Source organism: Aeromonas sp. NJAU223 (assembly GCF_051125555.1).
Taxonomy (GTDB): Bacteria; Pseudomonadota; Gammaproteobacteria; order Enterobacterales; family Aeromonadaceae; genus Aeromonas; species Aeromonas veronii_G.
On sequence record NZ_CP144204.1, the window covers coordinates 4220001 to 4430000 of the forward strand.

The 210000-nt window shown below is 62.1% G+C and carries 186 protein-coding genes, 5 tRNA genes and 2 rRNA genes (2 of these 193 running past the window's edge); 74 read left to right on the plus strand and 119 right to left on the minus strand.

All coding sequences use genetic code 11. From position 1 onward, the window contains the following. The 22 genes from gmhB to VZC39_RS19555 form a co-directional block, all read right to left on the minus strand. Positions 1–334, minus strand: partial view of a D-glycero-beta-D-manno-heptose 1,7-bisphosphate 7-phosphatase gene (gene gmhB, locus VZC39_RS19450; RefSeq protein ID WP_434664600.1) — the 5' portion only. 209 nt of this gene lie to the left of the window's left edge; 334 of the gene's 543 nt are visible here — the first part of the coding sequence; the start codon lies at positions 332–334; its stop codon lies off the left edge, out of view. Positions 335–448: 114 nt separating this feature from the next. Beyond that, a complete protein-coding gene (tuf, locus tag VZC39_RS19455; RefSeq protein WP_349920081.1) occupies positions 449–1633 on the minus strand; it encodes an elongation factor Tu in 1185 nt (394 codons plus the stop codon). A gap of 54 nt (positions 1634–1687) precedes the next feature. Continuing rightward, on the minus strand, positions 1688–3793 hold the full coding sequence (gene fusA, locus VZC39_RS19460; protein WP_349920083.1) for an elongation factor G: 2106 nt from the start codon (positions 3791–3793) through the stop codon (positions 1688–1690). 74 nt (positions 3794–3867) lie between these two features. After that, on the minus strand, positions 3868–4338 hold the full coding sequence (gene rpsG / locus VZC39_RS19465; protein WP_033129801.1) for a 30S ribosomal protein S7: 471 nt from the start codon (positions 4336–4338) through the stop codon (positions 3868–3870). A gap of 94 nt (positions 4339–4432) precedes the next feature. Next, the gene (gene rpsL, locus VZC39_RS19470) at positions 4433–4807 is read right to left on the minus strand and encodes a 30S ribosomal protein S12 (RefSeq protein WP_005306278.1); all 375 of its coding nucleotides are present in this window, start codon (positions 4805–4807) and stop codon (positions 4433–4435) included. A 182-nt stretch (positions 4808–4989) separates the two neighbouring features. Then, the gene (tusB, locus tag VZC39_RS19475; protein WP_434664604.1) at positions 4990–5268 is read right to left on the minus strand and encodes a sulfurtransferase complex subunit TusB; all 279 of its coding nucleotides are present in this window, start codon (positions 5266–5268) and stop codon (positions 4990–4992) included. 7 nt (positions 5269–5275) lie between these two features. Next, a complete protein-coding gene (gene tusC, locus VZC39_RS19480) occupies positions 5276–5632 on the minus strand; it encodes a sulfurtransferase complex subunit TusC (RefSeq protein WP_434664606.1) in 357 nt (118 codons plus the stop codon). 9 nt (positions 5633–5641) lie between these two features. After that, on the minus strand, positions 5642–6034 hold the full coding sequence (tusD, locus tag VZC39_RS19485; RefSeq protein WP_434664607.1) for a sulfurtransferase complex subunit TusD: 393 nt from the start codon (positions 6032–6034) through the stop codon (positions 5642–5644). A gap of 86 nt (positions 6035–6120) precedes the next feature. Next, positions 6121–6501, minus strand: coding sequence for a RidA family protein (locus VZC39_RS19490; RefSeq protein WP_349920092.1), 381 nt, complete (start codon positions 6499–6501; stop codon positions 6121–6123). A 25-nt stretch (positions 6502–6526) separates the two neighbouring features. Continuing rightward, positions 6527–7243: a helix-turn-helix transcriptional regulator gene (locus VZC39_RS19495; RefSeq protein WP_349920094.1), complete on the minus strand. Its 717-nt coding sequence runs from the start codon at positions 7241–7243 to the stop codon at positions 6527–6529. Positions 7244–7439: 196 nt separating this feature from the next. Beyond that, on the minus strand, positions 7440–11744 hold the full coding sequence (rpoC, locus tag VZC39_RS19500; RefSeq protein WP_349920096.1) for a DNA-directed RNA polymerase subunit beta': 4305 nt from the start codon (positions 11742–11744) through the stop codon (positions 7440–7442). 80 nt (positions 11745–11824) lie between these two features. Beyond that, positions 11825–15853 carry a DNA-directed RNA polymerase subunit beta gene (gene rpoB / locus VZC39_RS19505; protein ID WP_349920097.1) on the minus strand — a complete coding sequence of 1343 codons (4029 nt, stop codon included), beginning with the start codon at positions 15851–15853 and terminating at the stop codon, positions 11825–11827. 222 nt (positions 15854–16075) lie between these two features. Continuing rightward, positions 16076–16438: a 50S ribosomal protein L7/L12 gene (rplL, locus tag VZC39_RS19510; protein ID WP_349920098.1), complete on the minus strand. Its 363-nt coding sequence runs from the start codon at positions 16436–16438 to the stop codon at positions 16076–16078. Positions 16439–16489: 51 nt separating this feature from the next. Continuing rightward, positions 16490–16990: a 50S ribosomal protein L10 gene (rplJ, locus tag VZC39_RS19515; RefSeq protein ID WP_016352265.1), complete on the minus strand. Its 501-nt coding sequence runs from the start codon at positions 16988–16990 to the stop codon at positions 16490–16492. A gap of 258 nt (positions 16991–17248) precedes the next feature. Next, positions 17249–17950 (minus strand): 50S ribosomal protein L1, encoded by a 702-nt coding sequence (gene rplA / locus VZC39_RS19520; RefSeq protein WP_349920100.1) that lies wholly within the window; start codon positions 17948–17950, stop codon positions 17249–17251. Between the two features lie 4 nt (positions 17951–17954). Further along, the gene (gene rplK / locus VZC39_RS19525; protein ID WP_016352267.1) at positions 17955–18383 is read right to left on the minus strand and encodes a 50S ribosomal protein L11; all 429 of its coding nucleotides are present in this window, start codon (positions 18381–18383) and stop codon (positions 17955–17957) included. Positions 18384–18516: 133 nt separating this feature from the next. Next, complete coding sequence (gene nusG, locus VZC39_RS19530) at positions 18517–19068, minus strand: transcription termination/antitermination protein NusG (protein ID WP_010675959.1); 552 nt, start codon at positions 19066–19068, stop codon at positions 18517–18519. 9 nt (positions 19069–19077) lie between these two features. Continuing rightward, positions 19078–19449 carry a preprotein translocase subunit SecE gene (secE, locus tag VZC39_RS19535; RefSeq protein WP_025328619.1) on the minus strand — a complete coding sequence of 124 codons (372 nt, stop codon included), beginning with the start codon at positions 19447–19449 and terminating at the stop codon, positions 19078–19080. A gap of 60 nt (positions 19450–19509) precedes the next feature. Further along, positions 19510–19586, minus strand: a tRNA-Trp gene (locus VZC39_RS19540). Positions 19587–19638: 52 nt separating this feature from the next. Further along, positions 19639–20823 carry an elongation factor Tu gene (gene tuf, locus VZC39_RS19545; RefSeq protein WP_349920081.1) on the minus strand — a complete coding sequence of 395 codons (1185 nt, stop codon included), beginning with the start codon at positions 20821–20823 and terminating at the stop codon, positions 19639–19641. A gap of 172 nt (positions 20824–20995) precedes the next feature. Beyond that, positions 20996–21070: transfer RNA gene (locus tag VZC39_RS19550), tRNA-Gly, on the minus strand. A 38-nt stretch (positions 21071–21108) separates the two neighbouring features. Further along, positions 21109–21193, minus strand: a tRNA-Tyr gene (locus VZC39_RS19555). Between the two features lie 262 nt (positions 21194–21455). On the opposite strand from VZC39_RS19555, the gene coaA reads away from it, so the two are divergent. Continuing rightward, the gene (coaA, locus tag VZC39_RS19560) at positions 21456–22394 is read left to right on the plus strand and encodes a type I pantothenate kinase (RefSeq protein ID WP_349920103.1); all 939 of its coding nucleotides are present in this window, start codon (positions 21456–21458) and stop codon (positions 22392–22394) included. Between the two features lie 67 nt (positions 22395–22461). Here the strand turns inward: coaA and birA are convergent, their stop codons facing one another. Next, positions 22462–23427: a bifunctional biotin--[acetyl-CoA-carboxylase] ligase/biotin operon repressor BirA gene (gene birA, locus VZC39_RS19565; RefSeq protein ID WP_349920105.1), complete on the minus strand. Its 966-nt coding sequence runs from the start codon at positions 23425–23427 to the stop codon at positions 22462–22464. Continuing rightward, a complete protein-coding gene (gene murB, locus VZC39_RS19570; RefSeq protein WP_349920107.1) occupies positions 23424–24461 on the minus strand; it encodes a UDP-N-acetylmuramate dehydrogenase in 1038 nt (345 codons plus the stop codon). Before murB ends, birA begins: the two co-directional genes overlap by 4 nt. Positions 24462–24586: 125 nt before the next feature. On the opposite strand from murB, the gene VZC39_RS19575 reads away from it, so the two are divergent. Next, positions 24587–25240, plus strand: a complete 654-nt coding sequence (locus VZC39_RS19575; RefSeq protein WP_349920109.1) for a potassium channel family protein — start codon at positions 24587–24589, stop codon at positions 25238–25240. Beyond that, the gene (locus tag VZC39_RS19580; RefSeq protein WP_434664611.1) at positions 25237–26592 is read left to right on the plus strand and encodes a TrkH family potassium uptake protein; all 1356 of its coding nucleotides are present in this window, start codon (positions 25237–25239) and stop codon (positions 26590–26592) included. Before VZC39_RS19575 ends, VZC39_RS19580 begins: the two co-directional genes overlap by 4 nt. 83 nt (positions 26593–26675) lie before the next feature. Here VZC39_RS19580 and VZC39_RS19585 read toward each other — a convergent pair whose 3' ends face one another. Next, the gene (locus tag VZC39_RS19585; RefSeq protein WP_349920113.1) at positions 26676–28676 is read right to left on the minus strand and encodes a DNA topoisomerase III; all 2001 of its coding nucleotides are present in this window, start codon (positions 28674–28676) and stop codon (positions 26676–26678) included. A 332-nt stretch (positions 28677–29008) separates the two neighbouring features. Between VZC39_RS19585 and VZC39_RS19590 the strand changes: the two genes are divergently transcribed. Together VZC39_RS19590 and torA are read left to right on the plus strand one after the other, a co-directional pair. Next, complete coding sequence (locus tag VZC39_RS19590) at positions 29009–30139, plus strand: NapC/NirT family cytochrome c (RefSeq protein ID WP_349920115.1); 1131 nt, start codon at positions 29009–29011, stop codon at positions 30137–30139. A gap of 22 nt (positions 30140–30161) precedes the next feature. After that, entirely contained in the window at positions 30162–32642 is a 2481-nt protein-coding gene (gene torA, locus VZC39_RS19595) for a trimethylamine-N-oxide reductase TorA (protein ID WP_349920117.1), read from the plus strand. 143 nt (positions 32643–32785) lie between these two features. Here torA and VZC39_RS19600 read toward each other — a convergent pair whose 3' ends face one another. From VZC39_RS19600 to VZC39_RS19615, 4 genes are all read right to left on the minus strand, one after another. Next, entirely contained in the window at positions 32786–33247 is a 462-nt protein-coding gene (locus VZC39_RS19600; protein WP_434664612.1) for a hypothetical protein, read from the minus strand. A gap of 101 nt (positions 33248–33348) precedes the next feature. Then, on the minus strand, positions 33349–34698 hold the full coding sequence (locus VZC39_RS19605) for a sensor histidine kinase (RefSeq protein ID WP_349920121.1): 1350 nt from the start codon (positions 34696–34698) through the stop codon (positions 33349–33351). Positions 34699–34750: 52 nt separating this feature from the next. Then, positions 34751–35407 carry a response regulator transcription factor gene (locus tag VZC39_RS19610; RefSeq protein ID WP_349920123.1) on the minus strand — a complete coding sequence of 219 codons (657 nt, stop codon included), beginning with the start codon at positions 35405–35407 and terminating at the stop codon, positions 34751–34753. Positions 35408–35524: 117 nt separating this feature from the next. Then, positions 35525–35857: a PepSY domain-containing protein gene (locus tag VZC39_RS19615; RefSeq protein ID WP_434664613.1), complete on the minus strand. Its 333-nt coding sequence runs from the start codon at positions 35855–35857 to the stop codon at positions 35525–35527. 63 nt (positions 35858–35920) lie between these two features. Here VZC39_RS19615 and VZC39_RS19620 point away from each other — a divergent pair, with 63 nt between their 5' ends. Then, a complete protein-coding gene (locus VZC39_RS19620) occupies positions 35921–36172 on the plus strand; it encodes a PepSY domain-containing protein (protein ID WP_434664614.1) in 252 nt (83 codons plus the stop codon). Between the two features lie 33 nt (positions 36173–36205). Here the strand turns inward: VZC39_RS19620 and msrQ are convergent, their stop codons facing one another. Both msrQ and msrP read right to left on the minus strand, forming a co-directional pair. Continuing rightward, a complete protein-coding gene (gene msrQ, locus VZC39_RS19625; protein WP_434664616.1) occupies positions 36206–36844 on the minus strand; it encodes a protein-methionine-sulfoxide reductase heme-binding subunit MsrQ in 639 nt (212 codons plus the stop codon). A 76-nt stretch (positions 36845–36920) separates the two neighbouring features. Then, positions 36921–37928 carry a protein-methionine-sulfoxide reductase catalytic subunit MsrP gene (gene msrP / locus VZC39_RS19630; RefSeq protein ID WP_434664617.1) on the minus strand — a complete coding sequence of 336 codons (1008 nt, stop codon included), beginning with the start codon at positions 37926–37928 and terminating at the stop codon, positions 36921–36923. Positions 37929–38294: 366 nt separating this feature from the next. Here msrP and VZC39_RS19635 point away from each other — a divergent pair, with 366 nt between their 5' ends. Then, positions 38295–38774, plus strand: a complete 480-nt coding sequence (locus tag VZC39_RS19635) for a DUF1097 domain-containing protein (RefSeq protein ID WP_434664618.1) — start codon at positions 38295–38297, stop codon at positions 38772–38774. A 78-nt stretch (positions 38775–38852) separates the two neighbouring features. Here the strand turns inward: VZC39_RS19635 and VZC39_RS19640 are convergent, their stop codons facing one another. The 4 genes from VZC39_RS19640 to VZC39_RS19655 all read right to left on the minus strand — a co-directional run bounded on the left by VZC39_RS19640 (position 38853) and on the right by VZC39_RS19655 (position 42403). Beyond that, positions 38853–40133: a sigma 54-interacting transcriptional regulator gene (locus VZC39_RS19640; protein ID WP_349920135.1), complete on the minus strand. Its 1281-nt coding sequence runs from the start codon at positions 40131–40133 to the stop codon at positions 38853–38855. Positions 40134–40188: 55 nt separating this feature from the next. Next, on the minus strand, positions 40189–40698 hold the full coding sequence (locus tag VZC39_RS19645) for a hypothetical protein (protein WP_349920136.1): 510 nt from the start codon (positions 40696–40698) through the stop codon (positions 40189–40191). A gap of 114 nt (positions 40699–40812) precedes the next feature. After that, positions 40813–42213 carry a sensor histidine kinase gene (locus VZC39_RS19650; protein ID WP_434664619.1) on the minus strand — a complete coding sequence of 467 codons (1401 nt, stop codon included), beginning with the start codon at positions 42211–42213 and terminating at the stop codon, positions 40813–40815. Positions 42214–42310: 97 nt separating this feature from the next. Continuing rightward, on the minus strand, positions 42311–42403 hold the full coding sequence (locus tag VZC39_RS19655; protein WP_349920139.1) for a YnhF family membrane protein: 93 nt from the start codon (positions 42401–42403) through the stop codon (positions 42311–42313). A gap of 126 nt (positions 42404–42529) precedes the next feature. Here VZC39_RS19655 and folK point away from each other — a divergent pair, with 126 nt between their 5' ends. Then, positions 42530–43072: a 2-amino-4-hydroxy-6-hydroxymethyldihydropteridine diphosphokinase gene (folK, locus tag VZC39_RS19660; protein ID WP_434664620.1), complete on the plus strand. Its 543-nt coding sequence runs from the start codon at positions 42530–42532 to the stop codon at positions 43070–43072. 37 nt (positions 43073–43109) lie between these two features. On the opposite strand, the gene VZC39_RS19665 is transcribed toward folK, so the two are convergent. Then, complete coding sequence (locus VZC39_RS19665) at positions 43110–43814, minus strand: SDR family oxidoreductase (protein ID WP_434664621.1); 705 nt, start codon at positions 43812–43814, stop codon at positions 43110–43112. 149 nt (positions 43815–43963) lie between these two features. Here VZC39_RS19665 and VZC39_RS19670 point away from each other — a divergent pair, with 149 nt between their 5' ends. Beyond that, positions 43964–44368, plus strand: a complete 405-nt coding sequence (locus VZC39_RS19670; protein WP_434664623.1) for a CBS domain-containing protein — start codon at positions 43964–43966, stop codon at positions 44366–44368. Here VZC39_RS19670 and VZC39_RS19675 read toward each other — a convergent pair. Further along, positions 44365–44901: a DUF2301 domain-containing membrane protein gene (locus tag VZC39_RS19675; protein ID WP_434664625.1), complete on the minus strand. Its 537-nt coding sequence runs from the start codon at positions 44899–44901 to the stop codon at positions 44365–44367. The genes VZC39_RS19670 and VZC39_RS19675 overlap by 4 nt on opposite strands. A gap of 82 nt (positions 44902–44983) precedes the next feature. Between VZC39_RS19675 and VZC39_RS19680 the strand changes: the two genes are divergently transcribed. Further along, positions 44984–45748 carry a substrate-binding periplasmic protein gene (locus VZC39_RS19680; RefSeq protein ID WP_349920147.1) on the plus strand — a complete coding sequence of 255 codons (765 nt, stop codon included), beginning with the start codon at positions 44984–44986 and terminating at the stop codon, positions 45746–45748. Between the two features lie 190 nt (positions 45749–45938). Here the strand turns inward: VZC39_RS19680 and asnC are convergent, their stop codons facing one another. Continuing rightward, entirely contained in the window at positions 45939–46400 is a 462-nt protein-coding gene (asnC, locus tag VZC39_RS19685) for a transcriptional regulator AsnC (protein WP_349920149.1), read from the minus strand. A gap of 154 nt (positions 46401–46554) precedes the next feature. On the opposite strand from asnC, the gene asnA reads away from it, so the two are divergent. Next, entirely contained in the window at positions 46555–47553 is a 999-nt protein-coding gene (asnA, locus tag VZC39_RS19690) for an aspartate--ammonia ligase (protein WP_434664627.1), read from the plus strand. Positions 47554–47823: 270 nt separating this feature from the next. On the opposite strand, the gene VZC39_RS19695 is transcribed toward asnA, so the two are convergent. From VZC39_RS19695 to VZC39_RS19705, 3 genes are all read right to left on the minus strand, one after another. Then, entirely contained in the window at positions 47824–48738 is a 915-nt protein-coding gene (locus VZC39_RS19695; RefSeq protein ID WP_434664629.1) for a c-type cytochrome, read from the minus strand. Further along, positions 48735–49358 carry a c-type cytochrome gene (locus VZC39_RS19700; protein ID WP_349920152.1) on the minus strand — a complete coding sequence of 208 codons (624 nt, stop codon included), beginning with the start codon at positions 49356–49358 and terminating at the stop codon, positions 48735–48737. Before VZC39_RS19700 ends, VZC39_RS19695 begins: the two co-directional genes overlap by 4 nt. Positions 49359–49559: 201 nt before the next feature. Continuing rightward, positions 49560–50186 (minus strand): LysE family translocator, encoded by a 627-nt coding sequence (locus VZC39_RS19705; protein ID WP_349920153.1) that lies wholly within the window; start codon positions 50184–50186, stop codon positions 49560–49562. Between the two features lie 229 nt (positions 50187–50415). Here VZC39_RS19705 and VZC39_RS19710 point away from each other — a divergent pair, with 229 nt between their 5' ends. Beyond that, positions 50416–51321 carry a LysR family transcriptional regulator gene (locus tag VZC39_RS19710; protein ID WP_349920154.1) on the plus strand — a complete coding sequence of 302 codons (906 nt, stop codon included), beginning with the start codon at positions 50416–50418 and terminating at the stop codon, positions 51319–51321. A 96-nt stretch (positions 51322–51417) separates the two neighbouring features. Here VZC39_RS19710 and clpB read toward each other — a convergent pair whose 3' ends face one another. From clpB to rluD, 3 genes are all read right to left on the minus strand, one after another. Further along, on the minus strand, positions 51418–53994 hold the full coding sequence (clpB, locus tag VZC39_RS19715) for an ATP-dependent chaperone ClpB (protein WP_349920155.1): 2577 nt from the start codon (positions 53992–53994) through the stop codon (positions 51418–51420). 196 nt (positions 53995–54190) lie between these two features. After that, positions 54191–54928, minus strand: coding sequence for a peptidoglycan editing factor PgeF (gene pgeF / locus VZC39_RS19720; protein ID WP_349920157.1), 738 nt, complete (start codon positions 54926–54928; stop codon positions 54191–54193). A 120-nt stretch (positions 54929–55048) separates the two neighbouring features. Further along, a complete protein-coding gene (rluD, locus tag VZC39_RS19725; RefSeq protein WP_349920158.1) occupies positions 55049–56029 on the minus strand; it encodes a 23S rRNA pseudouridine(1911/1915/1917) synthase RluD in 981 nt (326 codons plus the stop codon). A 116-nt stretch (positions 56030–56145) separates the two neighbouring features. On the opposite strand from rluD, the gene VZC39_RS19730 reads away from it, so the two are divergent. Next, positions 56146–56901, plus strand: coding sequence for an outer membrane protein assembly factor BamD (locus VZC39_RS19730; protein ID WP_349920160.1), 756 nt, complete (start codon positions 56146–56148; stop codon positions 56899–56901). A 116-nt stretch (positions 56902–57017) separates the two neighbouring features. Here the strand turns inward: VZC39_RS19730 and VZC39_RS19735 are convergent, their stop codons facing one another. The 6 genes from VZC39_RS19735 to yqhD form a co-directional block, all read right to left on the minus strand. After that, positions 57018–58346, minus strand: a complete 1329-nt coding sequence (locus VZC39_RS19735) for a CoA-disulfide reductase (RefSeq protein WP_434664632.1) — start codon at positions 58344–58346, stop codon at positions 57018–57020. Between the two features lie 75 nt (positions 58347–58421). Beyond that, a complete protein-coding gene (locus VZC39_RS19740) occupies positions 58422–59822 on the minus strand; it encodes an L-cystine transporter (protein WP_434664633.1) in 1401 nt (466 codons plus the stop codon). Positions 59823–59977: 155 nt separating this feature from the next. Further along, entirely contained in the window at positions 59978–61270 is a 1293-nt protein-coding gene (locus VZC39_RS19745; RefSeq protein ID WP_434664635.1) for a serine dehydratase subunit alpha family protein, read from the minus strand. 374 nt (positions 61271–61644) lie between these two features. Further along, positions 61645–63129 carry a Re/Si-specific NAD(P)(+) transhydrogenase subunit beta gene (gene pntB, locus VZC39_RS19750; RefSeq protein WP_434664637.1) on the minus strand — a complete coding sequence of 495 codons (1485 nt, stop codon included), beginning with the start codon at positions 63127–63129 and terminating at the stop codon, positions 61645–61647. Positions 63130–63140: 11 nt separating this feature from the next. After that, complete coding sequence (locus VZC39_RS19755) at positions 63141–64667, minus strand: Re/Si-specific NAD(P)(+) transhydrogenase subunit alpha (protein WP_434664638.1); 1527 nt, start codon at positions 64665–64667, stop codon at positions 63141–63143. Between the two features lie 507 nt (positions 64668–65174). Further along, positions 65175–66338: an alcohol dehydrogenase gene (gene yqhD, locus VZC39_RS19760; protein ID WP_434664640.1), complete on the minus strand. Its 1164-nt coding sequence runs from the start codon at positions 66336–66338 to the stop codon at positions 65175–65177. A gap of 140 nt (positions 66339–66478) precedes the next feature. Here yqhD and VZC39_RS19765 point away from each other — a divergent pair, with 140 nt between their 5' ends. Beyond that, positions 66479–67381 (plus strand): AraC family transcriptional regulator N-terminal domain-containing protein, encoded by a 903-nt coding sequence (locus tag VZC39_RS19765; RefSeq protein WP_434664641.1) that lies wholly within the window; start codon positions 66479–66481, stop codon positions 67379–67381. A 189-nt stretch (positions 67382–67570) separates the two neighbouring features. On the opposite strand, the gene VZC39_RS19770 is transcribed toward VZC39_RS19765, so the two are convergent. After that, positions 67571–69460 carry a methyl-accepting chemotaxis protein gene (locus VZC39_RS19770; RefSeq protein WP_434664643.1) on the minus strand — a complete coding sequence of 630 codons (1890 nt, stop codon included), beginning with the start codon at positions 69458–69460 and terminating at the stop codon, positions 67571–67573. Between the two features lie 129 nt (positions 69461–69589). Next, positions 69590–70513, minus strand: a complete 924-nt coding sequence (locus tag VZC39_RS19775) for a LysR family transcriptional regulator (protein ID WP_434664645.1) — start codon at positions 70511–70513, stop codon at positions 69590–69592. A gap of 107 nt (positions 70514–70620) precedes the next feature. Between VZC39_RS19775 and VZC39_RS19780 the strand changes: the two genes are divergently transcribed. Beyond that, complete coding sequence (locus tag VZC39_RS19780; protein ID WP_349920175.1) at positions 70621–71217, plus strand: LysE family translocator; 597 nt, start codon at positions 70621–70623, stop codon at positions 71215–71217. A gap of 81 nt (positions 71218–71298) precedes the next feature. Here VZC39_RS19780 and VZC39_RS19785 read toward each other — a convergent pair whose 3' ends face one another. The 3 genes from VZC39_RS19785 to VZC39_RS19795 form a co-directional block, all read right to left on the minus strand. Continuing rightward, entirely contained in the window at positions 71299–72120 is an 822-nt protein-coding gene (locus VZC39_RS19785) for an alpha/beta hydrolase (RefSeq protein ID WP_349920176.1), read from the minus strand. 220 nt (positions 72121–72340) lie between these two features. Next, the gene (locus tag VZC39_RS19790; RefSeq protein ID WP_349920178.1) at positions 72341–73711 is read right to left on the minus strand and encodes a phosphatidylserine decarboxylase family protein; all 1371 of its coding nucleotides are present in this window, start codon (positions 73709–73711) and stop codon (positions 72341–72343) included. Between the two features lie 321 nt (positions 73712–74032). Next, positions 74033–74109 (minus strand) — tRNA-Trp (locus VZC39_RS19795). Positions 74110–74317: 208 nt separating this feature from the next. Between VZC39_RS19795 and VZC39_RS19800 the strand changes: the two genes are divergently transcribed. The 4 genes from VZC39_RS19800 (at position 74318) to VZC39_RS19815 (ending at position 77227) form a co-directional block, all read left to right on the plus strand. Beyond that, on the plus strand, positions 74318–74860 hold the full coding sequence (locus VZC39_RS19800; protein WP_349920179.1) for a hypothetical protein: 543 nt from the start codon (positions 74318–74320) through the stop codon (positions 74858–74860). A 274-nt stretch (positions 74861–75134) separates the two neighbouring features. Further along, positions 75135–76055, plus strand: a complete 921-nt coding sequence (gene pyrB / locus VZC39_RS19805) for an aspartate carbamoyltransferase (protein WP_349920180.1) — start codon at positions 75135–75137, stop codon at positions 76053–76055. A 16-nt stretch (positions 76056–76071) separates the two neighbouring features. Next, positions 76072–76536, plus strand: coding sequence for an aspartate carbamoyltransferase regulatory subunit (pyrI, locus tag VZC39_RS19810; RefSeq protein ID WP_349920181.1), 465 nt, complete (start codon positions 76072–76074; stop codon positions 76534–76536). 199 nt (positions 76537–76735) lie between these two features. Beyond that, positions 76736–77227: an arginine repressor gene (locus tag VZC39_RS19815; protein ID WP_349920183.1), complete on the plus strand. Its 492-nt coding sequence runs from the start codon at positions 76736–76738 to the stop codon at positions 77225–77227. Between the two features lie 202 nt (positions 77228–77429). Here the strand turns inward: VZC39_RS19815 and VZC39_RS19820 are convergent, their stop codons facing one another. The 4 genes from VZC39_RS19820 to arcA all read right to left on the minus strand — a co-directional run bounded on the left by VZC39_RS19820 (position 77430) and on the right by arcA (position 82240). Next, positions 77430–78836: a YfcC family protein gene (locus VZC39_RS19820; RefSeq protein ID WP_434664649.1), complete on the minus strand. Its 1407-nt coding sequence runs from the start codon at positions 78834–78836 to the stop codon at positions 77430–77432. A gap of 122 nt (positions 78837–78958) precedes the next feature. After that, entirely contained in the window at positions 78959–79963 is a 1005-nt protein-coding gene (gene argF, locus VZC39_RS19825) for an ornithine carbamoyltransferase (protein WP_434664651.1), read from the minus strand. Positions 79964–80032: 69 nt separating this feature from the next. Continuing rightward, a complete protein-coding gene (locus tag VZC39_RS19830; protein WP_349920187.1) occupies positions 80033–80959 on the minus strand; it encodes a carbamate kinase in 927 nt (308 codons plus the stop codon). 60 nt (positions 80960–81019) lie between these two features. Next, on the minus strand, positions 81020–82240 hold the full coding sequence (gene arcA / locus VZC39_RS19835; RefSeq protein ID WP_434664653.1) for an arginine deiminase: 1221 nt from the start codon (positions 82238–82240) through the stop codon (positions 81020–81022). A gap of 747 nt (positions 82241–82987) precedes the next feature. Between arcA and VZC39_RS19840 the strand changes: the two genes are divergently transcribed. After that, positions 82988–83164, plus strand: coding sequence for a hypothetical protein (locus tag VZC39_RS19840; protein WP_349920189.1), 177 nt, complete (start codon positions 82988–82990; stop codon positions 83162–83164). Positions 83165–84082: 918 nt separating this feature from the next. Here the strand turns inward: VZC39_RS19840 and VZC39_RS19845 are convergent. From VZC39_RS19845 to VZC39_RS19870, 6 genes are all read right to left on the minus strand, one after another. Continuing rightward, positions 84083–85816 (minus strand): methyl-accepting chemotaxis protein, encoded by a 1734-nt coding sequence (locus VZC39_RS19845; protein WP_434664655.1) that lies wholly within the window; start codon positions 85814–85816, stop codon positions 84083–84085. Positions 85817–85873: 57 nt separating this feature from the next. Continuing rightward, a complete protein-coding gene (gene mglC, locus VZC39_RS19850; RefSeq protein WP_349920191.1) occupies positions 85874–86884 on the minus strand; it encodes a galactose/methyl galactoside ABC transporter permease MglC in 1011 nt (336 codons plus the stop codon). 15 nt (positions 86885–86899) lie between these two features. Then, positions 86900–88420 (minus strand): galactose/methyl galactoside ABC transporter ATP-binding protein MglA, encoded by a 1521-nt coding sequence (gene mglA / locus VZC39_RS19855; RefSeq protein ID WP_349920192.1) that lies wholly within the window; start codon positions 88418–88420, stop codon positions 86900–86902. A gap of 54 nt (positions 88421–88474) precedes the next feature. After that, the gene (mglB, locus tag VZC39_RS19860) at positions 88475–89461 is read right to left on the minus strand and encodes a galactose/glucose ABC transporter substrate-binding protein MglB (protein ID WP_349920193.1); all 987 of its coding nucleotides are present in this window, start codon (positions 89459–89461) and stop codon (positions 88475–88477) included. 223 nt (positions 89462–89684) lie between these two features. Then, complete coding sequence (locus VZC39_RS19865) at positions 89685–92738, minus strand: beta-galactosidase (RefSeq protein WP_434664658.1); 3054 nt, start codon at positions 92736–92738, stop codon at positions 89685–89687. Between the two features lie 712 nt (positions 92739–93450). After that, positions 93451–94455 carry a substrate-binding domain-containing protein gene (locus VZC39_RS19870; RefSeq protein ID WP_349920195.1) on the minus strand — a complete coding sequence of 335 codons (1005 nt, stop codon included), beginning with the start codon at positions 94453–94455 and terminating at the stop codon, positions 93451–93453. Between the two features lie 216 nt (positions 94456–94671). On the opposite strand from VZC39_RS19870, the gene galE reads away from it, so the two are divergent. From galE to bacA, 6 genes are all read left to right on the plus strand, one after another. After that, positions 94672–95685 (plus strand): UDP-glucose 4-epimerase GalE, encoded by a 1014-nt coding sequence (gene galE, locus VZC39_RS19875; RefSeq protein ID WP_434668524.1) that lies wholly within the window; start codon positions 94672–94674, stop codon positions 95683–95685. 51 nt (positions 95686–95736) lie between these two features. Then, positions 95737–96789 carry a UDP-glucose--hexose-1-phosphate uridylyltransferase gene (locus VZC39_RS19880; RefSeq protein ID WP_434664659.1) on the plus strand — a complete coding sequence of 351 codons (1053 nt, stop codon included), beginning with the start codon at positions 95737–95739 and terminating at the stop codon, positions 96787–96789. After that, positions 96786–97934, plus strand: a complete 1149-nt coding sequence (gene galK / locus VZC39_RS19885; RefSeq protein ID WP_349920198.1) for a galactokinase — start codon at positions 96786–96788, stop codon at positions 97932–97934. Before VZC39_RS19880 ends, galK begins: the two co-directional genes overlap by 4 nt. After that, a complete protein-coding gene (galM, locus tag VZC39_RS19890) occupies positions 97931–98959 on the plus strand; it encodes a galactose-1-epimerase (protein ID WP_434664661.1) in 1029 nt (342 codons plus the stop codon). Before galK ends, galM begins: the two co-directional genes overlap by 4 nt. Before the next feature lie 75 nt (positions 98960–99034). Further along, a complete protein-coding gene (locus VZC39_RS19895) occupies positions 99035–100030 on the plus strand; it encodes an aldo/keto reductase (RefSeq protein ID WP_434668526.1) in 996 nt (331 codons plus the stop codon). Between the two features lie 203 nt (positions 100031–100233). After that, positions 100234–101049, plus strand: coding sequence for an undecaprenyl-diphosphate phosphatase (gene bacA, locus VZC39_RS19900; RefSeq protein WP_349920201.1), 816 nt, complete (start codon positions 100234–100236; stop codon positions 101047–101049). Between the two features lie 61 nt (positions 101050–101110). Here the strand turns inward: bacA and VZC39_RS19905 are convergent, their stop codons facing one another. From VZC39_RS19905 to VZC39_RS19915, 3 genes are all read right to left on the minus strand, one after another. Next, positions 101111–101755, minus strand: a complete 645-nt coding sequence (locus tag VZC39_RS19905) for a ChrR family anti-sigma-E factor (RefSeq protein ID WP_434664664.1) — start codon at positions 101753–101755, stop codon at positions 101111–101113. Continuing rightward, positions 101748–102317 (minus strand): sigma-70 family RNA polymerase sigma factor, encoded by a 570-nt coding sequence (locus tag VZC39_RS19910; protein ID WP_349920203.1) that lies wholly within the window; start codon positions 102315–102317, stop codon positions 101748–101750. The genes VZC39_RS19905 and VZC39_RS19910 overlap by 8 nt, the downstream gene beginning before the upstream one ends. A gap of 133 nt (positions 102318–102450) precedes the next feature. Then, positions 102451–103017, minus strand: a complete 567-nt coding sequence (locus VZC39_RS19915; RefSeq protein ID WP_434664666.1) for an LON peptidase substrate-binding domain-containing protein — start codon at positions 103015–103017, stop codon at positions 102451–102453. Between the two features lie 314 nt (positions 103018–103331). Between VZC39_RS19915 and argS the strand changes: the two genes are divergently transcribed. From argS to hslU, 4 genes are all read left to right on the plus strand, one after another. Continuing rightward, entirely contained in the window at positions 103332–105077 is a 1746-nt protein-coding gene (gene argS / locus VZC39_RS19920) for an arginine--tRNA ligase (protein WP_434664667.1), read from the plus strand. Positions 105078–105080: 3 nt separating this feature from the next. Next, the gene (locus VZC39_RS19925; RefSeq protein WP_434664669.1) at positions 105081–105917 is read left to right on the plus strand and encodes an SPOR domain-containing protein; all 837 of its coding nucleotides are present in this window, start codon (positions 105081–105083) and stop codon (positions 105915–105917) included. A 187-nt stretch (positions 105918–106104) separates the two neighbouring features. After that, positions 106105–106638 (plus strand): ATP-dependent protease subunit HslV, encoded by a 534-nt coding sequence (gene hslV / locus VZC39_RS19930; protein ID WP_434664671.1) that lies wholly within the window; start codon positions 106105–106107, stop codon positions 106636–106638. 57 nt (positions 106639–106695) lie between these two features. Beyond that, the gene (gene hslU, locus VZC39_RS19935) at positions 106696–108024 is read left to right on the plus strand and encodes an HslU--HslV peptidase ATPase subunit (RefSeq protein ID WP_349920210.1); all 1329 of its coding nucleotides are present in this window, start codon (positions 106696–106698) and stop codon (positions 108022–108024) included. 75 nt (positions 108025–108099) lie between these two features. Here hslU and VZC39_RS19940 read toward each other — a convergent pair whose 3' ends face one another. Further along, on the minus strand, positions 108100–109332 hold the full coding sequence (locus tag VZC39_RS19940; RefSeq protein WP_434664673.1) for an MFS transporter: 1233 nt from the start codon (positions 109330–109332) through the stop codon (positions 108100–108102). A 187-nt stretch (positions 109333–109519) separates the two neighbouring features. Between VZC39_RS19940 and VZC39_RS19945 the strand changes: the two genes are divergently transcribed. The 6 genes from VZC39_RS19945 (at position 109520) to mgtE (ending at position 117535) form a co-directional block, all read left to right on the plus strand. Next, a complete protein-coding gene (locus VZC39_RS19945) occupies positions 109520–110425 on the plus strand; it encodes a LysR family transcriptional regulator (protein ID WP_434668528.1) in 906 nt (301 codons plus the stop codon). A 309-nt stretch (positions 110426–110734) separates the two neighbouring features. After that, positions 110735–113281 (plus strand): nitrite reductase large subunit NirB, encoded by a 2547-nt coding sequence (nirB, locus tag VZC39_RS19950; RefSeq protein ID WP_434664675.1) that lies wholly within the window; start codon positions 110735–110737, stop codon positions 113279–113281. Then, on the plus strand, positions 113281–113598 hold the full coding sequence (gene nirD, locus VZC39_RS19955) for a nitrite reductase small subunit NirD (protein ID WP_434664677.1): 318 nt from the start codon (positions 113281–113283) through the stop codon (positions 113596–113598). The genes nirB and nirD overlap by 1 nt, the downstream gene beginning before the upstream one ends. A 131-nt stretch (positions 113599–113729) precedes the next feature. Next, positions 113730–114542 (plus strand): nitrite transporter NirC, encoded by an 813-nt coding sequence (gene nirC / locus VZC39_RS19960; RefSeq protein ID WP_434664678.1) that lies wholly within the window; start codon positions 113730–113732, stop codon positions 114540–114542. Positions 114543–114554: 12 nt separating this feature from the next. Next, complete coding sequence (gene cysG, locus VZC39_RS19965; protein WP_434664680.1) at positions 114555–115961, plus strand: siroheme synthase CysG; 1407 nt, start codon at positions 114555–114557, stop codon at positions 115959–115961. Between the two features lie 149 nt (positions 115962–116110). Further along, entirely contained in the window at positions 116111–117535 is a 1425-nt protein-coding gene (mgtE, locus tag VZC39_RS19970; protein WP_349920216.1) for a magnesium transporter, read from the plus strand. 67 nt (positions 117536–117602) lie between these two features. Here mgtE and VZC39_RS19975 read toward each other — a convergent pair whose 3' ends face one another. Then, the gene (locus tag VZC39_RS19975) at positions 117603–119456 is read right to left on the minus strand and encodes a methyl-accepting chemotaxis protein (RefSeq protein ID WP_349920218.1); all 1854 of its coding nucleotides are present in this window, start codon (positions 119454–119456) and stop codon (positions 117603–117605) included. 144 nt (positions 119457–119600) lie between these two features. On the opposite strand from VZC39_RS19975, the gene rraA reads away from it, so the two are divergent. Then, the gene (rraA, locus tag VZC39_RS19980) at positions 119601–120086 is read left to right on the plus strand and encodes a ribonuclease E activity regulator RraA (protein ID WP_349920219.1); all 486 of its coding nucleotides are present in this window, start codon (positions 119601–119603) and stop codon (positions 120084–120086) included. 281 nt (positions 120087–120367) lie between these two features. Here the strand turns inward: rraA and VZC39_RS19985 are convergent, their stop codons facing one another. The 3 genes from VZC39_RS19985 to VZC39_RS19995 all read right to left on the minus strand — a co-directional run bounded on the left by VZC39_RS19985 (position 120368) and on the right by VZC39_RS19995 (position 122967). Further along, the gene (locus VZC39_RS19985; protein WP_349920220.1) at positions 120368–121042 is read right to left on the minus strand and encodes a 7-cyano-7-deazaguanine/7-aminomethyl-7-deazaguanine transporter; all 675 of its coding nucleotides are present in this window, start codon (positions 121040–121042) and stop codon (positions 120368–120370) included. A 192-nt stretch (positions 121043–121234) separates the two neighbouring features. Beyond that, on the minus strand, positions 121235–121522 hold the full coding sequence (locus VZC39_RS19990; RefSeq protein ID WP_349922599.1) for a DUF3630 family protein: 288 nt from the start codon (positions 121520–121522) through the stop codon (positions 121235–121237). A gap of 17 nt (positions 121523–121539) precedes the next feature. After that, positions 121540–122967, minus strand: coding sequence for a protein adenylyltransferase SelO (locus tag VZC39_RS19995; RefSeq protein ID WP_349920221.1), 1428 nt, complete (start codon positions 122965–122967; stop codon positions 121540–121542). 106 nt (positions 122968–123073) lie between these two features. Between VZC39_RS19995 and VZC39_RS20000 the strand changes: the two genes are divergently transcribed. Then, the gene (locus VZC39_RS20000; protein WP_349920222.1) at positions 123074–123379 is read left to right on the plus strand and encodes a c-type cytochrome; all 306 of its coding nucleotides are present in this window, start codon (positions 123074–123076) and stop codon (positions 123377–123379) included. Positions 123380–123521: 142 nt separating this feature from the next. Here the strand turns inward: VZC39_RS20000 and recQ are convergent, their stop codons facing one another. Continuing rightward, the gene (gene recQ / locus VZC39_RS20005; protein WP_434664684.1) at positions 123522–125369 is read right to left on the minus strand and encodes an ATP-dependent DNA helicase RecQ; all 1848 of its coding nucleotides are present in this window, start codon (positions 125367–125369) and stop codon (positions 123522–123524) included. A 133-nt stretch (positions 125370–125502) separates the two neighbouring features. Between recQ and VZC39_RS20010 the strand changes: the two genes are divergently transcribed. Both VZC39_RS20010 and VZC39_RS20015 read left to right on the plus strand, forming a co-directional pair. After that, the gene (locus tag VZC39_RS20010; RefSeq protein ID WP_349920225.1) at positions 125503–125967 is read left to right on the plus strand and encodes a thioesterase family protein; all 465 of its coding nucleotides are present in this window, start codon (positions 125503–125505) and stop codon (positions 125965–125967) included. Positions 125968–126089: 122 nt separating this feature from the next. After that, positions 126090–126617: a hypothetical protein gene (locus VZC39_RS20015; RefSeq protein ID WP_349920226.1), complete on the plus strand. Its 528-nt coding sequence runs from the start codon at positions 126090–126092 to the stop codon at positions 126615–126617. Between the two features lie 228 nt (positions 126618–126845). Here the strand turns inward: VZC39_RS20015 and VZC39_RS20020 are convergent. The 9 genes from VZC39_RS20020 to VZC39_RS20060 form a co-directional block, all read right to left on the minus strand. After that, positions 126846–126922, minus strand: a tRNA-Pro gene (locus VZC39_RS20020). A gap of 146 nt (positions 126923–127068) precedes the next feature. After that, positions 127069–127608, minus strand: coding sequence for an MOSC domain-containing protein (locus VZC39_RS20025; RefSeq protein WP_434664685.1), 540 nt, complete (start codon positions 127606–127608; stop codon positions 127069–127071). Between the two features lie 44 nt (positions 127609–127652). Further along, positions 127653–128495, minus strand: a complete 843-nt coding sequence (locus tag VZC39_RS20030) for an ABC transporter permease subunit (protein ID WP_349920228.1) — start codon at positions 128493–128495, stop codon at positions 127653–127655. Then, positions 128492–129397, minus strand: coding sequence for an ABC transporter permease subunit (locus tag VZC39_RS20035; protein WP_349920229.1), 906 nt, complete (start codon positions 129395–129397; stop codon positions 128492–128494). Before VZC39_RS20035 ends, VZC39_RS20030 begins: the two co-directional genes overlap by 4 nt. Continuing rightward, on the minus strand, positions 129394–130548 hold the full coding sequence (gene potA, locus VZC39_RS20040; RefSeq protein ID WP_349920231.1) for a polyamine ABC transporter ATP-binding protein: 1155 nt from the start codon (positions 130546–130548) through the stop codon (positions 129394–129396). Before potA ends, VZC39_RS20035 begins: the two co-directional genes overlap by 4 nt. A gap of 76 nt (positions 130549–130624) precedes the next feature. Next, complete coding sequence (locus tag VZC39_RS20045) at positions 130625–131704, minus strand: polyamine ABC transporter substrate-binding protein (RefSeq protein ID WP_434476164.1); 1080 nt, start codon at positions 131702–131704, stop codon at positions 130625–130627. A 123-nt stretch (positions 131705–131827) separates the two neighbouring features. Continuing rightward, positions 131828–132925: an extracellular solute-binding protein gene (locus VZC39_RS20050; RefSeq protein ID WP_349920235.1), complete on the minus strand. Its 1098-nt coding sequence runs from the start codon at positions 132923–132925 to the stop codon at positions 131828–131830. Positions 132926–132979: 54 nt separating this feature from the next. After that, positions 132980–134341 (minus strand): aspartate aminotransferase family protein, encoded by a 1362-nt coding sequence (locus VZC39_RS20055; RefSeq protein WP_349920237.1) that lies wholly within the window; start codon positions 134339–134341, stop codon positions 132980–132982. A gap of 242 nt (positions 134342–134583) precedes the next feature. Further along, on the minus strand, positions 134584–135915 hold the full coding sequence (locus VZC39_RS20060) for a glutamine synthetase family protein (protein ID WP_349920239.1): 1332 nt from the start codon (positions 135913–135915) through the stop codon (positions 134584–134586). Between the two features lie 462 nt (positions 135916–136377). Here VZC39_RS20060 and VZC39_RS20065 point away from each other — a divergent pair, with 462 nt between their 5' ends. From VZC39_RS20065 to malZ, 9 genes are all read left to right on the plus strand, one after another. Then, positions 136378–136764 carry a TraR/DksA family transcriptional regulator gene (locus tag VZC39_RS20065; protein WP_349920241.1) on the plus strand — a complete coding sequence of 129 codons (387 nt, stop codon included), beginning with the start codon at positions 136378–136380 and terminating at the stop codon, positions 136762–136764. A 177-nt stretch (positions 136765–136941) separates the two neighbouring features. Then, positions 136942–137817: a hypothetical protein gene (locus tag VZC39_RS20070; RefSeq protein ID WP_434664688.1), complete on the plus strand. Its 876-nt coding sequence runs from the start codon at positions 136942–136944 to the stop codon at positions 137815–137817. Between the two features lie 108 nt (positions 137818–137925). Beyond that, positions 137926–138372: a DUF962 domain-containing protein gene (locus VZC39_RS20075; protein ID WP_434664690.1), complete on the plus strand. Its 447-nt coding sequence runs from the start codon at positions 137926–137928 to the stop codon at positions 138370–138372. Positions 138373–138388: 16 nt separating this feature from the next. Next, on the plus strand, positions 138389–138853 hold the full coding sequence (locus tag VZC39_RS20080) for a CreA family protein (protein WP_349920247.1): 465 nt from the start codon (positions 138389–138391) through the stop codon (positions 138851–138853). A gap of 77 nt (positions 138854–138930) precedes the next feature. Continuing rightward, positions 138931–139920 carry a 2-hydroxyacid dehydrogenase gene (locus VZC39_RS20085; protein WP_434664692.1) on the plus strand — a complete coding sequence of 330 codons (990 nt, stop codon included), beginning with the start codon at positions 138931–138933 and terminating at the stop codon, positions 139918–139920. Between the two features lie 89 nt (positions 139921–140009). Then, positions 140010–141374, plus strand: coding sequence for a molecular chaperone (yegD, locus tag VZC39_RS20090; protein ID WP_434664693.1), 1365 nt, complete (start codon positions 140010–140012; stop codon positions 141372–141374). A 197-nt stretch (positions 141375–141571) separates the two neighbouring features. Further along, positions 141572–141991, plus strand: a complete 420-nt coding sequence (locus tag VZC39_RS20095) for an META domain-containing protein (RefSeq protein ID WP_434664695.1) — start codon at positions 141572–141574, stop codon at positions 141989–141991. A gap of 81 nt (positions 141992–142072) precedes the next feature. Beyond that, the gene (locus VZC39_RS20100; RefSeq protein ID WP_434664697.1) at positions 142073–142921 is read left to right on the plus strand and encodes an HDOD domain-containing protein; all 849 of its coding nucleotides are present in this window, start codon (positions 142073–142075) and stop codon (positions 142919–142921) included. 119 nt (positions 142922–143040) lie between these two features. Next, entirely contained in the window at positions 143041–144870 is a 1830-nt protein-coding gene (gene malZ, locus VZC39_RS20105) for a maltodextrin glucosidase (protein WP_434664699.1), read from the plus strand. 153 nt (positions 144871–145023) lie between these two features. Here malZ and VZC39_RS20110 read toward each other — a convergent pair whose 3' ends face one another. Together VZC39_RS20110 and VZC39_RS20115 are read right to left on the minus strand one after the other, a co-directional pair. Further along, entirely contained in the window at positions 145024–145557 is a 534-nt protein-coding gene (locus tag VZC39_RS20110) for an ATP--cob(I)alamin adenosyltransferase (protein WP_434664701.1), read from the minus strand. Positions 145558–145669: 112 nt separating this feature from the next. After that, positions 145670–146803, minus strand: a complete 1134-nt coding sequence (locus tag VZC39_RS20115; protein WP_349920262.1) for a DUF5610 domain-containing protein — start codon at positions 146801–146803, stop codon at positions 145670–145672. A 170-nt stretch (positions 146804–146973) separates the two neighbouring features. Between VZC39_RS20115 and trmA the strand changes: the two genes are divergently transcribed. The 5 genes from trmA (at position 146974) to VZC39_RS20140 (ending at position 150991) form a co-directional block, all read left to right on the plus strand. Beyond that, on the plus strand, positions 146974–148080 hold the full coding sequence (gene trmA / locus VZC39_RS20120; protein ID WP_434664702.1) for a tRNA (uridine(54)-C5)-methyltransferase TrmA: 1107 nt from the start codon (positions 146974–146976) through the stop codon (positions 148078–148080). Between the two features lie 135 nt (positions 148081–148215). Continuing rightward, positions 148216–148923 carry a two-component system response regulator RstA gene (gene rstA / locus VZC39_RS20125; RefSeq protein ID WP_349920264.1) on the plus strand — a complete coding sequence of 236 codons (708 nt, stop codon included), beginning with the start codon at positions 148216–148218 and terminating at the stop codon, positions 148921–148923. 137 nt (positions 148924–149060) lie between these two features. After that, positions 149061–150386, plus strand: coding sequence for a two-component system sensor histidine kinase RstB (rstB, locus tag VZC39_RS20130; protein ID WP_349920265.1), 1326 nt, complete (start codon positions 149061–149063; stop codon positions 150384–150386). Between the two features lie 55 nt (positions 150387–150441). Beyond that, the gene (locus VZC39_RS20135) at positions 150442–150618 is read left to right on the plus strand and encodes a hypothetical protein (RefSeq protein ID WP_349920267.1); all 177 of its coding nucleotides are present in this window, start codon (positions 150442–150444) and stop codon (positions 150616–150618) included. Positions 150619–150802: 184 nt separating this feature from the next. Continuing rightward, the gene (locus VZC39_RS20140) at positions 150803–150991 is read left to right on the plus strand and encodes a hypothetical protein (RefSeq protein ID WP_434664704.1); all 189 of its coding nucleotides are present in this window, start codon (positions 150803–150805) and stop codon (positions 150989–150991) included. A 75-nt stretch (positions 150992–151066) separates the two neighbouring features. On the opposite strand, the gene VZC39_RS20145 is transcribed toward VZC39_RS20140, so the two are convergent. The 3 genes from VZC39_RS20145 to rpmE all read right to left on the minus strand — a co-directional run bounded on the left by VZC39_RS20145 (position 151067) and on the right by rpmE (position 154404). Continuing rightward, the gene (locus VZC39_RS20145; protein ID WP_434664706.1) at positions 151067–152311 is read right to left on the minus strand and encodes a malic enzyme-like NAD(P)-binding protein; all 1245 of its coding nucleotides are present in this window, start codon (positions 152309–152311) and stop codon (positions 151067–151069) included. 178 nt (positions 152312–152489) lie between these two features. Next, a complete protein-coding gene (locus VZC39_RS20150; RefSeq protein WP_434664708.1) occupies positions 152490–153923 on the minus strand; it encodes a DUF2867 domain-containing protein in 1434 nt (477 codons plus the stop codon). Between the two features lie 265 nt (positions 153924–154188). After that, positions 154189–154404: a 50S ribosomal protein L31 gene (gene rpmE / locus VZC39_RS20155; protein ID WP_016352348.1), complete on the minus strand. Its 216-nt coding sequence runs from the start codon at positions 154402–154404 to the stop codon at positions 154189–154191. Positions 154405–154550: 146 nt separating this feature from the next. On the opposite strand from rpmE, the gene priA reads away from it, so the two are divergent. Then, complete coding sequence (priA, locus tag VZC39_RS20160; RefSeq protein WP_434664710.1) at positions 154551–156758, plus strand: primosomal protein N'; 2208 nt, start codon at positions 154551–154553, stop codon at positions 156756–156758. Between the two features lie 134 nt (positions 156759–156892). Here priA and ompA read toward each other — a convergent pair whose 3' ends face one another. The 6 genes from ompA to ilvG all read right to left on the minus strand — a co-directional run bounded on the left by ompA (position 156893) and on the right by ilvG (position 164756). Next, positions 156893–158017 carry a porin OmpA gene (gene ompA, locus VZC39_RS20165; RefSeq protein WP_434664711.1) on the minus strand — a complete coding sequence of 375 codons (1125 nt, stop codon included), beginning with the start codon at positions 158015–158017 and terminating at the stop codon, positions 156893–156895. A gap of 363 nt (positions 158018–158380) precedes the next feature. Beyond that, positions 158381–159916, minus strand: coding sequence for a threonine ammonia-lyase, biosynthetic (gene ilvA / locus VZC39_RS20170; RefSeq protein ID WP_349920280.1), 1536 nt, complete (start codon positions 159914–159916; stop codon positions 158381–158383). A gap of 3 nt (positions 159917–159919) precedes the next feature. After that, positions 159920–161761 (minus strand): dihydroxy-acid dehydratase, encoded by a 1842-nt coding sequence (ilvD, locus tag VZC39_RS20175; RefSeq protein ID WP_434664713.1) that lies wholly within the window; start codon positions 161759–161761, stop codon positions 159920–159922. A gap of 142 nt (positions 161762–161903) precedes the next feature. After that, positions 161904–162836 (minus strand): branched-chain amino acid transaminase, encoded by a 933-nt coding sequence (locus VZC39_RS20180; protein ID WP_349920283.1) that lies wholly within the window; start codon positions 162834–162836, stop codon positions 161904–161906. A 13-nt stretch (positions 162837–162849) separates the two neighbouring features. Continuing rightward, the gene (ilvM, locus tag VZC39_RS20185; protein WP_349920285.1) at positions 162850–163113 is read right to left on the minus strand and encodes an acetolactate synthase 2 small subunit; all 264 of its coding nucleotides are present in this window, start codon (positions 163111–163113) and stop codon (positions 162850–162852) included. Then, positions 163110–164756: an acetolactate synthase 2 catalytic subunit gene (gene ilvG / locus VZC39_RS20190; protein ID WP_434664715.1), complete on the minus strand. Its 1647-nt coding sequence runs from the start codon at positions 164754–164756 to the stop codon at positions 163110–163112. Before ilvG ends, ilvM begins: the two co-directional genes overlap by 4 nt. Positions 164757–165141: 385 nt before the next feature. Here ilvG and VZC39_RS20195 point away from each other — a divergent pair, with 385 nt between their 5' ends. The 3 genes from VZC39_RS20195 (at position 165142) to VZC39_RS20205 (ending at position 168666) form a co-directional block, all read left to right on the plus strand. Continuing rightward, positions 165142–166656: a YifB family Mg chelatase-like AAA ATPase gene (locus tag VZC39_RS20195; protein ID WP_434664717.1), complete on the plus strand. Its 1515-nt coding sequence runs from the start codon at positions 165142–165144 to the stop codon at positions 166654–166656. Positions 166657–166789: 133 nt separating this feature from the next. After that, positions 166790–167704 carry an acyltransferase gene (locus VZC39_RS20200; RefSeq protein ID WP_349920290.1) on the plus strand — a complete coding sequence of 305 codons (915 nt, stop codon included), beginning with the start codon at positions 166790–166792 and terminating at the stop codon, positions 167702–167704. Beyond that, complete coding sequence (locus VZC39_RS20205) at positions 167698–168666, plus strand: acyltransferase (protein ID WP_349920292.1); 969 nt, start codon at positions 167698–167700, stop codon at positions 168664–168666. Before VZC39_RS20200 ends, VZC39_RS20205 begins: the two co-directional genes overlap by 7 nt. Here the strand turns inward: VZC39_RS20205 and VZC39_RS20210 are convergent. Further along, the gene (locus tag VZC39_RS20210; RefSeq protein ID WP_349920294.1) at positions 168597–169106 is read right to left on the minus strand and encodes a DUF523 domain-containing protein; all 510 of its coding nucleotides are present in this window, start codon (positions 169104–169106) and stop codon (positions 168597–168599) included. The genes VZC39_RS20205 and VZC39_RS20210 overlap by 70 nt on opposite strands. Further along, positions 169103–169753 (minus strand): NUDIX hydrolase, encoded by a 651-nt coding sequence (locus VZC39_RS20215; RefSeq protein ID WP_434664718.1) that lies wholly within the window; start codon positions 169751–169753, stop codon positions 169103–169105. Before VZC39_RS20215 ends, VZC39_RS20210 begins: the two co-directional genes overlap by 4 nt. Before the next feature lie 74 nt (positions 169754–169827). Here VZC39_RS20215 and VZC39_RS20220 point away from each other — a divergent pair, with 74 nt between their 5' ends. The 5 genes from VZC39_RS20220 to phnE all read left to right on the plus strand — a co-directional run bounded on the left by VZC39_RS20220 (position 169828) and on the right by phnE (position 175005). Then, positions 169828–170463 carry a nicotinamidase gene (locus VZC39_RS20220; RefSeq protein ID WP_434664719.1) on the plus strand — a complete coding sequence of 212 codons (636 nt, stop codon included), beginning with the start codon at positions 169828–169830 and terminating at the stop codon, positions 170461–170463. Positions 170464–170564: 101 nt separating this feature from the next. After that, positions 170565–171743 (plus strand): nicotinate phosphoribosyltransferase, encoded by a 1179-nt coding sequence (pncB, locus tag VZC39_RS20225; protein ID WP_434664720.1) that lies wholly within the window; start codon positions 170565–170567, stop codon positions 171741–171743. 117 nt (positions 171744–171860) lie between these two features. After that, a complete protein-coding gene (locus VZC39_RS20230) occupies positions 171861–172718 on the plus strand; it encodes a putative selenate ABC transporter substrate-binding protein (RefSeq protein WP_434664722.1) in 858 nt (285 codons plus the stop codon). Then, positions 172715–173476: a phosphonate ABC transporter ATP-binding protein gene (locus VZC39_RS20235; protein ID WP_434664723.1), complete on the plus strand. Its 762-nt coding sequence runs from the start codon at positions 172715–172717 to the stop codon at positions 173474–173476. The genes VZC39_RS20230 and VZC39_RS20235 overlap by 4 nt, the downstream gene beginning before the upstream one ends. Next, positions 173464–175005 (plus strand): phosphonate ABC transporter, permease protein PhnE, encoded by a 1542-nt coding sequence (phnE, locus tag VZC39_RS20240; RefSeq protein WP_434664725.1) that lies wholly within the window; start codon positions 173464–173466, stop codon positions 175003–175005. Before VZC39_RS20235 ends, phnE begins: the two co-directional genes overlap by 13 nt. An 80-nt stretch (positions 175006–175085) precedes the next feature. Here phnE and VZC39_RS20245 read toward each other — a convergent pair whose 3' ends face one another. From VZC39_RS20245 to rph, 9 genes are all read right to left on the minus strand, one after another. After that, entirely contained in the window at positions 175086–175694 is a 609-nt protein-coding gene (locus VZC39_RS20245; protein ID WP_349920306.1) for a thiol:disulfide interchange protein DsbA/DsbL, read from the minus strand. A 142-nt stretch (positions 175695–175836) separates the two neighbouring features. Beyond that, positions 175837–176826, minus strand: coding sequence for a serine/threonine protein kinase (locus VZC39_RS20250; protein WP_434664726.1), 990 nt, complete (start codon positions 176824–176826; stop codon positions 175837–175839). Positions 176827–176932: 106 nt separating this feature from the next. After that, the gene (gene ccoG / locus VZC39_RS20255; protein WP_434664727.1) at positions 176933–178381 is read right to left on the minus strand and encodes a cytochrome c oxidase accessory protein CcoG; all 1449 of its coding nucleotides are present in this window, start codon (positions 178379–178381) and stop codon (positions 176933–176935) included. A 198-nt stretch (positions 178382–178579) separates the two neighbouring features. After that, a complete protein-coding gene (locus VZC39_RS20260) occupies positions 178580–178843 on the minus strand; it encodes a YihD family protein (RefSeq protein ID WP_434664729.1) in 264 nt (87 codons plus the stop codon). Between the two features lie 31 nt (positions 178844–178874). Next, the gene (locus VZC39_RS20265; RefSeq protein ID WP_434664730.1) at positions 178875–180029 is read right to left on the minus strand and encodes a GGDEF domain-containing protein; all 1155 of its coding nucleotides are present in this window, start codon (positions 180027–180029) and stop codon (positions 178875–178877) included. A 134-nt stretch (positions 180030–180163) separates the two neighbouring features. Then, a complete protein-coding gene (gene cueR / locus VZC39_RS20270; protein ID WP_042644653.1) occupies positions 180164–180553 on the minus strand; it encodes a Cu(I)-responsive transcriptional regulator in 390 nt (129 codons plus the stop codon). A gap of 10 nt (positions 180554–180563) precedes the next feature. Further along, positions 180564–182969 carry a heavy metal translocating P-type ATPase gene (locus VZC39_RS20275; RefSeq protein ID WP_434664731.1) on the minus strand — a complete coding sequence of 802 codons (2406 nt, stop codon included), beginning with the start codon at positions 182967–182969 and terminating at the stop codon, positions 180564–180566. Positions 182970–183147: 178 nt separating this feature from the next. Then, the gene (gene pyrE / locus VZC39_RS20280; RefSeq protein WP_349920314.1) at positions 183148–183801 is read right to left on the minus strand and encodes an orotate phosphoribosyltransferase; all 654 of its coding nucleotides are present in this window, start codon (positions 183799–183801) and stop codon (positions 183148–183150) included. A gap of 82 nt (positions 183802–183883) precedes the next feature. Continuing rightward, entirely contained in the window at positions 183884–184600 is a 717-nt protein-coding gene (gene rph / locus VZC39_RS20285) for a ribonuclease PH (protein WP_434664733.1), read from the minus strand. Between the two features lie 146 nt (positions 184601–184746). Between rph and VZC39_RS20290 the strand changes: the two genes are divergently transcribed. Then, positions 184747–185610, plus strand: a complete 864-nt coding sequence (locus VZC39_RS20290; RefSeq protein WP_434664735.1) for a YicC/YloC family endoribonuclease — start codon at positions 184747–184749, stop codon at positions 185608–185610. 144 nt (positions 185611–185754) lie between these two features. Here the strand turns inward: VZC39_RS20290 and VZC39_RS20295 are convergent, their stop codons facing one another. The 3 genes from VZC39_RS20295 to waaF form a co-directional block, all read right to left on the minus strand. Beyond that, positions 185755–186633, minus strand: coding sequence for a DMT family transporter (locus tag VZC39_RS20295; RefSeq protein ID WP_434664736.1), 879 nt, complete (start codon positions 186631–186633; stop codon positions 185755–185757). Positions 186634–186759: 126 nt separating this feature from the next. Further along, a complete protein-coding gene (gene waaA, locus VZC39_RS20300) occupies positions 186760–188046 on the minus strand; it encodes a lipid IV(A) 3-deoxy-D-manno-octulosonic acid transferase (protein WP_434664738.1) in 1287 nt (428 codons plus the stop codon). A gap of 1 nt (position 188047) precedes the next feature. Continuing rightward, on the minus strand, positions 188048–189145 hold the full coding sequence (waaF, locus tag VZC39_RS20305; RefSeq protein ID WP_434664740.1) for a lipopolysaccharide heptosyltransferase II: 1098 nt from the start codon (positions 189143–189145) through the stop codon (positions 188048–188050). A gap of 225 nt (positions 189146–189370) precedes the next feature. Between waaF and VZC39_RS20310 the strand changes: the two genes are divergently transcribed. Then, positions 189371–190159 carry a glycosyltransferase family 2 protein gene (locus VZC39_RS20310; protein ID WP_434664742.1) on the plus strand — a complete coding sequence of 263 codons (789 nt, stop codon included), beginning with the start codon at positions 189371–189373 and terminating at the stop codon, positions 190157–190159. A 97-nt stretch (positions 190160–190256) separates the two neighbouring features. Here VZC39_RS20310 and VZC39_RS20315 read toward each other — a convergent pair whose 3' ends face one another. After that, a complete protein-coding gene (locus VZC39_RS20315; RefSeq protein WP_349920323.1) occupies positions 190257–191300 on the minus strand; it encodes a glycosyltransferase family 9 protein in 1044 nt (347 codons plus the stop codon). 233 nt (positions 191301–191533) lie between these two features. On the opposite strand from VZC39_RS20315, the gene coaD reads away from it, so the two are divergent. Continuing rightward, positions 191534–192016, plus strand: a complete 483-nt coding sequence (gene coaD, locus VZC39_RS20320; protein WP_349920324.1) for a pantetheine-phosphate adenylyltransferase — start codon at positions 191534–191536, stop codon at positions 192014–192016. Between the two features lie 35 nt (positions 192017–192051). Here the strand turns inward: coaD and VZC39_RS20325 are convergent, their stop codons facing one another. The 6 genes from VZC39_RS20325 to radC all read right to left on the minus strand — a co-directional run bounded on the left by VZC39_RS20325 (position 192052) and on the right by radC (position 195724). Further along, a complete protein-coding gene (locus VZC39_RS20325) occupies positions 192052–192936 on the minus strand; it encodes a VirK/YbjX family protein (RefSeq protein WP_434668530.1) in 885 nt (294 codons plus the stop codon). 178 nt (positions 192937–193114) lie between these two features. Next, positions 193115–193927: a bifunctional DNA-formamidopyrimidine glycosylase/DNA-(apurinic or apyrimidinic site) lyase gene (gene mutM / locus VZC39_RS20330; RefSeq protein WP_434664745.1), complete on the minus strand. Its 813-nt coding sequence runs from the start codon at positions 193925–193927 to the stop codon at positions 193115–193117. Positions 193928–193951: 24 nt separating this feature from the next. Then, positions 193952–194407, minus strand: coding sequence for a hypothetical protein (locus tag VZC39_RS20335; RefSeq protein ID WP_434664747.1), 456 nt, complete (start codon positions 194405–194407; stop codon positions 193952–193954). Between the two features lie 89 nt (positions 194408–194496). Then, entirely contained in the window at positions 194497–194664 is a 168-nt protein-coding gene (gene rpmG, locus VZC39_RS20340) for a 50S ribosomal protein L33 (RefSeq protein WP_005323752.1), read from the minus strand. Positions 194665–194675: 11 nt separating this feature from the next. Next, entirely contained in the window at positions 194676–194912 is a 237-nt protein-coding gene (gene rpmB / locus VZC39_RS20345) for a 50S ribosomal protein L28 (protein WP_005307492.1), read from the minus strand. A 137-nt stretch (positions 194913–195049) separates the two neighbouring features. Beyond that, positions 195050–195724 carry a RadC family protein gene (gene radC, locus VZC39_RS20350; protein ID WP_349920329.1) on the minus strand — a complete coding sequence of 225 codons (675 nt, stop codon included), beginning with the start codon at positions 195722–195724 and terminating at the stop codon, positions 195050–195052. Between the two features lie 141 nt (positions 195725–195865). Between radC and coaBC the strand changes: the two genes are divergently transcribed. The 4 genes from coaBC (at position 195866) to VZC39_RS20370 (ending at position 199314) form a co-directional block, all read left to right on the plus strand. Next, a complete protein-coding gene (coaBC, locus tag VZC39_RS20355; protein WP_349920330.1) occupies positions 195866–197068 on the plus strand; it encodes a bifunctional phosphopantothenoylcysteine decarboxylase/phosphopantothenate--cysteine ligase CoaBC in 1203 nt (400 codons plus the stop codon). A 143-nt stretch (positions 197069–197211) separates the two neighbouring features. After that, positions 197212–197670, plus strand: a complete 459-nt coding sequence (gene dut / locus VZC39_RS20360) for a dUTP diphosphatase (protein ID WP_349920331.1) — start codon at positions 197212–197214, stop codon at positions 197668–197670. 70 nt (positions 197671–197740) lie between these two features. Further along, a complete protein-coding gene (gene slmA, locus VZC39_RS20365; RefSeq protein ID WP_005323760.1) occupies positions 197741–198337 on the plus strand; it encodes a nucleoid occlusion factor SlmA in 597 nt (198 codons plus the stop codon). A gap of 140 nt (positions 198338–198477) precedes the next feature. After that, positions 198478–199314, plus strand: a complete 837-nt coding sequence (locus tag VZC39_RS20370) for a mechanosensitive ion channel domain-containing protein (protein ID WP_349920334.1) — start codon at positions 198478–198480, stop codon at positions 199312–199314. Positions 199315–199459: 145 nt separating this feature from the next. Here the strand turns inward: VZC39_RS20370 and VZC39_RS20375 are convergent, their stop codons facing one another. After that, complete coding sequence (locus VZC39_RS20375) at positions 199460–199648, minus strand: holin (protein ID WP_349920336.1); 189 nt, start codon at positions 199646–199648, stop codon at positions 199460–199462. A 406-nt stretch (positions 199649–200054) separates the two neighbouring features. Here VZC39_RS20375 and pgi point away from each other — a divergent pair, with 406 nt between their 5' ends. After that, on the plus strand, positions 200055–201704 hold the full coding sequence (gene pgi / locus VZC39_RS20380) for a glucose-6-phosphate isomerase (RefSeq protein ID WP_349920338.1): 1650 nt from the start codon (positions 200055–200057) through the stop codon (positions 201702–201704). Between the two features lie 178 nt (positions 201705–201882). Here the strand turns inward: pgi and ilvC are convergent, their stop codons facing one another. Continuing rightward, positions 201883–203364, minus strand: coding sequence for a ketol-acid reductoisomerase (gene ilvC / locus VZC39_RS20385; protein ID WP_349920340.1), 1482 nt, complete (start codon positions 203362–203364; stop codon positions 201883–201885). 218 nt (positions 203365–203582) lie between these two features. On the opposite strand from ilvC, the gene ilvY reads away from it, so the two are divergent. The 3 genes from ilvY to VZC39_RS20400 all read left to right on the plus strand — a co-directional run bounded on the left by ilvY (position 203583) and on the right by VZC39_RS20400 (position 207446). Beyond that, positions 203583–204470 carry an HTH-type transcriptional activator IlvY gene (ilvY, locus tag VZC39_RS20390; protein WP_349920342.1) on the plus strand — a complete coding sequence of 296 codons (888 nt, stop codon included), beginning with the start codon at positions 203583–203585 and terminating at the stop codon, positions 204468–204470. 114 nt (positions 204471–204584) lie between these two features. Beyond that, positions 204585–204773, plus strand: a complete 189-nt coding sequence (locus VZC39_RS20395; RefSeq protein ID WP_349920343.1) for a hypothetical protein — start codon at positions 204585–204587, stop codon at positions 204771–204773. A gap of 90 nt (positions 204774–204863) precedes the next feature. Then, entirely contained in the window at positions 204864–207446 is a 2583-nt protein-coding gene (locus VZC39_RS20400) for a bifunctional acetate--CoA ligase family protein/GNAT family N-acetyltransferase (RefSeq protein ID WP_349920345.1), read from the plus strand. A 92-nt stretch (positions 207447–207538) separates the two neighbouring features. On the opposite strand, the gene rrf is transcribed toward VZC39_RS20400, so the two are convergent. Both rrf and VZC39_RS20410 read right to left on the minus strand, forming a co-directional pair. Further along, positions 207539–207653 (minus strand): 5S ribosomal RNA (gene rrf / locus VZC39_RS20405). A gap of 119 nt (positions 207654–207772) precedes the next feature. Continuing rightward, positions 207773–210000: ribosomal RNA gene (locus VZC39_RS20410) — 23S ribosomal RNA — on the minus strand; it runs 661 nt beyond the window's last position.

Consider the following 210000-nt stretch of genomic DNA (forward strand, 5'->3'; position numbering starts at 1 on the left):
GCAGCAGCATTCCGGGCTCTGGCTTGCGGCAGTCGCAAGGTGCACCATGATCCGGGTGATGGGGGCAGAAGTAGATGCCGTCGAGGTCCACATCCCGATCTGCCAGCGACCAGTCCATCCATTCGGTCAGGTTCATGAAGTCATCTTCGCTGAAGTAACCGCGCGCGATACCGGATTGGTTGGTCACCACGACCAGCAGATAACCCTTCTTCTTCAGCAGTTGCAGCGCCTCGATGACACCTGGCAAGAAATGAAAGTCGTCGACCTGGCTGACATAGCCGGTGTCTTCGTTGATGACACCGTCTCTGTCCAGAAAAATGGCGGGTTTACTCACGGGCACTACCTCTAATCGATAATTTCGCAAAGTATCTCACAGGGCAGATAAAGCCCCAAAAAGTAAAAGGGGTGGCCGAAGCCACCCCTTTCATGTGTGCATATAAAGTATCAATTAAGCGATAACTTTAGCTACAACACCAGCACCTACGGTACGGCCACCTTCACGGATGGCGAAACGCAGGCCGTCGTCCATCGCGATCGGCGCAATCAGGGTAACAACCATTTTGATGTTGTCGCCCGGCATTACCATTTCTACGCCTTCCGGCAGTTCGATGGTACCGGTCACGTCGGTAGTACGGAAGTAGAACTGCGGACGGTAGCCCTTGAAGAACGGAGTATGACGACCACCTTCTTCTTTGGACAGTACGTACACTTCAGATTCAAACTTGGTGTGCGGCTTGATGGAGCCCGGCTTGGCCAGTACCTGACCACGCTCTACGTCTTCACGCTTCACGCCACGCAGCAGGGCGCCAACGTTCTCACCAGCACGGCCTTCGTCCAGCAGTTTGCGGAACATTTCAACACCGGTACAAGTGGTCTTGGTGGTATCTTTGATACCCACGATTTCCACTTCTTCACCAACCTTCACGATACCGCGCTCAACACGACCGGTTACTACGGTACCACGGCCAGCGATGGAGAAGACGTCTTCGATAGGCATCAGGAACGGCTGGTCGATAGCGCGCTCCGGCTCCGGGATGTAGGTATCCAGGTGGTGAGCCAGCTCGATGATCTTCTCTTCCCACTGAGCTTCGCCTTCCAGCGCTTTCAGTGCGGAACCACGGACTACCGGCAGGTCATCACCCGGGAAGTCGTACTCGGTCAGCAGCTCACGGACTTCCATTTCGACCAGTTCGAGCAGCTCTTCGTCATCAACCATGTCACACTTGTTCATGAACACGATCATGTACGGGATACCAACCTGGCGACCCAGCAGGATGTGCTCACGAGTTTGCGGCATCGGGCCGTCAGTCGCAGCTACTACCAGGATTGCGCCGTCCATCTGGGCAGCACCGGTGATCATGTTCTTAACGTAGTCGGCGTGACCCGGGCAATCTACGTGCGCGTAGTGACGGGTAGCGGTGTCGTATTCTACGTGGGAGGTGTTGATGGTGATACCACGCTCACGCTCTTCCGGTGCCTTGTCGATCTGGTCGAAGGCGAAAGCTTTACCACCGAAGTGCTTGGCCAGCACGTTGGTGATGGCGGCGGTCAGGGTGGTTTTACCGTGGTCAACGTGGCCGATGGTGCCGACGTTTACGTGCGGTTTATTACGCTCAAATTTTTCTTTAGACACGACGTAGTCCTTCTAGGTTAAACCCGCCTACCGTCGTAGGCGGGGAATCATAAATTACTTGGATTTGCGCTCTTCGATCACGGCCTGGGCGACGTTGGTCGGGGCATCGTGATACTTGGCGAATTCCATGGCGTAGGAAGCACGACCTTGGGTAGCGGAACGCAGGGCGGTCGCATAACCGAACATCTCGGCCAGCGGCACCAGGGCACGTACGATCTTGCCGGACGGGCCGTCTTCCATACCTTCGATCAGGCCACGACGACGGTTCAGGTCACCGATCACGTCGCCCATGTAGTCTTCCGGAGTCTCAACTTCTACTTTCATGATCGGTTCGAGCAGAACCGGGTTGGCCTTCATGAAGCCAGCCTTAAAGGCCATGGAAGCAGCGATTTTGAACGCCAGTTCGGAGGAGTCGACATCGTGGTAAGAACCGAAGTGCAGACGCACGCCCAGATCCATTACCGGATAACCAGCCAGCGGGCCAGATTTCAGCTGCTCGCGGATACCCTTATCAACGCCCGGGATGAATTCACCCGGAATGACGCCACCCTTGATGTCGTTGACGAACTCGTAGGCTTTGCCTTCTTCCAGCGGGTACATGTCGATCACAACGTGACCGTACTGACCACGACCACCAGACTGCTTGGCGTGCTTGCCTTCGATATCCTTGACGGTATCGCGGATGGTTTCGCGGTAGGCAACCTGCGGCTTACCTACGTTCGCTTCTACCTTGAACTCGCGACGCATACGGTCAACGATGATGTCCAGGTGCAGCTCGCCCATACCGGCGATGATGGTTTGGCCAGATTCTTCGTCGGTCCATACGCGGAAAGAGGGATCTTCCTGCGCCAGACGGCCGAGTGCCAGACCCATCTTCTCTTGGTCAGCCTTGGTTTTCGGCTCAACCGCGATGGAGATTACCGGCTCCGGGAACTCCATGCGCTCCAGGATGATCGGGGCTTTTTCGTCACACAGGGTGTCACCAGTGGTCACGTCTTTCAGACCGATGGCAGCAGCGATATCGCCTGCGCGAACTTCTTTGATCTCTTCACGCTTGTTGGCGTGCATCTGAACGATACGGCCAAAACGCTCGCGCTTCTCTTTGACAGAGTTCAGCACGGAGTCACCGGAGTTAACCACACCGGAGTAAACGCGGAAGAAGGTCAGGTTGCCTACGAACGGGTCGGTAGCAATCTTGAATGCCAGAGCAGCGAACGGCTCGTCATCGGAAGCGTGACGCTCGTCTTTGGTCTCGCCATCCAGCTTCAGACCGTCGATGGCGGCTACGTCGGTCGGGGCCGGCAGATAGTCAACCACGGCATCCAGCATGGCCTGTACGCCCTTGTTCTTGAACGCGGAGCCACAGGTAACCAGGATGATTTCGTTGTTCAGAACGCGCTGACGAAGAGCAATCTTGATCTCTTCCTCGGTCAGTTCTTCACCACCCAGGTATTTTTCCATCAGGTCTTCAGACGCTTCAGCAGCGGCTTCAACCAGGTTCATGCGCATTTCTTGCGCCTGTTCCAGCAACTCGGCCGGGACGTCTTCGTAATCGAAGGATACGCCCTGATCAGCTTCGCTCCAGTTGATGGCTTTCATCTTGACCAGGTCGATAACGCCCTTGAAGTTCTCTTCTGCACCGATGTTCAGTTGCAGGGGAACCGGCACGCCTTTCAGACGGGTCTTGATGTGCTCAACGCAGCGCAGATAGTTGGCGCCGGTACGGTCCATCTTGTTGACGAACGCGATACGGGGAACCTTGTACTTGTTAGCCTGACGCCATACGGTCTCAGACTGTGGCTGTACGCCACCTACGGCACAGTACACCATCACGGCACCGTCCAGAACACGCATTGAACGCTCTACTTCGATAGTAAAGTCAACGTGGCCCGGGGTATCGATGATGTTGATACGGTGCGGTTGGAACTGTTTGCCCATACCGGACCAGAAAGCGGTGGTCGCGGCGGAGGTAATGGTGATACCACGCTCTTGTTCCTGTTCCATCCAGTCCATGGTGGCGGCGCCATCGTGAACTTCACCGATCTTGTGACTTACACCGGTGTAAAACAGAACGCGCTCGGTAGTAGTAGTCTTACCGGCGTCGATGTGAGCGGAGATACCGATATTACGATAACGCTCAATGGGGGTTGTACGAGCCATTGTCATCCTCTTACTAGGAGCGTACCCCTAGATAACTGAAGGTGCGCAGAGCCACGAGGCCCTGCGCAGGCGGATTACCAGCGGAAGTGAGCGAAAGCCTTGTTCGCTTCAGCCATACGGTGAACGTCTTCACGTTTCTTGACAGACGAACCCTTATTGTCAGCGGCATCCAGCAGCTCGCCAGCCAAACGCTGAGCCATTGATTTTTCACCACGTTTACGAGCGGCATCAACCAACCAGCGCATTGCCAGAGCATTGCGACGTACCGGGCGAACTTCTACCGGCACCTGATAGGTTGCACCACCGACACGACGAGATTTAACCTCGACGGACGGACGAATGTTGTCCAGAGCGACTTCGAACAGGGCCAGGTGCTCTTTGCCAGATTTGGTGGCAATGATGTCCAGGGCACCGTATACGATGGCTTCTGCAACAGATTTCTTACCGTCAACCATTACTACGTTGACGAATTTGGCCAGCAGCTCAGATCCGAACTTGGGATCCGGCAGGATTTTACGCTGACCAACAACACGACGTCTTGGCATTTCAAATTCTCCGTGAACTTCAGGGGTTACCCAAAACTAGAAAGTTATCTAACTAGAAACGAATTAACGTTTGGCCTTACTTAACGGAGAACCATTAAGCTTTCGGACGCTTCACGCCATACTTGGAGCGAGCCTGCTTACGGTCTTTAACACCGGCACAGTCCAACGCACCACGAACGGTGTGATAACGAACACCTGGCAAATCCTTGACACGACCGCCACGGATCAGAACAACGGAGTGTTCCTGCAGGTTGTGACCTTCACCACCGATGTAGGAGGTGACTTCGAAGCCGTTGGTCAGACGTACACGGCAGACTTTACGCAGTGCAGAGTTAGGCTTCTTCGGGGTGGTGGTGTATACACGGGTGCATACGCCACGCTTCTGAGGGCACGCTTCCAGCGCCGGCACGTTGCTTTTTACAACGAGCTTGATGCGTGGCTTGCGAACCAACTGGTTAATAGTTGCCATCAAAAGGCTCCTGATAATGACTTCATAAACGTGTGAAAAATCCTCCCCGCAGATACGGGGACGCGAAATTTTATGCCCTGTTGTCGGGGGAGTCAAGATTTATACAATTCGTGCGTCCAAGCGACAAACTCACATCCAACGGCAATTGCTTAACCATCTGAGTTATCAGATAAAAACCAGAACTAATCCGCCCAGGTCTGCGGCGATCCCTGCTCGGCGATCAGGCTGATCAGGCCGGCCATGTCGAGTTCCATCCCGATCCGCCCCTGCATTCCCCTCGCCAGCAGGTCTTCCCGCATCACATAGAGCGGGACCCTGGCCAGCCGTTCGCACCACACGGGAGCCGTCGCCGCCACGACCGCATCCTGCATCAGCACCACAGGATCCGACACATCGCGATAACGCAGTGCCTGCTCCAGTGCCTGACCGAGGAAGGGGGAACTCAATACCAGCTGTATCATGGGCACCTCAAAAACTGATATGGGTGCTGCAACGCCCCCATTCACGGCGGATCTCATCGGGGGACAAGGGCGCTGCGGGGATCAGCAGATCGGCGGCTTCCAGACCCCGCTCCGCGAGCGAAGCCGTACAGACATAGACCTCTTCGATGTCATACAGTTCCAACATCTTGAAGGTCGGCGCGTAGTGGCGCTGCAATATGGCCTGTGGCTGCTGATCTTTGAGCAGTTGCAGCACCCCGTCACCGATGAGAAACAGGGCCAGTGATTCGGTCAATGCCGAGGTCGCCAGCAGGGCGTCGAGCCCCTCCCGGCCACTCGATGTGCCGTGGGGACCACGGCGGCAGATAAAGGCAATCTTGCTCATCTCTCCCCCCTAGAACTGCACGAAGCGATCGGCGGTCAGGCTGGCTTGTGCCAACTGCCCCAGGCCACTCAGGCGAAACGGAGCCTGCAAATTGAACTGCGCCTTGCCAATCCCCTTGGCTTCGGTTTCATCGAGTACCCCGCGCCGCATGGCGGCGGCGACACAGACATCGATGGCGATGCCCTGCGCCAAGGCCAGTTCGCGCCATAGCGCCACCAGATCGGTCTCGTCAGAGGCAGGGGCATGCAGGCTGCTGCCGTTATACACGCCGTCCTGATAGAAGAACAGGTGGGACAGGCGATGACCCTGCTCGATGAGACCCAGGGCGAAACGATAGGCGGTACTGGCCGTCTGGGTGCCGTAGGCGGGCCCGGTGACCAGCAGGGCAAAACTCAGACTCATGTCCGGACTCCTGCAAAGGTATGCAACCATTCTACCTCAAAGACGAAAAAGCCCCTCCTGAGAGGGGCTCTTGCCAAGCGCTTGGCTTAGACGTGAGCGATAGCCTCGACCTCGACCAGCACATCCTTGGGCAGACGGGCCACTTCCACGCAGGAGCGAGCCGGCGCCGCTTCGCCGAAGTAGCGGGCATAGACTTGATTGAAAGCCACGAAGTTGTTCATGTCGCTCAGGAAGCAGGTGGTCTTCAACACCTTGCCGGTATCCGAACCGGCTGCCTTCAATACTGCAACCAGATTCTTCATCACCTGCTCGGCCTGGGCTTCGATACCACCGGCGACGATGTCCATGGTGGTGGGATCGAGCGGGATCTGCCCGGAGGTGAAGATCAGCTCTCCCAGCTTGGTGCCCTGTACATAAGGTCCAATTGCGGCAGGTGCCTTGTCGGTTGCAATCACTTCTTTAGCCATTCTTGTCTGTCCCCTTCTATGGCACTTACTCGCTCTCTTCTTCGCCCTGCTTGCGCTGTCGGATGTAGAGATACACGGTATGTTTGGAAATATTCAGCTTGTCCGCGACCAGGTTGATCGAGTCCTTGATATCAAATATGCCCTTCTCGAACAGCTGGGTCACGATAAAACGATTCTTGGCATTGTTCGCCACGGTGGGATCGCGGTTGATCTCGTCGATGGTGTTGTCCACCGTCTGGGCAACCAGCTCTTCCACACTGTTGGCGAAGGTCTCCGGCGATTGACGCTCCACCTGTTGCGGGGTCGGGAAGAACTCGGCCACGAATTCGTGGAAAGGTGCATTGATATGCAGGTTAATGCAGATGAGGCCGACAACCTGCTTGTCACCGTTGCGAATGGCAATGGTGCTCGACTTCATCAGCGCGCCGGTGCGACTGCGCGCAAAATAGCTCTGGGTGTGATCCTGGCCGGTACGCTCGATATCCTTGAGCATCCGCAGGGCGAGATCCGTGATGGGCGCCCCCAGGGTTCTCCCGGTGTTAAATCCATTTGCAATCTTGATCACTGACTCATGCAGATTTTCCAGGGAATGAAGCACTACCTCGCAGTGCTTGCCGAACAGATCGGCCAGGCCCTCGATGAGACCTTCATATGAACGCAACAACTCCCTGTCTTCGTCTGTAAAAGCGCGACCGCTCAGTTGATCTTCGGGAAGCAGTACTTCCTCGATACCGACAGCCATGTTCTACCCCTGTAATAACCATTCAACTTTCTCGAGTTTTCAATTGCGGGGGGGCAATGTCAACTTTTTTTGATTTTTTGCTCTATAACCTTGCACTGGATCATCCCCTGCCCCGCTCCGACACGCGCCAGGTGCCGGATGAGAAATAAAAAAAGGACCCCTGGAAGGGGCCCTTTCTCATCACTGCAGCGGAAGATTACTCTTCGTCAAAGCTGCCGGCTGCGTTGAGCAGATCCGCCAGATTTTGCTGAGCTTCATCGGCAGTCACCTGCGGCACACCAACAGCACGGGCTGCGGCGGCACGCTGGTTGATCCGGCTGTGGTGGTAGGCAAAGCCAGTACCCGCCGGGATCAGACGACCTACGATCACGTTCTCTTTCAGGCCACGCAGTTCATCACGCTTGCCGCCAACGGCCGCTTCGGTCAGAACCCGGGTGGTTTCCTGGAAGGAAGCCGCGGAGATGAAGGACTCGGTGCTCAGAGATGCCTTGGTAATACCCATAAGGATATGACGGTAGGTCGCCGGGGCCTTGCCCTCTGCAACCAGCTTACGGTTGGCAATCTTCACACGAGCTACTTCAACCTGCTCGCCTTCGATGAGATCGGTGTCGCCAGCGCTCAGGATCTCGCACTTACGCAGCATCTGACGAACGATGACTTCGATGTGCTTGTCGTTGATCTTAACGCCCTGCAGACGGTAAACGTCCTGCACTTCGTTGGCGATGTAGTTGGCGACCGGGCTGATACCGCGCAGACGCAGGATGTCGTGAGCAGACTCAGGACCGTCCGCCAGGACTTCACCCTTCTCAACTTTTTCACCTTCGAACACGTTGAGGTGACGCCACTTCGGAATCATCTCTTCGTAGATCTCGCCACCGTCGGTCGGGGTGATGACCAGACGGCGCTTGCCCTTGGTCTCTTTCCCGAAGGAGATGGTACCGGAGATCTCGGCCAGGATAGCCGGTTCCTTCGGTTGACGCGCTTCGAACAGATCCGCAACGCGCGGCAGACCACCGGTGATGTCCTTGGTACCGCTGGACTCTTGCGGGATACGCGCAACCGCGTCACCCACGCCCACGTTGGCACCATCTTCCAGGTTCACGATGGCCTTGCCCGGCAGGAAGTACTGGGCGGGAACATCGGTACCCGGGATCATGACATCCTTGCCGTTCAGGTCGACCAGTTTCACGGTCGGACGCATCTCTTTACCGGCACTCGGACGCTCGTTGACATCCAGCACGACGATGGAAGAGAGACCGGTCAGCTCGTCGGTCTGACGAGTGATGGTCACGCCGTCGATCATGTGTTCGAAGTGCAGACGACCTGCCACTTCGGTGATGATCGGGTGAGTGTGCGGATCCCAGTTCGCGACGGTGTCACCGGCGTTCACGGCTTCGCCATCCTTCACTTCCAGGACGGAACCGTAAGGCAGCTTGTGGCTTTCCTTGGTACGGCCCATCTCGTCCATGATGGTCAGCTCGGTGGAACGAGAGGTGATGACCAGCTTGTCGGAGTTGTTGGTAACGAACTTGGCGTTTTGCAGCTTGATGCTACCGGTGTTCTTGACCTGGATGCTGCTCTCGGCAGCAGCTCGGGATGCGGCACCACCGATGTGGAAGGTACGCATCGTCAGCTGGGTACCCGGCTCACCGATGGACTGGGCGGCGATAACACCGACAGCCTCACCCTTGTTCACCAGATGACCACGGGCCAGATCACGGCCGTAGCAGTGGGCACAGTTACCGAAGTCGGTCTCACAGGTGATGGCAGAACGTACCTTCACGCGGTCGACGGAGTTGCGCTCGAGCTGATCACACAGTTGCTCGTCGAGCAGGGTGTTACGTGCTACCAGCACTTCATCTTCGGTACCCGGCTTGATCACGTCTTCGGCAACCACACGGCCCAGCACGCGCTCACGCAGCGGCTCGACCACGTCACCACCCTCGATCAGCGGAGTCATCCACAGACCTTCGGTTGTGCCGCAATCGTCCTCTGTGATCACCATGTCCTGTGCCACGTCAACCAGACGACGAGTCAGGTAACCGGAGTTCGCAGTCTTCAGTGCGGTATCCGCCAGACCCTTACGAGCACCGTGAGTGGAGATGAAGTACTGCAGTACGTTCAGACCTTCACGGAAGTTCGCCACGATCGGCGTTTCGATGATGGAGCCATCCGGTTTCGCCATCAGGCCACGCATACCAGCCAGCTGACGGATCTGGGCGGCGGAACCCCGCGCACCGGAGTCGGCCATCATGAAGATGCTGTTGAAGGAAGCTTGTTCTTCCTCTTCGCCCAGGGAGTTGACGTTACGCTCCTTGGACAGGTTATCCATCATGGCCTTGGAGACGCGATCGTTCGCGCTGGCCCAGATATCGATAACCTTGTTGTAGCGTTCGCCCGCGGTCACCAGACCGGACAGGAACTGGTCCTGGATCTCGGCGACTTCGGCTTCGGCTGCCGCAATGATGTCTTTCTTGGCATCCGGGATGACCATGTCATCGATACCAACGGAAGCACCGGACAGGGCCGCGTAGTGGAAACCGGTGTACATCAGCTGGTCAGCGAAGATGACGGTGTCCTTCAGGCCCTGCTTGCGATAGCAGGTGTTCAGCAGACGAGAGATGAGCTTCTTGCCCAGCGCCTTGTTGGAGACGTACTTGATCCAGTTCTGCGGATTGGCAGCCAGATCGGCCTCTTCGGCGGCGGTCAGTACCTTCGGCTCGTCGATCAGGGCGTATTCCATGCCTTTTGGCAGGATCAGGCTCAGGATCGCACGACCCACGGTAGTGCTCTTCATCTCGGTGTGCGGCAGCAGGGAACCGTCTTCCTGACGCAGGTATTCGGTGATACGCACCTTCACACGAGCGTGCAGATCGGCCAGACCGGCGCGATAGACTTTCTCTGCTTCTTTCGGACCGGCCAGCACCATACCTTCGCCCTTGGCGTTGATACGGGCACGGGTCATGTAGTACAGACCCAAGACCACGTCCTGGGACGGAACGATGATCGGCTCACCGGAGGCAGGCGACAGGATGTTGTTGGTGGACATCATCAAGGCGCGCGCTTCGAGCTGGGCTTCCAGGGTCAACGGTACGTGGACCGCCATCTGGTCACCATCGAAGTCCGCGTTATAGGCGGCACAGACCAGCGGGTGCAGCTGGATGGCTTTACCTTCGATCAGGGTCGGTTCAAACGCCTGGATACCCAGACGGTGCAGGGTCGGTGCACGGTTCAGCAGGACCGGGTGTTCGCGGATCACTTCGTCCAGGATGTCCCAAACGACAGCTTCTTCGCGCTCCACCATCTTCTTGGCGGCCTTGATCGTGGTCGCCAGACCGCGAGTTTCCAGCTTGCCATAGATGAACGGCTTGAACAGTTCCAGCGCCATCTTCTTCGGCAGACCGCACTGATGCAGACGCAGAGTCGGACCTACGGTGATAACGGAACGACCGGAGTAGTCGACCCGCTTACCCAGCAGGTTCTGACGGAAACGACCTTGCTTACCCTTGATCATGTCGGCCAAGGATTTCAGCGGACGCTTGTTGGAACCGGTGATGGCACGACCACGACGGCCGTTGTCCAGCAGGGCATCCACGGACTCTTGCAGCATGCGCTTTTCGTTGCGCACGATGATGTCCGGGGCGGCCAGGTCCAGCAGGCGCTTCAAACGGTTGTTACGGTTGATCACGCGACGGTACAGATCGTTCAGATCGGAGGTCGCGAAACGGCCGCCGTCCAGCGGTACCAGCGGACGCAGGTCCGGCGGCAGCACGGGCAGCACTGTCATGATCATCCACTCCGGCTTGTTGCCGGACTGCAGGAAGGCTTCCATCAGCTTCAGACGCTTGGTGGTCTTCTTACGCTTGGTCTCGGAGTTGGTCTGTTCCAGCTCCTCGCGCATGGTCTTGACTTCACCTTCCAGATCGATGGCGCGCAGCAATGCCAAGATTGCTTCGGCACCCATCTTGGCGTCGAATTCGTCGCCCCACTCTTCCAGTGCGTCCAGATAGTTCTCTTCGGACAGCATCTGGCTGCGCTCGAGGTTGGTCATGCCGGGTTCGATAACCACATAGGATTCGAAATACAGCACGCGCTCGATGTCACGCAGGGTCATGTCCAGCAGCAGACCGATACGGGACGGCAGGGACTTCAGGAACCAGATGTGGGCAGTCGGGCTGGCCAGCTCGATGTGGCCCATACGCTCACGACGGACCTTGGTCTGGGTCACTTCTACGCCACACTTCTCGCAGATCACACCACGGTGTTTCAGGCGCTTGTACTTGCCGCACAGACACTCGTAGTCCTTCACCGGTCCGAAGATACGGGCGCAGAACAGACCATCACGTTCCGGCTTGAAAGTCCGGTAGTTGATGGTCTCAGGCTTTTTGACCTCACCGAATGACCAGGAGCGGATCATGTCAGGAGAGGCCAGACCGATCTTGATACTGTCAAACTCTTCGGTCTTGGTCTGAGCCTTCAAAAACTTGAGTAAGTCTTTCACGTGTTTCCCCTGTCAGGAGTCTAACCTCGGCGCCCCTCTCGGGGCGCCCACGTCAATTCTCGAACAATAAGAGCGAGCTCTTACTCTTCGTCCAGCTCGATGTTGATACCCAGAGAGCGGATTTCCTTCAGCAATACGTTGAAGGATTCGGGCATGCCCGGCTCCATACGGTGGTCGCCATCCACGATGTTCTTGTACATCTTGGTACGGCCGTTCACATCGTCAGACTTGACGGTCAGCATTTCCTGCAGGGTATATGCCGCACCGTAAGCCTCCAGGGCCCACACTTCCATCTCACCGAACCGCTGACCACCGAACTGTGCCTTACCACCCAGCGGCTGCTGGGTAACCAGGCTGTATGAACCGGTAGAACGTGCATGCATCTTGTCGTCTACCAGGTGGTTCAGCTTGAGCATGTACATGTAACCCACGGTGACCTTACGCTCGAAGGCGTTACCGGTACGACCGTCGAACAGGGAGATCTGACCGGATTCCGGCAGATCGGCCAGCTTCAGCAAGGCCTTGATTTCGCGCTCTTTGGCACCATCAAAGACAGGTGTAGCGACCGGCAGACCCTTGCGCAGGTTACCCACCAGGGTACGTACGTCGTCGTCAGACAGCTCGGCGATGTTCACTTGCTGGGAGTCCTTCTCGCCCAGGTCATAGACCTGTTGCAGGAACTCGCGCATCTCGTGCAGCTCACGCTGCTCTTTGATCATGCGGTCGATCTTCTCGCCGATGCCCTTGGCCGCGAGGCCCAGATGCACTTCGAGGATCTGACCGATGTTCATACGGGATGGTACGCCCAGCGGGTTCAGTACGATGTCGACCGGACGGCCGAACTCGTCATGGGGCATATCCTCGACCGGACAGATCTTGGAGATAACACCCTTGTTACCGTGACGGCCCGCCATCTTGTCACCCGGTTGGATGCGACGCTTCACTGCCAGGTAAACCTTGACGATTTTCAGTACGCCCGGCGCCAGATCATCACCCTGGATAATCTTGCGACGCTTGTTCTCGAACTTCTTGTCGAACTCGGCTTTGAGCTCAACGTGCTGTTCGGCGATCTGTTCCAGTTCGATCTGCTTGGCTTCATCTTCGATGGCCAGTTCAAACCACTTGGAACGATCCAGCTTGTTCAGACGATCTTCGCTGTAACCGGCGGCCAGCAGCAGGTTGCGGGAGCGGCCAAAGATGCCGTCTTCCAGGATCTTGAACTCTTCGGTCAAGTCCTTCTTCGCTTCCTTCAGCTGCATCTCTTCGATTTCTTTGGCGCGCTTGTCTTTTTCCACGCCATCGCGGGTAAAGACTTGCACGTCAACCACGGTACCGTACACACCGTTCGGCACACGCAGGGAGGAGTCCTTCACATCGGAAGCTTTCTCACCGAAGATGGCGCGCAGCAGCTTCTCTTCCGGAGTTAGCTGGGTTTCACCCTTGGGTGTTACCTTGCCGACCAGGATGTCGCCGCCCTTCACTTCCGCACCCACGTAGACGATACCGGACTCGTCCAGCTTGGACAGAGCGGCTTCACCCACGTTCGGGATGTCGGCGGTGATCTCTTCCGGACCCAGCTTGGTGTCACGGGAGATACAGGCCAGTTCCTGGATGTGGATGGTGGTCAGGCGATCTTCCTGAACCACGCGCTCGTTCACCAGGATCGAGTCTTCGAAGTTGTAACCGTTCCACGGCATGAACGCGACGCGCAGGTTTTGGCCCAGCGCCAGTTCGCCCAGGTCGGTGGACGGGCCGTCAGCCAGCACGTCGCCCGCCATCACCGGCTCACCCAACATCACGCAAGGACGCTGGTTGATACAGGTGTTCTGGTTGGAACGGGTGTATTTGGTCAGGCTGTAGATGTCGATGCCGGCTTCGCCTGGCAACAGCTCATCTTCATTGACCTTGATAACGATACGGGAGGCGTCGACATAGTCGATCATGCCGCCACGCTTGGCCACCACGGTTACCCCGGAGTCAACTGCCACGGCGCGTTCCATACCGGTACCTACCAGCGGCTTGTCAGCGCGCAGAGTCGGTACGGCCTGACGTTGCATGTTCGAACCCATCAGGGCTCGGTTAGCATCATCGTGCTCCAGGAACGGGATCAGAGCGGCTGCGACAGAGACGATCTGTTGCGGGCTCACGTCCATGTACTGGATCTGGTCGGCGTTCATGAAGGTGGATTCACCCTTATGACGGCACGGGATCAGCTCATCTTTCAGACGGCCATCTTCGGAGGTCGCGGCGTTAGCCTGCGCGATCACGTACTTGCCTTCTTCAATCGCGGACAGGTAATCCACTTCGTCGGTGATCACACCGTCGATGACCTTGCGGTACGGGGTCTCGAGGAAACCGTACTCGTTGGTGCGGGAATACACGGACAGCGAGTTGATCAGACCGATGTTCGGACCTTCAGGAGTTTCGATGGGGCACAGACGACCGTAGTGGGTCGGGTGTACGTCTCGAACCTCAAAGCCGGCACGCTCACGGGTCAGACCGCCCGGGCCCAGCGCGGAGATACGACGCTTGTGGGTCACTTCGGACAGCGGGTTGTTCTGGTCCATGAACTGGGACAGCTGGCTGGAACCAAAGAACTCTTTGACCGCGGCGGAGATCGGCTTGGCGTTGATCAGATCCTGCGGCATCAGGGTATCGAGGTCGCCCAGGGAGAGACGCTCCTTGACCGCACGCTCGACACGGACCAGACCGACACGGAACTGGTTCTCGGCCATTTCACCGACAGAACGGATACGGCGGTTACCCAGGTGGTCGATATCGTCCACCTCGTCATTGCCGTTACGGATGTCGATCAGGCGCTTCATGACTTCGACGATGTCGTCTTTGGTCAGCACGCCGACGCCGGTCTCGTCTTCACGACCCAGACGGCGGTTGAACTTCATCCGACCCACGGTAGACAGGTCGTAACGCTCGGAAGAGAAGAACAGGTTCTCGAACAGCTGCTCTGCCGCTTCGCGGGTGGGCGGCTCGCCTGGACGCATCATGCGGTAGATCTCGACCAGGGCTTCCAAACGGCTGGAGCTGGAGTCGATGCGCAGGGTCTCGGACATGTAGGCACCGTGATCCAGTTCGTTGGTGAACAGAACCTCGAAGTGCTTGAAGCCGGCTTGGGACAAGTTGGCGACCGCTTCCAGGCTCAGTGCCTGGTTGGCAGTCACGACCATTTCGCCAGTTTGCGGGTGCGCGTAGTTCTTGGCAGCAACTTTGCCAACAACATATTCGACCGGCACCTCAATCTGGGTGATGGCGTCTTTTTCCAACTGACGGATATGACGAGCGGTGACACGACGACCGGTTTCAACCACCACGGCGCCATTGGCGATGATGTCGAAGGTCGCAGTTTCACCACGCAGGCGCTCGGGCACCAGATCCATCATCAACTTGCCATCTTTGACCTCGAAACCGATGGTCTCGAAGAAGGTGGCCAGGATTTCTTCGGAACTGAAGTCCAGGGCGCGCAGAATAATGGAGGCCGGCAGTTTACGACGACGGTCGATACGGACAAACAGGTTGTCTTTCGCATCGAATTCGAAGTCCAGCCAGGAGCCACGGTAGGGAATAACGCGGGCGTTATACAGTACCTTACCGGATGAATGTGTTTTGCCTTTATCGTGGTCGAAGAAGACGCCCGGGCTGCGGTGCAACTGGGAGACGATGACCCGCTCGGTACCATTGATGACAAAGGTGCCGTTTTCGGTCATGAGCGGAATTTCGCCCATGTAAACTTCTTGTTCCTTGATATCTTTGACGGTGCCGGCAGCTGCTTCACGGTCGTACAGAACCATACGAAGCTTGACACGCAGCGGCGCGGAGTAGGTCACTCCACGGATCTGGCATTCTTTTACGTCAAATACCGGCTCACCCAGGCGATAGCTGACATACTGAAGCTCAGCACTACCGGAGTAACTGGTGATCGGGAAAACGCTACGGAAGGCGGCTTCTAAGCCGTACTCACCTTCCGGGTCAGCCTCGATGAACTGCTTGAAGGAGTCCAGCTGAATGGACAACAGATAAGGCGTGTCCAGTACCTGGTCTCGCTTACCGAAGTCCTTACGTATGCGTTTTTTTTCGGTATAAGAGTAAACCATAGGGTTCCTCAGCTCGCTGATAAGTGACCCACTCTGTCCCCACGGGACAGCTCTGTCTCAACACCGTTTGTGTTGGCCCGGACGATGAGGCGGTCCGGATTGCTGGTGCACCGAGAGTCGTGAACGGTGTGAAATACTCTCAGTCTACAGCGCAAAAAGGCTGGTGAATAAAGATTCACCAGCCTTAGCCTGTTTTATCAGGCTAATCTACATAAATGCAGATTATTTGATCTCAACAGAAGCACCGGCAGCTTCCAGCTCTTTCTTCAGAGCTTCGGCTTCGTCTTTGGAGACGGCTTCTTTCAGATTGGTCGGAGCAGCTTCTACCAGGTCCTTGGCTTCTTTCAGGCCCAGACCGGTGGCGCCGCGTACGGCCTTGATGACGGCAACTTTGTTGGCGCCAGCAGCAGTCAGAACTACGTCGAACTCGGTCTTCTCTTCTACTGCTTCAGCGGCCGGACCGGCAGCAACAGCAACAGCGGCAGAAACACCGAACTTCTCTTCCATAGCTTCGATCAGCTCAACAACTTCCATTACGGACATGGAAGCAACGGCTTCGATGATTTGGTCTTTAGTGATAGACATGACAAAAATTCCTGATGTTGAATAAACTCAAACAGCCTAAATAGGCGAGAATCAAGCAGCAGCTTGCTTCTGATCACGCACAGCAGCGATGGTACGAACCAGCTTGCCAGCAGAGGCTTCCTTCATGGTAGCCATCAACTTCGCAATTGCTTCGTCGTAGGTCGGCAGCGTGGCCAGACGATCAATTTGTGCTGCGGCGATGAATTCACCGTTAAAAGCGCCAGCCTTGATTTCGAACTTTTGGTTCGCTTTGGCAAACTCTTTGAACAGACGAGCGGCAGCGCCCGGGTGTTCGTTAGAGAAAGCGATCAAGGTAGGACCAGACAATACGTCGTTCAGGCAACCGAATTCGGTACCTTCAACTGCGCGACGCAGCAGGGTGTTACGCACAACGCGCATGTACACACCGGCTTCGCGAGCAGATTTACGCAGGCTGGTCATCTTCTCTACAGTCACACCGCGAGAATCGGCTACAACTGCAGAAAGAGCGCCTTTGGCAGCTTCGTTGACTTCAGCAACAATTGCCTTTTTGTCTTCGAGTCCCAATGCCATTGGCTTAACTCCTGGATTGAATCCGGGTCTAGTTGACCCAGTACTGACACATCCCCCCTACCTTTACAACAGAGGGGAACGATGCGGTAGCAGGATTCCAGAAGAGAAAGAAATCTTTCTCGCTGGGTTTCCGGCACCGTCTACGCAGGAAGGATTAAGGCGATTAGGCCACCTGCGGTCTTGGACGGAGGTCGAAACCCCCAACCAATCAAGGCGCAAAATTATAGATTAAATTTTGCGCCTTGTAAAACGCATCAATTAGGCCTGAGCTTCCAGAGAAGCTTGGTCTACGGCAACACCGGCACCCATGGTGGTGGAGATGCTGACTTTCTTGATGAAGACGCCTTTGGCGGAGGAAGGCTTGGCCTTTTTCAAGGCAACCAGCAGCGCTTCCAAGTTTTCTTTCAGCTGAACTTCGTTGAAAGAAACCTTACCCAGAGTGGTATGGATGATACCATTCTTGTCATTGCGGTAACGAACCTGACCGGCTTTGGCGTTCTTGACGGCTTCAGCAACGTTCGGGGTTACGGTACCCACTTTCGGGTTAGGCATCAGGCCGCGCGGGCCCAGGATCTGCCCCAGTTGACCAACAACACGCATGGCATCCGGGGATGCGATCACGACGTCGAAGTTCATCTCGCCTTTTTTGACTTGCTCAGCCAGGTCGTCCATACCAACCAGTTCAGCACCGGCAGCCTTGGCGGCTTCGGCGTTGGCACCCTGGGTGAACACGGCGACACGGATGTCACGACCGGTACCGTGCGGCAGTACAGTAGCACCACGTACGTTCTGGTCAGATTTACGAGCATCGATACCCAGGTTAACGGCGACGTCAACGCTTTCAACGAACTTGGCGGTAGCCAGTTCTTTCAGCAGGGCAATGGCTTCGTTGATGGAGTACTCTTTGGTACCGTCAACTTTTTCGCGAATAACGCGCATACGCTTGGAAAGTTTTGCCATTGTCTTAGTCCTCCACCACCAGGCCCATGGAACGAGCGGAACCGGCGATGCAACGTACTTTTGCATCCAGATCGGCACCAGTCATATCCGGCTCTTTGGTCTTGGCGATTTCTTGCAGCTGGGCAACGGTCACCTTACCAACCTTGTCTTTGTTCGGCTTGGCAGAACCAGACTGGATGCCGGCGGCTTTCTTCAGCAGGAAGGAAGCGGGCGGAGTCTTGGTTTCGAAGGTGAAGGAACGGTCGCTGTAAACGGTGATCACGACCGGAGTCGGTGAACCTTTTTCCAGCTTCTCTGTACGAGCGTTGAACGCCTTACAGAATTCCATGATGTTAACACCGTGCTGACCCAGAGCAGGACCAACGGGAGGGCTGGGGTTAGCACTGCCAGCCTTAACTTGCAGCTTGATATAAGCTGTGACTTTCTTAGCCATTACAAAAATACCTCAAAAATGGGTTCTAACGCCTCGGAGACATGCTCCTGCAAACGGCTCCCCAACAAATAAAGGGGCAGCGAATTATAGAGATAATCGCTGCCCCTGACAACCGTTAACGAACAGAGTTTAATCAGCCTTTCTCGACTTGACCAAAATCCAGTTCGACCGGTGTTGAGCGACCGAAGATCAGAACGGAGACCTTCACGCGGCTCTTCTCGTAGTCCACCTCTTCAACGGTACCGTTGAAGTCGGCAAACGGACCATCGGCAACCCGCACCATTTCACCCGGTTCAAACAGGGTTTTCGGACGCGGCTTGTCATGGGCATCTTGCAGACGGTTGAGGATGGCATCCGCTTCTTTATCAGAGATAGGAGCAGGACGATCGGAGGTGCCACCGATAAAGCCCATCACACGTGGTACGTTGCGTACCAGGTGCCATGTGGTTTCATCCATCACCATCTGGACCAGGACATAGCCCGGGAAAAATTTGCGCTCACTCTTGCGCTTCTGGCCAGCACGCATCTCGACCACTTCTTCGGTCGGGACCAGCACTTCGCCAAACAGCTCTTCCATGCCATGCATCTTGATATGTTCACGCAGGGACTTGGCAACCCGGCCTTCGTAGCCGGAAAATGCCTGCACGACATACCATCTCATACGCTGTTCACGTTGTTCAGTCATGGCTTATCCTTACACACCGGTAATCAGGTTGACCAACCAGACCAAGGCACCGTCCAGAACGAACAGCAAGAGCCCCATCACGGCGGTCACCGCCAGCACAATCAGGGTTGTCTGAATGGCTTCCTGGCGGGTCGGCCATACGACCTTGCGGACTTCCAGGCGAGACTCACGAGCAAAAGCCAGTGTTGCCTTACCTTTGGTGGTTTGCAGGGCTACTGCACCTGCAGCAGCGATGACAACGACCACACCCAGGGCGCGGACGGCGGCGACAACGTCGGTCAGCAGGTAATTACCTACTACTGCGGCCGCCAGAATGATGAAAACCAGGCCCCAAAGCAGGGTATCCTTGCTTCCGCCCTGACCCTCAGAACTAACACTCATACAACCCACCTGTATCTGACGTAACCAAAGACACAAAAGCCCCGTACGAGACGAGGTATATGGCAGGGGCGGCAGGACTCGAACCCGCAACCATCGGTTTTGGAGACCGCTGTTCTACCAATTCGAACTACGCCCCTACATAAGAAAGCCCCTATTATAGGGGCTTTGCTTTATTTATGTAAGCCAAGATTACGCGATAACTTTGGCTACAACACCAGCACCTACGGTACGGCCACCTTCACGGATGGCGAAACGCAGGCCGTCGTCCATCGCGATCGGCGCAATCAGGGTAACAACCATTTTGATGTTGTCGCCCGGCATTACCATTTCTACGCCTTCCGGCAGTTCGATGGTACCGGTCACGTCGGTTGTACGGAAGTAGAACTGCGGACGGTAGCCCTTGAAGAACGGGGTATGACGACCACCTTCTTCTTTGGACAGCACGTACACTTCAGATTCAAACTTGGTGTGCGGCTTGATGGAGCCCGGCTTGGCCAGTACCTGACCACGCTCTACGTCTTCACGCTTCACGCCACGCAGCAGGGCGCCAACGTTCTCACCAGCACGGCCTTCGTCCAGCAGTTTGCGGAACATTTCAACACCGGTACAAGTGGTCTTGGTGGTATCTTTGATACCCACGATTTCCACTTCTTCACCAACCTTCACGATACCGCGCTCTACACGACCGGTTACTACGGTACCACGGCCAGCGATGGAGAAGACGTCTTCGATAGGCATCAGGAACGGCTGATCAATCGCGCGCTCCGGCTCCGGGATGTAGGTATCCAGGTGGTGAGCCAGTTCGATGATCTTCTCTTCCCACTGAGCTTCGCCTTCCAGCGCTTTCAGTGCGGAACCACGGACTACCGGCAGGTCATCACCCGGGAAGTCGTACTCGGTCAGCAGTTCACGGACTTCCATTTCGACCAGCTCGAGCAGCTCTTCGTCGTCAACCATGTCGCACTTGTTCATGAACACGATCATGTACGGGATACCAACCTGGCGACCCAGCAGGATGTGCTCACGAGTTTGCGGCATCGGGCCGTCAGTCGCAGCGACTACCAGGATTGCGCCGTCCATCTGGGCAGCACCGGTGATCATGTTCTTAACGTAGTCGGCGTGACCCGGGCAATCTACGTGAGCGTAGTGACGGGTAGCGGTGTCGTATTCTACGTGGGAGGTGTTGATGGTGATACCACGCTCACGCTCTTCCGGTGCCTTGTCGATCTGGTCGAAGGCGAAAGCTTTACCACCGAAGTGCTTGGCCAGCACGTTGGTGATGGCGGCGGTCAGGGTGGTTTTACCGTGGTCAACGTGGCCGATGGTACCCACGTTAACGTGCGGTTTATTACGCTCAAATTTTTCTTTAGACATGATCGTCCCTCTAAACTAACGCTGAGTACGCGGTGGCAAGCTAACCACAGAACAGTTTATATGATGGATTTGAATCTGGGGGAGTAGAGAGGCTGGTGCTGACAGGCTGGTTCGATTGCCGAACTCACCCTAGGGTGTGGCTATCAGAGTTACCTGAGCCATATCAGCATCTTGGAGCGGGCAGCGGGAATCGAACCCGCATCATCAGCTTGGAAGGCTGAGGTAATAGCCATTATACGATGCCCGCATTTCTCTAACCCAAAGAACTCAAACCGCAGAGAAATATGGTGGAGGGAGAAGGATTCGAACCTTCGAAGGCAGAGCCGTCAGATTTACAGTCTGATCCCTTTGGCCGCTCGGGAACCCCTCCGTCACGTCGACGTCACAACGGTAATTCTGCTTGCACCCGTTGTTTTTATCGCATTTGCCGAGCAAATAGACGACAGACATCTAAGCGTCGCGCATTTTATGGTAAGGATTTTGGGGATGCAACCATTGCGCCTTGCAAAATGTGCATTATTGCTGGGAAGAGTACAAAAAACCGTACCCTCTGTGCTCGAACCCGCCACATCCCTTGTCGCTCCCGATCCCTTGGTGTATGGTCGCCCTGCCCAAGAAACAGTGATGACACCATGACCACAGAGCATAACCCCTATTTGCAATTCACCCGCGAACAATGGGCGTTATTGCGTGATGCAGTCCCCCTCACCCTGACGGAGACGGATCTGCACACCCTGCGCGGGATCAACGAGAAGGTGTCATTGCGGGAGGTGGAAGAGATCTACCTGCCCCTCTCCCGTCTGCTCAATCTCTACGTCAAGGCCAAGCAGCGCCGCAGCCGGGTGCTGGAGCAGTTCCTCGGCCAGTCTCGCGGCAAGGGCACCTATATCATCAGCATCGCCGGCAGCGTGGCGGGGGGCAAGAGCACCACGGCCCGCATCATGCAGGCGTTGCTGGAGCGGTGGCCGGAACACCCGCGGGTGGAGCTGGTGACTACCGATGGCTTCCTCTACCCCAACAAGGAGCTGGAAGCCCGCGGCCTGATGCGCCGCAAGGGATTCCCGGAATCCTACGACATCCGCCATCTGGTGGAGTTCGTCGCCAATATCCGGGCCGGTCATGAGCGGGTCGAGGCCCCCGTCTACTCCCACCTCATCTATGACATCCTGCCCGATGAGAAGAAGGTGGTGGAACAGCCGGACATCCTGATCCTGGAGGGGCTCAATGTGCTGCAGAGCGGCATGGATTACCCGCAGGAGCCCCATCGCGTCTTCGTGTCAGATTTTGTCGACTTCTCCATCTATGTGGATGCGGACACAGAACTGCTGCGAACCTGGTATGTGGAGCGTTTTCTCAAGTTCCGCAGCGGCGCTTTCTCGGATCCCGACTCCTACTTCCACCACTACGCCAAGCTGGCGGAGAGCGAGGCCACCGAGATCGCCAACAACATCTGGCAGGATATCAACTATCTGAATCTGCAAGAGAATATCCTGCCGACCCGGGAGCGGGCCAATCTGATCCTGACCAAGGGTAACGAGCACGCCATCGAGCAGATCAAGCTGCGCAAATGATGGTGCTGGCGAAGACAAAAGCAACAAAGGGGGCCGATGGCCCCCTTTGTGATGGTGTCAGTCGACCTCAGTCGCCTCGACGCAGGGAGATCTCCCCCCCCAGGTAGAATTTGATTCCCTCCTCCGTCTCCAGCCGCAGGGCACCGCGATCGTCGATACCGCGGGCGATGCCACGGATCACCTGCTCCCCCATCAGCAGCTTCACCGGCTGGCCGGCGAAGTAGTCGAGCCGATTCCAGTTATCCACGAAACTTGCCAGACCGCTCTGCTCGAAGGTCACCATGGCCTGCTGCAGATGCTGGATCACGCAGGCGGCCAGCTCATTGCGATCCACCAGTTCGGGCTTGACGTGGCGCAGCTCGGACCAGGCCTGATCGATCTTCTCCCCCTGGCGCTCCGGCATCGCGAGATTGAGGCCGATCCCGATCACCAGATGACAGCTGGCCCCGGCACTGCCACTCATCTCCACCAGGATGCCGGCGAGCTTGCGCCCCTGATAATAGAGATCATTGGGCCACTTCAGCTCCACTCCGGGATAACCGAGGGACTCCAACGCCTGGACCACGGCCACGCCCACCGCCAGGCTCAGCCCCATGGCGGCCGCCATGCCCTGCTCGAGGCGCCAGTACATGCTCAGGATCAACTGGCAACCGAAGGGGGTGATCCAGGGCTTGCCACGGCGCCCACGCCCCGCGGTCTGGCACTCCGCCAGACAGCTCTCGCCGGATTGCAGCCCGTTCACCCGCTCCAGCAGATGCTGGTTGGTGGAGCCAATCACCGAGAAGCAGTGCACCGGTGCCATGGGGACCTGGGCCCGCAACTTGGCCTCGTCATAGAGTGCCATGGGCACCGCCAACCGGTAGCCCTTGCCGGTCAGACTGAACAGATCCAGCCCCAGCTCCTTGAGGGCCGCCATGTGCTTGCTGACGGCCGCCCGGCTGATGCCAAGCTGTTCGCCAAGCTGCTCACCGGAGTGGAACTGGCCATCGCTCAGCAGGGTGATCAGGGTCTGTCTGATGGGGGTCAGGGTCATGCCAGCACCTCGTCAAGCCAGGTCTCGCCGGTCAATCCCATGAAACGCACCTCGTGCTCCAGCACGACCCCGAATTGCTGTTCCACGCTGTCTCGCACATGGGCGGCCAGGGCGATGAGTTCCATGGCACTGGCCCCTCCCAGATTCACCAGCACCAACGCCTGCTCCTGGTGGACGGCGGCGCGGCCGATGGCAAACCCCTTGAGGCCGCACTGATCGATGAGCCAGCCCGCAGCCAGCTTGGCCTGCCCCTCCCCTGCCGGATAGAGCGGCATCTGCGGGTAGCGTGACTTCAACCCTTCTGCCAGTGCTTGCGGCACCACGGGGTTCTTGAAGAAGCTGCCGGCATTGCCGAGCCGGGCAGGATCCGGCAGCTTGGCCATGCGGGTGGCGCAGACGGTGTCGAAGATGGCCTGAGGGCTCGGTTGCTCGCCGAGGGCCGCCAGCGGGCCATAGCCCTGTACCGGCTGCCAGGCCTTGGGCAGGCTCAGGCCGACGGCGGTAATGAAATGCGTATCCTGGCAGGCGTGCTTGAAGATGCTGTCGCGATAGCCGAACTGACAGTCGGCGGCCGGGATGCGCTCCAGCTCGCCGCTCTGCCAGTTGAAGGCTTCCACATAGGTGCAGAATCGGGCCAGCTCGACCCCGTAGGCACCGATGTTTTGCACCGGGGCCGCCCCCACCGTACCGGGGATCAGCGCCAGGTTCTCCAGCCCGTGCCAACCCTGCTGCAGGGCATGGCACACCAGCTCATGCCAGCTCTCGCCAGCGGCGACGTGCAGCAGCCAGTGATCCCCCTCATCCTGCATCTCGATCCCCAGCAGACGGTTGTGCACCACCAGGCCTGCGAAATCGTTGCAGAACAGGATGTTGCTGCCGCCACCCAGCACCAGGCGCGGCAGAGCCGCCAGCTCAGCGTTGTCCCGCAGTTGCCGGAGATCGTCCAGCTCGGCCACATCGGCCAGCCAGAGGCAGTGGGCCTCGAGGCCCAGGGTATTGAGGGTCAACAAGGGGGCGTGGGGGGTGAGTTTCATCTGCGTGTCCCGACAAGAGCGAGGGGGCAGTTTACCCCAGAACCCCCGGGACGAAAAACCCGGGTACTTTTCGGACTCAAGCCGCTGGAGTAGAGTAACTCCTTCAGTCCCTTGAGGAAGTGTGAATGAACAACCAATTTGCCGTCATCGGGCTCGGCCTGTTTGGCAGTGCCTTGTGCGAAGAGCTGCAGCGGCAGGATGCCGAGGTGCTGGCCATCGATATCGACGAGGTCAAGACCCGCCAGATAGCGACCCTGTGCAACCATGTCATCGTGGCCGATGCCACCGACGAGGCCACGGTCGCCGAACTCGGCCTCGCCAACTTCGACATCGTCTTCGTCGCCATCGGTGACAGCCTGGAGACCAGCATTCTCACCACGCTGGTGTTGAAGGAAGCGGGCGTGAAGAAGGTGTGGGTCAAGGCCCGTGACAAGTTCCACGCCAAGATCCTGCAAAAGGTCGGGGCCGACAAGGTGATCAATCCGGAATGGGACATGGGGCGCCGGGTCGCCCAGAGCATGCTGGACAACCGGTTGTTCGACTATCTGGAGCTGGGCCACGACATGGTGCTCACCGAATTCGTGATCGGTCTGCAACAAAACGGTCGCAGCCTGGGTGATCTGCATCTGCTGCAGCAGAGCGACTTCCAGCTGCTTGCCATCAAGCGTGGCGAGGTGCTGCACAACGTGCTGACCGGCAAGATGGAGCTGCAACTCGGCGACATCCTGATCCTGGCCGGCAACAAGCACGCCATCGACCACTGGCTCGACACTCTATGATCAACTGGCGCAGCAACTACGCCTTCACCATGCAGCGGGATACCGAATCCCGCTGGAGTGAAGCCAAGCTGATCCTGGGCAGTTTCCTCATGATTCTGTTGGTCGGCACCCTGTTTCTGGTACAGCCTTCCAGCCACAAGGGCGAGGTCACTTTCATCAATGCCCTGTTCACCGCGACCTCGGCCATCAGCGTGACCGGCCTCGGGGTGGTGGATACCGGCACCGCCTTCACCCTGCAAGGGCAGATCATTCTGCTCATCCTGATGGAGATTGGCGGGCTCGGTCAGATGACCATGACCCTGCTGCTGATCGCCATGTTCAGCAAGCGGATCGGCCTGCGCCAACAGGTACTGGCCAAGGAGGCGCTCGGCCAGGAGGGCTCGGTCAACATCGTCCAGCTGGTCAAGCGCATCGTCTTGTTTGCGCTCGTCTCCCAACTCATCGGCACCTGCATCATGGCCATCCGCTGGGTACCCGAGATGGGCTGGTCCCACGGCCTCTACGTCAGCTTCTTCCATGCGGTGTCGGCCTTCAACAACGCTGGTTTCTCGCTGTTTGCCAACAATCTGATGGATTACAGGGACGATCCCATCATCAGTCTGACCATCCCCGCCCTGCTGATCCTCGGCGGCATCGGCTTCACCGTCATCGTCGATCTGGTGCGCAACCGCCGCTGGCGCAAGCTGAAACTGCACAGCAAGCTGATGATACTGATGACCCCGGCCTTGCTGCTGCTGGGCACCCTGATGTTCTGGCTGCTGGAGCACGACAACCCCCACACCCTGGGGCAAACCAGCTTCGGCGGCCAATGGCTGGCGGCCTTCTTCCAGTCCGCCACGGCACGTACCGCAGGCTTCAACACCGTCGACATCGGTCAGATGGTGCCTGCCTCCCTGCTGTTCATGATGATGCTGATGTTCATCGGGGCCGGTGCGACCTCCACCGGGGGGGGGATCAAGGTGACCACCTTCGCCGTGGTGCTGCTGGCCACCCGGGCCTTTCTCACCAAGCGACCCCATGTGACCGCCTTCGGTCGCACCCTCTCTCCCCAGATAGTGACCCGGTCGCTCGCCATCATTATCGTCAGCGTCATGGTGCTGATGCTCTCCATGTTCCTGCTGACCCTGACGGAGTCCGTCTCCCTGGACAAGATCATGTTCGAGACCATCTCGGCCTTCGCCACCGTGGGGCTCACCACCGGCATCACCCCTGGGCTGAGCGAGCCGGGCAAGCTCATCCTGGTGTTGGTGATGATCTGCGGTCGTCTGGGGCCACTGACCCTGGCACTCATGCTGGCCAGACCGAGCGAGACCCGCATTCGATACCCGGAAGAGGGGGTCTACACAGGTTAATTAACTGCTTTAGCGCATTATTTCGATACAAAAGAGGGGCGAAAGCCCCTCTTTTTATCTTCAAGCAACGGCCTCGGAAAGCCTCAGGCCGCCTTGGTGCGAGTGGCACGCTTGCCCGTGCTCTTGCGAGGAGTGGTTGCACCTGTGCTCGTGGCGCTTTTGCCTCCACTCTTACCACTGCTGCCACTGCGGCGGGTGAAGCGACGCTTCCCTGCGCCCTCGGCCGCCTTGGGCAGAGCACTGAAACTGGCGCCGGAGTCCTGCCGTGCTCCCTCTATGAGGGCGTGCAGCTGCTCGGTGAGGGGCCCCATGAACTGCTGGTAGCTGGCGTGGCGCTCGGCGATCCGGCCGAGGTGTTGTTCCCAGAGCGCCGTCATGTCCGGCGTGGTGGCGGTGGCGGGCAACGCCAGGATCAGCGCCCGCCCGGTGGGGGTGGCCTTGATGCTCTTGCCCTGACGGACCAGAAAACGGCGTTTGAACAGCAGATCTATGATACCGGCCCGGGTCGCCTCCGTCCCCAACCCGTCGGTCTCCCGCAGGGTCTTGCGGATCTCGGGATCCTGCACATAGCGGGCGATGCCCGTCATGGCCGCCAGCAGGGTGGCATCGGTGAACGCCTTGGGGGCCTGGGTCATCTTCTCCAGCAGCTCACCCCGCTCACACAGCAATCTCTCCCCCTGACGCAGGGCAGGCAGGGTGCCGGCCTTCTCCTCATCGTCATCCTCTTCCACCCCGAGCAGCGCCTTCCAGCCCGCTTTCAGGATGCGTCTGGCCTTGGCCTGGAACAGGCCGCCGGCGATGCGCAGCAGCACCTTGCTGTCGTTGTACTCGAACGGTGGATAGAACTGCAGCAGGTATTGGCGGGCGATCAGACCATAGAGTTTGGCTTCATCCCCGCTCAGACTCCCCTCGTTGCCCCGCTTCTCGGTGGGGATGATGGCGTGGTGGGCATCCACCTTGCTGTCGTTCCAGGCCTTGCTGCGGATCTTGCCGTCCGCCTCGCTCACCGCCTTGGCCAGGGCCGGCACCGTGGCGGCGATGGCGTCACGCACCTGAGGCGCCCGGTTGAAGTGATCGCTCGGCAGGTGGCGGCTGTCGGATCTGGGATAGGTGATGAGCTTGTGGCGCTCATAGAGCCCCTGGCAGATGTCCAGCACCCGCTTGGCATCCATGCCGAAGCGCTTGGCGGCATCGATCTGCAGGCTGGAGAGGTTGTAGGGCAGCGGTGCCGACTGCTTGCGAGCCTGCTCTTCCACCTCCTCCACCAGGGCGTCCTGGCCCTGAATGCGCTCCACCACCTTGACGGCGAGCGCCCGGTTCAACACCCGCCCCTCCTCGTCCTGCCAGGGGGCGCAGGCCTCGGACGGCAGCCACTTGGCGCTGAACCGCTCGTTGCCCTGAGTCACCACATGGGCCAGCACCTCGAAGAAGGGTTTTGGCACGAAGGCATCTATTTCCAGATCCCGCCGCACCACCAGCCCCAGCAGCGGCGTCTGTACCCGGCCCACCGACAGCAGCTCGCTGCAACCGCCCTTGCGACCGAGCAAGGTGTAGGCCCGGGTCATGTTGATGCCATAGAGCCAGTCGGCACGGCTGCGGGCTAGGGCCGACACCGCGAGCGGCACGAACTCCTTGTTGTCCCTGAGTTTGTCGAGGGCGCGGCGCACCGCAGGCGGGTTGAGATCGCTGATGAGACAGCGTTGCACCGGTTTGCTCTTGGGATAGCCGAGAAAATCGATCACCTCGTCCACCAGCAGTTGCCCCTCCCGATCTGGGTCACCGGCATTGACAACGCAGTCGGCCTGCTTGATGAGCCGCTTGATGGCACTGAGCTGGGGCTTGGTCTTCGGCTTGGCCACCAGTTGCCACTGGCTCGGCACTATGGGCAAGGATTCCATCCGCCACTGCTTGTAGGCGGCATCGTAGGCGTCAGGCTCCGCCTGCTCCAGCAGGTGACCGATGCACCAGGTCACCACATCCCCCTCTGCGGTCTCGATGAAGCCCTCCCCCTTCTTGTGGGGCTTGGGCAGGGCATCGGCAATGGCGCGGCCCAGACTGGGTTTTTCGGCGATGAAGAGTCGCATGGCAAGCTGACCTGAACACTGTATATGCGAACAGTATACATGCCACCTCCGGCAAATCCCAAGCCTGCCGCCATCGTCCGTCATGGGATGACGACTGACCCTTGCCTCGTTCAAATTCGGCCTCGTTCGGGTCTTTTTTCAATCCCAAGACCGGTCCGGAGACAACCTCTGACGCCAGCCCGCCGTCAACGTCGCTGGGAACGGTAGCTAACTGATGGATTATTCGACAAAAAAATCATTGTTTTCAAAAATGTAAATATGACCGGGGTCAACGCCCCTGCCATCGATGACTACTACTATATTGGTATTATTTGATTGTTGGGAATGACGCCATGTTGGGAAAAATGTTGAGAAAGAGCTGGTTCTGGCTCCTGTTGCTGGGAGCCCTGCTGGGAGTCGCGGCCCTGGGGGTCACCGTCACCGTACTGCACAAGACCAGCTCCACCGAGTTTTGCGTCTCCTGCCACTCCATGCAGACGCCGCTCGCCGAATACCAGGGCAGCGTCCACTTCCAGAACGTGAAGGGGATCCGCGCCGAGTGCGCCGACTGCCACATCCCCAACGAGCCCGCCTCCTACCTGTGGACCAAGATCCGCGCGGTGAAAGACATCTACCACGAGGCCCTCGGCACCCTGGACACCCCGGAGAAATATGAGGCCCGCAAGCTGCACATGGCCCAGACCGTCTGGGATCAGCTCAAGGCCAACGACTCCGCCACCTGCCGCAGCTGCCACAGCTATGAGGCCATGGACATCCTGGCCCAGCGCCCCAACGCTCGGGCCGAACACCCGGTTGCCATCAAGGAAGGCCAGACCTGCATCGACTGCCACCGCGGTGTCGCTCACATCATGCCGGACATGAGTGAACTGGCTGCCGCCGGTGCCAGCGAGCTGGCTGCCGCCGCCGCCCAGACTCCGGCCAGCGTCACCACTCGCTACGCCATCGCCACCACCCCGCTGTTCCTCGACGCCAAGGCCAGCACCGACGAAGGCACCCTGATGCCATCTACCCAGGTCGAGATCCTGGCCAACGACAACGGCCGTGCCCAGGTGCAGATCGAAGGCTGGCAACAGGACGGGGTCAGCGAGGTGTTCTACGCCGCACCCGGCAAGCGGATCCTGAGCGTGCTGGTCGGCGACGCCGCCAAGCAGGCGCTGGTCACCGGCAAGAGCGAGACCGACGGCGCCACCAACCTCACCTGGCATCAGGTCAAGCTGACCGCCTGGGTGGATCAGAGCCAGCTCATCGGCGATCAGGGCAAGCTGTGGCAATACGCCTCCACCCTGATGTCCAACAACTGCACCGGCTGTCACGGCCTGACCGCCCTGGATCACTTCAATGCGAACCAGTGGATCGGGGTCATCAAGGGCATGGAATCGCGGACCTCCCTCACCCCGGAGCAGTCCCGCATGCTGACCCAATACGTGCAAAAACACGCCAGTGACATGAGTGCGGCCCACTGAGGCTGGAACAGAGGAATTTCCCATGACTTTTTTCAATGACCAAGACACCAATCTGTCCCGCCGCAACCTGCTGAAGGGGTTGGGCGCCTGCGCAGCCCTGCCGCTGCTGGCTGGCCTCTTCCCGAAGAACGCCCTGGCCCAGGCCATCAGCACGGCGCTGGCACAGTTCCCCACCCTGGTGCCCGCCCAGAAGGGCATACTGACCGGCGCCCACTGGGGAGCCTTCGAAGCCATCGTCTCTGATGGCCGCATGATCCGCGTGCAGCCGATCGCCGATGACCCGGCTCCGAACGAGCTCATCGACATGGCCCCCTTCCAGGTTCATGCCAAGAACCGCATCAAGTTCCCCATGGTACGCAAGAGCTGGCTGGAACACGGCCCGGGCGCGAGACCCGAGCTGCGCGGTGCGGATGAGTGGGTCAAGGTGAGCTGGGACAAGGCCATCGAACTGGTGGCCGGCGAGATCAAGCGGGTCCAGAGCGACTTCGGCCCCCAGGCCATTCACGCCGGCTCCTACGGCTGGAAGAGTGTCGGCATGTTCCACAACTGCCGCACCCTGCTGCATCGGCTGATGAACCTGGCGGGTGGCTTCACCGGTTATGCCGGTGACTACTCCACCGGCGCGGCCCAGGTGATCATGTCCCACGTGATGGGCTCCATCGAGGTGTACGAGCAGCAGACGGCCTGGCCGAACGTGGTGGAAAATGCCGAACTGGTGGTGCTCTGGGGGGTCAACGCCCAGGTGACCCTGAAGAACAGCTGGAACATGCCGGATCACGAGGGGCAGGCCGGTTTCAAGGCGCTCAAGGAGAAGGGCACCCGGGTCATCAGCATCGATCCCGTCTACAACGAGACCGCCAAGCTGGCGGGGGCCGAGTGGATTGCTCCCAAGGCTTACACCGACGTGGCCATGATGCTGGGGGTGGCTCACACCCTCTATAGCGAACAGAAGCACGATCAAGCCTTCCTCGATCGCTACACCGCCGGTTTCGACAAGTTCCTCGCCTACCTGCTCGGCAAGGATGATGGCCAGCCCAAGAGCGCCGAGTGGGCCGCCGCCATCTGCGGTGTCGAGGCCAAGGTCATTCGCCAGCTGGCCCTCGACATGGCGGCCAAGCGCACCATGATCATGGCGGGCTGGGGCATGCAGCGACAGCATCACGGCGAACAGCCGAACTGGATGCTGATCACCCTGGCCGCCATGCTGGGGCAGATAGGCCTGCCGGGGGGCGGCTACGGCTTCAGTTATCACTACTCCTCCGGCGGCAGCCCGACTGCCAAGGGCGGCATTCTCGCCGGCATCTCGGCGGGGGCTGCGCCGCAAAACAGCCCGGCCCCGATCCCGGTGGCCCGCATCGCCGACTGCCTCGCCAACCCCGGCAAGACCATCGACTTCAACGGCCGCAAGGTGACCTACCCGGACGTGAAGCTGGTCTACGTGGCGGGGGGCAACCCCTTCCATCACCATCAGGACACCAACAACCTGCTGGAGGCCTGGCGCAAGCCGCAGACCGTCATCGTCCACGAGCCCTACTGGACCGCCACCGCCAAACACGCGGACATCGTCCTGCCGGTGACCACCAGCTATGAACGCAACGACCTGGAGATGGGGGGTGACTACTCCCAGCGCTACGTCTTCCCCATGCACCAGTGCGTGCCGCCCCAGCACGAGGCACGCAACGACTTCGACATCTTCAGCGCCGTCGCCGCCAAGCTCGGCCTGCAGGAAGCCTATACCGAAGGCAAGGACGAGACCCTCTGGCTCAAGCAGATGTACGACGGCATGGCCGCCCAGGCCCGCGGTGCCAAGGTGGCGCTGCCGCCGTTCAACCTGTTCTGGGAGTCCAACAACTACATCCGCTTCCCCATCCCGGAGGCGAATCGCCAGTGGATCCGCCACGCCGATTTTCGCGAGAACCCGCTGCTCAATCCCCTCGGCACCCCGTCCGGCAAGATCGAGATCTTCTCCAGCACGGTCGCGGGCATGAACTACGTCGACTGCGCCGGCCATCCCAGATGGTATGAGCCCAAGGAGTGGTACCAGAGCGAACAGGCCAACCGCTATCCCCTGTCGCTGAACACCTCCCACCCCACCCAGCGGCTGCACTCCCAGCTGGACAACACCCCGCTGCGGGACAAGTTCGCCATCGCCGACCGGGAGGCCATTCTGATCCACCCGGATGATGCCAAGTCACGGGGCATCGCGGACGGGGATCTGGTGCGCGCCTTCAACGAGCGTGGCCAGATCCTGGTGGGCGCCCTGGTGTCGAAAGACATCCGCCCCGGGGTGGTGCGTGTCTGCGAGGGTGCCTGGTTCGATCCGGCCAAGCCGGGCGAGGTGGGCAGCATCTGCAAGAACGGCAACGTCAACTGCCTGACCTTCGACGAGGGCTCCTCCAGCCTGGCGCAGGGCAACTGCGGCCACATGGCCCAGCTGGAGATCGAGAAATACAGCGGGCCCGCGCTGAACAACACGGCCCACGAGGTGCCGGCCAACGCCTGATCCCGGATCCTGGCCATGAAAAACGGCGCCTTCGAGGCGCCGTTTTTTTGTTTGGTGGGAAAACCCGGAATGGAGGCGGGCAGAAAACCCGCATTCAGCAGCATATCCAGCTGCCTGATGCGGCATCTACGGTGTGACGTCTCCTAGAATTCACCCTCGACCATATACTCCTCTGCACACTCCACCAGCTGTGGCCAGAGATCCTCCGGCACCCAGGCCTCGGGGTCATCCTCGTCACCGTCGTACTGGCTCCAGAAGAAGGCCCGCAGCCCGCTGGCGAAATCGTCGCTGATCTCCGCCAGTTCTGACAAGGGCCCCAGCCAGGCGATGCGGCGCAGACCGGAGGCGAGGTCGTTGATGGCATCCATCAGGCTGCGATCGTCCAGGCTCTGCTCCACCAGCAGGGTGAAACGCTCCCGGGCGCTCTCGGTCTGATCCTCATCCAGCTCTCCCACGTCCGCCAGCAGGTCGACGAAATCTTCCAGCAGGAAGGCGATCAGGGCATCCCTGTCTTCGAACCACTGGATCTGGGCGCCCTTGGTACCCAGCACGGAGGCATCGAACGAATCGTCGAGATGACACAGTGCCCACGGATTATCAGTCATTGCTACTCTTCCTACCCCTTGAAATAAGGACTTTATCTTAAGCCGGACGCCCGTCCCTTGCCAGCCCGGACGGGTCGGCGCCTCATGGCAACGTCGGTGGCCTAGCTCTCGATCCGGGCCACCTTGGGCAGGGAGAGGGAGGCGGCCAGGCCACCAAGCTCGGCCCGCCCCATGATGAGGCTGCCACGATAGGCTTCCGCCAGATCGGAGACGATGTTGAGGCCAAGCCCGGAGCCCGGCACCTTCTCGTCGAGGCGCACCCCGCGCAGCACCGCCTTGGCAATCTGATCCTCGCTCATGCCGGGGCCATCATCCTCGATGCGCAGGGTGATCCAGCCCCCCAGCTCGGCGCTGGAGACCCGCAGCCGACCGGCGGACCACTTGAAGGCATTCTCCAGGAGGTTGCCCACCATCTCGTCAAAGTCCTGCTCCTCCACCCCGACCGCCAGGTTGGCGGGCACCTGCAAATCCACCTCCTTGCCCGGGTAGAGACGGGAGAAGGCGCGGCAGATGTACTCCACCCGGGCCCGCACCGGGGTCGACACCCCCAGGATCTTGGCGGCGCCGGTCACCCGGGCTTTGCCGAGGTGATAATCGATGTGGCGCTGGATCTTGTCGAGCTGCTCGCCGATGGCGGCCTGATCCTCTGGCGGCAGCTGGGCCACCTGATTGCGCATGATGCTGAGCGGGGTCTTGAGGGCGTGTGCCAGGTTGCCGGTGTGGGCACGGGCCCGTTGCAACAGCTCGCCGTAGTGGTGCAGCAGCCGGTTGATGTCCTCAACCAGGGGCTGGATCTCCAGCGGATAGCGCAGCCGGAATCCCTCCTGATGGCCCTGATGAACCCGGCTCAACTCCCGGCGCAGCAGGTGCAGCGGGCGCAGGCCGTAGACGATCTGGAACATGAAGCCCAGCACCAGACCGGTGGCGGCGAACCCCAGGCCGAGGAAGAGGCTGATGCGGGTCTTCTTGAGGGTCTGGGTCAGCACAGTGCTGTCTTTCGCCATCACCAGGGTAAACACCCGATCCGAACCCGGCAGCAACACGGTGCGGGTCATGATCAGCAACGGCTCCCGGTTCGGTCCCTTGCCGACGAAGAGATCCGGGTCGCCGAAGGCGGACTTCAGGCCATGGGCGCTGAGGTGGGTATCCCAGAGGGAGCGGGAGCGGCCTATCACCTCACCCCCCAGCTCCAGTTGCCAGTAGTAACCGGAATAGGGCTGACGGTAGCGGGGATCCGCCATGGGCTCGGTGACGACCGGCAAGCCATTGTGCTGGATCTCGAGACGGGAGAGCAGATCGTAGAGCTGCAACCTGAGGCCATCGGCTTCCGCCTCCTGCCAGTAGTTGCGCATCATGGTCTGCAGGCTGAAACCGGTGGCGAACAGGAAGAGCCCGCACCAGACCAGGGCGATGGCCAGCAACCGGCCGCGCAGGGTGCGCACCAGCCTCATGACGCCACCCCGCGGTAATCGGCGCCAATGCCGGCGCCGCCGGTCAGGGGGATCATTCGTTGATCCTGTACCCGAGTCCGCGCACCGTCTCGATCAGATCGGCGTGGGTCTTCTTGCGGATCCGGCCGATGAACACCTCGACAGTGTTGGAGTCCCGATCGAAATCCTGGGCATAGATGTGGTCGATGAGCTCGCTGCGGGAGACCACCTTGCCTCTGTGCTGCATCAGATAACCCAGCACCCGGAATTCGTGGGCGGTCAGCTTGATGGGGGTGCCTTCATACCAGACCTGGGAGGCGGCCATGTCCAGGCGCACTCCGCCTATCTCCAGAATGGAGCTGGCATTGCCTGCGGCGCGGCGCACCAGGGCATGGACCCGGGCCACCAGCTCGGCCACCTGGAACGGCTTGGTGAGGTAGTCGTCGGCTCCGGCGTTGAGCCCTTCAATCTTCTCGTGCAACTGACCGCGGGCGGTCAGCACCAGCACAGGGGTATCGATCCCCTTGCTGCGCCACTCTTTCAGTACGCTCAGGCCATCGCGGCCCGGCAAACCGAGATCCAGGATGATGGCGTCATAGGGCTCGGTCTCGCCGAGGAAGCCCGCCTCGTTGCCATCGTGGCAGAGGTCGGTCACGAAACCGGTCAGGCGCAGCTGTTCAGCCAGCTGGCCCGCCAGGATCTTTTCATCTTCAACTATCAGAATGCGCATGAATCTTCGTCCAAGGTGTGATTGCCAACGGCAAGGGAGTTGATGTCCCCGCCTGCGCGGTTCGGGACAAGGTGCGGAACTGTGTCCGGTACGGGCAAGCCGGAGGAGTCAGCAGACTCACTCTTCTTCCGGTGAGGGGCGGGGCTCGAACAGGCGCTCAAGATGGTGCCCATTGAGCCATACCATCTCCAGATTATCGGCCCGATAGCCCACCTTGATCACGCTGTTTTCGTCGTCGATGAGCTTGAGTTCATAGAGCCAGACACCGTCTTCCTCCCCCAGATCGACGCGCAGCACCCGTACCGGCAGGCGGGAAGCCACCTCCATCAACTCATGAAAAGGCCGGATCTTCCCCTCGCTGACCGCTTGCTGCAGCAACGCCTCGTTCGGCATGGCCGCCTGGACCAGGGCCGGCAGCAACAGGGCCAACAGGGGCAGGGCTCTATTCATGGGTGATTCATCTCTTAAAACCTAACATAATGGCGTTTATAGTGTGCCAGCCATGAATCCGGAATGAATATGATCCCACGCAGTATCCTGCTGATCCTTTGTCTTTTTTCTGCATCTGGCTGGGCAACATTGACCCGCCTGGACATGCCGACCCTGGTCAAGCTGCTGCTGGCTCAAGGGTATCACGACATTCGTGAAATTGAGCTGGAAGGGGACAGATTTGAGGTGCGCACCCTGGATGCCAGGGAGCAGAAGGTGCGACTGAGCGTCGATGCCTACACCGGCGAGATCACCCAGCAAAAAGAGGCCGAATAAGCCTCTTTTTTCTGGGTGAAACGTCGTCCGGGCTCAGGCCTCTTTCAGGTCGGTCCGTCGCTGCTGGCGCTGGCGCCAGGGCCGCAGCAGTTTTTCCCGCCTCGGCACCAGCAGGGCGCAGGCCATCATCAGATAGACTAGCGGCTCCTGCCAGCCGCTCTTGACCGACCACCAATAATGAATGGGCACCAGCAGGGCCAGGGCATAGATCCAGTTGTGCAGCCGCTGCCAGCTCGGCCCCATGGTCCGCAGCAAGGCCGGGATTGAAGTGATGCTCAGGACGAGCAGGATCAGCAGGGCCAATGCCCCCACCACGATGTAGCTGCGCTTAACCAGCTCGCCGCCGATCAACCCCCAGTCGAATTGCAGATCCAGCCCGAGCCACACCATGAAGTGCAATCCCGCCCAGGCGGCGCACCAGAGCCCGAGCGGGCGGCGCAGCTTGATGAGCTGCCCCTGGCGCCAGCGTTTGGCCAGCGGCGATACCAGCAGGGTCAGCAGCAGCAGGTGCAGGGCTCCCTTGCCGAGGTAATGAGTCAACCCCTGCACCGGGTCTCCCCCCAGCAGGCCTGCCGGCACGGCATAACCGAGCCACAGCAGAAAACCCAGCGATCCCAGATGCACCAGGGCCCGCAATCCGGTGATATGACGCGCCGTCAATCTCAATGCCATGGCTTCAACCCCACTTCGCAAGAGTCACTCCTGCCGCCGCCCTGCCGAACCTCGGCCCGGGTTAGCGCCCCCATTCTCAATACCATTTGCGCAGATCCATCCCCTGATAAAGAGAAGCCACTTCACCGCCATAGCCATTGAACATCAGGGTCGGCTGACGCTTGGCACCGAAGATGCCCCCTTCGCCGATGAAGCGCTCGCTGGCCTGACTCCAGCGCGGGTGATCCACCTGTGGATTGACGTTGGCGTAGAAGCCATATTCGTTCGGCGCCAGCAGATTCCAGGTGGTGGGAGGCATCTCCTCTACCAGCCGGATGGAGACGATGCTCTTGATGCTCTTGAAGCCATACTTCCAGGGCACCACCAGCCGGATGGGCGCCCCGTTCTGGGCGGGCAGCGTCTTGCCGTAGAGCCCCATCGCCAGAAAGGAGAGCGGGTGCATCGCCTCGTCCATGCGCAGCCCCTCCACGTAGGGGTAATCGATGCCGCCCCCCAGACCGCGGGACGCCTGCCCCGGCAGTTGCTCAGGATCGTAGAGGGTCTCGAACGCCACGAACTTGGCCCGGCTGGTGGGTTCTGCGCGGCGGATGATCTCCGCCAGCGAGATGCCGCTCCAGGGCAGCACCATGGACCAGGCCTCCACGCAGCGCAGCCGATAGATCCGCTCCTCCAGGGTCTGCTTGTTGATGAGATCCCACACATCCAGGGTGAAGGGTTTGGCCACCTCCCCCTCCACCTTCAGGGTCCAGGGTTCCGGCTTGAGGTAATGGGCGTTGCGGGCCGGATCCCCCTTGTCGGTGCCGAGTTCATAGAAGTTGTTGTGGGTAATCGCCTTGTCCAGCGGAGTGAGGATCACCCCTTCCGGTCGAGTGGCCGCCTGGTAGTTGAGCGCCTTGGTCGCGGGGGCCGGCACCGCCTTCTCGGAGGAGAAGAGATCCAGCAGGCTGGCCTGGGCCGGGAAGGCCAGGGTCGCGGCGGCACCCAGTCCCAACCCCTTGAGGATGAGACGACGATCCTGATAGACGGATTCCGGGGTGACATCCCGTTCGGTCGGCTGATGGGGGGTAGAACGCTTGATCAACATGAGGAAACTCCCGGGGCTGTGAGGCGACATGTACTAAGACCGGCCCCGGCGAGATTTTATTTCACGGCTTACATCATCTGGTAGAGCGGCAAGGCCTTGGCCATGGTTCCAACCAGAAACAGCAGGACGAAGACCAGCAGAGGAACGATCACGTTTGGCGCCATCAGACTCACTCCAGGAGCAGGACAGGGCCTCTAACTATGGTGCAGCGTTCAAAAAGCCACCATGAATTTTTTTCGCGAGCGCAAGCGTATTCCCGAGTTGAAAAGAGTGACCAAGATCACACACAATCCCGCCCCTGCTTGCCGCCCTGCATTCGAGGGGTAGGCTGCCTGCTTTTCCGGATCCATCACTGAGAATCATGACATGAGCCCACTGATCGCCATCGCCATCACGACCGGTATTCTCTCCGCCGTCTGGGGTGGACTGGCCGCCGCCCTCGGTCTCATCTCCTGGGTCGGCTTCCTCGGCTGCACCAGCTATTTCGCCTCCAGCGGCGGCTACAAGGCACTGCTGCAGACCCTGCTGTGCAATGCCACCGGCATGCTGTGGGCCCTGTTGCTGATCCACGGCGAGAGCTGGTGGGGCGCCGGCATGGCGGGCTATCTGATGACGGGAGTGGTCGCCACTCTGATGTGCGTGCAGGCCAAACAACAGTGGCTCGCTTACATCCCCGGCACCTTCGCCGGTTGCTGCGCCACCTTCGGGGCAGCCGGGGAGTGGCAGCTGATCCTGCCATCCCTGGTGATTGGCGCCCTCTTCGGCTACCTGATGAAGGCGAGCGGGCTCTGGCTGTCCCGCAAGACCCAGGCACAGGCAAACTCGGTCGATCCCGCCCGCTCCTGACAAACGGCGCGCCATAGCAAACGGCCTGACCACAATGTGGTCAGGCCGTTTCGTTTTCCCCTAGGGCTAGGCTGCCGTTCAGCCCTTCAACTTGAAGTTCGCCGCCTCGATGCTGTGGCGATTCAATAACTTGTAAAAATCGGTACGGTTACGGCCCGCCATGTTGGCCGCCAGGGTCACGTTGCCTTCCGTTGTACGCAGCAGGCGGATCAGATACTCCTTCTCGAACTCGGCGCGGGCCTCGTTGAAGGAGGGGATGCCACCGACCCCGCCACTGAGCGCCGACTCCACCATGGCCGCCCCGATCACCGGGCTGCAACAGAGGCTGGCGAGCTGATCCACCACCCCGCAGAGCTGGCGCACGTTGCCGGGCCAGGCCGCTGCCGCCAGCAGGGCCAGCGCCTCCGGCGAGAAGCCGAGGGCGGCACAATTGTCGTGGCGACTGCGATAATCATCCAGCGCCTGGCGCGCCAGCAGTGGAATATCCTCGCTGCGGGCACTCAAGGGGGGCAAGGTAATGTTGGCGACGTTGAGACGGTAGAAGAGATCCTCCCGAAAACGCCCCTCCTCCATGGCCGTGACCAGATCCTGGTGGCTGGAGCTGATGACCCTCACCTCCGGGGTGCCCTGACCATATTCTGCCAGCACCTGCAGCAGTTTGGCCTGCAGGGACTCCGACAGGTTGCCTATCTCGTCGAGGAAGAGGGTCGCACCCTTTGCCTGGGCAAACAGGCCGGACTGGCCGTCCTCTCCGAACAGTTGCAGATCCAGCGCGGCCCAGGGCAGGGCGGCACAGTTGATGGTGTGCAGCGGCTTGTCGTGCCGGGTGCTGGCCTGATGCAGCGCCTGGGTCATGACCCCCTTGCCGGATCCCGACGGCCCCAGGATCAGCACCGGCACCTCCATGGTGGCGATGCTGCTCGCCTGGATCAGCAACTGTTCCATCTGTGGATTGCGGGTCTGGATGAGGGACTGCCACTCCTGCTGCTGCTTGGGGCGAGTGAGGCTGAGGGCATGTTCGATGGTCACCAGCAGCTCATCCTTGTCGATGGGCTTGGTGAGGAAGCTGAACACCCCGGAGCGGGTCGCCTGGATGGCATCGGGAATGGTGCCGTGGGCCGTCATGATGATGACCGGCATGCCGAGCCACTGGGACTGGATCCGCTCAAACAGCGCCAACCCGTCCATGCCCCCCATGCGCAGGTCGCTGAGCACCAAATCGGCCCGCTGCTGGCGTAACCTGTCCAGCGCTCCTTCGGCGCTGTCGGCGGTATCCACCTCATAGCCCTGGCTGCGCAGGCGCATGCTCATCAGTTTGAGCAGGCTGGCATCGTCATCCACCAGCAGAATGCGGCTCATGCCTTCTCCCCTTTCACCAGAATTGCCCCCTTCATGGCCTTGCCAGACGCACTTGTCATGGTTGGGTTCCACCATTGAGCTTACGCTGATTCAGCTGCTCATCGATGGTGGTGAGCTGTTCAATCTGGCGGCGCAGACGCTGCACCTCCTGATTCTGGTCATCCCGGCGGCTGTCACGGGCAAGCAGCTCCTCGCCGAGGGCGATCCAGCTGCGCAGGAAGGCCTGGGCATCCAGCCCGAGTTCGGGCAACAGGGTCTTGAGCTGATCCAGCCCGGCCCGGCGGCTCGCCACCGATTCGGAGGGATGGGTGTTGACCATGGCCAGGCTGACCCGGCTCTCGAGGTCACTGGCCCCCTTGAGGCGCTGGCGCTCCTGCACCCGCTGCTGGGGATGGCTGGCCAGCAGCCAGTCCGAGTACTGCAGGCGAACCTGCATCTCTTTATTGGCAAATTCCATGCGCTTGGCGATGGCTTCATCAGACGGGGTCGTGAGACTGCCCGACGGCAACAGGGAGCAGCCCGAGAGCAGGCTCATCATCAATATGGGCACAACGAATCGTTTCATTTTGGACTTCACTTCAGATCCAAGCAGGAGACAGGCAACGGCCTGTCTGACGTCAATCAATCTCATCTTCAATCACCCGGGCACCGGATATTCTGAATGGCGCCGGCTCGGGGTTCACTTCAGCGTCAGGCGAAAACAGACATCCGCCTGCTCATCCTCGATCAGTTTCAACTCGCCCCCCAGACTCATCGCCGACTCGCGGGCGATGGAGAGGCCCATGCCTGAGCCCTTCAACAAGCCCTGGCGTACCGTGCTGCCCTGTTCGAACGGTTCGAAGATCCGTTCACGCTCGGCAGGGGGAATGGCGGGGCCTTCATTGGCCACTTCCAGCCAGCTACCGCCCGCCTCCACGCCGGCCCGGATCCAGATCTGCCCCCCCTTGGCGCCGTAGCTGACGGCGTTGGAGAACAGGTTGTCCAGGATGAGCCGCAGGCGATAGGGCTCAGCTTGCAGGCTGAGGGGTTCGGACGGCAAGTGTACACTGATTTGCTTGGATTCCAGCGCCAGCCGGTACTCTGCAGACAATTCTGACAACAAGGGACCCAAAGGTACCGCAGTCAAGCTGAACGCCTCCTGCTGGCTGAGTCGATTGAAGTCCAGCAGCCGCTCGATCAGGGTCTGCAGACGGCGGCTGTTCTCCTCCAGCATCTGGCAGATCTCCTGCTGATCCGGGTTGAGGGGGCCCACCAGCTGTTCAGACAGCAGATCCGCCCCTTCCCGCAACACGGCCAGCGGGGTCTTGAGTTCATGGGAGACGTGGCGCAGGAACTGATACTTCTGCTGCTCCAGCTCCTTGAGCTTCTCGTGCAGCCAGCCGATCCGCTCCCCCAGCAGCACCAACTCGGCGGGGCCGTCCACCGGACGCTTGTCCGGTTCCACCCCGGCGCCCAGGCTCAGGATCCGCGACTCAATCTGACGTACCGGGTGGATGATAAGGTAGGTGAACAGCAACACCAGCAACAGGCTGAGCACGGCCACGAAGCCGCTGGCCCACAGGATCTCGGTCTTCAGGTCGGCGATGGCGGAGCGCATGCGTATGACCTGCTCATCGACCTGGCCGCCGGTGATCGCCTCCAGCTGATCGTTGAGCCGGTTGAACTCTTCAAATCTGCTGTTGTTCTCGTCGCTCTTGGCCTTGCGCAGATCCTGCAAGCCGTCCAGCCAGCTCAGGGCCGCGTCGAGATCGGTATAGATGGCTACGTCAGGAATGGACTGTTGATGGGTGGCAAGCAGGGCGCGATAGCTCGCCAGCTGCTGTTGGTAGCTGCCAAGGATGCGTTCGTCCCCCAGGATCGCGTAACGGCGCAGGGTGCGCTCCAGATCGACCGCCTGGGCACCGAGCAGGGTCGCACGGCGGGTATCGCGCACCGCCCGCTCCAGCTCATCGCTGGTCAGCTGGCTCAGGTGGGAGAGCGCCTGGCTGTCGTGCCAGATCATGCCTCCCAGGGGCATCAAGACCAGCACGAAGCCCATCAACACTACCTGAAGAAGAGAACGGGGCCGTACCTTGGTCATCTCGAACTGTCTCGCTTTTTCATGGGTGGGTCAGCATATCCGCACTCCCCCAAAAAGCAAAACCGGCCAGGGGGCCGGTTCGTTTCGATCGGGGGACTCACGCCAACCCGACGGATAACACACAGATGACGATAATAAAGGCCAATGCCCCGGAGGCGGTCAACAACGCCCATTTCATTTCAACACTCATATGAACCTCCTTTCTGCCAATCAGATTTGGATCACAACAGCTAAAACCATGTTAATTCATAGTGAACACGATAACCGTGAGCTGCGTATATATTTCAGACGAGCCCATCCCAAGGAAGCGGACAGTATGTTTTATCTCTGTAGCATTGGATCGAATCTGGAGCCTGCCCAACATGTCGGTCAGGCCGTCGCCGAACTGCTTGCCCGTTTCGGCCATCTGCGGCTGAGTTCGGTGATCCAGACCAAACCGGTAGGCATGCACTCGCGCCACGACTTTTTCAACTGCCTGTTCATCATCGAGAGCGAGCTCTCCCTGCCCCAGCTGAAAGCCGAGTTCGTCCTCATGGAGCTGGCCCATGGCCGGGATCGCAACGACCCCCAGTGCAAGGTGGCGGACAGGCCCCTGGATATCGACATCCTTGCACAAGGAGAACGAGACGACTTCGCGAAGGCCGGGGTGGATGCCTATCTGGAAGAGCTGCTGGCCGAATTCTATGGCCGGGGTCAGGTGCACGATCGCAAGGTGGCGCTGCGGCTGCCGACCAGCAAGGTCTTCATCGCCCCCCTGCTCGGGCAGGAGCCCGTCGAGCTGTGGCAACCGCTGGAGGAGGGCAAGATCCCGGCCCCACCGCAGACGGTGCATCCCCACCCCGGCGTCCCCCGCCACTGACCCATCCTGCTCCCCGGCCTGAGGCCGGGGCTTGTCCCTAGATGACCGCCAGGGAGCGGCCGCCATCCACCCGGATGCTGGCCCCCGTCATGTAGTCATTGCTCATCAGCAGCTGTACCGCCTGCCAGATGGGCTCCAGTCCTCCCTCCCTGGCCAGCGGGGTGCGCGCCAGCACCTGCTGGCGCCAGGCGTCCCCGTGTTCATCGAGAAACAGGATGGGGCCGGGCTCTATGGTGTTGACCCTCACCCCGGGCGCCAGCTCGCGGGCGAAGCTCATGGCGAGGGAATGGGCCCCGGCCTTGGTGGCCACGTAGGCGGCAAACTGGGGAGCGGGGGCGTGAATATAGATGTCGGTGATGTGGATGATGCCGGCATTGGGCTGGCTTGAGAGCTGGGATGCCAGGGCCCGATTGAGCGCAAAGGGCACCGCCATGTGCACCCGATAGAAGCGATCGAACTGCTCGTGCTGCGCCGCCGCCTCCGTCGCCTCGGGCTCGAAGGCGGAGGCATTGTGGATGATGAGCGCCAGATCCCCGTGGGCACGCAGGGCATCGATCAGTCGCTCCACCTCCCCAGCCTGGGCAAAGTCCGCCTGCACCAGTTCCACCCCGAGGGAGCGCAGCCGCGCCAGCTCCGGCCGCTCGCTGCGATAGCTGCCCGTCACTTGCCAACCGGCAGCCACCAGCCGCTCACACAGGTAGAAACCCAGTCGGCGGCCGCAGCCCGTCACCAATGCACGCATACCCTCTCCTTGTCTGACAGCGCCCGCCGATATCCCCGGCGGGCCACAACCTTGCGCCCCGCGCCTATCAATGGGCGAGGCAAAACCCATTGGCCCACCCGTCCTTTCGACGGGCATAGTGACTCCATTGAAACGTACGGAGACTCAAGATGCTACAAGTTCGCGATCATATGCAGCGCCTGACCCAGGCACTCACCCCCGGCATGGGCCTCGCCGAGGCGCTGGATCGGCTGCACGGCACCGGCCTGAGCGGTCTGCCGGTACTGGATGCCCAACGGCAGCTCGTCGGCTTCCTGTCAGAGCAGGACTGCATCCCCAGCCTGCTGAGCGGCAGCTACTACTGCGATACCCGCACCCGGGTCGAGGATCTGATGAACCGCAACCCGCTCAGCGTCGGCCCTGACGACAGTATTCTGGATCTGGCTCGCCAGATGACGGGCGCCAGGCCCAAGATCTACCCGGTGTTGCAGCAAGGCAAGGTGACCGGCCTCATCAGCCGTCGGCAGGTGATGGCCGCCCTCAACCAGCAGATGAAACAGTGCCAGGCGACCTAGAGCTGGTAGCGGCTGCGATCCCCGATATCGAAATGGAGCGGCATGCGCCACTTGGCCAGACTGAGCAGGCCGAGCAGCAGGCCGCTCGCCAGCGCCACCAGGGCACTCGCCCACGCCAGGTGCAGCGCCTCCAGCAGCCAGCAGAGGGGGAGCAGCACCGGCAGCAGCCGGATACCCGGGATGGCGAAACAGAACTGCTCCTTGAAGGCCAACCCGCTCAGGGTGGCCAGCGCCGCCCCCAGCACCAGTGCATCCGGCGCCCCGCAGGCGGCCAGCAGCAGTGCCCCCCATCCCAATCCCTGCAAGAGGAAGCGTATCCGCTTGTCATAGAGGTGCAGGCAGAACGCGCACAGGCCGCTCGCCACCGCCAGGGCCGTCAGCCAGTGGGATGGCGACAATAAATCCAGCCCCGTCAATGCACGACTCCCTCGACACAGGAGCAGCAAAGCTGCCAGACTGAGGCCGAGCCGATAGAGCATGACCGCCACCTTGTCGATGCCATCCAGTTCGCTTTCTATTTCAGGATTCGCCATCTGCTGTCGTCTCTGTGACATAGGTGTCGGCTACTATACCCAAATGATCGCGAGCCTGCCCCGCCCACTCAGGAGATGTGATTTGCGAGCCTTGCTGCTGTTCTGTCTGCTGTTGCCCTGCTGGCTGTCTGCCAAGACGCTGGTCATCGGCGGTACCATAGAGCCGCCCCTGAAGTGGCTGGATGCCGCTGGCCGGCCACAGGGGCTGGATGTGGATCTGGTCAGCACCATCTTCGGCGCGCTCAGGGTGCCGATCAGAATCGATCTGATAGAAGCAGGAGCCCGCCTTACCCGCAACGCCCAGAACGGCGAGTACGATCTGGTGCTGACCCACTCCTACAAGCCGGAGCGGGACGCCTACCTCCTCTATCCCAAGCAGGCTCACCTGCTGCACAGCTGGCACTTCTTCGTGCGCAAGGAGGACAAGGAGAAGATCCACTATCAGCAGCTCGCCGACCTCAAGCCCTGGCGCATCGGCATCACCAGGGATTTCGCCTATACCCCCGAGCTGATGGCCGCCAGCCGGGATCCGGCCTATCACTTCCAGGAGATCCCCATCAATGCCTTGCAACTGCGCAAGCTGATCGCCGGGCGCATCGACCTGGTGCCCATGCCCCTGGTGACCGCCTTTGCCCAGATCCATGAGGAGCATCTGGAAGGCCAGCTCGACTACCTGCCCAAGCCCCTGCGCACCAGTCCCTATTTCAACGCCTGGACCCGTGCCCGCGCCGATGCCGACACCCCGGCACTGATGGCCGCCTATGACGCCGAGCTGCTGCACATGAAGCAGGATGGACGCCTGCAGGCCCTCTACGAGAAGCACGGCATCCCCTATCTCGTCCCCTGAAGCGGCTCCGCCGTGCCGGGGCTGCCGATTCCAGCCTGGCTGAGGCAGTCAAACTCACTGCAAAATTAAATTTTACCTCTCTCTATATCCACCATATATCAATAAATCAGCGTATTTATCTATCTCATCCGCCATCGCCTCGACAAGTCGTCACTCCATTCACCTCCGCCACCACGGCCAGCCGCCATGCTCAGGGCTTCACGTCGCGCAGGATGGGGTTTTGCAACGAGATCAGGGTCTCGGTGGACTGGATCTCGTCGATGGTCTGGATCTTGTGGATCAGCACCGTCTGCAACTCGTCGATGGAGCGGGTCATCACCTTCATGAAGATGCTGTAGTGGCCCGTGGTGTAGTAGGCCTCCACCACCTCGTCCAGGGCCTGCAGCTTGGCCAGGGCCGAGGGGTAATCCTTGGCGCTCTTGAGGTTGATGCCGATGAAGCAGCAGACGTCGTAACCCAGCTTCTTGGGGTTCACCTGCACCCGGGTGCCCTCGATGATCCCCCCCTGCTTCATCTTCTCCACCCGCACATGAATCGTGCCCGGGCTGACCGCCAGCTGCTTGGCCAGCTCTGCATAGGGGATGCGCGCATTCTCCATCAGGGCGGTGAGGATGGCCTGATCGAGATTATCGATCCGATAATTTTCCGGCACTTTTTTGCACTCCCGTTAACGATACGATATTAATTCACAGCTTATTTTGAAGAAAAAAACACGACAAGCCTATTTCTATTATAGAATATTGAATTTAATGATTCATCTGTTGAAGAATCACCACATCCAACGGGTTCGAGACAGGTACTTCAGCATGAAACAGCACTACATTCGCAGCCAACAGCAGATCAGCTTCGTCAAAGAGATGTTCTCCCGCCAACTCGCACTGCAACTCGGTCTGATGGAGGTGCAAGCCCCCATCCTGAGCCGGGTCGGTGACGGCACCCAGGACAATCTCTCCGGCTGCGAGCATGCGGTGCAGGTCAAGGTGAAGACCCTGCCCGAGCACAGCTATGAGGTGGTGCATTCCCTGGCCAAATGGAAGCGCCAGACCCTGGGTCGCTTCGGGTTCGGCCCCGGCGAGGGCATCTACACCCACATGAAGGCGCTGCGCCCGGACGAAGACCGCCTCACCCCCATCCACTCGGTCTACGTGGATCAGTGGGACTGGGAGAAGGTGATGCCGAGCGAGCGCCGGGATCTGGCCTACTTGCAGGAGACGGTACGCGGCATCTGGAGCGCCATCAAGGCCACCGAGCGCGCGGTCTGTGCCGAGCACGAACTGACCCCCTTCCTGCCGAGCGAGATCCAGTTCCTGCACAGTGAAGAGCTGCTGAGCCGTTACCCGAACCTCGACGCCAAGGGCCGCGAGCGCGCCATCGCCAAGGAGCTGGGGGCCGTGTTCCTCATCGGCATCGGCGGGGCTCTGTCTCACGGCGAGCGCCACGACGTGCGCGCCCCGGACTACGACGACTGGAGCAGCGAGAACGATCTCGGTCAGGGGCTTGCCGGCCTGAACGGCGACATCCTGGTGTGGAACCCGGTGCTCAAGGACAGCTTCGAGATCTCCTCCATGGGGATCCGGGTCGACGCCGAGGCCCTGCGCCGCCAGCTCGCCACCACAGGGGACGAGGATCGCCTGCAATATGACTGGCACCAGGCGCTGCTGGCGGGCGAGATGCCCCAGACCATCGGCGGCGGTATCGGCCAGTCCCGCCTCGCCATGTTGCTGCTGCAAAAAGAGCACATCGGTCAGGTCCAGGTCGGCGTCTGGCCGGCGGAGATGAAGGCTGCCGTACCGGGCATGCTGTAAGAGATTGATTTGATTGCATCTGGTCCCGTGTTGCGGGAACCGATGCGATAGCGAAGCTGGTCAGCTGGGGTGGAGAGCGTATCCCGGCTGATTGTAAGGCGGGCGTGCCTGCCGACCTTGGGGCTTGCCCCTGCGATCCGCTCAACCCACCTCAGATCGCATCGAATACATTCCTCTCGGCAATCTTCGGATTGCCGCTTTTTTTGTCTTTTCCACCCGATTCAAGCCAGAAAAAAGGGGCCTGAGCCCCTGCTTTCATCATCACTGCCGTCAGTACGCCTTGCTGCCCAGCAGATGGCCATCCACCGGCGAGGCGAGCCCGTACTGGGAATACTTGCCGTGGAACGCCTTGGTGGTCTGGCCGAGATCCCCCTTGTAACGGGGATCCTGGGGGCGCTCCTGGCTGTTGATGTAGAAGGAGACGTCCCAGGCCTGCTGATCGCTCAGGCTCCCGCCCTGGGAAAGGGGCATGTTGCTCTTGATGAAGGCGGCGGCCTTGTCGATGCCATGCATGCCCGCCCCCCAGTTGTAGCTCTCCTTGCCCCACAGCGGCGGGAACACGAAGCGCTCGGCTACCTTCTTGCCCTCGCCGCTGGCGCCGTGGCAATCGGCGCAGCGCTCCCCATAGACGGCCTGACCCCGCTTGAAGTCAGGGGCCTGGGGCGGCTCGGCCACCGCGAAGAAGTTGCGGCCCGGCAGCTTGTCGCTGATGGCCGCCCCGCTCGCCAGCCAGTAGGAGTAGGCCACCAGATCCCGAATGGCCGGGCTATCATAGGCCGGTGGCTCGCCGCCCTTGGCATTCATGGAGAACAGGAAGCAGCCCTGCAACCTGTCTTCATAGGTGTTCACCTTGTTGTTCTTCTTGCGATAGGCAGGATAGGCGGGATAGGCCCCCCACAGCGGGCTGGCGCCGGGGATGATGCCGCTGCCCAGATGGCAGTTGCTGCACTGCAGGCCGTTGCCTGACTGCCCCTGTCCCTTGAGCTGCTGGGTGTTGACGAACAGGCTGTAGCCACGCTTGATGGCGGCCCCCATTTCGCCGTCCGGTACCTTCGACCAGTCGGGCACCTGATGATACTGGCCATCCGGCGCCTTCTCGCCGAGGGGGACGCTGAACTGATCGTCGAAGGATGCGGCCTGGGCAAATCCGGCCAGCAGGCAAAGCAGCAAATAGGACTGTCTCATTTCGCCACCCCCAACGTCGCAAAGTAGTTGGCCACCGCATCCACCTCGGCGTCGCTCAGGGCCTTGGCGATGGCGGGCATGGAACCCATGGCGCCATCCGGGCGCTTGTTCGCCTTCCAGTAATGAAGCTGACGCTTGAGGTAGGCAGGATCCTGCCCGGCAAGGCGCGGGAACAGCGGGCTTACGCCGATACCGCTCGGGCCATGGCAGGCCACGCAGGCGGGCAGGTTGCGATCCGGCTTGCCCGCCAGGGCCAGCCGCTCACCCGCTTCCATGTCCCCCGGCCACTTGTCACCGCTCCAGTGCAGGGGGATCTCCTTCGCCTCTGCCTGACTCGAGAAGTGCTTGGCGGCGCGGGCAATCTGCTCATCGCTGAGTTGATAGATGATGGGATTCATGAAGTCGCTGACCCGCTTGCCGCTGCGAAAGGCCCGCAACTGCTCGCTGATATAGGCTTCGGACTGCCCCCACAGGTTGGGGATGTTCGGCTCCTTGGGGACGCCGTTCATGCTGTGGCAGGTGGCACAGATCTCGGGCACATCCTGAACGGCCTGCTCCGCCATCGCCAAGGGCGACCCCAGACTGGCGCAAAGCAGGATGAGTGAGCATGGTATTTTCATCGGCAAAGGTCCCTCTTCTGAAAATAACAACATAATCATCAATGATATGCAGCGTAGCATCCCGGCCAGACGAGACCCAGCCCTATCTCCATAAATTGGTTATGGGTATAGGAGAGACGCGACAACACCAGTCCCAAGGCTGGCGTTGTCGTGCAGAGAGAAGATGAATGAAAGCGATGAAAATCCTTCTTTAACGGCCGTTCACGCCAGCATCAGGGTGACTTTCACCCCATTGTAGAGAATACCGAACAGCGACACGGCGAGCAGGAACAGGGATGAGATCAGGGCGATGCGGGGGCTGTGCCGGGCGGGCATCCAGCGCTTTACCAGCAGGACATAGAGGCTCAATACCAGCAGATCGAAGAAGAACCACACCAGGGAGAGGGTCAGGATGCTGGTGCCAAAGCGGGGCGTCACCGCGATGAACTGCGGGAAGAAGGCGACGAAGAACAGGATGTCCTTGGGGTTCGCCACCCCGATCATGAAGCCTCGCACAAAGCCGCCTCCTTCAGGATCGGATCCCTCGGGGGAGGGCTCTCGCCCCGCACAGGCCATCAGCCCGCGCACGGCCGTGTAGCCGATGTACAGGGACCCCACCCCGCCCAGCAGGTAGAGCCACAGGGGCGGCAGGGAGACCACACCGGCCAGGACCAGGGTGGCCAGCCCGATCAAAATCAGGGAGGCACCGTTGGTCCCGAGCAGGGTCATCCCGGCCTTGCGATAACCGTGGCGCGCCGCCGTGCCGGTGACGAGGGCCACCACGGGGCCGGGGGTCAGCAACAGCAGCAATACGGACAGGGTATAGGCCCCCAGTAGCGTCATGTTCATCTCGGTCATTCTCCTTTGTATCGATACCGGCATCGCCGCTTTTGTGCCCGGGCAATGCAGGCATGTCCTGGCTCCCAGACCGGATTCCGGCTGGCCACGCCATGGCAGCCATGATGAGTCGTTCTCACCCATATCCAAGCATGGCCGGCATTATTTCCCAGTAATGGCCGCTTGAGAAACGGGTAAAACTCCCATTCAATGTGAGCAAAACTCACACTGGCCTCGACCCATGTCACTCCCTCCCCTCTATGCGCTGCGTGCGTTTGAAGCCGCGGCCCGACTCGGCTCCTTCAGCAAGGCGGCGGCCTCATTGAATCTGACGCCGGGGGCCGTCAGCCGCCACGTCCAGACCCTGGAAGCCTGGTTCGAATGCGAGCTCTTCCACCGCCATGGCCCCAGGGTCGAGGTGACGGACGCTGGGCGCGCTCTGGCGGGACAATTGACGGAGGGGTTCCAGCGTCTGGAGCAGGCCTGCCACGCCTTTCGTAGCCATCGCCGGACGCTGCGCCTGAAGGCGCCGTCGACCCTGACCATGCGCTGGCTGCTGGAGGTGCTCGGCAACTTCCGTGCCCATCACACCAGCCCCAAGATAGAGGCCTCCAGCGTCTGGATGGACATAGACGGGGTGGATTTCGACCGCGAACCCTATGACTGCGCCATCCTGCTGGGGAATGGTCATTTCGGGGGCGATGTTGAAAGCAGGTTGCTGTTCGAGGAGTGGCTGATCCCCCTCTGTGCGCCAGCCCTGGTGGAGGATGCGAGCCGGGATCTGGCGATGTGCGAGCTGATCCATCCCTCGCCGGATCGCCGGGACTGGCGCCGGTGGCTCAAGGGGACCGGCATCCAGCCCGGTCTCAACCTGGCCGGCGGCAAGGTGTTCGACACCCTGGAGCAGGGCAATATGGCGGCCATCAGCGGCCACGGCATCTCGGTCGGGGATCTGCTGCTGAGCCAGGAGGCGATCACAAGCGGCCTGCTGGCCCTGCCCTTCGAGCAGGCTGTCGCCACCGGTGACGGCTACTACCTGGTGTGGCCGAGACAGACACCGTGCCGACAGCATATCGACAGTCTGTGCCGCTGGCTGCTCGACTCCAGACCACACAACACGCTACAAAACGCAATAATGACGAAATAAATATCTACAAAAACACAAGGGAAGCGCCCTGGTCACCGGGTGTCGCCCATAAAAAAACGCAGGCACCAGGCCTGCGTTTTTCATTAGTGACACCTTTTATGGCTGACTCATGGTGAGACCATTGCTGTCGGCTCCCAGCAGCAGCTTCTTGCCGGGGATGACCCGGCCGCTGAGCAGGGCCTGGGCCAGCGGGTTCTCCACCTTCTGCTGGATCGCCCGCTTGAGGGGGCGCGCCCCGTAGACGGGATCGAAACCGGCATGCACCAGCTTGGTCAGCAGCTCCTCGCTCACCTCCACCTCGTAGCCCTGGGACTCCAGGCGGCCCATCAGGCTCTTGAGCTGGATGCGGGCGATGGACTTGATGTGATCCTCGCCGAGGGGGTGGAACACCACGGTCTCGTCGATCCGGTTGATGAACTCAGGCCGGAAGCTGCGGGTCAGCAGCTCCATCAGCAGGCCCTTCATCTCCTCGTAATCCTTCTCGGCATAGTGCTCCTGGATCAGATCCGAGCCGAGGTTGGAGGTCATGATGACGACCGTATTGCGGAAGTCCACGGTGCGGCCCTGACCGTCGGTCAGACGACCGTCGTCCAGCACCTGCAACAGGATGTTGAACACATCCGGGTGGGCCTTCTCCACCTCGTCCAGCAGGATCACCGAGTAGGGGCGACGGCGCACCGCCTCGGTCAGATAACCGCCCTCCTCATACCCCACGTATCCCGGAGGCGCACCCACCAGGCGGGCCACGCTGTGCTTCTCCATGAATTCGGACATGTCGATGCGCACCATGGCGTCCTGGGTATCGAACAGGAACTCCGCCAACGCCTTGCACAGCTCGGTCTTGCCCACCCCGGTGGGGCCGAGGAACAGGAAGGAGCCAATGGGACGGTTCGGGTCCGACAAGCCCGCCCGGGAGCGGCGAATCGCGTTGGAGACGGCGTCCACCGCCTCCTCCTGGCCGATCACCCGGCTGTGCAGCTGATCCTCCATCCTCAGCAGCTTGTCACGCTCCCCTTCCAGCATCCGCGCCACCGGGATGCCGGTCCAGCGGGCCAGCACATCGGCAATCTCCACATCGGTGACGCGGTTGCGCAGCAGGCTGGTCTCCTGCATCTCGGCCTGGGTGGCGAGGTCGAGCTGTTTCTCGAGCTCGGGGATGCGGCCATATTGCAGCTCGGACATGCGGGCCAAGTCGCCTGCGCGGCGCGCCACATCCAGATCCTGACGGGCCTGCTCCAGCGCAGCCTTGATGTGCTGGGTGCCGGCGAGGGCGGCCTTCTCGGCCTTCCACACCTCTTCCAGCTCGTTGTATTCCCGCTCTTTTTCAGACAGCTCCTGATTGAGCAAGTCCAGACGCTTGCGGCTGGCATCGTCGTCTTCTTTCAACAGCGCCTGCTGCTCCAGTTTCAACTGAATGATGCGCCGCTCGAGCCGGTCCAGGGACTCCGGCTTGGAGTCTATCTGCAGCCGGATGCTGGCCGCCGCCTCGTCGATGAGGTCGATGGCTTTGTCCGGCAGCTGGCGATCCGCGATGTAGCGGTGGGAGAGCTGGGCCGCCGCAACAATAGCGGGATCTGTGATCTGCACGTGATGGTGCAGCTCGTAGCGTTCTTTAAGGCCGCGCAGGATGGCGATGGTGTCCTCCACCGAGGGCTCTTCCACCAGCACCTTCTGGAAGCGGCGCTCCAGGGCGGCATCTTTCTCCACGTACTGTCTGTACTCATCGAGCGTGGTGGCACCGACGCAGTGCAGCTCACCGCGCGCCAGGGCCGGTTTGAGCATGTTGCCCGCGTCCATGGCCCCCTCGCCCTTGCCGGCGCCCACCATGGTGTGCAGCTCGTCCACGAACAGGATGACGCTGCCCTCCTCCTTGGCGAGATCATTGAGCACAGCCTTGAGGCGCTCCTCGAACTCGCCGCGATACTTGGCGCCGGCCACCAGGGCCCCCATATCCAGGGAGAGCACCCGCTTGTTCTTGAGTCCTTCCGGCACCTCGCCGTTGACGATGCGTTGGGCCAACCCCTCGACGATGGCGGTCTTGCCCACGCCCGGGGCCCCGATCAGCACGGGGTTGTTCTTGGTGCGGCGCTGCAGCACCTGGATGGTGCGGCGGATCTCGTCATCACGACCGATGACGGGGTCGAGTTTGCCGAGTTCGGCCCGCTCGGTGAGATCGATGGTGTACTTCTCCAGCGCCTGGCGGTTCTCCTCGGCGTTGGCGTCATCCACCTTCTTGCCACCGCGCACCTTGTCGATGGCGGCCTCGAGTTTCTCCTTGGTCAGCCCCTGGGCACGCAGCAGCTCACCCAGGGTGCCCTTCTCGTTCAGGGCGGCCAGCACGAACAGTTCGGATGAGATGAACTGATCCTTGCGTTGCTGGGCCAGCTTGTCACAGACGTTGAGCAGGCGACCGAGGCCGTTGGAGAGCTGCACGTCCCCCTCGACCCCGCTCACGCGAGGCAGGCGATCGAGCTCCTCCCCCAGGCGCGAGCGCAGGGCATTGATGTCCAACCCGGTCAGGGTCAGCAGCGGACGAATGGAGCCGCCATCCTGATTGACCAGGGCGGTCATCAGATGGACGGGTTCGATGAATTGATGATCACGACCCAGTGCCAATGACTGGGCGTCGGAAATTGCGACTTGGAATTTGCTGGTCAGGCGATCGAGGCGCATTGCACTCCCCCTCTTCAGACAGACGCCGCCGGGGCGGCAACAACAGAACTTTCTGACAGGGAAGATGAGGTCTTGGAATGGAATTTCAAGGGGTGACTGTTTATTTTTCCCTCAATAGCGGTGCCAAAAGAGCGCCGCCCTGCATCACAGGGCGGCGCCGGGAAAGGCTATCGCGGGTCTCCGAGCACTTCTCGAATTATTCCGCCAACCAGATGATGGAGGCCATGCGACCGGTCTGGCCGTCACGGCGATAGGAGAAGAAGCGCCCCTCCTCACCGAAGGTGCAGTGTTCGCCACCATAGACGGCGGTCACCCCGGCACGGGCCAGGCGCAGCCTCGCCAGCTGATAGATATCCGCCAGCCACTTGCCCTCGTTGGCCGACGGCACGAAGGCCGCGACCGCCTCAGCCTGCTCGGCCATAAAGGCATCGCGCACCTCTCCCCCCACCTCGAACGCCGTGGGGCCGATGGCGGGGCCGAGCCAGGCGAGAATGTCGTTCGGCTCGCAGCCCATTGCGGCGATGCTGGCTTCCAGCACGCCGGCATGAAGGCCACGCCAGCCGGCGTGGGCGGCTGCCACCCGGGTGCCGGCCTTGTCGCAGAACAGCACCGGCAGGCAGTCGGCGGTCATGACGATGCAGGCAAGGCCAGCGTCTCTGGCGCAGGCTGCATCGGCATCCGGCGCGGCGTCGTAGTCGTTGCTGACGGGATGGACGGCAACGCCGTGCACCTGATTGAGCCAGTTGAGCCGACCCGGGATCCCGGCAGCCTGTTGCAGCAGGGCGCGGCTCGCCTCGACCCGCCCGGGGTCATCCCCCACGTGGGCCCCCAGGTTCAATCCCTGAAAGACGCCCTCGCTGATGCCCCCATCCCGGGTGGTCGACAGGGCTCTGACGTTGGCAGCCGCCGGCCAGTGGGGGACTATCCAGTTCATCCGCGATTCCTTCATTGATTCACCTCATATGAAAACGGGGCCCCGCCAAGGGAGCCCCGCTCGATTCATCGTTCAGGCCGAATGCCGAATAACGGCAAGATCCGACGCAGACAGGCTGCATCAGTTCCAGACCAGATCATCCGGGTTGGCCAGGGTGTCTGCCCGCAACACCTCCATCAGATCCAGCATGTCCTGCGGCGTGGAGGAGTGCCACTCCATGACTTCGCCGGTGATGGGGTGAGCCAGCTTCAACATGGTGGCGTGCAGTGCCTGACGGTTGAAGTTGCGCAGGGCCAGGGTCAGCTCCGGGGTCGCATTGCGCAGCAGACGCAGACGGCCACCGTAGGCGGGATCCCCTACCAGCGGGTGCTTGATGTGAGCCATGTGTACCCGGATCTGGTGGGTACGTCCGGTCTCGAGGCGCAGCCGCAGGCGGGTATGGCCGCGGAACTTCTCGTGCACCCGGAAGTGGGTCACGGAGGGACGGCCATTGGGCACCACGGCCATGTGGGTACGCTGGGTCGGGTGACGGCCGATGGGGGCATCGACGGTGCCACCTGCGGTCATGTGACCGATGGCAACGGCCTCGTACTCACGGGTGATCTGGCGTGCCTGCAGGGCTTCCACCAGATGGGTCTGGGCCGGAATGGTCTTGGCGACCACCATCAACCCAGTGGTGTCTTTATCCAGACGGTGCACGATACCGGCGCGGGGCACCTCGGCAATGCCGGGGTAGCGGTGCAGCAGGGCGTTGAGAATGGTGCCATCCGGCGTGCCCGCACCCGGGTGAACCACCAGGCCGGCAGGCTTGTCGATCACCAGAATGTGTTCATCTTCGTAGACGATGTTGAGTTCGATGTGCTGGGCATCCCAGCGGGTATCGTCTTCCAGTTCGACATCTACATGTACCTGTTGCCCGGCCAGGATCTTCTCGCGCGGGGTATTGGCAACCTGACCATCCAGGGTCACTCTGTCCTGTAAAATCCACTCCTTGATGCGGGTTCTGGAGTAGTCTGGAAACAATTCAGCCAGGGCCTGGTCGAGTCGCTGCCCGAATTGGTGATCCTGAAATTCGCCTGTCAGTTCAATATGCTGGCTCATGTATGGTCTCTTGAGCGGGGGTATCAATTCGAAATAATCCGGGTATTCTAGCTTTTCTTTTAGCCAAGCATAACGGATACTTTGCCAATTTCGTGGAAATGGACCGGATGTTGTTGATGGGAAAGAAGTCTCACCTGCTGATGTCACTCGCCTTGATCGCTACCCTGATCACTGGTTGTTCCAGCACCAAACCCAAGGTTCCCGACGAGCCGCCGGAAGTTCTGTACCAGCAAGCCCGCCTCAAACTGGACACTGGTAACTACCTGAACGCCATCGAACTGCTGGAAGCCCTCGACTCTCGCTACCCGTTCGGTGCCTACTCCAACCAGGTCCAGCTCGATCTCATCTACGCCTACTACAAGCAGGACGATACCGCTCAGGCCATCGCCAATATCGACCGCTTCATCCGTCTGAACCCTGCCCACAAGAACATCGACTACGTGTTCTACATGCGCGGGCTGACCAACATGGCGGCGGATTACAACTTCTTCCAGGATTTCCTCGGCATCAACCGGGATGACAAGGATCCGGCCTACGCTCGTCAGGCGTTCCAGGACTTCAAGACTCTGCTGCAGAATTACCCGACCAGCCAGTATGCCGCCGATGCCCGTGCCCGCATGATTGGTCTGAAGACCCGTCTCGCCCGCTACGATCTCAGCGTGGCAGAGTACTACGTCAAGCGTGATGCCCTGATCGCCGCCGCCAACCGTGCCAAGTTGATCGTCGAGACCTACCCCGACACGGTCGAAACCGAGAAGGCGCTGGAGATCATGGTCGAATCCTACGACACCCTGAAGATGCCGACCCTGGCACGCCACGCCCGCGAAGTGCTGGCCAAGAACTACCCGGACAATCGCCTCGGCCGCGGCTGACGCGCATCGTTCTGCCATAAAAAAACCGGAGCCTGGGCTCCGGTTTTTTTATGGGCGTTTTTATCCATATCGGCCCCAGCATGGGGAGAGATGGGGCCGACGAATCGCGTCACCTCTTACTTGGCCACGTTGCCCGCCACGTTGAGGGCATCCCAGGTACGGGAGAAGGGCGGGGCGTAGGCGAAGTCCAGCATGCCGAGCTGCTCCGTCGTCACCCCCATGGTGATGGCGACCGCCAGGGCGTCGATACGGTGCACGGCTCCCTTGCGGCCCAGGATCTGTCCCCCCAGCATGCGCTTGCTGCCTGCCTCATACACCAGCTTGATATGGATGTCGGACTGGCCTGGGCAGTAGTTGGTGTGGCACTTGTCCTTGATGACCACGGTACGATAGTCGATGCCCATCTGCTGGGCCTCTTTCTCAGAGAGCCCGGTGCGACCCGCCTCCAGCCCCAGCACCTTGAGGGCCGCCGAGCCCAAGGTCCCCGGGAACACCTGTTCGGCCCCCGCCAGGTTCTCCCCCACCATGCGACCCAGCTTGTTGGCGATGGTGGCAAGCGGTACATAGACCTGCTGCTGCTTGACGCCGTGCCAGACGCTGGCGCAATCCCCCGCCGACCAGACGTTCGGCAAGGAGCTGCGGCCCTGACGGTCGATCTCGATGGCGCCGTTGGCCAGCCGCTTGATGCCGGTCTCGGCCAGAAACTCGGTGTTGGGCCTGACCCCGGTGCAGACCACCACGATATCGGCCTCGTATTCCCCTTTATCGGTACGCACGCCGCTTACCCGACCGTCACCGAGCAAGGCCTCGACCCGCTCGCCGAGGTGCAGGCTGACTCCCTGCTCCCGCAGCTCGGTCTCGATATGGCGGGTGATCTCCTCATCGAATGCCTCCGGGATGACCCGCTCGGCCAACTCGATGAGGCGCACCTCCTTGCCCTGATGGACCAGCGCCTCCACCACCTCCAGCCCGATAAAACCGGAGCCGATGACGATCGCCTTCTTGTTGTCCTTGTTCTGTACCGCAGCCTTGAGGGCCAGGCCGTCCGCCATGCGGCGCAGGCCGAAGACGCCCTCCTGCTGCAGGCCGGGAATGGGAGGCATCACCTCACGGGCGCCGGTGGCGATCATCAGCCGATCGTAGCGATCGGTGAAGGTGTCACCGTCATGTTCCACCACCAGGGTCTGGGCGGCAGCATCCAGGCTCAGCACCCGGTGACCGGTCTTGACCTCGATCCCCTTGGCGGCGAACTGCTCGACGCTGAGCTCGGCCATGAAGCCGGGATCCTGGAAGTCGTCGCCGACGAAATAGGGCAAACCACAGGCTCCGAAGGAGATCACCTCGGACGCCTCATAGACCAGGATCTCCGCATCCTTGGCCAACCGGCGAGCCTTGGCGGCCGCACTCATGCCAGCGGCTTCGCCCCCTATGATGACAATACGCATTGCTTGACTCCTGTAACGACAGGGGAGGCCTCGCCTCCCCGTTTCATAGTTCGATGATTAAGAACATGGGCCCGCTCAGACCCTGGATTCTTCCCCGTCCAGGCTTATCTCGGCATCGTTATTGAACACCGTCATGTCGGTCTGTCCCATCAGCTTGCTGGTGATGGTACCCGCCGTGATGGAGCCGGAGACGTTGAGGGCGGTGCGGCCCATGTCGATGAGGGGTTCGATGGAGATGAGCAGACCCGCCAACGCCACCGGGAAGTCCAGGGCGGAGAGCACGATCAGCGCCGCAAAGGTGGCACCGCCCCCGACCCCGGCCACCCCGAAGGAGCTGACGGTGATGATGGCAATCAGAGTCATGATGAAGCCGGGATCCAGAGGATTGACCCCCACGGTCGGGGCTATCATCACTGCCAGCATGGCCGGGTAGATACCGGCACAACCGTTCTGGCCTATGGTGGCGCCGAAAGAGGCGGCGAAGTTGGCGATCCCCTCCGGGATGCCGAGCGCCTTGGTCTGGGTCTGCACGTTCATGGGGATGGAGCCCGCGCTGGTGCGGGAGGTAAAGGCGAAGGCCAGCACCGGCATGATCTTCTTCAGGAAGCGGGCCGGGTTGATCCCCACCAGGCTCACCAGCAGCAAGTGCACGGCGAACATGATGGCGATGGCGCCGTAGGAGGCCAGCACGAAGTTCAGCAGGTTGAGGATGTCAGCGTAGTTGGAGCCGGACACCACCTTGGCCATCAATGCCAGCACGCCGTAGGGAGTGAGACGCAGCACCAGGGTCACCATCCGCATGACGATGGCGTGGGCCACCTGCATGAAGCGCTCGAAGCTGGCGAAGATCTCCGGCTGCTTGCGGGCGATGCCGGTGGCCGACAGGCCGATGAAGATGGAGAAGATCACCACGGCGATGGTGGAAGTCTTGCGCCCCCCCGTCATGTCGAGGAAGGGGTTGGCCGGAATGAATTCCAGCACCATCTTGGCAAACGACATGTGCTCGACGCTGCCGAGGCTGGTCTGCAAGGCTGCCCCACGGGCTGTCTCGGCGGCGCCGGCGGTGAGTCCCTCGGCCGTCAGACCGAACAGGTTGGACATCAGAATGCCCGCCCCGGCCGCAATCATGGTGGTGAAGATCAGCACCCCTATGGTCAGGCCGCTGATCTTGCCGAGTGCACTGCCGCCGGAGAGCTTCAGGATGGCGCCGATGATGGAGACCATGATGAGGGGGATGATGATCATCTGCAGCAGCTTCACATAGCCGCTGCCGACGATATCCAGATAGTCGACGGTCTTCACCAGTACATCGGCGCCGACGCCGTACAGCAGTTGCAGTGCGCCGCCGAACAGGATGCCGAGGCCCAGACCCGCAAAGACCCGGCGGGTGAAGCTGACGTGGGTTTGCTGCAGGCGATAGAGAAACAGCAGCAACATGACCAGAATGGCCAGATTACCGATAACGCTAAGTGTCATGATATTCCCCAAATGACCGGGCCTGGCCCGGGATGAATGGACGAGCACCTCATGTGCATCCGCCCTGAAACTGGCCGCATCGTGGCGGCACGCCCCCCGGTATGGCCGGGGTGGCGCCAGTCAAAGACAGAGGGTGGCCTGCGCCACCCTCTTCATCAGCTCGCCTTGCCTTGTTGCTTGGCCCGCATGATGTTGATGATCTCGATATCGGTATCCAGCATCCCCTGCTTGGAGAGCCGGCCCAGGTTGGCGATGGTCTGGTCCACGTCATCGGAGACGATCCCCTCGCTCTGGGGCACCCGCAGGTTGTTGATGGCCATCAGGGAGGATTTGACCGCCGCCGAGGTGGAAGTGGAGACCTTCATGGAGCAGGCGCTGCCCGCCCCGTCGCAGATGATACCGGAAACGTCGCCAATCATGTTGTTGATGCAGTGGCTGATCTGTTCGAACTGGCCGCCCAGCAGCCAGGTGATGGCGGCCCCCGAGCCCATGGCGGCGGTACTGGCGGCGCACAGGGCCGACAGCTTGTTCTGGTAGGCCTTGATGTAGATGGCCACCAGGTGGCTCATCACCAGGGCCCGGGCCAGTTGCTCGTCGCTCGCGTTGAGGAAGCGGGCGGCGGCGACCACCGGCATGGTGGCGGCGATGCCCTGATTGCCGGAGCCGGAGTTGGACATGGCGGGCAGCATGGCACCATCCATGCGCGCATCGGAGGCGGCAGAGGAGAGGCGCATGGCCAGCGTCATCAGGTCGTCGGAGAGCAGCTTGCGCTCCACCTGATCGGTCAGGATCTTGCCGATGCGCAGGCCATAGCCCTGCAACCCCTCATCCGCCAGCGCCTGGTTCATGCTGGCCGCCTCGCGAATGAAGTCGATCTCCGCCAGTGGTGCTTCCAGCGCAAACTCCACGATCTCCTTCAGGGTCATGGTGGGTTTGTCGGATTTGGCGGGCTGGATCTGCACCCCGGGGGCGCTGTCCTGCTCCATCAGCACCTCGCCATCCTTCTCCATCAGCACGATGCGGGTGTGATCGGTGCAGATCACCACCCGGGCGCTGTGGCCGTCTGCTTCGGCCAGCACCTCGGCGTAGAGCACATCCGGCACATCCTTCACATCCACCTGAATGAGGGGGAGCAGCATCTTGGCCGCCTCCACCTGGGCCGGCGTCAGGGTTTTGAGCACCTCGAGGCCCGCATCCGGGTTGCCCCCTGTAATGCCGACGGCGGCAGCCACCGGCAGACCGATCATGCCGGTGCCGGGCACGCCCACCCCCATGCCGTTCTTGAACAGGTTGCCGCTCACCCAGACGCTGATGCGGGCGGGATCCTGCCCCAGCAGCCTGCGGCAGTTGGCCGCCGCCAGCGCCACCGACATGGGTTCGGTGCAGCCAAGGGCCGGCACCACTTCACGCTTGAGCAGGGTTATGAAATCGGTCCATTGTGCTTTCATCTGTGGTTCTCGTATTCACTGTGCCGCGTGACATTGCTGGCCCGGCGGATGGATCTGGTGGAAGGAGGGCCGCTGCGGGCCCGCCCGTTCCTGTAACTTTATTTGATTTTAATGACGTCAGAATCAAATAAAATTGAAGCCGTTCGCCTTTTGCCGCCATTATGCCTTCCAGCAGGAGGAACGTCACCGGATTGCGATCCGGATCGCCATTTGGAGTCCAAACGAACCTGCTTGTCGTCGGCGCCAAACCTCTCCCGACCCCCGATCCAGCCGTCTGTGCTCAGGCCGCACGCCCAATACCAGGCAATAAGAACGCCCAATGCCGGGTAATAAAAAAAGGAGGCCGAAGCCTCCTTTTTCCATTCCGCTGACGCTTACAGCGCCTTGAGGATCGCCTCGACGCTGGCCTTGGCATCGCCAAACAGCATCTGGGTGTTTTCCTTGAAGAACAGCGGGTTCTGGACACCGGCGTAGCCAGTGTTCATGGAGCGCTTGAAGCCGATGACGTTCTGCGCCTTCCACACTTCCAGCACCGGCATGCCGGCGATGGGGCTGCCCGGATCTTCCATGGCGGCCGGGTTGACGGTGTCGTTCGCACCGATCACCAGCACCACGTCGGTATCGCTGAAGTCCTCGTTGATCTCGTCCATTTCCAGCACGATATCGTACGGGACCTTGGCTTCCGCCAGCAGCACGTTCATGTGACCCGGCAGACGACCGGCCACCGGGTGGATGCCGAAGCGCACCTTGACGCCACGATCACGCAGCTTCTGGGTGATCTCGGCCACCGGATACTGAGCCTGTGCCACCGCCATGCCGTAGCCCGGGGTGATGATGACGGAGCTGGCGCTTTTCAGCATCTCGGCCACGTCTTCGGCATTGGTCTCGCGGTACTCGCCCAGTTCCTGATCGGCGGTGGAGGCCACGCCGTCGGAGCCGAAGCCACCGGCGATGACGGAGATGAAGGAGCGGTTCATCGCCTTGCACATGATGTACGAGAGGATGGCACCGGAGGAACCCACCAGGGCACCGGTCACGATCAGCAGGTCGTTGGAGAGCATGAAGCCCGCCGCCGCCGCCGCCCAGCCGGAGTAGGAGTTCAGCATGGAGACCACGACCGGCATGTCGGCGCCACCGATGGAGGCGACCAGGTGCCAGCCGAACGCGAAGGCGATCAGGGTCATCAGCAACAGGGCGAAGGTGGAGCCACCAACGTTGACGAAGTGGATCATCAGCGCCAGCGACACGACCACGGCCAGCAGGTTCAGCTTGTGGCGATGTGGCAGTTGCAGCGGCTTGGAGGAGATGAGGCCACGCAGCTTGCCGAACGCAACGATGGAACCGGTGAAGGTCACGGCACCGATGAAGACGCCGAGGAAGACTTCCACCAGGTGGATGTTCAGCATGGCGCCAGACAGGTGCTCGACCTGGGCGACACTGGCCGCCTGCTCGAACGCCGCCCGGGCTGCCGCCAGGGTGGCATCCAGGTTGGAACCGACGGAGACCACCACCTCGGCAGGGGCGGACGGGTGCAGGTCGATGAAGCTGTTGAAGCCCACCAGCACCGCCGCCATGCCCACGAAGCTGTGCAGCACGGCCACCAGCTCGGGCATCTCGGTCATCTCGACCTTGAGTGCCAGCCGCACGCCGATGGCGCCGCCGATGACCATGGCCAGGATGATCCAGTGCACGCCACTGGTTTCCGGGTTGAAGACGGTGGCGAGCAGGGCGATGGCCATACCCGCGATACCGAACAGGTTGCCATGCTTGGCCGTCTCTTGCTTCGACAGTCCCGCGAGACTGAGGATGAAGAGCACGGCGGCAACGATATAGGATGCTGTTACCAGTCCTTGAGACACGTTAAACCCCCTTAATCCTTACGGAACATCTTCAGCATGCGCTGAGTAACGGTGAAGCCACCGAAGATGTTGATACTGGCAATCAGCACGGCGATAAAGGCCAACACGGTGACCAGGGTCGACCCTTGCCCTATCTGCAGCAGGGCGCCGACCACGATGATGCCGGAGATGGCATTGGTGACCGACATCAGCGGCGTGTGCAGGGAGTGGGAGACGTTCCACACCACGTAGTAACCGACCACGCAAGCCAGGATGAAGACGGTGAAGTGGGAGAGGAAGGCGGCAGGGGCCACCGCAGCCACCCAACCGAAGGCGGCGATGCCGAGGGCACCGAACACGAACTTCTTGTTGGAGGGTTTCTTCTCTTCAACCTTCTTCGGCGCAGCCTTGGCGGCCGGCTTCTGGGGAGCGGCGGAGACGGAGATCGCGGGGGGCGGGAAGGTCACTTCACCGGCCTGGATCACCGTCATGTTGCGCTGGACCACGTCCTCGAAGTCGATGGCGACGTTGCCGTCCTTCTCCTTGCACATCAGCTTCATCAGGTTGACCAGGTTGGTCCCGTAGAGCTGGGAGGATTGGGCAGGCAGACGACCCGGCAGGTCGGTGTAACCGATCACCTTGACGCCGTTCGGGGTGACGAACAGCTCGGTCGGCACCGTGTATTCGCAGTTGCCGCCGGTGGCGGCCGCGAGATCCACGATCACCGAACCCGGCTTCATGCTGTCCACCATCTCTTTGGTGATGAGCTTGGGAGCAGGACGGCCCGGGATCAGGGCGGTGGTGATGATGATGTCCACTTCCTTGGCCTGCTGGGCGAACAGCGCCATCTCGGCCTTGATGAACTCATCGGACATGACCTTGGCGTAACCGTCGCTGGAGGCGCCATCTTCGCCGCCGAAGTCCAGCTTGAGGAACTCGCCACCCATGGACTCGATCTGCTCGGCCACTTCCAGACGGGTGTCGAAGGCACGCACGATGGCGCCGAGGGAACCGGCGGTCCCGATGGCGGCCAGACCGGCCACGCCGGCACCGATCACCAGTACCTTGGCAGGGGGAACCTTGCCGGCGGCGGTGATCTGACCGGTGAAGAAGCGGCCAAACTGGTGGGCGGCTTCGACCACGGCGCGATAGCCACCGATGTTGGCCATGGAGGAGAGGGCATCCAGGGACTGGGCACGGGAGATCCGCGGCACCATGTCCATCGCCATCACATTGATGTTGCGCGCGGACAGCTTCTCGACCAGCTCGGGGTTCTGAGCGGGCCAGATGAAGCTCACCAGGGTGGCGCCATCCTTAATTTCTGCGATCTCGGCGTCGGTCGGCGCATTGACCTTGAAGATGAGGTCGGCTTGCCAGACGCTCGGCACCACGCTGGCACCGGCAGCCTCGAAGGCGGCATCATCGAAGCTGGCCAGCTGGCCGGCACCGGCCTCGATGGCAACCTCGAAGCCGAGCTTTTTCAGCTGCTCGACGGTGGCCGGGGTCGCTGCGACCCGGGTCTCACCGGCGAGACTCTCTCTCGGTATTCCAATCTGCATGACTATTCCCTGATGGTTAATAAACAATCATTGCCCAGTCTCTCATGTCTGAGCAGACAAGGCATGACCAAAGTACAGGTCACGGGCCCTTTGTTATGAAAATCAGCAGGCTTTACCTCAACCTCCTGTCATGGTCAGGCCCCCGCTTTTCAGGCGCGAAGGTGATTAGTATCAAATTTTGGAGTTTTATTACAACCGCAGCCCGGACGGCGTCGGTACAGAATTCAGCCCAACCCGACCCATGATTAAAAAAAACAAACTAAATTAGCGACTTATACCAGCAAAAAGCACCAAAAAAAGTGATCCAACCAGTCAAAAAAAATGTTTAACCGGCCCTCTATCTTAGCGTTTTTTGTTCTTACGAAATCTGCCGTTGGCGCATGGGATGAGACGAAGCGGAAAAAAGTAACCGTTTTGTAACGAGAACGGGGCCGCTTCCCCGCCCGCAGGCTGAGGAAGGGCCCCGCTATACATAGCCGAGTGGCACTGGCGGCAGCTGGGCGCCGCTTACCAGGCAGCCTCATAAATATGCTTGCTCTGGGCAAGGTCGATGTCGCCGTGCTCACCCAGGCTGGTCATGCCGTGCTCTTCCAGTTTGGCCAGCAGGGTATCGATGCCCGCATCCGCCAGACCATAGTCCCGCAGGCGGGTCTTGATCCCCATCCGCTCGAAGAAGTCGCGGGTGGCCTTGATGGCGCCGTCGATGCGCTCTTCCTCGGTGCCACTGCGCAGATCCCAGACTCGCTCGGCGTATTGCAGCAGCTTGGCATGTTTCTGCTCACGCTTGGCCTGCAGCAGGGCCGGCAGCACTACCGCCAGGGTCTGGGCGTGATCCAGGCCGTGCAGGGCGGTGATCTCGTGGCCCAGCATGTGGGTCGCCCAGTCTTGCGGCACGCCGGCACCGATCAGGCCGTTCAGGGCCAGGGTGGCGCTCCACATGATGTTGGCACGCACGTCGTAGTTTTCCGGCTCCACCAGCGCCTTGGGACCTTCCTCGGCCAGGGTCAGCAGCAGGCCTTCGGCGAAGCGATCCTGCACCTTGGCATTGACCGGGAAGGTGAGGTACTGCTCCAGGGTGTGGATGAAGGCATCCACCACGCCGTTGGCGACCTGACGGGCCGGCAGGGTGTAGGTCAGCACGGGATCCAGCACGGCGAAGCGCGGCATCACGAAGGGGGAGAAGAAGTGCTGCTTGTCACCACTACTCTTGCGGGTGATGACGGCGCCCATGTTCATCTCGGAGCCGGTGGCCGGCAGGGTCAGCACGGCGCCGAGGGGGATGGCGGAAGCCACCTCGCCGCCAACGGTCTCGAGGATGTGCCAGGGGTCTTTGGCCAGATCGTAGTGGGCGGCGGCGGCGATGAACTTGGTACCGTCCAGCACGGAGCCACCACCGACCGCCAGCAGGAAGTCTACCTTCTCGGCGCGGGCCAGTTCGACGGCGCCCATCAGGGTCTCATAGGTGGGGTTCGGCTCGATGCCGCCGAATTCGAACAGGGTCATGCCCGCCAGATCCTGCTTGATCTGGGCCAGCAGGCCGCTGCGCACCACGCTGCCACCACCGTAAGTGATGAGGATGCGGGCGTCCTGGGGGAGCTGCTCGCGCAGGTGGGCGACCTGGCCCTTGCCGAACAACACCTTGGTCGGGGTGTGCAGAGTGAAGTTGTACATTGGGATTACCTCTGGATGGCTGCGCGGCCTGGCCGCAAAATGATGATTGCATTTTTCTACAGTCAGACCTTACCATCAAGGCAACATTCTGCAGATTGCTTGCCTATTTCTGCAAACATTGAAATTTACCTGGAGTACCTATGTCCGACCGCTACGCCGACCTCGCCGCCCGGCTGACCCGCCACGTGGCGGCCCCGGGCATCACTCCCTCCCCGGTCTCCCAGGTCAATCTCATCTACACCACCGAGCCCCACGGCCGCCTGCCGGTGCTCTACCAGCCGCGGATGATAGTGATCTTGCAGGGCCACAAGGTGGGCTACCTGGCGGATCAGGTGTTTCGCTACGATCCCAGCCATTACCTGCTGATGACCCTGCCCCTGCCCTGCGAGTGCGAGTGTTTCGCCTCCCCCGAGCAGCCCCTCATCGGCTTCTCCCTGGAGATCAACGTGGCCACCCTGCAGGAGCTGCTGCTGGAACTGGGGGACAATCTGCCGCCCCCGCCGCCCCAGAAGAGCGGCGTGCTGGCGGTGCCCCTCTCGGAGCAGATGTTCTGCGCCGCCGAGCGGCTCATCGATCTGATGGACAAGCCCCATCACGCCCGGGTGCTGGGGCCCCAGACGGTGCGGGAGATGCTGTTCTACGCCCTGCACGAGGGGGGCGGCCCGGCCCTGCAGGCCCTGGCCAACCGCCACAACCACATGGGGCAGATAGCCCGCGTGCTACGGCTCATCGAGCAGCGCTACGCCGACACCCTGACCATGGAGGAGCTGGCGCGGGAGGTGAACATGAGCGTGTCCGCCTTCCACCACCACTTCAAGGCGGTCACCGCCACCTCGCCCCTGCAGTACATCAAATCGTTCCGGCTGCACAAGGCGCGGATGATGATGCTGCACGACGGCATCAAGGCGGGCACGGCGGCGGCCAAGGTCGGCTACGAGAGCGGCTCCCAGTTCAGCCGGGAGTACAAGCGCTTCTTCGGCAGCACCCCCACGGATCAGGCCTCCCGCTTTCGGGACGGGCAACTGCGCATCATGGAGGGGTGATCCCCTTGTCCACGGGCATCGCCGGGATCCCGAGGGGCCGCGGCTAACTTGCATGCGCGGAGTCCCTCTGGCAGCGCCGCAGGGCCGGATGAGCACCCATTATTCATCCGGTGCATGCGGTTGCAGTTTCCATTCTCACCATGAATAAAGGCGGCCTGTGCCGCCTTTGTGATCGTCGTGACGCCCCGTTCAGAGCCGGAAGCGGCCAATCTCCTGCTCCAGTCGCTCGGTCAGGGCCTTGAGGGATGCCGCCTGATGGGCCTCCTCCCGCGCCTGCTCCGCCAGCTCCTGGGAGACGTGGCGTATGTTCTCGGTGTTGCGGCTGATCTCGCCGGTGACCGAGGTCTGCTCCTCCGCCGCCGCCGCTATCTGGGTCGCCATGTCGCTGATGGCGCCGATGGCCTCGTTGATCTGGCCGAGGCTCAGGTTCGCGGCTTCGGCATCCTCCACGCTGGTGCCCGCCAGCTGACGGCTGCTCTCCATGCCGCTGACGGCACGACGGGTGGTCTGCTGCAGCGCCTCTATCATCTGCTGGATCTCGGCGGTGGAGTCGTGGGTGCGCCGCGACAGCACCCGCACCTCGTCCGCCACAACCGCAAAACCGCGCCCCTGCTCCCCGGCCCGGGCCGCCTCGATGGCGGCGTTCAGGGCCAGCAGATTGGTCTGCTCGGCGATGCCGCTGATGGTGGCCAGGATGCCGCTGATCTTCTGGGCATGGGTATCCAGCTCGTGGATGGTCTGGCTGGCATCGGCGACCTCATCGGCAAGGCTCGTGATGCTGCGCTGGCTCTGGCCGACCTGGGACTGGCCCGCCACCGCGAGGTGCACCGCCTCCCCGGAGGTGGTGGCGGCAAACTCGGCGTTGCCGGCGATCTCCTGGGTGGCGGAGGCCATCTCGGTCACCGCGGTGGCCACCATCACGATCTCGTCCTGCTGCTGGCGCACCCGCTCGCTGCGGGACTCGGCACCCCGGGCCTGGGCGCGGGACTGATCCGCCAGTTCGATGGTCACCTCCCGCAGGCGGCTGACGATGCCGTGCAACCTGGCCACGAACTGGTTGAAGCTCTGGGCGAGCTGGCCCACCTCGTCCTGGCTGCGGGTGGCGATCTGCACCGTCAGATCCCCCTCCCCGTGGGCGATGTCGGCCAGCGCCTTCGACACCCGGCCGAGATCGGCGAACAGGTAGTTGAAGGTGGCGATGAGCAGGGCGCTGAACAGCAGCAGGAGTACCAGAGTCAGCCCCACCAGCTGCCACAGCAGGGTGGCGAAGGGCGCCTCCAGCACATCCTGGTACATCACCATGGCCAGCAGCCAGTCGGTACCGGGCACCGCCTGTACCGACAGCAGCACGGCGCGGCCGTCGATGGTAGCCGGGTGCAGCTCGCCGCTCTGGCTCCAGCTCGTCAGGGCCGCCCCCGAGAGATCCGGTGCCAGCTCGGCCACCTGCTTGAGGGCCAGATCCTTCTGGGGGTGGCCGACGATGAGGCCGGTGCGGTCCAGCAGCATGGCATAGCCCTCCCCCTGCACCTTCATGGCCAGCACCTCGTCGATGAGGGCATCCAGGGAGAGATCCGCCCCGACGGTACCGATCACCTGACCCTGATGCAACACGGGTTCGGCCAGGGTCACCACCATCTGCTGCATGGTCACGCTCACATAGGGCGGGGTGACGATGAACTTGCCCGCCTTGACCGCGTTCTGGTACCAGGGGCGGGCGCGCGGGTCATAGTTGGCGGTGTTGAGGGAGGGGTCGTGACGGGTCATCTGCCCGTCGCTGCCACCGAAGTAGGTGAGCCCGAAGCCGCCGGAGGTACGGGTCTGCAACAGATGGGGCACCAGGGTCGCCTGCGGGTTCTCGGCGATGACGGCGGCCAGGGCATCCACCGCGTGCTTGCGGTCCTCCATCCAGCTGCCGATGGCCACCCCGTGGGCATGACCGTAGTTGACGGCCTCGCTCCGGATGGCCTCCAGGGTACGGGACTTGAGAGTCTGGAAGGCGACCACGCCGAGCAACGCCGCCATCAACAGCACTACCCCCAGGCTGGTCGCGAGCAGCTTGCCGCGCAACGAGAGTGTCATGACTACAGATCCTTGTGGTGACGGGAGGCAGAGATACCTCCATCTTGGTAGGACTATCGGCGCTAACGGGGCAGGACTTTAGTGAATCTGATCTATTTATTGATAATTTTCCGCATACTGTACTGCCGATCACGCTTCTGGCTCTGCCTCCTGCTGCCGCAGACCGGCACCTCCCAGTTCACTCAGCAGCAGATCCAGCAGGGCAGGCGGGCGCTCCCCGTGCCAGGCCAGCGCCGTGGTGACCACCTGCACCTCCCCCGCCAGGGGGCGGATCACCACGTTGGCCGGGGCGCTCTTGTGCAGGGTCTCCGGCACCAGGGCCACCCCCTGGCCGCAGCCGACGAAGGCGACCTGTGAGGCCACGGTACGCGCCTCGTGCAGCACCCGGGGGGCGAACCCCGCCTCGTGGCAGCAGGCCATCAGGGTATCGAAATAGGCCGGATTGAGGGCCCGGGGGAACAACACGAACGGCTCCTCCGCCAGGGCGGCGAGGGGCACCGCCGCGTCCCCCGCCAACGGATGGGTGGCGGGCAACGCCACCGCCAGCCGATCCTGCTTCAGGGGGCGCACCCTGATGCTCCCCTTGTCCCGCCCGGCCAGCCGCACCAGCGCCAGATCCAGTTCGCCGCTCTCCAGCGCCGGGATGGCATCGGCGCTGTCTATCTCCCGCACCGAGACGGTGACGCCGGGGTGGCTCAGCTTGAGCCGCTCGATCACCGCCGGCAGTTCATCCAGCATGGCGGAGGTGATGGCCCCGATGGTCAGCAATCCCACCTGGCCCGATGCCGCCTCCCGCACCGCCAGCTCCAGATGTTCCAGCTGATCCGCCAGCCGCCGCACCGCGGGCAGGATGGCCTGCCCCGCCGGGGTGAGTTGCACGCCCTTGGGGGTGCGATCGAACAGTTTCACCCGCAGGGCGTGCTCCAGCACCTTGATCTGCTCGGTCAGGGGCGGCTGGGTCATGCCGAGACGGCGGGCGGCGCGGCCGAAATGGCGCTCCTCGGCCACCGCCAGAAACAGCCAGAGATGGCGGACGAGTCGGAAGTTGATCATGGTCGATAGCCTGTTCGAATCGGGTCGTTACTTTCTTTGGATTTTACGTATAGGTGGCGCCTCACAACAATGGCGACCACCTCTCGCAACGCGGCACAGGAAGCGCAGTGCAACTCTATCTCATGTTTCTCACCCTGGCGGGGCTCACCATATTGAGCCCGGGCCCCAGTACCCTCAAGTCCCTCACCAATGCCCTCAACCACGGCCTGGGGGCGGCCCTGGTCGGCATGCTTGGCCTCACCTGCGGGGTGCTCGGGGTGGCCATCCTCTCCGCCACCAGCCTGGGCGTGCTCATCGCCACCTCCCCCACCGCCTTCCAGTGGGTGCGCTACGGCGGCGTGCTCTACCTGGCCTGGCTCGGGGTGAAGTTGTGGCGCAGCGTCCCCCGCCCCCTCGGTGAGGTGCCACCGACCGCCCGTCGCCATCTGTTTCTGGAGGGGGTCATGCTGCAATTCACGAATCCCAATGCGCTGATCTTCTTCCTATCCATACTGCCCCAGTTTATCGACCACCAGCGGGCCTATCTGCCACAGTTTGTGCTGCTGGTTTCCAGTTTCTGTCTGCTGATGATGGGGGTCCACGGCGGCTACATCCTCTCGGCCCGCAAGGCGCGGCGCTGGCTGCAGGGGGGCGGCGGACGCTGGATCAACCGCATCAGCGCCCTCGCCTTCCTGCTGCTCGCCCTGGTGCTGCTGCGGGGCTGACCGCACCCGCCATCCCGGGTTGCGCGCACCGGGTCGACGCAGCGTGACCGCGGCGTCAAACGGTCCGGTGCGCGATGCCTGCTATTGGCCGAGGTAGCGCTCGCTCTCCTCGAAGAACTCCGCAAGGGCCCACCACATCAGCACCGGGTTCGAATACATGGGGAAGTGGCCACAGCGAGGGATCTCGGTCAGCCTGACTCCGGCCTGCGACAGCGCCCCGAGATAAGAGAGATGGGCGTTCTGTTCCCCGTACATGAAGTGCCGGGGGCACGGCAGGGCGAGGAACTTGCCGAGCAGATCCCCCTCATCGCTGTGCTGCACCATGGAGCGGAAGATGGGCCGCACCGCCCCGCTACGCACCTTGTGCTGCAGGCTGGCGGCGTAAAGGGCGCTCGCCATGTCCCGGCCGTGGCGGGTGCGCGCGATGAAGTCGGCGAAGAAGGCCTCGTCACTCTCTGCCGGATGGGCGTGCACCTGGCGGCTCAGGAAGCAATCCTCCGGTGCCAGGTTGCCCTCGATGCTGGTGAGGCTGAGCACCCGCTCGGGATGGCGATGGGCCAGCAGCAGGGCAGTCAGCCCGCCCATGGAGTGACCCACCAGATGGAAGCGCTCGAACCCCTTGCTCTCTGTCATCCGCACAGCAATCTGCACCAGCAGATCCAGATCGATGCGGGCCGGGACGTCGATGGTGGAGGCGCCACAGCCCGGTGCATCCCAGGCGAGGAAGGGTCTCTCCTCGAAATCGGGATGGTGGACGAGATCGGCGTAATCCTCCTTGGTGGAGCCGAAACCGTGCAGGAAGACGACGGGGGCGCGCAGGCCGGGGCGGCCGATGGCGGCGATCTCGAGCCGCGCCTCCCCCAGTTGCAGGGGTTGGGTCCATTCGGTGAAGCGGGGGGACATGGGATCTCCTGTGAGTGAGCCGGATGGCGGCCCCCGATTATGGCCAGCCCGGCCCGCCCGGTGAATTTTGATCAGCGTATCGGCACCATTCGCTCAGGCTATGGGGATGGGGCCATTGATTCGATTGGCCAGGGTGTCATGCCCCGAATGATGCCACCCTCCTCTGTTTCGCCCATGAAAAAGGCCGCCAGATGGCGGCCTAATGGCGTTCGGGACGGCGCTACTTCACCCTGGCGATGGCGGTGTTGAGCCGCAGGTTGATGGCGTCGAGGCCCGGGGTCTGGCCATGGAAGTCGAAGGCCAGCTCCACCCCCTTGCGAAACACCAGACAGTGGGTCGAGCCGCCGAAGTGGAACATGCCGAGCTGATCCCCCTTCTTCACCCTGTCCCCCGCCTTCACCGTGATGTCGCAGCTCGACACCTCGGCCATGCCCACCGGCACCACGCACATCAGGCCTATTCTGGGGTTGTCCGCCTCGATGAAGATCAGCGCCCGGGTTGCCACCGAGGTGAGGAAGGGCTGGGAGTTGTTGGGGGCGCTGGGATCGGCCCCGTCCGCGTCGAGGAAGCCCTCGTACTGGTTTTCCAGGTAGTAGGTGCCGTTGACGATGCGCACCTTGCGGATGGTGCCGCTCACCGGGCTGTGCCAGCGGTGATAGCTCAAGGCACTGAGGAAGGCCTGGTAGACGGTACCGCCGTCGAACAGGGGCGCGGTGTCATCAAAGTCGAGCATGTTGTCCAGGGAATAGGGCTGCCCCTTGAGCCAGAAGCGATCGCTGCGGCTCACCCCGGTCTTGACCTGCAGCGGTGCCGACTCGCAGGCATTGACGATGACGCCGTCATCCCCGGGAGAGGAGACCGGCCGTACGCCGGGACGGAAGGTGCGGGTGAAAAAATCATCCCAGCAGCCGAAGCCATGGTACGGCTCCGCCGGATGGCACTGGAAGATGGCATCAAAACGGGCCGGGGTCGGATTGCTGCCCTCCCCCCGGGCCGAACCGGCCACCTTCACCATCTCGGCCTGCGCCACCTCTCCGAGCCAGGGGACGATCAGGGTCTCCTTGTCCAGCCGGCTGACCGGCTCGGTCAGCACGTAGCGGGAGGCCGGGCTCTGCAGAAACTGCGACCAGTAGCCGAGGATCTTCTTGAACTGCTGGTTGACCAGGGTGTTGGCAAAGAACAGGTAGCCGGAGCGGGTGGCCATGGGCCAATCCAGCAGGGCATTGATGGGGAAGCCGATGAGACCGGAGGGCTCCTGGCTCGGGATGTCCTGATAGGCTTCCGGGGCCGTGGTCATGATGCCGTTGAGCAGGACCAGAAATTCGTCGAAATCTTTCAGCGCAATCTGCCCGAGAGGGGTCAGATGCTCGTGGCGCCAGGCCTCCTTGAACATGGCATCTGCCTGGGCGTGCAGCAGGGGATCGGATTTCACCAGATCCTGCAACTGGGCGATGGGGGCCACCAGCGGCCGCGGTTGCTGCGCCACATATGCCTGCAACCGCTTGATCCAGCGATCGATGTGGTGCTGATCCTGTGGCACCCAGCCACCGGGGCGGGACTTGTTCAAGCGGGTTTCAACGGCCTTGTTCATGATGACTCTCCTCGCGATGTCCTCAATGCCAGCTAGGGCTGGCGCATCCATGCAGGCGACCGACTCAGACAGGATCATGGTGCCGAGTGGCGCAGCCCATGTGGTGTAGCACAGGGGGCAAGAGCACACGACTGCCAGAAACGACATGGCAGGAAAGCGCGACTGGGACTAGCGCAGGAGCATGCAGACAAGAAATTGAAAAATAACGGGTATTTTTTCTGGATCGAGCGAGCAGGACAGAAGAGGCAAGGCACTGGCCACAGAAAAGTGGCGGGACGGAAATGCGAAAGGCCAGCTCAATGAGCTGGCCTTTCTGAAAAATGGCAGGGGCGGCAGGACTCGAACCCGCAACCATCGGTTTTGGAGACCGCTGTTCTACCAATTGGAACTACGCCCCTGCAACAAACGAGGCGAATTATACAAAGCCGGGATCAAAGGTAAAGGCTTTTTTCGCACTTTCGATGCGATTGCGCAAATCACGAGCAGATGCCGTCGATTTTGGCAGCCTCGGGGGGTAACTCGCTGTATTTACAGCCTTGTCAGGGTAGGAAAGCCACCAAAATGGAGGTAGGGTGGGATCAAGGGCTAGGCAAGAGGAGAGTGCTCATGCTCAATTACCGCTTACTTCAACAACTTGCACCGCTCAACTTCAGGGACGAGAGCAAAACCGAGCCCTTGCCCGACTATCTGGCACGGGTCGGCCCCGCGGTCCCCTTCATTCCCCCCAATGTGCTGAGCCAGTGGATTTACCGTCATTGGCGCGGTTTCGAGTCCAACTGGAGCTTTATCGATCTCGCCAGCCACGACTTCCAGTGCGAACACTGGCTCACGGCGCGCATCCTGGCCGACATCGATTCCCGCCACATGGAAGTGATCGAGCGCTGGGGAGAGCTGCTGCGCCACAATCGCTACGTGCGCCGCTCCTGGCTCGGGGAGAAGATGCTGACCCTGGGCACCTGGACCGAGCCCATCATAGTGCTGGATCCCGCCCTCGTCGCAAGCTCCCCGGATGGCCAGCCCCTGCCCGGCCCCTACTGCCTGCTGGAGGGGCACCACAGACTCGGCTATCTGCGCAGCATGGCGCAGGATGGGCTGCCGTTGCAGGATGAGCACCAGGTCTGGGTTTGCCGACCCGTTCGCGCCAGTTAAACGTTTTTTTGTCGAAAAAATGCCTCAGAAATAAATTTTTGACAATTCAAAAACCGACTCTATAATCGTTGCGGTTTTGAAAAAGGTCAGGACAGGACGATGCCGTTTTTAATGAAAAAAGCAGCCTTGCAGACGAGTGGAACGCACCAGAGCGGCCCCGTTGTTTCCGGTTCCCGACCCACAGATCCCCAATTGTTTTTAAAAAGAGCCCCTGTTTCAGGGGCTTTTTTTTGTGCCCGAAAAACCTTCATTGATGCCAAAGGGAATGCAGACGATGACCAATCCACTCTATAACAAACACGTCATCTCCATCTCGGATCTGACCCGGTCCGACATGGAACTGGTGGTCGCCACCGCACAGCGGTTGAAGGCCGAACCCGACACCCGCCTGCTGAAAGACAAGCTGGTCGCCAGCTGCTTCTTCGAAGCCTCCACCCGCACCCGCCTCTCCTTCGAGACCGCGGTACAGCGCCTCGGCGGCAACATCATCGGCTTCGCCGACGGGGGCAACACCAGCGCCAAGAAGGGGGAGACCCTGGCGGACTCCATCAAGATCATCGGCTCCTACTCCGATGCCGTGGTGATGCGTCATCCGAAGGAAGGGGCGGCCCGCCTCGCCTCCGAGTTCTCCCGGGTGCCCGTCATCAACGGCGGCGACGGCTCCAACCAGCATCCGACCCAGACCCTGCTGGACCTCTTCTCCATCCATGAGACCCAAGGCAAGCTGGACGGCCTCAACGTCGCCTTCGTCGGCGACCTGAAATACGGCCGCACCGTACACTCCCTGGCCCAGGCCCTCAGCCTGTTCAACTGCCGCTTCTTCTTCATCTCGCCGGAAGCGCTGGCGATGCCGGACTACCTGTGCGAGGAGCTGGAAGAGAAGGGCATCCAGTTCAGCGTGCACGAGACCATGGAAGAGGTGATGCCGGAGCTCGACATCCTCTACATGACCCGGGTCCAGAAGGAACGCTTCGACGAGACCGAGTACAAGCACATGGCCGCCAAGTTCGTGCTGGAACTGGCCACCCTGGAAGGGGCCAAGCCGACCATGAAGATCCTGCATCCCCTGCCCCGCGTCGACGAGATTGAGGTCGCGGTCGACAAGACGCCCCACGCCTACTACTTCCAGCAGGCGGAGAACGGGGTCTATGCGCGCCAGGCACTGCTGGCACTGGTACTGAACGAAACCGTCTAAGGGAAAGGGGAACATCATGTCCGAGAAGAACCAACTGCAAGTCGAAGCCATCCGTCAGGGCTCCGTCATCGACCACATCCCCGCCGGCCAGGGCATCAAGATCCTCAAGCTGTTCCAGCTGATCGAGACCCAGGAGCGCATCACCGTCGGCTTCAACCTCAAATCCGGCGCCCTCGGCAAGAAGGATCTCATCAAGATCGAGCACACCCGGCTGACCGAACAGCAGGCCAACCAGCTGGCCCTGTTCGCCCCCAAGGCGACCGTCAACATCATCGAAGACTTCGTGGTGGTGAAGAAGCATCAGCTGGCACTGCCGGAGTTCATCACCGGGGTGTTCCACTGCCCGAACTCCAACTGCATCTCCCACAACGAACCGGTGGACAGCTACTTCCGGGTACGCGAAGTGAAGGGCGCGGTGCGCATGAAGTGCAAATACTGCGAAAAATCCTTCACCCAGGACATCGTCAGCGAACGTTACTAATAGCCAGCTGGGCCCCACGGGGCCCATTTTTGACCCCTGTCACATCACTTATTCCCCCTTTGGTTATAATTTGCCATCCCATAACGGCTAAACGCCGCTCATTCGCTACCCGATTCTTTTTCAACAGCATTTTTTGCTAGCAAACGGACATAGGGTAGTGGTGACGCCTAGCCTACGGTTATCATCAAAGGACATCCCCGTGGTCAAGACCCTCAGCCGTCCCGTCGAAATCGAGTCCGACCAGGCCCAGCTGGACGCCTGCCGCCAGATCATCGGCCAGCACTGCTACAGCACCCAGGAAGAGATCCGCCGCGAGCTGGCCGACCGGGGCTTCGCCGACATCAGCCAGTCCACCATCTCCCGCCTGCTGCGCCGCCTCGGCGTGGCCAAGGCCCAGAATGCCAACGGCAAGAAGGTCTACACCCTGGTGGACGAGCAGCTGGAACCCGCCGGCAGCACCCGCTCCATCCACGACATGGTGCGCGGCGTGGTCCACAACCAGCAGATGGTGCTGGTCCACACCACCCCGGGGGCCGCCACCGTGGTGGCTCGCCTGCTGGATCGCAACGCCGATCCCGAGATCCTGGGAGCCGTGGCCGGCAACGACGTGGTGCTGGTCGCCCCCCGCCACATCAGCCGCACCCGCCAGGCCCACGCCGCCGTGGTGCGCACCCTGGCCCAGGCCCGCTAAGTTTTTCTCCTCCCATGCAAATAACAAAGGCGACCCCGGGGTCGCCTTTGTTATGCCCGCTCGCGCCGTCTCTCGCTTGCCGCCCCTCTCCCTCAACCGCACGCCTGCCGGCTTTCGAACCGACTCTCCGGCCGGCATGACCTTCCCCAGCCGCAATAAAAAAACGGGAGCCAGTGGCTCCCGTTGTTTAGCGTATGTCCCATCAGGCCAACATGGCACCCAGGCTCAGGCAGACCACGATCAGCACGGTCAGGATGCCGAGCAGCGGGGCTACCCACTTCAGCCAGCGCACATAGGGCACCTTGGCAATTGCCAGGCCACCCATGACCACGGCAGAGGTCGGGGTCACCAGGTTCACCAGGCCGGAGGCAGACTGGTAGGCCGTCACTACCAGCTCGCGACCCACGTTGGCGAAGTCGGCGAGCGGCGCCATGATCGGCATGGTCAGCACCGCCAGACCGGAGGAGGACGGCACCAGGAAGGAGAGCACCACTTCCAGCACAAACATCACGTTGATGAACACCACGGTGGAGAGGCCGGTCACGATGCCTTCCGCACTGTGCAAGATGGTGTGGGTGATCATGCCGTTGTCCATCACCACCACGATACCGCGGGCGATACCGATGATGAGGGCCACGCCGAGCAGGTCACGGGCACCGTCGATGAAGTTGGAGGTCAGCTCCTCCTCGCTCATGCGGGAGATCACGCCGACGATGATGGCGGCAGCCAGGAAGACGCCGGAGATCTGCGCCATCCACCAGCCGAGCACGGCCACCCCGTAGATCATCACGGCGAAGGCGGCAACGAAGATGCCCAGCACGATCTTGCGGGTCAGGGTGAACTCCAGCATCTCGTCGCTGCGGTTGCCGAGGAAGTGGGCACGGTTCTCTTCCCACTTGTCAGCCACCAGGGACTTGCTCGGATCGTTGCGTACCATCTTGGCGTAGCGCATCACATAGGCCACGCACAGCAGCCAACCGGCCACCAGCATGGCGACACGCAGCCAGATGCCGTCGGTGAAGGAGATGCCCGCCGCGTTGGCGGCAATCACGGTGGCAAACGGGTTGATGGTGGAGCCCAGGGTGCCGATCCCGGCGCCGAGCAAGACGGTGGCGGCGGCGACCACGGGGTCGAAACGGGCGGCCATCATCACCGGTACCAGCAGGGTGTAGAACGGCAGGGACTCTTCCGCCATGCCGTAGATGGTGCCCCCTGCGGCGAACAGCGCCATCAGGATGGGGATCATCCACTCCTCGCGGCCACGCAGACGATCGGTGACGCGCTCGATACCGGCATCGATGGCACCCGTCTTGGTCACTATGCCAAGGAAGCCACCGATGATCAGGATGAAGAGGGAGACGTCGATGGCGCCAGCCTCATAGGTATCGTGGTTGTAGAGGCCGTCGATGGGTGCCAGCAGCACGTCGACGATCCCCTGGGGATTGGCATCCACCAGCTTGTAGGTACCGGCTACCGGTACTTCCTTGCCGAGGGATTCGTTCATGGTCATGTCATATTTGCCCGCCGGGACTATCCAGCTCAGGGCGGCCACCAGGGCGATCAGCACAAACAGTATCGTGTAGGCTGACGGGAACTTGAATTTGGTCATGGTCCAGCTTCCTTCTGTGGGTGTGGTATCCATGCAATCTGCGGGTGTAGGGTTAGAGGTATTGTGCCGCTGTCACATGGTCGAAAAGCCGGGGGTCACCCCCCGGCACCACTACTGCGACCTTAGTCGCCCAGCGTAGCAACCATCACTGCCTTGATGGTGTGCATCCGGTTTTCGGCCTCGTCGAATACGATGCTGTGTTCGGATTCGAACACGTCCTCGGTCACTTCCAGACCCTTCATGCCGTATTTGTCGGCCACTTCCTTGCCCATGGTGGTCTCGTCGTTGTGGAACGCCGGCAGGCAGTGCATGAACTTCACATCCGGGTTCTTGGTGGCGTTGATGACGTCCATGTTGACCTGATAGGGGGTCATCAGTTTGACGCGCTGATCCCAGGCTTCTTTCGCTTCACCCATGGAGACCCAGACGTCGGTGTAGAGGAAGTCGGCACCCAGCACGCCCTCTTTCACCTCTTCGGTCAGGTGGATGCGGGCACCGGTCTCTTCGGCGATCTGGCGGCACTGGGCGACCAGCTCTTCTTCCGGCCAGAAGGCCTTGGGCGCAACCAGACGGATGTCCATGCCCATCTTGGCGGCACCGACCATCAGGGAGTTGCCCATGTTGTTGCGAGCGTCACCCAGGTAGGCGAACTTGATCTGGTCCAGACGCTTGCCCTTGCCGTGCTCCAGCATGGTCATGAAGTCGGCCAGGATCTGGGTCGGGTGGAATTCGTTGGTCAGGCCGTTCCAGACCGGCACACCGGCATGGGCACCCAGCTCTTCCACGATCTCCTGACCGAAGCCACGGTACTCGATGCCGTCATACATGCGACCGAGGACGCGGGCGGTATCCTTCATGGACTCCTTGTGACCAATCTGGGAACCGCTTGGGCCGAGGTAGGAGACTTGTGCCCCCTGGTCGAAGGCCGCGACTTCAAACGCGCAACGGGTGCGGGTGGAGGTCTTCTCGAAGATCAGGGCGATGTTCTTGCCGGTGAGGTGCTTGCGCTCATAGCCACCGTATTTGGCCTTCTTCAGGTCGATGGCGAGATCGATCATGTATTGGATTTCGCGCGGGGTGAAGTCCAGCAGTTTCAGGAAGTTACGGTTACGCAGATTAAAAGCCATGATGAGTTCTCTCTATATTTGTTCAGACCAATGTGGGCAGTGTTATTGACTACGCAGTGATTCAACGACTCAGGCATTCACGGTATTGGTGGCGACGATATTGGTGCCGGCTTCGCCCCTCAGGATGGCCAGGCCATCTTCCAGGGAACCGATCCCGACCATGCCTCCGGTCGCCTTGACGAATTCGCAGGACGCTTCGACCTTGGGCCCCATGGAACCGGCATCGAACTTGACGCCAGCCAGCTCGTCCGGGCTGGTGATCCGCAGCGGACGCTGGGTCGGCTTGCCCCAATCCAGGTAGACGGCATCGGCGTCGGTCAGGATCAGCAGGGCGTCGGCCTTGATCTGCTTGGCCAGGTAGGCGGCAGACATGTCCTTGTCGATGACGGCTTCGATGCCGGTCAGGCTCTGGCCATCCCAGGTCACCGGAATGCCACCACCACCGGTACAGATGATGAGATGGCCCTGGGCGATCAAGGTTTCGATGGCGTCGCCTTCGACGATGCGCTGGGGCAGCGGGGATGGCACCACGCGGCGGAAGAACTTGCCGTCGGCCTTGACGCTCCACTGCTTCTCGGCAGCCAGGGCGCGGGCTTCCGCCTCTTCGTAGACGGGACCGATAAACTTGGTCGGGTTGGCGAAGGCAGGATCCTTGGGATCAACCTGCACCTGGGTCAGCAGCGCGGTGACGTTGCGGCTCGGCATCAGGTTCTTCAGCTCCTGGATCAGCATGTAGCCGATCATGCCCTGGGACTCGGCGCCCAGCACATCCAGGGGATAGGGAGAAACCTTGGTATAGGCGCTGTTTTGCAGGGCCAGCAGACCGACTTGCGGGCCGTTGCCGTGCACCAGCACCACGTTGTAATCCTCGGCGATGCGGGCGATGGTCTTGGCGGCGGTGGCGATGTTCTTGCGCTGGATGTCCGCTTCAAGGGGCTCACCGCGGCGGAGCAAGGCATTGCCACCCAGGGCGACGACGACAGTTGGTTTTTTCATGATATTGATCTCGAAAGTGAGTCTGTGTGGCGCCAGCCTCCGCCGGCGCCACGCCGTCGGTTAGATGCCGTCACGTTCCATCGGGCAGCTCATGCAGCGGGCGCCGCCGCGGCCACGTCCCAGCTCTTCACCCGGGATGGGCAGCACAGTGATGCCGGCCTTGTCGTATTTCTCGTTGGTGTAGGTATTGCGCTCGTAACCCACGACCACGCCAGGACGCACGGTCAGCACGTTGTTGGCGTCGTTCCACTGCTCGCGCTCGGCCTCGAAGGTGTCGCCGCCGGTGGTGATGAGTTTCAGCTGATCCACACCCAGCGCCTTCTCGATGGCGGTCACGAAGTAGCCTTCTTCCTTGATGCTCATGCCGGTGGCGCCGCCCGGGGTCAGGCTCCAGCAGTTCACATCCTTGCGGATGACTTCCGGATAGACGGAGAAGGTGTCTATGTCCATGTGGGTCATGACGGTGTCCAGGTGCATGCAGCTGCGGTGTTTCGGCAGTTGCATGGCGATGACCTGCTTCGCCTGGCCGTGCTTGAACAGGCCGCGGGCCAGGTGTTCGACACCCTGCGGCGTGGTGCGCTCGGACATGCCGATGAGCACGGCGCCACGACCGATGACCAGGACGTCGCCCCCTTCGATGGTGGAGTTGTCGTAGTCACGCTCTTCGTCACCGAAGTACTTGATGAAGTCCTGACCGGCGAACTGCGGGTGCCAGCGGTAGATGGCCTTCACATGGTTGGTTTCGCGGCGACGGGCGGCCTTGGCCATGGGGTTGATGGAGACGCCACCGTAGACCCAGCAGGAGGTGTCACGGGTGAAGAGGTGGTTGGGCAGTGGCTCGATGATGAAGTCGGTCGGAGCGTGCATGCCCACGACCATGTTGACGCCGCTGTAGGGCATCTCGGAGTAGGTCAGGCCGCCGGAGAGGATGCGAGCCAGCTCGCGGTGCGGCATGTCGGCCAGGAAGCAGCGCACGTCGTTGGCCAGTGCGGTGCCGAGGCGATAATCGGAGACCTGGTTTTGCAGCAGCCAGGCTTTGGCTTCCGGCACATCCAGGGTTTCGGCCAGCAGATTGGTCAGTAGGAAGACTTCGACATTCTGATCGCGCAGCACTTGAGCGAATTTGTCGTGCTCCTGGCCGGCGCGTTCCACGGACAGGACGTCATCGAACAGCAGATCCTGACAGTTGGAAGGGGTCAGACGCTTCAGACTGAGGTTGGGGCGGTGCAGCATGACACGGCGCAATTGGCCAACTTCAGAACCTACATAAAATTTGCTCATGATTATATTCCGTCTAGCAGTGGTCCCTGCGAGTGATTGAATAGATTCCTTCTATTCTGGCTCGTGGCTAAGGCGGGATATTCTTTATGTAGGGTACTCAGCTTGTGTTCTATCCTGCCCTTGCCTTTCGACGCAGAGATTAGGCCTGCAAACCACTGCAAACTTAGACATTGATCACATTCAATCCGAACTGAATAAAACCATGAGTTAATTTTTGATGGAGTTTACATAACTGGCATTTAGCCATTCACCCCATCCGAATCGATAAGCAAAAAACACCTTGTTTATTTCAATTAGAGACCGTTTTCATTCACGTGAAATATCTACAAAGGGATATGGTAGATAATAAATACAGAGCAAAATCAATCAGATAAAAACAAATTACAGATGAATTGAATTTTCTATGCTGAAGAGTGAATGGATCGCCAAAAAAATCCCGCCTGGCCTCCACATAAATAGTCACTCGCATTACCGAGCGTGCATAATCAGTTTCTTGTCCAAGATCATGGCAATGACGCCAAGCCGCCTTCCCAGCACCCCAAATGACAAGACTCGTCCTATGTCATTTATATGGATATGCATTTTGTTCGCATCCGAACGGTGCTTTTTTCAACCCGATGATGGCGACCCGATTTTAAACTTTTTTCATTAGTTGAATTTATCGTCCCTCCTTGCGGCGTCCCCCACCTCGACTTAACTCAAAAAGTGATTCAGATCACACCGAGTCCTGTCACCAAGGAGATATCCATGAAGATCAAATCGCTGTTTCTGCTCATCGCCCTGGTCCTGCCCGCCACCCCGACTCTGGTCAGCGCCCAGGGCGCTCCCGCCATTCCCCTGGTGGTCTGTCATGTCGGCCAGGCTCCCCAGATGCTGGTACCCGAATATGTGTGCCAATGGCATGGCGGCAGCCAGCACTATTAACCCCTGAGCCCAAGGGGAGGTTTCTTCCTCCTCTTGGCCAGCTCCCCGCGAGCACCATCATTCCCTGCTTATCCCTTCATTCATCCAGACCATCAGAGCCCGCCACAGGCACCGAGATCAGCGTTTCCCGCTCACCGTCGTTGATGGGCAAGTCTCTAGCCCTCTCCGTGTCACCATTCATTGCAAGATGGTTTCCTCTTCCGGGAAGGGTAACCGGGTGCCCCTTGGGAGGAATGGCATGGTGCCGTGACTCGGGTCAGATGGCTGGCGTTCTGGCTCTCCTTCGCAAACGACTCCGCCATTTGTCAGGTTCCTGAACCCCAGTTAAATGGCGTGTGAGACATTCGCCATTGCATGCGTAAGTTAGACTCCCAACAAGATCCCGCCATAGTCGGAATAATGGATCGAAAAACCTGCCATAAAAAAAATAATTCATTGATAAATAAAGATATAAGTCTTTCTTGGTTTCCTGGGAAACGAGTTGGGTAAAAACGTTTTTCAGCATGCCGTTGTCGTCCCCCGCGAAATCCTTATAGTTACTCCTGCACGGACGCAATGAAGTCGATCAGGACGATTGGCTGCCAGGGTTGGGCAAATGGACTCACCACAGGATGTGGTAAAGGACACCTCCCAGGACGGAGAAAGTGCGACGGGAATGGATGACTCGTCAGGCCATGATGGCTAAAGGACACCCCAAAGGATTGGGAAGGGGAAACCTAAAGGAAGAGGTATAGTCAGGGATTGCAGGGAGCAACTTCGTTCAAGGACATGAGCGATAAGACTATCGGGGGCGACGCAAGTCGCCCCCATCTTTTTTGCCCGTTTTCTGGTTTTTCCGATATGCCGGCCGGGGCAACCCCGACCAGCCTCTCAATGCCTCACCGATAAAACCTCACTGCCAGCGGTCATGTCTGCCGCTCATTGCAGGCGAAAGTGCCCCACTATCTCCCTCAGCCTGTCATAGGTGCGCTGCATGGACGCCGAACTGTCCACCGTCCGCTCGCCGTTACCCTTGAGCTGAGTGATCACCTCGGCAATGGCGCTCATGTTGCGATTGATCTCCTCCGCCACCGCGCTCTGTTCCTCGGCCGCCGTGGCGATATGGCTGATGAGATCGTTGATCTCCACCACCTCTCCCGCCATGGCGTCCAGGGAGGCATTCACCTTGTTGGTATTCTGCGCCGCATCCTGACAGCTCTGGCGGGTGTTGCCCATGGCCTCCACCACCGTCTGGGTGCCGCGCTGCAGCCGGCTCAGCATGGTCTGGATTTCGGCGGTGCTCTGCTGGGTGCGCCCGGCGAGAGAGCGCACCTCGTCAGCCACCACGGCGAATCCGCGTCCCTGCTCCCCGGCCCGGGCCGCTTCGATGGCCGCGTTGAGGGCCAGCAGGTTGGTCTGCTCGGCAATACCGCCGATGACCCCGAGGATGGACCCTATCTGCTGCACATCCTGCTGCATGGCGGCGATGGAGCTGGCGGTGGTCTCGACCTCCGCCACCAGCGCGGTCACGCTGCTCATGGCTCTGTCCACCACCAGTCGTGACTCACTCGCCAGCTGCTGGCTCTGACCGGTCAGCTGGGCCGTGCTGGCCGCACTCTCCGATACCGAGATGGCGGTACGGCTCATCTCGTTGATGGCGGTGACCACCAGTTCCGTCTCGCGCACATGTTCCGCCAGCAACCCCTGGGCCGAGCCCGTCTGCCTGGCGAGATCCGAGATCCCCTCGTTGAGCTGGCCGCTAGCCTTGCTCACCTCTCCCATCATCTCCTGCAGCCGCTCGATGAAGCGGTTGATGCCGGCGGAGATCTGGCCCAGATCATCCTTGCTGGTCACCGCCAGGCGGCGAGTCAGATCCCCGCTGCCCTGGGATAGCTCCTGCACCAGATCCCGCAGGGAGAGGATGGGGCGGTAGGCCAGATTGAGCGCCACCACGGAAATAATCAGCACCAGGACTGCCACCCCGAGCAGGGCCATGGTGATCTTGCCGTTGAGGGCCTGGGTCATGGCCTGGATATGGTCCAGATCCACGTAGCCGGTCAGGGTCCACTGACTGCCCCGGATATCGAGCTGATTGGGGCGCGCCTCACTCTCCCCCTTTGGCTTGCCGTCAAGGAGCACGTTGCCCTGGCTGTCGGTCAGGGAGAAGTAGCGCCCCTCCCCGCTCACCTTCTCAAGCAGGTGCTTGAATTCGCTCATGTCTAGGTAATAGAGGTAGGCCGAATCCGCCCCCCTGGGCACCAGGATGGAGATGACCGGCTTGCCGTCGAGCTGCTCCAGCGGGCTCACGGTGATCTGGTTGTTGGCGGCGGGGATGAGCTTGCGCAGGGCCTCCACCCTGGCGCTGTCGTCAATGACCCCGTTCACGTCGAACGCCATGTCTCCCACCAGCTTGACGATGTTGTGGAAGCCGGTCTCCTGCAGGGCCTTCTTGACGCTGGTGACCCCGAGGTTGAGGTTAGCCGCCAGCAGCACTCGCTGGTTGATGTCTCCCGCCAGCTTCTCCTTGACCAGGGTGATCTGCTCGTTGATGTTCTGGGTGGCCTGGGTGCGGATGTAGTTGCTGATGAAGTGATTGACGCTGAGCCAGGCGGTACCGATGGTGGCCAGGATGGCGAGCAGCAGCAGGACGTTGATTTTGACTTTGAACGGCATGGGATGGATCCCTCCAAATAAAGAGGGCTGGAATTGCTCCAGCCCTCTTCGCAATGCTTACTTCTTCTTGGCGTACTTCATGGAATCCAGCGCCACCGCCAGTATGATGATGCCGCCCTTGATGATGAACTGCCAGTAGGGGCTGACCCCGATGTAGGTCAGACCGTAGTTGATCAGGGTAAAGATGAGCACACCGGTGATGACCCCGGCCACCGTACCCACACCACCGGCAAACGATACCCCGCCCACCACACAGGCCGCGATGGCATCGAGTTCATACATGAAGCCAAGGTTGTTGGTGGCACTGCCGACCCGGCCCGCTTCCAGCATGCCGCCGAAGGCGTAGAAGATACCGGCCAGGGCATAGATCATCACCAGGTTGACGGCCACGTTGACGCCGGAGACCTTGGCGGCTTCCGGGTTGCCGCCGATGGCGAAGATGTTCTTGCCAAAGCGAGTCTTGTTCCACAGAACCCAGACGAAGATACTGGCTATGGCCGCATAGAAGGTCAGATACGATAGTTTAAAGCCCCCTATCCGTATAAAACCCTGCGCAAAGCTGGAGAAACGGGGATCAAAACCCGCTACCGGCGAGGCACCCACGGAGTCGAAATAGAGGGAGTTGATGCCGTAGACGATGATCATGGTCCCCAGGGTGGTGATGAAGGGGGTCACGTTCAGATAGGCCACGATCAGGCCGTTGATGAGACCAATCACCGCACCCACGACGCAGACCAGCAGGATCACCGCCGGGATGGGGATTTCTCCCAGGCTTGGGAACACCTTGTTGATGTTGGTTGTGGCCTGCAGCATGGTCGCCGCAATCAGCGCTGCCAGACCGACCTGACGGCCAGCCGACAGATCCGTCCCCTGGGTGATGATAATGCCTGCCACCCCGAGGGCGATGATGACCCGCACCGAGGACTGGGTCAGGATGTTGCTGAGGTTGGTGAGGCTCAGGAAGGAGGGTTCCTTGATCACGATGACCATGAGCAACACCAGCAACACCACATAGATGCCGTTCTCTTTGAGCGCCTGCATCAGATTGAAATTTTTAGCCGACTCCATAAATGCCTTCCTGTCTTATAGGTACAGAGATGCCAGGCGCAGGATCTCGCTCTGGTCAGTTTCTTTGGTGTTGACGATCCCCGCGACCCGGCCATTGCTCATGACCATGATCCTGTCCGTGATCCCCAGCAATTCGGGCATCTCGGACGAGATGATGACGATCCCCTTGTCCTTCTTGGCCAGCTCCAGGATCAGCTGATAGATCTCGAACTTGGCCCCCACGTCGATACCGCGGGTCGGTTCGTCCAGCATCAGGATCTCGGGCTGGGTCAGCAGCCAGCGGCCTATGATGACCTTCTGCTGGTTGCCGCCGGACAGGGAGCCTATCTGGGTCTGCTGGGTCGGGGTCTTGACCCGCATGGAGTCGATGACCCACTGGGTATCGCTCTTCATCTTGTTGTCGCTGAGCAGCCCCATGGAGCTCTTGTAGCTGTCCATGTTGGCGATCAGGGAATTGAAGGCGATGTCGAGACGCGAATAGATGCCGGTGGAGCGACGCTCCTCGGTCACCAGGGCGAAACCGTTCTGGATCGCCTCGTGGGCATTATGGTTCGCCACCGCTTTGCCGTGCAGCTTGATGGTGCCCTCGCTGCGATCGCGGATGCCGAACAGGGTCTCGACGATGTCGGTACGCTTGGCCCCCACCAGTCCGGCGATGCCGAGGATCTCCCCCTTGTGCAGGTTGAAGGTCACGTCCTGAATGGAGGGTTGGTTCTTCGCCGTCAGGTGTTCGACCTCGAGGATCACCTCCTTCGGCTGGTTGGTTTTCTCCGGGAAGCGCTGGGTGAGCTCACGGCCGACCATCATGCCGATGATCTGATCCATGGTCATGCCCTTGAGCGGCTGAGTCGCTACCCATTGCCCATCCCGCAATATGGTGATCTCGTCACACAGCTGGAAGATCTCTTCCATCTTGTGGGAGATGTAGACGATGCCGCAGCCCTTCTCCTTGAGTTTGTTGATGATCTTGAAGAGGTGATTGACCTCTTTCTCGGTCAGGGAGGAGGTGGGCTCATCCATGATGACGATCTTGGCGTCGTAGGAGAACGCCTTGGCGATCTCGATCATCTGCATCTGGGAGACGGACAGGGTGCCGACCTTGACCCGCGGATCGATGTCGATGTCCAGCTCGTCGAAGATCTGCTTGGTCTCTTCATACATCTTGCCGTGATCGATGAACCAGCCCTTGGTGGGGTAGCGGCCGAGCCACATGTTGTCCATCACGGTGCGCTGCAACACCAGGTTCAGCTCCTGGTGCACCATGGAAACGCCGTTCTCCAGCGCCTCCTTGGAAGAGGTGAAGTTGATCTCCTCCCCCTTGAAGAAGATCTTGCCCTCATCCTTCTCGTAGATGCCGAACAAGCACTTGAGCAGCGTGGATTTCCCCGCGCCATTCTCGCCCATCAACGCATGCACAGAATGAGGACGGACCCGTAAATTGACTTTATCGAGTGCCTTGACGCCAGGGAAACTCTTACTGACGTCAATCATCTCCAACAGCCATTCTGATTGTTGCCGTGTTGTCATATCAGCCATCACATCTGGTTGAAACGAAGGGCAAGGGGGTGACCCTTGCCCGGGAGGAGGGAATTACTCGAACTGGGACAGATTGTCTTTATCCACGCCCACGTAAGGAACACGCACAATCTTGTTGTCGATCTTCCAGTTGGTGCCTTCACCGGCCGGCTTGCCTTCCGCCAGGTTCTTGACCAGGTCGAAGGTCGCCTTGGCCTGGTTGGCCGCATCGTTCAGCACGGTCCCCGCCATGGCGCCGCTCTTGACCATGGCCAGGGCTTCCGGCAGGGCATCGACGCCGAACACCGGAATGGCACTCTTGCCCTGGGCTTTCAGGGATTCAACAGCACCCATCGCCATGCCGTCGTTGTTGGCGATGACCACTTCGATCTTGTTGGCGTTCGGGCCGGAGATCCAGGCGTCCATCTTGTCTTTCGCCATGGCGGTATCCCACATACCGGTATCCATGTGCAGCTGCTGGGTCTTGATGCCGCCGTCATTCAGGGTCTTGACGACATAGGTGGTGCGGGCTTCCGCATCCGGGTGGCCCGGCTCGCCCTTGAGCAGCACGAACTGGATGACGCCATCCTTGTTCAGATCCCACTCGGGGTGTGCCTTCCAGTGCTTGGCGATCAGCTGGCCCTGGATGATGCCTGACTCCTTGGAGTCGGTACCCACGTAGTAGGCCTTGTCATAGCTGGCCATGTCCGCCGCGCTCGGTTCCTTGTTGTAGAACACCACGGGGATCTCGTCGGCACGCGCCTTCTCGATCACGACAGAGGCCGCCGCCGGGTCGACCAGGTTGATCGCCAGCGCTTTCACGCCCTTGGCCAACAGCACGTCGATCTGGTCATTCTGCTTGGACTGGTCGTTCTGGGAGTCATTCATCAACAGCTCAACATCCGGGTTGGCTGTCGCTTCCTTCTCGATGGCCTTGCGCACAACGGCCATGAAGTTGTCGTCATATTTGTAGACGGTGACCCCGATACGGGTATCAGCCTGGGCTTGGGCTCCCGCCATCAGTCCCATCAGCAGGGTGGCGACTGTCGTGAGTTTTTTCATTGTTATGCTCCGATCTCTATATCTGTTTTTGTAGGGAATGCTGTACACCATCTGAGCTGGCGCCAGCCTAATGTAATCAATTTGTTGTCCAATGTTCTGTGATCCTGACAACAAAATGAAAACGTTTACACTCTGTTACATAGACATGAAATGCTTAAAAATCAATGAAATACAAGCCAACGGGGCTCTAGTGACGCTTATCGCCTATTCTGGCGGGCCAGACTCAGCGTAGAACACAGTTCCAATAGTAGCTCCCCGGCCGCAGCCAATATTCCGGTCGCACGCTCTGGCTCCAGGAGTCATCCCCACCGATCCCCATGTGGAAGCCATCGAGGCAGAGGTGCAATCCCCCTTCGGCCACCAGATCGGTCTGGTGACGGGCCAGGGCGAGTTGCTGCTGGCTGTAGCGACTGAGGCTGAAATGGAAGCGGCCCTGGATGTCGATATCCCCCAGCTGCAGTTGGCGGGTGTCGCAGCGCAGCCCGTTGTCGGTCGGGAATACATAGGGGGTGTGCAGCCCATCGAGCGGCTGTTGCCAGCGGCCCTGATCGGCGGCGAGCAGCCGGTCCGGGTAGTTCTCATGGGGGCCGCGTCCCAGCCAGCTCACCCCATCCGTTGCCGTCATCACCTCGTCCACCAGCCAGAGCCTGGCGCCGATCCGGGGCAGAGAAGGCATGCCAGGGGCAACCTCCACCTCGATGGCGAGCTGCATGGCCCCATCGGCTGAGAAGGCGTGGCGCCAGCGGGTCAGCAGTTTCAGGCTGTCATCGGCGAAATAACCGTGGGTGACCACAATCACCCCCTGCTCCGGGCTCGCCGTCATGCCGAGGCAGCGGTGTTGCAGCCCGTTAAGGCCAGCCTCCTGCCAGCGGGCAATCCAGGCGTTGGGGTCCGCGTGATCCGCCTCGCTGGTGCCGATGTCGTTGTCGAGCGGCGCCCGGTAGAAGTGATCGGCGATGGCCTCCTTCAACTGCTCCCGCCCCTGCTTGCGCCAGTTGCGGATACGGCCGCTCACCTTGTCCAGTTGCCATTCACTGCCTGCGGCGGCGGCAAGCCAATGATCCGGCTGCTCAAGCAAAGCCGTGCTGTGGAATGCCACTGGCAATGCCAGGGGAGATGGCAGAATAAACTGCTGACGAGCCACCTCGTGGCCCGCCTCGGCCCAGGCCGTGGCCGCGGGCTGCACTATGGCCAGGTCCAGCGAGACCAGGCTCCCCGGGGCAAAGGCCGGCAGCGATGCCAGCAGGGTCAGCGCCGCGCCAGTCTGGGGAGCCAGGCTGAGTGGGCATTCACCTTCCTGCAGTACGCGGCCATCCTCTCGCAGTTGCCAGTGCAGCCGCTCGTTGTCCGTGGCACGGAACAGATAGTCGCTCACCACCTCCACCACCAATGGCTGCTGGCTCACCAGTCTCAGCTCGAACAGCTGCTGGGCCCGCTTGGCCTCGGCCAGGGAGGGATGGGGACTTCTGTCCGGGAACAGCAGCCCGTTGCAGCAGAACTGGCGGTCGTTGGGGGTGTCGCCAAAATCGCCGCCATAGGCCCAGAAATGGCGGCCGTCATCGGTCAGCTTGTCGAGCCCCTGATCCACCCAATCCCAGACGAAACCGCCCTGCAGACGCGGATGGGTGCGAAACGCCTGCCAATACTCGGCATAGCCTCCCAGGCTGTTGCCCATGGCATGGGCGTACTCGCACAGGATCAGCGGCCGGGTCTCGCCGGGCAGGCCTATCCACTTGGCCAGCGCCCACTTGGGCACCGCCGGGAAGGGTTGATCCTGATGGGTACGGGCATACATGGGGCAGATGATGTCGGTGGCCGGGGTATCGGCGCCGCCCCCCTCGTACTGGACCGGGCGGCTCGGGTCACTCCCCTTGACCCACTGATACATGGCGTCGTGGGCGGGGCCATAGCCGGATTCATTGCCGAGCGACCAGATGATGATGCTGGGATGGTTGAAGTCGCGCGCCACCATGCGGGTCACCCGCTCGAGGAAGGCGCCGCTCCAGGCGGGGTCTCGCGCCAGCCGCCCCATGGGGGTCATGCCATGGGTCTCCAGATTCGCCTCGTCCACCACGTAGAGGCCGAGCCTGTCGCACAGCCGATAGAATTCCGGGTGGTTGGGATAGTGGGAGCAGCGCACCGCATTGAAGTTGTTCTGCTTCATCAGCCGCAGATCCAGCTCCATGGCGGCGGGGGTCACCACGTGGCCGAGGGCCGGATCGTGCTCGTGGCGGTTGGCGCCGCGAATGAGCAGGGGCTGGCCGTTGACCCGCAGCAGGCCGCCACGGATCTCCACCGCCCGAAAGCCCACGTCATAGGCCTCGCACTCGATGCACTCACCCTGCTCGTCCAGCAGGGCCAGGGTCAGCCGGTAGAGATGGGGGGTCTCGGCGCTCCACTTGTGGGGGGCGGGCACCTCCAGCCACAGCTCGCTCCTGTCCTCAAAGGCCCCCTTCTCGTCGATGGGTGCCGTGCCGAGGGGTTGGCGCTTGCTCACCACCAGGGCGTCGCCGAAGTAGAGGGTCGCCTCCACCAGAAGGCCGGCGCCGGCACTCGCCTGCACCTCCAGCTTGAGGCGGGCATCCCGGTAACAGGCATCCAGCACCGGGGTCAGCCGCACGTCCATCAGCTGGCGTTCCGGTTTATGCAGCAGTGCGACGGAGCGGAAGATGCCACTCATGCGCCACATGTCCTGATCTTCGAGGTAGGAGCCATCGGACCAGCGCAGTACCAGGGCTGCCAGCCGGTTCTGACCGGCCTGCAGGAAGGGGGTCAGATCGAATTCGGCGGGCAGGCGGCTGTCCTGGGAGTAACCGACCCAGCGGCCGTTGCAGAACAGATAGAAGGCGCTGTCCACCCCATCAAACGTGATGCGGACCTGACCGCTGGCCAGCCAGTCGGCGGGCAGGCTGAAGGTGCGGGAGTAGCAGCCGGTGGGGTTTTGCGCAGGCACCCTGGGGGGATCGCAGGGGAAGGGATACTTGATGTTGGTGTAGATGGGGCGATCGAAGCCCTGCAACTGCCAGTTGCCGGGAACCTGCACCGTGGTGGCATCCGCCAGATCCTGTTCGAGCCACTCCGACGGCACCCGCTCGGGGGCATCGAAGAAGGAGAACTGCCAGTCACCATCCAGCAGCAGGCGCGAAGGGGACGGGAGCCCGGCTCGGGCATCCGCCTCGCTGCGCCAGCTGGACAAGGGGGTGTGGGCAGGCAACCGGTTGACGGATGTGATCGCCTGGGTTTGCCAATCCTGACGGGCCAAGATCTCCCTGAGCATCCTTATCTCTCCCTGCATTGAGTCGTATCTATGAAAACGTCTGCAGTGTAGGAGAGTTTGATTTGGGAAACGGCGATCCCGCTCACACGGGTGTAAACGATTACACGGTGAATGTTAAGTAAAACGAGGTAAAAACGATTAAAGATAAGTAAAAACCAGATCTGCGTCATGAGATAACCGATGACGGATGAAAAGGAGGGAAACAGGGGGTGAAAGAGAGCCTGAAGTAGAGAGAGGGAGCAGCACCGTCACCCCGGTGCAACCCGAAGCATGGTGCGAGTCTGGGCATGGGGCGCAGGGGATAACCCCGCCCGCCTTCCTGCAAGAGACAAGCTCAGTGTCTGGCCGATATCACCGGGGTTGTGGGTCAGGGGTGAACATGCAGGGATGATTTATGCCAGCAGCCACATAACCCTGCCACACCGGGGTCAGGCCTGGTCAGGGTCACCGGATGGGGATTGATCCGCGAGTCGTGCAGACGCAGATATTGCCAGTCCTGTGTCTGCTGGCGAGAGGGGAGATCAGCGTCTGACCGCTCCATCGGGTGGTGATTGATCTGTGATGTCTCGTGCAGCCGCAGATGCTGCCGATCTCGCGCCTTCTGACGAGCGGCTAGGTCAGAGGCTGGCCGGAGTCAGCAGATGGAGATGGATCCACGATATACCGTGCAGGGACGACCCTATCGACCAGCGTGCACCCTGTCACACCGGGGTCAGAGCCTGACCGGGGCGACCGAGTGGCGGTTGATCAGGGTCGGCGTGTAGACGCGGCTCGCCACCGCCTCGCTCTCTCCGGCTGCCAGTTGCAGAGCCAGCTTGGCCGCCTGGGCCGCCATCAGCTCGATGGGGTAGCGCATGGTAGAGAGCTTGGGTCTCAGGTATCTGGCATAGATGATGTCATCGAAACCGACCACGGAGACCTCTTCCGGCACCTTGAGGCCGTTGTCCGCCAGCACCGAGATGGCTCCCGCCGCCATGGCATCGTTGTAGGCCACCACGGCCGTGATGGGCAGTCCCTTGGCCAGCAGGTTGAGCATGGCCCGCTCGCCCCCTTCCTCGTTTGGCACGCCATTTTCCACCAGTTCGGGATCCACCGAGATACCCGCCTCCAGCAGGGCATCCTGGTAGCCCTGATGGCGCAAGATGGCATCCTCGATGGCGTGATCCGAGCTGACGAAGGCGATATGACGGTGTCCCAGATCCAGCAGATGGCGGGTGGCGGTCGCCGCCCCCTGGCGGTTGTTGAGGGAGATGCAGCGCCCCTTCAGCGCCGGAATGTCGCGGTTGATCAGCACCATGCCGGGGGAGCGCTGGGCATAATCGATCAACTCCTCATCGCTCAGCGCCTTGCTGTGGACCACCAGCGCGTCGCAGCGCTTGCCGATCAACAGCTCGATGGCGGCCCGTTCCGGCTCCGCCTTGTGAAAACCATTACCCATCAGGAGGTGTAGCCCCTGTTCCACCGCCACCCCGGCGACCCCCTTGACCAGGGCACCGAAGAAGGGATCGGCCACGTCACCCACCACTACCCCCATGGTATCGCAGGTCTGGCTGACCAGGGCCCGAGCGTTGGCGTTGGGGGTATAACCCAGCTCGGCCATGGCTTTCTGGACCACCTCGCGGGAGGCGGCACTGGCCTTGGGTGAGTTGTTCATCACCCGTGAAACCGTTGCCACCGAAACATTGGCCAAACGGGCGACATCCTTGATGGTACTCATGCTGTTTTCACTTATTTCACTGTGCAAGACGGGGCCATTATACCGAGCAATCCCACTGATAACAGGGGAAAAACCGAGATGACCCAGGTTTTGCCCACCATCATCAGTGTAATCGTTTACATAAATATGTTACCCCGCTCACAGTTTGGGAATGAAGCCCTCGGCTAGACTCCTGCTCAGACTGTTCAAGTAGGGAGCACAGACGTGGAGAAGAGGATAAAAGTGTTGGTCACCGGCGGTTGCGGCTATATCGGCAGCCACACCTGTCTCGCCTTGCAGGCCGCCGGCATGGAGCCGGTGGTGGTGGACAACCTCTGCAACAGCAAGCGAGCCGTCTTGGCCAGGATCGCCGCCATCAGCGGCCAGGAGCCCTTGTTTTACGAGGGAGACATCCGCGACGAGGCCCTGCTGACCCGCATCTTCAGCGAGCAGGAGATAACCGCCGTCATCCACTTCGCCGCTCTCAAGGCCGTCGGCGAGTCCACCCGCATTCCCCTCGCCTACTACCAGAACAACCTCGCCGGCACCCTCTGCCTGCTGCAGGCCATGAAGCAGGCTGGCGTCCACAATCTGGTGTTCAGCTCGTCGGCCACCGTCTACGGCGATCCGGCCAGCACTCCCATCCGGGAAGCCTTCCCCCGCAGCGCCACCAATCCCTACGGGCGATCCAAGCTGATCATCGAGGAGATCCTTGAGGATCTGCAGGCCGCCGAGTCCCAGTGGAGCATGACGCTGCTGCGTTACTTCAACCCGGTCGGCGCCCATGAATCCGGCACCATGGGGGAAGATCCCCAGGGCGTACCGAACAATCTGATGCCCTTCCTGACCCAGGTCGCCATCGGTCGCCGCGAGTACCTCTCCATATTTGGAAACGATTACAACACCCCGGACGGCACCGGGGTACGCGACTACATCCACGTGATGGATCTCGCCGAAGGACACGTCAAGGCGTTGCATCACTGTGCGGGTCGGGGTGGCGTCCATACCTACAATCTGGGGACCGGCCAGGGGCAGAGCGTGTTGCAGATGGTGGCGGCCTTCGAGGCGGCCAGCGGTCGTCCCCTGCCTTATCGCATCGAGCCAAGACGCCCGGGGGATATCGCCGAATGCTGGGCCGATCCGGCCAAGGCCGAGCGCGAGCTGGGCTGGCGTGCCAGCCGGGATCTCGCGGCCATGTGTGCCGACAGCTGGCGCTGGCAGTCCGCCAACCCGAACGGTTACGAAGAGTAGGCCCAGGCCTGCTCCCCACGATGTTCTCTTACCTCATTATCTGGAGTGATGATGTTCAACCCGATTGATCACCCCCACCGTCGTTTCAACCCGTTGACCGGCCAGTATGTGCTGGTCTCCCCCCACAGGGCCAAGCGCCCCTGGCAGGGTCAGATCGAGAAGATAAGCCAGACGCCGAGCCAGGCCCACGATCCCGATTGCTTCCTCTGCGCGGGCAACAAGCGCGTCTCCGGCGACCAGAACCCCGACTATCGGGACACCTTCGTCTTCACCAACGACTTCGCCGCCCTGATGCAGGACACCCCGGCCGCCGCCACCGAACAGGATCCCCTGCTCAAGCTGGAAGCCGCCCGCGGCACCAGCCGGGTCATCTGCTTCTCGCCGGATCATGGCAAGACACTCCCGGAACTGTCTCTGCCCGCCATCGAGGCGGTGATCACCACCTGGATGAGCCAGGTGGCCGAGCTGTCCCGGCAGTGGGAATGGGTGCAGGTGTTCGAAAACAAGGGCGCCGTCATGGGCTGCTCCAACCCGCATCCCCACGGTCAGCTGTGGGGCAGCGACTTCCTGCCCAACGAAATAGCCCGTGAGGAGGCGAATCAGCGCGCCTGGCTGGCCGAGCACGGCAGCCCGCTGCTGGTCGACTATGTGCAGCGGGAGCTGGCGGATCGTTCGCGCATCGTGGTGGAGACGGAACATTGGCTGGCGGTAGTGCCCTTCTGGGCGGCCTGGCCATTCGAGACCCTGTTGCTGCCCAAGGCCCATGTGCCCTCCATGCTGGACCTCACCCCGGCCCAGCAACAGGATCTGGCGGTGGCGCTCAAGGAGCTCACCAGCCGTTACGACAACCTGTTCGAGTGCAGCTTCCCCTACTCCATGGGCTGGCACTTCGCCCCGCCGAACACGGATAGCCCCGAGGCCTGGCAGCTGCACGCCCACTTCTACCCGCCCCTGCTGCGCTCCGCCACCGTGCGCAAGTTCATGGTGGGCTTCGAGATGCTGGCGGAAACCCAGCGAGACCTGACGCCGGAACAGGCCGCAGAGCGGCTGCGCGCGCTCTCCCCCATTCATTACAAGCAGCAAGCCAATGAGGTGACCCCATGACCCCCAGCCAACGCGTCAGCGCCGTCTTCGCAGAACAGTTTGAACGCCAGCCCGATCTGCTGGTGCGCGCCCCCGGCCGCGTCAACCTCATCGGCGAGCACACCGACTACAACGACGGCTTCGTGCTGCCCTGCGCCATCGACTACGAGACCTGCGTCGCCATCGGCCTGCGCGATGACCACCTGGTCCATGTGATCGCCGCCGACTACGGCAACCAGCGCGACCTGTTCAACCTGGATGAAGCCATCACCCACCACCCGGATCAGCGCTGGAGCGACTATATCCGCGGCGTGGTGAAATACCTGCAGGCGCGCGGTCATGCCTTGCGCGGCCTCAACCTGGTGGTCTCCGGCAACGTGCCCCAGGGCACGGGGCTCTCTTCGTCCGCCTCCCTGGAAGTGGCCATCGGCCAGGCCTTCAAGGAGGCGCTGGGGCTCGACATCAGTCAGGCCGAGATCGCCCTCAACGGCCAGCAGGCGGAGAACCAGTTCGTCGGCTGCAACTGCGGCATCATGGATCAGATGATCTCCGCCAGCGGCGAGGTGGATCACGCCCTGCTGCTGGATTGCCGATCCCTGGAAACCCGCCTCATCCCCATGCCAACCAACCTGGCGGTGCTCATCGTCAACTCCAACGTGCGTCGCGGCCTGGTGGACAGCGAATACAACACCCGCCGCCAGCAGTGCGAGCACGCCGCCCGCCACTACGGGGTCAAGGCGCTGCGCGACCTGGATCTGGCCGCGCTGGAAGCAGGCAAGGAGGGGCTCGATGAGACCAGCTATCGCCGCGCCCGCCACGTGGTGGGCGAGAATGGTCGCACCCTGGCCGCCGCCGATGCCCTGGCGAGCGGCGATCTGGTGCGCCTCGGCGAACTGATGGCCGAGTCCCACGCCGCCATGCGGGACGACTTCGAGATAACCGTGCCCCCCATCGACGGTCTGGTGGAGATCATCAAGGCCCAGATCGGCACTGAGGGCGGCGTGCGCATGACGGGGGGTGGCTTTGGCGGCTGCATCGTCGCCCTGCTGCGCCCGGAACAGGTGGACGCCGTGATCGCCAGGGTCGAGTCCGAATACCCGGCCCGCTTCGGTCTCAAGGCCGATTGCTATGTCTGCAGCGCCAAGGCCGGGGCGGGCAGGCTATGACCCAGGCCAGACAGGCGCACGACCCCCTGATCCCCTTCGAACTGGAGAACGAGACGGGGCTGCGCCTGCGCGGCCTCGACTTCGGCGCGACCCTGACCTCCCTCAGCCTGCTGGTGGGGGGAGAGCGACGAGAGGTGCTGCTCGGCTGCGCCGACGAGGATTACCCCGCCCAGCAGGTGTGGCTGGGGGCGGTGGCGGGGCGCTTTGCCAACCGCATCGGCGGCGCCGAACTGACCCGAAACGGTCAACATTGGCAGCTGGATGCCAACCAGCCCCCCCACTGCCTGCACGGCGGCCGCGATGGCTTTCATCGCCGCCGCTGGCAGCGGGTTCGGCAGACCAGCGACAGCATCAGCCTGAGCCTGGTCTCTCCGGCGGGGGATCAGGGCTTCCCCGGTCAGCTGCGGGTCACGCTGACCTATCGGCTGGAGGGGCAGGATCTGGTGATCGATTTCGAGGCCAAGAGCGATGCCCCCACCCCGGTCAGCCTCACCAGCCACGCCTATTTCAACCTGGATGGGGACAGCCCCGCTGGGGATGTGCGTCAGCATGCCATCACCCTGCGGGCGAACAGCTTCCTGCCCACCGATGCCAGCGGGTTGCCGCTGGCCATCACCCCGGTGGAGGGCCCCTTCGATCTGCGCGCCGAGCGCCCTATCGGCCAGGCCTGGCTGAGCCATGCCCAGCAGATGCAGGCCAAGGGGTACGATCACGCCTATCTGCTGCATGGGGCGGAGCAGCAGGGCAAGTCCGGGCAGACCTGGGCGGCCCGCGTGCGTTCCGCCGATCGGCAGCTGGCGATGGAGGTCTATACCAATCAGCCCTCCTTGCAGTTCTACAGCGGCAACTGGCTCGCCAACACACCGGATCGCACCGGCCGGGGCTACGGGGATCACGCCGGCTTCTGCCTGGAGGCGCAGCAGTTGCCGGACAGCCCGAATCGCCCGGCGCTGGGGGATCCCTGGCTGCTGCCGGGCCAGCGTTATCACCACCAAACCCGTTACCGTTTTATTCCCGCCGGCTGATGCCGCCCTGGCCCGTGTCTCAGGAAGCGGGCCAGGGGCCATCAGCGTCGAATCGACACAGGAGTCTTGATGGACATGGATGCGCACTACCAGGCCGCCGCTGACCGCTATCAGCGCCAACCTTACCGACCCGCTGGCCGCCATGGCCTGCGTCTGCCCAGCATTGGCCTCGGGCTCTGGCACAACTTCGGCGAGGGGAGCGATCCCGCCAGGGTGAAGGCCATGGTGCATCAGGCGTTCGATCTGGGGATCACCCACTTCGATCTGGCCAACAACTACGGCCCCCCGCCGGGCAGCGCCGAGACCACGTTCGGCACCCTGCTCAAGGGCAGCCTGGCCCCTTATCGGGACGAGCTCATCATCGCCAGCAAGGCGGGCTATGTGATGTGGGACGGCCCCTACGGTGACGGAGGCAGCGCCAAATATCTGTTTGCCAGCCTGCACCAGAGCCTGCGCCGGCTCGGTCTCGACTATGTGGACATCTTCTATCACCACAGGCCGGATCCCCGCACGCCGCTGGAGGAAACCTGCCAGGCGCTGGCGCTCATGGTCCGTCAGGGCAAGGCGCTCTACATCGGTCTCTCCAACTACCCCGCCGAGCTTGCCGCCAGGGCCGCGACCCGGCTGGCCGAGCTCGGCACCCCTTGCCTCGTGAATCAGCTCAAGTACTCCCTGTTTCAGCGGGACATCGAGGCGCAGACCCTGCCAGTCTGCCGTGAACAAGGGGTGGGCGTGGTCGCCTTCTCCCCCCTGGCGGGCGGCCTGCTGAGCGATCGCTATCTGGCCGGGATCCCGAGCGACTCTCGCGCCGCCAGCGCCAGTCCCTTCCTGCAGCCCGACCAGATCACCCCGGACAAGCTGGAGAAAATCCGCGCCCTGCACGCCCTGGCCAGACAGCGGGGACAAGCCCTGTCACAGCTCGCCCTGCAATGGGTACTGCGGGACGCCGTGGTGAGCTGCGCCCTGATCGGTGCCAGCAGTGCGCAGCAGATTGTCAGCGCGGTGGATGCCCTGAGTCTGCCCCCCCTGGAGGCAGAGCTGCAGCAGAAGATCCTGACCATCATGGATTGAGCAGAATGTTGAGAGGGTTAATTCTTCCTTAATTATTGCCATGCCATCATGGGATGGAAAATTGCAGCAAAATATCCCGCCAGCACCAGCGAGTGACGCCAAAATATTCTCTGGTTGCCAGCGGGCTTTTCCGCCATCATTGGCTGCCCCGACTCCGCTCGGGGCTGATTTTATCCGGCACCATCAACCAAGAGACCTGATCCATGACCGATTCCTACGCCCTGTTTGTCGCCTTCGTGCTGGGCATAGTGGAAGGCCTGACCGAGTTTTTACCCGTATCCTCCACCGGCCACATGATCATCGTCGGCCACCTGCTCGGATTCGAGGGCCCCAAGGCTGCCACCTTCGAAGTCGTGATCCAGCTGGGCTCCATTCTGGCGGTGGTCGCCGTGTTCTGGCGCCGCCTGTTCGGCTTGATCGGTATTCATTTCGGTCAGAAACCGGCGCCTGGCCACGCCACCCTCTCCCTGGTACACATCATCCTCGGCATGATGCCCGCGGTGATCATCGGTCTGGCCATCCACAGCTGGATCAAGGCCAATCTGTTCGGACCCGAGACCGTCATGTACGCCCTGGTGGCCGGCGGCATCCTGCTCATCATCGCCGAGAAGTGCCGCCCCGCCGTGCGCTCCGAAACCCTGGATGACATCAGCTACAAGCAGGCGCTCGGCATCGGCCTGTTCCAGTGTCTGGCGCTCTGGCCGGGCTTCTCCCGCTCCGGCGCCACCATCAGCGGCGGCATGCTGATGGGGATCAGCCGTCAGGCGGCGGCCGAGTTCTCCTTCATCCTGGCGGTGCCCATGATGGTGGCCGCGAGCGGCCTGGATCTCTACAAGAGCCGGGACTTCCTCTCCATGGCGGACTTCCCCATGTTTGCGGTGGGCTTCATCACCGCCTTCGCGGTCGCCATGATCGCCATCAAGACCTTCCTGGCGCTGATCCGTCGTCTCGATTTCATCCCGTTCGCCATCTACCGCTTCGTGGTGGCCTTCGCCGTCTACCTGGTGTTCGTCGCCTGACAGGGCCGAGCCGCCATGAAAAAAGGGACCGCAAGGGTCCCTTTTTTATGGGTCTGATAGCTCAATAGAGACGATGGCTGATACGGTTGAGCAGCCGTGGCAACCCCTTGGTGAAGCGGATGGGGGCATCCTGCACTATGTAGCAGAGACAGCCGTCCGGCGTATGGGGGCTGTGATGGTGGCGGGCATCCCGCCAGATGAAGTCTCCCGCCTGATAGCGCACCTCCCCCTCCTGCAGGCTGCCGGCCAGCAACAGAGTCAGCTCATAGCCCTGGTGGGTGTGATCCGGGATCTGCCCGCCCGTCGCCACGTGCAAGAGGCTGGCCCGTATCCCCTGTTCCGCCAGCGGCAGGCGACAGTGGCGGATGCCGCCGATACGCCGCCAGCTCGCCTGGTGATAGCGGGCCAGCGCTCGGGGCAAGGGATAGCCCCGATCCCCGACCCTCAGCTCCGTGGCCGGTCGGGCCTGAACCTCCTGATGAGAGACCGGCTGTTGCAAGATGGCCGCCAGCACGGCATCCAGCGCAGGGGCCGGGGCCGCCTCTTCCAGATGGCTGGCCGCCAGCTCCGCCTCCCAGACGTTCACGTCAGCGCCACATTCGGCGCAAAGCTCGCAGTGAGCGGCGACCCCGACCGTCAGCGGCAGCGGCAGCTCGTCGGCCGCGTAGGCGCGCAGCAGGGCCGGGGTGGGATGGGCTTTAATCATGGTCTTGCTCCACTTGTTCCTTGAGTTTCTGCAGTGCCAGTCGCAGCCGCGACTTGATGGTCCCGAGCGGCACGCCGAGCAGCTCCGCCAGCTCCTGCTGGGAGAGTTCCTGCAGGTAGATGCCGCGCACCACCTGCTGCTGGGCCTGCGGCAGGATGGCGAGGTGATGGGCCATCTGGCTCGTCAGCACGCTCCCCTCCCCGTCACTCAGCTGATCCTCCTGCGCCCTGAATTCCAGCAGGGGCCAGAGCTCCTCGGCACAGAGATCCTCTTTACTGGCACGGCGACGGCGCAACATGTCGAAGCACTGGTTGCGCATGACGGTGTAAATCCAGGTGGTGGGGGCCCCCTTGTCGGGGCGATAGAGCCGCGCCTTCTGCCACACCAGCAGCATGGTCTCCTGCACCAGTTCGAGGGCATTGGCCTCGCTGCCGAGGTGGCGCAGGCCATAACCCCGGATGCGCGGCGCGAAGTGGTGGAACAGGGCGGCAAAGGCGGCCTTGTCGGCCTGCTCCGCCACCCGCAGCAGCTGGGCGGTCAGATCACCATCGGGATTATCCATGGGGGACGAGGTCCTGGATGGAACATGTGATGGTTGGCTAGTATATGTCATCTCGCCCTGCCTCGGTGGTCACCCATCCATAGATGCAAAGAGATACGACGTCCGCCGGAAAAGGATCACGAGGCACCCGGATTCAGTGGCTTGCCACCAGCAGGCCGCTCAGCAGGGAGAGCGCCGGCTGGTTGTTCTCCGCCGCCACCAGCCACTGCTTGTGTTCCACCGGGATCGGCAGCACCTCGAGCCAGCGCTGCACCACCCAGCTGGCATCGTCCCAGTCCGGCTGGGCATAGAGGGCGGCGTACTCCGGGTAGTCGTTGAACACATCCTGCAGCGCCTTGGCCAGGGAGTGCTGATCGGCGTTGAGCCGACTGGTCTGCCAGGGCGGCAATGGCTCCACTTCTCCCACCCGCAGGCCATCGGACTCCTGCCAGAGATCGGTGATCCGCACCCGGCTCACCCCGAGCACCGTGATGCCGAGCAGGCCATCCGGCAGCAAATCGAAGTCGGCGATCCGCACCCGGGTGGCGATCGGATACATGTTGCGCAGCGCCTCGGGCTGGCGGGGATCCAGCATGCAGAGCGCAAACTCCCTGCGCTCTGCTTCGGCGACCATGCGCTGATAGCGAGGCTCGAAGATGCGCAGCGGCATGATGCCGCCGGGCAGCAGGTGAGCGGAGAGGGGGAAGAGCGCCAGTTTCATCGAAATCATCCTCGGTCGATGTCACCTAATGATACGACCGCCCGGGGCGAGGAGATCATTCATGACAATGGCGGCCGAAAGACCCTTTAACAAACAGGGGAAAATAGCCTGGACAAGTCGCTTCGATATGCAGTAGAAATGGATAAGCACCAGTTATTCCACGTAATATTCTGGAATTACCGGCCAAAAGCAGTGAAATATCCGCCACCCCGACAGGGGCGGGCCATTCCTGTAGTTTTCTCGGCCCGATGCGGGTAAAATTCACGCCCTTATCCAGTCAGTCATTTTTCGACGCGCAACCTCGGTGGTCAGTTATGAAAGAGCATATTCATCATCTACTTGAACAAACGGTAGCCAATCTCAAGTCCGCAGGCGTCCTGCCCGCCGACCTGGAAGCCCGGGTGCAAGTGGATCGATGCAAGGAAAAAGCTCACGGTGACCTGGCCACCAACCTGGCCATGCTGCTGGCCAAACCAGCCCGCAAGAATCCCCGCGAGCTGGCTGCCGCCATCATCGAGCATCTGCCCGCCTCCGACCTCGTCGCCAAGGTGGAGATCGCCGGTCCCGGCTTCATCAACTTCTTCTTCGACACCAGCTGGCTGGCCGGTCAGGTCGAGACCATGGTGCACAGCGACAACGCCAACGTGAAGCTGCCCGCGCCGCAAACCGTGGTGGTGGACTACTCCGCCCCCAACGTGGCCAAGGAGATGGCGGTGCACCACATCCGTTCCACCGTCCTCGGTGACGTGGCGGCCCGCGCCCTGGAGTTCCTCGGCCACAAGGTGGTCCGTGCCAACCACATCGGCGACTGGGGCACCCAGTTCGGCATGCTGATCGCCTATCTGGAGAAGATGGAAAACGAGCACGCCAGCGACATGCAGCTCAAGGATCTGGAAGCCTTCTACACCCAGGCCAAGCGCCTGTATGACGAAGACGAGGCCTTCGCCGAGCGCGCTCGCAACTACGTGGTCAAGCTGCAGGGTGGTGATGAGTACTGCCGCACCATGTGGAAGAAGCTGGTCGACATGACCATGGAGCAGAACCAGCGCAACTACGACCGCCTGAATGTCTCCCTGACCGAGAAAGACATCATGGGCGAGTCCATGTACAACGACATGCTGCCCGCCATCGTGGCCGATCTGAAGGCCCGTGGCCTCGCGGTCGAGAGCGAAGGTGCCACCGTCGTCTATCTGGACGAGTACAAGAACAAGGATGGGGAGCCCATGGGGGTCATCATCCAGAAGAGCGATGGCGGTTTCCTCTACACCACCACCGACATCGCCTGTGCCAAGTACCGTTATGAAACCCTGGGCGCCGATCGGGTGATGTACTTCATCGACTCCCGTCAGCACCAGCACCTGATGCAGGCCTGGACCATCACCCGCAAGGCGGGCTATGTACCAGCCTCCGTGCCCCTCGAGCACCACGCCTTCGGCATGATGCTGGGCAAGGACGGTCGTCCCTACAAGACCCGTTCCGGCGGCACCGTCAAGCTGGTCGAGCTGCTGAACGAGGCCGAAGAGCGCGCCAAGGCCCTGCTGGAGAGCCGCAACAGCGATCTCTCCGACGAAGAGAAGGCCAAGGTGGTGCACGCCATCGCCATGGGCGCGGTCAAGTATGCGGATCTCTCCAAGAACCGCACCACCGACTACATCTTCGACTGGGATCTGATGCTGTCGTTTGAAGGCAACACCGCACCCTACCTGCAATACGCCTACACCCGGATCCAGTCCATCTTCCGCAAGGCCGGCGTCAACGAAGCCAGCCTGACCGGCAAGATAGTGCTGAACAAGGAAGCGGAAGAGACCCTGGCCCAGAAGCTGATCCAGTTCTCCGACGCGGTCAACAGCGTCGCGGACAAGGGCATGCCGCACCTGCTCTGCACCTATCTGTACGAGCTGTCCGGCAACTTCATGACCTTCTACGAAGCCTGCCCGATCAACAAGGATGGCGTCGACGAAGCCACCCGCAACAGCCGTCTGCTGCTGTGCGCCGCCACCGCCAAGGTACTGAAACTCGGCCTCGGCGTACTGGGCATCCACACCCTGGAGCGCATGTAATAGATGGCAACCCGGGATTACGTCGGCAACAGCCCGAGACGTCGGGCCGGTGGTCGTAACACCAAGAAAGCGGCACCTCGCCGCTTTCCTGTTATCCCGGCACTGCTGGCCGGGGGTCTGGTGGTCGGCTTTGGTGCCTTCCTCTACCTCATCAATGGCAAGGGGGCCGATGCCCCCACCATCGAAGAGCAGGTGAAGGCCAACAAGCCCAAAGCCCAAGGCAATGGCCTGCCCCAGGAGAAGTGGAGCTACATCGAACGACTGGAGAACAAGCAGGTGGACGTCATCGAGCCGCCGCCCCAGCCGGGCGTACTGCCACCGCCTCCTGCCGAGACCCTGACCCTGCAGCCGGACAAGCTGCCCAAACCGGTGGAGACCGCCATCCCGCAACCGGGCACCCCCATCGGGCAGGTGAAGCCTTATCAGCCGCAGCCGGTGCAGCCGACCAAGCCCGCCACCGGCGCGCCGGTGGCCAGCGCCCAGGAGCAGGTGATCGATCGCAAGGCCGAACGTGACCGGATGGAGCGGGAGCTGCGCGCCGAGATGGAGCGGGAACAGGCCGCCAAGGCCAAGGCCGCCTCCCAGACCGCGGCAGCGGCCGACGGCGGGCGTTACATGATGCAGTGCGCCGCCCTGCGCTCGCAGGATTCTGCCGAGTCGCTCAAGGCCCGCATCGCCTTCACCGCCGGGCTCTCCTCCAGCCTGCAGGTGGTCAATGGTGCCAATGGCGCCGTCTACAAGGTGATGGTCGGCCCCTTCAACGGCAAGGCCGCCGCCGATGGCGCCAACCGCAAGCTGCAAGGGGCCGGCATCAGCGGCTGCATCCCCAAGAAGGGCTGATCCTTTCACCAAAAACAGGAAGGCAGGGCCGGTGCCCTGCCTTCTTTTTATCTGCAAGATAACCTTCAACCCAAACGAGCCCCCTTTTGCCCCCCTTGCGACTCAGGGTTGAAAAGCCCGGATCCGACCCCCATCTTTCTTGCCATGCACAGTCAGGCCGTTTTTCGGCTCAAGCGAGGTAAGTAAAGTGACTACCATAGTTTCTGTCCGCCGCAACGGCCAAGTCGTGATCGGTGGCGATGGCCAGGTCTCCCTGGGCAACACCGTCATGAAGGGCAACGCCCGCAAGGTTCACCGCCTCTACAACGGCAAGGTACTGGCTGGTTTCGCCGGCGGCACCGCCGACGCCTTCACCCTGCTCGAGCGCTTCGAGGCCAAGCTGCAGGCCCACCAGGGCAACCTGGAACGTGCCGCCGTGGCCCTGGCCAAAGACTGGCGCACCGACCGCGCCCTGCGTCGCCTCGAGGCCCTGCTGGCCGTGGCCGATGAGCACAAGTCCTTCATCATCACCGGCAACGGTGACGTGGTGCAGCCGGAGCATGACCTCATCGCCATCGGCAGCGGCGGCAACTTCGCCCAGTCCGCCGCCATCGCCCTGCTGGAAAATACCGATCTGGATGCCAGGAGCATCGTCGAGAAGTCCCTCAAGATCGCGGGCGATATCTGCGTCTTCACCAATGGCAACCACACCATTGAAGTGCTGGACTACGAGCCGAAATAAGGCGACCCCATTTTGCAAGGGGTGGGCCCTGCCCGCCCCGGATACAGGAATTGCATCATGTCCGAGATGACCCCGAGAGAAATCGTCCACGAGCTGGACCGCCACATCATTGGTCAGGCCGACGCCAAGCGCGCGGTGGCCGTGGCCCTGCGCAACCGCTGGCGCCGCATGCAGCTCTCCGAGGAGATGCGCCACGAGGTGACCCCGAAAAACATCCTGATGATAGGCCCGACCGGCGTCGGCAAGACCGAGATCGCCCGTCGCCTGGCCAAGCTGGCCAACGCCCCCTTCATCAAGGTGGAGGCCACCAAGTTCACCGAGGTGGGCTATGTGGGCAAGGAAGTGGACAGCATCATCCGTGACCTGACCGATGTCGCCATCAAGCTGGTGCGCGAGACCGAGATGGAGAAGATGAAGTACCGCGCCGAAGAGGCCGCCGAGGAGCGCATCCTCGACGCCCTGCTGCCGAACCCGCGCAACAGCTGGGGTGAGGAAGAGAAGGCCGACAACTCCAACACCCGCCAGATCTTCCGCAAGAAACTGCGGGAGGGTCAGCTGGATGACAAGGAGATCGAGCTGGAGCTCTCCGCCAGCCCCATGGGCGTCGACATCATGACCCCGCCGGGCATGGAGGAGATGGCCAACCAGTTGCAGGGCCTGTTCCAGAACCTGGGCCAGCAGCAGAAGAAGAAGCGCAAGATCAAGGTCAAAGAGGCCATGAAGGCGCTGATCGAAGAAGAGGCCGCCCGTCTGGTCAACCCGGAAGAGCTGAAGCAGAAGGCCATCCACGCGGTGGAGAACAACGGCATCGTCTTCCTCGACGAGATCGACAAGATCTGCAAACGCGGCGAGAGCTCGGGCCCCGACGTCTCCCGCGAGGGGGTACAGCGGGATCTGCTGCCTCTGGTGGAAGGTTGCACCGTTAACACCAAGCACGGCATGGTGAAGACGGATCATATCCTGTTTGTCGCCTCCGGCGCCTTCCAGGTGGCCCGTCCGTCCGACCTCATCCCCGAGCTGCAGGGCCGTCTGCCGATCCGGGTCGAGCTGACCGCGCTCACCACCGAAGACTTCGAGCGCATCCTGACCGAGCCGAACGCCTCCCTGACCGATCAGTACCAGGCGCTGATGGCTACCGAAGGGGTCAAGATCGAGTTCACCCAGGATGGCATCCGCCGCCTGGCCGAGGCTGCCTGGCAGGTCAACGAACGCACCGAGAACATCGGCGCCCGTCGCCTGCACACCGTGATGGAGCGGCTGATGGAAGACATCTCCTACGACGCCTCCGAAAAGTCCGGTGAGACCTTCGTGATCAACGCCGACTACGTCAACGCCCACCTCGGCAAGTTGATCGAGGACGAGGATCTGAGCCGCTTCATCCTGTAAGTGCACTCAGACCCGGTAAAAACGCCTCCCTCGCGGAGGCGTTTTTGTATCCGCAATTCATGCCCGGGACACTTCTCACCCGGCACGACGATTCAACCAGAGCGCCAGCCCGAGCAGCAACCCGGCCGCCACGAAGCTAAGCTGCATGCCCGTTCTCAGAGTCATGGCGCTGGCTCCCCCCATTTCACTCCCGACCAGGGCGCTGAACAGGGTGCCGAGTCCGGCCGCCCCACCGAACTGCCCCAGGTTGCGGGCCAGGGTCAGCAAACCCGCCACAGCGCCACGATCCCGCTCGTGCGCCCCACCCACCACGGCGCCGTTGTTGGCGGTCTGGAACAGGGCATACCCCGCCGTCAGCAGCAAGATGGGCAACAGATAGCCGAGGGGCCCCCAGGATATCGGAAGCATCACCAGCCCCAGGGTGGCGAGCAGCATGGGCCCGAGACCGAGCCGCAGCACGGCTCCGCTACCCAGCCTGTCCACCAGCCAACCGGCTGGCAGGCCTGTACATGCCGCCAACAGTGGGCCACCCGAGATCCAGAGGCCCACCTCGGTCAGGCTGAGACCAAACATTCCGTGCAAATAGAAGGGGCCGATCAACAGGGTCAGCACCATCACGCTCGCCACCAGGGCGCTGCCGAGCAGGCCGTCCCGCAGGGGTGCCTCCCGCAGCAGTGCCAGTGGCAGCAGGCTCCCCAGCCTCACGCCATCACCCCGAGGGCCAGCCTCGTCAACAGGCAGACCGGTCAGCGCGAGCACCAGCGCCAGCAGACCCAGGGGCACCAGCAGCAGGAAGGGAGCCTGCCAGCCCAGACGGTCCACCAGCCAACCGCCCATCAGGGGGCCGAGGGCCGTACCGCAGGCCGACAGCGTGCCGAGCAGCCCCATGCCCCAGCCGCGCCGCTGCGGGGCCACTTGCCGGCCCACCATGGCGAGCGCCAGGGAGAGCATGCAGGCCGCCCCCGACCCTTGCAGAGCCCGCGCAGCGACAAGCCAACCCATGCTCGGCGCCAGGGCACAGAGCAGGGAAGCCAGCGTGAACAGTACCACGCCCCAGAGCAGCAACCGCCGACGGCCGAGACGATCGCCCAGGCGGCCCGCCACCACGGACAGACTGGTGATCCCCAGCAGGTAGGCAACCAGCACCCACTGCAGGCTGGCGAGGGGGATGGCCAACTCGACCCCCAATGCCGGCAGCACTATGTTACCCATGCTGCCCGCCAGCATGGGCAACAACGTCGAGAACCCCAAGGCCGGCAGGCCCATGGAGCGAGCGGTGAAAACAGGGGTGGCCATGGGGGATGACATAGGCGGATCTCGGCAGAGGGAAGATGCCGACAGCCTAGCCAGGGGGCTGAGCGGGCGGAAGACGCATGACTTGCAGTTAATCAGTGCATCTCACACCACATATCCCGCCGTGGCATCTTGTATGATGAGCAAGAAGGGCTGGCAGCGTCACCGCGGGCTCAAGGTATCACTCGGCGAGGGCATCATCATGAGCACACCGGATCTCAATCTGCTGATCACCCTGACAGCCCTGCTCGACGAGGGCAGCGTGGCGGGCGCCGCCAGGCGGTTGGGCTTGAGCCCCTCCGCAATGAGTCGGGCCCTTGCCCGCCTGCGTGACACCACGGGGGATCCCCTGCTGGTACGGGCGGGCCGCGGGCTGGTGCCCACCCCCCGCGCCCTGGCGCTGCGGGAGCGGGTCGGCGCACTGGTGCAGGAGGCGGGCGCCATGCTGAGCCCTTTGCAGGAGATCGAGCCCGCCAGGCTGGTGCGAACCTTCCGCCTGCGTGCCAGCGATGGCTTCGTGGAAACCGTCGGCCCCGCCCTGCTGGCCCGGCTCGCTACCGAGGCACCCGGGGTACGGCTGCACTTCGTGGCCAAGCCCGACAAGGAGAGCGGCGCCCTGCGCCACGGTGAACTGGACTTCGAAACCGGGGTGATAGGCGCCAGCACGGCACCCGAGCTGCATACCCAGGCCCTGTTCCGGGATCACTTCGTCGCCGTGGTACGCCCCAATCATCCCCTGTGCCAGGGCCCCCTGACCGCCGCCCGCTATGCCGCCGCCCAGCACGTCATGGTATCGAGGCGCGGGCGGGAGCACGGCCCCATCGACGACGCCCTCGCCGTGTTCAAGCTGGAGCGCCATGTCGCGACCCTAGTGCCGGGTTTTGCCACGGCCCTGGCGCTGGTACAGGCCAGCGATCTGGTGGCGACCGTGCCCGAGTTGCACTGCGCCAGCCTCTATCCGGATCTGGTGAGACTTCCCCTGCCCTTTTCCCTGTCCGCCATCACCCTGGTCCTGCTCTGGCACCCGCGACTGGACGCCGATCCGGCCCATCGCTGGCTGCGCCATCTGATCCGGGATCTCTGTGCCCGCCCACCCTATGGCAACTGACCGACGAAAGTTAACGACAGACCCGGTATAAAAATCAGCCACCCCCCTGCACTCACCCTGGTTTTCCAGCCCCACCACTGGGGCCAGATCCCGCCCCCCCTGAGGTCGCGACGCCGACATACCCCAATCCCATTCACCATGGGGAGTAGAGCCATTCAGACACCCATTTATGGATAGCCTTTCAACCTGCTCGAATTACCCCATAGGAGATATATAAATAGACAGTTGATTTGCATCAATTGCCCGCCCCCTGCAACTGGGTAGCCTAACGTCAGATTGATGTTTTATTACTCCAAACCAGAGGCAATCATGAGCAAAGTCAGACTGGCCGTCATCGGTAACGGCATGGTGGGGCACCGCTTCATCGAAGAGTTGATCGAGCGGGCCGACCCCGGCCAGTTCGAGATCACCGTCTTCGGTGCAGAACCCCGCCCCGCCTACGATCGTGTCCATCTCTCCTCTTATTTCTCCCACCACACCAGCGAAGATCTCTCCCTCGTCAAACCCGGCTTCTATGAGAAACACGGCATCCGCCTGCTGCTCGGCGAAGCGGTCAAACTCATCGATCGCGCCAAGGGCGAGGTGCACTCCAACAAGGGCACTGTGGTCGCCTATGACAAGCTGATCCTGGCGACCGGCTCCTACCCCTGGGTTCCCCCCATTCAGGGCAGCCAGCACCACGAATGCTTCGTCTATCGCACCATCGAGGATCTGAAAGAGATCCGCAGCGCCGCCAAAAGCGGCAAGAGCGGCGTGGTGATCGGCGGCGGCCTGCTCGGTCTGGAAGCCGCAGGTGCCCTCAAGGCGCTGGGCCTCGAGACCCACGTGGTGGAATTCGCTCCCGTGCTGATGGCGGAGCAGCTCGACGGCCAGGGCGGCCAGCTGCTGCGCCGCAAGATTGAATCCATGGGGGTGCAGGTTCACACCAGCAAGAGCACCAGCGAGATCCTGATGCACGGCGGCAAGGAGGCGAAGCATCGCCTCGCCTTCGCCGATGGCAGCATGCTGGAAGTGGACGTGGTGGTCTTCTCCACCGGTATCCGTCCGCAAGACACCCTCGGCCGTTACTGCGAGCTGGCCATCGCCGAGCGCGGCGGTATCGCCATCGATGACAGCTGCCTCACCTCGGATCCCGACATCTATGCCATCGGCGAGTGCGCCGCCTGGCAGGGACGCTTCTTCGGCCTGGTGGCGCCGGGCTACAAGATGGCCCAGGTCACCGTCGATCACCTGCTCGGCGGCAACAGCCGTTTCGAGGGGGCGGACATGAGCGCCAAGCTCAAGCTGCTCGGCGTCTCCGTCGGCTCCATCGGCGATGCCCATGGCCGCACCCCGGGCAGCCACAGCTATGTGTTCCAGGACGATCAGGCTGGCGTCTACAAGAAAATCGTGGTGAGCGAGGACAACAGCCGGTTGCTCGGCGCCGTGCTGGTGGGTGACGTGGAAGATTACGGCAACCTGCTGCAGATGATGCTCAATGCCCTGCCGCTGCCGGCCCACCCGGATGCGCTGATCCTGCCCGCCTACGCCGGTGCCAAGCCGACCCTGGGGGTCGACGCCCTGCCGGAATCCGCCCAGATCTGCTCCTGCTTCGACGTCTCCAAGGGCGACATCGCCCGGGCGGTCGCCGAGGGCCACACCACGCTCGCCGCCATCAAGCAGCACACCAAGGCCGGTACCGGCTGCGGCGGCTGCGTGCCCCTCATCAGCCAGGTGCTCAACGCCGAGCTGGTGAAGCAGGGTATCGAGGTCAACAACCACCTCTGCGCCCACTTCCCCCACTCCCGTCAGGAGCTGTTCCACCTGGTCAAGGTGGAAGGGATCAAGAGCTTCGACGAGCTGCTGGCCAAACACGGTCAGGGCTACGGCTGCGAGGTGTGCAAACCCACCGTCGGCTCCATCCTCGCCTCCTGCTGGAACGACTATGTGTTGACCCCGCAGAACACCCAGCTGCAGGACACCAACGACATCTTCCTCGGCAACATGCAAAAGGACGGCACCTACTCCGTCATCCCGCGCATGGCCGGTGGTGAAGTCACGCCGGAAGGCCTGCTGGCGGTAGCGGAAGTGGCCCGCGACTACCAGCTCTACACCAAGATCACCGGTGCCCAGCGCATCGGCCTGTTTGGCGCCCAGAAAGACGACTTGCCCGCCATCTGGCGCAAGTTGCTGGCCGCCGGTTTCGAGACCGGCCAGGCCTACGCCAAGGCGCTGCGCATGGCCAAGACCTGCGTCGGCAGCACCTGGTGCCGCTTCGGGGTGCAGGACAGCGTCGGCCTCGGGGTCTTCCTCGAGAACCGCTACAAGGGCATCCGCACCCCCCACAAGATGAAGTTCGGTGTCTCCGGCTGTACCCGCGAATGCGCGGAAGCCCAGGGCAAGGACGTCGGCATCATCGCCACCGATGCGGGCTGGAACCTCTATGTCGGCGGCAACGGCGGCATGAAACCGCGTCACGCCGACCTGCTCGCCTCGGATCTCGACCGCGAGACCCTGATCAAGCTGATCGACCGCTTTATGATGTTCTACGTCACCAGCGCCGACAAACTGCAGCGTACCGCCAGCTGGCTCACCAGCCTGGAAGGCGGTATCGACTACCTGCGCGAGGTGATCGTCGATGACAAGCTCGGGCTGAACGAGACCCTGGAGCGCGACATCCAGGCCCTCATCGACAGCTACGAATGCGAGTGGTCCCGCACCCTGAATGAAGAAGAGCAGCTCAAACGCTTCAGCCACTTCATCAACAGTGACAAGCGCGATCCGGACGTGCAGTTCGTCACCGAGCGGGAGCAGCACAGACCGGCCACCCCGGCCGAGCGCATCCCCGTCTACCAGATAGAAATGGAGGCAAAGTGATGAAACTCGCATGCCAACTCAATGACATATTCCCGGGTACCGGCGTCTGCGCCCTGCTGGAAGGACGCCAGATCGCCCTGTTCCGCCCGAGCGAAGCGCCCGAGGTGTTCGCCATCGACAACCGGGATCCCTTCTTCGCCGCCAGCGTGCTGTCGCGGGGCATCATCTGCGAACACGAGGGGGAACTCTGGGTCGCCAGTCCCCTCAAGAAGCAGCACTTCCGCCTGAGCGACGGTCACTGCCTCGAAAACACGGCCATGTCGGTGCAGAGCTACCCCGTCGAAGTCCGTGACCAACAGGTCTGGGTCGCCATCTGATGCCGAAAACACCCAGTCTATGGTCGATGCAGAGCTACCCCGCTGAAATCCGCGACCAACAGGTCTGGGTCGCCGTCTAACACCGTGCATATCAGGGCTGCCCACGGGCGGCCCTCTTGAAGGAAACAAACATGTATACCGAAACCATCAACAAGTGCGCCGCCAACGCGGCCCGCATCAACCGCTTCGAGCGCAGCGACAAGCTCGGCTTCTGGCTCAGCTCCGCCATGGCGGGAGCCTATGTGGGCCTTGGCATCATCCTCATCTTCACCCTGGGCAACCTGGTGGATGCCAGCGTGCGTCCGCTGGTGATGGGGGCCACCTTCGGCATCGCCCTGACCCTGGTGATCATCGCCGGCTCCGAGCTGTTCACCGGCCACACCATGTTCCTCACCTTCGGGGTGAAGACCGGCAAGATTTCCATGGGGGATCTGCTGCGCATCCTGCCCCAGACCTGGGCCGGCAACCTGCTCGGCGCCATCGCGGTGGCGCTGATCTACTCCTACGGCGGCAACCTGCTGCCGGACGCGGGCAGCCTGGCCCACAAGGTGGCGCTGGCCAAGACCCAGGCCCCGGCCCTGACCCTGTTCATGAAAGGGATCCTCTGTAACTGGCTGGTTTGCCTCGCCATCTGGATGGCGCTGCGCACCGAGGGCGCCGCCAAGTTCATCGCCATCTGGTGGTGCCTGCTGGCCTTCATCGCCTCCGGCTACGAGCACTCGGTCGCCAACATGACCCTGTTCGCCCTCTCCTGGTTCGGTGCTCACTCCGATGCCTATACCCTGGGCGGCATCGGCCACAACCTGTTGTGGGTGACCCTGGGCAACACCGTCTCCGGCGCCCTCTTCATGGGTCTGGGCTACTGGTATGCCACCCCCAAGGCCGAGCGCCCGGTCGCCGTGACCGACACCGCTGACACTGTCAGCCAGACCCAGACCGCCTGATCAGGAGGCCCCATGGACTACTTGCCCATCTTCTGTCGACTCGACAACAAACCCGTGCTGCTGGTCGGCGGCGGCGACGTGGCGGAGCGCAAGGCGCGCCTGCTGCTGGACGCCGGTGCCCGGCTGACGGTGCTGGCCCCCAAGCTCGATCCCGAGCTGGCTACCCTGGCTACCAACGGAACAATCCACTGGCTGGCCGGTGAATTCGAGCCGGATCAGCTGGCTGGCAAGTGGTTGGTGGTGGCTGCTACCGACAGGCGTGAGGTCAATGCCCTGGTCTACCAGAGCGCCAACCAGGCCGGCATCTTCGCAAACGTGGTGGATGACCCCAAGCGTTCCAGCTTCATCATGCCGTCCATCATCGACCGCTCGCCGCTGATGGTCGCCATCTCCTCCGGCGGCAAGGCCCCGGTACTGGCCCGCCTGCTGCGGGAGAAGCTGGAAGCCCTGCTGCCCCAGCATCTGGGTGCCGTCGCAGCCTTCGCCGGTGGCCTGCGGGCGCGGGTCAAGGCCCGCTTCGCCAGCATGGGGGAGCGGCGCCAGTTCTGGGAGCGATTGCTCGGCGCCGATCGCCTCGGCCAGGCCCTGGCCCGGGGGGATCAGGCCGCTGCCAACCAGCTCGCCGACCACCTGTTTGCCAATGATGCTGCCGCCAAGGGAGAAGTGATCCTGGTCGGTGCCGGTCCCGGCGATCCCGGTCTGCTCACCCTGCATGCCCTGCGTCAGATGCAGCAGGCGGACGTGGTGGTCCATGACCGGCTGGTATCGGACGAGGTGATGGCCCTGGTGCGCCGGGATGCCAAACGCATCTTCGTCGGCAAGCTGGCGGGCAACCACTGCGTGCCCCAGGAGGGGATCAACCAGCTCCTGCTGGATGAGGCAAGGAAAGGGCAGCGAGTGGTGAGGCTGAAAGGGGGCGACCCCTTCATCTTCGGTCGGGGCGGCGAGGAGCTGGAGACCCTGGTCGGCAGCGGGGTGGGCTTCCAGGTGGTGCCGGGGATCACCGCGGCGAGCGGTTGCGCCGCCTACGCGGGGATTCCGCTGACCCACCGGGATCACGCCCAGAGCGTGCGCTTCGTCACCGCCCACGGCAAGGGGGGCACCCAGGATCTCGACTGGCCCCTGCTCGCCAGAGACAAACAGACGCTGGTGTTCTACATGGGGCTCTCGTCCTGCACCACCATCCGCGAGCAGCTGATGGCCCACGGCAAGGACGGCTCTACTCCGGTGGCCCTCATCGAGCGCGGCACCCAGCCCTGCCAGCGGGTCATTCGCGGCACGCTAGACCAACTGCCGGAGCTGGCGGTCGGCGTCGAGAGCCCTGCCCTCATCATGGTGGGATCTGTCGTCACCCTGGCCGATCAACTCGCCTGGTTCGGCCAGGCCAACGGCCCGGAGCAGGCCCAGGTTTCTGCCTGAAGAGCCCGCCAGCACAGACCAATGTGAGAGACCACCCCAGGGTGGTCTCTTTTTTACTGCGCCGACTGTCATAACCTCTTGTTTTGAGTCTGGTATCCTATGGGCATGGTCATCCGGCCCACCGAATTCGAATTCAGGAATCTTGTTGCATGTCTCTCCCCGCCAAGAACAACGCCAAACAGCGTGAACAAGACAGATCCCGCATCCTCACCCTGTTGCTGGCCGACGATGCGCTCACCGACAGTCTGCTCGACCCCCAAGGGGGGCAGGATGCCGAGCTGCGGGACCAGACCCGCGAACTGACCCAGCTGGTCAACAGCCTGCCCGCCGCCGACGTTGCCGATGCCCTGGAGTCCCTCCCCCCGGACGAGCGCCACGTACTCTGGCAGCAGGTGAACCCCGAGCGCCACGGCCAGATCCTGGTGGAGGCGTCGGAGACGGTGTGGGACAGCCTCATCAGCGGCATGAGCGACAAAGAGTTGCTGCACGCCCTGCGCAGCCTCGACATCGACGACCAGATCTATCTCGGCCAATACCTGCCCCGCAACCTGATGGGACGGCTGCTCACCTCCATGGCCCCCGAGCAGCGGGATCGGGTACGGGAGGTGATCCGTTACGGCAAGCACACGGTCGGCGCCATGATGGACTTCGATCTCGTCACGGTGCGCGCCGAGATAAGCCTGGGGGCGGTACAACGCTACCTGCGCCTGCGCGGCCAGATCCCCCCCAACACCGACAAACTGTTCGTCACCGACAAGCGCAACCGGCTGCAGGGGGAATTGCCCCTCACCACTGTGCTGCTGCACAAACCAGAGACCTTGGTCGGGGAGGTGATGGAGAAAGATCCCGTCACCTTCGACCCGGAAGACAACGATGAGGCGGCGGCCCGCACCTTCGAGCGGGACGATCTGGTCTCCGCCGCCGTGGTGGATGCCAAGGGCAAGCTGATGGGACGCCTCACCGTCGCCGAGGTGGTGGACCTGGTCTATGAGGAGAGCGATACCGATCTGCGCCGCATGGGGGGGATCAGCGAGGATGAAGACGTGTTCGCCCCCGTCACCAAGGCGGTGAAGACCCGCTGGGCCTGGCTCGCCATCAACCTCTGTACCGCCTTCATGGCCTCCCGGGTCATCGGCCTGTTCGAGCACAGCATCTCGCAACTGGTGGCGCTGGCGGCCCTGATGCCCATCGTCGCGGGCATCGGCGGCAACACCGGCAACCAGACCATCACCATGATAGTGCGAGCGCTGGCACTGCAGCAGATCCAGACCGGCAACGTCTCCTTCCTGCTGTGGCGGGAGCTGGGAGTCGCCCTCATCAACGGCCTGGTGTGGGGGGGGACCATGGGGGTCGTCACCTATTTCCTCTATCAGGACGCGGCGCTGGGCGCCGTCATGACCCTCGCCATGGTGCTGAACCTGCTGGTGGCGGCCCTGATGGGGGTCATCATCCCCATGACCATGACCCGGCTGGGACGGGATCCCGCCCTCGGTGCCAGTGTGATGATCACCGCCATCACCGACACCGGCGGCTTCTTCATCTTCCTCGGGCTGGCGACCCTGTTCCTGCTCTGACCCTCCCCGTCGCCCATGAAAAAGGGAGCCATTAAGGCTCCCTTTTCAATTCAGGCAGGTCGATGCATCACACCCGGTATTGTTCCACCGCCCGGTTGAGCAGCCTGGCCTGCTCGCTCAATCCCTGGCTGGACTGGGCGTTGTCTTGCGCCATCTGGCTCGATGCCTCTGCGATATCGCGGATGCTGCTGACGTTGCGGTTCACCTCGTTGGCCACCAAGCTCTGCTGCTCGATGGCGGCGGCGATCTGGGTGCTCATGTCCATGATGCGGGTGACATCCTGGGTGATCTGGCCGAGCAGCTCACCGGCCTGGGTCGCCTGCTGTGCACTGTTGCCCCCCTGCTCCCGGCAGAGCGCCATCCTACCCACTATGTTGTCGGTCTGCTGTTGCAGTGAGCCGATGATGGCGGCGATCTCCTGGGTCGACTGCTGGGTGCGGATGGCGAGGTTGCGCACCTCGTCCGCCACCACCGCGAAACCACGGCCCTGCTCCCCCGCCCGCGCCGCCTCGATGGCCGCATTGAGGGCCAGCAGATTGGTCTGATCCGCTATGCCCCGGATCACCCCAAGCACAGAGCCAATGGTCTCGCTCTCCTTCTGCAGTTGGGCGACCTCGCCGGAGGCCTGCTCCAGCTGCTCCGCGAGGCTGTGGATCTGGTTGACGGTCTGCTCGACCGCTCCGCGCCCCTCATCGGCCTTGTGGTTGGTGGCGGCAGCATCGCTGGCCGCCTGCTCGGTACTGCGGGCGATCTCCTCGATGGTGGAGCCCATCTCGGTGGAGGCGGTCGCCACCTGATCCGTCTCCAGCAACTGGCGCTGGGCCCCCTCGCTGGTTCGGCGCACGTTGTCCGAGAGGTGATCCGCCGCACCGGTCAGGGTGTTGACGCTCTGCTTCACATCCCCGATCAGCTGACGGAAGCCATCCAGCATCACATCCAGATTGCCCGCCAGTTGCGCCATCTCGTCATCCCCTTTGAGGGCGATGCGCAGGCGCAGATCGTTGTCCTGACGGATGCGATTGACCGTGTCATTGACCCGGGCGATGGGTCTGCCGATGCTGCGCCCCAGCAGCACGCTCATGAAGCCGATGACCATGATGATCAGGACGCCGCAGATCAGCATCAGCCGGTTGAAACTCGCCGTCTGGCTGGCCAGTTCATCCTCGATCTGCTGGCCGACGCTTTCGAGTGCCTGTTCGGCCTCTTGCACCAGGGTGTGCATCTGGCCACGCAGTCCGGAGGCCTCGTCCAGCCCCAGCACCTGCATCCCCTGAACCAGGGCAACGAAGTCATTTCGGTACTGTTCGCTGGCCTGTTCGAGCACGCCGCGCTGCTCCTGTGGCAGGTTGCCGAGCCCCTGCTGGAAGTCGGCATGCAGGGTCTGGAAACGCGCGAGGTACTGGATATCGGAGCGCAGCATGAAGTCCTTCTCCGCCCGCCGCAATTGCAACATGGTGATGAGCAGAGCCTGTTGATCCTGTGCCTTGAGCGCCTCCTCCACCTTGTGTACCGCCGCCCTCAGCTGACCATAGAGGCCATCCTCGGGTCCCAGCCCTATCTTCTGCTGCTGGGCGACCAGCTCGTTGAAGGCCTTGCCATAGGCGCTGACCTGGGTATCCAGCCCCATCAAGCCCGCCCGGGCAGCATCCAGGCTGTCATCGGCACTCAGGGCCTGATCGAGCGCATGGGTTTGCGCCAGCATGATGTTGAATCTGTCGATGACCGCCAGATCCTTGTGCAGCAAGAAGTCTTGCTCGGCGCGCCTCAGTTGCACCATGGAGAGCTCGAGTCCATCGACCCGGCGCTGCGCCTCCATCATGTGCCGGCTCTCCTTGCTGGCGTAAAAGAAAAGCCCGCTCAGGGTCAGCATGGCCGTGGCGACCAGGGCGGTATTCAGTATCAACTTGTGGCGGATCAGCATGGTAAACCTCTGGGGCGCTGGGGTGGACTGCATCGATCGCGGGCAGAATACGACATCCATATGTCCGTTCAAGGAATATTCATTGAAATGCCACCCTCACTCCTTATACTGGTTCCACCTGTTTCCAGCGGTGGATCTGACACAATGGAATACAACACTTCAGAACTGTGCGACATCTATCAGGACATGGTGGATGTGCTCGAGCCCATGCTCTGCTCCTTCGGCGGCCGCGCCTCGTTCGGCGGCGTCATCACCACGGTCAAATGCTTCGAATCCAACGGCCTTATCCGTGAACTCGTGAAAGAGAACGGCGCCGGTCGCGTCTTGCTGATCGACGGCGGCGGCTCCATGCGCCGGGCCCTGATCGACAGCGAGATCGCTACCACGGCGGCGGAAAACGAGTGGGAAGGGATCGTCTGCTATGGCTGCGTGCGCGAGGTCGACATCCTGGAAGATCTCGACATCGGCATCCAGGCCCTGGCCGCCATCCCGGTCGGCGCCGACAGCAAGGACGTGGGTGAGACGGATCTGCCGGTGAACTTCGGCGGCGTCACCTTCCTGCCGGACGATCACCTCTATGCCGACACCACCGGGGTGATCCTCTCCCCCGATGCCCTCGACATCGAGTAAGCAGACACAGACTGAAGATGGGAGCCTTGGCTCCCATTTTTTATGCCCGTAATCTGGCGACAAGTGGCTGAAAAAATACAAAAAAAGAGGGCCAGTAAACTACTGGCCCCTTAACTGGAAGCAATGTGAGCAATGTCGTGCCTTCACAAGAAGTCCATCACGTTGGAACGAATGAAGTCTTTCCCGGAAAACAAGTTAACAATAATCATTCTCATTTAACTGTGCAAGTTTTATTTGCAAAAAAAGCGAAAAAAATGACCACCCGGAGGTGGTCATCATCGTCATGCCTGACGGGGCGCGGTTCGCAGGCCGTCCAATCCGACCTCTCCCACCAGCTTGCGGCTGAGATAGCGCAGCAAGACGCCGTAGAGTGGCACGAATAATCCCAGGCTAATCAGCAGCTTGAATACATAATCCACGGTCGCTATCTCGACCCAGTGCTCGGCCATGAAGGGATCCGTGCTGCGCCAGAAGGCGATGCTGAAGAAGGCGATGGTGTCCACCAGGTTGCCGAACAGAGTCGAGGCCGCCGGCGCCACCCACCAGGCCCTGAGCAGGCGCAGGCGATTGAACACCACCACGTCCATGAACTGGCCCACCAGATAGGCCATGAAGCTGGCCAGGGCGATACGTGCCACGAACAGGTTGAACTCGGCAAGGTGGCCCAGCCCCTGATAACTGCCCTCGAAGAACAGGACGGAGAGCACGTAGGAGACCGCCAGCGCCGGCAGCATCACCGTCTGGATGATCTTGCGGGCGAGGCCGGCACCGAAGATCCGCACCGTCAAGTCGGTGGCCAGGAAGATGAATGGGAAGCTGAAGGCGCCCCAGGTGGTGTGGAAGCCGAAGATGGTGATCGGCAGCTGCACCAGATAGTTGCTGCTGGCGATGATCAGGATGTGGAACAAAGCGAGACGCACCAGCGCCGTCTGGTGCTGAGCAGGGGTCAGATTCATGTTGTGACCTTTTTGGTTAATGGGGTTAGGGAACCCATACCGCCACCATTGGCGATAATTGAGGGGCGAGATTATACGCCCCGCGACCGATAGTTCAATCTTTATGCGGCGGATGAGCGTGGTCACGGCGCCCTGGAAAGGGCAACCCCAGCCGCCACGGGCAGAGGGCGCGACCCGCAGATCCGCGAGGGATCACCCCCGATGCTGGCGGCCCAGCCAGAGCACCACCTCCCGATCGACCGGATGCACCACCTCCAGCCAGCAGCCGCCATGGTGCTCGAACTCCAGCCGCAGCGGGCTGCCTTCAAACTCCAGCAGCCAGCTGTGACGATCGGCGCCCCAATCCCGCTCGAGGGCTGTCAGCTCCCACCCCTGCACCAGTGCCTCTGCCAGGGTGGGGAAGTTGTCCCAGCAGAGCCCGGGGCAGTCCAGAGTCAGCACACCTGCCTCCTCGTCCATCGCCGTCACTTGCCACGTCATCTCTTTCATCCGGGTCCTCAACTGCTGCAGGAGAGCTCGCCGCCGCAATACCAGGCGGGGGCCGGGGTGGCGAGCTCGTCATATTCAGGTTGTTCGTCATAGGGGCGCTGCAGGGCCGCAAACAACCGCTCGAACGGCGCCATGTCGCCCCGCTCGGCGGCCTCTATCGCCTGCTGGGCCAGGGCATTGCGCAGCACGTACTTGGGATTGATCGCATCCATCCGCCCCTTGCGGGCCGCATCGTCGCTCCCTTCACGGATGAGGCGCTGCCGATACGACTCGAGCCACCCCTGCCAGCTGGCGGGATCCGGCAACAGGGCCAGCAAGGGTGCAGGCCAGTCGCCTTGGGCGGTCAGCTCGCCCAGCCGACGCAGGAAGAGGTGGTAGTCCACTCCTTGGCTCGCCAACAGCTGGAACATCTCGCGAAACAGCGCCGGATCCTGATCTTCCCAGGTTTCCAGGCCGAGCTTGTCCCGCATCAGCTCCGAGTAGTGCAGCATCAGCTGGTGCTCATACTGGGCCAGCGCCGCCGCCAGCGCCTCACCATCCACGTGATCCGCCAGCGCCTGGGCGAGTTTCTGCAGGTTCCAGTAACCGACCGCCGGCTGCTGATCCAGCGCGTAGCGCCCTCCCGGATCGGAGTGGTTGCACACAAAATCAGGCACATAGGCGTCGATAAAGCCGTAGGGGCCGTAATCCAGGGTCAGTCCGAGCAAAGACATGTTGTCGGTGTTCATCACCCCGTGGCAGAAACCGGCAGCCTGCCACTTGGCGATGAGCCGCGCGGTGCGGCGCACCACCTCGGTAAACAGCTCGGCGCCGTTTGCCAGGTCGGGGAAGTGGTGGCGCAGCGCATGGTCGATGAGGGCGGGGATCTTCTCCCCCTGCCCGCTCCAGGCGAAATACTCGAAGTGGCCGAAGCGCAGGTGGCTCGGGGCGGTGCGCAGCACGGTCGCGCCGCTTTCGGCCTGCTCCCGATAGATGGGCTCATCACTGCCCACCAGCACCAGGGCGCGGGTGGTGGGGATGCCGAGGGCGTGCAGCGCCTCGGAGGCGAGGTATTCGCGGATGCTGGAGCGCAGCACGGCGCGACCGTCGCCGAAGCGGGAGAAGGGGGTCTTGCCCGCCCCCTTCAGGTGCAGATCCCAATGGCTGCCATCCGGGGCTTGCTGTTCCCCCAGCAGCATGGCGCGGCCATCGCCGAGACGCGGGCTGTAGCCGCCGAACTGATGGCCCGCATAGACCTGGGCCACCGGCTGCATGCCCGTCAGGGGCTGACCCTGGCCGCAGCAGGCAAGCCAGTCTGCCTCGGTGACATCCGTCAGCCCCAGCTCGCCGAGCAGGCCGTGATTCAGGTGCAAGAGCCTGGCCCCCTGCAGGGGCTGGGGGGCCACGGGTTCACAGGCCCAGGGCAGCTCGGTGGCGAAAGTGTTGATCAGCTTCATGGTGATGGGGATCGTCCCTGCGTATGCTCGTGTCACTCTTTATACCGCCATCGGCCCCTCTCGGGCCAACGGTCGATACTGCTATTTCAATTCGAGGAAGTGGAAGATGGAAAAATGGGTCTATGTCCTGCCCCTGCTGGCACTGCTCTCCGGCCACCCCGCTCATGCCGCCGATGTGGCCGCGGGCAAGGCAAAGGCCGTGCTGTGCGCCGCCTGTCATGGTCCCGAGGGCAAGGCCAGCGTGCCTCTCTATCCCCATCTGGCGGGACAGCACGCCCCCTACCTCGTCAAGCAGTTGAAGGCGTTCAAGGAGGGTCAGCGCAAGGATCCCATGATGGCCCCCTTTATGGCGGCACTGACCGAGGCGGATATGGAGAACCTGGCGGCTTATTACGCCAGCCTGCAGCAGTGAAAAATATCGTCCTTATGGTGAATTAATTCATCAAATACAACAAAGGCAGTTCGTTAAACTGCCCTTGGCAAGATGGTCGGCATCCGTGGCTCGTCTTCGATCATGGGCATCGTCGCAACCCCATCTCCACCTGCAGCCACTCTTAGCGGCGGCAGTACTCGATGATCAGGTCCATAAAGGCCTCGCCGAAGCGCTCCAGCTTGCGGTGACCCACGCCGTTGACCGCCAGCAGCTCGTCTTCGGTCATCGGCATCAGCTGCGCCATCTCCACCAGGGTGCTGTCGTTGAACACCACGTAGGGCGGCACCTCCTCCTCCTCGGCGATCTGCTTGCGCAGGGCCCGCAGCTCCTTGAACAGCCGCTTGTCATAGTTGGCGCTGTCGAGCAGGCCGCTGCGCTTCTCCTTGCGGCTGGAGATGGGTTGCAGCCGCGGCACCGCCAGCTCCAGCGCCAGCTCGCCGCGCAGCACCGGGCGGGCCGCCTCGGTCAGCTGCAGCACCAGGTTGCGGGTGATGTTCTGGGTCAGGAGCCCCTTGTGGATCAGCTGACGAATAACGCTCATCCAATACTCGTGGCTCTGCTCCTTGCCGATGCCGTAGGTGGACAGCTTGTCGTGGCCGTGATCCTTGATGCGCTGGTTCAGCGACCCGCGCAGCACCTCCACCACATAACCCACCCCGAAGTTCTGCCCCACCCGCCAGACGCAGGAGAGCGCCTTCTGGGCGTCCTCGGTGCCGTCATAGCTCTTGGGGGGATCCAGGCAGATGTCGCAGTTGCCGCAGGGCTTGTCGTTGTACTCGCCGAAGTAGTTCAGCAGCACCTGGCGGCGGCAGGTCTGCGCCTCGGCGAAGGCCGCCATCACATTCAGCTTGTACTGCTCCACCTGCAGTTGCTGGGGGTTTTCGATGTTGTCGAGCAACCGGCGCACCCGGCCGATGTCGGCGGGATCGTAGAGCAGCAGCGCCTCCGCCGGGGTGCCGTCACGACCGGCGCGGCCCGTCTCCTGATAGTAGGATTCGATATTCTTGGGGATGTCGTAGTGCACCACGAAGCGCACGTTCGGCTTGTCGATACCCATGCCGAACGCCACCGTCGCCACCACGATCTCGATGTCATCCTTGAGGAAGGCTTCCTGGGTCTGCTGGCGCTGGGCCAGCGGCAGGCCGGCGTGATAGGGGGCCGCCTTGCAGCCGTGGCGGGAGAGCCGCTCCGCCACCTCCTCCACCCGGTTGCGGCTGGAGCAGTAGACGATGCCACAGTTGCCCTTCTGGCTCTGCACGTAGCGCAGCAGCTGCTCCGCCGCCTTGAACTTCTCCACCAGGCTGTAGCGGATGTTCGGCCGATCGAAACTGGCTGTGTGGATAAAGGGGTCGTGCAACTCGAGGCGATGCAGCATGTCGCTGCGGGTCGCCTCGTCGGCGGTGGCGGTGAGCGCCACCACGGGCACCTGGGGGAACCACTGCTTGAGTCGCCCGAGCGCCGCGTATTCCGGCCGAAAATCGTGCCCCCACTGGGAGACGCAGTGCGCCTCGTCGATGGCGAACAGACCGAGCGGCAGCTCTGCCAGCCGATCCATGAACTCGTGCTGCAGCAGCCGCTCCGGTGAGACATAGACCAGTTTTATTTCGCCGCGACGCATGGCGGCGAAGTTCTGGATCATCTCCTCCCGGCTCAGCGCCGAGTTGATGTAGACCGCCGCCACCCCGTTGGCGCGCAGGCTGTCCACCTGATCCTTCATCAGCGAGATGAGGGGCGAGACCACCACCCCCAGTCCGGGACGCAGCAGGGCCGGGATCTGGTAGCAGAGGGATTTGCCGCCGCCGGTGGGCTTGAGCACCAGGGCATCGCGCCCCGCCACTATCTGCTCGATGATCTCGAGCTGACCCGGCCGAAACTGCTGGTAGCCGAACACCGCCTGCAACAGGGCAAGGGGCGTCTCTGGCACAGCATCGGGCTGAGAGTCTGGCTGGATGTCGGCAATGGCGGTCATGGGCTCTCCTTTGGGGTCGTCATTCTAAAGCAGCCGCCGTTCACAATAAACCTGCCATTGCGAGTGTTAAGGAAGTGTTGCAGACTGGCTGGAGTTTTTACTCGGTTGAACCGCCAGGGATTGGGATCGAGACATGAAAGACATGCTGAAGAAGATGGCGCTCAGTGGCATTGCCAACCTGTTTGCCGAAAGGATGCCGTTCAACAAGCTGATCGGCATGCAGGTGACCCACTACGACTTCGACAAGGTGGAGCTGCGCATCAAGATGGAGGAGAAGCTCATCGGCAACCCCTTCCATCACATCTTGCACGGCGGCGTCACCGCCAGCCTGCTGGATGTGGCGGGGGGCATGATAGTCGCCGCCTCCTGCATCGACGAGCTGGAAGACTTCTCCCCCAGCTACCTCAAGGAGCGCTTCTCCCGCCTCGGTACCATCGATTTGCGAGTGGACTACCTGCGCCCGGGCCGGGGCAACGAGTTCATCGCCACCGCCCACATCATCCGCGCCGGCAGCAAGGTGGCCGTTGCCCGCATGGAACTGCACAACGAAGAAGGGACTCACATCGCCTTCGGAACCGGTACTTATCTCGTCGGCTAAGGGCTTTATTGCATAAAAACTGCACTTCTAAGCCGATTTTAATCATTAGAATCCTTACCCCCTCCGCCCGCTGAGGTCCATACTGGTAGTCGGGATCATGTGCAGAGGGAGGATTGCAGACCATGAGCGCGATACTGGCGACCAAACCATCCAGAGCCTTGCTGACACAGATCGAGTGCATGCTCGACGAGGTGCACACTCCCGAGTGTCGTCACTGGTTGGAACAGGAGCTGGAGGGGTATTCTCTGTGTTCACCCCTGCCTTGGTATCGCATCATCGCCTGTCGGCAACGCGGTCACTTCTTGGATCTGAAGACGGGAAAATATTTGACCTGCCACATCGGCAGTCAAACGCTTAGCCAACGCGACCTGGCCCAAGTTCAGTTCATCTATGCCCGCCAACCCGCCGCCCACTATCTACTGCGACATGATTCCGGTATCGAACCCTGGCCAGAACATCTGCTGGAAGCGTATCGAGAGCAGTTGATCCCCGGCCATCTCTGCCTGCAAGCCTGGCATGAGCCCGTGTCTTCGTTGCGCTCACAACTGGTGGAGGGTCTCGGCCACTTCATCAGCGAGTACCCCAAGCATGCGACTCTGCAGACTCAACGTGGCTTCAAGGCATTGTGCCATCAACACTGGCACATCTGAGCAAGCGCCCAAGGCGCAAGGAGGGCACCATAAAGCAGAGCCACAACGAGATTGCCACAACTTAAGCCGTGCCGGAGTCAGGATCAGACTCCACCCATGGGCCACCGAGCGGTGGCCCTTTTCATGGCGATCATCCATGGGATCCAAACCACCATAGCGATTCCCCACCGCGCTGACTGACAAACGACAAATGCGAAAAGGCCGCTCATTGAGCGGCCTTTTCTAATGTGGTCGGTGTGAGAGGATTCGAACCTCCGACCCCTTCGTCCCGAACGAAGTGCGCTACCAAGCTGCGCTACACACCGATGTCTGCGGGGCGAGAATTTACCGAAAGCCCAGACATGACACAAGCCTTTTTTGATGTTCAGCAGAAAAAAATGGCTTTGCGCTCAATAATTCAGCGAATTGTGCAAGGTTTGGCAAGACGATGGCTCCCTCTTCCGGAACGAGGTCATTTTGTCGGCAGCTGGAATTCGGTTGGCCCCAGCAACCGGCGTCGCCAATCCGCCACCACGCCATGCTCCAGCACTCGCAACAGCCAGCCACAGCGACCACTGAGCTGCATCACCTGGGATAAATGGGCATAGCCAAAGCGCTGGTTGAGTTTGAAGCAGGGGGATCTCGGCTGGCTGATCTGCACCAGGGCATCGCCTAAGCGAAACACATCGCCGATGCAGGCCTCGGCTTCCGTCAGCCCGAGGCCGGAGAGATTCTCGCCAAAAGCCGCCGGCTGCCAGGGAGTTCGCGGAGCAGGCAGACCCAAGGCGGTTTGCCAGGTCAGCCACCAGGGATAGTGATCGGCGGGATAGTAATGCAGCGCCCGTTCCGGGCCACCGTGGTGGCGCTGATCGCTCTGCTCATCCCCAACCAGACCGAGGAAACCACACCAAACTGGGTGTGTGACGGCTTGCTTGTGGATGGCGCTGACGAGACCGGGGGCTTGTTCGGCATTCAACTCGGCACCCTGGCCGATGAAGAGGGAGATCCGCATTCTATCCTCCTGATGGATGAGAGAATGCGGATATTATCACGACGTCAGGCGACTGCCTGCATCTGGGTGGTCATGGCAATTTCGGCGCGGCGGCGTTTCTCCGCCTTGGCCATCAGATACCAGCTACCGAAGGTAAACAGCGATACCGACAGCAGGATCAGGCTGGCCACGGCGTTGATCTCGGGCTTCACGCCGAGGCGTACCGCCGAGAACACTTCCATCGGCAGCGTCGTCGCCCCCGGGCCGGAGACGAAGCTCGCCAGCACCAGATCATCGAGCGACAAGGCGAACGACATCATGCCCCCCGCCGCGAGCGATGGCGCAATCATGGGGATGGTGATCAGGAAGAACACCTTCCAGGGCTTGGCCCCCAGATCCATGGCCGCCTCCTCGATGGAGAGATCCAGCTCCCGCAGCCGTGCCGACACCACGATCGCCACATAGGCGGTACAGAAGGTCGTGTGGGCTATCCAGATGGTCACCATGCCCCGCTCCGCCGGCCAGCCTACCAGCTGGGCCATGGCCACGAACAGCAGCAGCAGGGAGAGACCGGTGATCACCTCCGGCATGACCAGAGGCGCCGTCACCATGCCGCCGAACAGGGTCCGGCCGCGGAAGTGCGGGATCCGGGTCAGCACGAAGGCTGCGACCGTCCCCAACGCGACCGCCGCGATGGCGGTGTAGAAGGCGATCTCGAGAGAGCGCAGCACAGAGCCTATCAACTGCTTGTTGTCGAGCAGGCCGAAGTACCATTTCAACGACCAGCCACCCCAGACCGTCACCAGCTTGGAGGCGTTGAAGGAGTAGATCACCATGATGACCATGGGCAGGTAGATGAACAGCAACCCCAGCCACAACATCAGGGTGGCAAAACTGAAACGCTTCATACCTTGCCCTCCAGCTCTTTGGCCTGGTTACGGTTGAACAGAATGATCGGTACGATCAGCACCGCCAGCATCACCACCGCCAGGGCGGACGCCACCGGCCAGTCGCGGTTGTTGAAGAACTCCTGCCACAGCACCTTGCCGATCATCAGGGTCTCGGGGCCGCCAAGCAGCTCGGGGATGACGAACTCCCCCACCACCGGGATGAACACCAGCATGCAACCAGCGATGATGCCGTTCTTGGAGAGGGGCACCGTGATCTGCCAGAACCGGGTCAGGTTGCGGGCGCCGAGATCGGAGGCTGCCTCCAGCAGGCTCTGGTCATGTTTCACCAGGTTGGCATAGAGCGGCAGCACCATGAACGGCAGGTAGGAGTATACGATGCCGATGTAGACCGCCAGGTTGGTGTTGAGGATGGTCAGCGGCTCGTTGATGAGGCCAATCCCCATCAGCAGGCTGTTGAGCAAGCCGTTGTTGCTGAGGATCCCCATCCAGGCGTAAACCCGGATAAGGATCGCCGTCCAGGTCGGCATCATGATGAGCAGCAGCAGGACGGTCTGGGTCTCCTTCTTCGCCCGGGCGATGGAGTAGGCCATGGGGTAGCCGATCAGCAGGCAGAGAACAGTGCTGACGAAGGCCATCTTGAGGGAGCCCAGATAGGCGGCAAGATAGAGCTCGTCGTCCAGCAGCAACAGATAGTTGCCCATGTGTAGCAATATGGTGAGCTGCTCATCCGCCCAGCTTACCACGTCCGTGTAGGGCGGGATGGCCACGTCCGCTTCCGCGAAGCTGATCTTCACGACGATGATGAAGGGCAGCAGGAAGAACAGGAACAGCCAGAAGAAGGGGATGCCGATCACCAGCTGGCGCCCGCCCAGTTTCTTCAGTCTTCGCAATGACTTCATGATTGCAGCACCACGCCGCTGTCATCTTCCCAATAGAGGAACACCTGGTCATCCCAGGTCGGCCGCTTGCCGTGGCGTTCGGCGTTGGCGATGAAGGCCTGCACGATTTTGCCCGAGGGCAACTGGATGTGGTAAACGGAGTGTCCGCCAAGATAGGCGATGTCGTAGACCTGCCCCTTGGTCCAGTTGAAGTCCGGATGCTCTATCTCCACCGGCTTTTGCAGGCTCATCAGCAGCTTTTCTGGCCGCAGGGCATAGGTCACCTTCTTGTTCTCGGCGCGAGAACTGATGCCGTGGCCCACGTAGATGGGCTGCTCCAGATCCGCACAGGCGATGGTGGCATGGTCCTGTTCATCTTCCACCAGCAGGCCGTCAAACAGGTTGACGTTGCCGATGAACTCGCACACCAGCCGGCTGGCCGGAGTCTCGTAGATATCCATGGGGCTGCCAATCTGCTCGATGCAACCGAGGTGCATGATGGCAATCCGCTCGGCCATGGTCATGGCCTCTTCCTGATCGTGGGTCACCATGACGCAGGTCACGCCGACCCGTTCAATGATCTCCACCAGCTCGAGTTGCATCTGGGAGCGCAGCTTCTTGTCCAGCGCCCCCATGGGCTCGTCCAGCAGCAGCAGCTTGGGACGCTTGGCCAGCGAACGGGCCAGCGCTACCCGCTGACGCTGGCCACCGGAGAGCTGGTGTGGCTTGCGACGGGCGTACTGGGTCATCTGCACCAGCTTGAGCATCTCCTCGACCCTGGCATCGATCTCGGCCTTGGGCAGACTGTCCTGCTTGAGGCCAAAGGCGATGTTCTGCGCCACCGTCATGTGGGGGAACAGGGCGTAGGACTGGAACATCATGTTGATCGGACGCTCGTAGGGTGGCATGTCGGTAATATCGACGCCATCCAGGAACAGCCGTCCCTCGGTGGGGCGTTCAAACCCGGCCAGCATCCGCAGCAAGGTGGACTTGCCGGAGCCAGAGCCCCCCAACAGGGCGAAGATCTCGCCCTTGTGGATGTTGAGGGACACGTTGTCGACCGCCAGCGTTTCGTCGAACTGCTTGCTTACCCTGTCTATTTTGACCAGCACTTCTTTACGCTGCTGGCTGCCCTCGAGGGCTTTCTTGTAGGCACTGGAGGCTATCGCCATCACCAAACTCCCAAACGTGTTACCGGCCGGGGCCGATCCATCAATACAATCTGGCGCCCCGGGATGGGCGCCAAGGTTAGGTTCCGGACTTGATCTTGGTCCAACTCCGGGTGATCAGGCGCTGCACTGAACGGGGATGGGCTTCCTGCACATACAACCGCTCCAGCACCGCCTGGGGGGGATAGACTGACTCATCATCACGCACCTGCTTGTCCATGTACTCGCCCGCCTTGGTGTTGGGGTTGGCATACCCCACGTAGTCGCTCACCTTGGCGATCACCTGCGGATCGAGAATGTAGTTGATCAGGGCATGGGCTTCTTTGACATTGGTGGCATCCGCCGGGATAGCCATCATGTCGAACCAGAGATTGCCGCCTTCTTTCGGAATGCTGTAGGCGATATTGATCCCCTTGCCCGCTTCCTTGGCACGGGCCGCCGCCTGCAAGATGTCACCGGAGAAGCCGGCGGCCACGCAGATGTCGCCGTTGGCGAGATCCGCGATGTACTTGGAGGAGTGGAAGTAAGCGATATAAGGGCGCACCTTCAGCAGTTGCGCCTCGGCCCGCTTGATGTCAGCCGAATCATGGCTGTTGGGGTTGAGCCCCAGATAGTTGAGGGCCGCCGGGATCATCTCGTCCGCCGAGTCGAGGAAGGCGACGCCGCAACTGGACAGCTTCTTCATGTTTTCCGGCTCGAAGATGGTCGCCCAGGAGTCGATCTTGTCGATCCCCAGCACGGCTTTGACCTTCTCGACGTTGTAGCCGATGCCGTTGGTACCCCACAGGTAGGGCACGGCGTACTGATGACCCGGATCCACCTTGTCGAGCTGCTTGAGCAGCAGGGGATCCAGATTGACCATATTGGGCAGCAGGGCGGGATCCAGTTTCTGGAATGCCCCCGCCTTGATCTGCTTGGCCAGGAAATTGTTGGAGGGCACGACCAGATCGTAACCGGTACGGCCGGTCAGCAGCTTGCCTTCCAGCGTCTCGTTGGAGTCAAACACGTCATAGACGGTCTTGATCCCGGTCTTCTGCTGGAAGTCACTGAGGGTGGTCTCGCCGATATAGTCGGACCAGTTGTAAAAATGAACCACAGGGGCTGCCTGGGCCAGATTTGCAAACCCCAGGGTCAGGGCCAGCGTCGCTATCTTGGTCATGTGCACTTGTTCAGTCCTCTCATTGTGTGATTTATCCGTCGCGCATCCTTACGCGCCGTCCAACCTGTCGGGTGGGTCACCACCCTCCCGGCCGAACTGCGGACCGGGAGGGGTACTCGTCACTTACTTACCTGATTTGATCTTGGTCCAGCTGCGGGTCATCAGACGCTGCACCTTGGCCGGCAGATCCGGGAAGGTGTAGATCTTCGCCAGGGTCGCCTCGCTCGGGTAGATGCCCGGATCGTTGCGGATCGCTTCGGACACCAGCGGCACGGACGCCTTGTTCCCGCTCGGGTAGCTGACCGCGTCGGAGATCTTGGCGATCACCTCGGGCTGCATCAGATAGTTCAGGAACACATGGGCCGATTCCACGTTCTTCGCATCTGCCGGAATAGCCAGCATGTCGAAGAAGCTGCCTGCCCCCTCTTTTGGGATCACATAGGTCAGATTGACGCCGTTCTTGGCCTCAATCGCCCGGGACTTGGACTGCTGCAAGTCACCGGAGTAACCGACCGCCACGCACAGGTTGCCGTTGGCTAGATCCGAAATGTACTTGGAGGAGTGGAAATAGGCGGTATAGGGACGGATGGAGAGGAACAGCTCCTCAGCCTTCTTCAACTCGTCCGGCTTCTGGCTATCCGGCTTGAAGCCCAGGTATTGCAGGGCGGCTGGCAGCATTTCGGTCGGTGAGTCGAGGAAGGAGACACCGCACTCCTTCAACTTGGCCATGTTTTCCGGCTTGAACACCAGATCCCAGGAGTCCACCGGCGCATCCGCACCCAGTACGGCTTTCACCTTCTCTGGGTTGTAGGCGTAACCGATGGTGCCCCACAGGTAAGGGATGGAGTACTGGTTACCCGGGTCGCTCGGCTCGAGCGCCTTCAGCAACGCGGTATCCAGGTTTTTCCAGTTGGAGAGTTTGGACTTGTCCAGTTTCTGGAAGACGCCTGCCTTGATCTGCTTGGCCAGGAAGGGGTTCGACGGCACCACGATGTCATAACCTGAACTGCCCGCCAGCAACTTGGCTTCCAGCACCTCGTTGCTGTCGAACACGTCATAGATCACCTTGATGCCCGTCTCTTTCTGGAAATCTTCCAGCGTCGTCGGCGCGATGTAATCGCTCCAGTTGTAGACGTGCAGCACCTTCTCGTCGGCCATCGCCCCGGTACTCATCATGACCAGCGCCACGGAAGCAGCCATCATTCCCTTTTTAAAAGACATAGTCCTTGTCTCCTAAGCAAATTGTATGCGTAAGCCAATCTGCCCGGTCACAGCCTATTCCCGCAGCTTTGCCGCTGTCAGATCCAGACTGATCCTGGCCAGTTTGACCAATTCATCCACCTGTTCCTCGGTGATCACCAAGGGGGGCGATATGATCATGGTATCGCCGACCGCCCTCATCACCAAGCCATTGTTAAAGCAGAACTCCCGACAGGTCATCCCGGCTTGAAGCTCAGCCGGGAAACGGCGTTTCGTCTGTTTGTCCTGCACTATTTCCAACGCGGCGACCAGACCCTTGCCACGGGTTTCCCCCACCAGCGGGTGATCGGCCAACTCGCTCCAGCGGCGCTGCAAATAGGGGCCGATGTTATCATGAACGCGCTTAACTATGCTCTCACTTTGCATAAGCTGGATATTGGCAATGGCCACGGCACAGGCCACCGGATGACCGGAGTAGGTGAAGCCGTGATTGAACTCTCCCCCTTCTTCCACCAGTACCTTGGCGACCCTGTCTCCCACCATCACGGCACCCATCGGCAGATAGCCCGAGGTGATGCCCTTGGCCAGACACATCAGGTCCGGTTTGATGCCAAAGCCTTCGCTCGCAAACCAGTGACCGGTGCGCCCGAAGCCGCAGATCACCTCGTCCGCGATGAGCAGGATGCCGTACTTGTCGCAAATGCGCTGGATCTCGGGCCAGTAGCTGGCGGGGGGGATGATGACACCACCGGCGCCCTGGATGGGCTCACCGATGAAGGCGGCCACCTTGTCCACGCCCAGTTCGAGGATCTTCTTCTCCAGCTGGCCGGCACGCTCCAATCCGAATGCCTCGGCACTCATCCCCTCCCCCTCACCGAAGTGATAGGGCTGATCGATGTGGACTATGCCGGGGATGGGCAGGCCGCCCTGGGCATGCATGCCCTTCATGCCGCCGAGGCTGGCACCGGCCACGGTGGAGCCGTGGTAGGCATTGTGGCGGCTGATGATCACCTGCTTGTCCGGCTGGCCCTTGCTGGCCCAGTAATGGCGCACCATGCGCAGCACGGTATCGTTGCATTCGGAACCCGAGCCGGTGAAGAAGACGTGGTTGAGATGGGCCGGGGCCACCTCGGCCAGCAGGGTCGCCAGCTCGGCTGCGGGCGGATGGCTGGTCTGGAAGAAGAGGTTGTAATAGGGCAGTTGCTGCATCTGCCGGGTGGCGGCATCCACCAGCTCCTGGCGGCCATAGCCCATGTTGACGCACCACAGGCCCGCCATCCCGTCCAGGATGCGGCGCCCGTCGGAGTCTTCCAGATAGACCCCCTCAGCCTTGGTGATGATGCGACTGCCCTTCTTGTTCAGGGCCTGAAAATCGGTAAAGGGGTGCAGATGGTGGCTGGCGTCCAGTTGTTGCCACTCACGGGTACTGTGCTGCATTGCTTGCTCCTCGGTTCCTTCGATTTAGCGATTTAGACGATGTTCGTTATGGATCAATGAGGTGGGCAGCAAAGCACAGGCGCTCGGCTGCGCTGACGGCACCCCGGTTCCATCATTCTGAAGCGATATATTATTGTGCTGCTGTGACGGGGCGATGGCGCTTTCGCACACGGGTCACGGCGTCAGCCTTGACGGCTGGTGATTGACAGGGGAAGCCGGCGCCGGCTTCCCCTGAGGCGGGGTCACACGTTCAGCAACAGGAATTCCCGTTCCCAGCGGCTGATCACCCCGAAGTAGGTCTCGTACTCCTTGCGTTTGACCGCGACGAAGGCGCGGATGAAACGCTCCCCCAGCATGTCCTTGATGGGCTCGCACTGCTCCAGATGGCTCAGGGATTCCTCCAGGGAGCGGGGCAGGCTGTAGGGCAGGTCATAGGCACTCGCCTTCATCTCCTGCATGGGCTCGAGCTTCTCCAGCATGCCGAGGTAGCCGCAAGCCAGGGTGGCCGCCAGCGCCAGATAGGGGTTGGCGTCCGCCCCGGCGAAGCGGTTCTCCACCCGTCGCGCGCTCGGCTCGGAGAAGGGTACCCGCAGGCCGCAGGTCCGGTTCTCCACTCCCCACTGCACGTTGCGCGGGGCGCTCTCACCGAAGGTGAGACGGCGGTAGGAGTTGACGTTCGGCGCCAGCAGCGCGGTCACCGCCGGGGTGTATTTCTGCAGACCGGCGATGAAGTGCATGAACAGGGCGGAGTTGCCCCCCTCGCTGGTACCGAACAGGTTGTGACCGTCCATGTCCTCCAGGCTCTGGTGGATGTGCATGGCGGAGCCCGGTTCGTCGCTCATGGGCTTGGCCATGAAGGTGGCATAGATGCCATGGCGATGGGCGGCTTCCCGCATGGTGCGCTTGAACAGGAACACCTGGTCGGCGAGGTCGATGGCATCGCCGTGCAGGAAGTTGATCTCCATCTGGGCGGCACCGGACTCGTGGATCAGGGTGTCCACCTCCAGCTCCTGGGCCTCGCAGTAGTCGTACATGTCCTCGAAGATGGGATCGAATTCGTTGACCGCATCGATGCTGAAGGACTGGCGGGCCGTTTCCGGACGACCATTGCGGCCCACCGGCGGTACCAGGGGATAGTCGGGGTCTTCGTTGCGCTTGACCAGGTAGAATTCGAGCTCGGGAGCGACCACCGGCTTCCAGCCCTGCTTCTCATAGAATGACAGGACCCGGCGCAGCACGGAGCGCGGCGCGATGTCGATGAGCTTGCCATTGATGTCGAAACAGTCGTGGATCACCTGAGCAGTCGGCTCAAGGGCCCAGGGCACGAAACGAATGGTATTGGGATCGGGGTAGAGCTGCATGTCCCGCTCCAGCGGGTCAATCATGCTGTCGTCATCCGGATACTCCCCGGTCACCGTCTGGGTGAAGATGACCTCGGGTAGCCGCATGCCCCCTTCGCGCAGAAATTTGTTGGCTGGGATGATCTTGCCTCGGGCATTGCCGGTGAAATCCGGAAACAAACACTCCACCTCGGTGATGCGATTGCTCTCCATCCAGCCCTTGATACTGTCCATGTTAAACCCCGACTCTACGGTTGCCATTGGCAAGGGTGTCTAATATAAGGAACACCCTTGTTAAGAAAATGTAATCAGCAACACCATAAAAGCCCGTGACAAAGCCCTTTGTCAAGCGATGGTGTTTAAAAAACTATAAACAATGGCCTATATAATGACCATGTCGACACCAAATACTAAACACCTTGTGTCGCGATCAGCTTACTGCAAAGGCGATGCCAACGACCGCCGCTACAGCCCGGCTTCTCAGTCATACCTTGTCAGATGAGGACCATTTCTTTGTAGGGACGCACACTCTTTATCCGATTTACTTTGCATGCCTGCATTTTTTTGGTACAAGGCCCGCCCTGATTTGCACTCTCCTGCATGGAATTGGTGCAAAACGGGATACAAGGGCTTGGTCTGCAGACAGACAGCCCCCATAAATGGGAAAAATTGGGAAACTGACTGGTAGAAAACCATATGTGTGATTTCATGACTGAAGACCAGCTGACCTTCTACAAGGGTCAGATCGAGCGCCAAATCATCGAGCTCGAGGAGCGTCTCAACTCTCAAGCCAGCCAGGCCATCGCCACCGATACCAACGAGATGGCCGATGAAATTGACCGTGCCAGCGTCGAGGAGGCCCGCCGTCTGGAGCTGAACCGCATCGAGCACGACAAGTTGCACCTGCGTAAACTGAAAGGGGCGTTGAAACGCATCAACGAAGGGGACTTTGGCTACTGCGAATCCTGCGGTGACGAGATCTCCCTGAAGCGGTTGCAGGCTCGTCCTGAATCCCGCTTCTGCGTCGAGTGTCAGAGCACCAAGGAATTCAACGATACCCACGTGTTCCGCCGGGTCGCCTGACTCGGCCTGATGCCGCCCAGAGCATCCCTGCATCGCCAAGACGCCGAGCGACCGGTGTGCATGCAGGCGTATCAGGATGCGGGCGGCGCCAGCGGTTCACTCACGGCATCACAGCCAGAGCGTGGCAAGTTCTGTTAGACTCCGGGCAAGTCTTGGAATCTCACAGGAGCGCAGAGAGTGAAATGGCTCATCAGGCTGTGTTTGTGCCTGCCACTGCTGGCACAAGCACAGACCCTCACCGTCAAGGTCCCCAGCCGGCCCGTCAATCAACTCGATAACGACTATCAGCTCAAGCTGCTGGAGCTGGCGCTCACCCGTGCCGACCAGCCGTTCAAACTTGAGCAGGTCGAGCTCAATCTCAACCAATTCAGCCTGCAGCAGGAACTCAGCAAGGGCAAAAACATCAATGTGTACTGGATGGGAACCTCCAGTGCCCTCGAATCCTCCCTCATTCCGGTCCCCATCCCGCTGTTTCGCGGGCTGGAGGGGTTGCGGCTCTCCTTCATCCACGCCGATGCCCAGGAGAAGTTCAACCAGGTCAACAGCCTCACCGACCTCAAGAAGCTGAAGGCGGCGCAGGGGGTCGGCTGGGCCGACAACAAGATCCTGGAACTGGCGGGGATCCCCACCTATGCCGGTCGCTACAACAACCTGTTCCGCCTCATCAATGACGGTGACAAGCTCGATTTCTTCCCCCGCAACGTGGTGGAGATCTTCGCCGAGCGGGCCGAACTGAGCGCCCAGTACCCCAACCTCGCCGTCGAGCAACACCTGCTGCTGCGCTACCCCTTCGCCGAATTCTTCTTCGTCAGTCCAGAGAGCCCCAAACTGGCCAAGGCGATCCAGACCGGCCTCGAGCGCGCCTATGCCGATGGCAGCTTCATGAAGTTCTTCCGCGAGAATCCCAAGATCCGCGAGGCCCTGGCCAGCGCGAACCTGGAGGGTCGCCTCACCATCCCTCTGACCAACCCGGACATGACGCCGCTGCTTCGAAGCATTCCGGCCCAGTACTGGGATTATCCACCGGTGCAGTCACCTTCGCCCGCACCCTGACAGCCATGACCGCCCTCTGCCGCACACCCGGGCTCGGGGCGGCTCAGGAAACCAGAGCCATCCAGGATGGATGGCAGACCCGCGTCACTACAGCACCAGGGAGGTGCCATGAAACGACTCGAACAATGGTTCAGCGACTACGGTCAGAGCCACCGCCATCCGGTCAACATCGCCATCCACAAGGTGGCGGTGCCCGGCATCTATCTGTGCGGGCTGGCCCTGCTCTGGTGCCTGCCCAATGGGCCTCTGCCATCAGGTATCAACTGGGCCATGGTGGCGGCCATCCCGGTGCTGCTGTTCTACCTGCGTCTCTCACTTCCGTTGTTCTTCGGCATGGCGGCCCTCACCGGCCTCGGCCTGCTGGCCTGCCAGTGGTGGCAAGGGCCTCTTTTGCTGCCGGCGCTCATCGGCTTCGTGGTACTCTGGGTCGCCCAGTTTGTCGGCCATCAGATCGAGGGCAAGCGACCCTCCTTCCTCGCCGACCTGCAATTTCTGCTGATCGGCCCCGCCTGGGTGCTGGCCAGCCTCTATCGCCGCTTGGGCCTCCCCTATTGAGGCCAGGAGAAATCACATGTCCTACCGCATCCTGTCCCTGCTGCTGACCCTGCTGATCACCGGTCCCGCCCTCGCGGACAAGGCCGACCCCATCGGCGAGGTGAGCACCGCCTTCAAGCTGGTGGGCCCCAATCACAAGATAGTGATCGAGGCATTCGACGACCCCAAGATTGCCGGCATCGCCTGCTATCTGGCGCGGCCCAAGACCGGGGGCGTCAAGGGCGGGCTCGGGCTGGCGGAAGATCCCTCTCACGCGTCTCTCTCCTGCCACCAGACAGGCCCCATCACCCTGCCCGCCAAGCTGAAAGCCGGGGAGGAGGTGTTCGACGTCAACACCTCCCTGGTGTTCAAGGAGCAGAAAGTGGTGCGCTTTTACGACGAAAAACGCAACGCCCTGGTTTATCTGACTTACAGCACCAAGCTAGTGGATGGTTCTTACAAGAGTGCGGTGAGCGCGGTTCCCATCATGCCCTGGGGCTAATTCCCCACGATTTATCCCGTGATGAAGGCCGACGGTTGTTGTAATTTAACCACATCGATATCTGCGGAGAGCGCACCATGAAAGTCGCCGTTTTCAGTACCAAGAGCTATGACAAGGAACACTTCCATCAGGCCAACAGCCAGTACGGCTTCGAGCTGGAGTTCTTCGACGTGCGGCTGGAGGCCAAGACCGCCCGTCTTGCCCACCACTTCCCCGTGGTCTGCCTGTTCGTCAACGACGATGCCGACCGGGAGGTGCTGACCGATCTGGCCGCCAACGGCACCAAAGTGATCGCCTTGCGCTGCGCCGGTTACAACAACGTGGATCTGGTCGCCGCCAAGGAGCTGGGGCTGAAAGTGGTGCGCGTGCCCGCCTACTCCCCGGAGGCGGTGGCCGAGCACGCGGTCGGCCTCATGATGACCCTCAACCGTCGCATCCATAAGGCCTATCAGCGTACCCGCGACGCCAACTTCTCCCTGGAAGGGCTGGTGGGCTTCAACATGCACGGCCGCACCGCCGGCATCCTCGGCACCGGCAAGATCGGCATCGCCACCCTGCGCATCCTCAAGGGCTTCGGCATGCGCCTGCTGGTGAGCGATCCCTATCCAAACCAGGCGGCCATCGATCTCGGCGCCGAGTACGTGGATCTCGACACCCTGTTCCGCCAGTCCGACGTCATCAGCCTGCACTGCCCCCTGTTCAAGGAGAACTACCACCTGCTGAACAAGGAGGCCTTCGCCAAGATGAAGGACGGGGTGATGATCATCAACACCAGCCGCGGCGGCCTGCTCGACTCCAACGCCGCCATCGAGGCCCTCAAGACCGCCCGCATCGGCGCCCTGGGGCTGGACGTCTACGAGGAGGAGGAAGATCTCTTCTTCTCCGACAAGTCCAATGAGGTGATCACCGACGACGTCTTCCGCCGTCTGTCCGCCTGCCACAACGTGCTGTTCACCGGCCACCAGGCCTTCCTGACCCGGGAGGCGCTGCACGCCATCGCCGACACCACCCTCAGCAACATCCAGGCCATCGAGCGCCAGGGCCACTGCGACAACGAGGTGGAATAAACCACCCGCCATTCAGCCGCGCCGGGTTGTGAGACCCGGCGCCTTCGGGTAGGCTACCAGCCCTTTTTTGAACAGGAGCCTGGCCGCCCATGTTTATCGGATTTGATTACGGTACCTCCAACTGCGCCGTTGCCGTGATGGAGCAAGGCAGCCCCCGGCTGCTGACCCTGTCAGGCTCCCGCTACCTCCCCTCCACCCTGCATGCCCCCCACAGAGATGCCATCGCAGGCCTCTTGGCGGAGCGGCTGACCCCTGCCCGGCAGAGCGAATATCTCAAGCTGCGCGGCCCCGTGGTCACCCGGGCCCAGGCGGTGCGTCGCCAGATGCGCGAAGAGGGCCTGATCGACGAGCTCAGCTTCGGCAACGCGGCCCTCGAGCGCTACCTGGAGGAGCCAGACGACGGCTACTACATCAAGTCGCCGAAATCCTTCCTCGGCGCCTACGGCCTCAAGGCCCCCCAGATCGCCCTGTTCGAGGACATCGTCTGCGCCATGATGCTGCAGGTGCGCGAAGAGGCGGAGCAGCAGCTGGGCCAGCCGGTGCGCAGCGCCGTCATCGGCCGTCCGGTCAACTTCCAGGGGCTGGCGGGGGAGGAGAGCAACCGCCAGGCCATCGCCATCCTGACCGAGGCGGCCCGCCTCGCCGGGTTCGAGCAGGTGGAGTTCCTCTATGAACCGGTGGCGGCCGGTTTCGAATTCGAGGCCCGCCTCGACGAGGATGCCGTGGTGCTGGTGGTGGACATCGGCGGCGGTACCACCGACTGCTCCATGCTGCGCATGGGCCCGAGCCATCGCGATCGGCTGGATCGCAGCGGCGATCTGCTCAGCCACAGTGGCCAGCGCATCGGCGGCAACGACTTCGACATCCGGCTGACGGTGGAGGGCATGATGCCGCTGCTCGGCATGCACGAGACCCTCAAGACTGGCAAGCCCCTGCCCCACCCGCTGTTCTGGGACGCGGCCGCCATCAACGACGTCAGCGCCCAGAGTCGATTCTACAGCCTGGATACCGCTCGCCAGCTCCAAGACCTGCAGCTCGACAGCCAGCCCGGCACCAAGCTCACCCGTCTCGCCAGCCTGCGGGCCCACAAGCTGAGCCACCAGCTGGTGTGGCGTGCCGAGCAGGGTAAGATCGCCCTCTCCGACCACGAGCTCAATCAGCAATCCCTGAGCGAGCTGGAGAAAGGGTTGGCGGCGGAACTCAGCCGTGATCAGCTGGCCTCTGCCTCTGCCCCACTGCTGGAGAAGATCGGTGAGCTGATGGATGAGGCCATCACCGCCGCCGGCGTGCAACCGGACCGGATCTTCATCACCGGCGGCAGCGCCAAGTCGCCCCTCATCAAGGCATTCATCCGCCACAAGCTTCCCGAGACCCCGCTGGAAGGGGGTGATGACTTCGGCTCGGTGGCATCTGGCCTGGCCCGTTACGCCGAGCGGCTGTTCGCCAGCGCCTAAGCGCGACATGAGAACAAAAGGGGCCACATTGTGGCCCCTTTTTCATCCGACGAGGCTCGGCCGGGGCGGGTGTTGCCATTTACCGACACCCCTCCCGTACAGGGGGCGACAGAAGCGGTCGGTGCTCCCCCTGCCCGCCCTGCCCCGGGGCCCGGGGTGCAGGTATGCTTGTCACTCCCATCACCGGAGCCCCAGCAATGCCCAGAATGTTGTTACTCCTGCTCGCCCTGCTCCTGCTCAGCGCCTGCAGCAGTACGCCTCGCTTCGCCCAGCAAGACTTGCAGCACCATCACTGGGTGCTCGACAGGCTGGATGGTCAACCCGTTGCCAGCGGCCCGGACAACCGTCCCGACATCGAGATTGGCGAGCACTTCACCGTCAACGGCATCGCCGGTTGCAACCGCTACTTTGGCCAGGGCAACCTCGAAGGCAACAGGTTCTGGGTCAGCAGCCTCGGCAGCACCGCCATGGCCTGCCAGCCCCAGCTCGATCTGATCGAGCAGGCCGTCCTCGCCACCCTGATGGAAGGGGCAACCCTGGACGGTTCTCAGGAGGCTCTGATCCTGCAGGGGAAACGGCACCGTTTGGAATACAAGCTGCGGGACTGGGTGTTCTAACCGCCTTTCGCACTCACGAAATCTGAGCCCCTCACAGGAACAACTGACCAGGCTGTGGCACAATATGAGGCACTGTTCGCAATGGAGGCTGCCTCAGCCATGTCGATGGATCGCCTGTTTGACAAGATCAAACAACTGCCCACTATTCCCAAGCTGCTGCACGAGCTGATGCAGAGCTTCAGCGACGAGAATGCGCGCATCGACGAGATCGCGGCCAAGATCGCCATGGACCAGGTGATCAGCGTCAAGGTGCTGCGCATGGCCAATTCAGCCGCCCTGCGCCGGGGCAACGAGGTCACCTCCATCGAGCAGGCGGTGATCCGGCTTGGCTTCAACCGGTTGCGTTCCGTGGTGGTGGCCTCCGGCATCATCAGCAGCTTCAAGGCTCCCCCCAGTTTCGACAAGCACCACTTCTGGACCCAGACCTTCCAGGTCGCCACCATCGCCCGCACCCTGGCCCAGCAGACCCGGGTGGTGGATGCGGAGACTGCCTTCACCTGCGCCCTCATCCACAACATCGGCGAACTGCTGATCCAGAGCACCCTGCCGGAAGAGGCCGAGCTCATCAATCTGGCCATGGAGAAGGGCAGCAGCCGGGTCGATGCCCAGCGGGAGATGCTGGGATACGACTATGCCCAGCTCGGCGCCGAGCTGGCGCGGCGCTGGAACCTGGCGGAATCCTTCGTCGATGCCATTGCCCAGCAGCTGGATCCCCTCTCCTATCGGCCGGTCAGCAAGGAGGCGGTGCTGATCCGCCTCGCCGTCTTCGTCTCCTTCGCCTGGCATGCCGGGGTACCGGCTCAGGCCATCATCAGCCGCTTCCCCAAGCCACTGGCGGACGAACTGGGACTGGATCCCGCCACCCTGGGTTCCCAGCTCGAACAGCTCCATGAGCAGGGCAATGCCCTTGCCGATCTGCTCACCCAGTAGACTCACACCGGCGTGGCCAGAACGGGCAGGATCCGCGTCCCATTCTGGTCAACCCGCACATACACAAGAAAACGAACGGGGTAATATTGCCCTGGCCGACCTTTGACGCAGTAGAGACCATGACCCATCCCTTCCTGTTTCACCCCCAGGTGGCACCCTGGTTCAAAGAGAGTGCCGACGCCCTGCAACTCACCCTGTTCAGCGAGCTGGACGCGCCTATCCGGGAGGTGTGGCTGCGCCACGAACCGGACAACGAAGAGTACCTGCTGGCCATGCGCCCCGTTTCCACCCGGGACAGGCTGCAGGTGTGGCAGGTCGAGCTGCCCCTCATCCGGGGTCAGGAGATCCACCTCTACTGCTTCAAGTGCATCACGGACGAAGAGCAGTGGTGGCTGCACGGGGCCGGCGTCAGTGCCGCCATGCCGCCGCGGGAGCAGCATTTTCGCTTCAACAGCCGCCATCAGCCGCCGACCTGGGTACAGGATCAGGTGTTCTACCAGATCTTCCCCGACCGCTTCTGCAACGGCGATCCGTCCTTGAGCGTTCGTCATCACGAATACGAGTACAAGGGCAAGGCGGTCATCAGCAAGGCCTGGGGCGAGCCGGTCAGCCGCCACGAGGAAGGGCACGGTGCCTGCGAGTTCTACGGCGGGGATCTGGCGGGGATCGACGCCAAGCTGCACTACCTGCAATCCCTCGGCATCACGGCGCTCTACCTCAACCCCATCTTCGACTCGCCGAGCAACCACAAGTACGACACCCAGGACTACTTCAAGGTGGACGCCCACCTCGGCACCAACGAACAGTTCGCCGAGCTGACCCGCAACCTGCACCAGCGTGGCATGAAGATCATCCTGGATGCCGTGGTCAACCACACCTCCACCGAACACCCCTGGTTCTGCCCGCCGCTGGGTGCCCAGAGCAATCCGGACTCCCCCTGGCGCAGCTTCTACACCTTCGACAAGGAAGGGGATTATGTCAGCTGGAAGGGCATTCGCAGCTTGCCCAAGCTGGATTTCTCCAGCGAGCAGGTGCAAGACGCTGTCTACCGTGCCGACAACGCCATTCTGCGCTACTGGATGAGGGCGCCGTATCAGATCGACGGCTGGCGCTTCGACGTCATCCACATGCTGGGGGAGCGGGGCTCGGCTATCGGCAACAGCGGCCATGTGCGCGCCATTCGCGGCGCCGTGAAGCAGGAGAACCCGGACGCCTACGTGCTCGGCGAACACTTCTTCGAGGCGAGCCAGTGGCTGCAGGGGGATCAGGAGGACGGCGCCATGAACTACTACGGCTTCGCCCACCCCATCCGCGCCTTCCTGGCGGGGCAAGACATCGCCTATCACCCCATCAAGATCAGCGCCGAAGAGCTGGATCGCTGGCTCAAGCTGGCGCGGGCCCATATCCCGTTCAAGAACCAGCTGGCCCAGTTCAACCTGCTGGACAGCCACGACACCGCCCGCTTCCTGCACCTGCTGGGGGAGGACAAGCAGCGCATGCGCCTCGCCGCCACCCTGCTCATCACCTACATCGGCGTGCCCTCCATCTACTACGGTGACGAGGTGGGGCTCTCCGGCGGCAACGATCCGGACTGCCGCCGCTGCTTCCCCTGGGAGACCACGAACTGGGATCACGTGCTGCACGATCACTACCGCCGCCTGATCCAGCTGCGCCGCCAGCGTCCGGCCCTGCGCCGGGGGGACATCCAGACCCTCTACGCCGGCCCCCACAGCTATGTGTTCGCCCGCACCCTGCAAAGCGACCAGGTCGTCGTCGCCTGCAACCGCCACCCCACGGAGCCGCGCACCATCAGCCTGCCTCTGTGGCAGACTGCGAGCCCGGCGAGCCGCTTCACCGACGCCTTCAACGGCGACAAGTTCGAGGTGGTGCATGGGGAGGTGCAGCTCACCATCCCGGCCAACTCGGCCAGGGTGCTGCTGTCGAGCTGAGTGCCGCGACCATAAAAAAACCGGAGCCTGGGCTCCGGTTTTTTTATCTGGCATCGCCATCAGTGGATAACGCTGCCATTTCATCACTTTACTGCGTCATCACACTGCCCTGCACAAACCAGCATAATGAAAATCCTTTAATGGCCAGATTAGTCAGTAGTTGATGCTAACATAGGGCACTTCCGGCACATCCCAGTGCAGCTTGAGGAAGACGGTCAGCACAAAGAAGAAGTTCGCCAGCAGGTTGGCGAAGCGGTAGAGGATGGGATCGAAACGCACCCCGCTCTCCTCGAGGCGCACCAGCAACCGCACCACCTTCTTGCTGCCGCAGCGGCACAGGTGCAGGGTGGGGATGGGCTGGGGCCCCTGGGGCAGCACGAAGCCGGTCACCCGGCCGCGGCTCGCCTCGTTGTAGTGATCGTAACGTCCCTTCAGCCACACCAGATCCTCCTCGAAGATGCCGAGCCTGCCGCGCACCGAGCCGTTGAGGTTGTAGATGAGTCGCTGCAGAGTCGCCAGATCTGCCGCCATCTCGCGGGTCTCGGCCTCGGCAGGCAGCGCGGCGAGCACGGCTCCCACCTGGCAGCAGAGCTCGTCGGTGGCGATCTCGTAGTCGCACTGGAACTGGGTCTCGAAGATGAAGGGGTAGCAGAGCTCGCGCTTGTCTCTTGGCTTCTTGGGGTTCATGGCCGCATCTGTCTTGGGGAAAAGGGCAGTGTGCCAGCCCTGCCACTGCCGAGCAAACAGGACTGGCAAACCATCCACGCGGCCCCGGCTCGCGGGGCTGCGACCACGCCGTCTAGCCGGCCGCCATCTGCTGGCCGAGCAGGTGCGATGCCTCCAGCATCCGCTGGTTGAAGCCCATGAAACCGGCACCCAGGGCGGCATCGTTCTGGCCCCGCGCCGCCAGCACGACCGGGGTGAGCGCCTGCTGCTGGGAGGCGGGCAGCAGGGCATCGGCCTGCTGCTGCCACTGACTGAGCCTCGGCAGGTAGTCCGCCAGGGGCTTGAGGCTCTCCTGCAGCGAGTGGGCTCCCTGATAGGTCTGGCTCAGCCGGCTCGACTGCCTGAGCTTGAGGGAGTAGGCAGCGAGCTGGCTGTCATCCAGCGGCAAGCCGCTCAGCTTGTCTGCCAGGGTGGAGCCATCGCCGTTGAAGAAGTGGCTGGCCAGATCATCCAGCCCCTTCACCAGCTTGATGATGGCGTCGATCTCGCTGCCACCGAACTCCCCTTCCACCGACAGATCAACCCCCTGGCTCGACGCCAGGCTGAACTGGTTGCCCTCCTCCCCGTGGCGGGACTTGAACTGCCAGCTGTCGCTGAAGCGCAGGATCACCTTGTCCCCGTCGCGGGTCTCGATCTCGAGGGCCCCCTGTCGGCGGCTCGCCATCTCGGCATCCCCGAGCTCGGTGGGAGAGAGCTGGCCGAAGAACTCCTTCTCGAAGGACTCGAGCCCTTCCTGGATCAGCTTGTAACTCTGATCCATGCCGGTCTTGATGTCTTCGTTGTCCGCCCAGCTGCCGAGCTGCTCCCTGGCGCCGCCGAAGCCCATGTCGACCCCCTTGCGGGCCTGGGCCATCATCTCGGCCAGATCCTCGTCGCTCTTGCCGTCCGCCCGCGCCGCCCCCAACCGCCCGGTGACGAACTGCAACACGTTGTCCGCCACCGACTGGTAGTCGAACAGGGTCTCCGGGGTAATCTCCTCTACCGGTTCCAGCTTGAACTCCTGGCTCCTGGGCGCCTGATAATGCTGGCCGTTGATCGCCAGGGAGAACTGCAGCGCCTGCTGGATCAGCCGCTGCGCCCATTTCGGTGGCTGATTGAGGGAGACCTGATCCCCCTCCTGCGCCGGTTTCTGCGCGCTGGTCTGGACTGCCTTGGGGGAGGCACCCGCTCCCTTGGGTTGGGCCGCGCCCACGCCGTCAATTTGCATCTCTCTTCCTCCCGCCAATGGTGGTAAATCGGTTATCGGCCCGAGTGAACACTTCTTGACCATAAAAGTTTGGAGAATCTGCGCCGCCCTTTTACAATCTTGCCCCTTTGGTTGGCTGTTCGGCCTCCCCCGGTTTTTACCCGGCTCAGCCCGGCGCATGCGAGGTATCCATGACTCAATCCCAGCGAACTCCTGCTGACTACCAGGCCCAGCTCGACGAGAAGAACACTCGGCTCACCGAGCTGTTCGCCGGCTTCAACCCGCCGGCCCTGGAAGTGCATGCCTCCCCCGCCGAGCACTACCGGATGCGCGCCGAGTTTCGCATCTGGCACGAGGGGGATGATCTCTTCCACTGCATGTATGCCCCGGCCACCAAGGAGATCATCCGGGTCGATCAGTTCCCCACCGCCAGCCTGCTCATCAATCGCCTGATGCCGGTGCTGGTCGAGGGGCTGCGTCCGCACCCGGTGCTGCGCCGCAAACTGTTCCAGATTGACTACCTCTCCACCCAGTCCGGCCAGATCTGTGTGAGCCTGCTCTATCACCGCAAGCTGGAAGCCGAGTGGCAGCAGGCCGCCGAGGCCCTGCAGGCTGATCTGCGTGCCCAGGGCTTCGATCTGCAACTGATTGGCCGCGCTCACAAGCAGAAGATCTGTCTGGGGGAGGAGTTCGTCATCGAGCGACTCAACGTGCAAGGGCGGGAGCTCATCTACAAGCAGGTGGAGAACAGCTTCACCCAGCCCAATGCCGCCATCAACGAACAGATGCTGGGCTGGGCGCTGGACGTGACCAAGGGGAGCGAAGGAGATCTGCTGGAGCTCTACTGCGGCAACGGCAACTTCTCCATCGCCCTGGCCCAGAACTTCCGCAAGGTGCTGGCCACCGAGATCGCCAAGCCGAGCGTGGACTCCGCCCAGTACAACATCGCCGCCAACGGGGTGGACAACCTCATCATACTGCGCATGTCCGCCGAGGAGTTCACCATGGCGATGCGCGGCGAGCGGGCGTTCAATCGCCTCAAGGGCGTCGACTTGCAGAGCTACCAATGCAACACCATCTTCGTGGATCCGCCCCGCGCCGGCCTCGATGATGCCACCGTCAAGCTGGTGCAGGAGTACGACAACATCCTCTACATCTCCTGCAACCCACAGACCCTGCAGGCCAACATGGCGGTGCTCGGCGAGACCCACGAGATCGCCCGCTTCGCCCTGTTCGACCAGTTCCCCTGGACCCACCACATGGAAGCCGGGGTCTATCTGAAACGCAAGGCGAGCTAAACCGAACAATATTCAAAGCAACATGACGACGGGGCCCAGGGCCCCGTCTGATTATTTATCGCTGTGCAGGTCGTGGCGGGAGCCGTTATGCTGGCGGGACGCGCATTCGCGCCATTGCCGGGGTGCCATATCACCATGCCACGCGTTCTCTTTGTTGAAGATGATCCCGAGATTGGCCAGCTCATCAGCAGCTGGCTCGGCCGCCACGATATCGAGGTCCTGCTGGAGACCCGGGGGGACAAAGCCCTGGCCCGGGTCGAGGCCGAACAGCCGGATCTGGTGCTGCTGGACATCATGCTGCCGGGTCAGGATGGCCTCTCCCTGTGCCGGGATCTGCGCCCGCGCTTTGCCGGCCCCATCGTCATGCTCACCTCCCTCGACAGCGACATGAACCAGATCCTGAGTCTGGAGCTCGGTGCCAACGACTACATCCTCAAGACCACGCCGCCCTCCGTGCTGCTGGCCCGGCTGCGGGTCCAGTTCCGCCAGCAGGGTCAGGCGTCGCAGGCCGCCCCGGCCAGCCCGCCGCCCCAGCGTCTGCAGTTCGGCCGTCTGCAGATAGACGGCCCGGCGCGGGACGTGCGCCTCGATGGCAGCAGCATTCCCCTCTCCACCGCCGACTTCGATCTCTTGTGGGAGCTCGCCTGCCACGCCGGCCACATCCAGGGGCGGGAGGCGCTGTTTCGCAGCCTGCGGGGACGGGACTACGACGGCCAGGATCGCAGCATGGACGTGGCCATCTCCCGCCTGCGCCGCAAGCTGGGCGATGATCCCAACAACCCGAGCCGGATCAAGACAGTACGCCAGAAAGGCTACCTGCTGGTGCCCCAGGCCTGGGAATGAATCCCCATTCGCCCGCCTGCACACCCGCATCCCGGGCGATGTTCCCCGGCCGAATCGGGACGATGCGCCAGGAAAGCTGCCTGCCGGTACCCCTGGCCTGGGAATAGGGGTCTCATCATCTCGCAAGGAGGGCCATCGTGCGCCGCCTGTTTATCCAGTTCTACCTGTTGCTCATCGGCTGCTTCGGCCTCGCCATTCTGCTGATCGGCCTGGTCTATCAGGTCAGCGCCGAACGGGCGGGGGATCGCTATCTCGAACACATGATGCAAGGCTCCCTCGGCCTGCTCACCGGCGAGCTGGCGCGCCTGCCACCGGAGCACTGGCCCGCCCGCATGGGGGAGCAGAGCCGTCAGCTCAACCTGCCGCTGCAGATCGGCGCCCTCAGCAGCCAGCCTCTTGCCCGGGAGGACCAGGCCTTCCTCGCGGCGGGCAACATCGTCATCGTCGAGGAGGACGACACCTTCCTGCAGCGTATCCCCGCTACCGATCAGGTGCTGATCGTCGGCCCCGTCCCCTACCTCTCCTACCTGCACGAGCTGCACTGGGTGGATGTGGGGTTGCTGCTGCTCATCGGTCTCTCCCTCGGCCTGCCCATACTGCTCTGGCTCCGGCCCCATTGGCGCGGCCTGCAACAACTCGAACAGACCGCCCGCCGCGTCGGGGACGGGGATCTCTCCAGCCGCACCGGCCTGTCCCCCGGCAGCAGCCTGGCCCGGGTCGGCCGCACCTTCGATCTGATGGCCGAGCAGTTGCAGGCCATGCTGGCCAGCCGCAAACAGCTGACCGACGCCATCGCCCACGAGCTGCGCACCCCCCTCGTCAGGTTGCGCTACCGGCTCGCCATGCTGGAGCCGCAACCCGCAGAGGCGGACAGACAGGGGATTGAGCGCGACCTCGGAGCGCTGGATTCCCTCATCGAGGAGATGCTGACCTATGCCCGGCTCGATAGACCCGAACTGCCGCTGCAGTGCAGCGACCTGGAGCTCGGGCGCTGGGCCGACGCGCACCTGAGCGATTGGCAGGCCCTGCAGCCACAGAAGTCCCTCAGCTTCACGCCCCCCGTCGAGCCCCTGCCCTGGCGCGGGGATGCCCGGCTGCTGGCGCGGGCACTGGAGAATCTCATCGGCAACGCCCTGCGCCATGCGCAGCACAGGGTGACCCTGACCATGGCACGAGCGGGGGAACACTATCTGCTGACGGTGAGCGACGACGGCCCCGGCATCGATCCGGCGTTGGCCCCCCAGATCTTCGAGCCCTTCGTGCGCCTCGACCAGAGCCGGGACCGGCGTACCGGCGGTGCCGGTCTCGGGCTCGCCATCGTGCGCAGCATCGCCCGTCACCACGGCGGCGAGGTGCAGCTGCTGCCTGGCGAAACGGGGGCCCGTTTCTGCCTGACCCTGCCCGTACATTTGGATACAAGCCGTCACCAGCCACTCACTGAAGCCGGGGCCGGATCCCCCTAGGATGAAGGTCATGGAGCTGAACTCCATAACATCAACCCGAATGAGGAACTGGAATATGAACAAGCTGATCCCCCTGAGCCTGGCCGCTGTCTTCGCCCTGACCTCCGGCTTCACCATGGCTGCCACCCCCACCAAGGGTGCCGCTCCCAAGGCTACCCAGACCAAGGTCGTGAAGAAACATCACAAGACCGCCAAGGCGCCGGCCGTCAAGGTCGCCCCCAAAACCAAGTAAGCGCGTTGAGATTTCACTGCCAAGGGGCCCGACAGGGCCCCTTTGTTTTTGCCCCTCGCCAGACAGGGCCGCTGGTCGTACATACGGATACAAGCCGTCACCCACTGCTCACTGAAACCCGTCGGCTTTCCCCCCAGAATGAAGTCATGGAGAAACGCTCCATGACTTCCACGAGGTAGTGAATATGAACAAGCTGATCCCCCTGAGCCTTGCCGCCGTCTTCACCCTGACCTCCGGCTTCACCCTGGCCGCCACTCCGACCCAGGCCGCCGCCCCTCACGCCACCCAGACCAAGGTGGTGAAGAAACACCACCAGGCGGCCCACGCCAAGGTGGCGCCCAGCGCCAAGAAGGTCACCCCCAAGAGCGCCTGATCCGCGCCAGCCATGAAAAAGGGGCCCCATCACGGGGCCCCTTCTGTTTTCATCGGTTCATCGTCAAACCCGGGCTCAGCCTTGCATGTAGTCCGCCGGCAGGGCGATGCGGGCCACCCCGGATGTCACGGCAGCCAGCGCCACGGCGCGGGCCACCCGCGGCAGCAGACGGGCGTCCATCGGCTTGGGAATGACGTAATCCTTGCCAAAGCTCAGTTCGCTCACCCCGGCGGCAGTCAACACCTCGGCGGGCACGGGTTCCTTGGCCAGGGCGCGGATGGCCTCCACCGCCGCCACCTTCATGGCATCGTTGATGCGGCTGGCGCGGGCGTCCAGGGCGCCGCGGAAGATGAAGGGGAAGCAGATGACGTTGTTGATCTGGTTCGGGTAGTCGGAGCGACCGGTGCCCATGATGAGATCGGCGCGCACGGCGTGGGCCAGGGCGGGCTTGATCTCGGGATCCGGGTTGGAGCAGGCGAAGATCACCGGGTTGGGCGCCATCAGGGCCACCGCCTCGGCGGGCAGCACGTCAGGGCCGGAGACGCCGACGAACACGTCCGCCCCTTCGATCACCTCCATCAGGGTGCGCAACGGGGTGTCGTTGGCGAAACGCTGCTTGTACTGGTTCAGATCGGTGCGCCCCGTGTGGATCACCCCCTGGCGGTCCAGCATGAAGATGTTCTGCGGCGCGGCGCCACAGGTGATCAGCAAGTCCATGCAGGCGGTGGCGGCGGCGCCGGCCCCCATGCAGACGATGCGGCTGGTGGCCAGCGTCTTGCCCTGCACTTCCAGGGCGTTGAGCAGGCCGGCGGCGGTGACGATGGCGGTGCCGTGCTGATCATCGTGGAACACGGGGATGTCACAGCGTTCGATCAGTGCCTGCTCTATCTCGAAGCACTCCGGCGCCTTGATGTCTTCCAGGTTGATGCCGCCGAAGGTGTCGGCGATGGCGGCCACCGTATCGATGAACTGGGCGCTGGTCTCATGCTTCACTTCGATATCGATGGCGTCGATGCCGGCGAAGCGCTTGAACAGCAGGGCCTTGCCCTCCATCACCGGCTTGGAGGCCAGCGGCCCCAGGTTGCCCAGCCCCAGAATGGCGGTGCCGTTGGAGATGACGGCCACCAGGTTGCCCTTGCCGGTATAGCGGTAGGCGTTGTCCGGATCCGCGGCTATCTCGCGCACCGGCTCGGCCACCCCAGGACTGTAGGCCAGCGCCAGATCGCGGGCGGTCTCGGCGGGCTTGGTGAGGGCGATGGCAATCTTGCCGGGAATGGGTTGGGCGTGATAATCGAGCGCTTGTTGACGCAGATCGGACATGGGGGACCCCGATACGGAAGTGAATTGAGTGGTGCGTGACTCGCCAGGGACGAGGGCTCGGGATCATAAAGAAAACCATCTGGCTTTCACAGCATAAACTATCGCCTTTCACTACTGACAAAGAGATTGGCAGCATGTCACACCACCCAATCATACCTATTTAGTTATAGATATGGTTTCAATCCATCACGGGTATGCCCGCCCGCACCTCCGCCTGGCGAGCGATCGCCTCCGTCATCCCCTGGAATATGAACAGATGGAACGGCAGCATGGCGAGCCAGTAGGCCAGCCCCCAGGCACCCTGCGGATGCCAGTGGGCCGTGACCCTCAGCCGGGTCAGGCCGGACTCCAGCGGCTGTATGTTGAATTCGAGCCGCCCCACCCCGGGGGCCTTCATGTTGAACAAGAGATCCAGCCTGCGCCCCTCGTCCACCCCCAGGATCTGCCAGGAGTCCAGCATGTCGCCCTTCACGAACCGGGCCGGATTGGTGCGCCCCCGGGTCAGGGCCGGGCCGCCTATCAGGTGATCCATCCATTCGCGCACCGCCCAGAGCTCGTTCATGTAGAAGTAGCGCTGCTCCCCCCCGAGCAGCTGCAACACCTGCCACACCACCTCGGGGGTGGCGAGACACACCGCCTCCCCGCTCGCGGTGCGATCGTAGAAGCCGTATTCCGGATGGCGCCAGCGCAAGCCGAGCGGCGTCTCCTCTCCCTGCTGCTCGGCACCCAGTTTCTGCTCCAGAGCCAGGCTCTCGCTCAGCGCCTCGTCGAAGCTGAGCAGATGCTGGGGCAGCAAGGCACGCAGCGGGCCGTCATCCGCCGGAATGTCGTGCTTGAGCCCCCCCACCAGCGCCTTGGCGATGGGTTGGGGCACCGAGGTCGCGAACTGCAACCACCAGGCCGACAGGCGCGGACTCAGGAAGGGGATGGGAACGATGGGGCAGCGCTTGCCGATGTGGACGGCAAACTTCTGCAACTGCTGCTGGTAGCTGAGCAGCTCGGGGCCGGCGGCGTTGAACACCTGACCATCCACCCCGTCGGCCTCCACCAGCCCCGCCAGATAGTGCAGCAGGTTGGACAGCGCAATCGGCGGCGTGCGGGAGCGCACCCACTTGGGCGTCACCATCATGGGCAGGTTGAACACCAGATCCCGCATCACCTCAAAGGCCGCCGAGCCCGGGCCTATGATGATGCCGGCCCGCAACTCCACCGTGGGCACCCCCGCCTCGCGAAACAGTTCACCACAGTGACGGCGGGAGTTGAGGTGACGGCTGTTGCAGGGCTCGGGCTGGATGGCACCGAGGTAGATGATGCGCCGCACCCCGGCGGCGCGGGCGGCGGCGGCGAAGTTCTTCACCCCCTGCTGCTCCAGCCGGTGAAAACCGGCGCCGGCCCCCATGGCATGCACCAGGTAGAAGACGGTATCGATCCCGGCCAGAGCGGGCAGCAGGGTGATGGGTTTGAGGCTGTCGGCGAGGCGAAACTCCACCCCCTGTGGCAGGCGGCAGGGGCGCCGCGCCCCGGCGATCACCCGATAACCCAACCCCTGCAGGTGAGGCACCAGGTAGGAACCTATATAACCCGCCGCCCCCATCACCAGACAGTTTCTCATCGGTATTTTCCCTGTTTTATTCGAGCCAAGCATTAGAAACCCACTACCGGCAAACCGGGCACCAGGTAAGAATCCATACGGTAACCCGCAGCTCCCATCACCAGACAGTCACGCATGTACACACTCCCTATTTCCCATTGGCCACCCCTTCACGGCACACGGAGAAGGGAACGTCCACCATAGGGCAAAGCGGGGCAATACAGAACGCCGGGCAACAAAAAAGGCACCCATTGGGCGCCTTTTTCAGAATGCTTTAGAAGTATGATTACTTCTTGGTGGTCATCGCACCGAAACGCTTGTTGAACTTGTCTACGCGGCCGCCGCTAGAAACTTCTTTCTGCTTGCCGGTATAGAACGGGTGGCACTCGGAGCACACGTCCAGGTTCAGATCTTTACCCAGGGTAGAGAAGGTGTTGATGACGTTACCGCAAGAGCACTTGGCGGTGATGGCTACGTAGTCAGGATGGATACCAGCTTTCATGGACAACCTCGATAATAGGCCGTGTCGCCATCCGATCTCTTGTCGGACACCACACGATTGTTGAACACAGTTTCAAAGGCTGCGAATAATATAGGAAATGCCTGAGTTCAGGCAAGTGGCTTCGCAGAAAAAATAGGCAATCTCTGGTGAATTCTTCCCAAACCCTGGATCTGGTTCGTGTCGCTGTGCCGGTGCCCTTGCGCCGTCATTTCGACTATCTCTCCCCCCTGCCCTTGCCTGCCCCCGGTTGCCGGGTCGAGATCCCCTTCGGCCCCCAGACCCTGGTCGGCCTGGTGGTGGCCCACCCCACCGAGAGCCAGGTGCCGCGCAACAAGTTGAAGCCCCTGAAGCGAGTGCTGGATGCCGAACCCGTGCTCGGCCCGGACATACTGGCGCTGATGGCCTGGAGTGCGAATTACTACCAGCATCCGCTGGGGGAAGTGCTGCCCCACGCCCTGCCGGTGCTGGTGCGCAAGGGGGAGCCCGCCGCCTATCGGGAGCTGGAGTTCTGGTTTGCCACCGAGGCGGGCACGGCGCTCGATCTCAACGAACTCAAGCGCGCCGCCAAACAGCAGCAGGCCCTCGCCTTCCTGCGCAAGGGCCCCCAGACCCCCTCCGCCCTCAAGCTGGAAGAGATTTCGAGCGCGACCCTCACCGCCCTTGAGAAGAAAGGCTTGCTGGAGAAGCGCAGCCTGGAGCCGAGCGTGCAAGGGGACTGGGCGACCCGCTTCGATACGGGGGAAGGCTTGCGCCTCAACGGCGAGCAGGCGCTGGCGGTGGCCGCCGTCACCAGCCAGAGCGACAAATTCGGCGCCTTCCTGCTGGACGGCATCACGGGCTCGGGCAAGACGGAGGTGTACTTGAGCATCCTCGAGCCCCTGCTCAAGGCGGGCAAGCAGGCCCTGGTGATGGTGCCGGAAATCGGCCTCACCCCCCAGACCATCAACCGCTTCCGGCGCCGCTTCCAGGTGCCGGTGGTGGCCATGAACTCTGCCATGAACGACAGGGAGCGGCTCGATGCCTGGCTCGCCTGCCGCGATGGCGGCGCCGCCATCCTCATCGGCACCCGCTCCGCCGTGTTCACCCCGTTCAAGGGTCTCGGCATCATCATCATCGACGAGGAGCACGATGGCTCCTTCAAGCAGCAGGACGGCTTCCGCTACCACGCCCGGGATCTCGCGGTGATGCGGGCCCATCGTGCCGGCATCCCCATACTGCTGGGCTCGGCCACCCCCTCTCTGGAGACCCTGCACAACGCCCGCAGCGGCAAGTATCACCACCTGCACCTGACGCGGCGGGCCGGCAATGCCCAGACCGCCCGCCAGGTGATCCTGGACATCAAGAACGTGCGGCTGCAGGCCGGTCTCTCCCCCCAGCTGGAGCAGCTGATGGCGGAACACCTGGCCGCGGGCAATCAGGTGATGCTGTTTCTCAACCGGCGCGGCTATGCACCGGCCCTCATCTGCCACCAGTGCGGCTGGAGCGCCGCCTGCGAGCGCTGCGACGCCTGGTACACCTGGCATCAGGCCGGACGACGGCTGCACTGCCACCACTGCGACAGCGTGCGGCCCCTGCCCCACCACTGCCCGGAGTGCGGCAGCAGCGAACTGATCGGCTCCGGCGTGGGCACGGAGCAGCTGGAACAACTGCTGACCACCGTTTTCCCGCAATATCCTGTGGTGAGAATCGACCGGGACAACACCCGCCGCAAGGGGGAGCTGGAGACCCATCTCGGCGACATCAAGGCGGGCAAGTACAAGATCCTCATCGGCACCCAGATGCTGGCCAAGGGACACCACTTCCCGGATGTGACCCTGGTGGGCCTGCTGGATGTGGATGGGGCCCTGTTTTCCGCCGATTTTCGCGCCGCCGAGAAGCTGGCCCAGCTCTACACCCAGGTGGCGGGTCGCGCCGGGCGCGCCAGCAAGCCGGGTCTGGTGGTGCTGCAGAGCCACCACCCGGAACACGCCCTGCTGCAGGATCTGACTCAGAACGGCTATGGCCACTTCGCCGACACGGCGCTCAAGGAGCGTAGCCTGCTGGGGCTGCCCCCCTTCAGTTACCAGGGGCTGTTCCGGGCCGAGGCCAACGGCCGCGACGAGGTGCAGCTGTTCCTCGGCCGCCTCGCCGACACCCTGCGCAGTGCCCGCTACCCCCAGGTACAGGTGCTGGGGCCCATCAGCGGCTTCATGGAGCGCAAGGCGGGCAAGTTCCGCATGCAGTTGCTGGTGCAGGGGCCAAACCGGGCCCCGCTCTCCCAACTGCTGGACTGGGCGGTCAAGGAGCTGGACGGCTGGCCCGAAACCAAAAAAGTGCGCTGGAGCCTGGATATCGACCCCACGGAGTTGAACTAGCGATAGTGGACACCCGCCATGGTGGGTTTGCTCCCTTCTCCCCTCGCGGGAGAAGGGTTGGGGATGAGGGAATAGTCAGAAAACAACGAGGGGGCCTTGGCCCCCTCGTTGTTTGATCGCCAGGAAAACATGGCTTATTCGGCGGCCTGGGAGACCCCGCTCAGCCGCACCTCGACCCGGCGATCCGGGGCCAGGCAGGCGATCATCTGCGCCTTGGCGCCGTCCGGGCAACTGCCGCCGGTCACCGGGGAAGACTCGCCTCGCCCTTCTGCCCGTACCTTGTCGGCAAACAGTCCCTTGGCGATGAGATAATCCGCCACCGTGCGGGCGCGCTGCTCGGACAGAGACTGGTTGTAGGCGTCAGACCCCAGACGGTCGGTGTGACCGATGACGGTCGCCACCCCGTCTTTGGGATTGGCGGCCAGGATCTGGGCGAACAGGTTGTCCAGCGCCTGGCTCGCGGCCGGTTTCAGGGTCGCCTTGTTGAACTCGAACAGCACGTCGGAATCCAGGCTGAACTGCTTCTCCACCAGCACGGGAGCCGGGGCGGGTTCCGGGGCCGGGGTCGGCGCCACCGGTTCGTCACCGACCTGGCCGAAGCGGTAGAGCATGCCCACCGACAGCAGGCCGTTGTCCATCTCGATGCCGGACTCGTCGAGGGAGGTTTTGCCAAGCGGCGTGGTGTACTGATACTCGAGGCGGGCAGCCCAATCCTTGTCGATGGCATACTCCACCCCGAGTGCGCCCACAAAGGCGGCGCCGTGGTATTTGTTGCCATCATGGGACTCGGAGAGATAGTTGGTGCCATCGCTGGCTCTGACGTTGAGAGAACTCTCGGTCCAGGCGTAAGCCCCTCCCAGACGGCCATAGATATCCAGGGCCGAAGTCGCGGGCAGGATGATCCTCATGGTGGCTTGCACCATCTGGGCTTTGGCCTCGCCCTCCAACCCGAAATCAACGCCATTACCCGAGTAATGCTTGTCGACCTGGTACTTGCCGAGCCAGTCATAGCCGAGTTCGACGGCCAGGTTGCGATTGATCTGATAGCCCGCGAAGGCCCCCAGCCCCAGGTCGTCGCTGTTCTCGTTGACCTTGGTCGCGTCAAACAGCTCTTCCACCTGAGCGTTGTAATCCACCCCATAGAAATTGGACCAGCCGGCCTTGCCGCCGACATACCAGGTGTTGTCCTGGGCGGTAGCCTGCACCGCCCCCGATGCCATCAGGCCGCCGATGAGGGCGGCGAGCATAGACTTGTTCATGATGAGCCCCTGCAATGAATTGTTATGGCGCTGGATGCGCCTCTCTTCCCTGACGGGGCCCTGAACGCAAGCCCCGTGCCCAGATTATCCCATCTGTGACCAGCCTCAAATGACCAGGGACTCAGGAGTGTGATGTTGGCGACATTATCGACAGACACAGCCCCTTTCCCCGCACCGCCCATAAAAAAGAAGGGCAAAGCCCTTCGTTTTCAGACGGTTGCCAGCAACCTAGTCTAGCTCGCCAGGCACAACCGTGTAGATGGGATCCTCGCTAATCTCCTGCCAGCCATCGCAGGCCTCGTGCAACGCACCATAAAAAAACCGGAGAGCGAGGCTCTCCGGTCGTGGACCAAGGTCGGGCGTTCAGTCCCTCCGACTCTGGCTTGCCAGGAACAACCTGTAGGCGGGATCCTCGCTCACCTCTTTCCAGCCGTAGCCCAGCTCGTGCAGGTAGTCGTGGAAGGCGGCCACGTCCTCGTCCGGCAGCTCGAAGGCACACAGCACCCGGCCATAGTCGGCGCCGTGGTTGCGGTAGTGGAACAGGCTGATGTTCCAGCGACAGCCGAGCGTCTCCAGGAAGCGCATCAGGGCCCCCGGCTGCTCCGGGAACTTGAAGCTGTAGAGCCGCTCGCCGAGGGGCCGGGCCGGACGGCCACCAATCATGTAGCGCACGTGATTCTTGGCCAGCTCGCTCTCGGTCATGTTGACCACGGGGTAGCCGTTGCCACCGAGTTGATCGATGATCTGGCCGAGCTCCTCGTCACCACCGCTCAGGCGCACCGAGACGAACAGGGAGGCCTGCTCGGCATCGGCGTAGCGGTAGTTGAACTCGGTCACCATGCGCGGCCCGAGCTGGCGGCAGAAGTCGAGGAAGGCGCCCTTGCGCTCGGGGATGGTCACCGCCAGCATGCCCTCGCGCTTCTCGCCGATCTCGCAGCGCTCCGACACGTAGCGCAGGCTGTGGAAATTGACGTTGGCGCCGGACAAGATGGCCGCCATCCGGCCGCCCTTGATTTGTTCGCGCTCGCTGTAGGCCTTGAGGCCCGCGAGTGACAAAGCCCCTGACGGCTCGGCGATGGCACGGCAGTCGTCGAAGATGTCCTTGAGCGCGGCGCAGATCTGGTCGTTGGAGACGGTCACCACCTCGTCCAGATACTGGTTGCACAGGCGGAAGGTCTCCTCGCCGATGCGCTTGACCGCCACCCCGTCCGCAAACAGGGAGACCCGCTCCAGGTTGACCGGCTCGCCGGCCGCCAGAGCCGCCTTGAGGCAGGCGGAGCCCTCCGCCTCCACCCCGATCACCTTCACGTCCGGCAGCAGTTGCTTGATATAGACCGCCACCCCGGCAGCCAGACCACCGCCCCCCACCGGCACGAACACGTGAGTGAGGTGGGTGTCCTGCTCCAGCAGCTCCTTGCCGATGGTGCCCTGGCCCGCGATCACCTCGACATCGTCAAAGGGCGGGATCAGGGTGTAGCCCTCGGTTTGGGCCAGACGGCGACTCTCGCCATAGGCCTCGTCGAAGCTGTTGCCAAACAGCAGCACATTGCCGCCCTGGCGGCGCACCGCATCGATCTTGATGTCTGGCGTGGTGGTGGGCATGACGATGATGGCCTTGATACCAAGCTTGGCCGCCGATAGGGCGACCCCCTGGGCATGGTTGCCGGCAGAGGCCGCCACCACACCGCGCGCCTTCTGCTCGGCGCTCAAGGTCGCGATCTTGTGATAGGCCCCCCGCAACTTGAAGGAGTGAACCGGCTGCAGATCCTCCCGCTTGAGGGAAACCTGATTGCCGAGACGCTCGGACAACTTCTTGAGGGTTTGCAGCGGTGTCACTCGCGCCGCCTCATAAACGGGGGAGAGCAACACCTTGCGTAGATAATCCGCCGCAGAGACCATGACTCACTCCTCCAGCTTGCTGAGATCGCGCACCGCACCTTTGTCGGCACTGGTGGCCAGCATGGCGTAGGCACGCAGGGCGTAGGAGACCTGACGCTGACGGTTGAGCGGCTTCCAGCCACGGGCTTCCACGGCGGTGCGGCGGGTGGCCAGCACGCTGTCGGCCACTTCCAGCACCATGCTGCGAGCCGGGATGTCGATGTTGATGATGTCCCCGTCTTCCACCAGCCCTATGGTGCCGCCGGACGCCGCCTCCGGAGAGACGTGACCGATGGAGAGCCCGGAGGTACCGCCGGAGAAACGGCCATCGGTGATGAGGGCGCAGGCCTTGCCGAGCCCCATGGACTTGAGATAGGTGGTGGGGTAGAGCATCTCCTGCATGCCGGGGCCGCCTTTCGGGCCCTCGTAGCGGATCACCACCACTTCACCGGCCTTGACCGTGCCGTCCAGAATGCCGGCGACCGCCGTGTCCTGGCTCTCGAACACCCGGGCCGGGCCGCGGAAGCAGAGGTTCTCGTCATCCACCCCTGCTGTCTTGACGATGGCACCGTTGATGGCGAGGTTGCCGGAGAGCACGGCCAGGCCCCCTTCCAGGCTGTAGGCGTTGTCCAGGGAGCGGATGCAACCCTGCGCACGGTCCAGATCCAGCTCGGGCCAGCGGCAGTCCTGACTGAATGCCTTAGTGGTACGGATGCCCGCCGGACCGGCGCGATAGAAGTCGTGCACCGCCTTGTCGTCGCAGCGGCTCACGTCGTATTGCGCCAGCAGCTCGACCAGCGACGTGCCGAGCACGTTGCGGGTGTCCCCGTGCACCAGACCGGCCTTCTCCAGCTGGCCCAGGATGGCGACCACGCCACCGGCGCGGTGCACGTCTTCCATGTGGTATTTCTGAGTGGACGGGGCGACCTTGCACAGCTGGGGCACCTTGCGGGACATACGGTCGATGTCGGCCATGGTGAAGTCGACTCCCGCCTCCTGGGCGGCCGCCAGCAGGTGCAGCACGGTATTGGTGGAGCCGCCCATGGCGATGTCCAGCGCCATGGCGTTCTCGAAGGCCGCCTTGGTGGCGATGTTACGCGGCAGGGCGCTCTCGTCGTCCTGCTGGTAGTAGCGATTGGCCAGGGCCACGATGCGCTGACCGGCCAGCTTGAACAACTGTTCGCGATCCGCGTGGGTCGCCAGCATGGAGCCGTTGCCCGGCTGGGAGAGGCCGAGCGCCTCGGTCAGGCAGTTCATGGAGTTGGCGGTGAACATGCCGGAGCAAGAGCCGCAGGTGGGGCAGGCGCTACGCTCGACCTGTTCGCTCTGGGCGTCGGAGACCTTGGGGTCGGCCCCCTGGATCATGGCATCCACCAGATCCAGCTTGATGATCTGATCGGAGAGCTTGGTCTTGCCCGCCTCCATGGGACCGCCGGAGACGAAGATCACCGGAATGTTGATGCGCAGGGCAGCCATCAGCATCCCCGGGGTGATCTTGTCGCAGTTGGAGATGCAGACCATGGCGTCGGCGCAGTGGGCGTTGACCATGTACTCCACGGAATCGGCGATGAGCTCCCGGGACGGCAGGGAATAGAGCATGCCGCCGTGGCCCATGGCGATGCCGTCATCCACGGCGATGGTGTTGAATTCCTTGGCGACCCCGCCGGCGGCCTCAATTTCGCGGGCGACCAGCTGGCCCAGATCCTTGAGGTGGACGTGACCGGGCACGAACTGGGTGAAGGAGTTGACCACGGCGATGATGGGCTTGCCGAAATCCTGATCGGTCATTCCGGTGGCACGCCACAGGGCGCGGGCCCCGGCCATGTTACGTCCGTGGGTGGTGGTGGCGGATCTCAACTTCGGCATTGTCTCTACTCCCTGAATGCCCATGGGGCTCATTATCTTTGAAACATGAATGTGACTCGCGAGTCGGCAATCGACTCTGCTCAATGCACGCTGGCGCCATTGAGCAGAAGCGACTCGGGGAGGCTTGGCCTCCCCGTCGTCATCAATCCTTGACCGGGGTGAGCCAGCCCCACTTGTCCTCAGTCTGGCCATTGAACAGGCCGAAGAAGGCGTTCTGCAACTGCTCGGTCACCGGGCCACGACGACCAGCACCTATCTGCATCCGATCCACCGAGCGCACCGGGGTCACCTCGGCCGCCGTGCCGGTCATGAAGATCTCGTCCGCCACATAGAGGGCTTCGCGCGGCAGCGCCTGTTCGCGCACCTCATAGCCGAGATCCCGGGCGAGGGTCATGATGGTGTCGCGGGTGATGCCGGGCAGGATGGCGGCGGTGGCGGGCGGGGTGAACAGCACGCCGTTCTTCACCAGGAACAGGTTCTCCCCCGCCCCCTCGCTAAGATAACCATTCACGTCCAGCGCTAGCCCTTCGGCGAAGCCGTTGCGCTTGGCCTCCCGGCTGATGAGCTGGGACGACAGATAGTTGCCGCCAGCCTTGGCGCCGGTGGGAATGGTGTTCGGCGCGAGCCGGTTCCAGGAGGTGACGCACACATCCACCCCGTTTTTCAGCCCCTCTTCCCCCAGATAGGCGCCCCAGGGCAGGGCGGCGACCATGAGGTCGGCCTTGGCATCGAGCGGCGGATGCAGCCCCAGCCCCACGTTGCCGATGAAGGCGAGCGGGCGCAGATAGCCGCTCTTCAGGCCGTTCTCACGCACCACGGCGCGGCAGGCCTCGTTCACCTCGGCTTCGCTATAGGGCACGTCCATCCAATAGATCTTGGCGGAGTCGAACAGGCGGCGAGTGTGCTCCTGCAGACGGAAGATGCAGGTCCCCTTGGGGGTGTCGTAGGCTCGGACCCCCTCAAACACGGAGGAGCCGTAGTGCAGGGCATGGCTCATGACGTGGACCTGGGCATCCTGCCAGGGCACCATCTTGCCGTTGAACCAGATGTATTGAGGATGAGAAGGCTGTGACATTGGCTTGGCTCCTTTAAGCGCTGATCCGGGGTTGCTGTTCCAGTGCATCGACCCGGGAGACATCCACCAGCTTGACCAGCTGGCTCCACAACTGCTGGATGGGACGCTCCGACTCGACAGTAACCGTGATCCGCAGCTGTTGGCAATCCTGCTCCATGTGCAGGGCATTGAGGGCGAAGCCGCGGTGGCGCACCACCCGCAGCACCCGTTCCATCACTTCGGGCCTGGGCTGGGCGTGGATATGCAGGGTGTGCTGGTGCTGATTGTGCTGGTTCATGGGCGTTGCTCCATCATCTTGTGGTTCGCGACTCCCGGGGGCACCAGGGGCCAGACGTTTTCTTCCTCTGAAATCGCCACATGCAGCAGGTAGGCGCTCTCGCTCGCCAGCAGGCGATCCAGGGCCGGTGCTATCTGTTCCTTGCATGTGATGCTCTCGCCAGGGATGCCAAAGGCGGCAGCCAGGGCGACAAAATCGGGGTTGTCGGAGAGGATGGTCTCGCTGTAGCGGCCGTCGAAGAACAGCTCCTGCCACTGGCGCACCATGCCGAGGCGCTGGTTGTCCAGCAGCACCATCTTCACCTTGAGCTGGGCACGGCGAATGGTGCCGAGTTCCTGCACGTTCATCATGAAGGAGCCATCCCCGCTCACCAGCACCACCTCATCCTCCGGGCGCGACATCTTGGCGCCGATGGCGGCGGGCAGACCGAAGCCCATGGTGCCGAGACCGGCACTGGAGAGGTGATTGCGCGGGCTGGTGAAGCGCATGTGCTGGGCCACCCACATCTGGTGCTGACCCACGTCGCAGGCCACCACGCTGCTCTCTGGCAGGCGGTTTGAGAGCTCTTTGAGCAAGGCCGGGGCATAGATGGGCTGGCCCGGGTGGTCGTAGCGAAACGCGTATTCCCGGGCCATGGCGGCGCAGTGCTCGCGCCAGGGGGTGATGTCGAGCTCCATGGCGAGCGCCGGCAGCACCAGGGTCAGATCCGTGGTGATCCCCACCTCGGCGGCGCGGCGCTTGCCAAACTCGGCGGCGTCTACATCGAGATGGATCACCTTGGCGTGGGGGGCGAACTCGTCCAGCTTGCCAGTCACCCGATCATCGAAACGGGCCCCGGCCACCACCAGCAGATCGCACTGCTGTACCGCCAGATTCGCGGGCTTGGTGCCGTGCATGCCGAGCATGCCGAGGTAAACGTCGCTGTCGGGATCCAGCGCCCCTATGCCCTTGAGGGTGGTGACCGCCGGCATGCCGGTGGCAGCCGCAAAGTCGCGCAGCTGACGTTCGGCATTCGCCATGCCCACCCCGCCGCCGACGTAGAGCACGGGGCGCTCGGCGGCGGCCAGCAGCGCGCGGGCGGCGTTGATCTCGGCCAGAACCAGGGCACCTGGCTCTTCCACCGCAAACAGCGGGCTCTGTTTCGGCACGGCCGCCAGCTGGATATCCTTGGGAAAATCGATGAGCACGGGGCCGGGGCGACCGGAGGTGGCGATGGCGAAGGCTTCTGCCAACACCTGCCCCAGCTCGGCTGCATCCGTGACCATGAAGGAGTGCTTGGTGCAGGAGAGCGACATGCCGAGTACGTCCACCTCCTGGAAGGCGTCGGTGCCCACGGCGGCGCAGGGCACCTGGCCGCTGATGGCGACCAGGGGGACGGAATCGAGCAGCGCCTCCGCCAGACCTGTCACCAGGTTGGTGGCCCCCGGGCCCGAGGTGGCGATACAGACCCCCACCTGGCCGGAGGCGCGGGCATAACCCACGGCGGCCATGGCGGCCCCCTGTTCGTGGCGGCACAGCTGATGGGCCAGGCCGCCGTCATACAAGGCATCGTAGACCGGCATGATGGCCCCGCCCGGGTAGCCAAACACCTGGGTCACACCCTGTTTCTTGAGAGCCTGTACCAAAAACTGCGCGCCGTTCATGTGGAAAATCCTGTCCTTTGGTCGAAAAAAAACCCCCGGGCCGTGAGGCTCGGGGGTCGCTTTGTTTCGTTCTGTCCGGTGTTGGGTCTATCCCTTGTTCCGTGCAGCCAAACGAGCCCCGAGCGGTGAGATAATAATCACCACTAGGACCACAATAATGCTGACGAAACGGGAGGCCATGTTCATAGTTACAACCGGAAATCCTGTGAAATCGGAGCGGTGCTTACCGCGAATGGCTATTAGAACTAGCACGGTGATTTTTATTGGGCAAGCACTTTTTACCTGACAAGACTCTGATTTCCAGCTGGTCACCGCGCCCGGGTTGGAACAAAAAACTAATAAAAAACGGTTGGCCAGCATATACATCAAACCAAGGACGGTATTTATGTCATTAGCTGTGGTTTATAGCCGTGCCAGCCTGGGTATTTCTGCCCCTCAGGTAACGGTGGAAGTCCACCTCTCCAACGGCCTGCCCGCCTTCAACATGGTGGGGCTGCCGGAAACTTCGGTGAAGGAGTCGCGGGATCGGGTGCGCAGCGCTCTGCTCAACGGCAACTTCGAGTTTCCCTCCAAGCACATCACGGTCAACCTGGCCCCCGCCGACCTGCCCAAGGAGGGAGGGCGTTTCGATCTGGCCATCGCCATCGGTATTCTTGCCGCTTCCAAGCAGATACCTGCTAAATACCTTCTTGATCATGAATTTTTGGGGGAGCTGGCCCTGACCGGCGAGATCCGCCCCGTGCTGGGAGTGTTGCCCGCGGTGCTGGCCTGCCGGGATGCGGGTCGCACCCTGCTGGTGCCGCGGGAAAACGGCCAAGAGGCCTCCCTCATCCAGGATGCCGAGGTGCGCACCGCCCACCAGCTGCTGGCGGTCACCGCCTGGCTGGCAGGCCAGTACGAGCTGCCCCTGCCCGAGCCCCAGAGTACGGAGAGCTTGCCCGATATCCCGGATCTGCAGGATGTGATCGGCCAGTCCCAGGCCAAGCGGGCGCTGGAGATCGCCGCCGCCGGCAGCCACAATCTGCTGTTTATCGGGCCACCCGGCACCGGCAAGAGCATGCTGGCGAGCCGCTTGCCCGGTATCTTGCCACCGCTGAGCGAGCAGGAGGCGCAGCAGACCGCCGCCATCCACTCCATCGGCGGCCTGACCCCGCGGGCCGGTCACTGGCACCACAGGCCCTATCGAACCCCTCATCACAGCGCCTCCGCCGTGGCCCTGGTCGGCGGTGGCAGTCACCCGAGACCGGGGGAAATTTCCCTCGCCCACAACGGAGTGCTGTTTCTGGACGAACTGCCGGAGTTCGAGCGCAAGGTGCTCGATGCCCTGCGCGAGCCGCTGGAGACCGGCCACATCACCATCAGCCGGGCGGCGCGACAGGTGGATTTTCCCGCCCGTTTCCAGCTGATTGGCGCCATGAACCCCAGCCCTTGCGGCCACTATGGGGACGGCCAGACCCGCGCCAGCCCGGATCAGATCCTGCGCTACCTCGGCAAGCTCTCCGGCCCCTTCCTCGATCGGTTTGACCTGACGGTGGAGGTGCCGCTGCTGCCCAAGGGGAGCCTCACCGGCAAGGCGGAGCGCGGCGAATCCAGCGTGCATATCCGAGAGCGGGTATTGGGGGCGAGAGGGCGCATGCTGGCTCGCGGCGGGAAGCTCAACCACCTGCTGGATAGTCGTGAAATCGAAGTCGTTTGTCGATTATCGGCGCAAGATGCCGAGTTTTTGGAGAATGCCATCCAGCGGCTCGGCCTCAGCATCCGGGCCTGGCACCGCATCCTGCGGGTGTCCCGCACCATTGCCGACCTGGCCGGCCAGCCCGATATCGGCAAGGAGCACCTGATCGAGGCGCTCGGCTACCGGGCCATGGACAGGCTGCTGTCCCGCCTGCGCAGCGGCTGAACCAGGCAGGAGACGGCGACGAGGGCTCCGTTCGGGAGGTGCCTCTCCATGGTTTAACAGGTCGACGGCTGATAATATGGGCACAGATCTGACCACTTGCTGGTCTTCCACCGACAAGAAACGGACCCGACTCATGGCCAACAAGCTGATTGAGGGGCTGCGCGGCAGCCTCTCGACCCTGCTCTATTTCCTCAACACCCTGTTCTGGTTTGTCCCCATCCTGCTGCTCGGTCTGCTCAAGCTGCTGCTGCCGCTCAAGGGGTGGCGCACCCTGTGCAATGCACTGCTGGACGGCAGCGCCAGCTGCTGGATAGGTTTCAACAATCTGATCCAGAAAGTCATCATCCGAACCCCTTTTGAGGTGGTCGGAGTGGACAAAGGGAGCCGGAATGAGTGGTATATGGTCATCGCCAACCATCAATCCTGGGTCGACATACTGGTATTGCAGCGGATTTTTAATCAAAAAATCCCCTTCCTGAAGTTTTTCCTCAAGAAAGAACTGATTTGGGTACCTTTTCTCGGTCTGGCATGGTGGGCGCTGGATTTTCCCTTCATGCGGCGTTATTCCCGTAAATTTCTGGAAAAGCACCCCCATCTGAAGGGAAAAGACATAGAGACAACCCGCAAGGCCTGTGCCAAGTTCCGCCACATTCCGGTGAGTGTGATGAACTTCGTGGAGGGCACCCGCTTCACCCCCCGCAAGCATGACAAGCAGGCCGCCCCCTACCGTCATCTGTTGCACCCGAGGGCTGGCGGCGTCGCCTTTACCCTGGCCGCCATGGGGGATCAGCTGCACAAGCTGGTGGATGTCACCATCGCCTACCCGGGCGGCGTCCCCAGTTACTGGGATTTCATGTGCGGTCGAGTCAGGGAGGTCAAGGTTCGGGTCCGCTTCTTGCCGATCGAACGCAATCTGGTGGGGGATTACTTCAATGACCCCGAGTTCCAACAAGAGTTTCAGCAGTGGTTGAACGGGATCTGGCACGAGAAGGATCAGACCCTGAACCAGCTGCTGGCGAACGAGACGCCCTCAAGGACGCCATGCTAAGCCTGCTCCCCGGCCCGCTGGTGCTGCTCATCAGCGCCGGCCTGACCATCCTCTTCACCGCCCTGTGCGCCAGCCTGATCCTGCTGGTCTCCCTGGCGAAGCTGCTGCTGCCCATCCCGGCCTTCGGCCGCGCCTGCAGCCGCCTCAACAACCGCTTCATGCGTCTGTGGCTGGCCTGCAACGCCCTGGTGATCCGCCTCACCACCCGCATCGAGTGGCAGGTGGAGGACGACACCCACCTGCGCAAGGATGGCTGGTATCTCATCGTCAGCAACCACATGAGCTGGACCGACATCGTGGTGCTGGGCCACCTGTTCCGGGACAGGCTGCCGGTGCCCAAGTTCTTCATGAAGCACGAGCTCATCTACATACCGCTGCTGGGGCTCGCCTGCTGGGGGCTGGACATGCCCTTCATGCGCCGCTATTCACGGTCATTCCTGCTGAAAAATCCTCATTTGAGAGGAAAAGATATCGAGACAACCCGCAGCGCCTGTGAAAAATTCCGCCATATTCCCACCACCGTCATCAACTTCGTGGAGGGAACCCGCTTTACCGAACCCAAGCGGGATGCGGCGCGCTCCCCCTACCACCACCTGATGCCCCCCAAGGCGGCGGGGCTTGCCTTCACGCTGGCGGCCATGGGGGATCAGTTCGACAGCCTGATCAATGTCACCATCAGCTACCCGGACAACATGGAGACGCCGTTCAAGGACTTCCTGATGGGCCGGATGAAGCGTATCCGGGTGCGCATCGAGGAGCTGCCGGTGGACGAGGAGCTGGTGGGGGATTACTTCAACGACAAGCAGTTCAAGCGTGGCTTCCAGCAATGGCTGAATCAGCGCTGGCAGGAAAAAGATCAGGTGCTGGCCCAGTGGCAGGGGGCAGAGGCGGCTCAGGCCGAACCGGTTCCCGTCATCGAGGCGGCGTCAGACAAGAGCGCAGAGGCCAACTCGGGCAGTTGATCCTCACTGAAAACCCGGATCCCGTGGCGGCGCAGCAGGGCCGTGGTCTTGCCCTCCCCCGTCACGGAAATGCCCTCGAAGCGGCCGTTGTAGATGCGGCCACTGCCGCAGGAGGGGCTCCCCTCTTTGAGCAGGGCGAAGCGAATGCCCTGGGCCTGGCAGAGCCGCAGCGCGAGCTCGGCGCCTGCATCGAACTCGGCCGTCACATCCAGCCCGCTCGCGGTCACCACCCGCTCTCCCTGCCGCTCGGCAGGAGGACGCGGGGTCGGCAGGCCGCCCGCCACCTCGGGGCAAAACGACAGCACTCGCCCCTCGGCCCCCAGGGCCGTCAACCAGTCGCTGAGGATCCCCTTGCTCTGGCCGTCGTAACGCACCGGCTGCCCCAGCAGGCAGGCACTCACCAGCACTTTCTGCACTTTCTGCACTCCGGCTTCACTCATGCTTCCGCTCCGTGCATCACCTGATCGAACATCACGCAGCAAGGATTCTCCAGCCGGTAGAGGATGGCGGGGCGTTGCTTGCCGGTGCGCTTGCGGCCGGTATCCACCAGCACGTCGGCCCGGTGGATCCGCTTGCGAAAGGCCGCCGTGTTCATGGGCGTCTGCAGGATGATTTCGAAGGTGCGCTGCACCTCGGAGAGGGTGAACTCGCTCCCCAGCAGTTGCAGCGGCAGGGTGCTGTAGCGGCTCTTGATCCGCAGTCGCTCCACCCCCTTGGCGATGAGCTGGACATGGTCGAAGGCGAGACCCAGCCCCGGCAGGGCAGAGAGCGGGTGCCAGCGACCACGCACCACTTCCACCTCGGGCTCCACCAGGCACAGATAAACCAGGGTGGTGGACCAGCCACGGGGATCCCGCTCCAGATTGCCGAGGGTGCAGACCTGCTCGCTGTAGCAGAGCCCCAGGCCCCACTCCGTCAGCAGACGGTGGAGAGCGGCATCCAGATCCCGGTCACGGGTCTCGTCGATGCGCAAGGCCGGCAGTTGCCAGCATTGGGCAAAGGGGGGGCGATCGCGGGTTTCGAGGAGCAGTTCCAACCGCTCATCGTTCAGCCGCAGCACCACCATATCAAGACTCATTCTCGGCATCTCGGTCGACCTGCTCGCCTTCTAATAATGTTTGGTAGATAATATCACAAGAATATTATGTGCAGGAGCCACCCATGGGAATCGTCGCCAGCCTGGATATTGATGCGCAGAAGGGCTTCACCCCCCTCTGCCCGAACGAACTGCCCGTCGCGGGCGGGGATGAGATCGCGGCTGCGCTCAATGCCCAGGCGGCCCTCGCCAGCCTGAGAGTCGGCAGCAAGGATGCCCATCCCCGCAATGCGGCCTGGGTCGTGACCGACCCCGCCAGCATGTTGCTGCCCCTGGACCTGCCCAACGCCGATCTCACCTGGCCGGCCCACTGCGTGCCGGGCACCCCGGGCTTCGAGCTGCTGGACGGCCTGCCCGCCCCCATCGACTACGACTTCTTCGTCTGGAAGGGAGTCGAGCCCGATCTGCATCCCTACGGCGCCTGCTTCCACGATCTGGCGGAGCGTCGCAGCACCGGGCTCATCGAATTCCTGCAGGCGCGCGGCGTCGATACCCTGCTGGTGGGCGGTCTGGCCACCGATTACTGCGTCAAGACCAGCGTGTTGCAACTGCGCCGGGCCGGTTTCAGGGTCATCGTTCACCTCGATGCCTGTCGCGGCATCGCCCCCGAGACGATAGCCCAGGCCCGCACCCAGATGACTGAGGCTGGCGCCGAACTGGCCCAGACCCTGACCGATGTACAACAGCTGCTGGATGCCTGATATGTCCCCCATCCTCACCCGTCTCGTCGACACCGACGCCCGCGAGCTATCCATGCAGCAGGGGAACGATGCCGTTCGCTCCCGCCTGCGAGGAGCCTGATATGCCTCCCATCCTCAACAGTCTGCTCGACACCGATGCCTACAAGCTGCACATGCAGCAGGCGGTGTTCCATCGCTATCCCGATGCCGAGGTGGTGGCCGAATTCCACAGCCGCAACGAGGAAGACTTGCTCCCCATGATGGGGGAGATCGAAGAGCAACTGCACCTGGCCGGCTCATTGCGACTGACCAGGCCGGAGCTCAACTTCCTCGCCGAGCGCCCCTTCTTCACCGCCGACTACCTGGATCACCTGCGCCGCAAGCCGCTGGATGCATCATTATTGCGGGTGTTCGAGCGAGATGGCCGCATCAACGTTCGCGTAGAAGGCTCCTGGCAGGACGTTATCCTGTGGGAGATCCCCGTCCTCGCCATCATCAGCGAGATGCGCAACCGCTTCCGCTATCCCCAGTTCGGGGTGAGCCAGGCCCTCACCCGGCTGGATCAGAAGATCGACAAGCTGGAGCGGGATCTGAGCCCCGAGGAGATGCAGGAGTTCAACCTCATCGACTTTGGCACCCGTCGCCGCTTCTCCCACGCCGTGCAGGATGCCGTGGTGGGCCGCCTCAAGGAACGCCTGCCGGCGTTTCGCGGCACCAGCAACTACCAGCTGGCCCAGAAGTACAACCTGCCCGCGGTGGGCACCCAGGCCCACGAGTGGTTCCAGGCTCATCAGCAGCTCGGTTTCCCGCTGGAGCACAGCCAGCGCGCCGCCCTCACCAGCTGGCTCGACGAATTCACCAATCACCTCGGCATCGCCCTGACCGACTGCATCACCATGGATGCCTTCCTGCGGGACTTCGACTTCGAGCTGGCCAGCCGCTATCAGGGGCTGCGCCACGACTCCGGTGACCCCGTGGTGTGGGGGGAGAAGGCCATCAGCCACTACCAGCGCCTCGGCATCGACCCCACCGAGAAGACGCTGGTGTTCTCCGACGGCCTCAATCTGGACAAAGCCGTGGAGCTGCTGCGCCACTTCCGCGGCCGCATCAACACCAGCTTCGGCATCGGCACCAAGCTCACCTGCGATCTGCCCGGCGTCAGCCCCATGAACATCGTGTTCAAGCTGATGGAGTGCAACGGCGGCCCGGTCGCCAAGATCTCCGACAGCCCGGGCAAGACCCTGTGCCGGGATGCGGACTTCATCCGCAACCTCAAGCAGGCCTTCCACATCGGGGTCTGAGCAATTTTGCGGCCCGCCGCTTGCGCATCGGGCCGACAGCCCCCTACCATAACCCCCATCCCAGGCCCGACAGCATGTCGGGCCTTTCTCTTGTCCCCTTTGCAAAAGGATTTGTTCATGCGCCGTCACTGGATTGTTGCCCTCACCACCCTGTTTGCCAGCCTGCTGGGCAGTCAGGCGGCCCTGGCCGCCGAGCCGCTTCGCGTCTCCGCCATTCCCGATGAAGCCCCCACCGAATTGCAGCGCAAATTCGCCCCCCTCGGGGAATACCTGGCCGAGAAGACTGGCCGCGAGGTGGTATTCGTGCCGGTCAATGACTACGCCGCCGTGGTCGAGGCGCTGGCCGCCGGCAAGCTGGACATGGCCTGGCTGGGGGGCTTCACCTATGTGCAGGCACACCGCCGTGCCGACAAGGTGGTTCCCCTGGTGCAGCGCCAGGAGGATGCCCAGTTCACCTCCAAGTTCATCGCCAATGCAGGCAGCGGCATCCAGACCCTGGCCGACACCAAGGGCCATGACTTCGCCTTTGGCTCCCCCTCCTCCACCTCGGGTCACCTGATGCCGCGCCACTTCCTGGCCGAACAGGGCATCAATCCGGACCGTGACTTCACCCATGTCGCCTACTCCGGCGCCCACGACGCCACCGTCGCCTGGGTCGCCTCCGGCAAGGTGCCGGCCGGTGTGCTCAACGCCTCGGTCTGGGAGAAACTGGTCGAAGAGGGCAAGGTCGATACCAGCAAGGTCAAGGTGATCTGGACCACGCCGACCTACTTTGACTACAACTGGACGGTGCGCGGCGATCTGGATCCGGCGCTGCAGGCTCAGCTCAAGCAGGCCTTCCTCAGCCTGGACCCGGCCATCCCGGCCCAGGCCGAGATCCTCAAGCTGCAGCGGGCCAGCAGTTTCATCGAGACCAAACCCGAGAACTATCAGGGCATCGAAGCGGCTGCCACCCAGGCCGGTCTGCTGAAGTGACCGCCGTGACGCTGGCCGGCGCCGGACTGACGCTCGGCCAGAGCCGCATCCTGCACCCGCTGGATCTGCATATCGAGGCGGGAGAGACGGTCGCCATCATAGGGCCGAGCGGGGCTGGCAAGACCAGCCTGCTGCGACTCATCGGCACCGAACTGCGGGCCCAGGGAAGGTTGACGCTGTGGGGCCAGGATCCCTGGGCCCTCTCCACCGGCACACGCCAGCGCTTGCGCAGCCGGATCGGCATGGTCTGGCAACAGCCGCCACTCCCCGCCGCCCAATCCGTCATGACGGCGGTGCTGGCGGGTCGGCTCGGCCAGTGGTCCCTCGGCCGGGCGCTCTGCTCGCTGCTGCGTCCTTGCGATCCCGCCGGTGCCCTGGCCGAACTCCAGCGCCTGGGTCTGGCCGACAAGGGGCAACAACGCTGCGGCGAACTCTCCGGCGGCCAGTTGCAACGGGTCGGCATCGCCCGGGTGCTCTATCAGCAGCCGGACTTGATCCTGGCGGACGAACCCGTGTCTGCCCTCGATCCCGTGCTCGCCAGGAGCAGTCTGGAGGCCCTGCTGCACCAAGCCGGTGCCCGGGGCAGCACCCTGATTGCCAATCTGCATGCGGTCGAGCTGGCCCTCGGCCTGTTCCCCCGCATCATCGGCCTGCGCCAGGGCCGCATCCAGTTCGACTGCCCTGCCAGCGAGGTCAGCCAGACCATGCTGACCGCCCTCTACGCCGGTGACGACGAGGCGAGTGCATGCCTGCGCTGAGCCGCTGGCGTCACCCCCTGCCCTGGCTGCTGGCACTGGTCGGGCTCAGTCTCTGGCAGCAAGCCCAGGGCTGGATCGGCCTGTTCGATGGCCAGAGCTGGCGACAGATGGGCAACTTCCTCGCCACCAGCTGGCCCCCCCGGCTGGATTCAGACTTCCTCCTGCTGACCCTGAGGGCCGCCCTGGAGAGCCTGGCCGTGGCCACCCTCGGGCTCTTTGGCGCCCTGCTGCTCGGCATTCCATTCGCCCTGCTGGGCTCCCGAGCCCTGTCGCTGGCGGAATTGGGCCCGATACCCAGCCCGCTGCGCACGGCCTTGCGTGCGTTCTCACGCCTGGTCGCCATCCTGCTGCGCAGCCTGCCTGAGCTCATCTGGGCCCTGCTGTTCGTGCGCCTGTCCGGCCTGGGACCGCTGGCGGCCATCCTGGCCATCGCCGTCAGCTATGGCGGCATGCTGGCCAAGGTCTACAACGAGATCATGGAGAACGGCGCCCTGCAACCGGCCAGAGCCTTGCTGCTCAGCGGCAGCGGCCGCCTGCAGGCGCTCTGGTACGGCGTGCTGCCCGCGGTACGTCAAGAGCTGCTCTCCTACACCGTCTATCGCTGGGAGTGCGCCCTACGCGCCTCGGTCATCATGGGCTTCGTCGGCGCAGGCGGGCTCGGCCAGCAGCTCGAGCTCTCCTTGCGCATGTTCGCAGGTCCGGAAGTGGCGACCCTGCTGCTGGCCTTCATCCTGCTGGTCACTCTGGCCGACGGCCTCAGCGCCTGGCTGCGGCAGAGCCGCTTCCCCGGTCTGTTGCTGCTGGCCTGCCTGGTGCTGGCCGGCGTCATGGCGCTGGGGCTGCTGGACTGGCGCATGCTGAGTTTCTCCCCCGCCGGGCTTGGGCAGTTCATCGCTGAGTTTTTCACCCCGGACTGGTCCTGGCCCTTCCTGCGTCTGGTCGCCGGTGGCCTGCTCGATACGGTGCAGATGGCCGTGCTGAGTACCCTTTTCAGCGCCTTGCTGGCACTGCCCCTGGCGGTGCTGGCTCGCCACTGCTGGCCGCTGCGGCTGCTGTTCAACCTGCTGCGCTCCGTGCCCGAGCTTATCTTTGCCAGCATCCTGGTCATCGCCGTCGGGCTCGGCCCGGTGGCGGGCATACTGGCGCTCACTCTGCACACCACGGGCGTGCTGGCCAGGTTGTTCGTGGAAACCCTGGAGAATGCCGAACAAGCCCCCCGGCTCGCCCTGCAACTGGCCGGAGCCGGGCGGATCGCCAGCTTCTGGTACGGGCTCTTCCCCCTGGTCGCCCGCCAGTGGCTGGCCTACAGCCTCTATCGCGGCGAAATGAACCTGAGGGCCGCCACCATCTTGGGGGTGGTGGGTGCCGGCGGCCTTGGGCAGCAGCTCTATGTCTCCCTGAGCCTGTTCCGCTACGATCAGGCCGCCACCCTGCTGCTGGCCATACTGCTGCTGGTCTGGCTGGCGGAGGCCATCAGCCGCCGCACCCGTCTGCCGCGAGCCAGCTCCCCGCGCGATTGCCAGATCTGAGCCTCCGGATGGCGATGAGCCATCAAACAAAAAGCCCGCCGGTTCGCACCGGCGGGCTTTTTTCATGGATTCAGCCTGGATCAGTCTTTCTTGGCCAGCAGGAACTTCACCAGCTGGTTGAACTGCTCCTGGGAAGTGATGGATTCAATCTTCACCATGTACTTGCCGTTGACCAGGAAGGCCGGCACACCGCGCACGTTGTAGGTCTCGGTGTTGCGATCGAACTGGGAAACCATGCCGGAAACGGCAAAGCTGTCGACGGCGCCGTCAAACTCCTCGGCCGCGACACCGTTGTCCACGAAGATCTGCTTCACATCGGCACGGCTCTGCGGGATCTGACGCTGGACGTGGATCTTGTCGAAGATCGCCGGGGTCAGCTTGCCTTCAACGTTCAGCAAGTTGGCAACCGCGTAGGCACGCTGCATCTCCGGGCCCATCTCGCGGCCGAGGAAAGCCACCGGGCTTTTCTTCATCGGCACGCCTTCCGGCAGGCTCTTGGCCAGATCTTCGGCGATCGGTTCAAACTTGGCGCAGTGCGGGCAGAAGTAGGAGAAGAACTCCAGCACTTCTGGCTGAGCGCTGCCGGTCTGGGTCACCACGTCATAGTTGACGCCTTCCTTGAATTGCGGGGCGGCGTGAACCATGGGGATCATCAGCATGGCAGCGAGGAAAAATAGTACTTTTTTCATGACGTTTCCTGTTAAGGGATCACAGTGAGGCACGCCCGGCGAACCGAAGCAGTCCAAGCCTATTGCGTCACCCCTTCGCCGTCAATGACAAAGGCGCGATGGCGGAGTGCTCCTCCCCGCCCGCAGGAAAAGCCCCCGCCCCTTACCAGTTCGGCATCAGGCTGAGGGGCGGAGCCTTCAGAGCTTCCAGCTGATCGTGCAGGGTCGCTATCTGCTGGCGCCAGTAGTGATCGCTGTTGAACCAAGGGAAGTGACGAGGAAAGGCCGGATCTTCCCAGCGCCGCGCCAGCCAGGCCATGTAGTGAACGATGCGCATGGCGCGCAGGGGCTCTATCAGCGCCAGCTCCCGCGGATCGAACTCCATGAACTCCTCATAGCCCGCCAGCAGGGTATCGAGCTGGATCTGCTGCTCGTTGCGATCCCCGGAGAGCAGCATCCACAGATCCTGAACGGCGGGGCCGGTGCGGCAGTCATCGAGATCCACGAACAGGGGGCCGTCGCGCCACAGGATGTTGCCGGGGTGGCAATCCCCGTGCAGGGAGATCTGGGCCACCTCCAGGGTCATGGCGTCACACACGTGGTGGATCAACTCGTCCAGCACCCCGTAGAACTGCTTGGCCAGTCCGCTCGGCACCCACTCTCCGGCGGCCAGCAGCTGGCGCGGTTCGTGCAGCATGGTTTCTACATCCAGCCTGACCCTGTGGTGGAAGGGACGGCTGGCCCCGATCCGGTGAATACGGCCGAGATAGCGACCCACCCACTCCAGCTGATCCAGGTTGTCCACCTCGAACTGGCGACCGCCGACGCTCTGCCAGATGGCGAAGGCGTAGCCCTGATGCTCCAGCAGGGTCTCACCGGCGAAGGCGAGCGGCGCCGCCACCGGGATCTCCTCGTCGTTGAGGCATGCGGCGAAGCCGTGCTCCTCCAGGATCTGGGCCCTGTCCCAGCGACCGGGACGATAGAACTTCACCACATAGCGGCGGCGATCCTCGTCCTGAAACTGGTAAACCCGGTTCTCGTAGCTGTTGAGCTCGATGAGGCCGGAATCGATGCGCAGGCCGCTGAGATCGATGGCATCCATGATGAGGTCGGGATTGAGGTCGGAATAGTTGAAACGCATGTCATCCACCATGAGAAAGGGGCGCTGTTGCGCCCCATACTATCACCACTCATCACAAGGGTGGGCCTAATCGGCCACCCTTGCTCCCATCAGATGCCAGCCGGACCCGGACCCGGCATCATAGCCGGCCGATGAACTTGCTGGCCTGACGCAGGTGGCCCTTGCGATCGTCCGGCGCCGCCCCCTCTCGGGTGAGCACGAACTGGATGTCCAGGGTGGGCCGCTTCAGGTTGAAGGGATCCACCGCCAGACTCACCGGCAGGGTGTAGATCTCGCCCGGTTTGAGGGTGACCTCCCGCGGGCCGAACCACTCATATTCGGGCAGCCCTTCCACATCCAGTTGATAACGCTGGGATTGCAGCGTCTTGTTGAGGATCTTGAGGGTGTAGGTGTTCTCGATGAGCCCCTCGCTGTTCTCCCGGAACAGCTGGTTGCGATCCCGCAGTATGTCGAGCCCCATGGGCATGATGGACATGGCGTTGTAGACGAAGACGCCCAGCATGATCACCATCACCAGGCCATAGCCGAGCAGCTTGGGCCGCGCCACCTTGGTCTGGTTGTGGGCCAGCTTGTGCTCTGTGGTGTAGCTGATGAGCCCCTTGGGGTAGCCCATCCGGTCCATGGTCTGATCGCAGGCATCGACGCAGGCGCCACAGTTGATGCACTCGTACTGCAGGCCGTCGCGGATGTCGATGCCGGTCGGGCAGACCTGAACGCACAGATCGCAGTCGATGCAGTCCCCCAGCCCCAGCGCCTTGGGATCCGCCTTGCGACCGCGAGGGCCCCGTGCCTCGCCACGCTTGGTGTCATAACCGACGATGTAGGTGTCCTTGTCGAACATGGCGGACTGGAAACGGGCATAGGGACACATGTGGATGCACATGATGGCTCGCATCCAGCCCGCGTTGCCATAGGTGCAGGCGGCGAAGAACAGCACCCAGAAAATGACCCAGCCACCCGCCGCCAGGGTGAAGAACTCGGGCACCAGCCGGTACACATCCTGGAAGTAGGCGACGAAGGTGAGACCGGTGCCGAGGGACAGCAGGATCCAGGCCAGGTGCTTGGCCCCCTTGCGAGCCAGCTTCTCGCCGCTCCAGGGGGCGGCATCCAGCTTGCGGCGCTTGTTGGCCGAGCCTTCCAGCTTCTCTTCGAACCAGATGAACATGAAAGTCCACACCGTCTGCGGGCAGAGATAGCCGCACCAGACCCGCCCGAGGAAGGTCGTGACGAAGAAGAGGCCGAAGGCGGCGATCATGAATACCCAGGCCAGCAGGGTCAGATCCTGCGGCCAGATGGTGGCACCGAAGATGTGGAACTGCTGGTGCTCCAGGTCGAACAGCACGGCCTGACGACCGTCATAGCGCAACCAGGGAAGGACGACGAAGAGAACGACGAAGAACCAGCCCATGGCCTTGCGCACGCGCTGCCAGTAGCCGGTCTGGGATCTCACATAGATGCGGTTGCCGGGGTTGAACCTGTCATCACCGGCCTTGAACGTGTGGGGATTGAAGGTCCCGGTGACATCGCCGGAGACATCCTTGATATCGATCTTGTCCTTGTCGGCCATTGCAACACATCGCTCCACTTATCTTGTTATGAAGCCGATTATATCTTAAACAACCTGCTAATTGTGTGGGTTAAATGTATCTATAGTTCGAGTCCCGTCGCAATTTCAGATAACAAAAAAGGCCCATCGTCAGTTGACTGATGGACCTTATTGGTGGTCTCTTTTGAAAACCATCCAACTTTCCGGCAGGGTCAGGCTTTACTTGATGCCGCGGGCCTTGAGCAAGGCTTCCTTGAAGTCGGGTACCTGATCCTTGGCGAGCCCCGGGATCATCGCCTGCTTGTCGGACTCGCGCATCTTGAGGTGGTAGATCAGCATGTCGTCGGTCAGCTCGGACAGGGCGCCGTCATAACCGGCCTCCGCCGCCAACTTGGCGATGAACTGTACCAGACTCAGATCCTGATCCTTGATCCAGGCGGGTTGCAGCAGCTCCAGCAGCTCTTCGATACGATGACATTGCATAGACGACCTCTTTAAATCTGTCTTGTGAAACTCAGGCAACCTTACCCATCAAGGCTACTTCGATACGATCCCGTCCATTATGCTTGGCCTGATAGAGGGCCGCATCCGCTTTTTGGACCAGTTCGGCCATGGAGAGGCTCTGATCCGGCACCAGAGTCGCCACCCCGAAGCTGCAGCTGACCCGACCGGAAACCAGCGACTTCTGATGGGGGATCCCCTGGGCACGCAGAGCGGCGCGTACCTGCTCGGCGATCTGGAGCGCCCCCTGCTGGCTGGTACAAGGCAACAGCAGGGCAAACTCCTCGCCGCCGTAGCGAGCCGCCAGATCGTCCTCCCGCCTCAATACTTCCGCCAGCAGCCCCCCTACCTGCTGCAGACACTCATCCCCCAGCTGATGGCCGTAGTGATCGTTGAACTGCTTGAAGTAATCCACGTCCACCAGCACCAGGGAGAGGGGCGCCCTCGCCCGGTGGCAACGGCGCCACGCCCGGGCCAGGCTGTCATCCAGGTGAGCCCGGTTGGCGATGCCGGTCAAGCCATCCAGCCTGGAGGTGAGCCTGAGATGCTCGGAGACCGCCTTGAGCTCGGCCACCAGATCCGCGTTGGAGAAACGATGATAGAGAGAGGCGGCCTGATCCCGCCGCAAGCGGCGCAGCAGCGTCGGCAGAAACACGAACAGATAACCCGCCAGCAGACAGGAGACGATGCGCTCCTGCTCGTTGCCGACACTCAGCTCGAACAACATGGCAAATCCCAGCGGCAGCACGGCCCCATAGAGAGTACGGCGACTGCCAAACAGCATGATGGCACTGCCGGTGAGGATCAGGCTGGAGAGCATCAGCATGGCGGCGCGATAGGTATCGGGCAGCTTGTCCATGTAGAGCAGCACCCCGAGCGCCCAGATGATGGAGGTGATGGTGGCCCCGATGAACAGCTCCCGCTCCAGTACCGGCAGGGGCAGGTGGATCAGGTTGGGGCGTCGCCAGCACAGGTGCCACCAGCGTCCCAGCAGCAGCAGGCAGACCAGCCCCAGCCACCCCAGCGCCTCTTCGGCCGGTAGATAATCATGGAACAGCAGGCTCCAGCCAACCGCCAGCAGCGCCAGACAAGGCAGACTGAATAAGGCATTGGCATAGAGCTGACCCATGATGGCCTGCTGCACCTGACGTGTGACGCTCTGGGTCAACGGCTTGCTCCCTGTACATTAGCCGACCAGTCTACCACCGCCCCTTCCGTGCCAACAATCAATCAGCCGCTATTAAGCTGCGACTCAGCGTGGCAGGCGGGTCAGTATGAATCTCACTGCTCCGCCTGCTCGCCTCAGCCCCGTTCCAGCTCGTCGAGAATGGGGCATTCCGGGCTCGCATCCCCGTGGCAGCAACCCACTACCTCCTCGAGAGAGGCCAGCATGGCCTGCAGGCCGGCAATGCGGGTGCGCAGATCGACGATCTTCTCCTGGGCCAGCTTTTTGACCTGGGCGCTGGTCCTGTGCTCATCCCGATAGAGCGCCAGCAACTCCTGGCACTCCTCCAGGTTGAAACCGGTCTCCCGCGCCCGCTTGACGAAGCGCAGCTCCCGCAATGCCCCGTCGCTGTAGCTGCGGTAGCCGTTGTCGCTGCGTACCGGTGCCGAAATGAGGCCGATGCTCTCGTAGTAGCGGATGGTCTTGGCGGTCAGGCCTGTCGCCTTGGCAACCTTGCTGATGTTCATGCGTGCCTCCTTAAACATGCGAATGAGTACTGACATGGGAACCCGCCTTGGGATGCCAGCGTTTCAATAACAGAGAGTTGCTGAGCACAGTGATGCTGCTGAGTGCCATGGCCGCACCGGCCAGCTCGGGACTAAGATAACCCAGCGCCGCCAGCGGAATGCCGATGATGTTGAACACGAAGGCCCAGAACAGGTTCTGTTGTATGGTGCGCCAGGTGGCTGCCGAGATGTCGATGGCATCCGCCACCAGCCGCGGATCAGAGCGCATGAGGGTGATGGACGCGGTCTCCATCGCCACATCCGAGCCCGAACCCATGGCGATCCCCACGTCGGCGGCCGCCAGGGCCGGAGCATCGTTCACCCCGTCCCCCACCATGGCCACCAGACCGCTCACCTGGCTACGCAGGGCCTCGACCTTCTCCACCTTGCCGGCAGGCAGCACGGAATCGAAGGCGCCATCCAGTCCCAGCTTGGCGGCGATATGGGCCACCGGCGCCGGCGCGTCGCCGCTCACCAGCCAGCTGGCGATGCCACGCTGGCGCAGGGTAGCGATGGCGTCCGGGCTCTCGGGCCTCAGGGTATCTGCCAGGGCGGCGATGCCGACCGCCACCCCGTCGATGGCGACCCAGACCCGGGTCGCCCCGTCGTTATCCGTATCCAGCGCCCCTTGCACAGGCTGGGTGATGCCAAGCCCGGCCAGCAGGGAGGGATTGCCGATGGCCACCTGGTGACCCGCGACCTTGCCGAGAATGCCGGCACCGACCCGCACCTCCACTGCTTCCGGCTGGGGCAGTTCAGCACCGCTTACCGCCTCCCGCATGGCCAGCGCCAGCGGGTGTTCGCTCGCCTGTTGCAGGGCGGCAGCCAGACGCAGCTGCTCATCGTTGCCACTCCAGCTCGCCAGCACAGGTTTCCCCTGGGTGAGAGTACCTGTCTTGTCGAAGATCAGCGCCTTGATGGCATGTGCTTTCTGCAGGGTATCCACGTCCTTGATCAGAATGCCGTGGCGCGCCGCCACCCCGGTACCGGTGACGATGGCGGCCGGCGTGGCCAGCCCCAGGGCGCAGGGGCAGGCGATGACCAGTACGGCCACCGCCGCCAGCAGGGCCTGGCCAAAATCGTTGGTGAGGGCGTACCACACCAGCAGGGTAAACAGGGCGATCACCATCACCACCGGCACGAACACGGCGGAGACCTTGTCCACCAGCTGTTGCAACGGAGCCTTGCCCATCTGGGCATTCTCCACCAGGGCGATGATCTTGCTGAGGCTGGAATCCTCCCCCACAGTCGTGGCTTCGATCTCCAGCACGCCGGAGCGGTTGATGGCGCCCCCCAGCACGTTGTCCCCCAGGGTGCGCAGCACCGGCAGACTCTCACCGGTGAGGATGGATTCATCCAGTTCGCTCTCACCGCTGGTGATCTTGCCATCCACCGGCACCCGTTCCCCCACCAGTACTCGCAGCCTGTCGCCACGCAATACCTCGTCGACGGCCAGGCTCTGCCACTTCCCGGCGCGCCAGACGGTGGCACTCTCCGGGCGCAGGGCCATCAGCTCGCGAATGGCGGACTGGGTGCTGCGTCTGGCCCTGGCCTCCAGCAGTTTGCCGAGGGAGATCAGGGTGATGATGATGGCGCTCGCCTCGAAGTAGAGCTTGCCGCTGGCGGCCATGCCCAGAGTCGCCAGCAGATAGAGGCTGTAGAAATAGGCGGCGCTGGTGCCGGTCGCCACCAGCACGTCCATGTTGGCGGAGCGGTTCTTGATGGCGAGCCAGGCACCGCGATAGAAGCGAGCCCCGATCCAGAACTGCACCGGGGTGGCGAGCACCAGCTCCAGCCAGGCGGGCAGATGCCAGGGCAGCAGCCCGGCCATGGCGAGCATCCCCACCAGCAGCGGCAGAGTGAGCAGAGCCGAGACGCTGACCTGGATCAGCGCCTTGTGGGCGGCGGCGGACTCTTGCTCTTCCCGGGCCAGCAGTTGCTGACGGCGGGCGCTGGCACTGCCCTGCGCCAGCTGGGCACCGAAGCCCAGCCCTTCGATCTGCTCGCGCAGGGAGGCCGGCGTCTGGACGCCAGGCACCAGGGTAATACGGGCCCGCTCGAGGGAAAAGTTGACGTCCGCGGCGATGACACCCGGCAGCGCGCTCAGCATCTTGCTGAGTCGAGCCGAACAACCGGCGCAGGTCATGCCGGTAATTTGAAACAGCAGCGTCTCTTCGCCGTAGTCGTAACCCTGTGCCTTGATGCTCTCCAGCACCGCTGGCAATTGGGTAGCCTGGCTCAGCTCGATGGCCGCCTGCTCCAATGCGAAGTTGACGGTGGCTTCGACCCCGTCGAGTTTGTTGAGGGCGGCGGTGATCCGGCTGGCGCAGTTAGCGCAGCTCATGCCGCTGATGGGAAGTTGAATGTGCATGGTCATAACGATGCTCCTCAAAGCTGACCCACAAACATTAACCTTTACTGTAAGGGTAAGCTCAAGCACCTGTCCCCACTTTTGTGCAAATAAAAAACGGCGCCTGTTGGCGCCGTCTTTTTCGCTCCTGCAATGCCATGCCGATCTTCGCTTGAACCGGGCAAAGCGCGGGGGCTACAGGTCGTCAGATCCCGTACTGGGCACGATAGGCCTTCATGGCCGCCAGCTGCTCGGCCAGTTCGGGGCGCTCTGCCTGCTGCTCTTCCAGATACTGGATCAGATCGGCCATCTGGATGATGGCGATGATGTGGGCACCGTAGTCGCGCTCCACCTCCTGGATAGCGGAGAGTTCCCCTTTGCCTTTCTCCTGGCGATCCAGCGCGATCAGCACCCCGGCCAGGGAGGCGCCGTTGGCCTGGATCAAGTCCATGGACTCACGGATGGCGGTACCGGCGGTGATGACATCGTCCACCAGCATGATGCGCCCCTTGAGCGGGCTCCCCACCAGGTTGCCACCCTCGCCGTGATCCTTGGCTTCCTTGCGGTTGAAGCACCAGGGCACATCCACGTCGTGCTGCTCCACCAACTGCACCGCGGTGGCGGAGGCGATGGGGATCCCCTTGTAGGCCGGGCCAAACAGCACGTCGAATTCGATGCCCGCATCCATCAGGGCGGCGGCATAGAAGCGGCCGAGGCGGGCCAGATCGCGACCACTGTTGAACAGGCCGGCGTTGAAGAAGTAGGGGCTCTTGCGGCCGGATTTCAGGGTGAACTCACCGAATTTGAGGACCTGCTTCTCCAGGGCGAACTCGATAAATTGACGCTGGTAGGCTTTCATTCTGGCTCCTTGCTTGGCGTGTCTTTCACTTGTGTGGGGATATAAAAAAACGCGGTCAATGCCGCGTTTTTCAAAACAGAAATCAGGAGAGCGACTGCTTCTGCAGCGCGATGATATCGGCGATACCATCTTTGGCGAGCGCCAGCATGGCCAGCAGCTCCTCATGGGTGAAGGGCTCAGCCTCCGCGGTGCCCTGCACCTCGATGATGCGACCATCTTCGGTCATCACCACGTTCATGTCGGTCTCGGCGGCGGAGTCTTCGATGTACTCCAGATCGCAGATGGCTTCCCCTTCGAACATGCCGACGGAGACGGCGGCGATCATCTGCTTGAGCGGGCTCTGCTTGAGCATGCCTTTCTCGACCATCCAGTTCAGCGCATCCACCAGGGCCACGCAGGCACCGGTGATGGCGGCGGTACGGGTGCCGCCGTCTGCCTGCAGCACGTCGCAATCCACGGTGATGGAGTGCTCACCCAGGGCGGTCAGGTCCACGGCGGCGCGCAGGGAACGGGCGATCAGGCGGGAGATCTCCAGGGTGCGACCACTCTGCTTGCCGGCAGCGGCTTCGCGGTTCATGCGCGAATGGGTGGAGCGTGGCAGCATGCCGTACTCGGCGGTGACCCAGCCCTGCCCCTTGCCCTTCAGGAAACGCGGCACGCTGGTGTCGACGCTGGCGGTGCACAGCACCCGGGTATTACCGAATTCCACCAGTACGGAGCCTTCCGCATGCTTGGTGAAGTGGCGGGTGATGGTAACCGGGCGCACTTGTGCGGCACTGCGATCGCTGGGACGGGACATGGAACTGACCTCTGGGCTGGCGGAATTGGCGCAGGAGTATAAGTGATCCCAGCCCAAATATCAGCCGCTAAAACCGAGGCCGCGGCTGACGGGGGGAGCCCGGCTGGGTATACTGGCCCCACACTTCATCAAGCCCGGAACAATCAATGATTCACAGCATGACCGCCTACGCCCGCAAGGAACTCAAGGGCGACTGGGGCACAGCCGTTTGGGAAATTCGTTCGGTCAACCAGCGCTATCTGGAGACCTACATCCGGTTGCCGGAGCAGCTGCGCAGCCTGGAGCCGGTGCTGCGCGAGCGGTTCCGTGCCAAGCTGCAGCGCGGCAAGGTGGAGTGCAACCTGCGTTTCGAGGCTGCCCAGGCTGCCGCCAGCCAGCTCCACATCAATGAAGAACTGGCCAAACTCATCATCGACAGCGCCAGCTGGGTGATGAAAGAGGCGGGCCAGGGTCAACTCAACCCGGTGGACGTACTGCGCTGGCCCGGCGTCATGGCCGCCGCCGAGCAGGACATGGACGTGGTCGCCACCGAGCTGATGAGCGGTTTCGACCTCACCCTGGACGACTTCCTCGCCTCCCGCGCCAGCGAAGGGGCCAACCTCAAGGCGCTGATCGAGCAGCGCCTCGACGGCATCCAGGTGGAAGTGAAGAAGGTGCGCGAACACCTGCCCCAGATCATCGAATGGCAGCGCCAGAAGCTCACCGACCGCCTGAGCGATGCCAAGGTGGAGCTGGATCCCGCCCGCATCGAGCAGGAGATCGTGCTGCTGGCCCAGAAGATCGACGTGGCCGAGGAGCTGGACCGCCTGGAGATGCACATTGGCGAGACCACCAAGATCATGAAGAAGGGGGGCGCCTGCGGCCGCCGTCTCGACTTCATGATGCAGGAGTTCAACCGCGAGTCGAACACGCTCGGCTCCAAGTCCATCAACGCCGAGGTGACCCAGTCCGCCGTCGAGCTGAAGGTCCTCATCGAGCAGATGCGCGAGCAGATCCAGAACATCGAGTAACCTTCCCGCTCGATGCATCAGCCCCCGCCATGCGGGGGCTTTTTGTTGCTGCCAGTGTGAAGCGCCCTGGCGACCCACCCCCTCTTCAGCCATCAGGGGCCTGCGATGGCAGGCCCCTGATGGTTTCATGCGTCTCTGTCACCGTCAGACGGGTTGCTTGAGCCTGGCGCTTCGCAGCAGCAGGGGGAGCTGATAGATCACCAGGGCGCCGAGCACCAGGCCGGCGCCGGCCAGCTTGGCGCCCCCCAGCGGCTCGTCATAGAAAAAGGTGCTCAGGAGCAGGGTCCAGACCGGTTCCAGCAGCATCAGCAAGGCGGCGTGAGCCGTGGTCATCCGGCTCAGGGCATGGGTCAGCAGCCAGTACCGCAGGGTGGTGGCGATCAGGACGCTGGCGGCGAACCAGCCCCAGATGCCGTGACCGATGTCGGCGGGCCACTGTTCGGTGAGCAGGGAGAGCAAGCTGCCGAGCAGGCCCGTCATCGCCAGTTGGACGCAGGTGAGCCAGGTGGGGGGAATGGACTGGGCGAAGTGGCGGTGAACGGCGAGCTGGATGCCGAGGGTAGCAGCCGCCGCCAGAAACCAGAACAGGGAGAGGGAAACGCCCCAGTGAGTGCTGCTGGAGAGCAGCAGCAGCCCGGCGATGGCCAGCGGCAGGGTCAGCCAGTAGTGGCGACCGGGTCTGGCCTTGAAGGCGGCCCAGGCGGCGAGCGGCGCCATCAGGGTCGCCACGCTCATGATGAAGGCACCGCTGCCCAGCGCATCGCTCTGGCTGATGGCGGTGACCCAGAACAACAGGCTGGCCCCGAGCAGGGTACCGCAGCCGGCGGCACGCAGCAGTTGGGCCCGGCTGGGGGGCGGCTCGCGCAGCCAGGCGAGGGGCAGCAGCAAGAGGGCGGCCAGCAGGAAGCGGCTGCCGATAAAGGCGGCGGGGGGCAGTTCCTGAATGGCTTCTTTGGAGAAGAGCCAGCCGGTGGCGGCCAGCAGGGTGACCAGCACCATCAGCAGCAGGGGAGCGCGGTTCATCGGATCGTCGTGACAAGGGGAAAGCGAAGAGCATAAAGGAAAGCCCCCCGGATTGTCGCTGGCGTTTTCAGCCGCATCCCCGAGTACCGCGACAAGCGGAGCCCGACCGAAGCCGGGCCCTCGTGGTCAGCCGCTTTCCAGGCTCGCGAGGCAGTGGGACAGGGTGCGGGCCAGGGCCCCCTGATTGCGCAGCACCACGGCGCGGGCCTGCTCCCCCATCTCGCGGCGGGCGCCCTCGTCCGCCAGCAGGGCACTGACCCTGTCACCGAGCTCGGCACTATCCGCCACCAGGGCGGCGCCACCCTGAGCCAGCAACTGGCGGGTGATGTCGCTGAAGTTGAAATAGGCGGGGCCCGTCAGGCAGGGCTTGCCGAGCGCCGCCGGCTCCAGCAGGTTGTGGCCGCCGATGGGCACCAGGCTGCCACCGACAAACGCCAGATCAGAGGCCGCCAGCATCAGCGGCAACTCCCCCATGGTATCGCCAAGATAGACGCCATCGCTCGGTTTGAGCGGCTCTCCCTGCTGACGGCTGCGCCGCACGCAGCCATAGGGAGCGCACAGTTCGGCTACCCGATCGAACCGCTCGGGGTGGCGCGGCACCAGAATGAGCAAGGCCTGCGGATGATCCCGCTGCACCCGCTCGAAGGCGGCGAGCACCTGCTCATCCTCCCCCTGATGGGTGCTGGCGGCGATCCAGATCGGCCGATCCTGCCCGAGCTGCTGGCGCAGGGCGCGGCCCCGGTCGATCACTTCGTCCCCCAGCCGGATGTCGAATTTGATGGAACCGGTCACCGCCAGCCGCTCGCGGCCGATGCCGAGGCGATGGAACCTGTCTCCATCATCCTGGTGCTGGCACAGCAGATGGCTCAGCGGCCGACTCAGGGCGTCGAAGGCTCCCTGGAAGCGGGCGTAACGCTGGCAGGAGCGCTCCGACAGGCGCGCATTGAGAATGGTCACCGGCAGGTGGCGCGCCTCGCAGGCCGCCAGCCAGTTCGGCCACAGCTCCGTCTCCACCACCCAGAGGGCGCGGGGCTTGAAGGTATTGAGGAAACCCGCCACCGCCCAGGGGTAGTCGAGGGGGGCGTAGCGATGCATCACCAGATCCCCCAGTTTCTCGGCCTGCTCGGCACCAGTGCGCGTGGTGGTGGTGAGCAGGATGGGGAGATCCGGCCGCTCCGCCTTGAGGGCACGGATGAAGGGGCTGATCGCCAATGTCTCCCCCACGCTTACCGCGTGGATCCAGAGTGGTGATGCTGACGGCTCGCCCAGGCGATCACTGGCCGGGAAGCGACCAAGATGCTCGGCCCAGCGCGCCCCGAAGCCCGGCTTGCCCTTCTTGGGCCGATAGAGGGCCAGCAACGCCAACGGCAAGCCCAGATGGATCAGCAGGTTGTAGAGCAACTGGTAGATCATGCTAGGTTCCTTCGGGTTTGGTAGCGGCTCCATCCACCGGCTGCAAGGCGATGGTCAGATCCGCTGCCTCGCTGCGCTCCAGCTGCTGTCCCGCCGCGATGACCTGCTCCGGCATCAGCTCGATCAGGCACTTGAGGTGACCGAACTTGCAGGTGCGCTTGAAACAGGGGCGGCACTCGATGTCGGTGTGCACGATTTCCACCCGATCCGCCAGGGGCGGCGTGTAGAGCGGCGAAGTGGAACCATAGACACCGATCAGCGGCCGGTTGAGGGCGGCGGCGACATGCATCAGGCCGGAGTCGTTGGCGATGACCCGACCGGCCAGCGCCATCAGGTCGATCGCCTCGTGCAGACTGGTCTTGCCTGCCAGCACGTGGCAGTTGGGGCGCGACAGGGGATTGATCCGGTCGCGGATGGTGTTGGCCACCTCCACATCCTTGCCGGAGCCGAAGATCCACACCTGCCAGCCTTCGTCCAGGTGCTTCTGGGCCACCACGGCGTAGTGCCCCTCCGGCCAGCGCTTGGCCGGGCCGAACTCGGCACCGGGGCAGAGCACCAGCACGGGGCGGGCGCGATCCAGTCCGAGCCGCTCCAGCGCCTTGTCCTGATTGACGAGATCCACGTGCAGGGATGGATGGGGGATGGCCGGGATGTCGGCCCGGCTCTTCATCTGCGCCTTGGGGTAGGCCAGGGCCAGGTAGCCCTCCACCATCAGCGGGAAGGCCTTCTTGTTGCTGCGCAGATCGTTGAGCAGGCCGAAGCGGTGCTCCCCCTTCCAGCCGGTGCGCACCGGGATCCCGGCGAACCAGGGGATCAGCGCCGACTTCATGGAGTTGGGCTGGATGATGGCCTGATCGTAGCCCTCGGCCGCCAGCTGCTTGCCGAGCCGGCGGCGGGCCCCCAGCTTGAAGTCACCGTGGCCAAGGGGCATGGGGATGGCCTTGTCCACCTCGGGCATCCGTTCGAGCAGCGCCACGCACCAGGCCGGTGCCATCACATGCAGCTCGCTGCCCGGGTGGTTGCTCTTGAGCGCCTTGTAGAGGCTCTGGGACATCACCATGTCGCCGACCCAGGAGGGGCCGATCACCAATATCTTCATCTCGCGCATCTCTCGGGTCAGGCCCGGCGGTTGGTCGTTACTGGTCGAGATTATGCCCCAAGAATGGCCGGAGAAATAACAGAAGATCCCTCCCCGCTTCGCAAACAGGGCGCGCCAGCAGCGGATTGCACAGCCCAATCCCGCTGCCCCGGCCGCCGTTTTAGGCTAGAATGGGCCCCAATTTGACCGTGGCCCGCCAGCCGGGCGCCAACGAGAGCCATATCCGTGAACAAACCGACCCTGGCGGCCGTTCTGATCGTCAAGAACGAAGCCGACAACCTACGTGCCTGCCTCGCCTCCCTCGGGGATCTGGTGGATGAGATCGTCATCCTCGACTCCGGCAGCCAGGACGACACCCCCGCTATCGCCGCCGAATACGGCGCCCGCTTCTTCGTCAACGCCAAGTGGCCGGGGTTCGGTCGTCAGCGCCGTCTCGCCCAGTCCCACGTGCAGTCCGACTGGGTGCTGTGGCTGGATGCGGACGAGCGCCTCAGCCCAGAGCTCAAGGCCTCCATCGCCACCGTCATGGCCAACCCGGCCCAGGAGACCATCTACTCCATCCCGCGTCTCTCCTGGGTGTTCGGCCGCTTCATCCGCCACAGCGGCTGGTATCCGGACCGGGTGCTGCGCCTCTACCCCAAGGCGCTCACCGGCTACAACGAGGCCCTGGTGCACGAGAAGGTAGAGGTGCGCGCCAACATGAAGATCGTCAACTTGCATGGCGACCTGCTGCATTTCACCTACCGGGATCTGGAGCACTACCTGGTGAAATCCGCCGGCTATGCCAGAGCCTGGGCCGATCAGCGCACCGCCCGCGGCAAGAAGGGTTCCCTCGGCCAGGGGCTGGTGCATGCGCTCGGCTGCTTCCTCAAGATGTACCTGCTCAAGGCAGGCTTCCTCGACGGCAAGCAGGGGCTGCTGCTGGCCATCCTCTCCGCCCACTCCACCTTCGTGAAGTACGCCGACCTCTGGATCCGCCAGCAGCCCCAGGCACCGGATCAGAGCGGCCAGTAAACCGCCTCGACCCCGCCCCCACGGCGCATCTTCGGCAGCAGTCCATGCTGCCTGGCACAATAAAAACAGGGCCCATGACGGGCCCTGTTTGCATTTCCTACTCTTTTATCTGCCAGAAGGGCGGTGCCCAGCGTGCAATCGCCGCCGCCATGGCCTTGGGATCGAGCTGGCTCATGTCCTCCGGATGATCGCTGTCCTCCGGCGGGCTGAACGCCAGGTGGCGACCCTCGCTGTTGAGGGGACGCCAGCGCAGCGGGGTGGCGGAGCGGTGCGCCGGGAAGAAGCCGATGGTCGGCACATCCAGGGCCGCGGCGATGTGCAACGGCCCGGTGCTGCCCGCCACGAACAGGGCCGCATTTGCCATCACCTGACAGAACTTCGGCAGCCCCTCGTCGGAGCGATAGATCCAGCCGTTGCCGCCGTGGGCCAGCAATTCTGCCGCCAGTTGCTCGGCCTTGCCCTCCTCCCCCGGCCCCGCCGTCAGCACGCACTGCAACTCGGGGCAGGCCTGGTTGAGCTTGATGATGAGACGGGCGTATTGCTCGATGGAGAGATTGTTGGCCGAGCCGCCGCTGCCCGCGTGCACCATCAGCCAGGGGCGGCTGGCATCCAGCTTCAGCCGGGTGGCGACCTGCTCGCGCACCTGCTGCAGGCAGGCGGCATCGAAACTGAGATAGGGGGCCTGGGGCTCCACTGCGCTCAGCTGCTGGTCGGCGAGGAAGCGGCGGACGAGATCCAGGTTGTATTCGTACTCCGGCTTCTGGGAGCGGGAGCGGCGCTGGACCAGGCGCTGGTTGTAGAGCACCTGGGCCAGCTTGGTGGCGGGTGCCAGCCGGTAGGGAATGTGCGCCTTCCACACCAGTTTGGCGTTGCGGGTGTTGGAGAAGAGGCAGATGGCGGCGTCGAAGGCGGCCGCCTTGATGCGAGCCAGCAGGGCGCGCTGCTGCTCCTTGTCGGCCTTGGCACCCGGATCCAGGATCACCTCGTCAATCCAGGGGCACAGACGGGCAAGGGGCGCCGTGTAGGCGGGCACCAGAGCAGTCACATGACAATCCATGGAGCCCTTGAGCATGGCGAAACTCGGCCAGGCCAGCATGAAGTCACCAATCTTGTCATTGCGTACTACCAGAATGCGTTTCATAAACAATCCCTTTGCCTCCTGTCACCAATGCAGGATGGCTTGCTGCGCGGTGCCGGTATTCTTGCCTGATGGCGGGCTATTCTCAAGCGATGCGGCTATCTGAGGCCAATTTGGGTGGTCAAGAGCGCCCTCACACGCCAGATCCCGCACAAAACTCCGGCCATCCCAGTCGCGGCGATCCCGCAACTGCCCCTATAATGCGACCCACTCTCCCGGCTGCAGGAATCCGCACCATGACCAACAAGGTAATATACCCCGGCACCTTCGACCCCATCACCAACGGCCACACCGATCTGATCGAACGGGCCGCCCGGCTGTTTGACGAGGTGGTGGTCGGGGTGGCCAACAGCCCGAGCAAACGCCCGCTGTTCGATCTGGCCGAGCGGGTCGAGCTGGCCCGTCAGGTGACCGCCCATCTGCCCAACGTCAAGGTGGTGGGCTTCTCCGGCCTGCTGGTGGATTTCGCCAAGACTCACCAGGCCAATGTGCTGATCCGGGGGCTGCGCGCCGTCTCCGACTTCGAGTACGAGTTCCAGCTCGCCAACATGAACCGCCACCTGATGCCGGAACTGGAGAGCGTCTTCCTCACCCCGTCGGCGGAGAACTCCTTCATCTCCTCCACCCTGGTGAAGGAAGTCGCCCTGCACGGCGGCGATATCCACCAGTTTGTCGCCCCCCTGGTGGCCAAGGCCATCGGCGCCAAGCTCGGCAAGTAAGACCGGGAGGTTCGCCTCCCCGTTGCATCCCGGCGTCAGCGGCTCTCCTGGCCGCACGCCAGGGCCTGCTGGCAAGCCAGCGCCAGCTCGTCCAGCCACAGGTAGCGACGCCGGTACATGGCCCGCTTCTTGGCAGCCACGGCCTCCAGCGGCGTGCGTTCCGCCGGTTGCAGCCGCACGAAGTTCTCGTCCTGATCCACGGCACCAAACTCCTGCCACAGCTCGTCATAATCCGATTGCAGGCAGGCCTTCTTGCGCTTGCTGTAGCGACTGGCCTGATAGATGTGCGCCTTCATCCGCACCGCCGTGACCCGGCTCGCTCCCATGGCCTGCGCCAGTGCCAACACCATCATCACTACCAGCGATTTGGGCCTCAGGCCGTGGCCCGCCTTGGTCAGCACCCGTACCCTCTCCTGCGGCTGTGCCACACAGGGGGCTGGCCCTTGAATGGACCCTATCACCACCGCCAGCTCGCGCTCGTTGCCGGCCAGGGAGAAGGCGCAGCTGTAGAGCCGCTCACCCCGGGCGTTGACGATGGAGAGGGCCAGCTCGGCCTCCCGACGGAAGGTGCCGTCGTGGCGCAGCACGATGCGGTAGTCCTGATCGGGAAAACGCCCCAGCTCCAAGCCCTCCCCCAGATAGAGCCGCTCGATGAGCGCCGGGTAGCGGGCCAGCAGCAGCCGATAGTGATCTTCCACCATGGCAGCCCGCTGGCTGACGGTGGAGCTGGCGAAACGATAGGGGCGCATCGGCTTGTCGAGCAGCTCGGGATAGCGGGCGGGCAGATCCCTTAGCGGCTCCGCCAGGAACAGCTCGTACACCTGGGTCAGCTGCGAACGATAGAGCAGACTGCGCAGCACGAACTTGACGCGATTGAAGGTCTTGCGGGCACTCTCCTCGGGGTAGAGGTAGCGGGCCATTTGCTGGGCACAAAAGTGCCCCTGCCGGGACAGATGATCCCAGTCTATTGATTTTGTTGTCATTTTTAATTTCTCGTCTTGCCTGAACAGACGGGATACTAGAAATGAGCGGTCACATTCTCAACAGACCGGAAATACTCTCTTACAACATCGCCACTTTGGCGAAAAATAGTGTCCGTCAGCGCTGGCAATGTGAACAAAACACGGTGGTACGTTGTCCAATGCGGATTTCGCTCAGCAGGGTCTGGCAATGGAAACAGGGCTGGCCACCGCGACCATAGACCTGCAACTGCTGCACGAAATAGCCCGGCTTGCCGTCGGCGCTGGTGAAATCCTTGAGGGTCGTGCCCCCCTGCACGATGGCAGCCGCCAGTACCCGCTTGATCTCGGCCACCAGGGTTCCCAGCCGCTCTGCGCTGATGTTGCCCGCCGCCTGCTTGGGGTGAATGCCGGCGGCATAGAGCGCCTCGTTGGCGTAGATGTTGCCGACCCCCACCACCACGTGGTTGTCCATCAGGAAGGTCTTGATCGGGGTGCTGCGCCCCTTGGCACGCTCCCGCAGATAGTCGGCACTGAACGCATCGGTGAGAGGTTCGGGACCGAGTCTGGCCAGCAGGGCATGGGCCTCTGCCGGTTCGCGAGTCCACAGCAGGGCGCCGAAGCGGCGCGGATCGTTGAGTCGCAGCAGCTTGCCGTTGGCGAGCTCGATATCCACGTGATCGTGCTTCTCGGCCGGGGTGCCGATGTCCAGCACCCGCAGGCTGCCGGACATGCCCAGATGCAGGATGGCGGTGCCAAAATCGGTCTCCAGCAGCAGGTACTTGGCACGGCGACTGACCCTGTGGATGGTGAGGTCCACCAGCTCCTGGATCTCTCCCGGCACCGGCCAGCGCAGGCGGCCGTCCCGCACCACGACCCGGGTGACCTTGATGCCGGTGAGCCAGGGAGAGATGCCCTGACGGCTGACTTCGACTTCCGGTAATTCAGGCATGACGCGCTCCTCGTTGTGGGTGGATCAGGGGGTGGGCCGCAGCAGGCTGCGGTACTGCTCTGGGCTCAGGGTCAGCCAGGTCGAGGGGGGCAGCAGGGCGGCGAACTTGCCGTTGTCCTGATAGAGCGCCACCTCGATGGGATCGCTCTGGCCGGCGACCCAGATCTTGAGGCTGACGGGATTGCCGCGCAGGGCGTCGCCAGGGGGCAGCAACCAGCCCTGCCAGGCTTCGATGTGGGCGGCCAGCTGGTCGCTGTCGAGCCCCAGATCCGGCCCGCTGCGCCAGCCCTGGCCGATGCGTTCTATCTGCCAGCTCGGACCCTGCCAGGTCAACACCACGGCGGCTTCCGGCAGCAGGGGCCGTGACCGCTTGGCACTGTTCTCCTGCTGGGCCTGATCCAGCCGGTGCAACAGGGTAATCACGATCAGCACCGCCACGATGATCACGTTATTCCAGCCTTTGCGGCTCAATTTGAACATGGCAACTCTCCCTTTGAAGCGGCAGTGTACTGAATTGCGGCCATAAAAAAACCCGGCACGAGGCCGGGCTTTTAAGCAAATTCAAGTGATTACTTGATTTTGCCTTCTTTGTAGATCACATGCTGACGAATAACGGGATCAAATTTCTTGATCTCCATTTTTTCGGGCATGGTGCGCTTGTTCTTGGTAGTGGTATAGAAGTGACCAGTACCGGCGCTGGAGTTCAGGCGAATCTTATCGCGAATACCTTTAGCCATGATCTAATTCCTTATACCTTAACGCCGCTGGCACGCAGTTCAGCCAGAACCACTTCAACGCCGCGCTTGTCGATGATACGCATGCCTTTTGCGGATACGCGCAGGCTCACGAAGCGTTTTTCACTCTCAACCCAGAAACGGTGAGTGTGCAGGTTCGGCAGGAAACGACGCTTGGTAGCGTTGTTAGCGTGCGAACGGTTGTTACCAACTGCCGGGCGCTTGCCGGTTACTTGGCATACTCTAGACATGTCAGTCTCTCCAAATCTTACTTCATTGCTCGAGCAAATATCTGCCCCGCTGGCCTTCGATTGCGGGGCAAACAGAAGGCGGCATTTTATACAGCATCCGTGATCAAAGATCAACTAATACAGTGCCAGAGCCCAGTTTATAGCCAACCACGCTCTGCAAAAGAAACCGTGATGCCGTCACCGATCACCAAGTGATCCAGCACTCTGATATCGACCAGGGCCAGTGCGGCCAGGATACGATCCGTGATCTGGCGGTCGGCCCGGCTGGGCTCGGCCACGCCGGACGGGTGATTATGCGCCAGAATCACGGCGGCTGCATTATGTTTGAGCGCGATCTGCACGATTTCTCTGGGCCAGACGCTCGCCGCGTCCAGGGTACCGTAAAAAAGCTCGACGAATTGAATGACCCTGTGCTGGTTATCCAGCAGCAAGAGGGCAAAGACCTCCCGCGGTCTATCCCGCAGCTGGGCCTGCAGATAGTCCCGGGTCAGCCGGGGCGAGGTGAGGGCCTCCCCCCGTTGCAACTGCTCCGCCAGATGGCGTTTGCCCATCTCCAGCACCGCCTGCAGCTGGGCATACTTGGCAGGTCCCAACCCATATGCCTCGCAGAAGACCCGCTGCTCGGCGCCGAGCAGCGCCCTCAGCGATCCGAACTGCTGCAGCAACTGGCGGGAGAGATCCACCGCGCTCAGGCCGTTGACCCCGGTGCGCAGGAAGATCGCCAGCAACTCCGCATCGGACAACGTCCCGGCTCCCCGCCGCAGCAGCTTCTCTCTGGGTCGCTCGTCCTCGGGCCACTCCTTGATGCTCATTTGTCTCTCCTCGCAGGGGCTGAGGAAAAACATAGCAAAAAATCGCGGGAGCCCGAGCACAACTCCCCCATGTCAGCCTCTGTCGTCATCCCCAGCCTGTGGTATCTTAGCCGACCAGTTGAACCGCAAGAGATGGTGCAGATGAGATTGGCCGATAAACGCATCCTGTTGGGTGTCAGTGGTGGCATCGCCGCCTACAAGAGTGCCGAGCTGGTACGCCGCCTGAAGGATCAGGGGGCCGAGGTGCGGGTGGTCATGACCCGCTCCGCCAAGGAGTTCATCACCCCGCTGACCCTGCAGGCCGTCTCCGGTCATCCGGTCGCCGACAGCCTGCTGGATCCGGCCGCCGAGGCGGGCATGGGCCACATCGAACTGGCCAAATGGGCCGATCTGGTGCTGATCGCCCCCGCCAGCGCCAACCTGATGGCTCGCATGGCCGCCGGCATGGCGGACGAGCTGCTGACCACCCTCTGTCTGGCCACCCCGGCAGCCGTGGCGCTGGCCCCGGCCATGAACCAGCAGATGTATCGCAACGCCGCCACCCAGGCCAACCTGGATACGCTGGCCAGCCGCGGCATCCTGCTGTGGGGGCCGGATTCCGGCAGCCAGGCCTGCGGCGACGTGGGTCCGGGCAGGATGCTGGATCCCCTCGAGCTGGTGGAGCGCTGCTGCCAGCAGCTCGCCGCCGAGCCCCTGCTGGCCGGCGTCCGGCTGCTGCTCACCGCCGGCCCGACCCGGGAGGCACTGGATCCGGTGCGCTACATCAGCAACCACAGCTCCGGCAAGATGGGCTACGCCATCGCCCGCGCCGCCCGTGAGGCAGGCGCCGAGGTGACCCTGGTGAGTGGCCCGGTCGCTCTGGCCACGCCGCAAGGGGTGGTGCGCGTCGATGTGGAGAGCGCCCAGCAGATGCATCAGGCCGTCATGAGCCGGGTGAGCGAGTGCGATCTCTTCATCGGCTGCGCCGCCGTGGCGGATTATCGCCCCGAGCAGGTAGCCGAGCAGAAGATCAAGAAGCGTGTCGACAGCGATCAGATGCAGCTGACCCTGGTCAAGAACCCGGACATCATCGCCGCCGTGGGAGCATTACCAGACAAGCCCTACACCGTTGGATTTGCCGCCGAAACCGTGGATGTGGAACAATACGCCCTCGACAAACTGCGACGCAAACGGCTGGACATGATCGCCGCCAACGACGTATCCCGCGCGGGCCAGGGGTTCAATGCCGATGACAATGCCCTGACCGTGTTCTGGCAAGGGGGTCAAGCCCCGCTGCCACTTGCCGATAAGCTGACACTGGCCCGTCATCTCATCGCCTTGATTGCGCGTCATTATCGCTCCTGAGCAACGACGCCAAGCGATCCGATCGCCTTTCGCGATCCCGACAAACCGATTCAGCGGACGTTGACACTGCCTGTGTCAGCGCCAGCAGCAGAATTCACTGAGCCATTCGATCGCCGCAGTGCGATCTCATTGAAAAGCGATTCATGAACACACAAATTGAACTCAAAATCCTGGATGCCCGCATCGGCACCGACTTCCCGCTGCCTGCCTATGCCACACCGGGTTCCGCCGGCATGGATCTGCGCGCCCTGCTGGACGCGCCGCTGACCCTGGCCCCCGGCGATACCACCCTGGTGCCTACCGGCCTGGCCATTCATATCCAGGATCCGGGTCTGTGCGCCACCATCCTGCCCCGCTCCGGCCTCGGCCATAAGCACGGCATCGTGCTCGGCAACCTGGTCGGCCTCATCGACTCCGACTATCAGGGTCAATTGATGGTCTCGGTCTGGAACCGCGGCAACGACAGCTTCACCATGCAACCCGGCGAGCGCATCGCCCAGCTGGTGATCCTGCCGGTGGTTCAGGCCAGCTTCCAGCTGGTCGACGAGTTCAATCAGAGCGAACGGGGTGAAGGCGGGTTTGGTTCTTCTGGTCGCCAATAACAAGACCACACAGCCCCCTCGGGCCTGTGCCTAATAACGGAATCAAGCCATTGTTTTTTTAGGGGAATCCATGGCAAGCAGTAACCAGAAACAGAGTCGGCGCGATCAAATCCTGCAGGCACTCGCCCATATGCTGGAAACCAGCCCGGGCCAGCGCATCACCACGGCCCGCCTCGCGGCCGAGGTGGGTGTCTCCGAGGCGGCCCTCTATCGGCACTTTCCCAGCAAGGCGCGGATGTTCGAGGGGCTGATCGACTTTATCGAGGATTCCCTGCTGTCACGGGTCAACCTGATCATGGCCGAAGAGAAGGACACCATGGCCCGCTGCCACCACATACTGCAGCTGCTCCTGGTGTTCGCCGAGCGCAATCCCGGCATCACCCGCATCCTCAACGGCGACGCCCTGCTGGGTGAGCACGACCGGCTGCGGGATCGCATCAGCGCGCTGTTCGACAAGCTGGAAACCCAGCTCAAGCAGGCACTGCGGGAGAAGCGGCTGCGGGAAGGCCAGGGCTTCCAGCTCGACGAGACCATGCTGGCCAATCTGCTGCTGGCCTATGCCGAGGGGCGGATCAGCCAGTTTGTCCGATCCGAGTTCAAACTCAAGCCCACCGCCGGCTTTGAAGATCAGTGGCAATTCATGCGCAGCCAACTGCTGCAGAGCTGAGCCATACTGGTTGTGCGAAGCGGGAGGCCTTGGCCTCCCTTGTTTTTTGTGGCACAACATAAGCACCAGATGCGACCCAAGTTGTCGCGCTCCGGTGTTAGATTCATCCGCCATAAACCTTTACACCAACAGGAAATTCTATGGAACCCGAGATCATCACAGACGCGCAGACCTGGCTGGTCAACAACCAGGGGCTGATCATCGAGTACGCGGTCAACATCGCCGCCGCCCTGCTCACCCTGCTGGTCGGTTACATCGCAGCCAATATCATCAGTGGCGGCGTGACCAAGGTCATGCAGGCCCGCAAGCTGGACACCACGGTCACCCACTTCATCGGCAGCATCCTCAAGTACACCATACTGGTGTTCGTGGTGATCGCGGCGCTGGGCCGGGTCGGGGTGCAGACCGCCTCCTTCGTCGCCATCATCGGTGCCGCCGGTCTGGCCATCGGTCTGGCACTGCAGGGCTCGCTCTCCAACTTCGCCGCCGGTTTCCTGCTGATCATCTTCCGTCCCATCAAGGCCGGTGAGTTCATCGAAGTGGCGGGTACCAATGGCGTGGTGCAGTCCGTACAGCTGTTCACCACCACCCTCTCGTCCGCCGACAACAAGATGGTGGTCGTCCCCAACTCCGCCATCCTCAACGGCACCATCGTCAACTACTCCCGCATGGAGACCCGTCGGGTCGACATGACCTTCGGCATCGGCTACGGCTCGGATCTGCGCAAGGCCAAGCAGATCCTGGAGCGTCTGGTGAGTGAAGAGCCGCGCATCCTGAAGGATCCGGCCGTTACCATCGCCGTCGCCGCCCTGGCCGACTCCTCGGTCAACATCGTGGTGCGCCCCTGGGTCAAGACCGCCGATTACTGGGGTGTCTGGTTCGATTTCCACGAGCAGGTGAAGCTGGCCTTCGATGCCGAAGGTATCGAAATCCCCTTCCCGCAGATGGTCATGCACATGCAAAAGAACCAGGCCTGAGCACAGCCCTGATGACCACAATGCCAGCCTCCGGGCTGGCATTATCATTTCCGGGCCATACAAAAACCGGCCACCCGGGCCGGTCTCTCGTTCACCTCGTTACGTCACTCAAGGCCGAACTCGGCATCCCCTTCAAGAGCCATGCTCAGGCCAGCTTGCGTGCCACCCGGTTGAGCAGTGGCTGCACCAGCACATAGCCTCCCAGTACGGCTCCCATCACCGCCAGTACCCGCATCTCGAGGGTCGGGGCGGCCGTGGTCATCGCCAGGGTCAGCAGGCCGATGAGGCCGGTGGCGATCAGGCTCAGGGCAAACAGGGACAATACGCGTTTCATGTCGATCTCCTCGTTCCAACACTGTGGCCATCCCTGGGAGAATCGTCCATCCGGGCAGATCATAACCGGCTCCGGACGGCGCAAATTTGCGTTTGCGCATAAAACAGGCGAAAAGATGTGCTGGCAGGGCCTCTTCAAGGGCGCGGATCCCATGACCGCAAACGGGTGAACTTGAAAGCCTTTTCGCCACAACCAAGACGGGAGAAGCATGCGCAAACGCAAGATCCCGGCGACGTTGCTGGCTCATAATCCCAGCGTTTTGGTTGTAAACTCCCTCGATGGCAGACAATTGGTAATGCTCTGTTACACGGGCCGCACACAGAGCCCGGTATAATGCTCGAACAATAAGGTTTGGCGGGAGCCTTGCCTGCAAGGTTCAAACACAACTTGGAATCTCAGGAATCCTATGAAAAACATCAATCCAACCCAGACCAAGGCCTGGCAGGCTTTGGAAACCCACTTCGCGGCCCATAAAGAGATGCGTCTCAAGGATCTGTTCGCACAGGATCCCAAACGTTTCGACAGGTTCTCCCTCACCTTCGGTGGCGACATCCTGGTCGACTACTCCAAGAACCTGATCACCGGGGAGACCCTCACCCTGCTGCTCGCGCTGGCCGAGGAGACCGACCTGCGCGGCGCCATCGACGCCATGTTCAACGGCGACAAGATCAACATGACCGAAGGCCGCGCCGTGCTGCACACCGCCCTGCGCAACCGCTCGGATCGCCCCATCGAAGTGGATGGCAAGGATGTGATGCCGGAGGTGAACGCCGTCCTGGCCAAGATGAAGGGCTTCTGCGAGAAGGTCATCGGTGGCGAGTGGAAGGGTTATACCGGCAAGACCATCCAGCACGTGGTCAACATCGGCATCGGTGGTTCGGATCTCGGCCCCGTGATGATCACCGAGGCGCTGCGCCCCTACAAGAATCACCTGCAGATGCATTTTGTCTCCAACGTCGATGGCACCCATATCGCCGAGACGCTGAAGAAGATCGACCCGGAAACCACCCTGTTCCTGGTGGCCTCCAAGACCTTCACCACCCAGGAGACCATGACCAACGCCCTGACCGCCCGTGACTGGTTCATCCAGTTAGCCGGTGACAAGGCCCACGTCGCCAAGCACTTCGCGGCGCTCTCCACCAACGGCAAGGCCGTGGCCGAATTCGGCATCGACACCGACAACATGTTCGAGTTCTGGGACTGGGTCGGCGGTCGTTACTCCTCCTGGTCCGCCATCGGCATGCCCATCGCACTGTCTCTTGGCTTCGAGCACTTCGAGGCCCTGCTGCAAGGCGCCTTCGAGATGGACATGCATTTCGCCACCACCGCCTTCGAGCAGAACGTACCGGTGCTGCTGGCGCTCATCGGCCTCTGGTACAACAACTTCCACGGTGCCGAGTCCGAAGCCATCCTGCCCTACGATCAGTACATGCACCGCTTCCCCGCCTACTTCCAGCAGGGCAACATGGAGTCCAACGGCAAGTTCACCGATCGCAACGGCAACAAGGTGAACTACCAGACCGGCCCCATCATCTGGGGTGAGCCGGGCACCAACGGCCAGCACGCCTTCTACCAGCTGATCCACCAGGGTACCAAGCTGATCCCCTGCGACTTCCTGGCGCCGGCCATCAGTCACAACCCCATCGGTGATCACCATCCGAAACTGCTGGCGAACTTCTTCGCCCAGACCGAGGCCCTGGCCTTCGGCAAGAGCAAGGAAGAGGTCGAAGCCGAGTTCCTGGCGGCTGGCAAGACGCTGGAGCAGGTGCAGGATCTGGTGCCGTTCAAGGTGTTCGAAGGCAACCGCCCCACCAACAGCATCCTGTTCAAGAGCCTGACCCCGAAGACCCTGGGTGCCCTGATCGCCATGTACGAGCACAAGATCTTCGTGCAGGGCGCCATCCTGAACATCTTCAGCTTCGATCAGTGGGGCGTGGAACTGGGCAAGCAGCTGGCCAACAAGATACTGCCGGAGCTCAACACGGACGCGGCCGTCACCAGCCACGACGGCTCCACCAATGGTCTCATCAACACCTGGAAAGCCTGGAAAGCCTGAGCTCTCCAAGCTTCCTGAATGCAAAAGCCCCGCTCAATGAGCGGGGCTTTTTATTGCCGGTCACATCGCCAGCAACCAATCTGACGGCTTGCACAATTCGGACATCCAGCCAGGTGTCTAAGCCAGCCGGTAACGGGGATCGTCATCCCCGCCCCTCCTCATGCCTGTCCGTTAAGACTTAACCACCGACGGCGATACGCTTCATGTCTTTCATGTAGCCGCGCAGGGTCTGGCCGATCGCTTCGATGGGGTGATTGCGGGTCGCCTCGTTGGCGGCCAGCAGGGCCAGGTTGTCCACGGCCTTGCTCTCGGCACGGCCACTGCCCAGATCGCCCGTCTGCAGGGTCGGCATGAAATGCTCACGCAGCAACGGCACGGCGGCATTGGCGAACAGGTAGTTACCGTATTCGGCGGTATCGGAGATCACCACGTTCATCTCGTACAGGCGCTTGCGGGCGACGGTGTTGGCGATGAGCGGCAACTCGTGCAGGGATTCGTAATAGGCGGATTCTTCGTAGATGCCGGAGGCCACCATGGTCTCGAACGCCAGCTCCACACCCGCCTTGACCATGGCTACCATGACCACGCCGTTGTCGAAGTACTCCTGCTCGGCAATCTTGCCGGCATAGGCCGGGGCATTCTCGAAGGCAGACTTGCCGGTCTCCTCGCGCCAGCCGAACAGCTTGGCATCGTCTTCGGCCCAGTCAGCCATCATGCCGCGGGAGAACTCGCCGGCGATGATGTCGTCCATGTGCTTCTCGAACAGCGGGCGCATCAGGGTGCGCAGCTGCTCGGACAGCTCGAAGGCGCGCAGTTTGGCCGGGTTGGAGAGGCGGTCCATCATCAGGCTGATACCACCCTGCTTCAGGGCTTCGGTGATGGTCTCCCAGCCGAACTGGATCAGCTTGCCGGCATAGGCCGGGTCTGTGCCCTCGGCGACCAGCTTGTCGTAGCACAGCAGGGAGCCGGCCTGCAGCATGCCGCACAGTATGGTCTGCTCGCCCATCAGGTCGGATTTCACTTCCGCCACGAAGGAGGATTCCAGCACGCCAGCACGGTCGCCGCCGGTGGCGGAGGCCCACGCCTTGGCGATGGCCATGCCCTCGCCCTGGGGATCGTTCTCCGGGTGCACCGCAATCAGGGTCGGTACGCCGAAGCCACGCTTGTACTCTTCACGCACCTCGGTACCCGGGCACTTGGGCGCCACCATGACGACGGTGATGTCGGCACGGATCTGCTGACCCTCTTCCACCACGTTGAAGCCGTGGGAGTAGCCCAGAGCGGCCCCCTGCTTCATCAGCGGCATCACGGTTTTGACTACGTCGGAGTGCTGCTTGTCCGGGGTCAGGTTCAGCACCAGATCGGCGGTAGGGATCAGATCCTCATAGGTGCCGACCACGAAGCCGTTGTCGGTGGCTTTCTGCCAGGAGGCACGCTTCTCGGTGATGGCCGCCTTGCGCAGGGCATAGGAGATGTCCAGCCCGGAGTCGCGCATGTTCAGACCCTGGTTCAGACCCTGGGCGCCACAGCCCACAATCACCACCTTCTTGCCCTTGAGCACCGCACAACCGTCAGCGAACTCCTCGCGCAGCATGAAACGACACTTGCCCAGCTGGGCCAACTGCTGACGCAGGTTCAGGGTGTTGAAATAATTAGCCATGGTGATTGCTCCGTTCGATTGATTCCATGCCGGATGACGGCGTTGTCGGACCCACTATAGCGCGGGACACTTATTGCCTGAACTGATATATTCGAAACAGTACGTTGCAATAAATGAAAGGCTATCCGGCCCCATATCCCCCTCTTTTCGTCGATATCAGCAGGCGAGTTGGCCCGTAGCAATCGATTTGGCGCTCGCGCCGCAGCAGGAAATGAAAGATGGATCTTCGCAATCTCGAACTGTTTCTCCACCTTGCCGACTCCCTCCATTTCGGCAAGAGCGCCGATGCCATGGCGGTCAGCCCCTCCACCCTGAGTCGCGCCATCCAGCGGCTGGAGCAGGAGACGGGCTGCATCTTGTTCGAGCGGGACAACCGCAGCGTGCGCCTCACCCCGGCCGGCGAGAAGCTGCGGGAGTTCGGCGGCAGCCTGCTGCAGGAGTGGCGCCGACTCAAGCAGGAGATCAAGCGTAGCGACGAGCCATTGCAGGGGCGGCTGCGCGTGTTCTGCTCGGTCACCGCCAGCTACTTCCTGCTACCCGAGGTGCTGGAGCGCTTTCGCCGTCGTTACCCTCAGCTCGAGATCAAGCTCGAGACCGGCGACCCAGCGCTGGCGGTGGACAAGATCCTGGCTGACGAGGCCGATCTCGCCATCGCCGCCCGCCCCGATGCCCTCTCCGCCAAGCTGGAGTTCGCCAGCCTGCAACAGGTCCCTCTGGTGTTTATCGCCCCGAAGAGCACGCCTCCCGCCCACTGGTACCACAATGGCGCACCGGACTGGGAGCGCATGCCCCTCATCCTCTCCGAGCAGGGACTGGCGCGAAAGCGCTGCGATCAGTGGCTGCGCAACAAGGGGATCTCCCCCAACATCTATGCCGAGGTCGCGGGAAACGAGGGGATCGTCGCCATGGTGGCGCTCGGCTTCGGCGTGGGTCTGGTGCCCGCGGCGGTGATCGATCACAGCCCCATGGGAGACAAGGTGCGCATCGTCGAACCCAAGCCGGCGCTCAAGCCGTTCGATGTGGGCATTGCCGTGCTCAAGAAGCGGCTGGAGGAGCCGCTGATCCGCGCCTTCTGGGACACGGCCCGCGGTCAGGGAGGGCGTTGAGCCCTGGGTGGCTCATTTACGCCACAATGCCAGTGTCAAATGTGCCAGTAGGAATGCAAGCCGGAAGAGGGGAGACTCCACCGCTGATCATCGTCATTGGAAAAGGAGTCCGCCATGCAGCATCTTGTCGAGATCAAGGGTTCTCACCTGTTTGAAGAGTACCTTCACAGCCTGGGGGTCAGCCGCTGCAAGCTCGACAGCGAGCAGGAGATCTACCTGCAGGATCGCCATCTGGCCACGATACGGCGCATCCAGGGAGAGTTGAGGTTTTATCTGCGTGCCAGCGCCCTGGCCCGGTCGTGATCCGCAATCGGTCACAGTAAGCATCCATAAAGCGTATTAGACTGGCACCATCCGTCACCCTCGCCTCGAGGGTCGCCATCAGGAGTGTCCATGAAACCAAGCGGCCTGGACCGGCTCTTCAAACCCCAATCCATCGCCGTCATCGGTGCCTCCAGCGATCCACAAAAGGCAGGCCAGGTGGTGATACGCCACCTGCTGGCAGGCCAGTTCAAGGGCCCCATCTTGCCGGTCAGCCCCCATAGCCAGGCCGTTGCCGGCGTACTCGCCTATCCCGATATCGAGAGCCTGCCTCTCTCGCCGGATCTCGCCATCGTCTGCACCAAACGCGAACGGGTACTCGGGATCATCGAGGCGCTCGGCAAAAAGGGAACGGGAGCAGCCATCATTCTGGCCGCCCAGTTCACCCCCGAGGAGCGCCTGCAGTTGCAGCGGCTCTGCCGCCAGTACGGCATCCGCCTGCTCGGCCCCAACAGCATGGGCATGCTGTTGCCGGGCCAGGGCATCAACGCCAGCTTTTCCCCCATCGCCGCCACCCCGGGCCAGGTCGCATTTCTGTCTCAGTCCGCGGCGGTCAGCACCACCATCCTCGACTGGGCCAAGCAGCGTGAACTCGGCTTCTCGGCCTTCGTTTCGCTGGGGGATCACTGCGACATCGACTTCGGCCAGCTGCTGGATCAGCTCTCCCGTGACGGCACGACCCGCGCCATCCTGATCTACATGGACAAGCTGCACGACGCCCGTCACTTCCTCTCGGCGGCCCGGGCCGCCTCCCGCAACAAGCCTATCCTGGTGCTCAAGAGCGGCCGCCACGATCCGGCAAACGGCCTCGACAACGTCTATGACGCCGCTATCCGCCGGGCCGGCATGCTGCGGGTGCGCGACACCCACGAACTGTTCGCCACCGTCGAGACCCTGAGCCACTCCCTGACCCTCAAAGGGGAGCGGCTCGCCATCCTTTCCAATGGTCGCGGCCTCGCCAACATGGCCGCCGACGTGCTGCTGGAACGGGGTGGCAAGCTTGCCATGGCGCCGCTCGATATCGGCAGTGACGCCGACATCGAGGCGTATCGCAACGCCCTGGACGAGCTGCTGCAAGGGGACAAGGCCGATGCCATCCTGCTGATCCACGCCCCGTCCCTGACCGCCCGCGGGATGACCCTGGCGGATCACCTGATCGACTTCATCAAGCAGCACCCCAGGGCCAGGCGTTTCAATATCCTCACCAACTGGGCGGGGGAGTACTCGGCCCAGGAAGGGCGCCGCCTGTTCAATGAGGCGGGCATCCCCACCTACCGAACCCCGGAGAGCGCGGTCGCCGCCTTCATGCACATGGTGGAATACCGTCGCAATCAGAAGCAGCTGATGGAGACGCCGGCGTCACTGCAAGGAGACAGGCTCGATGTCCAGCGTTGCCAGCAGCTGATCCGCCAGGCGCAGGATCGCAAACAACTCGTGCTCGATACTCACCTGACGCAACCCATCATGCAGGCTGCCGGTCTCGCCACCCTGCCGACCTGGATCGTCTCGGATGCCAGCGAGGCAGCCCTGACGGCGGAACAGATAGGCTACCCGGTGGCGGTGAAGCTGCGCTCACCGGATATCGCCCACAAGTCGGAAGTGCATGGCGTCATGCTCAACCTGCGTACCTCGGCCGAGGTGGCCCAGGCGGCAGATGCCATCCTGGACCGGGTACGCCAGCACGACCCCGGGGCACGCATCGAAGGCCTGCTGGTGCAGCGCATGGCGCGTCGTAGCGGTGGCCTGGAGCTGCGTATCCGCCTGCAACAGGATCCCGTGTTCGGCCCCGTCATCCTGCTCGGAGAATCCGGCGCCGAGCCTCACCAGATGGTGGCAGCCCTGCCGCCACTGAACCAGGCGCTCGCTCGCTACCAGATCATCGGCGCCCTCAAGAGCGGCAAGATCCGCGAGCAGGCCAGCCCGGTGCGGCTCGACATCAACGCCCTGAGCCAGGTGCTGTGCCAGCTGTCGGAGCTGCTGCTCGCCTTCCCCGAAATCCAGGAGCTGGACCTGCATCCGCTGCAGGCCAGTGGCGAGGAGATGGTGATCCTGGATGCGAGACTGGTGCTGATGGAGAAGGGCCAACAAGCGCTGCCGCTGGCCATTCGCCCCTATCCTACCGAGCTGGAAGAGGGGGCCTGGCTCAAGGACCAGAGCCATGTCTTGCTGCGCCCCATCCGCCCGGAAGACGAACCCGCTCACAAGGCGTTCGTGCTTCAGGTCTCCGATGAGGATAGATACAAGCGCTTCTTCGCCGACGTGGGGGAACTGGGTCATGAAGAGCTGGCCCGCATGACCCAGATCGATTACGACCGGGAGATGGCCTTCGTCGCCGTCGGTCAGGATGGCGCCTTCGATCAGCAGATCCTGGGAGTGGTCAGGGCCATCTCCACGCCGGATCTCGCCGATGCGGAGTTCGCCATTCTGGTGCGCTCCGACTTGAAGGGAATGGGGCTCGGCAAGCTGATGATGGAGAAGATCGCCCGCTACGCTCGCGAGCGCGGCATAGGCCAACTCTCCGGCATGACCATGCCGAGCAATCGCGGCATGATCAACCTGGCCAAGCGGCTGGGATTCCAGATCGATATCCAGCTGGAAGATGGGGTAGTGAATATGCTGCTGCCCTGCGGGGAACAGAGCCGACATGATCGGTAAATAGCGAAGAGGCAGGGGTTTATAGCGTAAAAATGATAAATATCAGCCAATAAAAAAGCCCGCTCAGATGAGCGGGCTTCTTCTAATTGGGTGCCTGGCAGTGTCCTACTCTCGCATGGCGAATGCCACACTACCATCGGCGCTACCGCGTTTCACTTCTGAGTTCGGCATGGGATCAGGTGGTTCCACGGCGCTATGGCCGCCAGGCAAATTCTTAATCTAGAAAGCTGACGTGAATAACGATGTCGCTCTTGGCTCGTCGCTATCACTGAATTTGAGTAGTTCATGCACTTGCTACAAGGCCAGAAACACTTCTTGGGTGTTGTATGGTTAAGCCTCACGGGTAATTAGTATGGGTTAGCTCAACACGTCGCCGCGCTTACACACCCCACCTATCAACGTTGTGGTCTCCAACGGCCCTTTAGGACCCTCAAGGGGTCAGGGATGACTCATCTCAGGGCTCGCTTCCCGCTTAGATGCTTTCAGCGGTTATCGATTCCGAACTTAGCTACCGGGCAGTGCCACTGGCGTGACAACCCGAACACCAGAGGTTCGTTCACTCCGGTCCTCTCGTACTAGGAGCAACTCCCTTCAATCATCCAACGCCCACGGCAGATAGGGACCGAACTGTCTCACGACGTTCTGAACCCAGCTCGCGTACCACTTTAAATGGCGAACAGCCATACCCTTGGGACCGACTTCAGCCCCAGGATGTGATGAGCCGACATCGAGGTGCCAAACACCGCCGTCGATATGAACTCTTGGGCGGTATCAGCCTGTTATCCCCGGAGTACCTTTTATCCGTTGAGCGATGGCCCTTCCATTCAGAACCACCGGATCACTATGACCTACTTTCGTACCTGCTCGACCTGTCCGTCTCGCAGTTAAGCTGGCTTATGCCATTGCACTAACCTCCTGATGTCCGACCAGGATTAGCCAACCTTCGTGCTCCTCCGTTACTCTTTGGGAGGAGACCGCCCCAGTCAAACTACCCACCAGGCACTGTCCGCGAGCCCGATTCAGGGCCCTGCGTTAGAACATCAAACATACAAGGGTGGTATTTCAAGGACGGCTCCACGACAACTGGCGTCATCGCTTCAAAGCCTCCCACCTATCCTACACATGTAGGTTCAATGTTCAGTGCCAAGCTGTAGTAAAGGTTCACGGGGTCTTTCCGTCTAGCCGCGGGTACACCGCATCTTCACGGCGAATTCGATTTCACTGAGTCTCGGGTGGAGACAGCATGGCCATGGTTACACCATTCGTGCAGGTCGGAACTTACCCGACAAGGAATTTCGCTACCTTAGGACCGTTATAGTTACGGCCGCCGTTTACCGGGGCTTCGATCAAGAGCTTCGCTTGCGCTAACCCCATCAATTAACCTTCCGGCACCGGGCAGGTGTCACACCCTATACGTCCACTTTCGTGTTTGCAGAGTGCTGTGTTTTTGATAAACAGTCCCAGCCATCTGGTCACTGCGACTCCCGACAGCTCCATCCGCAAGGGACTTCACCATCAAGAGCGAACCTTCTCCCGAAGTTACGGTTCTATTTTGCCTAGTTCCTTCACCCGAGTTCTCTCAAGCGCCTTGGTATTCTCTACCCGACCACCTGTGTCGGTTTGGGGTACGATGACTTGTAATCTGAAGCTTAGAGGCTTTTCCTGGAAGCAGGGCATCAATGGCTTCCGCACCGTAGTGCGTTCGTCTCGTGTCTCAGTGTTGTGTCTCCGGATTTGCCTAGAAACACCACCTACGCACTTTCACCAGGACAACCGTCGCCTGGCCCACCTAGCCTTCTCCGTCCCCCCATCGCAATTACAAGTCGTGCAGGAATATTAACCTGCTTCCCATCGATTACGCCTTTCGGCCTCACCTTAGGGGTCGACTCACCCTGCCCCGATTAACGTTGGACAGGAACCCTTGGTCTTCCGGCGAGGAGGCTTTTCACCCCCTTTATCGTTACTTACGTCAGCATTCGCACTTCTGATATCTCCAGCATGCCTCTCGACACACCTTCGCAGACTTACAGAACGCTCCCCTACCACTCACGCTTAGCGTGAATCCGCGGCTTCGGTGCCTGGTTTGAGCCCCGTTACATCTTCCGCGCAGGCCGACTCGACTAGTGAGCTATTACGCTTTCTTTAAATGATGGCTGCTTCTAAGCCAACATCCTAGCTGTCTGAGCCTTCCCACATCGTTTCCCACTTAACCAGAACTTTGGGACCTTAGCCGGCGGTCTGGGTTGTTTCCCTCTTCACGACGGACGTTAGCACCCGCCGTGTGTCTCCCGGATATTACTTACTGGTATTCGGAGTTTGCATGGGGTTGGTAAGTCGGGATGACCCCCTAGCCCAAACAGTGCTCTACCCCCAGTAGTATTCGTCCGAGGCGCTACCTAAATAGCTTTCGGGGAGAACCAGCTATCTCCGAGTTTGATTGGCCTTTCACCCCCAGCCACAGGTCATCCCCTAACTTTGCAACGTTAGTGGGTTCGGTCCTCCAGTTGATGTTACTCAACCTTCAACCTGCCCATGGCTAGATCACCCGGTTTCG

What these genes read in the sequence shown, in the direction of transcription:
- fusA (WP_349920083.1), bottom strand. Translation starts at nt 3,793, where the DNA reads ATGGCTCGTACAACCCCCATTGAGCGTTATCGTAATATCGGTATCTCC.
- rpsG (WP_033129801.1), bottom strand. Translation starts at nt 4,338, where the DNA reads ATGCCAAGACGTCGTGTTGTTGGTCAGCGTAAAATCCTGCCGGATCCC.
- rpsL (WP_005306278.1), bottom strand. Translation starts at nt 4,807, where the DNA reads ATGGCAACTATTAACCAGTTGGTTCGCAAGCCACGCATCAAGCTCGTT.
- tusB (WP_434664604.1), bottom strand. Translation starts at nt 5,268, where the DNA reads ATGATACAGCTGGTATTGAGTTCCCCCTTCCTCGGTCAGGCACTGGAG.
- tusC (WP_434664606.1), bottom strand. Translation starts at nt 5,632, where the DNA reads ATGAGCAAGATTGCCTTTATCTGCCGCCGTGGTCCCCACGGCACATCG.
- tusD (WP_434664607.1), bottom strand. Translation starts at nt 6,034, where the DNA reads ATGAGTCTGAGTTTTGCCCTGCTGGTCACCGGGCCCGCCTACGGCACC.
- VZC39_RS19490 (WP_349920092.1), bottom strand. Translation starts at nt 6,501, where the DNA reads ATGGCTAAAGAAGTGATTGCAACCGACAAGGCACCTGCCGCAATTGGA.
- VZC39_RS19495 (WP_349920094.1), bottom strand. Translation starts at nt 7,243, where the DNA reads ATGGCTGTCGGTATCGAGGAAGTACTGCTTCCCGAAGATCAACTGAGC.
- rpoB (WP_349920097.1), bottom strand. Translation starts at nt 15,853, where the DNA reads ATGGTTTACTCTTATACCGAAAAAAAACGCATACGTAAGGACTTCGGT.
- rplL (WP_349920098.1), bottom strand. Translation starts at nt 16,438, where the DNA reads ATGTCTATCACTAAAGACCAAATCATCGAAGCCGTTGCTTCCATGTCC.
- rplJ (WP_016352265.1), bottom strand. Translation starts at nt 16,990, where the DNA reads ATGGCATTGGGACTCGAAGACAAAAAGGCAATTGTTGCTGAAGTCAAC.
- rplA (WP_349920100.1), bottom strand. Translation starts at nt 17,950, where the DNA reads ATGGCAAAACTTTCCAAGCGTATGCGCGTTATTCGCGAAAAAGTTGAC.
- rplK (WP_016352267.1), bottom strand. Translation starts at nt 18,383, where the DNA reads ATGGCTAAGAAAGTCACAGCTTATATCAAGCTGCAAGTTAAGGCTGGC.
- nusG (WP_010675959.1), bottom strand. Translation starts at nt 19,068, where the DNA reads ATGACTGAACAACGTGAACAGCGTATGAGATGGTATGTCGTGCAGGCA.
- secE (WP_025328619.1), bottom strand. Translation starts at nt 19,449, where the DNA reads ATGAGTGTTAGTTCTGAGGGTCAGGGCGGAAGCAAGGATACCCTGCTT.
- tuf (WP_349920081.1), bottom strand. Translation starts at nt 20,823, where the DNA reads ATGTCTAAAGAAAAATTTGAGCGTAATAAACCGCACGTTAACGTGGGT.
- coaA (WP_349920103.1), top strand. Translation starts at nt 21,456, where the DNA reads ATGACCACAGAGCATAACCCCTATTTGCAATTCACCCGCGAACAATGG.
- birA (WP_349920105.1), bottom strand. Translation starts at nt 23,427, where the DNA reads ATGACCCTGACCCCCATCAGACAGACCCTGATCACCCTGCTGAGCGAT.
- murB (WP_349920107.1), bottom strand. Translation starts at nt 24,461, where the DNA reads ATGAAACTCACCCCCCACGCCCCCTTGTTGACCCTCAATACCCTGGGC.
- VZC39_RS19575 (WP_349920109.1), top strand. Translation starts at nt 24,587, where the DNA reads ATGAACAACCAATTTGCCGTCATCGGGCTCGGCCTGTTTGGCAGTGCC.
- VZC39_RS19580 (WP_434664611.1), top strand. Translation starts at nt 25,237, where the DNA reads ATGATCAACTGGCGCAGCAACTACGCCTTCACCATGCAGCGGGATACC.
- VZC39_RS19585 (WP_349920113.1), bottom strand. Translation starts at nt 28,676, where the DNA reads ATGCGACTCTTCATCGCCGAAAAACCCAGTCTGGGCCGCGCCATTGCC.
- VZC39_RS19590 (WP_349920115.1), top strand. Translation starts at nt 29,009, where the DNA reads ATGTTGGGAAAAATGTTGAGAAAGAGCTGGTTCTGGCTCCTGTTGCTG.
- torA (WP_349920117.1), top strand. Translation starts at nt 30,162, where the DNA reads ATGACTTTTTTCAATGACCAAGACACCAATCTGTCCCGCCGCAACCTG.
- VZC39_RS19600 (WP_434664612.1), bottom strand. Translation starts at nt 33,247, where the DNA reads ATGACTGATAATCCGTGGGCACTGTGTCATCTCGACGATTCGTTCGAT.
- VZC39_RS19605 (WP_349920121.1), bottom strand. Translation starts at nt 34,698, where the DNA reads ATGAGGCTGGTGCGCACCCTGCGCGGCCGGTTGCTGGCCATCGCCCTG.
- VZC39_RS19610 (WP_349920123.1), bottom strand. Translation starts at nt 35,407, where the DNA reads ATGCGCATTCTGATAGTTGAAGATGAAAAGATCCTGGCGGGCCAGCTG.
- VZC39_RS19615 (WP_434664613.1), bottom strand. Translation starts at nt 35,857, where the DNA reads ATGAATAGAGCCCTGCCCCTGTTGGCCCTGTTGCTGCCGGCCCTGGTC.
- VZC39_RS19620 (WP_434664614.1), top strand. Translation starts at nt 35,921, where the DNA reads ATGAATATGATCCCACGCAGTATCCTGCTGATCCTTTGTCTTTTTTCT.
- msrQ (WP_434664616.1), bottom strand. Translation starts at nt 36,844, where the DNA reads ATGGCATTGAGATTGACGGCGCGTCATATCACCGGATTGCGGGCCCTG.
- msrP (WP_434664617.1), bottom strand. Translation starts at nt 37,928, where the DNA reads ATGTTGATCAAGCGTTCTACCCCCCATCAGCCGACCGAACGGGATGTC.
- VZC39_RS19635 (WP_434664618.1), top strand. Translation starts at nt 38,295, where the DNA reads ATGAGCCCACTGATCGCCATCGCCATCACGACCGGTATTCTCTCCGCC.
- VZC39_RS19640 (WP_349920135.1), bottom strand. Translation starts at nt 40,133, where the DNA reads ATGAGCCGCATTCTGCTGGTGGATGACGATGCCAGCCTGCTCAAACTG.
- VZC39_RS19645 (WP_349920136.1), bottom strand. Translation starts at nt 40,698, where the DNA reads ATGAAACGATTCGTTGTGCCCATATTGATGATGAGCCTGCTCTCGGGC.
- VZC39_RS19650 (WP_434664619.1), bottom strand. Translation starts at nt 42,213, where the DNA reads ATGACCAAGGTACGGCCCCGTTCTCTTCTTCAGGTAGTGTTGATGGGC.
- VZC39_RS19655 (WP_349920139.1), bottom strand. Translation starts at nt 42,403, where the DNA reads ATGAGTGTTGAAATGAAATGGGCGTTGTTGACCGCCTCCGGGGCATTG.
- folK (WP_434664620.1), top strand. Translation starts at nt 42,530, where the DNA reads ATGTTTTATCTCTGTAGCATTGGATCGAATCTGGAGCCTGCCCAACAT.
- VZC39_RS19665 (WP_434664621.1), bottom strand. Translation starts at nt 43,814, where the DNA reads ATGCGTGCATTGGTGACGGGCTGCGGCCGCCGACTGGGTTTCTACCTG.
- VZC39_RS19670 (WP_434664623.1), top strand. Translation starts at nt 43,964, where the DNA reads ATGCTACAAGTTCGCGATCATATGCAGCGCCTGACCCAGGCACTCACC.
- VZC39_RS19675 (WP_434664625.1), bottom strand. Translation starts at nt 44,901, where the DNA reads ATGGCGAATCCTGAAATAGAAAGCGAACTGGATGGCATCGACAAGGTG.
- asnA (WP_434664627.1), top strand. Translation starts at nt 46,555, where the DNA reads ATGAAACAGCACTACATTCGCAGCCAACAGCAGATCAGCTTCGTCAAA.
- VZC39_RS19695 (WP_434664629.1), bottom strand. Translation starts at nt 48,738, where the DNA reads ATGAGACAGTCCTATTTGCTGCTTTGCCTGCTGGCCGGATTTGCCCAG.
- VZC39_RS19700 (WP_349920152.1), bottom strand. Translation starts at nt 49,358, where the DNA reads ATGAAAATACCATGCTCACTCATCCTGCTTTGCGCCAGTCTGGGGTCG.
- VZC39_RS19705 (WP_349920153.1), bottom strand. Translation starts at nt 50,186, where the DNA reads ATGAACATGACGCTACTGGGGGCCTATACCCTGTCCGTATTGCTGCTG.
- VZC39_RS19710 (WP_349920154.1), top strand. Translation starts at nt 50,416, where the DNA reads ATGTCACTCCCTCCCCTCTATGCGCTGCGTGCGTTTGAAGCCGCGGCC.
- clpB (WP_349920155.1), bottom strand. Translation starts at nt 53,994, where the DNA reads ATGCGCCTCGATCGCCTGACCAGCAAATTCCAAGTCGCAATTTCCGAC.
- pgeF (WP_349920157.1), bottom strand. Translation starts at nt 54,928, where the DNA reads ATGAACTGGATAGTCCCCCACTGGCCGGCGGCTGCCAACGTCAGAGCC.
- rluD (WP_349920158.1), bottom strand. Translation starts at nt 56,029, where the DNA reads ATGAGCCAGCATATTGAACTGACAGGCGAATTTCAGGATCACCAATTC.
- VZC39_RS19730 (WP_349920160.1), top strand. Translation starts at nt 56,146, where the DNA reads ATGGGAAAGAAGTCTCACCTGCTGATGTCACTCGCCTTGATCGCTACC.
- VZC39_RS19735 (WP_434664632.1), bottom strand. Translation starts at nt 58,346, where the DNA reads ATGCGTATTGTCATCATAGGGGGCGAAGCCGCTGGCATGAGTGCGGCC.
- VZC39_RS19740 (WP_434664633.1), bottom strand. Translation starts at nt 59,822, where the DNA reads ATGACACTTAGCGTTATCGGTAATCTGGCCATTCTGGTCATGTTGCTG.
- VZC39_RS19745 (WP_434664635.1), bottom strand. Translation starts at nt 61,270, where the DNA reads ATGAAAGCACAATGGACCGATTTCATAACCCTGCTCAAGCGTGAAGTG.
- VZC39_RS19755 (WP_434664638.1), bottom strand. Translation starts at nt 64,667, where the DNA reads ATGCAGATTGGAATACCGAGAGAGAGTCTCGCCGGTGAGACCCGGGTC.
- yqhD (WP_434664640.1), bottom strand. Translation starts at nt 66,338, where the DNA reads ATGTACAACTTCACTCTGCACACCCCGACCAAGGTGTTGTTCGGCAAG.
- VZC39_RS19765 (WP_434664641.1), top strand. Translation starts at nt 66,479, where the DNA reads ATGTCCGACCGCTACGCCGACCTCGCCGCCCGGCTGACCCGCCACGTG.
- VZC39_RS19770 (WP_434664643.1), bottom strand. Translation starts at nt 69,460, where the DNA reads ATGACACTCTCGTTGCGCGGCAAGCTGCTCGCGACCAGCCTGGGGGTA.
- VZC39_RS19775 (WP_434664645.1), bottom strand. Translation starts at nt 70,513, where the DNA reads ATGATCAACTTCCGACTCGTCCGCCATCTCTGGCTGTTTCTGGCGGTG.
- VZC39_RS19785 (WP_349920176.1), bottom strand. Translation starts at nt 72,120, where the DNA reads ATGTCCCCCCGCTTCACCGAATGGACCCAACCCCTGCAACTGGGGGAG.
- VZC39_RS19790 (WP_349920178.1), bottom strand. Translation starts at nt 73,711, where the DNA reads ATGAACAAGGCCGTTGAAACCCGCTTGAACAAGTCCCGCCCCGGTGGC.
- VZC39_RS19800 (WP_349920179.1), top strand. Translation starts at nt 74,318, where the DNA reads ATGCTCAATTACCGCTTACTTCAACAACTTGCACCGCTCAACTTCAGG.
- pyrB (WP_349920180.1), top strand. Translation starts at nt 75,135, where the DNA reads ATGACCAATCCACTCTATAACAAACACGTCATCTCCATCTCGGATCTG.
- pyrI (WP_349920181.1), top strand. Translation starts at nt 76,072, where the DNA reads ATGTCCGAGAAGAACCAACTGCAAGTCGAAGCCATCCGTCAGGGCTCC.
- VZC39_RS19820 (WP_434664649.1), bottom strand. Translation starts at nt 78,836, where the DNA reads ATGACCAAATTCAAGTTCCCGTCAGCCTACACGATACTGTTTGTGCTG.
- argF (WP_434664651.1), bottom strand. Translation starts at nt 79,963, where the DNA reads ATGGCTTTTAATCTGCGTAACCGTAACTTCCTGAAACTGCTGGACTTC.
- VZC39_RS19830 (WP_349920187.1), bottom strand. Translation starts at nt 80,959, where the DNA reads ATGAAAAAACCAACTGTCGTCGTCGCCCTGGGTGGCAATGCCTTGCTC.
- arcA (WP_434664653.1), bottom strand. Translation starts at nt 82,240, where the DNA reads ATGAGCAAATTTTATGTAGGTTCTGAAGTTGGCCAATTGCGCCGTGTC.
- VZC39_RS19840 (WP_349920189.1), top strand. Translation starts at nt 82,988, where the DNA reads ATGAAGATCAAATCGCTGTTTCTGCTCATCGCCCTGGTCCTGCCCGCC.
- VZC39_RS19845 (WP_434664655.1), bottom strand. Translation starts at nt 85,816, where the DNA reads ATGCCGTTCAAAGTCAAAATCAACGTCCTGCTGCTGCTCGCCATCCTG.
- mglC (WP_349920191.1), bottom strand. Translation starts at nt 86,884, where the DNA reads ATGGAGTCGGCTAAAAATTTCAATCTGATGCAGGCGCTCAAAGAGAAC.
- mglA (WP_349920192.1), bottom strand. Translation starts at nt 88,420, where the DNA reads ATGGCTGATATGACAACACGGCAACAATCAGAATGGCTGTTGGAGATG.
- mglB (WP_349920193.1), bottom strand. Translation starts at nt 89,461, where the DNA reads ATGAAAAAACTCACGACAGTCGCCACCCTGCTGATGGGACTGATGGCG.
- VZC39_RS19865 (WP_434664658.1), bottom strand. Translation starts at nt 92,738, where the DNA reads ATGCTCAGGGAGATCTTGGCCCGTCAGGATTGGCAAACCCAGGCGATC.
- VZC39_RS19870 (WP_349920195.1), bottom strand. Translation starts at nt 94,455, where the DNA reads ATGAGTACCATCAAGGATGTCGCCCGTTTGGCCAATGTTTCGGTGGCA.
- VZC39_RS19880 (WP_434664659.1), top strand. Translation starts at nt 95,737, where the DNA reads ATGTTCAACCCGATTGATCACCCCCACCGTCGTTTCAACCCGTTGACC.
- galK (WP_349920198.1), top strand. Translation starts at nt 96,786, where the DNA reads ATGACCCCCAGCCAACGCGTCAGCGCCGTCTTCGCAGAACAGTTTGAA.
- galM (WP_434664661.1), top strand. Translation starts at nt 97,931, where the DNA reads ATGACCCAGGCCAGACAGGCGCACGACCCCCTGATCCCCTTCGAACTG.
- VZC39_RS19895 (WP_434668526.1), top strand. Translation starts at nt 99,035, where the DNA reads ATGGATGCGCACTACCAGGCCGCCGCTGACCGCTATCAGCGCCAACCT.
- bacA (WP_349920201.1), top strand. Translation starts at nt 100,234, where the DNA reads ATGACCGATTCCTACGCCCTGTTTGTCGCCTTCGTGCTGGGCATAGTG.
- VZC39_RS19905 (WP_434664664.1), bottom strand. Translation starts at nt 101,755, where the DNA reads ATGATTAAAGCCCATCCCACCCCGGCCCTGCTGCGCGCCTACGCGGCC.
- VZC39_RS19910 (WP_349920203.1), bottom strand. Translation starts at nt 102,317, where the DNA reads ATGGATAATCCCGATGGTGATCTGACCGCCCAGCTGCTGCGGGTGGCG.
- VZC39_RS19915 (WP_434664666.1), bottom strand. Translation starts at nt 103,017, where the DNA reads ATGAAACTGGCGCTCTTCCCCCTCTCCGCTCACCTGCTGCCCGGCGGC.
- argS (WP_434664667.1), top strand. Translation starts at nt 103,332, where the DNA reads ATGAAAGAGCATATTCATCATCTACTTGAACAAACGGTAGCCAATCTC.
- VZC39_RS19925 (WP_434664669.1), top strand. Translation starts at nt 105,081, where the DNA reads ATGGCAACCCGGGATTACGTCGGCAACAGCCCGAGACGTCGGGCCGGT.
- hslU (WP_349920210.1), top strand. Translation starts at nt 106,696, where the DNA reads ATGTCCGAGATGACCCCGAGAGAAATCGTCCACGAGCTGGACCGCCAC.
- VZC39_RS19940 (WP_434664673.1), bottom strand. Translation starts at nt 109,332, where the DNA reads ATGTCATCCCCCATGGCCACCCCTGTTTTCACCGCTCGCTCCATGGGC.
- VZC39_RS19945 (WP_434668528.1), top strand. Translation starts at nt 109,520, where the DNA reads ATGAGCACACCGGATCTCAATCTGCTGATCACCCTGACAGCCCTGCTC.
- nirB (WP_434664675.1), top strand. Translation starts at nt 110,735, where the DNA reads ATGAGCAAAGTCAGACTGGCCGTCATCGGTAACGGCATGGTGGGGCAC.
- nirD (WP_434664677.1), top strand. Translation starts at nt 113,281, where the DNA reads ATGAAACTCGCATGCCAACTCAATGACATATTCCCGGGTACCGGCGTC.
- nirC (WP_434664678.1), top strand. Translation starts at nt 113,730, where the DNA reads ATGTATACCGAAACCATCAACAAGTGCGCCGCCAACGCGGCCCGCATC.
- cysG (WP_434664680.1), top strand. Translation starts at nt 114,555, where the DNA reads ATGGACTACTTGCCCATCTTCTGTCGACTCGACAACAAACCCGTGCTG.
- mgtE (WP_349920216.1), top strand. Translation starts at nt 116,111, where the DNA reads ATGTCTCTCCCCGCCAAGAACAACGCCAAACAGCGTGAACAAGACAGA.
- VZC39_RS19975 (WP_349920218.1), bottom strand. Translation starts at nt 119,456, where the DNA reads ATGCTGATCCGCCACAAGTTGATACTGAATACCGCCCTGGTCGCCACG.
- rraA (WP_349920219.1), top strand. Translation starts at nt 119,601, where the DNA reads ATGGAATACAACACTTCAGAACTGTGCGACATCTATCAGGACATGGTG.
- VZC39_RS19985 (WP_349920220.1), bottom strand. Translation starts at nt 121,042, where the DNA reads ATGAATCTGACCCCTGCTCAGCACCAGACGGCGCTGGTGCGTCTCGCT.
- VZC39_RS19990 (WP_349922599.1), bottom strand. Translation starts at nt 121,522, where the DNA reads ATGACGTGGCAAGTGACGGCGATGGACGAGGAGGCAGGTGTGCTGACT.
- VZC39_RS19995 (WP_349920221.1), bottom strand. Translation starts at nt 122,967, where the DNA reads ATGAAGCTGATCAACACTTTCGCCACCGAGCTGCCCTGGGCCTGTGAA.
- VZC39_RS20000 (WP_349920222.1), top strand. Translation starts at nt 123,074, where the DNA reads ATGGAAAAATGGGTCTATGTCCTGCCCCTGCTGGCACTGCTCTCCGGC.
- recQ (WP_434664684.1), bottom strand. Translation starts at nt 125,369, where the DNA reads ATGACCGCCATTGCCGACATCCAGCCAGACTCTCAGCCCGATGCTGTG.
- VZC39_RS20010 (WP_349920225.1), top strand. Translation starts at nt 125,503, where the DNA reads ATGAAAGACATGCTGAAGAAGATGGCGCTCAGTGGCATTGCCAACCTG.
- VZC39_RS20015 (WP_349920226.1), top strand. Translation starts at nt 126,090, where the DNA reads ATGAGCGCGATACTGGCGACCAAACCATCCAGAGCCTTGCTGACACAG.
- VZC39_RS20025 (WP_434664685.1), bottom strand. Translation starts at nt 127,608, where the DNA reads ATGCGGATCTCCCTCTTCATCGGCCAGGGTGCCGAGTTGAATGCCGAA.
- VZC39_RS20030 (WP_349920228.1), bottom strand. Translation starts at nt 128,495, where the DNA reads ATGAAGCGTTTCAGTTTTGCCACCCTGATGTTGTGGCTGGGGTTGCTG.
- VZC39_RS20035 (WP_349920229.1), bottom strand. Translation starts at nt 129,397, where the DNA reads ATGAAGTCATTGCGAAGACTGAAGAAACTGGGCGGGCGCCAGCTGGTG.
- potA (WP_349920231.1), bottom strand. Translation starts at nt 130,548, where the DNA reads ATGGCGATAGCCTCCAGTGCCTACAAGAAAGCCCTCGAGGGCAGCCAG.
- VZC39_RS20045 (WP_434476164.1), bottom strand. Translation starts at nt 131,704, where the DNA reads ATGACCAAGATAGCGACGCTGGCCCTGACCCTGGGGTTTGCAAATCTG.
- VZC39_RS20050 (WP_349920235.1), bottom strand. Translation starts at nt 132,925, where the DNA reads ATGTCTTTTAAAAAGGGAATGATGGCTGCTTCCGTGGCGCTGGTCATG.
- VZC39_RS20055 (WP_349920237.1), bottom strand. Translation starts at nt 134,341, where the DNA reads ATGCAGCACAGTACCCGTGAGTGGCAACAACTGGACGCCAGCCACCAT.
- VZC39_RS20060 (WP_349920239.1), bottom strand. Translation starts at nt 135,915, where the DNA reads ATGGACAGTATCAAGGGCTGGATGGAGAGCAATCGCATCACCGAGGTG.
- VZC39_RS20065 (WP_349920241.1), top strand. Translation starts at nt 136,378, where the DNA reads ATGTGTGATTTCATGACTGAAGACCAGCTGACCTTCTACAAGGGTCAG.
- VZC39_RS20075 (WP_434664690.1), top strand. Translation starts at nt 137,926, where the DNA reads ATGAAACGACTCGAACAATGGTTCAGCGACTACGGTCAGAGCCACCGC.
- VZC39_RS20080 (WP_349920247.1), top strand. Translation starts at nt 138,389, where the DNA reads ATGTCCTACCGCATCCTGTCCCTGCTGCTGACCCTGCTGATCACCGGT.
- VZC39_RS20085 (WP_434664692.1), top strand. Translation starts at nt 138,931, where the DNA reads ATGAAAGTCGCCGTTTTCAGTACCAAGAGCTATGACAAGGAACACTTC.
- yegD (WP_434664693.1), top strand. Translation starts at nt 140,010, where the DNA reads ATGTTTATCGGATTTGATTACGGTACCTCCAACTGCGCCGTTGCCGTG.
- VZC39_RS20095 (WP_434664695.1), top strand. Translation starts at nt 141,572, where the DNA reads ATGCCCAGAATGTTGTTACTCCTGCTCGCCCTGCTCCTGCTCAGCGCC.
- VZC39_RS20100 (WP_434664697.1), top strand. Translation starts at nt 142,073, where the DNA reads ATGGAGGCTGCCTCAGCCATGTCGATGGATCGCCTGTTTGACAAGATC.
- malZ (WP_434664699.1), top strand. Translation starts at nt 143,041, where the DNA reads ATGACCCATCCCTTCCTGTTTCACCCCCAGGTGGCACCCTGGTTCAAA.
- VZC39_RS20110 (WP_434664701.1), bottom strand. Translation starts at nt 145,557, where the DNA reads ATGAACCCCAAGAAGCCAAGAGACAAGCGCGAGCTCTGCTACCCCTTC.
- VZC39_RS20115 (WP_349920262.1), bottom strand. Translation starts at nt 146,803, where the DNA reads ATGCAAATTGACGGCGTGGGCGCGGCCCAACCCAAGGGAGCGGGTGCC.
- trmA (WP_434664702.1), top strand. Translation starts at nt 146,974, where the DNA reads ATGACTCAATCCCAGCGAACTCCTGCTGACTACCAGGCCCAGCTCGAC.
- rstA (WP_349920264.1), top strand. Translation starts at nt 148,216, where the DNA reads ATGCCACGCGTTCTCTTTGTTGAAGATGATCCCGAGATTGGCCAGCTC.
- VZC39_RS20135 (WP_349920267.1), top strand. Translation starts at nt 150,442, where the DNA reads ATGAACAAGCTGATCCCCCTGAGCCTGGCCGCTGTCTTCGCCCTGACC.
- VZC39_RS20140 (WP_434664704.1), top strand. Translation starts at nt 150,803, where the DNA reads ATGAACAAGCTGATCCCCCTGAGCCTTGCCGCCGTCTTCACCCTGACC.
- VZC39_RS20145 (WP_434664706.1), bottom strand. Translation starts at nt 152,311, where the DNA reads ATGTCCGATCTGCGTCAACAAGCGCTCGATTATCACGCCCAACCCATT.
- VZC39_RS20150 (WP_434664708.1), bottom strand. Translation starts at nt 153,923, where the DNA reads ATGAGAAACTGTCTGGTGATGGGGGCGGCGGGTTATATAGGTTCCTAC.
- rpmE (WP_016352348.1), bottom strand. Translation starts at nt 154,404, where the DNA reads ATGAAAGCTGGTATCCATCCTGACTACGTAGCCATCACCGCCAAGTGC.
- ompA (WP_434664711.1), bottom strand. Translation starts at nt 158,017, where the DNA reads ATGAACAAGTCTATGCTCGCCGCCCTCATCGGCGGCCTGATGGCATCG.
- ilvA (WP_349920280.1), bottom strand. Translation starts at nt 159,916, where the DNA reads ATGGTCTCTGCGGCGGATTATCTACGCAAGGTGTTGCTCTCCCCCGTT.
- ilvD (WP_434664713.1), bottom strand. Translation starts at nt 161,761, where the DNA reads ATGCCGAAGTTGAGATCCGCCACCACCACCCACGGACGTAACATGGCC.
- VZC39_RS20180 (WP_349920283.1), bottom strand. Translation starts at nt 162,836, where the DNA reads ATGTCACAGCCTTCTCATCCTCAATACATCTGGTTCAACGGCAAGATG.
- ilvM (WP_349920285.1), bottom strand. Translation starts at nt 163,113, where the DNA reads ATGAACCAGCACAATCAGCACCAGCACACCCTGCATATCCACGCCCAG.
- ilvG (WP_434664715.1), bottom strand. Translation starts at nt 164,756, where the DNA reads ATGAACGGCGCGCAGTTTTTGGTACAGGCTCTCAAGAAACAGGGTGTG.
- VZC39_RS20195 (WP_434664717.1), top strand. Translation starts at nt 165,142, where the DNA reads ATGTCATTAGCTGTGGTTTATAGCCGTGCCAGCCTGGGTATTTCTGCC.
- VZC39_RS20200 (WP_349920290.1), top strand. Translation starts at nt 166,790, where the DNA reads ATGGCCAACAAGCTGATTGAGGGGCTGCGCGGCAGCCTCTCGACCCTG.
- VZC39_RS20205 (WP_349920292.1), top strand. Translation starts at nt 167,698, where the DNA reads ATGCTAAGCCTGCTCCCCGGCCCGCTGGTGCTGCTCATCAGCGCCGGC.
- VZC39_RS20210 (WP_349920294.1), bottom strand. Translation starts at nt 169,106, where the DNA reads ATGAGTGAAGCCGGAGTGCAGAAAGTGCAGAAAGTGCTGGTGAGTGCC.
- VZC39_RS20215 (WP_434664718.1), bottom strand. Translation starts at nt 169,753, where the DNA reads ATGCCGAGAATGAGTCTTGATATGGTGGTGCTGCGGCTGAACGATGAG.
- VZC39_RS20220 (WP_434664719.1), top strand. Translation starts at nt 169,828, where the DNA reads ATGGGAATCGTCGCCAGCCTGGATATTGATGCGCAGAAGGGCTTCACC.
- pncB (WP_434664720.1), top strand. Translation starts at nt 170,565, where the DNA reads ATGCCTCCCATCCTCAACAGTCTGCTCGACACCGATGCCTACAAGCTG.
- VZC39_RS20230 (WP_434664722.1), top strand. Translation starts at nt 171,861, where the DNA reads ATGCGCCGTCACTGGATTGTTGCCCTCACCACCCTGTTTGCCAGCCTG.
- phnE (WP_434664725.1), top strand. Translation starts at nt 173,464, where the DNA reads ATGCCTGCGCTGAGCCGCTGGCGTCACCCCCTGCCCTGGCTGCTGGCA.
- VZC39_RS20245 (WP_349920306.1), bottom strand. Translation starts at nt 175,694, where the DNA reads ATGAAAAAAGTACTATTTTTCCTCGCTGCCATGCTGATGATCCCCATG.
- VZC39_RS20250 (WP_434664726.1), bottom strand. Translation starts at nt 176,826, where the DNA reads ATGGTGGATGACATGCGTTTCAACTATTCCGACCTCAATCCCGACCTC.
- ccoG (WP_434664727.1), bottom strand. Translation starts at nt 178,381, where the DNA reads ATGGCCGACAAGGACAAGATCGATATCAAGGATGTCTCCGGCGATGTC.
- VZC39_RS20260 (WP_434664729.1), bottom strand. Translation starts at nt 178,843, where the DNA reads ATGCAATGTCATCGTATCGAAGAGCTGCTGGAGCTGCTGCAACCCGCC.
- cueR (WP_042644653.1), bottom strand. Translation starts at nt 180,553, where the DNA reads ATGAACATCAGCAAGGTTGCCAAGGCGACAGGCCTGACCGCCAAGACC.
- VZC39_RS20275 (WP_434664731.1), bottom strand. Translation starts at nt 182,969, where the DNA reads ATGACCATGCACATTCAACTTCCCATCAGCGGCATGAGCTGCGCTAAC.
- pyrE (WP_349920314.1), bottom strand. Translation starts at nt 183,801, where the DNA reads ATGAAAGCCTACCAGCGTCAATTTATCGAGTTCGCCCTGGAGAAGCAG.
- rph (WP_434664733.1), bottom strand. Translation starts at nt 184,600, where the DNA reads ATGTCCCGTCCCAGCGATCGCAGTGCCGCACAAGTGCGCCCGGTTACC.
- VZC39_RS20290 (WP_434664735.1), top strand. Translation starts at nt 184,747, where the DNA reads ATGATTCACAGCATGACCGCCTACGCCCGCAAGGAACTCAAGGGCGAC.
- VZC39_RS20295 (WP_434664736.1), bottom strand. Translation starts at nt 186,633, where the DNA reads ATGAACCGCGCTCCCCTGCTGCTGATGGTGCTGGTCACCCTGCTGGCC.
- waaA (WP_434664738.1), bottom strand. Translation starts at nt 188,046, where the DNA reads ATGATCTACCAGTTGCTCTACAACCTGCTGATCCATCTGGGCTTGCCG.
- waaF (WP_434664740.1), bottom strand. Translation starts at nt 189,145, where the DNA reads ATGAAGATATTGGTGATCGGCCCCTCCTGGGTCGGCGACATGGTGATG.
- VZC39_RS20315 (WP_349920323.1), bottom strand. Translation starts at nt 191,300, where the DNA reads ATGAAACGCATTCTGGTAGTACGCAATGACAAGATTGGTGACTTCATG.
- coaD (WP_349920324.1), top strand. Translation starts at nt 191,534, where the DNA reads ATGACCAACAAGGTAATATACCCCGGCACCTTCGACCCCATCACCAAC.
- VZC39_RS20325 (WP_434668530.1), bottom strand. Translation starts at nt 192,936, where the DNA reads ATGGCCCGCTACCTCTACCCCGAGGAGAGTGCCCGCAAGACCTTCAAT.
- mutM (WP_434664745.1), bottom strand. Translation starts at nt 193,927, where the DNA reads ATGCCTGAATTACCGGAAGTCGAAGTCAGCCGTCAGGGCATCTCTCCC.
- VZC39_RS20335 (WP_434664747.1), bottom strand. Translation starts at nt 194,407, where the DNA reads ATGTTCAAATTGAGCCGCAAAGGCTGGAATAACGTGATCATCGTGGCG.
- rpmG (WP_005323752.1), bottom strand. Translation starts at nt 194,664, where the DNA reads ATGGCTAAAGGTATTCGCGATAAGATTCGCCTGAACTCCAGCGCCGGT.
- rpmB (WP_005307492.1), bottom strand. Translation starts at nt 194,912, where the DNA reads ATGTCTAGAGTATGCCAAGTAACCGGCAAGCGCCCGGCAGTTGGTAAC.
- radC (WP_349920329.1), bottom strand. Translation starts at nt 195,724, where the DNA reads ATGAGCATCAAGGAGTGGCCCGAGGACGAGCGACCCAGAGAGAAGCTG.
- coaBC (WP_349920330.1), top strand. Translation starts at nt 195,866, where the DNA reads ATGAGATTGGCCGATAAACGCATCCTGTTGGGTGTCAGTGGTGGCATC.
- dut (WP_349920331.1), top strand. Translation starts at nt 197,212, where the DNA reads ATGAACACACAAATTGAACTCAAAATCCTGGATGCCCGCATCGGCACC.
- slmA (WP_005323760.1), top strand. Translation starts at nt 197,741, where the DNA reads ATGGCAAGCAGTAACCAGAAACAGAGTCGGCGCGATCAAATCCTGCAG.
- VZC39_RS20370 (WP_349920334.1), top strand. Translation starts at nt 198,478, where the DNA reads ATGGAACCCGAGATCATCACAGACGCGCAGACCTGGCTGGTCAACAAC.
- VZC39_RS20375 (WP_349920336.1), bottom strand. Translation starts at nt 199,648, where the DNA reads ATGAAACGCGTATTGTCCCTGTTTGCCCTGAGCCTGATCGCCACCGGC.
- pgi (WP_349920338.1), top strand. Translation starts at nt 200,055, where the DNA reads ATGAAAAACATCAATCCAACCCAGACCAAGGCCTGGCAGGCTTTGGAA.
- ilvC (WP_349920340.1), bottom strand. Translation starts at nt 203,364, where the DNA reads ATGGCTAATTATTTCAACACCCTGAACCTGCGTCAGCAGTTGGCCCAG.
- ilvY (WP_349920342.1), top strand. Translation starts at nt 203,583, where the DNA reads ATGGATCTTCGCAATCTCGAACTGTTTCTCCACCTTGCCGACTCCCTC.
- VZC39_RS20395 (WP_349920343.1), top strand. Translation starts at nt 204,585, where the DNA reads ATGCAGCATCTTGTCGAGATCAAGGGTTCTCACCTGTTTGAAGAGTAC.
- VZC39_RS20400 (WP_349920345.1), top strand. Translation starts at nt 204,864, where the DNA reads ATGAAACCAAGCGGCCTGGACCGGCTCTTCAAACCCCAATCCATCGCC.